Below are 227,087 nucleotides of genomic sequence, written 5' to 3' on the forward strand. Positions count from 1 at the left end.
TGAGCATGGAGACCTGGAGGATCGCCAGCGTCCCGGCGTTGCGGTCGCCGTTGATCGCCCCCGAGCTCAACGTCGGGGTGACGAGGAGGCCGAGGAAGAGGATGAAGATGACGTTGAGACCGAAGATCAGCGGACCGGTCTTCATGTCGCCGTAGGAGGCACCGGCGGACGACGCAGCGCTGATGAGGATGCAGATGCCACCCACGACGACGAACCACACGCCGAGAGTGACCTTCCACCTCGTGGACCGCAGTCGCTGGGTGAGCTCGAGGCGGGCGACCGTCGTCACGCCATGCCAGGACAACGACCAGTCGCCGCGGTTCTCGGGACCCTGGGGTGGCGCCCCGTACACCTGCGGTGCAGCCGGCGGGGGTGGGGCAGGGTAGGTGCTCACCGGCGCTCCTCGTTGAGTGACAGGTACGTCTGTTCCAGCGCGCCGCCCGACGGAGCGAGCGAGACGAGCGGGACGCCGGCGGTGACGGCGTCCCGCAGGAGCCGCGACGCGGCCTCCTCGCCGCCGAGCTGAAGGATGAGGGTGCTGTCGGGCTGCTGCACGAACGGCATGCCCACCGAGCGCAGCCACTCGACGAGGGGCGCGACCTGCAGCGCCTTCACCCGCCACGTGCGGTGTGCGGTGCGCGCCTCGGCGACCGACTCATGGGCCACCGTGCGACCAGCGGAGATGAACACGGCGTCGTCGACCATCTCGTCCAGCTCGGCGAGGATGTGGCTGGAGATGAGGACCGTCGTGCCTGCCGCGGCGATGGATCGCACGAGCGTCCGCAGCTCGATCCTCGACCGCGGGTCGAGCCCGTTGGCCGGCTCGTCGAGGACGAGCACCGACGGGCGGTGGACGAGCGCCCGGGCGAGCCCGAGGCGCTGCTTCTGCCCGCGGGAGAGCACGTGTGCCGGCTGGTCCGCGAGGGCCGTGAGGTGCACCGTGTCGAGGAGCTCGATCGCGCGTTGGCGGCTGTGCTCCGCGGACATCCGGTACGTCGCGCCGGTGGTCAGCAGGACCTCGCGGGCGGTGAGCGACTCCCAGGTGCCGAACTGGTCGGGCATCCAGCCGACGCGGGACCGTGCCGCGTAGTTCTGGGTGACCGGGTCGAGGCCGTCGATGAAGATGTGCCCGGCGTCGGGCACGAGGAGACCGGCGAGCATGAGCATGAGCGTCGTCTTGCCCGAGCCGTTGGGGCCGATGAGCGCGGTGACGGCGCCCCGTCGAGCGAGGACGTCGACGCTGTCCACGGCCCGCACGGCGCCGAAGCTCCGCGCGACCCCCTGGGCGATGACGCCGAACTGGCCCTGCGGAGGTGCGCCGTACGCAGCCTGCGGATGGGCGCCGTACGCGCCGTGCGGAGGTGCGCCGTACGCAGCCTGCGGATCTGCGCCGTACGCGGCGCGCGGATGCGCGCCGTACGCGTCGCGCCCCACCGCGCCCACCTGGTCCCCAGGACCCGGTGCGGCGCCCGGTATCGGCGGCTTCGGCGGCTCTGCGCTCGTCATGGGCCGACTGTAGCGGCTGCGGAGTCGCGTCAGTGGGGACGGCAGGGTGAGTGATGGTAGGGATGTCGTGTGGATCCCAGCGCGCTCACCGCAGCAACCCTCACGGTCGGCCACCTCGAGATCGGCGTCCTGACGATGGTCGCCCTCGTCCTCGCCGGTCTGGTGGCCGGCTGGGTGGACGCCGTGGTCGGTGGCGGAGGGCTCGTCCAGCTCCCCGCGCTCCTGCTCGTCCCGGGCATGACGCCGGTGCAGGCGCTCGCCACCAACAAGCTCGCCGGGATCATGGGCACGTCGGTCAGTGCCGTCACGTACTACCGGCGCGTCGGCCCGGACCTGCGGACGGCGGGGCCGATGGCGCTCGCCGCGCTCGCTGGTGCGGTCGGCGGTGCGGCGCTCGCGTCGCGCATCCCCGAGGACCTGTTCACACCGATCATCCTCGTGGTCCTCGTCGGGGTGGCCGCCTACACGCTGCGGACACCCCACCTGGGCCAGGACACGGTGCTGCGGTGGGAGGGCAGCGGCCACCGCTGGACCGCGGCCGGGATCGGCCTCGTCATCGGCGCCTACGACGGGCTGCTCGGGCCCGGCACCGGCACCTTCCTCGTCATCGCCCTCGTGAGCGTGCTGGGCTACGCGTTCCTGCCCGCCTCCGCCCTGGCCAAGATCGTCAACTTCGCGACGAATGCCGGCGCCCTCATGTTCTTCGTCCCCAGCGGTCACGTGGTCTGGGCGCTGGGGCTCTGCGTCGGCGCCGCCAACCTCTGCGGCGGCTACCTCGGAGCGCGCACGGCCGTCGCGCGCGGGAACCGCTTCGTCCGTGCCGTGTTCGTCGTCGTCGTCGCCGCACTGGTGTGCACGCTGGGCTACGACCTCGTCGTCGGCTGAACCGGTCGTGCCCTACCATCGAGTGTTCGTAACCATGCTGGTGGACGTTTAGATCGACGGGACCAGCTGAGCAACGGAGTACCACTCGTGGCACTGATCGTCCAGAAATATGGCGGTTCGTCCGTCTCCGACGCGGAGAGCATCAAGCGCGTCGCCAAGCGGATCGCAGAGTCCAAGAGGGCAGGGAACGACCTCGTCGTCGTCGTCTCGGCCATGGGGGACACCACCGACGAGCTCATCGACCTCGCCCAGCAGATCACCCCGCTGCCCCCGTCCCGGGAGATGGACATCCTCCTCACCGCCGGCGAGCGCATCTCGATGTCGCTGCTGGCGATGGCCATCAACAGCCTGGGCGTGAAGGCGAAGTCCTTCACCGGGCAGCAGGCGGGCGTCATCACCGACGCCGTGCACGGCAAGGCGCGGATCGTCGACGTCGTCCCGGAGCGCATCCGGGAGACGGTCGAGAAGGGATCTGTCGCGATCGTCGCGGGCTTCCAGGGGGTGACGCAGTCGACGAACGACGTCACCACGCTCGGCCGCGGTGGCTCCGACACGACCGCGGTCGCGCTCGCTGCCGGCCTCGGCGCAGACGTCTGCGAGATCTACACGGACGTCGACGGCGTCTTCACCGCCGACCCGCGCATCGTCCCCAGCGCTCGCAAGATCGACCGCATCACCTACGAGGAGATGCTCGAGATGGCGGCGTCGGGCGCCAAGGTCCTCGTGCTGCGCTGCGTCGAGTACGCGCGTCGCTACAACGTTCCCATCCACGTCCGGTCGTCGTTCTCCGGCAAGGAAGGAACCCTGGTCACCAACGTCCCCGCGCACGTCGCGGCAGGTCCGAGCGAGGTAGAGGTAACGATGGAAGCCCCGATCATCTCCGGTGTGGCGCACGACCGCAGCGAGGCCAAGGTCACGGTCGTCGGTGTCCCTGACGTGCCGGGCACCGCCGCGCGCATCTTCGAGGTCGTCGCGAGCGCGGGCGCCAACATCGACATGATCGTCCAGAACGTGTCGGCCGCCTCCACGGGCCTCACCGACATCTCGTTCACCCTCCCCGAGGGCGACGGGCAGCTCGCGATGACGGCGCTCGACGCCGTCCGGACCGAGATCGGGTTCGCGTCGCTGCAGTACGACGACCAGATCGGGAAGGTGTCCCTCGTCGGGGCGGGCATGAAGTCCCACCCGGGCGTCTCGGCCAAGCTCTTCGGGGCGCTGCGTGACGCCGGGATCAACATCGAGATGATCACGACCTCGGAGATCCGCATCTCCGTGGTCACGCGTGAGGACAGCCTCGACGACGCCGTGCGTGCGGTGCACACGGCGTTCGAGCTCGACGGCGAGGGCGAGGCCGTGGTCTACGGCGGGACCGGACGATGAGCGCGGCGGAGAGCGTCGTCCAGGGCGCCGGGAGCCGCACGGGCGGGCTCGTGGTCGCCGTCGTCGGGGCGACCGGGCAGGTCGGTGCCGTCATGCGCCGTCTGCTCGCCGAGCGGGAGTTCCCGGTCGGGCGGATCCGGTACTTCGCGTCTGCCCGCTCCGCGGGAACGACCCTGCCCTGGCAGGGGGAGGACGTCGTCGTCGAGGACGCGGAGACCGCCGACCTCACGGGCATCGACATCGCGCTGTTCTCCGCAGGCGGGTCGACGTCGAAGGCCCAGGCCCCGCGGTTCGCCGCGGCGGGTGCCGTCGTCATCGACAACTCGTCGGCGTGGCGCCTGGACCCTGACGTCCCGCTCGTCGTCTCCGAGGTCAACCCGGAGGCGATCGCCGACGCGCGCAAGGGGATCATCGCGAACCCGAACTGCACGACGATGGCCGCGATGCCTGTGCTCAAGCCGCTCGCCGACGAGGCCGGGCTCGAGCGCCTCATCGTCTCGACGTACCAGGCGGTCTCCGGATCGGGTCTGGCTGGCGCCCAGGAGCTCGACTCGCAGGCGCGTGCGGCCGTCGAGCAGGACCTCGTCGGGTTGGTGCACGACGGCGGAGCGGTGACGTTCCCGGAGCCGGTGAAGTACGTGAAGAACATCGCGTTCAACGTCGTCCCGCTCGCCGGGTCGATCGTCGACGACGGCTCGCTCGAGACGGACGAGGAGCAGAAGCTGCGCAACGAGTCGCGCAAGATCCTCGGTCTGCCGGAGCTCGCGGTCTCCGGGACGTGCGTCCGGGTGCCCGTGTTCAGCGGGCACTCCCTGGCGATCAACGCGGAGTTCGCGCGTGCGCTGTCGCCCGAGCGGGCGCGCGAGCTGCTCGCGGCCGCGCCGGGTGTCGAGCTCGCCGACGTGCCGAACCCGCTCGAGGCAGCGGGCGCGGACCCGAGCTTCGTGGGGCGCATCCGGACGGACCAGTCGGTCCCCGGCGGACGTGGTCTCGCGCTGTTCGTGAGCAACGACAACCTCCGCAAGGGTGCGGCGCTCAACGCCGTCCAGGTCGCGGAGCTCGTCGCGCAGCGGCTGTCCGCGGCTGGCTGAGCCCAGCCTGGTCGGTGGCGTCGCCACGGACCGCACGGCCTCACGACAGGCCCCCACCGCACGCGGTGGGGGCCTGTCGCACGTGTGCTCACGGCGCTGCCCGGCTCCGGGACCGCGGCCGCCAGGACTCCAGGGCCAACCTTCTCGTGGAGGGACTTGCGCCGCGGCGGGTTCCATGGTTCATTACTTGTGTAATGAACCACCGAACAACTACCGGGGGAGGGGCGATGTTCGACGGGCGAGATCCCATCTACCTGCAGATCGCCGACCAGATCCGTCGCGACGTGCTCGCGGGGACCCTCGAGGAGGGGGAGCAGGTGATGTCCACGACGCAGTACGCCACGACCTACCGGATCAACCCCGCGACGGCCGCCAAGGCGTTCGCCGAGCTCGTCGACGAGGGCGTGCTCTACAAGCAGCGCGGCGTCGGCATGTTCGTCGCCGACGGCGCCGCCGAGCGGCTGCGGGCCGCGCACCGGTCCCGCTTCTACTCCCAGACCCTCGCGCCGGTCCTCGACCAGGCCCGGGTGCTCGGGATCTCCGACGACGAGCTCGTCGCCTACATCCGGGACGCGGGGGCCCGGCCATGACGCCAGCACCGACCGCCCCCGGGTACGCGGTCCGGTTCGAGGACGTCCGGGTCCCCTTCGGTCCGCCGGCACTCGACGGGCTCACCCTGGACCTCGCCGCGGGCGTCGTGCACGGTCTGCTCGGCCGCAACGGCTCCGGCAAGACGACCGCACTGTCCCTGGCAGCGGGCTTCCGCCGACCCCGCTCGGGTCGGGTGCTCGTCGACGGCGAGGACCCCTTCGAGAACGCCCGGATCGCAGAGGGCGTGTGCTTCGTCCGGGAGAGCGGCGACGTGCTGGCCGACGAGAAGGTCGGCGACAACCTCGGGTTCTTCGAGGCGATGCGCCCCTCGTTCGACCGCGGCTACGCCGACGAGCTCGTCGACCTCTTCCAGATCGACGCGACGTCGAAGGTCAACGCGCTCTCGCGGGGACAGCGCTCCGCGTTCGGGGTCGTCGTCGGGCTCGCCGCTCGTGCGCCGCTGACCATCTTCGACGAGGTGCACCTGGGCATGGACGCGCCCTCCCGCTACGCCTTCTACGACGCCCTCCTGGCGGACTACATCGCTCATCCCCGGACGTTCGTCGTCTCGAGCCACCTCATCGGTGAGCTCGAGCGGCTGCTGGAGAACGTGGCGATCCTCCACCGCGGTCGGCTCCTCGTCGCGGACGAGGCGCAGGCGCTCCGTAGCCGTGGCGCCACGCTCACCGGTCCTGCCGCTGCCGTGGACGCGGTGGTGGCCGCGGCGGGCCTCGATGTCGTCGGACGTCGGGCGCTCGGCGGCACCAGCGAGGTGACCGTGTACGGGGAGGTGACCGCGCACGTCGTCGAGCACGCACGGCTGACGCAGGTCGAGGTGGGGCGAGTCGGGCTCCAGGACCTCGTCGTCCATCTCACCGAGCACGCGGGGCATCGCACGGACACATCTCAGCACGGCGAGAAGGAGGCATGACCATGCAGGCACTGGAACGTTCGCAGGCGCGACGGTCGCTGCGGATGCTCATGGAGGTCAACCTCTTCGTGGCCGCGTGGTTCTGGGGCGTGGCCCTCGTCGTCGCCGTCGTGATCGGCGTCCTGCGGGACCGGTACGGCACTGTCGACAGCTCTGTCCTCGCGATCGCGGCCCAGGTCGGCATGTGGTTCACCTTCGCCATCGCGACCTACGTGACGACCCAGCACCTGCCCGTGCACGTCGCCGCGGGGGTCACCCGCCGGGCGTTCGTCCGGGCGTCGATCCTCGGGGTGCTGCTCACGGCAGGCGTGTATGCCGTCGTCCTGACGGTCCTCCTGCAGGTGGAGCGACTCGTGTACGGCGCAGCCGGGTGGACGCACGCCTTCTCGGGCGCGGGCATGTTCACCTCCACGGACCAGGTGCTGCCCGTCCTTGCCCAGCACCTCATCGTCTTCGCAGCAGGGGGACTCCCCGGGCTCCTCGTCGGGATCGTCTACTACCGGTTCGGAGCGGGGACCGGCACGGTGGCCCTGGTCGTCACCGCGACGCCCGTGCTCGTCGCCAGCGGCATGGTCCGCACACGAGGCGACTGGCTGATCGTCACGCCCCCCGACGCCGTGGGCGTGCGGGTCGCGCTCGCGGTGATCGTCCTCGCCGCGGTGACGCTGGCATACTGGCTCGTCGCGCGACGGGTGCCGATCGCGCCGGCCACGGGCTGACCGGGCGGCTGCCGTCCCCGCCGCGGAGACCGGTGGCGCCGGGCTCAGCGCGCGAAGCGCGGGCCCGCGGACGGGTCGGCGAGGAACGCCAGGCTCCACCGGATGCGGTCGCGCGAGGACTCCGTGAGGCCGGTGGGCAGGTCGTCCGGGGAGAACCACCCGACGGCGACAGCCTCGTCGTCCCCGACGTGCGCCGCCGCCGCGCTCGCGGGGCTCGTCGGACGGCACACGAAGCACATGTCGACGTACTGGCCGCGGTCGCCGTTCTCGTACACGATCTCCTCGGTGACGCTCAGGGCGGAGAACGCCTCGACGCGCGCGTCCACGCCGGTCTCCTCGAGGATCTCCCGCACCAGCGCGCGTGCGGGTTCCTCGCCCGGTTCGACGATGCCGCTGATGACCGTCCACGCGTGGGTGTCGGAGCGCTGCGCGAGCAGGACGCGACCGGCGTCGTCGAGCACGACCCCGCTCACTCCCGGCAACCACAAGGGGGACGTACCGACGTGGGCGCGCAGGGCAGTGACGAACGGGGGGATCGGCATGTCTCGAGCCTATCCGCCCCCGTGCTGTGTGCTAGCGTGCTGCGCGTGACCGGACAACGTTGGTATTGGCGCTTTACGCTGGCTCCTGGTGGGGCTGAGCGGGCGAACGCCTGACCGACCGACCCACCGGAGCCAGCACAGGGCTGAGACGCAGACGCGTCTCGGCCCTTCGTCATTCAGACGAGAGCCGACTCCGTCCCCTCCGGTCGGCCTGCGCGCGGCTCCGTCTGAGCACCCAGACCAGGATCGGAGCCCCACCCCATGCCCATCGACGCACTCGACCCCACCACGCCGTCCGACGCCGATGCCTCCATGCTGACGAGCGACCTGCGCATCCGTGCCCTCGAGCCCCTGCCGGCCCCGGACCAGGTGCGTGCGGAGCAGCCGCTGCCCACCGAGGCCGCGAAGCTCGTCGAGCGCAGCCGCACCGAGGTGCGCAGCGTCCTCGCCGGCACGGACGACCGGCTGCTCGTCATCGTCGGCCCCTGCTCCGTGCACGACCCCGAGGCCGCGCTCGACTACGCCCGCCGCCTCGCGACGGTCGCCGGCGAGCTGTCCGACGACCTGTGCATCGTCATGCGCGTCTACTTCGAGAAGCCGCGCACGACGGTCGGGTGGAAAGGGCTCATCAACGACCCCGGCATGGACGAGTCGTTCGACGTGCACCTCGGGCTCGCGCTCGCCCGGGAGGTGCTCCTGGGCGTCCTCGCCGAAGGTGTTCCTGCCGCGTGCGAGTTCCTCGAGCCGACGAGCCCGCAGTACATCGCCGATGCCGTCTCGTGGGGCGCGATCGGTGCCCGCAACCCGGAGAGCCAGGTGCACCGCCAGCTCGCATCCGGGCTCTCCATGCCGATCGGCTTCAAGAACGCCACCGACGGCGACGTGCAGGCAGCCGTGGACGGGTGCGTCACGGCCGCGGCCGAGCACACGTTCTTCGGCATCGACGGACAGGGACGCGCGGCTGCCGTCGCGACGAGCGGTAACCCCGACTGCCACGTCATCCTGCGCGGCGGGCGCGGCGGACCGAACTACGACGACACGTCCGTGGCCGCGGCGCTCGACGTCGTGCGGGGCGCCGGCCTCGAGCCGCGTCTCGTCATCGATGCGAGCCACGGCAACTCCGGCAAGTCTCACGTGCGCCAGGCCGAGGTCGTGCGAGAGATCGCCTCGTCCGTCGGCGCGGGGAACGGGGGCGTCGCCGGAGTGATGATGGAGAGCTTCCTCGTCGCCGGCCGGCAGGACCCGGCACCGTCGGGGCTCACCTACGGCCAGTCGGTCACCGACGCCTGCATCGACTGGGACACGACCGCTGGGCTGCTCGGGGAGCTGGCGGCGGCGGTGCGCGCGCGTCGGGCAGGGGCCTGACACCGCAGCGGTGCTGGCCGGAGGCCCAGCAGCTGCGGCATCGGGCGCGGGCCCAGAAACACCAGAGGGCATCTCCCGGGGGAGATGCCCTCTGTGCTGTGCTGGTCGGGGTGACAGGATTTGAACCTGCGACCTCGTCGTCCCGAACGACGCGCGCTACCAAGCTGCGCCACACCCCGGTGTGCTCGCGCACACGCCCCACCACCAGTGATGCGCGGTTGGGGCCTGCCTAGGATAGCGGACAACAGCCCGTGCGACGAAACCGAGCAGCCGTCAGGCAGCCGTCAGGGTGAGGAGCGTGGCCTCGGGTCGGCACGCGAACCGCACGGGCGCGTACGGCGAGGTGCCGAGGCCCGCGCTGACGTGCAACCAGGCCGAGTCCGTGCCCCCCGGTGCGTCCGGCCGCGGCCCCGGCCATCCGTGCAGACCCTTGGCGCGGCGTCGGTCGAGGTCGCAGTTCGTGACCAGCGCACCGAAGAACGGGAGGCACAGCTGACCCCCGTGCGTGTGCCCCGCGATGATGACGTCCGACGCGTCCGCGTGCATCTGGTCCAGCACGCGCCGGTACGGGGCGTGGCTCACTCCCAGGCGCAGGTCGACCGCGGGCGCGGCCCCCGCGCCAGGGTCTGTGGCGCCGGGGAACAGGTCGCGGTCGAGGTGCGGGTCGTCGACACCGACGAGGGCGATGCGGCGTCCGTCCGCGACGACGACGTCGCGCCGGTTCGTGAGGTCCTTCCACCCTGCCGCGCGCATCCGTGCTCCCAGCTCGTCGGCAGGCAGGTCGAGCGCCTCCCGCGCACGCGGCATGCGTGCGTCCGGGAGCAGGTAGCGCAACGGGCTCTTGAACACGGGCGCGTAGTAGTCGTTCGAGCCCATGACGAACGCGCCAGGCAGCTCGAGCAACGGCTGCAGCGCGAACAGCAGCGGCTCCAGCGCATGGACGTGCGCCATGTTGTCACCGGTGTCGACGACGAGGTCGGGGCGCAGGTCGGCCAAGGAGCGGACCCAGGCGATCTTCGACTCCTGCGTCGGCGTGAGGTGGAGGTCGGAGATGTGCAGGACGCGCAGGTCGCGCTGACCCGCCGGGAGCACCGGGAGCGTCACCTCGCGCAGCGTGTAGAGGCTCGACTCGTGGTGCGCCCAGGCGAGAGCCCCGACACCCGCCGCGACGAGTCCGGCCGTGACGCGCGCCACGGTCCGTCGTGTCTCGGTCACGCCGTCAGCCCGTGGGCTGCGCGGCGCCGTCGCCCGGCTGGACGGCCACCGGCGGCGGCGGCACCGCGGGAGTGGACGGTGGCTTGGGGGCGCGACGGGGCGGCTTGGGAGCGGCAGGCTGGCCGCCGAGCTGCGCCTGGCCGACGGCGGCGAAGGGGATGTCGGGCGTCCCGGCGAGCACCTGGTCCATGTACCGCTTCCACGTCGGGGCCGCGATGGTGGAGCCGTAGACCATCCGGTGCTGGACCCCGTTGATCCGCACGTTCTGGAGCGTGATCGACTTGTCGTCCGGGTGGCCCATCCAGAACGCCGTGGACATCGCGGGCGTGTAGCCGACGAACCAGTTGTCTGCGTTGTTGTTGGTCGTGCCTGTCTTCCCGGCTGCCGAGTGAGCGGCGAGACGGGCCTTCGCAGCACCGCCGCCCGGACCGAGGACGGCCTGCAGGGCGTGGTTCACGCCGTTGACCACGGCGGGGTCCAGGCCCTCCACCTTCGCGCACCCCGCCGGCGGGGTCGGGAGCTGGTTCCCGTCGCGGTCGGTGACGGAGGTGATGGCGATCGGGTTGCAGTGCATCCCGCCCGCCGCGAAGGTCGCGTAGGCGTTCGCCATCGAGAGCGGCGACGTCTCCTGGGTCCCGAGCGTCATGCCCATGCGCACCGCGACGGCGTCGCCCACGTCGGTCTCCAGGTTCGCGGGCCGGAAGCCGACGTCGTGCGCGAGCTTTGAGACGCCGCAGAGGTCGACCTGGCTCGACATCGAGGCGTACGCCGTGTTGATCGACAGGGCGGTCGCCTGCAGCACGGTGTTGTTGCCGCTGCCCTGGCCGTCCCAGTTCTTCGGGTTCCACGTGGAACCCGCGAAGTTCGTGCAGGTGGTGGCCTTGAAGTCGGTGCCCTTCCACTCCTTGGAGGCGGCGCTCACCGATTCGTTCAGCGTCCGCCCCTCCTTGAGCCACTGGGCGAGGACGAAGGTCTTGAACGTCGAGCCCGGCTGGAAGCCGCGCGACCCACCGTGGTCCCGGTCCGTGCTGTAGTTGACGGAGGTGGAGCCGGGCGGCGGGGCCTTCTCCGTGCTGAAGGTGCGGTTCTGCGCCATCGCGAGGATCTTGCCCGTGCCGGGCTGGACCGAGACGAGCGACGAGGCGAACCCCTGGGGGTCGTCGACGGAGACCGCGTTGCGCACCTCTTTGTCAGCGATCGCCTGGGCGTTGAGGTCGATCGTCGTGATGATGGTGAGACCTCCGCGGTAGAGGAGGTCCTGGCGCTCCTTCAAGGTCTCCCCGAAGACGGGGTCCTTCGTCATCACCTGGGTGACGTAGTCGCAGAAGTAGGCCGCGCCCCCGGCACCCGCGCACCCCTGGGTGATCGGTTGCACGTTGAGGTTCTCGGCGAGGGGGGTCGCACGCGCGGCGTCGTGCTCCTCCTTCGTGATCTTGCCCTGCTTGAACATCTCGCTGAGGACGACGTTGCGCCGTTCCTGCGCCTTGTCGGTGTTCTGGATCGGGTCGTAGGTACCGGGCGCCTTCGTCGTCCCGACGATCGTCGCGGCTTCCGCGATCGTCACGTCCGCGGCGGTCTTGCCGAAGTACCGCTGTGCGGCCGCCTCGACCCCGTTCACCGAGACACCGAACTGCGCGATGTTGAGGTAGTTGGTGAGGATCTCGTCCTTCGTCATGCGGTCCTCGATGGCGATGGCGAGCTTGGCCTCACGGAGCTTGCGCGCTTCCGTCTTGGCCTGTGCGGCGTTCACACCGGCGGTGTCACCCTCCGCGTACGCCTTCTCGATGAGCACGTTCTTCACGTACTGCTGGGTGAGCGTCGATCCTCCCTGCTCCGTCTTGCCGGAGGCGAGGTTCGCCATCACGGCGCGGAGCATCCCCTCGGCGTCGATGCCGCTGTGCTGGTAGAAGCGCTTGTCCTCGATGGCCACGACCGCGTCACGGAGGTACTGCGACATCTTCTCGGCGGGCACGACGACCCGGTTCTGGGAGTAGTACGTGGCAAGGAGCGTCTGACCATCGCTCGCGTAGACGTAGGAGGCCTCGGCCAGGGTGCCGGGCTCGAGCTCGGTCGGCAGGTCGTCGAACGCCCCGACCGTCCCGCGCGTCACGGCGCTCGCGCCGGCAGCGACGGGCACGATGATCCCGGCTGCGAGCACCCCACCCACGACCGAGAGCAGCAGGAACGCGAGCAGGAGGGCGAGAACCTGGAACAGGTTCAGGGAGACGGTGGGCCGAGACGCGGCGGAGGAAGACGCAGCAGTCCCCTCGTGACCAGAGTTTGCCATGGTCTCAGGGTACGGGAGGGGCCCTCGGCGATCGAGGCCTCTCGTGGCGTCCGGTGTGCGGGTTGTGTGTGCATGCACACTACGCTCGGTACATGGCACAGACATGGGAGTACGCGACAGTTCCGCTCATCATCCACGCGACGAAGCAGATCCTCGACAACTGGGGTTCTGACGGCTGGGAGCTCGTCCAGGTCGTCACCGGGCCCGACGGCAACGGTCTGGTCGCCTACCTCAAGCGGCCCACGGGTACGTCAGCGTGACGCGCGGGAGCGAGACGGGGACCGTGGCGGCGCGCCTCGCAGAGCTCGGCATCGAGCTCCCCGAGGTCGCCGCTCCGGTCGCCGCGTACGTCCCGGCCGTGTGCTCGCGCGGCCAGGTATGGACGTCGGGCCAGCTGCCCTTCGTCGACGGCGTGCTGCCCGTGACAGGCAAGGTCGGCGACGGACCCGGGTTCGTCGAGCCGGCGGTCGCCACGGCTCTGGCGCGCACCGCGGTGCTCAACGCCCTGGCAGCCGTCCGGGCGCAGATCGGCTCGTTGGACCGCGTCACGCGCGTCGTCAAGCTCGTCGGTTTCGTGGCGAGCGACCCGTCGTTCACGGGACAGCCCGCGGTCGTGGACGGAGCGAGCACGCTGCTGCACGAGGTCCTGGGCGAGGCCGGGGTCCACGCGCGCAGCGCCGTCGGAGTCGCGGTCCTGCCCCTCGACTCCCCGGTGGAGGTCGAGATCGTCGTGGAGTTCGACGAGGCCTGACGCTCGTCGCCGCGGTCAGCGAGCGCGACGCTCCAGGCGGTCGAGATCGAGGAGCACGACGGCGCGGCCCTCACGGCGCACCCACCCGCGGCTCGAGAAGTCGGCCAGGGCCTTGTTCACCGTCTCGCGGGATGCGCCGACGAGCTGTGCCAGCTCCTCCTGCGTGAGGTCGTGCGCCACGCGGATACCCTCGTCCACCGGCTCGCCGAACCGCTTCGACAGGTCGAGCAGCGCCTTCGCGACGCGACCGGGGACGTCGGAGAACACGAGGTCCGCGAGGGCCTCGTTCGTCCGGCGCAGGCGGCGCGCGAGTGCGGTCAGCAGGTGCTTCGCGACGCCGGGGTTCTCCTCGAGCGCTGTGACGAGCGCCGCGTGGCCGAGCTCGTGGAGGACGGAGTCGGACACCGCGCTGGCGGTGAGCGAGCGCGGGCCCGGGTCGAACAGGGAGAGCTCGCCGAACATCTCGCCGGGGCCGAGCACCGCGAGCAGGTTCTCGCGGCCGTCACCGGAGCTGCGGCCGAGCTTGATCTTGCCCTCGCTGATGACGTAGAGCCGGTCGCCCGGCTCGCCCTCGCTGAACAGGACGTCGCCGCGCGCCAGGTCTATCCGTGTCATCGACGCCAGGAGGGCTCGTGTCTCGTCGTCAGCCATCGTGGCGAACAGCGGGGCGGTGAGCACAACATCTTCGTTATCCACGCGGACGTCCTTCACGCGAGTAGCGGGCGAGCTTGTCCCCACAGTCTGCCTCATGGGCGCCGCTGCCGTGCCGCGAGCGCGCCGGGACGCGGTGGTGGGTCGCCGCAGGACGTCAGGTGGCGAGCGCGACCGCGGGGGACGCGGGGTCCTGGCTGAGGTGCGCGACGAGCAGATCCGTGGCGACCATGAGCGCAGCCCGCACCTGCCCCTCGTAGATCGAGAGCGAGGCGTCCGCGCTGCGCAGGCGGGGGAGATCGTCCACGGGGAACGCTTCACCCGTGCCGCGAGTGAGGTCCACGAGGTGGCTGTAGGGCACGACCGGCGCGGTGACGTCCGCCTCGAGGTGCGCCGCGGCGTCGTCACCCAGCCGGTCCGGCAGGACCGCTCGGGCGACCGTGAGGTCGAGGCGTGCGCGCAGAAGGCGGCGCCAGTGGGCGATCTGGGTGACCTCGTGCCGCAGGATGCGGTGCGTCCGGCGGATCTCCGCCAGCTCGGTGTCGGCTCGCCAGCCGTCGGGCAGCAGCACTGGTGACCTCCTGACGTCGACGTGTGATGCGTGTACTAGATTTTCGGCAGGGACGGACCGGTTCTTGAGCGTCGAGACCCTGAGACCGTCATCACGCGCGCGACCAGACGGAGGCCCCGATGCCGAGCACAGGCGGCACTGAGCGTCCCGGCCCGCCGCTGGCTCTCGTGCGCCGGGCCCGACGGATGAACCGCGAGCTCGCCGCCGTGCACCCCGACGCCCGCTGCGAGCTCGACTTCACGTCCCCCCTGCAGCTGCTCGTCGCCACGGTCCTGTCGGCGCAGTGCACGGACAAGCGCGTCAACCAGGTCACCCCCGCACTCTTCGCGCGGTTCCCCGACGCCGCGGCGTACGCCGCGGCGGACCCGGCGGAGATCGAGGAGCTCATCCGCTCGACGGGGTTCTACCGGCCCAAAGCCAGAGCGCTGTCGGGGATCGGGGTCGCGCTCGTCGAGCGGTTCGGCGGGGAGGTCCCGGCACGTCTCGACGACCTCGTCTCGCTCCCGGGCGTCGGACGCAAGACCGCGAACGTCGTGCTCGGGGACGCGTTCGGCACCCCGGGCATCACCGTCGACACTCACGTCGGTCGCCTCGTGAGGCGGTGGGGGTGGACGACGAGCGAGGACCCCGTCCGGGTGGAGCACGAGATCGCCGCGCTCGTCGCGAAGAAGGACTGGACCGTCTTCTCGCACCGGGTCATCTTCCACGGGCGGCGGGTGTGCTTCGCGCGGCGCCCGGCGTGCGGGGCGTGCCCCGTCGCCGCGCTGTGCCCGTCCTACGGCGTCGGCGAGACGGACCCGGAGATCGCGAGGGGCCTGCTCAGGTCCAGCTGACCTCGCGGTCCCGGATGCTCCCGAGCCAGTCGAGGAGGAGCTCGGAGACGGCGTCCGGCGCCTCCTCGGGGAGGAAGTGCCCTGCCCCCGGCACGACCTCGAACCGCAGGTCCCGGCACAAGGCCGAGCTCTCGAGGTCGGCCACCTCGAGCCGCGCGAGGGGATCGGCCTCGCCGTGCAGCTGCAGCACCGGGACGTCGATCGGCGCCCGGACGGCAGCGAGGAACCGGCGGCCGCTGGCCGTCGAGGACGTGCGTGCGAACCAGCGCACCGCGTCGAGGCAGCTGTGCGCCGCGAACGGGACACGCATCGCGGTCTGGTACGTCGCCATCGCCTCGTCGGACCACGGGGCGACGCTCCACTCACGCAGGAGCGTGGCGAGGAGGTCCCCGCGAGCCAGTGCACGTTCGGGGACGACCGGGAGCTGCAGATAGGCGAACCGGGCCGCCCCCCGGCGCGTGAGCACGCTCCGCAGCGGCAGGTGGAGCACGCCGGGGTGGGGTGCACTGACCGCACCGACGGCCGACGTCACGACGGGTTGGAGGGCGGCCATCGCCCACGCGACGGTCCCCCCGAGGCCGTGCCCGACGACCGTGGCGCGCTCCGCACCGAGCGAACGGATGACGCCGGCGACGTCGCGGGTGCGACTGGGCACGTCGTAGCCGAGCGGGGGCTTGTCGGAGGCTCCCGTGCCGCGCAGGTCCAGCGCGGCCACCCGGTATCCCGCCTCGCCGAGGGCGACGAGCTGCGCGCGCCAGGCCCACCAGAACTGCGGGAAGGTGTGGAGCAGCACGACGAGCGGCGCCCTCGGGTCTGTCGGCCCCGCCAGTGCCACGTGGAAGCGCGCCCCGTTCGCGGGGACGAACTCGTGCCGCCAGTCGCCGGGAATGAGGACGTCGCTGTAGTCCGAGGTCACCGGACGGGTTCCGTGGCCGACGGCCCCGGGTCGGGGACGTCCGAGACCTCACGCTCCCTCGCTGCCAGCTCCGCGGCGTCGAGCGCGAGGGTGTCAGCCACCTGCGCGGCTCGACGGTCCTTGGGTGCGTCGAAGCGGTAGCCGACGTTGCGCACCGTGCCGATGAGCTGCTCGAACTCGGGGCCGAGCTTGGCCCGCAGGCGACGCACGTGGACGTCGACGGTCCGGGTGCCCCCGTAGTAGTCGTAGCCCCAGACCTCCTGGAGCAGCTGGGCGCGCGTGAAGACACGACCCGGGTGCTGGACGAGGTACTTGAGGAGCTCGAACTCCTTGTACGTGAGGTCGAGCGGGGTGCCGCGCAGACGGGCGGTGTACCCGCTCGCGTCGATCATGAGCTCGCCGGAGGAGATCTCCTCGGGCTGGTCCTGCGCGCCACCGTGCGTGCTGCGCTCGCGGGCGAGCCGCAGCCGGGCGTCGACCTCTGCGGGGGTGGCGCTGTCGAGCAGCATGTCGTCCGCGCCCCACTCGGCGGTGACGACCATGAGCCCGCCCTCGGTGAGGATGAGGACGATCGGGATGCTCAGGCCGGTGGCACGCAGCAGCCGGCAGGTGGTCCGGGCACCCGCAAGGTCCCGACGCGCGTCGATGAGCACGACGTCCGAGTCCGGTGCGTCCACGAGGGCCGAGGGCTCCATGGGCAGCACGCGGATCCGGTGGGTGAGGAGCCCCAGCGCGGGAAGGACCTGCGCGGACCCACCCGCGGTGGGTGTGAGGAGCAGCAACGTGGCCATGAGATTCACCTCTTCTCCGACGGGCGACCACCGGAATGCGATGGACGCCGGAGCTCCGGGTGTCGCTCGCGCGGACCCTGCTCGGCCCCGATTGTTCCATGCTCACCGCCGCGGGTGGGGCGGGACCCGTCGGATCTGGGAGACTCGGGCCTGTGAATCTCTCGTCGCGCGCAGTCGCCACGGCCTGTGCGGCCGCCGCCATCGCCTGCGGTGCGTACCTCGGAGGCGTCGCGCTCCTGGTCGTCCTGGCGGCCCTCGTCGTCCTCTTCGCGCTCGGGTGGGCGTCGCTCCTGGGCCTGCCCGCCCCGGGCGGCTCCTTCCTCGTCGTCGTGCTCCCGGGCCTCGGCGCGCTGGCCGCGGTGCAGGTGACGTACACGGACCCGTGGTTGCGGTACCTGCCGCTCGTCATCGCGATGGGCGTGCTGCTGGCGTTCATCAACGAGCTGTTGCGGGCCGACGGGCGCGAACGCCTCGTCGAGTCGTTGTGCGGCGGCGTGAGCGGGCTCGTGGTCGCCGCGTGCACGGCGGGGTGGATCGCGTCGGACAAGTCCGACGACGGGACGTCGCTCGTCGTGTGCTGCGCGGTGTCGATCGCCGCGGCGTCCGCAGTCTCCGCGGTCCGGCTGGCGATGCCGCTCGTCCTCACCGCGACCGTCGCGGTCGCCGTCGCGGCCGGAGTGGCGGTCGGCTACGTCATGCCGGGCACCACGTGGCTGAGCGGCATCTGGACGGGGCTCGTCACGGGCGGGCTCGTCGTCGCGCTGCACCTGCTCTTCGACCGCCTGCCGGAGCTGCGCAGCCCTCGTGCGGCGCTCGCCGCGATCGTGCTGCCGGTGGCGGTGGGCGGGATCCTCGTCTACGTCGTCGGCCGGCTGCTCATCGCCTAGTAGACGAGTGCCTGCGTGCCGGGCGCCATGATCTCCTCGACGAAGCGGGGCGCTCCCGCGATCCGCACGCCCGGGAGCACGTCGTCCGGCCCGATGCCGCGGCGGGCCGCGCACTGGGTGCAGAGCGTGACGGTCCCGGCCTCGAGGAGCGTCTCGAGGAGGTCGGGCAGGGGAGCGGCGTGCTCGAGCACGAGCTCGGCGGCGCGTCCGGGGAGGGCGAACCATGCTGACTCGCCCGTGAGCCACAGGCTCACCTCGACGCCCGCGGCGATCGCGGCGGCAGCGACGGTGAAGGCCTGATTCGTCGCCTCCGGACGCTCCGTGCCTGCCGTGGTCTTGATGACGAGTCGCTGTGACGCACGCGGTGCGGGGTCGCTCATGCGGTCAGGGTAGCGCGACGTAGGATGAGCGCATGGACCTTCACGCACTGGAGCTGACGTACCTCGGGCTGTTGATCGCGGCGACGCTCGTCATCACATGGTTCGCGTTCTACGTCGTCTACAAGCTCTTCAAGGGACAGCGCTGACCGTGGCCTTCGCGCTGCCAGACGGCCTCGCCCCTGAGGTCTACCCGCTGGCCTGGCTCGTGGGGTCCTGGCGGGGTGAGGGCGTCGTCGCCTACCCCGGGATCGACGAGGCGGCGTTCGTCCAGGACGTCGTGTTCGACCACGACGGTGGACCGTACCTGCGCTACGAGTCGACGATCCGGCTGCTCGAGCCCTCCGTCCCGGAGACGGTGCCGGACGACTGGCCCGCCGCCGACCGCCCGACCGAGAGTGCCGCCGCGCTGACGGTGTGGTCGACGGAGACCGGGTACTGGCGCGTGCCGCCGGAGCGGCCGGAGGACTTCCCGGCCGACAAGACACCCCTCGAGGTCATGCTCGCCGACCCGGCCGGGCGACTGACGCTGTACGCGGGTGCGATCGGCAACGGCCGCATCGACCTCGTCGACGACCTCATCGCCAGGACGGCCACCGCCGCCGAGGTCACCGCGTCCAAGCGGCTGTACGGCCTCGTCGAGGGCAACCTCATGTGGGTGTGGGAGCTCGCGGCGTTCGGGAACCCGCTGCAGTCCTACGCCTCCGCGAACCTCTCCCGAGTGGACGCCTGAGATGACGTCGGCGTCCGGGACGACGTGGACGAGCCCGCTCCTGTCCCGCCGGGGCGCCGTCGCGGCCGCCGGTCCTGACACCGGGGTCGCATGGCACTACGGGGACCCCACGGCGGAGCAGCGCGCGCTCGTCGCCGGCGGCGCGGTCGTCGACCTCTCCCACGCGGGCGTCGTCACGGTGAGCGGTCCCGACCGTCTCAGCTGGTTGCACTCCATCACGTCCCAGGAGCTCACCGGGCTGGCGCCGCGGCACTCCACCGAGACCCTCGTGCTCTCCCCGCACGGTCACGTCGAGCACGCGCTGTCCGTCGTCGACGACGGCGCCACGACGTGGTTGATCACCGAGGGCAGCCACGCCCCGGCGCTCACGGCCTGGCTCACGCGGATGAAGTTCGCGCTGCGCGTCGAGGTCGAGGACGTCAGCGCGCAGTGGGCCGTGCTCGGCGAGCCGGTCGACGCCGAGGCGGGCGAGGGCGAGCCCGTCACGTGGCGCGACCCCTGGCCGCGCACCGCTCCGGGCGGCACCCGCTACGGCCCGCCGGACGACGAGCACCCGGGCGCCGAGCGGCCGTGGCGCCTCGTCCTCGTGCCCCGGGACGAGATCGTCGACGCGGTCGCCGCGCGGGAGGCCGCCGGGTGGCGGCTCGCCGGGACGTGGGCGAGCGAGGCCCTGCGCGTCGCCGCCTGGCGCCCGCGCCTCGCGACCGAGGTGGACCACAAGACGATCCCGCACGAGCTCGACTGGCTGCGCACCGCGGTCCACCTGCGCAAGGGGTGCTACCGGGGACAGGAGACCGTCGCTCGGGTGCACAACCTGGGGCGCCCGCCGCGGCGCCTCGTCATGGCGCACCTCGACGGCTCCGGTCATCTGCTCCCCGAGCGGGGCGCGGAGGTCGAGGCCGGGGACCGCGTCGTCGGGACGGTGACGAGCGTGGCGCGGCACCACGAGGTGGGGCCCATCGCGCTCGCCGTCATCAAGCGCAGCGCGCCCGTCGACACGGACCTGCTCGTCGCGTGCGACGGTGGGGCCGTCGCCGCCGGCCAGGAGGTCATCGTCCCGGGCGAAGGGGTCTCCACGGACCGCCCGGCGCCGCGCGGTCCCGTCGCCCGAGGCCTCACGCCCCGGTGAGACTCCTCCTCGCGAGCAAGGTCCGGCAGGGCCGCTCGAGAGTCCGCAGCGCAGCGCTGCCCGTCCTCGTGGCGTCCATCGCCGTGACCGTGTCGTTCTGGCTCGCGGGGCTGCTGTTCGGGCACCAGTACCCCTTCTTCGCGCCGGTGTGCGCGTGGATCTGTCTGGGATTCACCGCCGACCGCAGCATCCGCCGGGTGCTCGAGCTCGGCATCGGGGTGACGCTCGGCGTCGGCCTCGGGGAGATCCTGCTCCACCTCATGGGGACCGGTGCCTGGCAGATCGGCCTCGTCCTGGGGCTCTCCGCCCTGCTCGCCCGGTTCGTCGACCGCGGCCCGCTCATGGCCACGCAGGCGGGCGTGCAGGCCATCGTCATCATCGGTCTGCCGCTCGCCTCGACGGGCGGCGGGCTGGGGCGGTGGACGGACGCGCTCGTCGGTGCGGCCGTCGCGCTGCTCGCGACCGCACTCACCCCGGGCGACCCGCGCCGTGCGCCCAGGCGCGTCGGCGGGGAGGGCCTCGGGGAGGTCGCGGACACCCTCCAGGCGATCGCCACGGGCCTGCGGACCGGGGACGACACGGACAAGGAGCACGCCCTCGTCCGCGGCCGCGCGTCGGAGCCGGCGCTCGACGAGTGGCAGACGTCGGCGCGTGACGCGCTCGCCACGGCCCGGGTCACGGCAGCCGGGCGGCGGTACCGCAAGGAGCTCGCCGAGCTCGAGCGCACGGCCGTGCTCGCCGACCGGGCGATGCGCACCGTCCGCGTCATCGCCCGGCGGGCGCTGTCGTTGCCGGCAGGTGGTGACGACGTCGAGCGCCTCGCGGCACTGCTCGACGACCTGGGCAAGGCCACGCGGGAGCTCGCGGAGGACGTCGCCGCCGGGCGCTACCCTCGCCCGTCGCTGTCGCTCGTCCTCGAGGTCGCCGGGCGCGCCGCGCCCGGGCTGCTCGGCGACGGGCAGTGGCAGGTGCAGTCGCTCATGCTCATCCTCAGGTCCGCGGTCGTCGACCTCGCCGAGGCGGCCGGGGCGGACCCGCGGGGGGCGCGGGACGCCCTCGCCCCGTTATGACCCTAGGCTGGTGACCATGTTCGACGATCTCCAGCTGTACCTCCTCGCTCTCATCTCAGCCGTGCTGTTCGCCGCCGAGGTGTTCGCGCTCGTCGACGCCGCGCGCCGTCGCCCCGCCGCCTTCGTCAGTGCCGGCAAGCGCACCAAGGGCTTCTGGGTGGGACTGCTCGCGGTGTTCGCCGTGCTCGGCTTCATCGGCCTCTTCCCGCCGATCGGCGGCGGCTACCTCGGCCTGTGGGCGCTGTTCGTCGTCGTCCCGGCCGCGATCTACCTCACGGACGTGCGGCCGTCGATCAGCGGCTACCGGGATCGCGGCTCCTCCGGTCGGTGGTGACCCGTGCGCGCAGTCGTGCAGCGGGTCGCGCGCGCCCGGGTGACCACGGGTGACGAGGTCCTCGCGGCGTTCGACGGTCCTGGTCTCGTCGCGCTCGTCGGCGTGACGCACGACGACGGACCGGGCGACGCCGCGACGATCGCGCGGAAGGTCGCCGAGCTGCGGATCTTCCCCGGTGCGTCCGGCGAGGTGGGGGCGGTCGATCTCGGCGCGCCCGTCATCGTCGTCAGCCAGTTCACGCTCTACGCCGACACCCGCAAGGGGCGGCGGCCGTCGTGGAACGCCGCCGCGCCCGGCGCCGTCGCGGAGCCCCTCGTCGCGGCGGTCGTCGACGACCTGCGCGCGCGGGGCCTGAACGTCGGCACCGGGCGGTTCGGCGCGGACATGCAGGTGGAGCTCGTCAACGACGGCCCGGTGACGATCATCCTCGACTCATGAGCGAGCGTCCGCTGCGGGTCGGGCTCGTCATCGACGACTCCCTCGACCGACCGGACGGCGTGCAGCAGCACGTCCTCACCCTCGGTGCGTGGCTCACGCGTCAGGGCCACGACGTCCACTACCTCACGAGCACGACCGGACGGACCGACCTGCCCGGTCTGCACTCCCTCGCGCGGAACCTGCGCCTGCGGTTCAACGGCAACCGGCTGGGCATCCCGCTGCCCGCGTCCGCGCGGGCTGTCGACGAGGTGCTCGCGGACGTGGGGTTCGACGTCCTGCACGTGAACATGCCGTACAGCCCGCTGCTGGCGGGGCGTCTCGTCGCGCGAGCCGCGCCCTCGACGCGGGTCGTCGGGACGTTCCACATCCTTCCGTGGACGGCGCTCACGCGGTGGGGCACGCGCCTGCTCGGGCTCGTCCAGCGACGCCAGCTGCGGCGCTTCTCCCACGTCGTCGCGGTGTCGGCACCCGCCGCGGCCTTCGCCGCCGAGGCCCTGCACGTGTCGCCCGTGGTCATCGGCAACCCCGTCGAGGTGGAACGGTTCACGCGCGCACGCGACGCGGAGGTGGCGCGCCGCGAGCACCAGGCCGGGCCCTCGGGTGCGCAGGGGACCGCGGGTGCCCAGGGGACCGCGGGTGGGCAGGAGCCGTCGGCCGACGAGCCCGTGCGGATCGTCTTCCTCGGCCGGCTCGTGGAGCGCAAGGGCGCGGGGGAGCTGCTGCGGGCCGTCGTCGCCCTGCGCGCGCTCACCGACGTCCCGGTGCGCGTCGTCGTCGGTGGCACCGGGCCGCTCCGCGAGACCCTCGGCGGGTACGTCCGGGCGAACGGGCTGTCCGACGTCGTGGAGTTCGCGGGCTTCGTGGCGGAGGAGGACAAGGCGGCGCTCCTCGCGGGCGCCGACGTCGTCGCACTGCCCTCGACCGGCGGGGAGAGCTTCGGCATCAGCGTCGTCGAGGCGCTCGCGGCGAGCCGCGGGGTGGTGCTCGCCGGCGACAACCCGGGCTACCGGACGGTCATGGACGGGCTCGAGGACCAGCTCGTCGACGCGTCGGACACGACCGCCTTCGCCGCGCTCCTCGCGCGGTTCGTCACCGACCGCGCCGCCCGCGACCGCGCGAGCGAGCGGCAGGTGCGGCAGGCAGCGAGGTTCGACGTCGACGTCATCGGTGCGCAGGTCCTCGCGCTCTACCGCGACTGAGGTCGTCGTCCGCTCACGTCTCTCCGGGTTGGACGGGAGCTGCGCTCAGGCGCCCACGTGCTCCAGGCAGCGGCCCGCGTCCCAGGCGGCCCACGCGTCGGCGGGCACGACGACGTCGCCCGTCGGGGTGGTGCTCGTGACGTCGGGCGTGAGGATCTGCGCTCCGCACACCGTGCCCGTCGGGAGGCGGAAGGTGCAGCGCGCCCTGCCGACGGTCGCCGCGAAGGACGCCGTGAGGAGGGTCCCGTCCGTGAGCGTCGCGACGGGCGGGACCGGCACCTCCGACGGACCGTGCGGCGCCTGGGTGAAGGTCTCGTCAGTGAGACCTCCGGCGTCCAGGAGCGTGCGGACGGCGTAACGACCGGGCTCCGCGGGGTGCTGCTCGGTGATCTCCTCCAGGGCGGCGTCGGCGTCCTCCCACACCCCCAGGGATTCGACGACCTCCCCGGTGAGGCGATCGAGGACCACGTGCAAGGCAAGCTCCGTCATGTGGCCCATCTTCCCACCCGGAGCACGGGCGGCTCCGACCGGGCCCACGGCGAGAGACAGGCGGCGCACGCGGCGCGGCCAGCGGAGGCGTGGTCGCGGGACGCGCGGGTCGGTAGGGTCGTTCGTGGAACAGTCGGTGCCAGTGACACCGCCGTCGCCCACGTCCGCCCACCTCTCGAAGGGGAACCCCGTGACCTCGTACGACTTCACCGGCAGCACCGCATGGCAGGCGCTCGCCGCCGAGCACTCGGACCTGTCCGGCATCTCCCTCCGTGACCTGTTCGACGCCGACCCCGAGCGCGCGACCCGGCTCACGGCCGACGCGGCGGACCTCCACCTCGACTACTCCAAGAACCTCGTCGCACGCACGACGGTCGAGGCGCTCGTCGCGCTCGCGGAGGAGGCGGGCCTCGCGGAGAAGATCGAGGCGATGTTCACCGGCCAGCACATCAACACCACGGAGGACCGGGCCGTGCTGCACACCGCGCTGCGGCTGCCGCGCGACGCGACGCTCGTCGTCGACGGGCAGGACGTCGTCGCCGACGTGCACGCCGTGCTCGACCGCATGGGCGTGTTCGCGGACTCCGTCCGCTCGGGGGAGTGGACCGGGCACAGCGGCAAGCGCATCACGACGGTCGTCAACATCGGTATCGGCGGCTCGGACCTCGGTCCCGTCATGGCGTACGAGGCGCTGCGTGCCTACGCGGACCGCGGCATCGAGTGCCGGTTCGTCTCCAACATCGACCCCACGGACGTCTACGAGAAGGTCCACGGCCTCGACCTCGAGTCGACCCTGTTCATCGTCGCGTCCAAGACGTTCGGCACGCAGGAGACGCTCACCAACGCGCGCACCGCACGGCAGTGGCTCGTCGAGGCCTACGGGGGCGACGAGTCCGCGGTCGCGAAGCACTTCGTCGCCGTGTCCACCAACGCGGAGCGGGTCGCCGAGTTCGGCATCGACACCGCCAACATGTTCGGGTTCTGGGACTGGGTGGGTGGACGCTACTCGTTCGACTCCGCCGTGGGGCTCGCGCTCATGCTCTCCATCGGCCCGGACGGGTTCCGGCAGATGCTCGACGGTTTCCACGCCATGGACGTGCACTTCCGCACGACGCCGTTCGCCGAGAACGTCCCCGTCCTCATGGGCCTGCTCAACGTCTGGTACAACAACTTCTACGGCACCGGCAGTCACGCCGTGCTGCCCTACAGCCAGTACCTGCACCGGTTCCCCGCCTACCTCCAGCAGCTGACCATGGAGTCGAACGGCAAGTCCGTGCACCTCGACGGCACCCCTGTCTCCGACAACGTCGCCGAGGGCTTCGCGACGCAGACCGGCGAGATCTTCTGGGGCGAGCCCGGCACCAACGGGCAGCACGCCTTCTACCAGCTGCTCCACCAGGGCACGAAGGTGACGCCCGCCGACTTCATCGGGTTCGCGGTGCCCAACCACGACCTCGGTGAGATGCACGACCTCTTCATGTCGAACTTCTTCGCGCAGACCGCCGCGCTCGCGTTCGGCAAGACCGCCGAGGAGGTCGCCGCCGACGGCAGCCCCGAGGCGGTCGTCCCGCACCGGGTCATGCCCGGCAACCGGCCGACGAACACGATCCTCGCGGAGAAGCTCACGCCGTCGGTGCTCGGCCAGCTCGTCGCGCTCTACGAGCACATCACCTTCGTCCAGTCGGTGATCTGGGGCATCAACGCGTTCGACCAGTGGGGCGTCGAGCTCGGCAAGGTCATGGCCAACCAGCTCGCCCCGAAGCTCACCTCCGTCGAGGCGCCCGCCGCCGACGCCGACGGCTCGACGAACGCCCTCGTCGCGCGCTACCGCGAGCTGCGGGGGCGCTGAGGCCGGACCCGCGCCCGGGCCCGAGGCAGGACCCGGGTCCGGGCCGGTCCCTGGCGTACCCGGGTCCCGGAGCGGCGGGCGCGGAGCAGCCGGCGGACCAAGTCGTCACGCCGCTGGCGAACAAGGGCATATCGAGCCGCTCCCACCCGTTGTCGCCCACTAGAGTCGGTGCGGTCAGGCCTGGACCCTCCAGTTCCGGCCCGCACCCGTGAGGAGCGAACATGTTCGAGAGATTTACTGACCGAGCCCGTCGGGTGGTCGTCCTTGCCCAAGAAGAGGCGCGGATGCTCAACCACAACTACATCGGGACCGAACACATCCTGCTCGGTCTCATCCACGAGGGGGAGGGCGTCGCAGCCAAGGCCCTCGAGTCCTTGGGCATCTCGCTCGACGCGGTCCGCTCACAGGTGACCGAGATCATCGGTGAGGGTCAGCAGGCGCCGTCGGGGCACATCCCGTTCACCCCGCGCGCCAAGAAGGTCCTGGAGCTGTCGCTGCGCGAGGCGCTGCAGCTCGGACACAACTACATCGGCACCGAGCACATCCTGCTCGGCCTCATCCGCGAGGGCGAGGGCGTCGCCGCCCAGGTGCTGACGAAGCTCGGCGCGGACCTCAACCGGGTCCGCCAGCAGGTCATCCAGCTCCTGTCCGGCTACCAGGGCAAGGAGCCCGTCGCCGCCGGCAGCCCGAGCGAGGGTACGCCCGCCGGTTCGGCCGTGCTCGACCAGTTCGGCCGCAACCTCACGCAGGCCGCCCGCGAGGGCAAGCTCGACCCCGTCATCGGGCGCTCGAAGGAGATCGAGCGCGTCATGCAGGTGCTCAGCCGCCGCACCAAGAACAACCCGGTCCTCATCGGTGAGCCCGGCGTCGGCAAGACGGCCGTCGTCGAGGGCCTCGCCCAGGACATCGTCGCCGGGGACGTCCCCGAGACGCTCAAGGACAAGCAGCTGTACACCCTCGACCTCGGTGCGCTCGTCGCCGGGTCCCGCTACCGCGGTGACTTCGAGGAGCGCCTGAAGAAGGTCCTCAAGGAGATCCGCACCCGCGGCGACATCATCCTGTTCATCGACGAGATCCACACCCTCGTCGGTGCGGGTGCGGCCGAGGGCGCCATCGACGCCGCGTCGATCCTCAAGCCGATGCTCGCCCGCGGTGAGCTGCAGACGATCGGTGCGACGACGCTCGAGGAGTACCGCAAGCACGTCGAGAAGGACGCGGCGCTCGAGCGCCGGTTCCAGCCCATCCAGGTGGCCGAGCCGTCCCTCCCGCACGCCATCGAGATCCTCAAGGGTCTGCGTGACCGCTACGAGGCGCACCACCGGGTGTCCATCACGGACGGCGCCCTCGTCGCTGCAGCGACCCTCGCGGACCGCTACGTCAACGACCGGTTCCTGCCGGACAAGGCCATCGACCTCGTCGACGAGGCGGGAGCGCGCCTGCGCATCCGCCGGATGACCGCTCCGCCGGAGCTGCGCGAGCTCGACGACAAGATCGCCGAGGCGCGCCGCGACAAGGAGTCGGCGATCGACGAGCAGGACTTCGAGAAGGCCGCACGCCTGCGTGACAGCGAGAAGCAGCTCACGCAGCAGCGCGCCGACAAGGAGAAGGCCTGGAAGGCCGGGGACATGGACACCGTCTCCGAGGTGGACGAGGACCTGATCGCCGAGGTGCTCGCCCTGTCCACCGGTATCCCGGTGTTCAAGCTCACCGAGGCCGAGTCCACCCGCCTGCTCAACATGGAGAAGGAGCTCCACAAGCGCATCGTCGGCCAGGACGCCGCCATCAAGGCGCTGTCCCAGGCGATCCGGCGCACCCGCGCCGGGCTCAAGGACCCCAAGCGTCCCGGTGGGTCGTTCATCTTCGCCGGCCCCACGGGTGTCGGTAAGACGGAGCTCGCCAAGGCGCTCGCCGAGTTCCTCTTCGGTGACGAGGACGCGCTCATCCAGCTCGACATGTCCGAGTTCTCGGAGAAGCACACCGTCTCGCGCCTGTTCGGCTCGCCCCCCGGCTACGTCGGGTACGACGAAGGTGGACAGCTCACCGAGAAGGTGCGGCGCAAGCCGTTCTCCGTGGTCCTGTTCGACGAGGTGGAGAAGGCGCACGCTGACATCTTCAACTCGCTCCTGCAGATCCTCGAGGACGGGCGTCTCACGGACTCCCAGGGTCGCGTCGTCGACTTCAAGAACACCGTGATCATCATGACGACCAACCTCGGCACCCGGGACATCGCCAAGGGCGTCCAGACCGGGTTCAACGCCGGCGGAAACCTCGGCACGAACTACGAGCGCATGAAGACGAAGGTCAACGAAGAGCTCAAGCAGCACTTCCGGCCCGAGTTCCTCAACCGTGTCGACGACGTCGTCGTCTTCCCGCAGCTCTCGCAGGACGAGATCGTCGCGATCGTCGACCTCATGATCGCGCGGCTCGACTCGCGTCTGCAGGACAAGGACATGGCGATCGAGCTCACCGACGCCGCGAAGGTCCTCCTGTCCGAGAAGGGCTACGACCCGGTACTCGGTGCCCGTCCGCTGCGCCGTGCCATCCAGCGCGACATCGAGGACGTGCTCTCGGAGAAGATCCTCTTCGGTGAGATCAAGGCCGGCGAGGTCGTCCTCGTCGACGCCGAGGGCGAGGGCATCCTCGGAGAGTTCAGCTTCCGTGGCGTGCCGAAGTCCCTGCACAAGCGCCAGCCGGTGGCGGTCCCCGCCGGGTCTCTCCCCGTGAACGACGGACCGGTGAACATCACCGACCTGCCGCCCGCACCGGGTGGCGGAGCAGCCGCCGCGACGGCCGACTGACCGCCGCGCCGACCCGCTGCAGCACACGAACGGCCCCGCACCTGCTCTGGTGCGGGGCCGTTCTGTGTCGTGCGGGGCCATTGTGTCGCGCGTCCTGCGGGCGGCCGTGCTGCACCTGCGTGCCAGGCCCACCCGGCCGCTGAGCGTCAGGCGGTGGTGGCCGCGACCGCCCCGGGCCGTGCCGTCCTGCGACCGCGCACGAGCCGGACGACGACCGCAGACACGAGCGTCACCGCCGCGGCGATCCCCGCCGCCACCGCCACCGGGGTGTTCTCCAGATCGCCCGTGGCGCGAGCGATCGCGACCCACGTCAAGCCCCACGCCAGCGCGACGGCGATGGACAGGCGCCCGTGCGTCGCCACGGCGTACGCCACCCCGATGACCGCGGCAGCCCCGAGCAGCACGACGGACCATCCGGTCGCGCCCAGGAGCAGGTCGCCCACGTCCGCCGCCTTGAGCGTCGCCGCGACGTTCGCGATCGTCGCGATCGTCACCCACCCCAGGTACAGCCCGAACGTCCCGTCGACGAGCACCACCTCGACCTTCGACGACGCCCGCGTGCGCAGGCACACGAGGAGGATGAGGACGAGGACGACGAGCAGGGCGAGGATCGTCAGGACGCTCAACCACAGGATCTCCGCCTGGACCGTGAGGATCCACGCCGCGTTGAGGATGAGCGACGCGACCGCCAACCACCCCAGCTCCCGCTGCCGCGCGTTCGTCCGCTGCGCGGGGAGGGCCTGCCACACGGCGTACCCGAGGAGCCCCGCATAGATGACGGACCAGATCGAGAACGCCGTCGATCCCGGTGCGACCGGGGTGGCCGTCGCAGACAGAGCGCCGTCGGCGGCCTCGGCGATCGGTGTGCCGCCGAAGGCGCCGGAGCCGATCGTGGCGCCCACGATGGCGAGCACCGCGAGGACGAGAACACCGATCTGACGGGTGAGGTCTGAGGATTGCTTCATTTCCCGAGCCTCCCACGGACCGATCTGCCCGGCACGTCGCACGTCGGCCCTCGTCGTGGGACCACCCGATGGCGCTGGCGCGCGGGGTCGTCAGATCGTGCTGGCGGGCGCCGTGGAGTCGCGGACGACGAGGCGGGCGGGAACCTGGCGCACCTGCGCGGACGCGTCCGGCTCCGCCATCCGTCGCATGAGCAGGTCCACGGCGTCCTGCCCCAGCTCGTCGGAGCGGGCGCGGATGGTCGTCAGCGCCGGCCGGGCGAACCCGGCGGGCAGGGAGTCGTCGCATCCCACGACGCTCAGCCGGGTCGGCACTGCGACGCCCAGGTCGATGCTCCCGGTCATCACGCCCAGGGCCATGAGGTCGTCGTAGCAGATGACGGCTCGGAACCCCTGGGCGAGGACGTCCGCGGCGAGGTCCCGCCCGACGCTGAACGAGGGCTGGTGCGGGCCCCAGACGGTGAGGGTGGTGCCGCTCCGCGCGGCGGCAGCCCGGGCGGCGGTCTCCTTCGCGCGCCCTGACCAGGACGTCTCCGGGCCGCCGAGGTAGAGGATGCGGTCGTGGCCGAGCGCGACGAGGTGGTTCACTGCGTCGGCGAATGCGGGGGCGATGTCGATGAGCGCGCAGTCCATGCCCGTGACGAGGCGGTTCGCGAGAACCACCGGTACCCGCGCGCTCAACGCCAGCAGCACGTCGTCCGGCATGCGGCTCGAGACGAGGACCAGACCGTCGGTCTGGCTCGTCATCCGGCGTGTGATGCGCTCCTCGGCGTCCGGGTCCTGTCGGCTGTCCCCGATGAGCACGCTGTTGTCCCGCTGCTGCGCGGCCAACTCGATCGAGGCGAGAAGAGGCGTGTAGAAGGGGTTGGTCACGTCCGGGAGGATGATGCCGAGGTTGGAGGTCCGGCCTGTGACGAGCCCACGAGCCGTGCGGGACGGGCTGTACCCGAGGGTCCGTGCTGCCTCGTGGACGCGCACGAGCGTCTCGGCGAGGACACGCTCGCCCCCGTTGAAGCACCGGGAGACGGTCGCGATGGAGACGCCTGACGCGGCTGCCACGTCCCTGATGGTCACGGTCGCGCGTTCCCGGCGGCGCCCGCGGGAGATGCTGTCGGTCGTCACCATGAGATCCACCTCCTGTCGCCGTGCACTCACGGGGCTCGCGAGGTTTGTCGAACTTGCCCCAGTTCAGAGTGTGAGGCCAGGGCAGGCGTCACCGCTAGAGGCCACGGCCCACGAAGATGTGAGCGTGTCCGCCCTCTCGCGCGGCTCCGAGGAGGGGTCAGCGTCGGGCGAGCGACCGGATGTGCGCTTCCGCCTGTGCGACGGGCAGCGGACGGCACCCTTGCTCGACCCAGTGCGCGATGGACCGCGGCTCGTCGCGCAGGAGGCCCCAGCCCCGGCGGACGAGGGTGAGCGGGGGCTTGCGTCCCTCGCCGAGGTCACGCAGCAGACGGAACCAGAAGGTCACGAGCCGTGGACGGGTCACGCAGAGAGCGTCCGCGAGGATCCCCTCGGCGCGGCACGCTTCGATGAGCTCAGCGGCGAAGATGCCCTCGGCGACGAGGAGCGTGGCGCCGGTGACGTCGGCGTGGGTCGTCCCGGTGCGGCGTGAGGTCGGGATGTCGTAGAGGGGCAGGTCGGCGCGGCCGGTCGTGCACAGCTCGACGAGTGCCCGGAGTGCGCCCTCGGAGTCCCAGCTGGTCGGCGAGTCCCAGTCGGCGATGCCGAAGCGACGCGGGAGGTCGGGGTGGTCGGCGTCGAGGTAGAAGTCGTCGAGCTGGACCGACGGCAGGCCGAGGCGGCGCGCGAGGCTCGACTTGCCGGAGCCCGAGGGCCCCGTGAGCAGCACGACGCGAGCACCCGGCTGCCGGGCGCCGGCCGGGAGGTCGAACAGGCCGTGGGAGTCGGGGTGTGTCACGCAACCATTGTCCCAGGCGCGCGCCGGGCTCCCGCCGTCACGGCCTCGTCGCTGCAGCCCGCGCGCAGTCGATGCACATGTCGGCAGCCGGGCGTGCGTCGAGCCGCTCGGGGGAGATCGCGCGGCCGCACGAGCGGCACATGCCGTAGGTGCCGTCGTCGAGGCCCTCGAGCGCGACGTCGACCTCCGCGATCCTCGCCTCGATCTCTGCCCGGATGCCCGTGAGGTGGGACCACTGGGCCGATGTCGTGCCGCCCTCCGGGTCGTGCTCGTCGTCGTCCGACTGCCCGGTCCGTGCGTCGCGCACCTCGGCGAGGTTGCTCAGCACCCGCCGGTGGTCCTCCTCGAGCGCAGCGCGCCGCCCCTCGAGCGCAGCACGCCGCTCCTCGATGGCAGCGCGTCGACTCATCTGCCCATCGTCACACGGCCTGCCGGGACGAGCCGTCCCGGCAGGCGGGGAAGGGACCCCGCCCGCCGGCACGACGGGGACTCACCAGTCGTGGACCGTGCCGTCGACGAGGCGGTTGATGGGCAGGTACGCCGGGGTGTACTCGAACTTCGCGGCCGCCTCCTCGTCGAGGTCGACGCCGAGACCGGGGGTCTCGCCCGGGTGCAGCAGGCCGTCGGTGAACGTGTAGGAGGTGTGGAACACCTCGAGCGTCTGCGCGGAGTGCTGCATGTACTCCTGGATGCCGAAGTTGTGGATCGCGAGGTCGATGTGCAGCGCGGCGGCCATGCCCACGGGGGAGATGTCCGTCGGCCCGTGCATGCCGGACTTCACGCCGTACATGCCTGCGAAGTCGAGGAGCTTCTTCATGGCTGTCACACCGCCCGTGTGGGTCACCGCGGAGCGCACGTAGTCGATGAGGCGCTCGGGCAGCAGCGTCGCGTAGTCGTACGCGGTGTTGAACACCTCGCCGATCGCGAGCGGCGTCGTCGTGTGCTGGCGGACGAGCCGCAGCGCCGTCTGGTCCTCACCCGGTGTGCAGTCCTCGAGCCAGAAGAGGTCGTACGGCTCGAGGGACTTGCCGAGCTTGGCCGCCTGGATCGGCGTCATGCGGTGGTGCCCGTCGTGCAGGAGCGGCAGCTCCGGGCCGAACTCGTTGCGCACGGCCTCGAACACGGCGGGGATGTGCCGCAGGTAGGCGCGGGTGTCCCACACCTCCTCGACGGGGGTCGGTCGGCCGTCGAGGAGGTTGCGCTTCGCCGGCTCGTAGTCGTAGCGCTCGCCCGCGCTCTGGTCCGAGCCGACGCCGTAGATCTGACCGAGCCCGGGCACGCCGGTCTGGATGCGGATCGCCTTGAAGCCGAGCTCGAGGTGGTTGCGGACGGAGTCGAACAGGGCCGGGAGCGACGAGCCGGACGCGTGCCCGTAGGCGAGCGCGCCGACGCGGGACGCGCCGCCGAGCAGCTGGTACAGCGGCATGCCCGCGGCCTTGGCCTTGATGTCCCACAGCGCCATGTCCACGGCCGCGACGGCCGCCATCGTCACCGGTCCGCGGCGCCAGTACGCACCGCGGTACAGCAGCTGCCAGGTGTCCTCGATGTTGCGTGCGTCGCGCCCGATGAGCATGGGGACGATGTGGTCGGTGAGGTAGCTCGCGACGGACATCTCGCGCCCGTTGACTGTTGCGTCCCCGAGCCCCACGATCCCGTCTGACGTCGTGATCTTCAGGGTGACGAAGTTGCGTCCGGGGCAGGTGATGACGACGACGGCATCGGTGATGATCACGGTCACTCCAGGGTGCGGGGGCGGGTGCGCCTGCCGGCGCGGGCGGAGCTCAGGGCTGGGGGTAGCTCTCGAGCGGCAGGGTGTGGGCGAGGTCGACGGCGGTCTCGACGGCCTCGTCGAGGTCGAGTCGGTGCTCGACGACGAGCCGCGCGAGGTAGCCGGCGTCGATGCGTCGCGCGAGGTCGTGCCGTGCGGGGATGGACGCGAAGGCGCGGGTGTCGTCGACGAATCCCGACGTGTTGTAGAACCCCGCGGTCTCCGTCGCGGCCTCGCGGAAGCGGCGCATGCCGTCGGGGGAGTCGAGGAACCACCAGGGTGCCCCCAGCCGCATGGCGGGGTAGACCCCCGCGAGGGGGGCGAGCTCCCGGGAGTACGCGGTCTCGTCGATGGTGAAGACGATGAACCGGAAGCGCGGGTGGTGGCCGAACGCCTCGAGCAGGGGACGCAGGGCGCGCGTGTACTCGACCGCGACGGGGATGTCGTACCCCATGTCCGCGCCGAACGTCGCGTGGACGCCGCGGTCGTGGTTGCGCTGGACGCCCGGGTGGAGCTGCATGACGAGGCCGTCCTCGGCCGACATCGCGGCCATCTGGAAGAGCATGTGGCCGCTGAACGCCTGCGCCTCGGCTGCGCTCACCGGGCCGCCGCGGAGCGCGGTGTCGAAGATGCGCGCGGCCTGCGCGTGCGGCAACGGCGTGGTGTCCGCCGAGAAGTGGCCGTGGTCCGTCGCGCGGGCACCCGCCGCGATGAAGGCGCGACGGCGGTCGCGCAGGGCCTCGAGGTAGGCGTCGTACGTGCCGACCTCCATGCCGGCAGCGGCGGCGAGCCGCGCGACGTCGTGCGTCCAGCCCGGGCCGTCGAGGTGCAGCAACGGGTCCGGGCGGAACGTCGGGACGACGCGCTCTCCCCAGCCGGTCTCGGCCAGGTGCGCGTGGTGCTCGAGCGGGCTCCACGCGGGGTCCGTCGTCGCGAGGATCTCGATGCCGAAGCGGTCCATGAGCGCGCGCGGGCGGAACTCCTCCGACGCGAGGGCTGCGGACAGCTGGTCGTAGATCGCGTCGGCGGTGGCGGCCGAGGGGCGCTGCGTGACGCCGAAGACCTCGACGAGCTCGTGCTCCATCCAGTAGCGCGTCGGCGTCCCGCGGAAGAGCTTCCAGCTCTCGCAGAAGCGCCGCCAGACCGCTCGGTGGTCGGTCTCGTGAACCAGCGTGCTGCTGGGCGTCGTCGGGGCGATGCCCAGCTGGTCGAGGGAGGCGCCCTGGGAGACGAGCATCCGCACGAGGTAGTGGTCCGGGATGACGAGCATCTCGGCGGGGTCGCCGAACGGGGTGTCCTCGGCCAGCAGCCGGGCCTCGACGTGACCGTGCATCGAGATGATGGGCAACGTCCGCGTCGCCGCGTAGATCTCGCGGGCGACGGAGCGGGTCGCGGGCTCGGCAGGCAGTGCGCGGTCCTCGTGGAGGGTCCACGGCGCCCCGGTCACGGCCTCGTCGTCGGTGCCGACGGCCACGGTCGGGGCAGAGCGCTGTGCAGCCAAGTTCGCCTCCTCGTTGAAACGTCACTGCGATCGTTTGCAGTCCATCGTGCCCGGTCACAGGGCGAGAAGCAACAAACGCCGGTGCTGCCCGCGGCGCGGTGGGACGAACTTGACGGACAAAACAATCGTTTGCAGACTGTCCACCGACGCAGAGCGGCGTCTTCGGTCTGTGGAGGAGGTGGGGCGTGGCGACCGTCCGTGACGTCGCAGTCCGAGCCGGGGTCTCCATCTCCACCGTATCGCGCGCACTGTCCGCCCCGGGGATGGTCTCCGACGCCACGCGCGAGCGCGTGCTCGCCGCCGCCAAGGAGCTCGACTACCGCCCCAACGCGGCCGCTCGCGGCCTGCGCGTGGGACGGACGAACAACATCGGGCTGCTCATCCCCGACCTCGAGAACCCCTTCTTCGCCTCCGTCACCAAGGGCGTCCAGAGCCGGGCCCGGGCGGCCGGGTACGCGGTGTTCGTCGCGGACTCCGACGAGGACGCCGCGCAGGAGCTCGAGCTCGTCGCGAGTCTCGCGGCACAGGTCGACGGCATCATCCTCGCGTCGCCCCGCGCCGCCGACGCGGACGTCATCGAGGCCGTCGGGGGACGCACCGCGGTACTGCTCAACCGTGAGGTCGACGGTGTGCCCTCGGTGACGGTCGACAACGCGGACGGCATGCAGCAGGTCGTCAGCCACCTGCGGGCCCTCGGGCACCGGTCGATCGGGTATGCCAGCGGGCCGGCGCAGTCGTGGTCGGGGGAGCAGCGGCGCATCGCCGCGCTGAGCGTCGCCCAGCAGTTCCCCGACGTCACGGTCGTCGACCTCGGCCACTTCCGGCCCTACTTCTCCGGCGGCTACCCCGCCGCCGACCTCGCGCTCGCCGCGGACATCACCGCCGTCGTGGCGTACAACGACCTCATGGCCCTGGGCATCGTCGACCGGTTGCGCCAACGCGGCGTCGACGTCCCCGGCGAGATGTCCGTCGTCGGGTTCGACGACGTCTCCGTCGCGACGCTCGTCTCCCCGGCACTCACCACCGTCCACATCCCGCAGGCCGGCCTCGGGCGCTACGGGGTCGACCTCATCGTCGCCCACCTCGCCAGCACGAACGAGCCCTCGTCGGGTGCATCCGCGCAGCCCACCGCGACAGCTCCCCTGCCGGAGCACACCCAGCTCGGGGTGGAGCTCATCATCCGTGCCTCCACCTCGGTTCCCTCCCGCGCGTCGACCGGGGCCACGAGCTCCTGAGAGGACTGAAGTGAGTACTGAGCAGGAGTCCGGCGGCACCGTCGTGGCGACCGGGCCGCGGCTCTCGCTCGCCACGCTCGAGCGCGCGGCGTGCCCCGACGGACCGGTCGAGGGCCCCCGGGTCGACCCCGCAGCGGTGAGCATCGGGATCGTCCACCTGGGGCTCGGGGCGTTCCACCGTGCGCACCAGGCCGTGCTCACGGAGGACGCCGCAGCAGCCACGGGCGAGACCTGCTGGGGGATCCTCGGCGTCACGCAGCGCTCCCGCTCCGTCGTCGAGCAGCTCGCCCCGCAGGACGGCCTCTACGGCGTGCTCACCGCCGGTCGGGACTCGTCCTCGCTGCGGATCATCGGCTCGGTGCGGGACGTCGCGTTCCCCGGCGAGGACACCGAGCGTGTCCTCGCGGCGCTCGCAGCGCCGACGACCCACGTCGTCACGCTCACCGTGACGGAGAAGGGGTACCGGGCAGGGCCCGACGGCTCGCTCGACCTGCAGGACCCGGACGTCGCCGCCGACGTCGCGGCGCTCGCCGCCGAGATCGGCAACGCGGGTGCCACCGCTGCACCAGCCCGCTCGCCGATCGGGCTCCTCGTGCGCGGTCTCGTGCGTCGCGCCGCCACGTCCGCCGCCCCGATCACCGTGCTGACGTGCGACAACATGGTCGACAACGGGCGGGTCGTGGAACGGCTCGTGGGCGACCTGCTCGGCGCCGCTCTTGCGACAGGCGGTGGCGCCGGCCCGGCGGACCCCGTGGTCCATGAGGGCCCCGCGGTGTCCCTGCGGGACTGGCTCGCGCAGTCGGTGACGTTCCCCAGCACCATGGTCGACCGGATCGTGCCTGCCACCACGCAGGAGCACCGCGCACGGGCGCAGGAGGTGTCGGGCGTGCGCGACGAGGGGCTCGTCGTCGCCGAGCCGTTCGTCCAGTGGGTCATCGAGGACCGGTTCGCAGGTCCCCGTCCCGCCTGGGAGCGTGCCGGAGCCACGCTCACCGCAGACGTCGGGCCCTACGAGCAGGCCAAGCTCCGGATGCTCAACGCGACGCACTCGCTGCTCGCCTACCTCGGCGCCCTGCGGGGCCACCGGCTCATCGCCGAGGCGATGGACGATCCCGAGATCGCAGCTGCGGCCCGTGCCCTGCTCATCGAGGACGTCATCCCGACCCTCGTCCCGCCCCCCGGCGTCGACCTCGGCGAGTACGCGGAGTCGCTCCTCGAACGGTTCGCCAACCCCGCGACAGGCCACACCACCGAGCAGGTCGCGATGGACGGCTCGAAGAAGCTGCCGTTCCGGCTGTTCCCGACGCTCCGGGACCGGCTCGCCGCCGGGGCGCAGCCGCGCGCCGGAGCGTTCGTCGTGGCGGTGTGGATCGTGTTCGTCGCCCGAGGGACGACCTTCACGGGCGCGCCGCTGCCGCTGGACGACCCCGCGGCGCAGACGCTGCGTGCTGCCGCGCAGGGACCGGACGGCGACCTCGCCGGTCGGATGCTCGCCGTGCGGGAGGTCTTCGATCCCGCGCTCGCCGAGCACGAGGTGTTCCGGGCGCTCGTCGAGCAGCACGTCGAGGATCTGCTGGCGCGTTTCGCCGGGGGCCCGACTGGGTGAAGAGTCGGGTTAACGCTGTGGAAAACGATTGACAGGCGCTCCGCGCGGCAGGAGGCTGGCCCGGATTCCCCAACTCGCCATGTCAGAGCCGACAGGACGCACCGATGAAGAACCGAACCGCACTCCGAGCCGTCGCCGTCACCATGAGCGCCCTGCTCGTCGCCGCATGCTCCAGCGGGTCCGCCGAGGACGACGTCCCCGCTCTCGAGCCGCAGACCATCACCTGGTGGCACAACTCCAACCAGGACCCGGGCAACATCTACTACGAGACCGTGGCCACGGCGTTCGAGAACGAGAACCCGGGCGTCACCATCGAGATCACGGCCCTGCAGCACCAGGACATGCTCTCCCTGCTCGAGGCGGGCTTCGCGGGCAACGGACCGATGCCCGACGTCTTCATGGAGCGTGGCGGCGGTGAGCTCGCCGACCACGTCGCCGCGGGAGTGATCCAGGACATCACCCAGAGCACCGCCGAGGCGGCCGCGAAGATCGGTGACGTCCGGCTCGCCGGCTGGCAGCTCGACGGCTCGACCTACGCCCTGCCGTTCACGCTCGGGGTCGTCGGGTTCTGGTACAACAAGGCGCTGTTCGCGCAGGCCGGCATCGAGGGCACCCCCGCGACGATGGAGGAGTTCTACGGTGCCATCGACAAGCTCCGGAGCGCGGGGATCACGCCGCTCTCGGTCGGTGCGGGGGACAAGTGGCCCGCCGCCCACTACTGGTACACGTTCGCCCTGCGGACCTGCTCGCAGGACGTCCTCGAGAACCTCGCGTCCTCGAAGGACTTCTCCGACCCGTGCTTCCTCCAGGCCGGTCAGGAGCTGGAGAAGCTCATCGCCGCCGAACCGTTCAACGAGGGATTCCTCACGACGGGCGCGCAGGAGGGCGCGACGAGCGCCTCCGGGCTCATCGCGAACCGCCAGGTCGCGATGGAGCTCGCCGGGCACTACGAGTCCGGCGTCATGCAGGGTCTCACCGAGGACCGCCAGGGACTCGGCGAGGACGCCGGGTGGTTCAGCTTCCCAGCAGTGGCAGGCGGGCAGGGTGACCCGACGGCGCAGCTCGGTGGCGGCGACGCATGGGCGTGCAGTGCTGACGCGCCGCCGGCCTGTGCTGACTTCATCTCCTACCTTGTCTCGGACAAGGTGCAGCAGGGCTTCGCGGAGGAGGGCATGGGACTGCCGACCAACCCGGCGGCCGTCGCATCCGTCGGTGACGCTGCGCTCGCGGTGCTCGTCGGACAGCGTGACTCCGCGCCCTACGTCCAGCTCTACCTCGACACCCAGCTCGGCGCGACCATCGGAGGTGCGTTGAACGACGCGATCGCCCTGATGTTCGCCGGGCAGGCGACACCGCAGGACATCGTGGACGCGACGCAGGCAGCGGCGAACGCCGCGGGCTGACGCCCACAGCTGCTCGGGCCCGGCACCGGATCGTTCGGTGCCGGGCCCGACTGCGTTCACCGGCCATGCGGGGAGAGGGCGAAGTTAGGCTAGGCTTCGTTTCCTAAGGGCGTCCTTATCGACGTCCTGGATCCCTTTCCCAGAAGCTGGAGCCCTGCATGCGCGCGTCCCGTCTCCTCCCCGCTACGACCATCAGCACCGCGCTCGTCGCGGCGCTCGTCCTCGCCGGCTGCTCCTCGAGCGACGACGCCGTCGCGTCTGCCGGCACCGACGACGCGCCCGAGACGATCACCGTCGAGTTCGAGCGCAACACCGCCAAGGAGGGCGAGGAGCCCGCCGTCGTCACCGAGTCCGTCGAGGTGCCCTACCGCCCGGAGAACGTCGTCGTGCTCGACATGGCGAGCTTCGACACCCTCGGTGCACTGGGCGTCGAGGTGTCCGGGACGGCGCTCGACGCCGTCCCGGACTACCTCCAGGAGTACGTCACCGAGGACATGGTCAACGCGGGCTCGCTCTTCGAGCCCGACCTCGTCGCCATCGAGGCATCGGCGCCCGACCTCATCATCGTCGCCAACCGCTCCGCAGCGGCCTACGACGACCTCGCCGAGATCGCGCCGACGATCGACCTCACGCTCGGCTGGAACTCCTTCCTCGACGACTTCGAGCAGAACGTCACCGTCCTCGGCGAGATCTTCGGCAAGCAGGACGAGGCAGCCGAGGCGTGGACCGGCGTCGAGAAGAGCATCGAGGAGGCGTCGGCGATCGCGGCCGAGGCCGGGAACGGTCTCGTCGTCCAGGTCTCCGGTGGTGACGTGAGCGCGTACGGCCCGTCCGCCGGGGCCGAGGGGCGCGCCGCCCGGTTCGCGATGGTCTACGACGTCTTCGGCCTCGAGCCGGCCGTCGAGGACGTCGCCTCCGCGACGCACGGCGAGCCCGTCTCCTTCGAGTTCCTCCTCGAGCACGACCCCGACTGGCTGCTCGTCGTCGACCGCGAGGCCGTGGCCGGGGACGGCTCCGGCCAGTCCGCACAGCAGGTGCTCGACAACGAGATCATGCACCGGACCACCGCCTGGCAGGAAGACCAGATCGTCTACCTCGACCCCTCCGCCTGGTACATCGTCATGAGCGGGATCAGCACCGTCGACCGGATGGTCGACGACATCAGCTCGCTCGTTCCCTGACCCACGGGTGACCGCTGTCCTCACGGCACCGACCCCCACCCTGCGCACCCCGCGGGTGGGGGTCCTCGTGCTGCCCGCGCTGCTCGTGCTCGTCGTGGCGAGCACGTTCATCGGCGTGGCCGACGTCTCCCCGGCGAGCCTCCTCACCGGCGGTGCCGACGGACAGGCCGCATTCCTCCTCATGGCGAGCCGCGTCCCCCGCACGCTCGCCGTCGTCCTCGCAGGAGCATCCCTCGGCATCGCCGGGCTCCTCATGCAGATGCTCGTCCGCAACCGCTTCGTCGAGCCCGGGACGACCGGCACGACGGAGTTCGCGATGCTCGGCGTCCTCGTCACCCTGCTCCTGTGGCCCGGCATGCCCCAGCTGGGCAAGATGGCGTTCGCCGCGCTGTTCGCCCTCGTGGGGACCGGGGTCTTCCTCGCGGTCCTGCGCCGCATCCCGTCCCGCCAGCTCGTCCTCGTGCCCCTCGTCGGGATCATGCTCGGCGGAGTCGTGGGCGCGTTCACGACGTTCTTCGCCTACCGGTACGACCTCCTCCAGGCGCTCGGCACCTGGTCGCAGGGTGAGTTCTCCGGGGTGATGCAGGGACGGTACGAGTTCCTGTGGATCGCTGCCGCGATGACGGTCGTCGCCTGGTTCGCCGCGGACCGGTTCAGCGTCGTCGGGCTCGGCGAGGTGTTCGCGACGAACCTCGGGGTGAGGTACGGGCCGGTCGTCGCCATCGGCATGGTGCTCATCGCCGTCATCACGGCGTCGGTGCTCGTCACCGCCGGGATGGTGCCCTTCCTCGGCCTCGTCGTGCCCAACGTCGTCAGCCTCCTCGTCGGCGACAACATGCGGCGGTCCATCCCGTGGGTCGCGGCGCTCGGGGCCGTGTTCATCCTCGCGTGCGACATCCTCGCCCGGGTCGTGCGGTTCCCGTACGAGATCCCGCTCAACGTCGTCGTCGGGATCATCGGCGGCGCGCTGTTCCTGTGGTTGCTGCTGCGGAAGAGGTCCCGTGCTCACTAGACCCGCACGCGGCACGACGCAGCCCGCGGACCCCTCCGACGAGACCGCTCCCGCGCCCGGCACGGGCGCACACTCCGGAGTGCGCCCCGCCACGGGGCTCGCCCGGCCCGGACCCCGCGTCCCGCCGTGGGCGCGGCTGACCGCGCTCGCGGTGGTCGTCGTGGTGCTCGTCGCCCTGTACCTGCTCACCGACGTCCCCGGGTCGCTCGACTACGCGGTGAAGATCCGGTCCCGCACGGTGCTCGCGATGCTCGTCGTCGCGGCCGCCGTCGGCGCCTCGACCGTCGTGTTCCAGACCATCACGGCCAACCGGATCCTCACGCCGTCGATCATGGGGTTCGACGCGTTCTACGTGCTCGTCCAGACGTTCGTCGTCTTCTTCTTCGGAGCGACCGTCCTCGTACGGGCCGACGAGCTCCTCCTGTGGGGCGTGCAGGTCGTCGTCATGGTCGCGTTCGCCGCGGGGCTCTTCACGTGGATGTTCGCCGGCAAGCGCCGCAGCATCCACCTCATGCTCCTCGTCGGGATCGTCCTGGGGACCTTCTTCCGCAGCCTGTCTTCATGGATGCAGCGGATGATCGACCCGGTCGACTTCCAGGTGCTCCAGGACGCGATGTTCGCGAGCCTCACGCGCCCCGACCGGCAGCTGCTGCTGTTCACCGGGATCATCGTCGCGGCCGCGCTCGTCGCTCTCGTGCCGTTGCTGCGCACCCTCGACGTGCTCAGCCTGGGCGAGCGGGCCGCCGTCGGGCTGGGCGTGCGCTACCGGCGCACCGTCCTCGTGCTCTTCTCGATCGTCTCCGTGATGATCGCCGCCTCGACGGCGCTCGTCGGCCCGATCCTCTTCTTCGGGCTCATCGTCGCGAACCTCGCCTACTCGCTCGCGGGGTCGTTCCGGCACCGGTGGACCCTGCCCATGGCGGTCCTCCTCGGCATGTTCTGCCTGCTCGCGGGGCAGCTCGTCCTCGAGCGGGTGTTCCACCTCGGCACCACGATCAGCGTCGTCATCGAGTTCGCCGGCGGCCTGTTCTTCCTGTTCCTCGTGCTACGGAAGGGGGCGCGATGATCGCGCTCGACGGCGTCACCAAGCGGTACGGGAGCACGACCGTGCTCTCCGACGTGTCGATCGAGCTCGGTGAGGAAGGCGTCACCGCACTCATCGGACCGAACGGGGCGGGCAAGTCCACGCTCTTCTCGATCATCGGTCGCCTGCTGCGGCCCGACGCCGGCAGCATCACCGTGGACGGGCTCGACGTCTCGCGCGCGTCCTCACCGGAGCTCGCCACCCGCCTGGCCGTCCTCCAGCAGGACAACCACATCGCCGCGCGGCTCACCGTCCAGGACCTCGTGGAGTTCGGCCGGTTCCCGCACTCCAAGGGTCGGCTGGGACCCCAGGACCGCGAGGCCATCGAGCGTGCCCTCGGCTACCTCGACATGGACGGCCTGCGGCACCGGTTCCTCGACGAGCTCTCGGGCGGTCAGCGCCAACGGGCGTTCGTCGCGATGGTCCTCGCGCAGGACACCCGGTACGTGCTGCTCGACGAACCGCTCAACAACCTCGACCTCCGGCACGCCGTGGAGATCATGCGGCTCCTGCGCCGGATGGCCGACGAGCTCGGCAAGCGCGTCATCGTCGTGCTCCACGACATCAACTTCGCTGCCACCCACGCGGACAGGATCGTGGCCATGCGGGACGGACGCGTCGTCGCCGACGCGTCGGCGGCCGGGATCATGCGACCGGAGGTCCTCGAGGCGGTGTACGACACCCCGGTGGATGTCCGGGAGATCGACGGGCGCGCCGTCGCGCTGTACTACGCCTGATCTCGCGGGCGGGCGCTCGGCAGTCCCGCCTAGAGGCTCGCGAGCCAGTCGCCCCAGAACGTCTTCCAGCGATCGACCTGGTCCTGCGAGGCGAGCTTCTCGTGGGCGACGCTCACCCGGGTCCGGTCGGCCTTCGCGGGATCGATGGAGAACAGGACCGCGGTCCCGTCCGGCAGGGTGAACCTCGGTGACCTCGTCGTCGGGCGGGACCGGAGCTCGAGCGCGAGGCCGGGCAGCAGGGATGCTCGCGTCACGTCGTCGAGCAGCTGCGCGCGGAGCTCCTCCGGAAGCCGCTCGACGATGCGGGACCGGTTCGCGGTGAACGTCCCGTCGACCATCTGACCGGGACGTCGCAGGCCGGTCATCCGCTCGTAGCTCACGGTGACGTTCTGCGCCCACCAGCCCGGGACCCCGTGGGCGTCCTGCACCCAGGCAGCGATCGCCGTGTGCCCGGCGTCGCGGCCCGGGCCCGCGTCGATGAGCGCCACCCACTCGTCCCAGCCGTGGCCCGTGTTCTCGCGCGCCACCGCGTCGCTGTGCTCGGGCTCGGCTGCCCATGGTTGCGAGTTCACCTGATCGTCCTTCCGTCCGGGGGGCGTCCGGTGACGTCCCACGGGGTCGTGTGCGCGGCAGCTGGAGACGCGCCCGGAGATCTCGACGCTCACGCTGCTAGTGGTGCCCGGGCTCGCCCCGGGCGATCTGCATGAGGCGCGCCTCCTCCATGTCGAGCATGTACTGCACGCGGTCGAGGATGCGTGAGCTGTACGTGCCTGACGCCCGCGCGTCGAGGAACGCGGCCCGCTCCGCCCGCAGGACCATGAGCCGCAGCTGGCGGTGCTGGGCGTGCGGGCGGTCGTCCTCCGTCACCGCTGCGCGCTCCTGGACGGCCTCCGCCAGCATGAGGCTGTCCTCCCGGACGCGCTCGACGACGTCGGGGGAGAAAGGTCGGCCGTCGGGCTGTGCGAGGTCCGGGTCGTCGAGGGTGGCGAGGCCCGTCGTCGCGATCTCCTGGTAGACGGTGGCGAGCTGGGCGCGGTCGGCCTCCGAGTCGGACCCGACGACGCCCAGCTTCCGGATGAGCGCGGGGAGCGTGCCGCCCTGGACGAGCAGCGTGACGATCGCGACGACGAATGCCACGAGCACGAGCTCCGCGCGGTAGGGCACGTCCCTGGGGAGGGACTGGGCCGCGGCGAGCGTGACGACGCCGCGCATCCCGGACCACGCGAGCACGGCGCCACCGCGCCAGCCGAGGCCCTCCTGCGTGAGGAACACGGCGTCGGCCCGACGGCGGACGAGGAACCGGCGGGCACGGGCGACGTCCCGCGGCCCGTCCTCGTTCTCGTCCGCCCGTTCCTCGTACTGGTCGAGCCGCTCGAGCGCCTTCTTCAGCCGGGTCCGACGCTCGACGGCCCGGCGCTGGTCGTGGCGCAGCACCGCGATGAGGGGAACGACGAACAGGGCCCGGACGAGAACGAGGAGGCCGGTCACGGCCAGCCCGATGAGCACGGCGCCGGTGAGTGTCAGCTCGTCGCTGCGGACCTGCTCGACGAGGCCCTTGAGCTCGACCCCCATGAGGAGGAACACGCCGTTCTCGAGGAGGAACTGCGCGGTGCGCCAGTTGGTGCGCTCACTGATGCGGTCCTGCGCGCTGAAGACCGCGGCGCTGTGGTGGCCGGTGTAGAGGCCCGCGACGACGACCGCGAGGACACCGGAGGCGTGGAGCTCCTCGGCGGGGATGAAGGCGACGAACGGCACGGCGAAGGAGATCGCGGTGGTGAGCACCGGGTCGTCGAGCCGCGACCGGACCCACACCGTGATGATCCCGACGAGGAGGCCGATGACGATCGCCGCGACGACCGCGAAGAGGAAGTCCCCCGCGACCTCCCACACGGAGACCGCTCCGGCGGTCGCGGCGATCGCGGAGCGCAGCAGCACGAGGGCCGTGGCGTCGTTGACGAGGCCCTCGCCCTCGAGGAGGGTCACGAGGCGTGGCGGGAGACCGAGGCGCTTGCCGATCGCGGTGGCCGCGACCGCGTCGGGCGGGCTGACGACCGCGCCGAGCGCGATGGCCGCCGGCCAGCTGAGGTCCGGGAGCAGCGAGTAGAGGAGTGCGCCGGCGGCGAGCGCCGAGATGAGGACGAGCAGCACGGAGAGCCCTGTGATCGCCTTGATGTTCCGGCGGAAGTCCACGAGGGGGACCGTGACGGCGTTGGAGTAGAGGATCGGTGGGAGGACGACGGTGAGGATGAGCTCCGGTGGGAACTCGAGCACCGGGACCCCGGGCACGAAGCTCCCGAGCACCCCGACGACGACGAGGATGAGCGGCGCCGCGACGCCGAGCCGAGAGGCGAAGGCCGACACCGCGACGACCACGAGGACCCCGATGACCGCCAGCAGCGCGAAGTGCATCTCGCAACCCTAGGCGCGGGTGCGCGATGGCGCGCTGTGCCGTGGCCCGATGTGACCACCACCCATCTGCGCGTCGCTCCGCGCGTGGATCGGGGCAGGGTCGCCGTGCCAGGGTGGGGCCATGCTTCCGTCTGACGACAGACCCGTGCGAACCGTGACCTTCGACCTCTACGACACGCTCGTCGTCGTCGCCCCGGCCGCACGCAGAGCTCATCAGGAGGACCTCGCGGAGCGCATCGGCATCCCGACCGAGCAGTTCCTCGCGCTGTGGGACGCGACGAGCCGCGCGTCGAACACCGGTGTCGTCGGCCCGACGACGGAGCGTGTCCGGCACGTCCTCGACGCGCTCCCGGCGCCGCGGGACACGAGCGACGAGCTCGTCGCGGAGCTCGCCGACGCCGAGCACCGGTTCCTGCGCGACGCCGTCCGCGTCGTCGACGGCATACCGGAGCTGTTGGCGGACCTCCGGTCCCGTGGCATCCGCACCTGGCTCGTGAGCAACTGCTCAGCGAGCGTCGAGCACACCCTCGACGCGAGCGGCCTGCTGCCCCTGCTCGACGGGGTGACGCTCTCCTGCGCGGTCGGGCACATGAAGCCGGACCCGGAGATCTACACGACGGCGCTCGCAGCGCTCGGCCTCGAGCCGGCGGACGCCTGGTACGTCGCCGACGGCATGGTCGACGAGCTCGGCGCAGCGACCCGCGTGGGGATGCGCGCGGCGCGGGTCACCTGGTCCCACGACACGGGCCACGCGCCCGACGGCGTCCCCAGCGTGGGCACGGCCCCCGAGCTCGCGGCGCTCCTGGGCGTCGCGGCTGGGACCCAGGACCGGACGACGACCTAGGACCGGACGACCGTCCGGTCGGGCGCTGCTGTCGAGGCGGTCGACGCCGGGGCCAGCTGGATCCGCCGGACGACCGCCGTCGTCGAGCTCCCGGGCACGTAGTCGAGGATCCGCACCTCCCCGCCGTGCGCGCGCACGACGTCCGACTCGACCATCCCGGCGTCGGTATGGTCCCCGCCCTTGGCGTAGACGTCCGGCTCGATCCGCTCGATGAGCGGCACCGGGGTGTCGGTCGAGAACACGGTGACGTAGTCGACGCAGCTGAGCGCCGCGAGCACGCCCGCCCGGTCCGCGGCGGGGTTGATGGGCCGCCCCTCGCCCTTGAGCCGGCGCACGGAGTCGTCGTCGTTGATCGCGACGACGAGCACGTCACCGAGCCGCTTGGCCTGGTTGAGGGACGTCGTGTGGCCGCGGTGCAGCACGTCGAAGCACCCGTTCGTGAACACGACAGAGCGCCCGACGGCGCGGTCCTGCTCGATCCTGCGGACGAGCTCGTCGTGGTCCAGGGCGCTGTCCGCGAAGCCCGCGAGGTGGTCGACGAGGTCGGCGGTCGTGCACAGGGAGGTGCCGAACCGGGTGACGACGACGTCGGCGGCGGCCTGGGCGAGGTCCGCGCTCGTGGTCAGCGGGAACCCGCAGGTGCGGGCGAGCGTGAGGGCCGCCACGAACGTGTCGCCCGCACCGGACGCCTGCTTCTCGGTGGCCGGGCGCGCCCACGTGCGGTGCTGCAGGCCGTCGGCGTCGAGCAGCACGGAACCGTCCTTGTCGAGGGTGACGACGACGTCCCGTGCTCCGGTCGTCCCCGTGAGCCGGCGGGCCAGCGCCGCCACCGCGGCGGCACGGTCCGGCTCCCCGCGCAGGTCGACACCGACGGTGGCCGCGGCCTCGGCGGCGTTGGGCGTCACGAGGTCGGGGTGCAGCGCGGCCCACAGCGCGGGCTCGTGGGCGTCGACCACGCAGAGCCCGGGACGCGCGGACCGGGCGAGCAGCGCCTGCGTCACCGGTCCCTGGAGCGTGCCGGAGGAGTAGTCGCACACGACCTCGGCATCCGCGTCCTCGCCGGCTCGCACGGCGGCGGCGGCGAGCGCCTCGAGGGCCTCCGCCGGGTACACCCCGGCCGGCATCTCGTCGATCCGCACCATGACCTGGTCGCCGACGACGATGCGGTCCTTCGTCGTCGTCACGACGTCGGGATGCAGCACGAGCCCGGCGACGTCGATCCTGGCGCCGGCGAGCAGGTCGCGGATCATCCGCCCCGGCTCGTCGTCCCCGACGACCCCGGAGAACCGCACCCGTGCCCCGAGCGCGGCGAGGTTCATCGCGGTGTTCGCTGCCCCGCCCGGCACGTACCGGCGCGCCGTGATGTGCACGACCGGCGCGGGCGCCTCACGCGCCATGCGGTCGCTCGTGCCGCTGAACCAGCCGTCGAGCATCGGGTCCCCCACGACGCTCACGACGGGGGACATGTGCGCGAGCATCCGCGGCACCTCGGCCGTGAGCGCCGCGCGTGACGAGAGGATCGGCTCGGTGGGGGCCATGCGCACGTTCCTTCCGGGTGCCCTCGCAGGGTCAGGCGGTCTCGCCGCGCAGCGGCGCGGCCTCCATGTGGACGACCTTCGTCAGCGTCATCTCGTCGAGCAGCTCCGGCCCGTACCCGTACCCGCTGCCGCTGTCCCCCCGGGGCTCCGCCGAACCGCCGGGCGCTCCGCCGAACACGGCGTTGATCTTCAGCGTCCCCACCGGGAGCTCCGCGACGGCGCGCTGGGCGTTGCGGATCGACCCGGTGAGCACGGTCGCCGCGAGCCCGTAGCGGTCCGCGGCGGCGAGCTCGAGCCCTTCCTCGAAGGACTGGACGACCTGGATGGGGGCGACCGGCCCGAACGTCTCCTCCGTCATGACCGGCATGCCCGGACCGCAGTTCGTCAGCACGGTGGCCGGGTAGAAGGAACCCGGGCCGTCGGGGACGAACCCGCCCGTCCGGGCGACGGCACCCGCGGCGAGGGAGGTCGACACCTGACGGTGCACCTCGTCGCGCAGTGCGGTGTCGACGAGGGGCCCGAGCTCCCGCTCGGCCTCCCGTCGGCGGGCCTCGGCGACGAGCGCGTCCGTGAAGGCCCCGGCGACCGCCTGGTGGACGTAGATGCGTTCCACCGAGACACAGACCTGGCCGGAGTTGGCGAACGCGCCGAGGGCTGCCTGCTGCGCAGCCCACTCCGGGTCGACGTCCGCGTCGACGACGAGGGGGTCGTTGCCGCCGTTCTCGCGGATGACGTGCGCGCCGGTGAGGACAGCGGTGCGGGCGATCCGCTCGCCGGTCGCCGTCGAACCGACGTGCGCGATGACGTCGATGCCGGTGCTCTGGGTGAGTGCGGCGCCGACCCCCGCCCCGCCGAGGACCGTCTGGACGACGTCGGCCGGGAACGCCCGGGAGAGGATCTCACCGAGGAAGGCGCCCGTGTGCGGGCACCGCTCGCTCGGCTTGTGGATCACCGTGCTGCCTGTGACGACCGCGGCACCGATGAGCCCGGCCGCGACGGCCACCGGGTCGTTCCACGGCGTGACGGCGAGCACGACGCCGCGGGGCTCGGGCACCGTGTAGTCGGCGGCGTCGACCGCACCCCGCAGGCTCTTGCCACGGTGCAACGGGCCCAGCTCCGCGTACTGCAGGAACGTCTCGACGCCGGCGGTGACCCCGGCCAGCGCCTCGGCCTCCGGTCGGCCGGTCTCGCGGGCGTTGAGGCGGGCGAGGGACTCGGCGTGCTCCGCCACCTGGGCGGCGGCGTGGCGCAGGATGGAGCCACGCTCGCCGGGCGGGACCCGCGACCACCACGCGAACGCGTCGCGCGCCCGGTCGACGACGTCCTCGAGCGCATCCAGCGCCGTCGGCTCGACATCCCCCACGGGACTGCCGTCCCGGGGGTCGACGATCGTCATCAGCACCTCGTCGGTGTGACTGCCTGGCAGGTGGATGAGCGACATGGGGTCCTCCGGAGCGGTGGCGCGGGCCGGCTGCACGCGTCGGGTGGGGCCGGGCGTCTGCTCGGCGGGCACAGGGGTCCCGTACCCACCCCGGGGTCCCCCTACACGTGCACGGCGGAACGTTTGCCGGGGGCGCGGCACGGGAACAGGGCGTGGACGACCGCCCGGAGGACGCGCCCGGAGGAGGACCAGTGACGACCGCACCGCTGACCACGACCACGACGGACGGGGACGCCGAGCAGGGCGTCGGTGGTCTCGCCGCCCCTGTGAGCCGCGTGCCCACCGTGGGCCCGCTCTCGCCGCCGTTCGACGACATCGAGCGGATCGCCGTGCTGCGCGGGGGAGGGCTCGGTGACCTCCTGTTCGCCCTGCCCGCGATCGACGCGCTCGCCGCGGCCTACCCCGGAGCGCGGATCACGCTCCTCGGCAACGCGCTGCACCGTGCGCTGCTCGCGGGACGCCCGTCGCCCGTGTCGGACGTCGAGCTGCTGCCCGTCGCGCACGGCGTGCGGGACGGCGTCGGCCTCGTCGAGGACCCCGCGGCGACGGACGCGTTCTTCGAGCGGGTGGCCGCCCGGCGCTACGACCTCGCCGTCCAGGTGCACGGGGGTGGCCGGAACTCCAACCCGTTCCTGCTGCGTGCCCGGGCGCGGCACACGGTGGGCACACGGACGCCCGACGCCGTCGCGCTCGAGCGCACCATCCCGTTCCGGTACTACCAGCACGAGATGCTGCGCGGGCTCGAGGTCGCCGCACTGGCGGGAGCGCGCCCCGTGGGGCTCGAGCCCGAGCTCGTCGTCACGGACGCCGAGCGGGAGCGCGGGCTGGGCCTGCGCCCCCCGGACGGGTCCCCGCTGCTCGTCGTCCACCCGGGTGCGACCGACCCGCGCCGGCGCTGGCCGGTCGCGTCGTTCGCGCAGCTCGCGGCCCGTGCGGCCGCCGACGGCGCGCACGTGGTGGTCGTCGGGGACGGTGCGGACGCGGACCTCGCCGACGAGGTCGCCGCCGCCGCCCGGCCGCTCGTGGGCCGGGGACGCGGCGCGCACGTGCGCTCGCTCGGGGGACAGCTCTCGCTGAGCGACCTCGTCGCACTCCTGGCCGCGGCCGACGCGTTCGCCGGCAACGACAGCGGCCCGCGGCACCTCGCGCTCGCCGTGGGGTGCCCGACCGTCGGGGTGTTCTGGTGCGGCAACGTCATCAACGCCGGTCCGCTCGCCCGCACCGGGCACCGCGTCCTCATGTCGTGGACCACCCGGTGCCCGGAGTGCGGAGCACCGCAGGTCCCGGCGAGGGACGACCGGTGCGCGCACGACGTGCCGTTCGTCGCCGGGGTCACGGTCGACGAGATGCGCGAGGAGGTCGCCGACCTCCTCGCACGCTCGGCGTCCGCTCGGCATCCGTGACGCGTCAGAGGGCGCCGAGCACCTCGTCCCACCGGGCGAGGAAGGCCGCGAGGCCGTAGTTCTCGAGCGCGAAGGCGCGCGCTGCCGCGCCGCGGGCGCGCGCTTCGTCGGGGTGCGCGAGCCACCGGGCCGCGGCGGAGTGCAGCTCGGTCATGTCCGTCGAGAGCACACCGGCCTCGGGCGGCACGGCGCGGCGGATCTCCGTCGCGTCGACGCCGAGCACCGGCATGCCGATGTGCATGGCCTCGAGCAGGGACAGACCGAGCGACGTCCACCGGGCCGGGTGCAGGTACGTGCGGCGGCGCGCCAGCTGCGCGTGCAGCTCCGCCGTGGGCAGGTCTCCCGCGGCCAGGACGATCTCCTGGCCCGGCGGGCGTTCCACGCCCAGCGCGGCGGCGAGACCCTCGGTCTTCATGCCGAACACGTCGACCCGTCCGACGCGAGCGAAGTCCCCCAGCAGGTCGCTCCCGGTCACCCGCCACCGCCGCACGGGCTCGTTGATGACGACGCCGATCGCCTCGAGCTCCCCGGTGTAGAGCGGCCCGGGGTCGACGACGCCGTGCTCCACGACCGTGGTCGGCGCGCGCCCGCAGTCCCAGAACAGTGCGTTGAAGTGGGTGACATGCGCGACGAGGATGTCGCTGCGGTCGGCGAGCGGGTGCACGGAGGACGGGATGTCGACGCGCGGGGTGTTGTGCTCGACGAACACCGCCGGCACGTCCCGGCCAGGGCGCCTGCCCAGGAGGCGCTCGGCTGCCTCGAGGTCCTCGAGGCGTTGCAGCACGACGACGTCGACGTCCGTGTCCGCGAGCTCGCCCTCGGGGACGTCCCGGACCTTCGCGGGCCACTGCCGGGGGCCACGTCCCCCGGTCCCGTCAGCGTCGACGGGCAGCAGGTAGTCGTGGTCGCCGCGGACGAACGCGTCCATCCAGCCGCCGTGCACGTGCCACACGAGGATCCTCACGCGGTCGGTACCTCCATCTCGGGGACGCTGTTCTCCCACGTCGCCGTCGGCGTCAGCGCCGCTCCGGCGAGCTCCAGGCAGGCGGCGACCACCTCGTCCGCCGTCACGTCGGTCAGGCACGGGTGACCCGCGACCGGGCACACCTGCGCGCGGGATCCGGCGCACGGAGCCGCCTGGTCGCCGAGCAGCGCGACAGGGACGCCGTAGGGTGCCCACCGCGCGGCGGGGACCACGGGGGAGAAGAGGCTCACGACGGGGGTCCCGACGGCGGCTGCGAGGTGCGCCGGCCCCGTGTTGCCCGTGACGACGATCGCGGCGCCCGCGAGGATCCCGGACAGCACGGCGAGGTCCGTGCGTCCGCCGAGGTCGGTGCCGTGGTCGCCCGCGACCTCGCGGGTGAGGTCCCGCTCGTCAGGTCCGCCCGTGACGAGGACACGCACGCCCCGCGCGGCGAGCAGCTCGACGGCGTCGCGGTGGCGCCACCCCGGCCAGGTGCGGGCGGGCACGGACGCGCCGGGGTGGACGACGACGTACGGCTCGTCCCCGACGAGCGCCGCGACGTCCGGGGCGGGGGCCGGCGCGGCGAGGACCTGCAGGAGCCCGTCGTCGTCCGCCGGGAGCTCGTAGCCCGCGGCGCGGGTGATCGCCAGTGCGCGCACGGCCTCCGGCTGGTCCTCCGGGAAGTCCTCGCCGGGACGCACCCGGACGTCGAGCAGGTGACCGGGGTGGTCGACCGACGCGGCGCTGATGTGCGGCACACCCGCGAGACGGAGCAGGAGCGCGAGGGGGAGCGGTGACTGGTGGAACGACGTGAGGATCACCGCGGCACCGGGTGCGCACTCCCGGACCGCGGCGAGCAGGGAGTCCGTGTGCTCGACCGACACCGGCGGCGCGGACGCCGCGATCCACGGAGCGTCCCACTCGAGCACCTGCGAGACGCCCGGCAGGAGGCGCGCCGCCGCCACGCCCTGGCGCCCGCAGAGCATCCACACGTCGGCGCTCGCGGCGACAGCCCGCACCGCGGGGCCGCAGACGAGGACGTCGCCGGCGCTGTCGAGCCGGGCGACGAGGACGCGGCGGCGTGCGCGCGGCGGCTGGAGCGGGGCGGCGCAAGGATGGCTCATACCCCGTGCTGTTCCCTGTGGCGCGGGCCCCCAAACGTTGCCAGGGTGGCAGCGTGGAACTCCTCACCGACCTCGATGCGAGGACCTGCGACGTCCCCGAGGTGCTCGCGCTGCGGACCCTCAAGCTCGGTGACCTCCTCGTCGCCGTCCCCGCGCTGCACGCGATCCGTCGGGCGCTCCCCGAGCACCGGCTCGTGCTCGCGATGCCCGCCTGGCTCGACCCCGTCATCGACCTCGTCGACGGCGTCGACGCCCTCCTGCCCGCCCGCGGTCTCGACGACCTCCTGCCTCTGCGGCCCGGGCGCATCGACACGGCCGTCAACCTCCACGGCAACGGACCGGAGAGCCGCCGGGTCATCGACGCGCTCGGTGCCCGGCGCCGCATCGGGCACCGGGGCCCCGGGAGCGACGGGCCCCAGTGGCTCGACGGCATCAACGAGCGGGTGCGCTGGGCCCGGCTCGTCGAGGCCCACGGCATGCCCGCGGACCCGGACGAGGTGTGGCTCCGGCACCCCGGGCCCAGCCCGCGGCCGCGTGCAGCGGTCGTGCACGTCGGCGCGTTCTACGGGTCGCGGCGCTGGCCCGCGGAGCGGTTCGCGCAGGTCGCGCGGAGGCTCGCCGACGACGGGTTCGACGTCGTGCTCACAGGGGGCGATGCGGAGCGGGACCGTGCCCTCGACGTCGCGCGGCAGGCCGGGTTCGACGAGTCCCACGCGCTCGCGGGCCTGCTCGACCTGCGGCAGTTCGCCGCCGTCGTCGCGGACGCCCGCCTCGTCGTCACGGTCGACACGGGTGCCGCGCACCTCGCCTCGGCGTTCGGGATCCCGTCCGTCGTGATCTTCGGTCCCGCCCCCGTCGAGGAGTGGGGCCCGCCGAAGGGTCCGCACGTCGCGCTCACCGACGCGAGCGTGCGGGTGGGCGACACGTTCGGGGACGAGCCAGACCCTGCGCTGCTCGCGGTGACGGTCCGCGACGTCCTCGCGGCCGCGGACGAGGTCCTCTCCCGCTGAGGCTGCATACCCGTGCGGGTCGCGACCGGTGCGGTCAGGCTGCCGTGGGTCGCCCCGGTGGACCCGGCACGAGCTCTGCGCGCAGGCGACCGAGGATGTGCGTGAGCAGGCGCGAGATCTGCATCTGGGTGACGCCGAGCTCGCGCCCGATCTCCTGCTGCGTCTTCTCCTCGAAGAACCGCAGGTAGACGATCTGCCGGTCGCGGACGGACAGCGTCCCGCAGGCCGCGGCGAGCGTCGCCATGAGCTCGGCCCGCTCGAGGCCGGCGTCCTCCCGGGTGAGCAGGTCCACGAGCGGGTTGCCCTCGGTGTCGTCCGGTCCACCGGGGGCGTCGAGGGACAACGGACGCATGCTGTTGTGCGCACCGAGGGCCTCCTCGACCCGGCGCAGGTCCTCACCCATCGCTGCTGCGAGGTCCGCCGACGACGGTTGCCGGCCGAGGGCCTGGGTGAGGCGGGGGATCTCCGTGGACAGGTGGCCCCGGAGCTCCTGGACCTGGCGCGGTGGCCGGACGATCCATCCGCAGTCCCGCAGGTAGCGTTTGAGCTCGCCCGCGATCGTCGGGACCGCGAAGGACACGAACTGCTCACCCTTGACGGGGTCGAACCGCTGGGCGGCCTTGACCAGCCCCACGTACGCGACCTGCCGCAGGTCGCTCCAGTCGCCGCCACCGGCGCTGTGCCTGCGGGCGATGGACTCGGCGACGCCGAGGTGCGCCAGGACGAGTGCGTCCACCTCGGTCCGGCTGCGCGGGCGGGACGGGGTGCGGACCTCGGCAGGGGTGGGGATGTCGTCGAGTGCGCTCACGGCGGCCTCGTTCCGTGTGGGAGGAGATCGGCGCGGCGCCTTTGTCGACCACGGGTGACCTCAGAGAAGCACCGCTCCTCCGGCGCCGCCACCGGAACGGGCATTTCGTGCTTTGGGTGCGTCCGTGCTGAAGGTGGGACGAAGCGGGGCATGGCGTCCGGGCGGTCGGAGCCTGCCGCGCCCCGCTGCGCCGCATGCCCGCGCCGTGCCGGGCGCCGGCTGCTCGTCAGGGCCAGGAGCCCTCCTCCTCGTGGCAGATGACGAGCTCGCGCACCTCGCAGCCCGGGGGCTGGTTGAGGGCGAAGAGCACGGCGTCCGCGACGGCCGCGGGGTCGTTGAGCCGCGAGTCGTCCTGGGGCTTGTACTGCTCGTCCCGGTCGTCGAAGAAGTGCGTCTTCATGCCGGCGGGGATGAGCGTCGTCACGCCGATCTCGCCGCGGGTCTCGGCAGCGAGCGCACGGGTGAAGCCGATGACGCCGAACTTCGAGGCGCAGTACGCCGTCGCGTCGGAGACCGCCTTGATACCGAGCGAGGACGAGACGGTGACGACCCGGCCGTGCGTGGCGCGCAGGTGCGGCAGGGCTGCGCGGACGACGCTCACGGTGCCGATGAGGTTCACCGCGACGACACGCTCCCAGTCCGCGGCAGCGATGTCCTCCAGCCGCCCGCACCTGTCCGTCCCGGCGGCGGTGACGACGCCCTCGAGCCCGCCGTGCTCCGCGACGGCCCGGGCCACCGCTGCCTCCACCGCAGCGGTGTCGGCGACGTCGACCTCGTAGGCGGAGACCGCCTCGACGCCCTCGACGGACCGGTCGAGCACGATGGGCGTGCCCCCCGCGGCCTTGACGGCGTGGGCGACGGCGGCGCCCAGCCCGGAGGCCCCGCCCGTGATGAGGACGCGGCCGGGTGTGCGTGTCGATGGGTTCACTGGTGTCTCCTCGTCGTGCGGGTGGTCGGGTGGATGTCCGTCGTCGGCACGTGGGCCGGTCGGGGGACGGGACGGGTGGGCATCAGCTCACCCGCGCGAGGGCGCTGGCGAGCAGCGACGTGGACCGTGCCGCGTGGAAGGGGACGGTGACGGTCACCGCACCCCAGGTCCGCAGCAGCGCGGCCTCGGGCAGCTCGTCCACCCGGTAGTCGCCGCCCTTGACCCACACGTCGGGTCGGAGTCGGGCGAGCGCGTCCTCGGGGCTGTCCTCCTCGAACACGAGGACAGCGTCGACGCACTCGAGCGCCAGGAGCAGGGCGACCCGGTCCTCCTGCCCGATGATCGGCCGCTCGCTGCCCTTGAGGCGGCGGACCGACGCGTCCGAGTTCAGGCACACGACGAGGCAGTCGCCGAGCGTGCGGGCCGCGGCCAGGGTCCGGGCGTGCCCGGCATGCAGGAGGTCGAAGCAGCCGCCCGTGGCCACGACCGTGCCTCCCGCCGCGTGCGTGCGGCGGGCGACGTCGAGCGCCTCGGCGGTCCCGCCGATGGGTACCGGCGGGAGGACGGGCCGGTCGTCGGGTGCGCTGACGGGGACGAGCCCGGCGACGCCGCCGGCAGCGAGGAACGTCGAGGCGGCCCGCACGGCCCGGTCGACGGCGTCCGGCAGGCGCGTGCCGTCGAGCAGTGCGACCGCGAGCGTCGCGGCGAAGCGGTCGCCCGCGCCGCACGGGTCCGACGCCTCGACCCCCGGGGCCGGGACGACCACGGGTCCGGGTGTGGCACCGTGCCGGCCCGCGGGGTCCGCCACGAGCAGCGCACCACGGTCGCCCAGGGTGACGACGACGGCGTCCGCGCCCCACCGCGCCCGGAGCAGCGCTGCGGCGTCGTGCGCCGCTGCGATGCCCGAGCCGCGCACCTGCGCGAACCTCGTGGCCTCGGCGAGGTTGGGCGTGACGACGGTCGTCCCCGGTACGGGGTCCGCTCCGCGCGGATGGGGGTCCCAGACGACGGGGACGTCGGCGGCGCGCGCCGCGACCGCCGCCCGGACCCGGGGGTGCGCGGCGACCCCGCGCCCGTAGTCGGCGACGAGCACGACGTCCGCCGAGGCGATCGCGGCGACCATCGCGTCGCTCACGGTCGGCTCGGCGGGGGTGGCGCACCCCTCGTCGACACGCACGACGGCCTGGCCCGCGGCACGGACCCGTGTCTTGACGGGCGTCGGCCCGTTCGACGCACCGGCGACCACCCGCACCCCCCGGAGGGCATCTCGCAGGTCCGCCGCACGGGCGTCGTCCGACAGGACGGTCACGAGCCGGACGTCGTGGCCGTCCGCCGCGAGCATCCGCGCCACGAGCCCGGCACCGCCTGCGCGCAGCACGGTCCCCTCGACGTCGACGACGGGGACCGGGGCGTCCGGGCTCAGCCGGTCCGACCGTCCGAGGAGGTCGACGTCCAGCAGGACGTCCCCGACGACGACGACCCTCATCCGTGCCCCTCCTCGGTGTGCCGCACGTAGGTGTCGAAGGCCCGGCACAGCAGGTGCACCGCGACGAGCTGGGCCTCCTGCACGTTCGCGGACGGCCCGCTCAGGGCGACGCAGTCGTCCGTGGCCTCCGACAGCGGGTTGGGGCCGGGCCCGGTGAGCGCCCAGGTCGTCACCCCGACCTCCCGGGCCGCGGCCGCCGCGCGCAGCAGGTTGGGGCTGCGCCCGCTCGTGGAGATGAGGACGAGGACGTCGCCCGGTCGCCCGTGGGCGTGGACCTGCCGCGCGAAGACCTCGTCGTACCCGTAGTCGTTGCCGATCGCGGTGATCGCGGAGGTGTCCGCGTGGAGGGCGATCGCGGAGAAGGGGCGTCGGTCGCCGTCGAACCGTCCGACGAACTCTGCCGTGAGGTGCTGCGCCTCGGCGGCCGACCCCCCGTTGCCGGCCGCGAGGAGCCGCTGCCCGTCGATGAGCCGACGTGCCAGCTCGCAGCCCCAGGCGGTGAGGTGCCCGGACTCCACGCGCAGGTGCGCCAGGACACCCTCGAGCGCGCCGAGGTGCGCGGCGACGGTCCGCGCGCAGATGCCGGACTCGACCGAGGACGCCTCGTCCGGGACCGCGACGAGCATGCTGTGGGCGGTCATCGTGCCGTCCCCTCTGCCTGGCGAAGCGCCGTGCCGCGCGTCCCTGCCCCGGAGCGGGCCGGGTGCCCGCTGCGCCCTGACGTCGCGCGGCTCCCCGTGCCCGTCACGGCCTCGCTGCGGGGGATCCGGACGGCCTCGCTGCGGGTGGTCGTGGCGGCGAGGGCGCCCTGGTAGATCTTCGTCGTCATCGTCGCGATTCGGTCCCAGGAGTAGCGGGAGCACACCCGGGCGCGACCAGCCCGACCGAGGGCGGCGCGCCGCTCCGGGTCGTCGGCGAGGCTCTCGACGGCGTCCGCGATCGCGCCCGGGTCGCGCGGGGGCACGTGGAGGCCGGTGACACCGTGCACGACGGTGTCGATGAGGCCTCCCACGCTCGCCGCCACGACGGGCACCCCGCACGCCATGGCCTCGAGCGGGACGATCCCGAACGGTTCGTACCGGGGCGCGCAGACGACCGCGTCGGCAGACCGCAGGATCGCCGGCAGCCCGCCACGGTCCACCTGCCCCCGGAAGTCGACGAGGTCGAGCACCCCGAGGGCGTCGGCGAGCTGGCGGAGGCGCTCGAGCTCCGGGTCCGTCGTGCTCGCGGTGTCCGCGGAGCCCCCGACGACGACGAGCTCGATGTCGGTGCGGCCACGCGCCCGCAGGAGGGCCAGCGCCGAGATGACGTTGCCGACCCCCTTGCGCGGGACGAGACGGCCGATCGACACGACGCGGACCCGCCCGTCGGGGCGGTCGGCGACCTCCCCGTCAGGTCGGAAGTGCTCCGTGTCGACCCCGCACGGCACGACCGAGATCGCCCGGGCGGGGATGCCCATCGACCGGAGCTCGAACACCTCGTCGGAGCACGTCGCGACGACACCGTCGGCCGTGGTGCCCACCCAGGGCTCGAGCAGCGCGCGCTCCTCCGGGCTCGTGTCCGCGTCGCCCTGGTGGCGGCGCTTGACCGTGCCGAGCGCGTGGAAGGTCTGCAGGACAGGGATGTCTCCCGTCGCACCGGCGAGCCGCACCGCCTCGAGCGCCGCGATGCCGGACATCCAGAAGTGCCCGTGCACGACGTCGGGCCGGTCGTCCGCCCAGTCCGCAGCGATGCCCTCGCCGAGGGTCTGGATGTAGGGCATGAGCTCGTCCTTGGGCACGTGCCCGGTGGGGCCGGCGGTGACGTGCACCACCTCGACGCCCGGGGCCGCCGGCACACGCTCGGGCAGGTCGGGGTCGTCCCGGCGGGTGTAGACCGTCACCTCGTGGCCCTGCCGGGCCAGCGCGCAGGACAGGGCGGCGACGTGCACGTTCTGGCCACCCGCGTCCACGCCGCCGAGGGCCGCGAGCGGGCTGGCGTGCTCGGAGACCATCGAGATCCTCACCGGACGCTCCTCTCGGCGGCAGCAGCGGTCGGGGCGCGGGCTCCCTCGCGGTCCGGGTGGGCCGTCGGGTGGTGCGTGCGCAGGAGCGCGGGGAAGAGCGAGCCGACGGCGCCCAGGAGGTCCGGCGCGACCGCCGGCGCCCGGCGGACCTCGTGCTCGAGGGTCGCGGGGGTGGGGACGAGCACGGCGCGCGCGCCGGCTGCCGCTGCCGCGAGGTAGTCCGCGCCGATGTCTCCGACGACGGCGACCTCGTGGGGTGCCACGCCGAGGTCCCGGGCGCCCTGCAGGACGAGGCCGGGCCGGGGCTTGCGGCACGCGCACCCGTCCTCGGGCGCGTGCGGGCACACGCACCAGGTGGCGAACGTCCCGAAGATCTCGTCGACGCGGGCGTGGACGGCGTCCGCGTCCGCGCGGGTGATGAGGCCGCGGGCGATCCCGGACTGGTTGGTCACGACCCCCACCGGTATCCCGGCGTCACGGAGCAGGCGGACCGCCGCGACGGCCGTGGGCATGGGCTCGACGAGCGCGGGGTCGCCGTTGTACGGCACGTCGACGACGAGTGTCCCGTCGCGGTCGAACAGGACGGCACGCGGCGGGACCGGGGAGGCGTGGGCCGCGACGGGCCGTCCAGAACCGGTCATGCACCTGCTGTTCCCCGTGGTGGCAGACCCTAAACCTCCACAGGTCGGGGCGAACCCGCTCACGTCGCGTGCGGCGGCGCTGTGACGCTCGCAACAGGCGATGTCCGTGGTGCGAGTCCTGGTGGGCGCCCCGCGCCGAGGCCTGAGAAGGTAAGCGGATGAGCGTCGACGCGAGCACCATCAGACAGGGCGTCGTGGGGCGTCTGGGGCCCTTCGTGCTGGGGACCGGCCCGCTGGGCAACATGTACCGGGCGGTGGACGAGGACGAGGCGCGCGGCACGGTGGACGCCGCCTGGGACGAGGGTGTGCGGTCGTTCGACACCGCGCCCCACTACGGCATCGGTCTCGCTGAGCGGCGTCTCGGCGCGGCGCTCGCGCAGCGCCCCCGGGACGAGTACGTGCTCTCCACGAAGGTGGGCCGCCTCCTCGTTCCCGCGCCCGAGCTCGCGGGCCAGCAGGACAGCGACTTCCTCGTCCCGGCCGACGTCCGCCGCGAGTGGGACTTCTCGCGCGACGGCGTGCTGCGCTCCCTCGAGGACAGCCTCGGGCGGCTCGGCCTCGACCGCGTCGACGTCGTGTACGTCCACGACCCCGACGAGCACTGGGAGCAGGCGTCGCGCGAGGCCGTGCCGGCGCTCGTCGAGCTCCGCGACCAGGGCGTCGTCCGGGCGGTCGGCGTCGGCATGAACCAGTCGGCGATGCTCACCCGGTTCGTCCGCGAGACCGACGTCGACGTCGTCATGTGCGCGGGGCGGTACACGCTCCTCGAGCAGGGCGCGCTCGCCGACCTGCTCCCGGCGGCGCTCGAGCGTGAGGTGGGCGTCGTCGTCGCGGGTCCGTTCAACTCGGGTCTGCTCGCGACGCCGCGACCGGGCGCTGACGCGCACTACGACTACGCACAGGTCCCGCAGGCCGTGCTCGACCGGGCGCAGCGCATCGCCGCCCTGTGCGAGCGGCACGGGGTGACGCTCCCCGAGGCCGCGCTCGCGTTCGTCCGTGCGCACCCCGCCGTCGTCGCCACGGCGGTGGGGGCGCTGGGTGAGGACGAGGTCCGCACGACGCTGCGGCGCTCGCGGGCGCACGTGCCGGTCGAGCTGTGGGAGGACCTGCGGGCGGCATGGTTGATCGACCCGATGGCTCCGGTGCCTCAGACGAGCTTCCCGCCTGTGGCCCTCTGACGTTCGTCACAAAAGATGTAGCCGATCCTTTCTTGGCATCGTTCCGGAATCGTGGGACGATGAGGGCGTGACAGCAACCGTCGAACGACTCCGCGCCGTGGGCCTGCGCATCACCAGCCCCCGCGTCGCCGTCTACGAGGTGCTCGACGAGGCGCGAGCCGACCGCGAGCACCACCTCACCGCAGCCGCGGTCGCCGAGCGCGCCCGCGCCCGCCTCGGCACGCTGTCCACGCAGGCCGTCTACGACTGCCTCGACGCACTCGTCAGGTCCGGGCTCGCCCGCCGGATCGAGCCCGCCGGGATGGCGGCGCTCTACGAGGCACGCGTGGGGGACAACCACCACCACCTCGTCTGCCGGGGCTGCGGCGCCACCACCGACGTCGACTGCGTCGAGGTTGCCGCGCCCTGCCTCGTCCCGCACGTCCGCGCGAGCGCGGACGGTGCACCCACGACCACACCGCCCGGCTTCGTCATCGACGAGGCCGAGATCACCTTCTGGGGGTGGTGCGCCGAGTGCGCCAGCTCCCGAGGACTTGCGTCACAAGATCCACAGCCAACGAGAGGACTGTCATGACCGACGTCGCGTCGCAGCCGCCCGCACCCGGAGACGACCGCCCGGTGCTCACCACGCGCCAGGGCCACCCCGTCTACGACAACCAGAACCAGCGCACCGTCGGGGCCCGCGGCCCCGCCACGCTGGAGAACTACCACTTCCTCGAGAAGATCAGCCACTTCGACCGCGAGCGCATCCCCGAGCGCGTCGTGCACGCCCGTGGCGTGCTCGCGTACGGCACCTTCACCGCCGACGGCACCGTGGGCGACGAGCCCATCTCGAAGTACACCCGCGCCAAGCTCTTCCAGGAGCCGGGCAAGAAGACCGACGTCGCCGTGCGCTTCTCCACCGTCGCCGGCGGCCGGGACTCCTCCGAGATGGCCCGCGACCCCCGCGGCTTCGCGGTGAAGTTCTACACCGAGGACGGCAACTGGGACCTCGTCGGCAACAACCTCGGCGTCTTCTTCATCCGCGACGCCGTGAAGTTCCCCGACTTCATCCACTCGCAGAAGCCGGACCCCGTCACCTTCGAGGCGAACGTCCCCGAGCGTGCCTTCGACTTCTTCAGCCAGACCCCCGAGGCCATGCACATGGTCTCCCTCGTCTTCAGCCCCCGCGGCCTGCCGGCGAGCCTGCGCACCATGCAGGGCTTCGGCGTCAACACCTACAAGTGGGTCAACGAGGCCGGCGACACACAGCTCGTCAAGTACCACTGGCTGCCGAAGCAGGGCGTCGCGTCCTACACGGCCGCTGACGGTTCCGCGGTGCAGGCCAAGACCCTCGGCGCGCACACGAAGGACCTCTACGACTCCATCGAGGCCGGCGAGTACCCCTCCTGGGAGCTCCACGTCCAGCTCATGGACGACCACGAGCACCCCGAGCTCGACTTCGACCCGCTCGACGACACCAAGGTGTGGCCCGAGAACGACTTCCCGCTCCGCAAGGTCGGGGAGATGACCCTCAACCGCATGCCGGAGAACTTCTTCGCGGAGAACGAGCAGATCTCCTTCGGCACCGGCGTGCTCGTCGACGGTCTCGACTTCTCGGACGACAAGATGCTCGTCGGACGCACCTTCTCCTACTCGGACACCCAGCGCTACCGCGTCGGCCCCAACTACCTGCAGCTGCCGGTGAACCAGGCGAAGAACGCCCGGGTCGCCACCAACCAGCAGGGTGGGCAGATGCAGTACACGGTCGACGCCAACGGGTCCAACCCGCACGTCAACTACGAGCCGTCCATCACGGGCGGCCTGCGCGAGGCCCAGTACCCGACGCACGACGTGCAGGGGCCCGAGATCACCGGGCGCCTCACCCGTGCGCGCATCCCCCGCACGAACGACTACGTGCAGGCCGGGGAGCGGTACCAGCTCTCCGAGCAGTGGGAGAAGGACGACCTCGTGACCAACCTCGTCGGTGCGCTCTCGCAGTGCCGCCGTGAGATCCAGGAGCGCATGGTCTGGCACTTCTACATGTGCGACGACGAGCTCGGTCAGCGCGTCGGTGACGGCATCGGCATCTCCGCCGACGACGTCCGTGGCCTGCCGCCCCTGCAGAGCCAGACCCTCACCGAGGACGAGCTCACGCGTGCGGCGAACCTCGGCAAGAACGGCCCGCGCGACGTCACGGGCCTCGTCATGACCCACTGCGTGCCCAACGAGCACGTCGTGGTCGCCGGCTGACGACCGGCACGCACCCCAGGTGCTCCTAGGCGGCGACCTCCGGCGACATGCCGGGGGTCGCCGTCGTCGTCCGGACGAGCACCCGTCCCTCGTCGATCCGGACGGTCCACGTGCGCAGCGCCACCGGGTCCTTGCCGCCGGCGTCGAGGCACTCGCCCGTGCGGATGTCCCACATCTGCTTGTGCAGGGGAGACGTGAGGGTGACCATCGGGCCCATGATCCCGATGTCCCGGGAGCCGATGATGCCGCGGGCGAGGACGTTGGCCCCGGAGTACGGGTCGCGGTGCTGCACCGCGACGACCTCGTGCCGCGAGAGCTTGTACAGCGCGACCTGCTCGCCCCCGACGAGAGCGGGCACGCCCCGCTCGAGCGGGAGGTCGGACAGCGTGCAGACGTCGGTCCAGGTGGTCGGGCAGGTCATCGTCGTGCCTTTCACGGTCGTGGCTCGGGGCGAGCTGGTCAGGCGGGTCGGGCGGGTCAGGGCCGGGCGGCGAGCGGGGTGTGCGGGAGGTCCGGTGCCCGCTCCTCCGGGGCGGCGGGCCGCACCTGGCCACGGACGGGGATGTACGCGAGGTCGCCGTCCGCCTGCTCGGGTGCGTTGACGAACGACACGAACCTCCGCAGCTTCTCGGGGTCGTCGAGGGTCGCGCGCCACTCGTCCTCGTACCGCTCCACGTGGGTGGCCATGGCCGCGTCGAGGTCGGCTGCGATACCGAGCGAGTCCTCGAAGATCACCTGCTTGACACCGTCGAGGCCGCCGTCGACCTCCTGCACCCACGCCGCGGTGCGCTGCAGGCGGTCGGCCGTGCGGACGTAGTACATGAGGAAGCGGTCGATCGCCCGGAACAGCTCCTCCTCCGTGAGGTCCTCGGCGATGACGTCCGCGTGCCGAGGGGCGAACCCGCCGTTGCCGGCGACGTAGAGGTTCCACCCCTTGAGGGTCGCGATGACGCCGATGTCCTTGCCACGGGCCTCCGCGCACTCGCGGGCGCACCCGGAGACGCCGAACTTGATCTTGTGCGGGGAGCGCAGCCCGCGGTACCGCATCTCGAGCTTCACGGCGAGACCGGCGGAGTCCTGGACACCGAACCGGCACCACGTGGACCCGACGCACGACTTCACGGTCCGCAGGGACTTGCCGTACGCCTGGCCGGACTCGAACCCGGCGTCGACGAGGCGCCGCCAGATGGGCGGCAGCTGCTCGATGCGGGCACCGAACATCGCGATCCGCTGCCCGCCGGTGATCCGCGTGTACAGCCCGTAGTCGCGGGCGACCTCAGCGATGACGAGGAGCTTCTCGGGAGTGATCTCGCCCCCGGGCACCCGGGGGATGACCGAGTAGGAACCGTCCTTCTGCATGTTCGCCATGAGGTGGTCGTTCGTGTCCTGCAGCGGTGCCTGCTCGGCGTCGAGCACGTGCCCGACGTCGAGCGAGGAGAGGATCGACGCGACGACGGGCTTGCAGATGATGCACCCGCGCGGCGTGTCAGCCCCGGCGAGGGGGACCGTGACGCCGTGCCGGGCGACGATCTCGGTGAACGTCCGCAGCCCGGTGACCCGGACGGCGTCGAACAGCTGCGAGCGGCTCATGGCGAAGTGCTCGCACATCGCCCTGGAGACGGTCTGGCCGGAGCGGCGCAGCTCGACGTCGACGATCTTCGACACGAGGGGCACGCACGACCCGCAGGTGGCGCCCGCCTTGGTGCAGGTCTTCACGGCCGCGACGCTCGTGTGGCCGTCAGCCACCGCCTGGCGCACCGTGCCGGCCGTGACGTTGTTGCACGAGCACACCACGACGTCGTCGGGCAGGTCCGCGCTCGGTGCTGCAGCGCCCGCGCCCTCGGGGACGAGGTAGGCGGCAGGGTCCGCACCGAGGGAGCGCCCGACCATGGGGCGCAGCGACGCGTAGGCGGAGGCGTCGCCGACGAGGATGCCGCCGAGCAGCACCTTCGCGTCGTCAGACATGACGAGCTTCTTGTACGTGCCACCGATCGGGTCGGCGTAGACGACCTCGAGCGCGCCGGGCGTGGCCGCGAAGGCGTCCCCGAAGCTCGCGACGTCGACCCCGAGCAGCTTGAGCTTCGTCGAGAGGTCCGTCCCCGGGTAGCGGGCGTCGCCACCGAGGAGGTTGTCGACGACGATGTCCGCCATCGTGTTGCCGGGGGCGACGAGGCCCACGCACCCACCGTCGATCGAGGCGACCTCGCCGACCGCCCAGATGTCGGGGGCGCTCGTGCGGCACGCGGCGTCGACGACGACCCCGCCGCGCGGGCCGATCTCGAGGCCGGCGGCCCGGGCGAGCTCGTCGCGGGGCCGGATGCCGGTGGCGAGGACGACGACGTCCACGGGGATGTCCGAGCCGTCGGCGAAGACCATCGTCGCGACGGCCGGCGGCTCGGACGCCGTCGCACCCTCGGTGCGGGCCTCGTCCGCGGTCGGCACGTCGAGGAGGTCCTCGGGCGCCGGGAGGAGCGCGCTCGTGGCGGTCGCGGTGCGCACCGCGATGCCGAGCCCCTCGATGAGTCGGCGGAGGGCCTCGCCGCCTCCCGCGTCGACCTGCAGCGCCATGAGGCGGTCGGTGAACTCCACGACGGTGCTCCGCGCACCGAGCGCCTGGAGAGCGCCCGCTGCCTCGAGACCGAGCAGACCGCCGCCGACGACGGCGCCCCGCAGGGGGCGGTCGTCACCGCGGGCGCGCAGGGCGCGGGTGCGCTGGGCCATCCAGCTCCGCAGCGCCGCGACGTCGTCGAGCGTGCGGTAGACGAACACACCGGCCAGGTCGGCTCCCGGGATCGGCGGGACGGCTGCACGGGACCCCGTCGCGAGGACGAGGGTGTCGTAGCTGTGCACGCCGTCCTCCGTGAGGACGACACGGTCCTCGGGTCGCACGGCGGCGACCGGGGAGCCGGGCAGGACGGTGACGCGTGGGTCGGCAGCGAGGACGGTGCCGCCGTCGGCGCCGCCGAGAGTGAGGTCCTCGGGGCTCGCCCCGCCGAAGAAGCTCGTGAGGGCCACCCGGTCGTAGGGCAACCGGCCCTCGTCGCCGAGCATCGTCAGCTCCCAGCGTCCCTCGGGGTCGCGTGCGGCGAGGCTCTCGGCGAACCGGTGGGCCACCATGCCTGCGCCGACGACGACGATGCGCCTCGGGTCAGGGCTCTGGGCGCCCCGCTCCGAGCCGCTCTGCGGTGTGTGCTGGGTTCCCACGGGGGCCTCCTCGATGTCTGGCTCCCACCGTATGTACCGGCTCGGGGCGTCCTGTGGGACCTCGTACCCAGCACAGACATGCCCGGTGCCACGGGACCGGGCCCGGCGGTTGCCCGGCCCGAGCGACGCCGCAGGCCGTCCGTGATGGGTGGATCGCGCGGCCTGTCTCCGGCGCGACGGGGTAACCTACCCAGGGTCTGTGCTCGGCGGTCGCCGGGCTCCGATCGTCGTCCGTGTCCAAAGGGGTCCCGCAGTGGCTGAGCAACGTGGCCAGCTCCGGCCGCCCGCGTCGTCCGCGGCCGGGCCGGACGTCGTGCTGCGCTTCTCCGACGGACAGGTCCTCCCGCTGCGCGGCATGACCCTCGTCGGCCGTCACCCGCAGCCCGCACCCGACGAGATCATCACGGACCTCGTGACCCTCAGCGACCCGCGCCGGTCGGTCTCCAAGACGCACCTCCTCGTCGGGATGGACGCCCGCGGGCCGTTCGTCACCGACCGGCACTCGACGAACGGCACGCTCGTGACCCTCCCGGACGGGCAGCAGATCCTCTGCGCTCCGGGCCAGACGATCCGCATGGCGCCCGGGTCGGTCGTGACCTTCGGCGACTTCAGCCTCCGGCCCGACGTCCGGGGGCAGGGGTGAGGCCCATGCACACGACCTGGGGCTCGGCGACCGACACCGGACGCGTCCGCACGCTCAACGAGGACGCGCTCCTCGCGTACCCGCCCGTCTTCCTCGTCGCCGACGGCATGGGCGGCCACGAGGCGGGCGACGTCGCCAGCCGCGTCGTCGTCGAGGAGTTCTCGCTCCTCGTCGGGCGCCGCTTCGTGACGATCGAGGACGTCCACGAGTGCTTCAGCCGGGCGGCGGACCGCCTCCGCGAGATGCTCGTCGGGCGTACCGGGGGAGCGACGGTCGCCGGTGCGGCGATCGCCATGCACGACGACGCCGCGTACTGGCTCGTGTTCAACATCGGCGACTCGCGCGTGTACCGCCTCGCGGACGGGGACCTCGAGCAGGTGAGCGTCGACCACTCGGTCGTCCAGGAGCTCGTCGAGGCAGGCCGCCTGAGCGAGGAGGAGGCGTCGGTGCACGCGGAGCGGCACGTCGTCACGCGTGCGCTCGAGACCGCGTCCGCCCCCGAGCCGGACTACTGGATGATCCCGGCAGGTGCCCAGGACAGATTGCTCATCTGTTCCGACGGACTGACCGATGAGTTGGACGATGACAAGATCCGCGTGGGGCTCACGTTGATCAGCGATGCCCAGGAGGCCGCTGAGTCGCTCGTGCACGCCGCCGTGGAGGCAGGTGGCCGGGACAACATCACCGCGGTGGTCGTCGACGTCGCGACGATCTGGCACGGACTGACGAGCGCTGACGAGACCCACAACCAGGACGGCCGCCCGGACCCGGTCGCAGAGCCGCCTCCCGAGTGGGACGAGCAGATGCACGGCATCACCGTGCCGCGACCACGGACGGTGACGTCGTGATCGTCCCCCGGTACGCCCCCGGAGACTGGTTCGCGGTGGTCACCGACGGTGCGGTGGCCCTGCTGCCGCCGTCGGTCGACCACGCCAAGGTCGCGGAGGTGTGGGATGCGCTCCGGGAGAGCCCCGATCTCACGCACGGGCTCGCCGTGCTTGCCCGCGGGGGCCTCGTGGGACTGCCGCCGTTCGCCCTCGTGACCGTCGTGGACGGCCACGTCCGTGGGTTCCTCCGGGGTGACGTCCGCCTGCTCGTCACCACCGCCAGCGGTCTGGCGGAGCACACCGCGACCCACGTCGCGACGTGGGCGGAGATCAACGTGACCGACGCGCACGCACTGACGGTCGCCGTGCCGGAGGACGAGGCCCCGCGTGGTCGGGCGGCGCGGATGCCTGCCCTCGCCGCCGTGGTCCAGGCGTCGGCCGTGGAGGTCGTGCTGCGCGTCGGCGCGAGCGCCGTCCCCGCCCTCGCCTCGCGCAGCGCCCTCAGCTCGCACAGTGCCCTCAGCTCGCACAGCGCCCTCACCTCGCACAGTGCCCTCACCTCGCACAGCGTGGTGTCCTCGGGCCGCGCGCACGCCGCACCGGCGCGCGCCTCGTTCGACGAGCTCCCGGCAGGGCCCGCGCCGCGCCGCGCCCTCGAGCCGTTCGAGGTGCCGCCCGCGTCGGAGATGACGGTCGCGCCGCCCCTCGAGGACCCGCCGGCCCACAGCCCTGCGGACGCCGGGCAGGCGGGGTCGTCCGTCGCTCCGCGCAGCGGTCCGGGTGCTGCGCCGACGGGCGAGCTCGCTGCGGTGCCCGTGCACGCGCTCGAGACGGTGCCCGCCTCGTCCGTGACGGCCCTCCCGCGGGCGGCAGCCGGCGCTGTGGACGAGGAGGACGACGTGCACGGCAGCACCGTGCTCAGCTCCAGCCTCGTCGAGCTGCGCCGGCAGATGCCCGACTGGCAGCAGGACTTCGTCCCCGGTCCCTTCTCGGTGCCCGGCGTGCCCGTCCGCGTCCATCGGATCCGGATGGCGTCCGGACTCGTCGTCCCGCTCGACAGGGCGGTCCTCATCGGCCGGGCGCCCGTCGTGTCCCGCGTCTCGGCACGGGACCTCCCGCGCCTCGTCACGGTGACGAGTCCCAACCAGGACATCTCCCGGACGCACGCCCAGGTGCGGGCCGAGGGCGAGGACGTGCTCGTCACCGACCTCAACTCGACCAACGGCATGCTCCTCGTCGAGCCGGGACAGCCCGCCCGTCGGCTGCGCCCGGGCGAGGCGACCGTCGTCGTGCCCGGCGCCGTCGTCGACCTCGGCGACGGCGTGACCTTCGAGCTGGAGCGGGACGAGTGAGCTCCCGCCGCCAACCCTCGATCGCGCCACGGATCCCCGGGTACGAGTACGTCCGGCTCCTGGGCATGGGTGGGTTCGCCGACGTCTTCGAGTACCGGCAGGAGCTCCCGCGACGCTCGGTCGCCGTGAAGGTCCTCCTCGGCGGGTCCCTCGACCAGGACGCCCGCGAGGCGTTCTTCGCCGAGGCCAACGTCATGGCGCAGCTGTCCCACCACCCGTCGATCGTGACGATCTACCACGCGGACATCGCCGCGGACGGTCGCCCGTTCCTCGTCATGGAGTACTGCTCGCGGCCCAGCCTCGGAGCCCGGTACCGCACCGAGCGCTTCACCGTCGCCGAGGTGCTGCGGACCGGGATCCGTGTCGCGTCGGCCGTCGAGGCGGCGCACCGCCTCGGGATCCTGCACCGGGACATCAAGCCTGCGAACATCCTCGCCACCGACTTCGGGTGGCCCGCCCTCACCGACTTCGGCATCGCCGCGACGCTCGGCTCGTCGGCGGCGGCCACGGGGATGTCGATCCCGTGGTCCGCACCCGAGCTCCTCGCCGAGCACCCGACCGGGGACGCACGTGGGGACGTGTACTCCCTCGGCGCCACGCTCTACACGCTCCTCGCCGGTCGCTCGCCCTTCGAGGTGCCGGGACGCAACAACACCCCAGCGGACCTCCTCTCGCGCATCGAGCGAAGCCCCCTGACGCCGATCGACCGGCAGGACGTCCCTCCGGGCCTCACCGCAGTGCTGGCGCGGTCCATGGCGAAGAACCCGGAGCGCCGCTTCGTCAGCGCCCTCGCCCTCGCGCACGCCCTCCAGCAGGTCGAGCGGTCGATGCAGCTGCCGGTGACGAGCATCGACCTGTCCGAGGAGTTCCAGCCGCCGGCGGACACCGTCACAGACCCCCACCAGGGTCGGAGCCCGTTCGAGGCTCCCGCTGCGCCGGGCTCCGCTCGCGAGCCGGACTCCGACGAGGCGACGCGCCTGCGGCCCATCACGAGCATCGACCCGCAGGGAGCGCCCGCCCCTGCGCCGCGCCATGCAGCCCGGGCGCCGGGAGGGACACCGTCGGCCGCCGTGAGCGCACGGTCGGCGGACGACGTCGCGGAGCTCGACGACCAGGCGACGCGGATGCGCGCCGTCACGAGCATCTCCCCGCACGGACCGGTGGTCGCCCCGTCGACGACGGGGCACGGCCCGTACCCGGGCGCGGCGGACCCGGCCGGCCTCCCAGGACCAGGGGCCCCGGCTCCGGGGCCGACCAGCGCGTCGGAGGTGCCGGACCCCGCCGGTGCGGAGGGTGGCCGGACGCGCCCCGGGACGAGCGCCGCCCCGTCGCCGTCGACGACGAGCCCCGGCCCGGTGACGCACGACGCGGCGATCCGCACGCCGACGGCGCACACGCAGACGTCTCACCCGCACGCGCCGCACCCGCCGACGTCCCATGACTCGATCCCCTACGGTGCCGGGGCTCGCGGAACGACTCCTCCGGCGGGGATCTACGGCGCGGGTGCAGCTCCGGCGCCCCGAGCGGCCTCGGTGGCCGTCCCACCGTCGACCGGCGGGCCGGCGCCCCGCCCGGCGCAGTTCGAGGTGAGCGCGAGCGAGCTCCGCACACGCCACTACCGGACCGAGCACCGTGCCGAGGACGAGCAGCACGCCGGGCGCACGTCCACCGGACGACGGCTCCTCGTCGGCGCCAGCAGCGTCGTCGTCGTCGCGCTCCTCGCGTTCGTCGCCAGCCAGACCCTCGGCCTCGGGCCGCAGGGCAACCCCCAGGAGTCCGCGAGCGCGACGCCGTCCCCGACGCTCATCGGTGGGGCGACGGTCCCGGCACCCGAGGGCCTCGAGGGGCGGACGAACCCGGACGGCACCGCGACCTTCCGGTGGAGCAACCCCGACGAGCTGGAGGGCGACGCATACCTGTGGCGCGTCGTCGCCGTCGGGTCGACGGCGCCGGCAGAGCGGGTCACCCGGCCGTCCGTGTCGGTCCCGGTGCCCGAGGGCTCGACGACCGTCTGCATCGAGGTGTCGATCGTGCGTGCCGACGGCCGCGCGACGGCGACGCCGGCGCAGGGGTGCAGCGCATGAGGCTCCGTCGGTCCCGCAGCGGGAGCACGTCCTCCCGGACCTCCACCGCGCGTTCCGTCGTCGCCGCCATCACCGTTCCTGCGGTGCTTGCCGCCCTCGCGATCATCAACCCCGGCGTGAAGATCGCGGAGATCGACCTCAACGACGGCGCCGTGTGGGTGACCAACGCCCAGGGGCTCAAGCTCGGCCGCTACAACGCGACCGTCAAGGAGCTCAACGGCGGGCTCGTCGCGACCGATCCTGCGTTCGACGTCCTCCAGGACGCCCAGGACGTGCTGCTCACCGAACCGGGGAAGGTGTCCGTCGTCGACACGGCGTCGGTCACGCTTGCCACCCAGGCGGAGATCCCGGCGGACACCCAGGTGTCGATGTCCGCGGGGGTCGTGGCGATCACCGGCGCCGACGGGAACGTCTGGGTCCGGACCACGGCGACGCTCGCGACGATCGATGCTGCGACGCCCGGTGACCTCAAGCTCGCCGACGGTGCCCTCGCGACAGTGACCGTCGACGGCGACGTGCTCGCGTTCGACCCGTCCGACGGTGGGGTGCACCGCGTCGCGGTCACGCCGGAGGGTCTTGAGCAGGAGCAGGTGGTCACGCTCACGGACGCGGCCGGCGTCGAGCCCGACGAGATCACCGCGGTCGGCGACGAGCTTGTCGTGCGTGGCGGGAGCACGCTCTACGGCGAGGGCTGGTCGGTGAACCTCGAGAAGCACGGCACGGGCGCGGTGCTGCAGCAACCGTCGGCAGCGTCCGACGTCGTGCTCGCGTCGACGACCACGGCGGCGGTGCGCGTCGACCTCGAGGACGGGAGCGTCGACGCGCTGCCGACCGGTGGCGCAGGAGTGCCCGCCCGCCCCGTGCGCGTCGGGGACTGCACGCACTCGGCGTGGGCGTCGGGCTCCGGGAGCTACGTGTCGCAGTGCGAGGACGGTGACCCCGAGATCGTCGACCTCGACGGGATGACGACGTCCGACGTCCTCGTCTTCCGGGTCAACCGGTCCGTCGTCGTCCTCAACGACACCGCCCAGGGTCGGATGTGGCTGCCGGAGGACCTGCCGAAGGTCCAGGAGCCCAACTGGCAGGACATCGAGCAGGAGGAGGAGCCGGACGACCAGGAGGACACGTCCGACGACGTCCAGACTGCCCAGCAGCTCCTCAGCCAGTGCACGGACCAGTCCGCGACGCCGGGTGCCATGGACGACTCGCTCGGGGTGCGTCCCGGGCGCACGACCATCCTCCAGGTGCTCGACAACGACACGGCGGGTGAGTGCGGGATCATCGCGATCAGCGCCTTCGACGCGATCCCCGAGACGTTCGGGACGCTCGAGCCCGTGTACGGCGGACGCGCGCTGCAGGCCGTCATCTTCCCGGACGCCCAGGGCAGCGTCACGTTCACGTACACGATCACCGACGGCCGCGGCCAGAACCCCCCGTCGACGGCGACCGTCACCCTCACGGCCCAGGACCCGAGCCAGAACGCCGACCCCGTGCAGGTCCGCACCGGCGCCGTGGAGGTCGAGCAGGGCGCGACCATCGAGTACGACGCGCTCGCGAACTTCACCGACCCGGACGGCGACGACCTCCTGCTCAGCTCGGCCGTGACCGACGGGAGCGGGTCCGTGCGTGCCCGCCAGGACGGCATCGTCACGTTCGTCGCCGAGGGCGAGGCGCTCGGACGGCAGACGGTGCAGCTCACCGTGACCGACGGCAGGGCGACGGTCGTCGGAGAGATGGTCGTCGACGTCCGCCCGACCGGGTCCCTGCCGCCCGTCATCGACCCGGTGCACGCCGTGACCTACGTGGGGCAGCCCGTCGACGTCGACATCCTCGCGTCGGTGCGCAGCGCCTCCCGGGAGCCCGTGCGTCTGGCGTCGGTCGAGGAAGTCGCTGGCACGACGATCCTGCCGAAGCTCGAGGACGGCACGTTCACGTTCACAGCACCCAACCCCGGGACGTACTACGTCGGCTTCACGGTCGTCGCGTCCCCGCAGCAGGCCACGGGCCTCGCGCGGGTCGACGTCCGCGAGTGGCCCGGCGCGCCGCTGCCGCCCGTCGCCGTGCGGGACCTGGCGCTGCTCCCCCTCGGGGGCGAGGTGACCGTGGACCCGATGGCGAACGACGTCGACCCCAACGGCGGGGTGCTCGTCCTCACGTCGGCGACCGCCGTGCCCGACTCGGCGCTGCGCGTCGCGGTGATCGACCACCGCCTCGTGCGGATCACGTCCTTGCGGGCCCTGGAGGCACCCGAGACGGTCACCTATGTCATCTCCAACGGAGTGAGTGAGGCACGCGGAGAGATCCTCGTGCAGCCCGTGCCCCCGTCCGCCGACCAGCACGCGCCCGTCGTCCGCGACGTCGAGGTCTCCGTGCGGACCGGAGGCGTCGTGACCATCCCGGCCCTGGACTACGCGTACGACGCGGACGGCGACGACATGGAGCTCGTCCCCGAGCTCGCGGAGCCGCTCGCCGACGGGCAGGGCCTGCTGTTCGTCTCCGGCGACCAGCTGCGCTACCAGGCGCCGTCGGCGCCGACGACGGCCCGCGCCGTGTTCAGCGTCCGTGACTCCGCCGGCAACGTGGGCGCGGGCCGGCTCACGGTGACGGTCCACGAGTCGTCCGCCACGACGAAGTCCCCGCCACGGCCCAAGGACCTCACCGCCCGGACCTTCGAGGGCGAGGTGGTCCGCGTCATGGTCCCGCTCACCGGCATCGACCCCGACGGCGACGGCGTCGTCCTCCTCGGCCAGGGGGACACCGCCCCGAAGAAGGGGCGCATCTCGGCGGTCGGCGCCGACTGGATCGAGTACGAGGCGTTCCCCGGCGAGACCGGCACGGACACCTTCACGTACGCGGTCGAGGACTGGGTGGGCCAGCGCGCCGTCGCGACCGTCCGGGTCGGGATCGCCCGCAGGCCCGCGGAGGCGCTGCCCATCGTCGCCCAGGACGACGAGGTGACGGTGCAGCCCGGCCAGCGGGTCGAGGTGCGGGTGCTGCGCAACGACGTCAACCCCTCCGGGGGCGACCTCACGCTCTCCCCGGACATCGAGGTCCCGCCGGGTGTCGTCGCGCGCACCGAGGGACGCCGCATCGTCGTCGAGGCACCCGCCGAACCCGGACCGCCGATCTCGATCGCCTACACCGTGACGAACGACCGGGGCGGCCGGGCGACCGCCGTCCTCACCGTCTACGTCGTGGCCGACGCCGTCATCGCCCCGCCGGTCGCGGGCGACGTCACCGTCGCGCCCATCGACGTCGTCGGCAAGACGAGCGTCGAGGTCGACGTGTTCGAGGTGGCGGAGAACCCCTCGGGCCCGTTGAGCGACCTCGAGGTGTCCGTCCCGTCGTCGCACTCGGGTGTCGCGTCCGTGACCGCCGACGACAGGGTCCTCGTGACGCTGACCGACGAGGCGCAGACGGTCCCGTACCTCCTGACGAACACGCACCCCGACGCCGACGGTGTGCACGCCTACGCCTTCATCACCGTCCCGGCGCTCGGCGACTTCCCGCCCGTCCTGCGCCCCAAGGCGCGGGAGCTGCGGGTGGCGTCCGGCGCGGAGCTCGCCATCCCCATCGCGGAGTTCGTCCAGGTGGGGACCGGCAAGACGGCACGCATCGGCGACACGACGCTCGTGAGCGCGACACGCTCCGACGGCTCCGAGCTCGTCGTCGACGAGACGACGCTGCGGTACGCCTCCCAGGTCGGCTACGCCGGCCCCGCCTCCATCACGTTCCAGGTCACCGACGGTGCCAGCCGCGACGACGCGAGCGGACGCAGGGCCACGTTGACGCTCCCCATCACCGTGTACGCGGAGGAGGACTACCCGCCGACGTTCACGCCGAGCGTCATCGAGATCCCGCAGGGCGACGCCGCCGCAGCGGTCGACCTGCTCGGGTTCGCCGAGGGCCCGGAGGGTGCCGACGGGGCGCAGCCGTACACCTTCCGCCTCGCCGGGACCCCCACCGCGGGGTTCAGCGCGACGCTCACCGGCACGACCCTCCAGGTCGTCGCTTCTCCGGACGTGGCTCGTGGCACGACGGGCTCCACGCAGCTGACCCTCGGGTACGGCCGCTCGGGCAGCCTCACGGTCGAGGTGCAGTTCCGGGTGGTGGCGAGCACCCGTGCGCTCGTCAAGGTCACGCCCGACGTGAGCGTCGACGGCGCGGCCGGGGTCGACACGCGTGTCGCCGTCCCCGTCGTGTTCAACCCGTTCCCCGACCAGGCGGTGACCGTGCTGGGTGCGACCGTCGAGACCCCGGGGTCGGGCACCGCGTCCGTGTCAGGGTCCACCGTCGTCGTGCGGCCGGACGAGGGCTTCGTCGGGTCCATGGTCGTGCGGTACCGCGTCCGTGACGCGACGGGCGACAGCCTGCGCGAGGTCGAGGGGCGGATCTCCGTGAACGTCCGTGACCGGCCCGACGCCCCGGTGGCTCCGCGAGCAGGCGGCGTCACGAGCCAGTCCGTCGTGCTGTCCTGGGAGGCTCCCGCGAACAACGGCTCACCGATCACCGCGTACCGCCTCACCCGCTCACCGGGCGGTCAGACGACGAGCTGCGCGTCGACGACCTGCACGGTCACCGGCCTCACCAACGGCACGGCGTACACGTTCACGGTCGCCGCACAGAACGCCATCGGGTGGTCGCCGGAGTCGCCGGCGAGCGCGTCCGCCACACCCGACGCCGTCCCCGACGTCCCTGCCGCGCCGACCCTCGCCGAGGGCGACAAGCAGCTCACCGCGAGCTGGAGCGCGCCGAGCAACACCGGCACCCCGATCACCCAGTACACGGTCGAGATCTCGCCCCTGCCGACGTCGGGCGGTGGGAGCCGCACGACGTCCTCGACGTCCGTGACCTTCACCGGCCTCACCAACGGCACCCAGTACCAGGTCCGGGTCCGCGCGCACAACGGGGCGACCCCGCCCGAGGGCGGCTCGTGGAGCCCGTGGTCGTCGTCGGCGATCCCCGCGGGGGTGCCCGGTGCTCCGACGGTGCGCGCCAGCCGGGTGGAGACGGCGCTCGGGGGCCAGATCGACGTCGGGTGGGACGCGCCAGCCTCCAACGGCGCGCCCATCGACGAGTACGTGGTGACCGTGAGCGGCGCGGGGCAGGCCACCCAGGTCGTCAGCCGCGGCACGAGCACGAGCTGGGCGTTCACGAACGCGGTGAACGGTGTCGAGTACACGTTCGCCGTCACCGCGCGCAACAAGGCGGGCACGGGCACGGCGGGGTCCACGACGACGTCGACGTTCTCGACGCCCGGCGCCCCGACCTCGCCGAGCATCAGCGCGACGGCCACCGGTCGCGGGTTCGGCGACGGCCGGGTCGTCCTCGCCTGGGGTGCGCCGACGTCCACCGGCGGCGTAGGCGTCGGCATCAGCTCCTACGAGGTCGAGGGGATCGGCAACGTCGGCGCGGTGACGAGCTACGCGATCGGTGGCCTCGGGGGCGGGACTCCGACCCCGGCGTACCGCGTCCGGGCGTGCAACACCCGCGGTGCCTGCGGCGACTGGGCATCGATCGGCAGCGCGACCCCCGTCACCGTCCCGGAGCAGCCGACCGTGAACGTCGCCGGCGGGTACGGCCAGGTCACGGTCACGTGGTCCACGGCCGGTACCGGGGGGTCCCCGATCACGAGCGTCGAGTACGCCGTCGGTACGCCGTCGGTATGGAATCCCGTCCCGCCGTCAGGATTCGCCCACGCCGTCGACTTCGGCGGCTGGGGCGACTCGCAGGACGTCACGGTCTTCGTGCGAGCGACGAACGCGGCCGGCACGAGCACGGTCGCGTCCGCCACCGGGACAGCCCAGCGCATCCGCGAGCCGGACGCACCGGGGTCCGTCACGCTGTCGACCCCCGGCCCCGGCACCATCCAGTTCAGCTGGACGCCGGCCCCCGAGAACGGGTCGCCCGTCACGGGGTACGAGTACCGCATCGTGCGTCCGCTGACGGTCCCGGGCGGCTGGACGGGCGCCCCCACGGCCAGCCCGGTGACGCTCGTCGCCATCCCCCCCGGGACGGTCCGTGTCGAGGTCCGCGCGCTGAGCGCGGAAGGCCCAGGAGATGCCACGGCCTCGACCGACGTCGTCGTCGCGGCGCCGCCGGAACCCGGCGATGGCTGACCAGCGCCGGGCGCCCCGAGCGCCCGCCGAGCACCCGCACCCCACCCAGCACAGAGAGCAGCCCGTGACATGACACCCACCCCGATGACCGCCGAGCAGGCCGCATGGTTCGCACAGACCTTCAGTGCGCTCGTCGACAACGTCGGCAAGGCCGTCCTGGGCAAGACGCACGTCGTCCGCCTCGTCCTCACGGCGATGCTCGCCGAGGGGCACATCCTGCTCGAGGATGCCCCGGGCACGGGCAAGACGATGCTCGCGCGCGCACTCGCGGCGACGGTGGACGGGACGCACAACCGCATCCAGTTCACCCCGGACCTCCTGCCGTCGGACGTCACGGGGGTGACGATCTACGACCAGAAGTCGGGTGCCTTCGAGTTCCACAAGGGGCCGATCTTCGCGTCCGTCGTGCTGGCTGACGAGATCAACCGGGCCTCGCCGAAGACCCAGTCCGCGCTCCTCGAGGTCATGGAGGAGTCGCGCGTGACGGTCGACGGGGTGACGCACTCCGCGGGCCGACCGTTCATGGTCATCGCCACCCAGAACCCCATCGAGCAGGCCGGGACGTACCGCCTGCCCGAGGCGCAGCTCGACCGCTTCCTCATGAAGACCTCGCTGGGGTACCCGGACCACGCGTCGACCGTGCAGATCCTCGCGGGCGCGGCGGAGCGCGACCGCACGACGAGCCTCACGCCCCTCATCTCCTCCACCGCCGTGGCCGACATGGCGGACCTCGGTGCCACCGTCCACGTCGAGGGGACGATCCACGACTACATCTCCCGGCTCGCCGAGGCCACCCGGCGCGACGCGGAGACGCGCCTCGGCGTGAGCGTCCGGGGGTGCCTCGCCCTCGTGCGCTGCGCGAAGGTGTGGGCGGCGGCCCAGGGGCGGCCGTACGTCATCCCGGACGACGTGAAGGACCTCGCGGTCGCGGTGCTCGCGCACCGGATCGTGCTCGACGTCGAGGCCGAGTTCGCGGGCGTGACGAGCGAGGACGTCCTCGAGCGGATCCTGTCGACGACCACGCCCCCGTCGGAGCGCGTGGCCTGACATGGACGAGGTCTGACGTGGCTGCGGTGGACGACACCGGGGTCGAGGAACCCGCGCGGCTGCGGCGTGCGTGGCGCCGGTCCGTCGCCGTCGTGCGGGCGCGGGCGCGCCTGCTCACCGGTCTCGGGTGGGCGACGGCCGTGTGCGCCGTGCTCGCGCTCGGGGTGGGGCGGCGCTTCGGGTGGGCCGAGCTCGTCGTCGGTGGGTGCGTGCTCGGGGTCGCCCTCGTCGTCGCGCTCCTGCTGACCATCGGGCGCTCGAGCTATGCGGTCGACCTCGACCTCGCCGACAGGTTCGTCACCGTCGGGGAGCGCGCCATGGGGCGGATCGAGGTGCGCAACGCCGGCCGCGGACGGCTGCTGCCCGCGTACGTGGAGCTGCCGGTGGGGCAGGGCGCGGCGAGCTTCGCGCTGCCGAGCATGGCCCCGGGCGCGGTGCACGACGAGCTCTTCGCGATCCCCACGTCCCGGCGCTCCGTCGTCGTCGTCGGTCCCGTGCACTCGGTGCGTGCCGACCCGCTGGGCATCGCGCGGCGCGATACCCGGTGGACGGACCCCGTGGAGCTCTACGTCCACCCGGTGACCGTCTCCCTGGCCGGGACGCGACCCGGGCTCCTGCGGGACCTCGAGGGCCAGTCCACCCGGACGATCACGGACAACGACATGTCCTTCCACGCGTTGCGCGAGTACATCCCCGGCGACGACCGGCGCAACATCCACTGGCGCACGAGTGCCCGCACCGGGACCCTCATGGTCCGCCAGTTCGAGGACACGCGTCGCACCCACACGGCGCTCGCCGTCGCGACGCGGTCGACGGACTACGCGCACGACGACGAGCTCGAGCTCGCGGTGAGCGCGTTCGCGTCGATCGGGGTCCAGGCGATCCGCGACGGGCTGGAGATCACGCCGCTCGCCGGGCCCGAGGTGCTCCGTGCGCGCACGCCGCGGTGGTTGCTCGACGACTGCTCGCGCATCGACACCCTCCCGCCGACCGAGGACGACAGGGACCTCGCGTACGTCGTGGCACGCGCGGTGCCGACGGCGTCGATGGCCATCTGCATCACGGGCTCGACGACCTCGCCCGCCGCGCTGCGCGCGAGCGCCGGGCGGCTGCCTGCCGGTCTACGGACCGTGTTCGTCACGTGCCGCGTCGGCAGCGAGGTCTCGCTGCGCACCGAGGGTGCGCTGTCGCTCGCGACCCTCGGGGAGATCCGGGACCTGCCCCGGCTCCTGCGGCAGGTGGTGCAGGCGTGACCGTGCACCCCCTCGCGCCGGGGCCCGAGCAGCAGCGGCCCGCGGCACACCGCGTCGTCGACGTCCTCGTCCTCGCGGTGGCCGTGGCCCTGGCCCTCGTCCCGCTCCTGCCCGTGTACGGCACCACGGCCGCCCTGCCGGCGGCCCTCGGTGGGGTGCTCGTCGGCACCGCGGTGGCGCTGTGCGCCGTGCTGCGGCGCTGGCCCGTCATGACGACGATCGCCGCTGCCGGGCTGGCGTTCGTGCTCGTCGGTGGCCCTCTCGCGGCTCCGTCCACGACCGTGGCGGGTGTCGTGCCGTCCGGGGACACCCTGGTGGCCCTGGCGCAGGGCGTAGTGACGTCCTGGAAGCAGGTGCTCACCCTCGAGCCCCCGCTGGGTACTGCGGGGAACGTGCTCGTCGTGCCGTACCTCCTCGGTCTCGTCGGTGTCGTGGCGGCCGGGACGGTGGGGGCCGGGCGTCGGCACGGTCTGCGGCTCGTCACCGCGGCGGCGGTGCCGGTCCTCGTCCTCGTGACGTCCATCCTCTTCGGGACCGTCGAGCTGCTGCTCGTGACGGAGGTCGGCGTCGCGATGACCGTCCTGCTGCTCGGCTGGGCGGCGTGGCGCGCCGGCCGGTTGCGGCCGCGCCGCACGGTCTCGCTCGCGGCGATGCTCGTGCTGTCGGTGGGTGGCGGCGTGCTGCTCGCGCCGGTCGTCGCGGGTGACGTCCCGCGGTTCGTCCTGCGCTCGGTCGTCGTGCCACCGTTCGACCCGCGGGACCACGTGAGCCCGTTGGCGGCGTACCGCACCTACGTCAAGGACCACAAGGACACCGATCTCCTCACCGTCCGCGGCCTGCCCGAGGACGCCGTGGTGCGCCTCGCGACGCTCGACGCGTTCGACGGGGTCGTGTGGAACGTCCTGGGCGACGGGGAGCCCGACGGCTCCGGGTCGTTCCGCAAGGTCGGGGACACGATCCCGTCGTCCGTGACGGGGGAGCACGTGAGCGTCGAGGTCGAGGTCCACGAGCTCGCCGGGGTCTGGTTGCCCACCGTGGGCCAGACGACCGCGGTCGACTTCGCGGGGGACGAGGCCCTGCGTGCGGAGTTCCGGTTCAACGACGCCACGGGTACCGGGGTGCTCACCGGCGGGCTCGAGCAGGGCCAGACCTACCGGCTCGACGCCGTGCTGCCGCCCGTCCCCACGGACGAGGAGATCGGCTCGGCGGACCCGGCGGACGTCGTCCTGCCAGAGCCGCAGCGCGTGCCGGACGTCGTCCCGCTGCGGTCGACGGAGGTCGCGGCGCACGCGACGACCGCGGCGCTCGTGTCCAGAGCCCTCGAGGCGCACCTCCACGACACCGGGTTCTTCAGCCACGGGATCGAGGCCTCCGGGGACTACCCGTCGGCGTCCGGGCACGGAGCCGCACGGATCACCGAGCTCCTCGGCGGTGACCTCATGGTCGGGGACGCGGAGCAGTACGCGTCGGCGATGGCGCTCATGGTCGGGCAGCAGGGCCTGCCCGCACGGGTCGTCATGGGGTTCGTCCCGGCACCCGAGCAGGCCGGGGCGGAGGAGATCACCTTCACCGGCGACCACGTGCAGGCGTGGGTCGAGGTCGCGTACGCCGGCGTCGGATGGGTGCCGTACTTCCCGACCCCGCCCACCTCGCAGACACCGCAGGAGAACGAGACACCGATCGAGAAGGAACCGCAGCCCCAGGTGGTGCAGCCGCCGCCACCGCCCGCCGACCCCGTCGTCCCCCCGCGCGAGGACGTCGAGGAGCCGAACGTCGACACGAACCAGGAGACCGAGGAGGCGCGCGTCGACATCCGACGCGTGGTCCTCGTCACCGCAGCCGTTGCCGTACCGCTCCTGCTGCTCGTGCTGCCCCCGCTCCTCGTCGTCGCCGCGAAGCAGCGGCGACGCAGACGCCGGCGGAACGCGCCGGACCCCGTCGCGCGCATCAGCGGGGGGTGGGACGAGGTGCTCGACACGGCCCGCGACCACGGGACGGGAACGGACCCGGACCGGACCCGCCGGGAGACCGCACGGGGACTCGCGGTCGTGTACCCCGCGCTGCCGGCGACGGCCCTGGCAGAGCACGCCGACGCGGCGGTCTTCTCGGGCGGGGCTCCGAGCGACACCGAGGTCGCCAGCTACTGGGCGGCCGTGGACCGGTCCGTGGCGGTGATCCGTGGGGAGGGCGCGCTGTGGACCCGCGTGCGCGGACGCGTGTCCCGGGCCTCGCTGCGGCCCGGGCGTACCCGGCGGCGCTGAGGGACGTCCCCGGCGACCGGGATGCGCCGAGACGCGCCATTGCGACCCGGCATGTCCATGGTAGCCACGGAGCACGGAGCACGGAGCACGGAGCACGGAGCACGGAGCACGGAGCACGGAGACCTGAGACCTGAGCCCGGAGCACGGAGCCCGGAGCCCGGAGGTAGCGTGGGCGCCATGTCTGCGACGTTCCGAGCCGCTCTGCGGGACACCGCATCGGTCGGCGTGGCGCTCGTGCCGCTGGGGGTGGCCTTCGGGCTCCTCGTCGTCGAGGCAGGGCTGGCCTGGTGGTGGGCGCCCGTCTTCTCGGTGTTCATCTACGCGGGTTCGCTGGAGTTCCTCGCGATCGGGCTCATCGTGGCTGCCACGCCCCTCGCCCAGATCGCCCTCGCGACCGTCCTCGTGAACTTCCGGCACGTGTTCTACGCCTTGTCGTTCCCGCTGCACGCCGTGCACGGCGCGGGCGCGCGCACCTACAGCATGTACGCGCTGACCGACGAGGCGTACGCGCTCGCGCACCACGTCCCGCCCGAGGAGCTGTCCACGGGACGCATCGTGTGGATGCAGGTCCTCTGCCAGTCGTACTGGGTGCTCGGTGGGGTGCTGGGCGGGGCCCTCGGGTCCGCCCTGCCGGAGATCCCTCGCGGGATGGGTTTCGCACTCACGGCGCTGTTCGTCGTCCTCACCCTCGATGCGTACCGGGTCTCCCGGGACGTCCCCACGCCGGTCCTCGCCCTGCTGTGCGCCCTCGGGGCGCTCGTCGTCGCCCCCGGGCAGATGCTCGTCGTCGCGCTGTCAGCGTTCGTCGCGGCACTCACCGTCCGCTTCGTCGTCGCCGGGCGCAGGGGCAGTCGCAGCGGCAGCGCCGAGGGGCAGGGGCATGCCTAGCAACGGGGCGATCCTCGCGTCGCTCACCGTCATCCTCGTCGTCACGTTCGCGCTGCGCGCACTGCCGTTCGCGCTCGTCGAGCCGCTCCGGTCCTCGCGGTACGTGCGCTACCTCGCCCGGTACATGCCGGTCGGCGTGATGCTCATCCTCGTCGTGTACACGCTGCGCGACGTCTCGTTCACCGGGCCGTCCCACGGGATCCCCGAGGCGCTGGCACTCCTCACGACGGTCGCGCTGCACCTGTGGCGCCGCAACGCCCTGCTGAGCATCGTCGCGGGGACGGGCCTGTACGTCGTGCTGGTGGGCACCGTCTTCGGCTGAGCCCGGTCAGCTCGAGGCGTGCTCGCTCGCGCGCTCGCGGCGCTTGTCGAGGTACATCTGCTGGTCGGCGAGCGACAGCACGGTGTCAGCCGTCGAGCCGTCGCCGTCGCGCACCGAGGCCGACCCGATGCTCAGCTCGACGGGGATCGCGGTGCCGCCGACCTCGATCGGTTCCGCGAAGGCCGAGCGGATCCGCTGCACGGTGGACTCCTCGAGCTTGGGGGAGTCGCAGCGCAGGACGACGACGAACTCGTCGCCACCGAGGCGTGCGACGAAGTCCTCGGCGCGCACGGCCGCGCGCAGCCGCTTCGTCACCGCGGCGAGCAGGAGGTCACCGACCCGGTGCCCGTGGAGATCGTTGACGGACTTGAAGCCGTCGAGGTCGATGAAGCAGACCCGGGCGCCCGCGAGAGCACCGGTGTCGATGAGGCGGACCGTCTCGTCGAGGTGCGCGGTCGCAGCACGCCGGTTGGGCAGACCGGTGAGGTCGTCGTGGCTGGCCAGCCGCACGAGGTCGGCCCGGGCGTGCTCGAAGAGGCCGGCGATCTGCCACACCCGGATGAGGAAGAGCGCCAGGACGAAGAGGGAACCGATGATGAGGAGCGCCGGGTCCGCGCCGGCTCCGCTGAGCTCGAGCACCCCGGCGAGCAGGAGGTTCGAGCACACGGCGAACCCGAGCCCGAGCATGTAGGGCAGGGTGAGGGGGCGTGCGGGTGCCCGACCGGGAGTGCCGAGCCGGTCCCTCGAGGGGTGCGCGGCTGCGGCGGCGAGGGCGAGGTAGGCGATGATCCACACGACGTCCTTGACCTGCTCGCCCGCGGGCGTCACCGACGTCACCGAGATGACGGTGGCCGCGAGCATGGCTGCCGCGGCGACGAGGAGGTAGCCGAGGGTGGGGCGGGCGGCGCGTGCCGTGAGTGCGGCCCGCACGACGGCCCCCTTCGTGCCGCACACGAGCAGCACCGTGACGAGGGAGAGCACGCGGGTGGATGTGGTCGCGTCCTGGGCGTCGTGGGCGGGCGCGAGGACGGCGGTCCACAGGAGTCCCGCACCGCTGACGGCGACGATGGCCGAGTCGACCACCGCGCCGCCGTCGCCCCTGGCGATGGGCATGACGATGACGATCGCGGCGACGAGCAGCCCTGCGTACGTGATCATGAGCGACACGTCGTACAGGAGTCCGTCCGCCTCGTCGGCACCCCCGAGCGGGACCTGGACGAACCACACCACGTTGTGGAGGGTCGACATGGCCAGCGCGGCCGCGACGATCAGCCAGGGCGCGCGGTACGGGGGGCGCGCGATGACGAGGACAGCGACGACGACGAGGACGGGTACGCCCGTCGACGCGAGAAACACGAGACCGCTGGCGACCCCCTCCGTGACGGCGCGAGCGATCCCGAGGACGAGTGCTGCGACCCCGAAGGTCACGTGCGTCGTCCGCGCCGCACGTGAGGTCGCTGTTGTGGATCCGATGTCGTCCTTATCGGCAGTGGCCGGACGGACAGAAGGACCCCGCACGAGATCGCGTGCGGGGTCCTTCTGCATCCGGTCTGACTACGCGTCGACGACGATCGCGTTGACGAGCGGTTCGCGGCGGTACTTGCGCTGCAGCCACCGGGAGACGGCCTTGGCGATGACGTTCTCGAGGCGGTCGATGTCTCCGACGTCCTTCTTCGGGATCTGTGCGAGCGCCTTCTCGATCTCGATGACGGCGTCGTCGAAGGTGTGCCCGTCGTGGACGAACCCGCGGGTGATGAACTCCGGCTTCTCGGCCATGACCCCGAGGTCGAGGTCGACGAGGGCGAGGACCGTGACGATCCCCTTGGAGCCCAGTGCGCGGCGCTCGGCGAGGGTGTCCTCGGTGGCCGTGCCGACGGTCTGACCGTCCACGTAGACGTAACCGGCGGGGACCTTGCCGACGATCGACACACGCCCCTTGACGAGGTCGATGACCGAGCCGTCCTGGGCGATGACGACGTTGCTCGCGGGCACGCCCGTCTTCATGGCCAGCTGGCCGTTGGACTTGAGGTGGCGGGCCTCGCCGTGCACCGGCATGACGTTCTTCGGCTTGACGATGTTGTAGCAGTACACGAGCTCGCCCGCGCTGGCGTGGCCGGAGACGTGGACCTTGGCGTTGCCCTTGTGCACGATGTTCGCGCCGAGGTCGGTGAGGGAGTTGATGACGCGGTAGATCGCGTTCTCGTTGCCCGGGATGAGGGAGCTGGCGAGCAGGACGGTGTCGTCCTCCTCCACCTTGATGACGTGCTCGCCCTGCGCCATGCGGGAGAGCGCCGCCATGGGTTCGCCCTGGGACCCGGTGCACACGAGGCAGATCTTGTTCGGCGGCATCGACTCGAGCTTCTTGAGGTCGACGACGAGCCCGCGCGGGATCTTGAGGTAGCCGAGCTCGTCGGCGATCTGCATGTTGCGGACCATGGAGCGTCCGACGAACGCGACCTTGCGTCCGCTCTCGTGCGCGGAGTCGAGCACCTGCTGGATGCGGTGCACGTGGCTGGCGAAGCTCGAGACGATGACGCGCTTGGGGGCGGTGCGGAACACCTGCTCGATCGCGGGGATGAGCTCCTGCTCGGACATCGTGAACCCGGGGACCTCGGCGTTCGTCGAGTCCGTCATGAACAGGTCCACGCCCTCCTGGCCGAGGCGGGCGAAGTGGTTGAGGTCCGTGATGCGGCGGTCGAGCGGGAACTGGTCCATCTTGAAGTCACCGGTGTGCAGCACGAGGCCCGCGCGGGTGCGGATCGCGACGGCCAGGGCGTCGGGGATGGAGTGGTTGACGGCGACGAACTCGAGGTCGAACGGTCCCTGCTTGGACACGTCGCCGGCCTCGACCTCGATGGTGCGGGGCCGGATGCGGTGCTCCTTGAGCTTCGCGGTGATGAACGCGAGCGTGAGCTTGGAGCCGATGACGGGGATGTCGGCCCGTTCCTTGAGCAGGTACGGGACGCCACCGATGTGGTCCTCGTGCCCGTGCGTGAGGACGATCGCGACGATGTCCTTGAGGCGGCTGCGGATCGACGTGAAGTCGGGGAGGATCACGTCGATGCCAGGCTGGTGCTCCTCGGGGAACAGCACGCCGCAGTCGACGACGAGGAGCTTGCCCTCGTGCTCGAACACGGTCATGTTCCGCCCGATCTCGCCGAGGCCGCCGAGGGGGGTGATGCGCAGGCCGCCGCGGGGCAGTGCGGGGGGCGCGTGGAGAGTCATCTTCTGGGAGTTCAGCAAGTCGTTACCTTCAAAGGTCTCGTGGCCCGCGTGGGCCGGTGGGTGTGCGGTACTGCCGGGTGGTGCTAAATCTGGGGCCTAGGTGGCGACGAGCGGGTCGAGCACGGCGTCGGGCAGGCGGTTCTTCACGGACGTGACGCGCCAACGGTCCGGGAACAGCGCGAGGTACTCGCCGTCCTCGCGGCGGAGCACCTCGACGCCGAGCTGGGCGTTGAGGGACTCGACCCAGTCCGCCGTCGTGCGGAGCGCGATCTGGTAGGACAGGTGGTCGAGCGTCACCGGCGCGTTGAACTCGGTCGCCATGCGGTGCTCCGCGACCTCGAACTGCATCGGGCCGACAGCGGCGAGCACGGGTGCCTGGTCGCCGCGCAGGTCCGAGCGCAGGACCTGGACGACACCCTCGGCTCCCAGCTGCATCACGCCTCGCTGGAACTGCTTGTAGCGGGACACGTCCTTGGCTCGCATGACGGCGAAGTGCTCGGGTGCGAACGTGGGCAGCGGCGGGAACTCGACCGGCTTGTCGAGGTACAGGGTATCGCCCACCCGCAGGTTCGCCGCATTGACGAGCCCGACGACGTCCCCGGGGTACGCGGAGTCGACGATGGTGCGCTCTCGCCCGAACACCTGCTGGGCGTACTTCGTCGCGAACGGGCGGCCCGTGCGGGCGGACGTGACGACCATCCCTCGCTCGAAGACGCCGGAGCAGATGCGCGCGAACGCGAGGCGGTCGCGGTGGGCGGTGTCCATGCCGGCCTGCATCTTGAACACGAAGGCGCTGAACGGCGCGTCCACGGGGCGGACGTCCCCGGTGACGGTGGGCCGGGGGCCGGGGGAGGGGGCGACGTCGACGAGCACGTCGAGGAGGGCGTGCACACCGAAGTTCTGCACGGCGGAGCCGAACAGCACCGGGGTGGTCTCGCCGGCGAGGAACGTCTGCTCGTCGTGGTCGGCGCCCTCGATCTCGAGCAGCTCGGCCTCCTCGACGGTGGTCGTCCAGGCGTCGCCCTCGCGCTCGAGCGCCGCGTCGGGGTCCATGACCTCCTCGGGGGCGATCGTCGTGCCGCCGGCGGTGCGCGTGAAGTGGATGTACTGACCGGTCCGGCGGTCGAGGACGCCGCGGAAGTCCCCGGCGATCCCGACGGGCCACGTGAGCGGCGTCGGGGTGAGACCCGTGCGGTCCTTGATCTCGTCCATGAGCTCGAGGGCGTCCTTGGCGGGACGGTCCCACTTGTTGATGACGGTGATGAGGGGGATGCCGCGGTGCTTGCAGACGGCGAAGAGCTTCATGGTCTGCGCCTCGAGGCCCTTGGCGGCGTCGACGAGCATGACGGCGGCGTCGACCGCGGACAGCACGCGGTAGGTGTCCTCGGAGAAGTCGGCGTGCCCGGGAGTGTCGACGACGTTGATGATCGTGTCGCGGTAGGTCAGCTGGAGCGACGCGGAGGTGATGGAGATCCCTCGGGCCTGCTCCATGTCCATCCAGTCGGACACCGTGTGGCGGCCGGTCTTGCCGTCGGAGCGGCCTGCTTCACGGATCGCCTTCGCGTGCAGCGCGAGCGCCTCGGTGAGCGTCGACTTTCCCGCGTCGGGGTGGCTGATCACGGCGAAGGAGCGGCGGCGGGAGGCCTCCGCGAGGACGGTCGAGCTGGCCGCGGGTGCCGCCTCCGCGGTCGCCACCGAGGTGGCGGAGCTCGTCGTGGGGGTGGGAAGTTCTACGGCTGGCTGGGGCACTGCACATCCTGCGTTCGTCGGACCGGTCGCGTCGGGGTCACAGCCCCAACTCTTCATTGTCCCCCGGATCGGGCGAACTCGTGACATCTGCGGGTCGCCGACCCTCACCGACCCTGCTGGCCCACCCATGTGAGCAGGAGCAGGCACACGTCGTCGCGGCCTTCCTCGTCTTGGAGCATGTCTGCGGTGAGCGCCCGGACGAGGTGGTCCGGCCGTGCGCCGCGAAGGCGCGCGACCGCGTCCAGGAGAGCGCGGAATCCGTCCGGCAGCGATCGGGTCCGCCGCTCGATGAGCCCGTCGGTGTAGAGGAGCACCTGGTCCCCGGGCTCGACGTCGAGCGTCGCCTCGGACCGGTCGAGACCGGGGACGCGCAGCCCGAGGGGCGTCGAGCGCCCGTCCCACAGCAGCCGGGGCGGGCCGTCCGCGGGCAGCACGAGGGGCGGCATGTGGCCGGCGCACGCGTAGGTGAGCCGGCCGAGCGCGAGGTCGAGCTCGGCATGGGCAAGCGTCGCGGACGTCGCGGCGGGCACCTGCTCGACGAACCGGTCGAGACGCGTGAGCAGGCGCGCCGGTCCGACGCCGGGACCGGCGACGGCTCGCACCGCGCTGCGCAGCTGCCCCATCACGGTCGCGGCGCGCAGTCCCTTCCCCACGACGTCGCCGACGCCGATCGCGAGCACGTCGTCGTCCGCGAGGAAGGCGTCGTGCCAGTCCCCGCCCACCTCGAGGGAGGCGATGCCCGGCCGGTAGAGGGTGCTCACGACGAACCTCTCGTCGACCGGCGTCGGGGACGTCAGGAGCGACTGCTGCAGCTGGTGGGAGACGCTCGCGCTGTGCTCGTAGAGCTGCGCGCGGTCGAGCGCGAGCCCGGCCTGCTGACCGACGGCGGAGAGCGCAGGGAGGTCGACCGGCTCAGCCCCTGCTCCGCGCGCCGGGGCGAGCGAGAGGACACCCTGCAGGGTCGAGAGCCCGTGCAGCGGCACGACGACGCGGCCCTCGTCGGTGCCCGCGACCCGTGACCGGAGGTCGCACCCGGGGGAGGGTCGGGGTGCCGTCGCTGCGTCCTCCCCCGCGGATGCGTGCGCGGCGAGGTGCCCGTCGGCGTCCGGTACCCAGACGGTCGCGGCCGAGGCCCCGAGGGGACCGGTCGCCGCGGCGAGCAGGGCGCGGACGACGCTCGTGAGGTCCGTCGACTGGGAGAGCGCGGTCGTCGCGCGCAGGAGCAGCGTCGTCCGGGCCACGGCGAGCTCGGCCTCCCGGCGGGCGGCGAGCAGCTCGCGCTCGTAGCGGGAGCGTTCGCGGGCGCTCGACAGGGCGACGTGGATGCGACCTCCGGTGGGGGCCGCACGGAGCGCAGTGCCGGGAGCGAGCGGCTCGTCCGTCTCGAGGACTGCGGACATGAGCACCGCGATGCGACCCTCGGGGGAGCGGAGCTCGAGGGCGACCTCGTCGATCCGGCCCTCGACGTGCAGGAGCGGCGACAGGTGCGTCTCCCAGTAGATCCGCCCGCCGACGGAGAGCAGCTGGGACAGCCGGAGCGTCCCGACGACGTCCGCGCGGTCCCGGCCCACCCACGCGAGGAAGGTGGCGTTCGCGTCGAGGACCGTGCCGTCGCTGCGCAGGGTCAGCAGCCCGCAGGGGACGGCGTCCCAGCTCGCGCCGTCCGACCTCACCGGGGCGGCGCGGTCGGTGTCGGGCATCACGCGCCGGCGGGGCCCACGCGGACCGCGGCGAGGAACGGCTCCATCGCCGCGACGAGCTCGTCGGGGGCGCTGAGGTTGGGGCAGTGCCCCACGGCGTCGAGCACGACGAGCGCGCTGCCCGTGATGTTCTCGTGCACGTACCGACCCACCTCGATCGGGGCGATGACGTCGTCGTGGCACTGGACCACGAGGGTCGGGACGTCGACGGCAGCGAGGTCCGCGCGGTTGTCGGACAAGAAGGTCGTCCGGGCGAAGTGTCGGGCGATCGACGGGTCGGTGCGGCAGAAGCTCCTCGTGAGCTCCTCGCCGAGCTCCGGCTCGTCGGGCCGGCCCATGATCGCGGGCGCGATGTGTGCGGACCAGCCGAGGTAGTTGGCGTCCATCGTCTCGAGCAGCTCGTTGATCTCGTCCTGGGTGAACCCGCCCCGGTACCCCTCGTCGTCGATGTAGCGGGGGCTGGGCCCGACGAGGACGAGGCGGTCGACGAGATCGGGGCGTGCGGTCGAGGCGAGGACCCCGATCATGGCGCTCACCGAGTGCCCGACGACGGTGACCGGGCCGACGTCGAGGGCATCGATGATCTCGAGGAGGTCGGCCGCGTACCCATGGAGCGTCGCGTGACGCTGCCTGTCGAAGTGGCTCAGGTCCGAGGCCCCCGCTCCGACGTGGTCGAAGACGACGACACGGTGGTGCTCCTCGAACCTCGGGGCGACGTAGCGCCACATGCCCTGGTCGCACCCGAACCCGTGGGCGAACACGAGGGGTGGGGCGCCGGCGGGGCCGCTCACGCGGACGGCGTTCCGGGTGAGGACCGTCATCGATCAAGGATATCGGCGGCCTCCGGGTGGCCGCCAGCAGAACGCCACCGCCGGGCTGCGGCGAGGAGAGCGCTCGTTCCGACCTTTCGGATCGAATCAATTCGATAACCGTGCCATGATCGGCACGTGACTCCCTTCCTCGCAGCAGACGACCGTTACTCGCAGATGCCCTACCGCCGCAGCGGGCGCAGCGGGCTCGACCTCCCGGCACTGTCCCTCGGGCTCTGGCACAACTTCGGCGACACGTCGCCGATCGACACGCAGCGGGCGATCCTGCGCCGCGCGTTCGACCTCGGCATCACGCACGTCGACCTCGCGAACAACTACGGTCCGCCGGCCGGCTCCGCCGAGACGAACTTCGGCCGCATCCTGCGCGAGGACTTCCGCCCGTACCGCGACGAGATGATCATCTCGAGCAAGGCCGGCTACGACATGTGGCCCGGACCCTACGGCGACGGGGGGTCCCGCAAGTACCTGCTGTCCTCGCTCGACCAGTCCTTGACGCGCATGGGCCTCGACTACGTCGACATCTTCTACTCCCACCGCCCGGACCCGTCCGTCCCGATCGAGGAGACGATGGGCGCGCTGCACACGGCGGTCACGAGCGGCCGCGCCCTCTACGCGGGCATCTCCAACTACAGCCCTGCGCAGACGCGTGAGGCGCACCGCGTCGCCGCCGAGCTCGGCACCCCGCTGGTCATCCACCAGCCGAGCTACTCGATGTTCAACCGGCACGTCGAGCGTCCGGACGCCGGTCGCACGGACGACCCGGCAGCGACCGGTCAGTCGCTGCTCGAGACGGTCGACGAGCTCGGCATGGGCATGATCGTCTTCTCCCCGCTCGCCCAGGGCCTGCTCACCGACCGTTACCTCAGCGGGGAGATCCCGCAGGACTCCCGCGCCGCCGTCGGGCACTTCCTCAAGCCCGATGCCATCAGCGACACGTACCTCGAGCGGGCGCGTGGCCTCGACGCGATCGCGAAGGGCCGCGGGCAGTCGCTCGCGCAGCTCGCGCTCACGTGGCTGCTGCGCGACTCACGCGTGACGTCCACGCTCATCGGCGCGAGCAGCGTCGCGCAGCTGGAGAACAACGTCGAGGCCGCGCACGCCGCGCCGCTCACGGACGACGAGATCGCCGCGATCGACGCGTTCGCGGTCGACGGCACCAAGCGCTGACATGACGACCCTACCGATCTCGCCCGGCGCGCGCGTCCTCGTGCTCGCCGGGCACGGCCGGTACACGGACCCGTGGCACGACACGGCCGCGACGTCGTCCCTCGTCGCCCGGGCGCTCGAGACCGATCCCGCCGGCGCCGTGGGCGAGGTCGTCGTGCGGGAGACCGTGCCGGAGGCGCTCGCGGACCTCAGGGAGTTCGACCTCCTTGTCGTCAACGCCGCGGGTCCACCCCGCGGGGCCGGCGACGCACCGGCCCCTGTCCGCCGGGAGGAGGACGCGAGTGCACCGTGGGCGGCGTTCCACGACGCGCTGCGCTCGTACGCCGACGCGGGCCGACCCGTCCTCGGGCTGCACCAGGCGTCGCTCGCGTTCGCCGACAGCCCGCACTGGGAGCGGATCCTCGGTGGGCGGTGGGTCGACGGGGTGTCGATGCACCCGCCCATCGACGACGTGACGTTCACCCTCACCGGTGCGGGGGCGGGGGTGACCGACGCCGGGGCCCACCCGATCGTCGTCGACCTCGCCACGCGCGGGGTCACCGAGATCACGGCCTTCGACGAGCGCTACGCGCTCCTGCAGGTGGCCCCGGAGGTGGAGGTGCTCGCGACGCACCTCCACGAGGACCGTCCGGAGCCGGTCCTGTGGGTCAACCGCGAGAACGGCCTCCGGGTGGTCTACGACGCCCTCGGTCACGACGTGCGCTCGTACGCCTCGCCGTCACGGGTGGCCCTGCTGCGGGCCGAGGCCACGTGGCTCCTCGCCGGAGGCCGCTGACCGGGCTCACCGCCCGGGACGTCACCCCGGGACGCGCTCGAGCTCCCGGGCAGACGTCGAGGGGTCACCGCAGCGCTCGGTGGGGTGAGCAGGCGCCGGGGGTGAGCAGGCGCCGGGGGGTGAGCAGGCGCCGGTCACAGGCCCCGGCTGCCGCCACCACCCCCGCCCCCGACCGAGAAGCTGCTGCTCGACCCGCTGAAGCCCGAGCCACCCGAGGAGCTCGTCGTCCCCGATCCGGGTGTCGACGCGAGCGTCGTGTCCGTAGCGGTGGAGAACCGTCCGATCGACTGGCCGACGAGACCGAAGCGCAGCACGCTCCCGTCGAGGGGGCGGTACCAGCCGTCCTCGCCGAGCCACGACCCGGACGGCTCGAGCTCGGCGAAGCGCTCGACCCAGCGGTCCACGAGGCCGAAGACGATCGCGTACGGCAGGTTGCTGCTGACGAGGCGGTGCGCCTCCTCCATCTTCAGCTGGCCCGCCGCGGCGGTGCTGAGGTAGTGCTCGAACCCGCGGGCCTGCTCGTAGAGGGCTCGGCCGAGCGCGGTCCGCTGCCGGAACGCCGCGACGGACACGTGCTCCGGGCCGAGGGGCTGATTCACCAACCCCCGCTCCCGCAGGCGTTCGTCGATGGCGGTGAGCACGTCGCTGCGGTCGCCGGCGAACTTCTCCGCGAGGGAGGACATGGTCGGCGTGCGGCTGAGCTTGAACAGGCCGGTGAGCAGCCGCGCCTCGTGCGGCGCGAGGTCCGAGCGGTCCTTCTCGACCTCGACGAGACGCCAGTCGTCGGGGTCCGTCGAACCGGACCGCTGCCCGCCCGTCCCCGTCGCGTCGGCGGAGGGCATCTCCTCGATCCGCAGGTACCCGCGGACGGCGAGGTCGACGATGCTCGCGGTCACGTCCCGCGAGCGGAGCTGCTTGGAGACGAGGGCGCCGACCTCGCCGACGGTGAGCCCGTCCGGCGGCGTGACGCGGAGCGTGACCGGCGGGTCCTTGCGGACCGCGACGACCGGGGCCGACGCCGGGTCGACCGGCACGACGCCGGGCTCGACACCCGCGAAGGTGAGGTCGCGACGACGTCGCGCGGTGAGCAGCGCCCCGCCGACGGGGAGGAGGACGAGCGCGCCGATCACCCCGGCGATCACGGTCGCCACGCCGCTGCTCACGCCCTCGTCGGTCAGCTCGGCGTACTCCTCGTCGGTCAGGAGGATCGGGGCGGCGTCGGCGAACGTCCCGGCCGGGTACGCGACGGCGAGGGTGAGGTTGTCGCCGTGCGCGATGCCGGTGCCGCGCGCGGTGACGATCGCGCCCGGCTCGCTGAGCTCGTCGCACGCCGTGCCGTCGCTCGCCTGGGTGCACCGCGCCGCGGTGGCGTCGACCGGGCCCTCGACCGTGACGTGCACGACGTCCATGCGGACGTGGTCGTCACCCGTGACGTTCCAGTACAGCTCGTCTGCGTCGGGCACGCCCGCCTCGTCGCGCACCGCGTTGAGGGCGCCGTCGATCCGGTAGGACACGACGTACGTCTGGACACCGGTGACGCGCTCGTCGCTGTCCTCGTCCGCCGCGACCTGGATCTCGAGAGAGGCTCCGTGGTCGATGACCTCGAGCTCCGCGGGTGCCCCGGACGGGCTGCTGGCGCTGACGTCGGAGTACTCGTACCGGCGGTAGCCGTCGTCGTGCTCGACGGCCGTGGCGAGGTCGCGCGCGAACCCCCGGCCCTCGCGGTCCCCGAAGTCCCACGCGTACGTCTCGGTGACGAGCACGGCCCCCGAGCTCTCGATCGTCACGGCGACGTCGAGGCTGCGGATCTCGTCGTCGGAGGCATCCGCTGCGGCCGCGGGGCTCGCGAGCACCCCGGGGACGAGGAGGAGCGGGAGGAGCGTCGTCGCTCGCGTTCTGCCTCGTGCCGTCATGCGGGGACCCTAGCGCCGTCGTCGTCAGGCGGTCGCGTCGACGAGCCACCGTGCGGGGTCGGAGACGACCTCGCGGAGGACCGCGCGGGCGCCTCCCATGGCCGCCGCCCGGTGGCCGACCACGGCGCGCCGGATGTCGAACTCCGACCAGGGCGCGGAGAGCACCCGGTTGGTGAGCTGCTCGCGGACGAACGGCTCCAGCGAGTCCGCGAGGTCGGAGTAGGCACCACCGAGCACGACGACGGGGATGTCGATGAGGTTCATGAAGTCGGCGAGGGCGGACCCGAGCGCGGTGCCGGCGCGGGCGAGGGCCTCCCGCGCCTCGTCGCTGCCCGCGTCCGCGGCCGCGAGGACATCCACGGTGCTCGCGGTCGTCGGGAGGCCGGAGGCGCGCAGCAGCGCGTCCTTGCCCGCGTACTGCTCCAGGCATCCCGTGGCGCCGCACTCGCACGGGGGCCCGTGGGGGTCGACGACGACGTGCCCGAGCTCCCCGCTCCACCCGCGCCCACCGAGGAACGGTTCCCCGTCGACGATGATCGCGGCCCCGATACCGACGTCCGCGGAGACGTAGAGGAAGGACCCGGGCATGGAGGGTGTCGCGTCGCCCGCGACCTCGTCGTCCGCGCTCGGCTGCACGACCTGCGCGAGGGCCGCGAGGTTGGCCTCGTTGCCGATCGTCAGGGGCGCGCTCCCGGTGTGGCGGGCGATGGCGCTGAGGTCGACGGGGGAGAGATCGGCCCACCCGAGGTTGGGCGCCACCCGGAGGGTGGAGGAGCTCGCGTCGACGAGCCCGGGCAGGGCCACGGTGACGCCCGCGATGCGCAGGTGCACGGGGTCGGGCACGTGCGCGGCTGCGGTCGCGAGGAGGTCCTGGGTGAAGTCCGCGAGACGCTCGAGGACCTCGGTGGGGTCGCTGTGGTGGAAGTCGCCCGGCAGGGAGGCGCTCGCCACGACGTCGCCCGCGAGGTCGACGATCGTGCCGTTGAGGTAGTCGACGTTGACCTCCAGGCCGATGCCCACGAGCGTGCCGGGCGCGGGGGCCAGGGGGACCGCCGGGCGGCCGGCGCGGCGCAGCGGGGCGGGCGGCAGCTCGGTGACGATGCGGGCCTTGATGAGCCGGTCGACGAGGGCGGAGACCGTCGCGCGGGTGAGACCGGTGGACGTCGCGACGTCGGCGCGCGAGGGTGGTGTGGTGGCCCGGAAGATCTGGTGCGCGACAACAGCGATGTTCTGCTCGCGCAGGGAGTGCTGCCCGACTGCGGGAATGGCGGCCATGGGTTGACCATACCGGTCCGCAGGGATAAGTTCAGTCATACAACAAACACGCTCAACGAGGAGACTCACGTGACCAACGCTTCTGGTATCAACTACTCCTTCGGTCTCTGGACCGTGGGCTGGAACGCGCAGGACCAGTTCGGTTCCGCGACCCGCCCGAACCTCGACCCCACCTACTCCATCGCGAAGCTCGCTGAGCTCGGCGCCTGGGGCTTCACGTTCCACGACGACGACGTGGTGCCGTTCGGCTCCGACGACGCGACGCGCGACCGCATCCTCAACGGCGTCAAGACCGCGGCCGAAGAGCACAACATGACCATCGAGATGGTCACGACGAACCTCTTCAGCCACCCCGTCTTCAAGGACGGCGGCTTCACGTCGAACGACCGCTCCGTGCGCCGCTTCGCGCTGCGCAAGGTGCTCCGCAACATCGACCTCACCGCCGAGCTCGGCGCCAAGACCTTCGTCATGTGGGGCGGCCGCGAGGGCGCCGAGTACGACGGCGCGAAGGACCTGCACGCTGCGCTCGAGCGCTACCGCGAGGGCCTCGACCTCGTCGCCGGCTACATCAAGGAGAAGGGCTACGACATGCGCATCGCGCTCGAGCCCAAGCCCAACGAGCCCCGCGGCGACATCTTCCTCCCGACGATCGGCCACGCGCTCGGCTTCATCGCCGAGCTCGAGCACGGCGACATCGTCGGCCTCAACCCGGAGACGGGCCACGAGCAGATGGCGGGCCTCAACTACACGCACGGGCTCGCCCAGGCGCTGTGGTCGGACAAGCTCTTCCACATCGACCTCAACGGTCAGCGCTCCATCAAGTTCGACCAGGACCTCGTGTTCGGTCACGGCGACCTGCTCTCGGCCTTCTTCACGGTCGACCTCGTCGAGAACGGCTTCCCGGGCACGCCCGACGGCCCCCGTTACACGGGCCCGCGCCACTTCGACTACAAGCCCTCGCGCACCGAGGTCGAGGCCGGCGTCTGGGACTCTGCCTCCGCCAACATGGCGATGTACGAGATGCTCGCGAAGAAGTCGAACGAGTACCGTGCCGACCCCGAGGTGCAGGAGGCCTTCAAGACGGCCGGCATCTTCGAGCTCGCCACGCCGACCCTCAACGAGGGCGAGACCGTCGCCGAGCTCCTCGCCGACCGTTCCGCGTTCGAGGACTTCGACCCCGAGGCCGCTGCACAGCGTGACTTCGGCTTCGTGCGCCTCAACCAGCTGGCCCTGCGCCACCTGATCGGCTGATGACGGCTGCCACCTCGTCGCCCGCCACCGGGTCCGGTCGGACCCTGGTGGCCGGCGTCGACTCCTCGACGCAGTCCTGCAAGGTCGTCATCCGCGACGCGGAGACCGGTGCGCTCGTGCGCTTCGGCTCGGCCAAGCACCCCGACGGCACCGAGGTCGACCCCGCCGCATGGTGGGACGCCTTCGGTGCTGCGGTGGCCGCCGCCGGTGGGCTCGACGACGTGGCAGCGCTGTCCGTCGGCGGCCAGCAGCACGGCATGGTCGTGCTGGACGCCGACGGACAGGTCATCCGGCCCGCTCTCCTGTGGAACGACACCCGGTCAGCCGGGGCGGCCCAGGACCTCGTCACCGAGCTCGGCGGCCCGAAGGCGTGGGCCGACGCGATCGGCAGCGTCCCCGTGGCCTCGCTCACGGTGACGAAGCTGCGGTGGCTCGCGCAGAACGAGCCGGAGAACGCGGCGCGCGTGGCTGCTGTCGCGCTCCCGCACGACTGGCTCACGTGGCAGATCTCGGGTGCCGGCGGTTCCGTCGGCGCCGCCCGGGACCTCTCCGCGCTCACGACGGACCGCTCCGACGCGTCCGGCACCGGGTACTTCGACGGTGCGACGAACACGTACGTGCCGGAGCTCCTCGACCTCGCCCTCGGTGAGGGCGCCTCGCAGCGCGTGGTCCTGCCGCGCGTGCTGGGGCCGGGGGAGAGTGCCGGGACGGTCGACGGCGTGGCCCTCGGGCCGGGAGCCGGCGACAACGCCGCCGCCGCCCTGGGCCTGGGCATGGGGCCGGGTGACGTCGCGATCTCCATCGGGACGTCCGGCGTCGTGTCCGCCATCGCCACGGCACCGACCACGGACTCCTCCGGCATGGTCACGGGCTTCTCGGACGCGACCGGTGAGTTCCTGCCGCTCGCGTGCACGCTCAACGCCAGCCGGGTGCTCGACGCCGCGTGCCGGACCCTCGGGGTGGACCACCCCGGGCTCTCCGAGCTCGCGCTGTCCGCCCCGGCGGGTGCGGACGGGCTCGTGCTCGTCCCGTACCTCGAGGGCGAGCGCACCCCGAACCGTCCCGACGCCACGGGCACCCTGCACGGCATCCGCCTGAACAACATGACGCCCGCGCACCTCGCGCGCGCGTTCGTGGAGGGCATGCTCTGCGGGCTGGCCGACGGCCTGGACGCCCTGCGCGCCCAGGGCGTGGAGGTCAAGCGCCTCCTGCTCATCGGTGGCGGTGCCCGCTCGGAGGCCGTGCGACGCATCGCGCCGCAGGTCCTCGGGATGCCCGTCGAGGTCCCCGAGCCGGGCGAGTACGTGGCTGACGGCGCTGCCCGTCAGGCGGCGTGGGTGCTCTCCGGCGCCGAGCAGGCTCCGACGTGGAGCGCGGCCGGGAAGGGCAACGAGATCTTCGACGCCAGCCCCGAGCCGATCATCCGCGAGCAGTACGCGGCGGTCCGCGACCTCGTCTGATCCGCGTCTGACACACGCTGCCAGGTCCTCGTGCACGTCCACCGTGCGCGAGGACCTGGCAGTTTTTTTGTGCCGGGGCGCTGACGCTCGGAGACGACTGGTGGCGTGATCCGCGTGCGGCAGGCAGTGTGGGCCGGGCAGCGGGGACCACCGCACGGCCATCACCACGGCGCTCGCGAGCGCCTCCCGAGGAGATCCCATGAAGTACCGCACCCTGGGCGCCAGCGGCGCCGTCGTGTCCACGCAGGCGCTCGGCACGATGACCTTCGGAGCCGAGGCCGACGAGGCCACGTCGGGGGAGATCATGACCGCGTTCGTCGAGGGCGGTGGGACGTTCTTCGACACGGCCGACGTGTACAGCGCCGGGGTGTCCGAGGAGATCGTCGGCCGCTGGCTCGCCGCGCACCCGACCGACGCCGCCCAGGTGGTCGTCGCCACGAAGGGTCGTTTCCCCATGGGGGAAGGTCCCAACGACGTCGGGCTCTCCCGTCGGCACCTGCGGGTCGCGCTGGACGACTCGCTGCGTCGTCTCGGCGTCGAGCACATCGACCTCTACCAGGTGCACGCGTGGGACGCGCTGACCCCCGTGGAGGAGACGCTGCGGTTCCTCGACGACGCCGTGCAGGCCGGGAAGATCTCCTACTACGGGTTCTCCAACTTCCTGGGCTGGCAGCTCACCAAGGCCGTGCACGTCGCGGCGGCCCACGGGTGGTCGGCCCCGGTCACCCTGCAGCCGCAGTACAACCTGCTCGTGCGCGACATCGAGCACGAGGTCGTGCCAGCCGCGCTCGACGCCGGGCTCGGGCTGCTCCCGTGGTCGCCGCTCGCCGGCGGCTGGCTCAGCGGCAAGTACGAGCGTGACGTCCCGCCGCAGGGTGCGACGCGTCTCGGTGAGAACCCCCAGCGCGGGATGGAGGCGTGGCAGGCCCGCAACGACGACGACCGCACGTGGCGGGTGCTCGACGCGGTCCAGGAGGTGGCGCTGGCCCACGACGCGACGGCGTCGCAGGTGTCCCTCGCCTGGCTCGCCGCACGGCCCGCGGTGACCTCCGTCATCCTCGGGGCCCGGACGGTCGAGCAGCTGCGTGACACGATGCGGGCCGCGGACCTCGAGCTCACCGACGACGAGCTCGCCCGGCTGACCGACGCGAGCGCGCCGCGCGTCGACGACTACCCGTACGGCACGGCGGGGGTCCAGCAGCGGAACCGCAAGCTCACGGGCGGTCGGTGACCTGACGCAGACGCCGGGCCGGGGCCGCCCCCGGCTCGGCGTCGGTCGAACAGGTTGCGTCGGTAGGACAGCGTGCGTGAGGCGGACAGCGTGCGTCAGTCGAACAGGCCGACGGCGTACCCGACGAATGCGAGGATGCCGATGCCGACGACGAGGCCGATACCCAGGAGCCAGAATCCGGAGGACATCCGCGAGCCGCCGCCCTCGTCGTGCCCCTGGACAGCGGCGACAGAGGACTCGCCCGGCGGCGTCTCGCCAGGGTTCACGGATCCGCTCGCGCTCTCCATCGGCAGCTGCGTGGGGTCGGGGTCAGGATTCCGTGCGTCGGTCATCGGGCTCCTTCAAGGCTCTCGTGGTCCCGTTCAACACTATGACGCACGGGCGATGCCGCAAGCGGGCGCCGATCCTCGTACCGTGGACCGGTGAACAGCTTCGATGAACAGTACGAGATCCGACACTTCAGCCCCGGCCTGACGACCGACGACGCTGGCGCCGAGGTGCCCGACGATGCGACAGCGGGATGGGCCACCGCGGTGGCCACCGCCTTCCACGAGAAGGAGGCTGACTCCGCGGAGGGCCGGGCGGCCGGTGTGCGCGGCTGGATCGCGGACGGCCGCCGCCTCACGGGCGTCTACGCACGCGATCCTCGGACCGCCACCCTTCCCGCAACGCAACCGGTGGGGACCTTCGTCACCTACCCCGGGACCCTCAACGTCGGAGGTGGCGTCCTCCTCGACACCCAGCTCATCTCGGACGTCACGGTCCGCCCGACGCACCGTCGGCGCGGGATCCTGCGGCGCGTCATGGTCGACGACCTGCAGCGGGCGGCCGCCGGGGGCGCAGCGATGGCCGCGCTCACCGTCTCCGAGGCCACGATCTACCGGCGGTTCGGTTTCGGTCCGGCGACGTCGCTCGTCCGCACGCGGGTGGACACCCGCGACGGACTGGCGTTGCTCACCACGCCCGCGGGTACCGTCGAGCTCGCGGACCCGGCGGCGCTCACAGACGTCGCGCGGTCCGTCTTCGCGAGACTCCACGCACGCATGCCCGGGTCGATCTCGCGCGCCTCGGGGGAGTACGACATCTCCCTCACGGGGGTGATGCCGGGCCAGCCCGCCGAGCCGCTGCTGCGCGCGGCCGTCCACCTCGCGTCGGACGGCGAGGTGGACGGGTACGTCACGTACCGCGTCGAGGAGCGCGGCGAGGCGGTCGCGGTGCGGGTGGTGGACCTCGTGGCCGCGTCCGACGACGCGTACCTCGGGCTGTGGGAGCTCCTCGGGTCGATCGACCTCACGACCGAGGTCGTCTACCGCGACGCCGGGGTCGCGGACCCCCTGCCCCACGCGCTCGTCGACTCCCGGCGGCGTCAGGTCACCGGCGAGACCGACCACGTCTGGCTGCGGGTGCTCGACCCGGTGGCGGCGTTCGAGGCTCGCCCGTACGCCCTCGACGGCAGCGTGACGCTCCGGGTCCGGGACGCGCTCGGGTTCGCGGACGGGACGTTCCGCATCGAGGTGCGCGACGGTCGGGCCGCGGTCACCCGGGGAGACGACCTCGAGGCGGACGTCGAGCTCGACGTGGCGGCCCTGGGATCGGTGTACCTCGGCTCGACGGACCCGTTGACCCTCGCTGCCGCCGGACTCGTCGACGAGCGGACGCCCGGCGCCCTCCACCGGGTGCGGGCACTGCTGAGCCCGGAGCGCGCGGTCCACTCGATCACGCACTTCTGACGCCGCCGCCGGGACGTGGCGCACCGACCCGGTGCGCCACGTCCCGCGCGCGCGTCGGAGCGGTTTCCCCGGACCTGCCGGGCCAGCGTCCGGGCATTCGCCCGGCTGGTTTCCCGCTCTGCGTTCGAGATGCGGGCACGTGGCGTCGACAGCAAGATCGATCCATGACAGACCAGACCACACCCCAGGACCCGACCACCCAGCACCCGACCCCCGAGCAGCCGGTCGACGACATGTCGACACCGGGGCACACCGGTGAGATGACCCAGCAGCCGGACCACGGTGAGGAGACCTACCGTGGGTCCGGCCGGCTCGAGGGCAAGCGAGCCGTGATCACCGGTGGAGACTCCGGTATCGGCCGCGCCGTCGCCATCGCGTTCGCCCGTGAGGGCGCCGACGTGCTCATCTCGTACCTGCCCGAGGAGGAGGACGACGCCCAGGAGACCGTCCGGTGGATCACCGAGGCGGGCCGCAAGGGCGCGACGTTCCCCGCGGACATCCGTGAGGAGGCGAACTGCCACGCGCTCGTCGACCACGCTGTCTCCGAGCTCGGCGGGATCGACATCCTCGTCAACAACGCCGCCTTCCAGATGGCGCAGGAGGACGGTCTGCTCGGCATCACCACGGAGCAGCTCGACCGCGTCTTCAAGACGAACCTCTACGCCCTGTTCTGGATCACCAAGGCCGCGGTGCCCCACATGAACGAGGGTGCGACGATCATCAACACGACGTCCATCCAGGCGTCCGACCCCAGCCCGCCGCTGCTCGACTACGCGACGACGAAGGCGGGGATCCTCAACTTCACGCGGGGCCTGTCGCAGCAGCTCGTCTCGCAGGGCATCCGCGTGAACGCCGTCGCACCCGGACCCATCTGGACGCCGCTCATCCCGGCGACCATGCCGGACGCGAAGGTCGAGGAGTTCGGCGCCGAGACCCCGATGGAGCGTGCGGGGCAGCCGGCCGAGCTCGCGCCCGCCTACGTGTTCCTCGCCTCGCAGGAGTCGAGCTACATCACGGGTGAGTCGATCTCCGTCACCGGTGGCAAGCTCTTCTGATCTGCACGCTCGGACCGGGACCGTGTCCCGCCCGACGGACGTCCTCCGACGCCCCCGCCCGGCTCAGCCGAGCGGGGGCGTCGACGCGCGCAGGACGACGGTCCCGTCCACGGGAACGACACGGGGGGTGTCCGCGGGCGGGGAGAGCGCCAGCTCCGTGGCCATCGCTCCCATGTCCGGCAGGGGCAGCCGGATCGTCGTGAGCGAGGGCGTGACGTCCCGCAGGGTGACGATGTCGTCGAAGCCCGCGACCGCGACGTCGTCGGGGACGGTGAGCCCTGCGTCCCGTGCTGCGGCCATGGCACCGACGGCCATGAGGTCGGTGACGGCGAAGACGAGCTGGGCGGGCACGGACCCCTCACCTGTGGCGGACCGCCCCCCGGCCGTCACGACGCCCCGCCGGACGAGCTCGGTCATCGCGGCATGCCCGCCGTCGCGAGTGACCGGCGAGTGGACGACGTGAACGTCCTCGGGGCGTGACCCGAGCCGCACCACCTCGTCCTGGAAGCCCCCGGCGCGGTCACGGGCGGAGAGGTGGTCGGACGGCCCGGCCAGGAGCGCGAACCTGCGGTAGCCGAGCGTGTGGAGGCGGTGCGCGAGGTCGGCCGAGCTCCGCCGGGACTCGACCATGACCGTGTCGACGCCGAGCAGCGGTTGACCGATCACGGCGACGCCACCGCCCCGCGACCGGTACTCGGCGAGCGTCGCCGCCAGGGCGGCGTTGAGTGCGGCGTCGTCGGACCGCCCTCCGGCGAGGATGATCGCCCGCGCCCGCTGGCGCTGCATGAGCTCGACGAAGGCGAGGTCGCGCTCATGCTCCCGACGGGTGCTCGCCAGGGTGACGACGAGACCCGCGCGATCGGCAGCGTCGGTCACTCCTGCGGCGATGGTCGAGAAGTAGGGGTCGGTGATGTCGTGGACGATGAGCGCCAGCGCTGTCGTGCGCCCGCGGGCCATCGCCTGCGCATTCGCGTCGGGGGAGTATCTCAACCGGGCGGCAACCTCGAGGACCCGTTCTCGCAGCTCGGGGCGCACGTGCCTGCCCGCACTGCCGTTGATCGCGCGCGAGGCGGTCGCGAGGGAGACGCCCGCCTCGCGGGCGACATCGCTGAGGGTCGCGACGCCGTGGCTCATCGCGGCACGACCGTGGAGGTGGCGCCGCGGGCGATCATGAGCGGTCGTCGACCTGCTCGGCCCGGGCAGCGGGGCTGAGCACCCGCTCGAGGTAGTCGGCGGGCGACTCGATCCGAGCACCCAGCGCGACGGTGAGTGCGTACACCGCGCCACCTGCTGCGCCGCTGCCCGGCGCGTAGGGGTCGCCGCCCAGCACGGCGGCGAGACGTGCGAATCCTTCCTCGAGGATCGAGCGGCCGTCCGCCGAGACCCCGGGTGCGCGAGCGGCGACCGCTGCCGCGCCGGCATCGCCGAGGAACGGGCGGGTGGAGCCGGTGACGACCGTGATCACCGGCGGGCGGCGCAGGTCGGTCATGTCGGCGAGCTCGAGCCGAGCGAGCTCCGCACCTCCGGGGCCGAGCGCCTCGCCACCTGAGTCGAGGAGCCGCAGACCGAGGGCGCAGAGAGCGCCCGTGCCGGCGTCGGCCGTACCGGGTGGGCCGACGGCGACGGCGACGCTCGTGCATCCCGCCTCCATCGCGGCCCGCAGGACCTCACCCGCGCCCCGGGTCGTCGTGCGCAGTCGACCGACCGGTGGGAGGTCCTTCGGGTCGGGTTCCGGGGCGGGACGCCCGTCGTCGCAGCGGGTGGCGGGCTCGAGCTCGATGAGCGCGCTGCCGTCAGGAAGCTCGAGCCAGTGCTGCGAGCGGGGCCGACCGTCCGGACCCGTGCACCCGGGGACCTCGTGGAAGACCGCTCCGAGGATGGACCGGGCGACGACGTCGATGATGTCCTCCTCGACGGGGTCGAGGTGGTGGTCGACGACCGCGGGGGCGACGGCAGCGGAAGCCGGGTCGGTCGAGCGAGCTCCGGAAGCGTGACGCATGTGATGGGACTCCTCATCGGGCCGGCAGGTCGGGCGCGGGGGCGCCGGGCTGCCCGGCGCGACGCCGCGGTCGTCTCCTTATCGTCAGCGTAAGCACGGTTGTGAGGATTTGTCCGGCCCGACGGTGGCGAGCATCGGTGAGATGGTCCAGAGTCGGGCGAATCGGGTGGTCCCGGCGGCGGGCCAGGCGTGCGGCTCGCGGCTCAACGCCCCCCGACGAACCCCAGCTGCCGCCAGGCCTCGTAGATGACGATCGACGCGCTCGAGGTGAGATTGAGCGACCGCCGGCTCGGCAGCATGGGGATCCTCACCTCGGCCGTCACGCGCTCGTGCGCGAGGACGGCGTCGTCGAGCCCCGTCGGCTCGGGTCCGAACAGCAGGATGTCCGAGGGGTCGTACGCGATGTCGGTGTACCGCATCGTCGCCCGCGTCGTGAACGCGAAGACCCGCGAGCCCGGCGCGGACGCGAGCATGGCCTCGAGGTCCCGGTGCACGACGACGTGGGCGAGGTCGTGGTAGTCGAGGCCCGCCCTGCGCAGCTTGGGCTCCGAGAGGTCGAAGCCGAGCGGTTCGACGAGGTGCAGGCGGGCGCCCGTCACCGCAGCGAGCCGGATCGCGTTGCCCGTGTTCTGCGGGATGCGCGGCTCGTGGAACACGATCGCGGGGACGGCGTTCTCGTCGGACGGGGCGGTGGTCGGCGGATCGGTGCTGGCCGGATCGGTGCTCACGGGTCCATCCTCTCAGCCCGGCACTCCTCGTCCAGGTGCACGGACGGGTGGCCCGGCAGAGCCGGACCACCCGTGCGCGGCGTGCCGGTCGACGACCGGCACGGGTCAGACCGTCGACAGCTTGCGCTTGTTGAGGATGTCGAGCGCGACAGCCGCCAGGAGCACGAGGCCCTTGATCGTCTGCGTCCACGCTGCGTCCACGCCCATGATCGACAGGCCCATGTTGAGCACGCCCATGATGAGCGCGCCGATGATCGCTCCCGAGACCCGTCCGACACCGCCGGTGACGGCCGCGCCGCCGATGAACGCAGCCGCGATGGCGTCGAGCTCGAAGTTGTTTCCCGCGGTCGCCACGGCAGACCCGGCCCGTGCGGTCGTGACGACCGCTGCGACACCTGCGAGGAGACCCATGTTGACGAAGATCATGAAGTTGACCTTCTTCGTGTTCACCCCCGACAGCTGGGCGGCGTGCAGGTTGCCACCGATGGCGTAGATGTGCCGACCGAACACCGTCTTGTTGAGGATGAACGTGTACAGGACGATGAGCGCGCCGACGATGACGAGGACGATCGGTGTGCCGCCTGCGGAGTTCGCCAGGAGGTAGGTGATGTATGCGATCGCCGCGACCATGACGACGAGCTTGATGACGAAGGCGGGCATGGGTTCCGTCGCGAGGCCGGCCCTGGTGAGCACGACCCGTGCGCGGACCTGGGCGAACACGAGCCCGAGGATGGCGATGAGACCGATGACGACGGTGACGACGTCGAGGTTCCCCATGAAGCCCAGGAAGTTCGGCAGAGACCCCTTCGAGATGTCGTTGAACGCCGAGGGGAAGCCGGAGACCGTGGTGCCGGCGATGACGATCGCGAGACCGCGGAAGATGAGCATCCCCGCGAGGGTGACGATGAACGCCGGTATCCCGACGTACGCGACCCAGAAGCCCTGCCAGCAGCCGACGAGGCCGCCGATGACGATCGCGAGGACGACGACGAGCAGCCAGGGCAGGTCCTGCCTCACCAACAGGTAGCCGATGATCCCACCGATGAAGGCCACGACGGACCCGACCGACAGGTCGATGTGCCCGGCGACGATGACCATGACCATGCCGATGGTGAGGATGAAGACGTAGGCGTTCTGCTGGATGAGGCTAGCGACGTTGTTGGGGATGAGCAGACGGTCGTCGGTGAAGACCTGGAACATGATGACGATGATGACGAGGGCTGCCACCATGCCGTAGTCCCGCAGGTTGCGGCTGAGGTAATCGGTCAAGCCCTTCATGCGTTCGTGCCTTCCTTCTCCATGGTCATGTAGCGCATGAGGCGCTCCTGGCTCGCGTCGGCGCGGGAGACCTCTCCGGTGATCCGCCCCTGGCTCATCGCATAGATGCGGTCACACGTCCCCAGGAGCTCGGGAAGCTCGGAAGAGATGACGAGGACCGCCTTGCCGGAGTCGGCGAGGGTGTTGATGATCTCGTAGATGTCGTGCTTGGCACCGATGTCGATACCGCGGGTGGGCTCGTCGAGGATGAGGACGTCCGGGTCCGTGAAGATCCACTTGCTGAGGACGACCTTCTGCTGGTTGCCGCCCGAGAGCTTCCCCGTGACCGCGTCCACGCTGGGCGTCCGGATGTTCATGCTCGTGCGGAATCCCTCGGCGGTCGCCGTCTCCGTGCTGGAGTCGATGACGTTCCACCGGGCGAGCTTGCCGAGCGCCGACGACGAGATGTTGCGCTTGATGTCGTCGATGAGGTTGAGCCCGTAGCGCTTGCGGTCCTCCGTGGCGTACGCCAGCCCGGCGTCGATGGCCTGGCGGACGGTCTTGAGGGTCACGGGCTTGCCGTCGCGGTAGAGGGTGCCCGTGATGTTCGTTCCGTAGCTGCGGCCGAACACGCTCATCGCGAGCTCGGTGCGCCCGGCGCCCATGAGCCCGGCGAGACCGACGATCTCACCGCGCCGCACGGTGAGGTTGGCGGAGTCGACGACGACGCGGTCGTGGATCGGGTGGTGCACCGTCCAGTTCTCGATCCGCAGGGCCTCCTCGCCGATCTTCGGCGTGTGCGCGGGGAAGCGGTTCTCGAGCGCCCGGCCCACCATCGCTTTGATGATGCGGTCCTCGGACACCCCGCCGGGGGCGTGCATGTCCAGGGTCTCGATGGTGCGGCCGTCGCGGATGATCGTCGTCGAGTCGGCGATGGCAGCGATCTCGTTGAGCTTGTGGGAGATGATGATCGACGTGATCCCCTCCCGCTGGAGGGAACGCATGAGGTCGAGCAGGTGCGCGCTGTCGGAGTCGTTGAGGGCCGCGGTCGGCTCGTCGAGGATGAGGAGCTTGACCTCCTTCGACAACGCCTTCGCGATCTCGACGAGCTGCTGCTTGCCGACGCCGATGTCCATGATCTTGGTGTCGGGGTGCTCCCGGAGGCCGACACGTTCGAGGAGCTTCGCGGCTGCGGAGTTGGTCTCGTTCCAGTCGATGACGCCGTGGCGCGCGCGTTCGTTGCCGAGGAAGATGTTCTCGGCGATCGACAGGTAGGGGCTCAGTGCGAGCTCCTGGTGGATGATGACGATCCCGTGGTTCTCGCTGTCCCGGATCGTCCGGAACTCGCAGGGCTCACCCTCGAAGAGGATCTGGCCGTCGTAGCTGCCGTGGGGGTAGACCCCCGAGAGCACCTTCATGAGTGTCGACTTGCCGGCGCCGTTCTCGCCGCAGATCGCGTGCACCTCGCCGCGGCGGACCTGCAGCGTGACGTCCTGCAGGGCCTTGACCCCCGGGAAGGTCTTCGTGATGTTCTGCATCTCGAGGATGGTGGTGTCCATGGGTGGCCTCATTCTGGCTCCGGGCGGAGCCGGGTGGACGTGGAGCCCGCCGCGTGGGCGGGGCCCCGGAGGGCCCCGCCCACGCGGGTCGGGTGACGGGGGCGCGCGTCAGAGGCCGAGGGTCTCCGCGTCGTAGAAGCCGGAACCGACGAGCTTCTCCTCGACGGTCTCCTTGGTGACGACCTCCGGCGGGAGCAGGTACGTCGGCACGACCTTGTTGCCGTTGTCGTAGGTCTCCTCGTCGTTGACCTCGACGGTCTCGCCGGAGAGCATCTGGTCGATCATCGTGGCGGTCTGGGCGCCCAGCGTGCGGGTGTCCTTCCAGACGGTCATGCTCTGCTTGTCGGCGAGCATGGCGAGCACGTTGGCCTCGTCGGCGTCCTGACCGGTGATGAGGGGCCAGTCCGCCCCCGGCGTGTAGCCGGCCGACTCGAGGGACTGCGCGATGCCGAGCGCGAGCGAGTCGTTCGGGGACAGGACGACGTCGACCTTCTTGTCGCCGTAGAACGAGTTGATACGGGTGTCCATCTCGTCCTGCGCGCCTGCGGACTCCCAGGCGGTGATGCCGATGTCGGTCCAGTCGTCGTTGGTCGCGGGCGCCTTGCCGGACGGGACGACGAGCTTGCCGGAGTCGATGTACGGCTTGAGCACGTCCCACGCGCCGGAGAAGAAGAACTTCGCGTTGTTGTCACCGGGGTCGCCGGCGAAGGGCTCGAGGTTGAACGGCCCGGCAGCGTTCTCGAGGTCGAGCTGCTCGACGATGTACTCGCCCTGGAGCTGGCCGACCTTGTAGTTGTCGAACGTCGCGTAGTAGTCGACGGCGTCGGTGCCGAGGATGAGGCGGTCGTAGGAGATGACCTTGATGTCAGCCTCCGCCGCCGTGTCGAGGGCCGGGCCGAGGGAGGCGGCGTCGATCGCTGCGACGACGAGGACGTCGACGCCCTGGTTGACCATGGTCTCGATCTGGGTGATCTGCTGCTCGACCTTGTTGTCCGCGTACTGCAGGGAGGTCTCGTAGCCGGCTTCGCCGAGAAGCGTCTCGAGCTGTGCTCCGTCGTTGATCCAGCGCTCCAGGCTGCGGGTCGGCATCGCGATCCCGATCATGGTGGTCTCGTCGGCACCGCCGTCGCCGGCGTCGTCGCGCTCGGAGCTGCACGCAGCGAGGCTGAGCATGAGCGCTGCGCCCGTCGCGGCGGCGACGATTCGGGTGTTCCTAGACATCGTTGGCTGTCCTTTCGTCGGTGACGAGGGTCCGGCCGTGGCCGGGGCGGGAACAGGTGTGGGCCACAGGGAGTCCCGGCGCTTCTCTGCGCGGGGCCCGAGGTGTCGCATCCTTGCTCTCACCGACTGGTGCAGCGGTGCACCAGGGTCGTCGTTCGTTCGAAAGTATTCCTCTTCACCCTCTGCGTTCAAGTCTTGAAGATAACGATTGGCTAACGCAGGAGGTGCTCACTTCGCGTCGGCGTAGCTCGCCACGACCGCCACGGTCACGGGGAACTCGACGCCGGTCCGGCCGAACACGAGGCGCCCGGCCTCGGCCGCCGACTCGCGCAGGATCCGCGCGACGTCCGGCGCGAGGTTGACAGGACTGTGCACCATCACCTCGTCGTGCAGGAAGAAGGCGAGGTGCGGGCCGTCGACGAGCCGGGGATCCGTGCCCGGGTCCTCGGGCACGCCGGGCTGGAGCGCGAGCAGGCGTCGGCGGATCGTCGCCATCCAGCACAAGGCCCACTCCGCGGCGGTGCCCTGGACGATGAAGTTCCTCGTGAAACGTCCCCACCCGCGGGCGCGGGCCCGTGCCGCGTCCTCGTCCTCGGCGGTCCTGCCGCCGTCGGGGTCACCGGGCAGGGGCGGTGCCTCGCCAGGACGCGGTGAGCTGCGCCCCAGCCAGGTCGAGACGACCTCGCCGCGTTCCCCGGCGCGTGCGGCGTGCTCGACGAGCCCGAGGGCCCGCGGGTAGGCGCGGGCGAGGCGGGGGAGCATGCGGCCGCTCTCGCCGCGCGTGCCCCCGTACATCGCGCCGAGCATCCCGACCTTGGCCTGCTCCCGGGTCTCGACGGCGCCGGCGTCGACCATCGCCGCGTACATGTCACCTGCCGTGCCGGCTGCCGCCATCGCCGCGTCACCCGACATCGCGGCGAGGATCCGCGGCTCGAGCTGGGCGGCGTCGGCCACGACGAGCGCCCACCCCGGGTCGGCACGGACGGCGTCGCGCACCTGGTGGGGGAGCTGGAGCGCGCCACCCCCGTCGGACGCCCAGCGTCCCGTGACGACACCACCGGGCACGTACGTGGGACGGAACCGCCCGTCGCGCACCCAGGCGTCGAGCCACGCCCACCCGTTGGCCGTCATGAGGCGGGAGAGCTTCTTGTACTCGAGCAGCGGCGCCACGACGGGGTGCTCCAGCGCCTGCAGCTCCCAGGACCGGGTCGAGCGCACGTCGAGGCCGGCGCCCCGCAGGGCGCGCAGGAGATCAGCCGGGGAGTCGGGGTTGACGTCTGCGCCGTCGAGCGCGGCCCGGATCTCCTCGAGGAGCGCCTCGAGACGCACCGGACGGAATCCCGGCGAAGGGCGGGGACCGAGCAGCCCGGACAGGACGCGGTCGTGCTCGCGCGCACTCCACGGCACCCCCGCGAACGTCATCTCGGCAGCGACGAGCGCACCTGCCGACTCCGCAGCGAGCAGGAGGGCGAGGCGGCCCGCCCGGCTGGGCTCCACCCCGCAGACCGCGGCGTGCTGCGCGAGCAGCTCTGCGACCGGGTCCTCGTCAGCGGGCGGGTCGAGGTCGAACAGCAGGCCCGGGGTCCGTGCGCCGCGCGGCGAGTCCCAGCCCGACGCCGGCGCGAGCGCCAGTGCCGATGACGCCGTGATCGTGCTCGAGCGCAGGATCGCGTGGCACAGGCGCAGGTCGACGCAGCGCTCCACCCGCACGCCCGCCTCGAGGAGCGGTGGGTACCACGTCGCCGTGTCTGACCACACCCACCGGGGCCGCTGCCGTTCACGGTCGCGCACGACGCGCGGCAGGTCCTCGTGCGTGACGTGATGCGCCGGGCCGACCGCTGCGGCCGCTCCGTCCCCACCCGCGGACCGGTCCGCCAGGCGCACGTCCGTGAGGTGGACGGTGCCGTCGGGTGCGGCGGAGACGACGACGTGCATGGGCACAGTCTGCCCCCGCGGCGGGAATATCCCCTGGTGAGGTGGAGGTTGTGCAGCACGGCCGACGATGTCCGCGTCCCACGTTCCCCGAGAGAGATGGATGACATGACCACCACGACGACGTCCCGTGGCGCAGAGACCGACGCCCCGATCCTCGACCTCATCGCCGAGCGCTGGAGCCCCCGCTCCTTCGACGCCCACCACGAGCTCTCCGAGGACGACCTCACGACCGTGCTCGAGGCGGCCCGCTGGGCGTCATCCGCCTCGAACAGCCAGCCGTGGACGTTCGTCGTCGGCCTGCGGGGGAGCGAGACCCACCGTCGGATCGCCTCGCACCTGCTCGGGTTCAATGCCGTGTGGGCGGGCAGCGCGAGCGCCCTCGTCGCGATCGCCACCCGGGTCGTCGACGCCGACGGCAAGCCGATGCGCTGGAGCCGGTACGACGCCGGCCAGGCTGGTGCGCACCTCACGCTCCAGGCTCAGGCCCTCGGGCTGCACACCCACACCATGGGCGGCTTCGGCTGGGAGGCCCTCGCGGAGGAGTTCGGTCTGAGCGCCGACCACGACGTGCAGACCGTCATCGCGGTCGGTCGCCTCGCCGACGCGGACCTGCTCCCCGACGCGCTGCGCGAGCGCGAGCAGCTGCCCCGTGAGCGCAAGCCCCTGTCCGAGCTCGTCATCCGCTGATGACGCACGGTCGTCGCCTCCGGCTCGGCGTCCTGCTGCGCCCGGGCGGCTCCGCCGAGGACGGTACGGCCGGGGCCGCGGTCGCGCTCGCGGTGCGCGCCGAGGAGCTCGGCTACGACCTCGTCGTCGTGCAGGACGACCCGGCCGGGAACCTCGACGACGCTGCACCCGCTCCGGACGACGCCTGGACGCTGCTGTCCTGGGTCGCGGCGCGCACGAGCCGGATCGGGCTCGTCGGGGGAGCGCTGCGGACGTCCGAGCGGATGCCGTCGGTGCTCGCCCGCGCGGCCGCGAGCCTCGACCTGCTGGCGGGTGGACGCGTGACGATCGGGCTCGACGCCACCGCGGCTGCGCGACCGGACGTCCCCGGCCGCGAGCCGTCCGGGGCGGAGCAGGTCGGCGCGCTCGCCGACGCCCTGGGCGTCGTGCGTGCGATGTGGGACACGTCCGAGGACGAGGTGGAGCACGACGGGGTCGCCCACCGCGTCGACGGCGCGGCGCCCGGGCCGGTCCCGGCGCACGAGGTCGCCGTCTGGGTGCATGGTGGCGACCGCGCGGCCGTGGAGCTGGCCGGCCGCCTGGCCGACGGGTGGGTCGGGGTGCTGGACACCGTGGGCGATCCTGGCCCGGGAGCGCTCGTCGGTGACCTCGGGGCCCTCGACGCGGCGGCGGCGGCCGCCGGGCGGGAGCCCCTCGAGCTGCGACGGGTGGTCGTGGTCCGGGAGCCGTCGATCGCCGAGCTGGTGACGCTCGTCGTCGAGCACGGCGTCGACACGGTCCTCGTCGAGATCGACGCGGTCGCCGGTGGCGCCGACGCGGTCGAGCGGTTCGCGCGCGACGTCGGGCCCGCGCTCCGGCAAGCCGCCGACCTGGCGTTCCCGCCGGGCACCGGCCCGACCCGGCCCGTGCGTCGCGCCGAGGTGCGCGCGCGGCGGCGCGACGGAATCGACTACGACGTCCCGGCCGCGCTCGCCGACGCGGCGGTGGAACCCGGCGACCCCGGGTACTCGCGCGTGCGCTCGACGTACATGCGTGGCGGGCGCCCCGGCCTCGTGCTGCGCCCCCGCACGGTCGACGAGGTCGTCGAGGCGGTCGCGTTCGCACGCCGCCACACGCACGTGCCGCTCGGCGTGCGCAGCGGCGGGCACGGCATCAGCGGCCGGTCGACGAACGACGGCGGCATCGTCATCGACGTCGGCGCGCTCAGCAGCATCGAGGTGCTCGACGAGGCCACGCGGCTCGTCCGCGTCGGTCCCGGCGCGCGGTGGAAGGACGTCGCCGCAGCGCTGGACCCCTACGGCTGGGCGGTGAGCTCGGGCGACTACGGCGGGGTCGGCGTGGGTGGCCTCGCCACGGCGGGCGGCATCGGGTTCCTGTCCCGGGAGCACGGACTGACGATCGACCACCTGCGCGCCGTCGAGGTCGTCCTCGCCGACGGCTCGCTCGTCCGCGCCAGCGCGACCGAGAACCCTGACCTCTTCTGGGCGGTCCGCGGGGCGGGCGCGAACTTCGGCATCGTCGTCGCGTTCGAGCTCGAGGCCGCGACCGTCGGGGATGTCGGGTGGGCCCAGCTGGCCTTCCAGGTGGCAGACCCCGCGACCTACCTCGTGGAGTTCGGCCGCGTCGCGTCGTCCGCACCGCGGGACACCACCGCGTTCCTCATCATGGGCCGCGCGCAGCCCGGACGCCCCGGCATCGCGCAGGTCATGGCGATGGTCGACTCGGACGACCCGGAGGTCGTCGTCGCACGCCTGCAGCCCTTCGCGGAGATCGCGCCGATGGTCCAGCAACGGGTGGTCATCACGTCGTACGCGTCCGTCATGAGCATGGTCTCCGACGCCCCGCACGCCGGGCGCGGTGAGCCCGTCGCCCGCTCGGGTTTCCTGCGGGAGATCACCCCCGAGGTCGGTGCGGCGAGCGCCCGGCTGCTCGCTGGTGGTGCTGCCCACTGGTACCAGATCCGCACCCTCGGCGGTGCGACGAGCGACGTGCCGCCCGACGCGATGGCCTACGGGCACCGCGACGCGCAGTTCAGCCTCACGGTCATGGGGGCCGACGCCGGGCGGCTCGACCGCGCGCTCGCGCCCCTGCGTGAGCTCTTCGACGGTCTCTACCTCAGCTTCGAGACGGACACGAGCCCGGAGCGGGTGACCGATGCCTTCCCGGGGCCGACGCTCGAGCGGCTGCGTCGGCTCAAGGCGACCTACGACCCGCACGGCCTGTTCCGGGACAACTTCCCTCTCGCACCAGCGGGAGCCGACACGATGGAGACCAGCGCATGAGCGACTACGGGCACGACCTCCTGTTCGGCACCTTCGTCACACCCACCGCGGAGCCGGTGCAGCACGCCGTCGAGCAGGCCGTCGTCGCGGACCGGGCGGGGCTCGACCTCGTGACCTTCCAGGACCACCCGTACGTCGCGACGTTCCACGACACGTGGACGCTGCTCGCCTTCGCGGCGGCACGGACCGAGCACGTGCGGCTGAGCGCCAACGTCCTCAACGTGCCGCTGCGCCAGCCCGCGGTCCTGGCGCGCAGCGCCGCGACACTCGACCGCCTCAGCGGAGGTCGGCTCGAGCTGGGGCTCGGAGCGGGTGCCTTCTGGGACGGGATCGCCGCGATGGGCGGCCGCCGCCTCACGCCGGGGCAGTCCATCTCGGCCCTCGAGGAGGCCGTCGCGATCATCCGTGGCGTCTGGGACGCGGGCCGGCGGGGCGGGCTGACGCTCGACGGCGAGTTCTACCAGGTGAAGGGCGCCAAGCGTGGCCCGGCCCCCGCGCACGACATCGGCATCTGGCTCGGCGCGTACAAGCCGCGGATGCTCGGCCTGACCGGCCGCGTCGCCGACGGGTGGCTCCCGTCGATGCAGTACCTGGCCGGTGGTCTCGCGGACCTCGTGGACATGAACGCCCGGATCGACGACGGTGCACAGGCAGCGGGCCGCGACCCGCGGGCCGTGCGGCGGATGCTCAACGTCGGGGGGTCGTTCGCGTCCTCCGGGAGCGGGTTCCTCCAGGGTCCGCCCCGACAGTGGGCGGAGCAGCTCGCGGACGTCACGCTCACCTACGGGACGAGCGGGTTCATCCTCGCGTCCGACGACGCGGCGACGACGCAGCGGTACGCCGCCGAGGTCGCGCCCGCCGTCCGGGACCTCGTCGCCTCGGCGCGCGCCTGAGCCTGCTCGTCGCCCGCAGGGCGCAGCGGGACGCCGCCGACGGCGGCGCTACAGTTCCGGCATGACCCTCGAGACGCCTCCCGGTCCCGCTCCGTCATCCACCCGGAGGGCGGGTGCGGTCGCGTTCGTCGTCGTCCTCGCTGCCCTGGCGTGGGTCGCGTGGTTCGCGTGGGACACCACGTACGTGATCGACGCGGACGGGAACCAGAGCGGACCGTACGAGGTGTGGCAGGTGGTCGGCGCCGTGATCACGCTGCTCGTCCTCACGGTCGCGGCCACCACCCGCCTGCACACCCTGAGCACCGCGCTGGCGGTGACCGCCGGGTTCACGGCGGCCTTCGCCGTGTCCGGGGCGACGAGCGACGAGTCAGGACTGTGGCTCGTCGGGACGATCCTCGTCGGCGTCGGCCTCCTCATCGGCAGCGCGGTCGTCGCAGGGATCGCGTTGCGTCTGCGCGGCGTCCGCGCCTGACCGACGCACGGGGGCCGCGGACATTTCCGGAACGTTCGACCGCCCGCCGCGCCGCTCCTCGTACTGCGGCGCCGGGGACGACGGACAGCACCGCGTGCTCGGGGATCATCGGTCCAGCACCGTGATCACGCGCCGAGCACCGAGGCGTCCTGGCGTGCGGTCTTCTCCACGTACATGCCCGCGTCGGCGGCTCGCAGCAGATCCTCCGCGGAGCTGTGCCCGCTGTCCGACGCGACACCGATGCTGCCCCCCAGCACCACCTCCGCGGGGCCCACGCGGACGGGCCGCAGGAGCTCGGAACGGATGCGCAGGACGACCTCCTCGGCGGCCGGGCCGGCGACGTCGGAGCAGAGGATCGCGAACTCGTCCCCGCCGAGCCGGGCGACCGTGTCGCACGGCCGGACCGTGGCGGTGAGCCGCTTCGCGACCTCCACGAGGGCGTCATCGCCCACCTGGTGCCCGTAGGTGTCGTTGACCGACTTGAACCCGTCGAGGTCGATGAACAGGACCGCGGACTCGCGCCCCGTGCTGCGCGCTGTCTGGAGCGCCTCCTCGAGGCGCTCGAGGAAGAGGGTCCGGTTGGTGAGGCCGGTGAGCGGGTCGTGGTACGCCATGTGCTCGATCTCGGACTGCAGGAGCCAGCGCTCCGTGACGTCGTGCATGATTCCGAGGAGCCGGTGCGGGCTGCCGTCCGCCGTCGTCGTCCACTCGGCGAGGACGTGCACCCGGCGCATCTCGCCGTCGGGGCGGACGAGGCGGACCTCCTGGTCGAACGTCCCCCGGGTGTCGTAGGCGTGCATGAGGGCCGCGGTGAGCCGGGGCTGGTCGTCCGGGTGGATGAGGTCGATCGACCCACGCACCGTGGGTGCGTACGTCGCAGGGTCCTGTCCCGCCAGGACGAACGTCTGCGACGACCACGTGTGCAGACCCGTCACCGCGTCCCAGTCCCAGCTGCCCATCCCGGCGACCCGCTGGGCCTGCTCGAGGTCGTCCCGAGCCAGAGCGGCCTCGCGTCGCGCGTCGCGCTCGCGCTCGCGCTCGAGAGACTCCTCGCTCGCCCGCCACAGGACGAGGCACGCGATGCTCTCGGCGAGGATGAACCCGCCGTGGATGAGTGCCGACGTCCACGGCGACGTCCCGTGACCGTGGTGGCCGTACACCTGCGCCGGGAAAAGCGTGCCGAGGACCGCGTGGTGCAGCACGACGAACGTGACAGCGATGAGGTAGGGCCACCACGCCTGGTAGAGCGCGACGATCGCCACCATGACGAAGAAGTGGAAGTGCGCCTCGATCGTCCCGTCGAAGAAGTGGACGAGGGAGGCCGAGCTCGCCATGAGACCGAGCGTCGCGACGGACGAGCGGGTGTCCCGGCTCCACGCCGGGACCGAGGCGCCCAGGGCGAGCACGGCGAGGATCAGGCCGGCGACGACGACATCCCGGACGGAGTAGCCGCGCACCAGGCCGATGAGGGGGATGACGACGGCATGGACCGCGAGGAGGATGCGGATCGCGCGGTGCCGCGTGGACCAGCGCTCCTCGCTCAGGTCCTCACCGCTCGGGAGCGCAGCACGCAGGTGCGTCCGGGGTGACGGTCGTCGCGGCGGCGCGGGCGCGCGCGGCGCGACAGCTGTGGGCATGCGGTGGGGACCCCTCGGTGTGAGGCTCCGATCGTAGCCGCGGGTCGGGTCACCAGCCCGCGGAACCTCCGAGCCCCCGGAACGCTCACCCCGCGGCCGTCGGGCGCGCCGTGGATACTGGAGCAGTGAACCCGCTGAGCGCGCTGCGCACTCGCATGAGCGACGCCCTCTTCGGCATGGTCGCCGGCCCGGAGGGCCCTGTGGCCCGGGAACGCATCCACACGACCCCGGGGCCCCGGTGGTTCCCGCCGGGGAGCCCCGTGCACCGCGTGCACGGCGACGCCTCGATGTACGTCGGCGGGATCCGGGCGCTCCTCCTGCAGTCCCTGCACCCGCTGGCCATGGCCGCGGTCGACGACTTCTCCGACTTCCGCACCGACGTCTGGGGCCGGCTCGCCCGCACGAGCACCTTCCTCGCCGACACGACCTTCGGGACCGTCGAGCACGCGGAGCGCGCGGTCGCGATCGTCCGCGCCGTGCACACGCGGATCGCCGGGACCGCGCCCGACGGGCGGCCCTACCGTGCGGACGACCCGCACCTGCTCACCTGGGTGCACGTGGCCGAGGTGGACAGCTTCCTCACCGCGCACCAGCGCTTCGGGGCGCGGCCGTTGACCGATACCGAGAGCGACACGTACGTCGAGCAGACGTCCCTCGTGGCGAGGCGCCTCGGCGCCACCGACGTGCCGACGACGGTGGCGGGGCTGCGTGCGAGCATCGAGGGGTTCCGCCCCGAGCTCGCGAGCACCCCGGCGGCACGCGACGTCGCGCGCTTCCTCCTCGCGGACGCTCCCCTGCCCCGCCCGGCGAAGGTGCCGTACGCCGTGCTCACGCGTGCCGCGGTCGCGACCCTCCCGCGCTGGTCACGCGAGCCGCTCCGGCTGCCGGACTCACCGCGGTCCGACCGCACGATCGGCCGGGCGGCGGGACGTCTCGCGACGACGGGGCTGCGGTGGCTCAACGACGCGCAGCCCGACCTGCGGGCCGTGCCTCCGGCGCACCTGTAGGACGGCCGACCCGTCAGGTGGCAGGTCGCTCGTCCTCGACGTGCTGCGGCGCCGGCTGGTCCGGGTCGGGGCGCACGAGGTCGACGCGCTCCGGTGCGGCGTGCTTCGCGGTCCCGTCCGGTCCGCGGCTCTCCGCTGCGAGCCGGTCGGCGGCGTCCTTCGCCTGCTTGCTGCCCTTCGCGATGGCGCTGGCGTGCTTGCCGCCGGTCTTGGCGTTCACGAGCGCGCCACCCTTGTCGATGGCGGAGTCGATCGCGCTGTTGTGCTGGTGGGCGAGGTCGCCCGCCTGCTCCTTGGCCTTGCCGAGCGCCGCCTTCGCGTTGTCCATCAGACCCATGTCCGCGTCCTCCTCCCGCGACAGCCCGAGAGCTGTCGTCCTTGCCGCCCAAAGTACCCGTCGACACGGTGGTCCGCGCGGTACGGTGATCGCCGCCGCGCCTGGCCGACGCCGCGCGGCCGCACCGACCTGAAGGAACGACGTGTCTCCCGAGCTCTCCACGGCCCACCCCGCCGCACCGCCGGTCTCTCGCCGGCGGGCCGTCCTGGCGCTCGCGCTCCTGGCGGCCTCGACGTTCGTGTTCGTCACGGTCGAGAACATGCCTATCGGGCTGCTCACCCTCATGGCCCCGTCGCTCGGGACGACCGAGCCGATGATCGGGCTGCTCGTCACCGGGTACGCGGCCGTCGTCGCCCTCGCGTCCATCCCGCTGACACGCGCGACGATGCACGTGCCGCGCCGGTTGCTGCTGTGCTCCGCGCTCGCCCTGTTCGTCGTCGGCACGGTGGGTACCGCACTCGCGCCCACGTACCTCCTGCTGCTCGCCGCGCGCGTGCTCACGGCGCTCGCGCACTCGCTGTTCTGGGCGATCGTCGCGACCACGGCGGCATCCTTGTTCGAGCACGCGCTGCAGAGCCGCGTGGTGTCCCTGCTCTTCGCGGGCAGCTCGCTCGGCACCGTGCTGGGCATCCCGGCGATGACCGCGCTCGCGCTCCAGCACGGGTGGCGTCCCAGCTTCTTCGTCATGTCGGTGGTCGCCCTCGGGATCTTCGTCGGTCTCGCGGTGCTCGTCCCGGGCGGGCCCCGGAGCGCGGAGACGACGTCCGTCGGATCCCGCCCGGACCGTCGGACCTACTTCTCCGTGCTCTCCGCGACGGGCCTCGGTGTCACGGCGTACTTCGTCACCCAGACCTACGTCACCGTCTTCCTCACCGAGGCCAGCTCGCTGCCTGAGGCGCGCCTGGGCCTCGCGCTGCTCGCCGCCGGCGCGACGGGCGTCGCGGGGGTCGCGCTCGGCGGGTGGCTCACCCCCCGGTGGCCCGACGTGGCGATCGCGCTGCCGCTCGCGGTCGTCGGGGTGGCGATGGTCGGGGCGTACGTGCTGTCCACGAGCACCGTCGCGGTCGTCGCGTCCTTCGCCGTCGTGTCCCTGGCGTTCAGCGCCCTCGTCACGGCGATCCAGGTGCGACTGCTCGTCGTGGCGACGGGGAGCACCGACGTGGCGTCCGCCGCGAACGGGATGATGTTCAACCTCGGCATCGGCCTCGGCGCGCTGCTCGGCGGCCAGGTGGTGAGGCACGGCGACGTGCGGACGACGGCGCTCGTCTCGGCGGTGGGCATGGGCGTCGCGCTCGTGGTGTTCCTGCTCGGCCGGCACGGGGGCCGCGCCACCGCCCGCACGGGGACGGTGGTCGCGGCCCGTCCCGCGGACGCTCCGGCCGGCGCTGACGCCGGACGCTGACGTCGGGTCACGGACCTCGAGGGGTCACAGGACGTCGTCGTCCACCCAGTCGAACGTCCGCGTGACGGCCTTCTTCCACAGGCGGTACTGGCGTTCGCGCTCGTCGGAGCCCATGCCCGGGCTCCAGCGCTGCCCCTCGTTCCAGTTGTCGCGGACGTCCTGCTCCCCGTCCCAGAACCCGACGGCGATGCCGGCCGCGTAGGCGGCCCCGAGCGCGGTGGTCTCGGCGACCTGCGGGCGCACGACGTCGACGTCGAGCATGTCGGCCTGGAACTGCATGAGCAGCTCGTTGGCCACCATGCCGCCGTCGACCCGCAGCTCGGTGAGGTCCACGCCGGAGTCGGCGTTCATCGCGTCGAGGACCTCGCGGGTCTGGAACGCGGTCGCCTCGAGCGCGGCACGGGCGATGTGGTTCTGGTTGACGTACCGGGTGAGCCCGACGAGCGCTCCGCGCGCGTCCGGGCGCCAGTGCGGGGCGTACAGGCCGGAGAACGCAGGGACGAAGTACGCGCCACCGTTGTCGTCGACCTTGCTCGCCAGGTACTCGACGTCCTGGGCGTCCGGGAACAGCCCGAGGTTGTCCCGCAGCCACTGCACGAGCGAGCCCGTCACCGCGATGGATCCCTCGAGTGCGTACACCTGCGGCTGGTCGCCGATCTTGTAGCAGACGGTCGTGAGCAGCCCGTTCTTGCTCGCCACCGGCTCCGTGCCCGTGTTGAGGAGCATGAAGTTGCCCGTGCCGTAGGTGTTCTTGGCGGTCCCCACCTCGAAGCACGCCTGCCCGAAGGTGGCGGCCTGCTGGTCCCCGAGGATCCCGGCGATCGGCACCCCGGGGAGCATCCCGCGGTTGCGGCCCTTGCCGTAGACCTCGGAGGACGACCGGATCTCGGGGAGCATCGACATCGGGATGCCCATGTCCTTCGCGATGTCCTCGTTCCACGTGAGGGAGTCGATGTTCATGAGCATCGTGCGTGACGCGTTCGTCACGTCCGTGACGTGCACGCCGCCCTCCGGACCGCCCGTCATGTTCCACAGGACCCACGAGTCCGTGGTCCCCATGAGGAGGTCGCCGCGCTCGGCGGCCTCGCGTGCGCCCTCGACGTTCTCGAGGATCCACATGACCTTCGGCCCGGCGAAGTAGGTCGCGAGCGGCAGGCCGACCGTCGCCTTGTACTTGTCCGGTCCTTCGTCGCCGCCGAGCTTGTCGACGATCTTCTGGGTCCGGGTGTCCTGCCAGACGATCGCGTTGTAGACGGGCTTGCCGGTGGTGCGGTCCCACACCACCGCGGTCTCGCGCTGGTTGGTGATGCCGACGGCGGCGATGTCGGTGTGCGTGACGTCCCCGCGGGTCAGGGCGAGCCCGACCGCCTCCCGGACGTTGCTCCAGATCTGCTCGGCGTCGTGCTCCACCCACCCGGCGCGCGGGAAGATCTGGTCGTGCTCGAGCTGCCCGACGGAGTGGACGGTGCCCTCGTGCGTGAAGACGATCGCGCGGGAGCTCGTGGTGCCCTGGTCGATGGCCAGGACGTACTTGTCAGTCATGGTGCTTCCTTCACGTCGTCGTGAGCAGGGCAGGGTCGTGCGAGGTCAGAAGAACGCGGTAGCGGCCACACCGCCGAGCGCACCGCCGACGACCGGGCCGACGATGGGCACCCACGCGTACGACCAGTCGCTCGAGGACTTGCCGGGGATCGGCAGGAGGGCGTGCACGATGCGCGGGCCGAGGTCACGCGTGGGGTTGATGGAGTACCCCGTCGGACCGCCCAGCCCGGCGCCGATGATGATCACGAGGAGCGCCACGGGCAGGGGCCCGAGCTCGTGCGGCGAGGCTGCGACGGCGAGGATGACGAACACGAGGACGAACGTCGCGATGACCTCGGTGAGGAAGTTCCACCCGTACGCGCGGATGGCCGGGGTCGTCGCGAACAGCCCGACGGTCTGGGTGCCGGGCTTGACGGCGTCGAAGTGCTTCTTGTACGCGAGGTACGCGAGGACGGCGCCGAGGATCGCTCCGAGGAGCTCTCCGGCGAAGTACACGAGCGTGTTCCCCAGGGTGATGGGGAGCGCGGCGGTGCCGCCGAAGTTCTCCTGGTCCCCGGTGATCATCCCGATCGTCACCGCGGGGTTGAGGTGCGCCCCTGACTTCTGGGCAACCCACACCCCGGAGAACACCGCGAGACCCCAGCCGACGGTGATCATGTGGATCCCGCCGCCGGTGCCCTTCGTCGTGGTGAGCACGACGTTGGCGACCACCCCGGTGCCGAGCAGGATGAGCACGAGCGTGCCCATCACCTCGGCGAAGAAGACTGCTGCCACTGAACCGTCCACGTACGTCCTTTCCTCAGGTCCCGGCGGGACCGGCCGCGGCGCGGCTGTCCGTGGGCGAGCCGGGCTTGTTGCCGCCACCTGTCCCGTGCGTACCGGGCTCGTCGGCCGCGGCGTCCTCGGGGTCGAGGGAGGCGAGCGGGACGAGCGGCGCGATGTCCTCCACCGAGAGCCGGGCCACCTCGGCCGCGACGTCGTCGGGCTCGAGCTCCGCGCGTGCCTCGGCGTCGGCCCGCGCGGTGTACGCGGCGACCTCGGCGAGCCGTGCGTCCTCGTCCCAGCCGAGGCCGTCGGCGGCGATCCGGGAGATCTCGTCGAGCGCGGCCACACCCCGGTCCGGCACCTCGTACTGCAGCCGGGTGCGGTGCACGACGATGTCCTCGAGGTGCACGGCGCCCTCGTGGCTCACCGCGTAGGCGATCTCGGCGCGCAGGTAGGCGGGTGCGTGCTCGAGCGGTGCCGCGAGGCCCGGGTCCTGCTCGCACAGCGCGACGATGTCGGCGAGGAGGGAGCCGTACCGGTGCAGCAGGTGGTCGACGAGCACGGGAGTCCAGCCGTACGTCGCGGCGTGCCGTCGGGCCCAGTTCTGCTGCACGCCGAGGCCGACCGCCCCGACGAGCGGGACCTCGGCGGTGATCGAGGGCCGGGCGCGGGCACCCTTGCCGAGGGCGAAGTCGACCGCGTCGCGGGCCATCACCCGGTAGGTGGTGAGCTTTCCGCCCGCGATGACGGTCAGGCCGGGTGTGGGGGAGGCGACCGTGTGCTCGCGGGAGACCTTCGCCGACGAGGTCCCCGCCTTCGTGCCCGGCTGCAGCAGGGGGCGCAGCCCTGCCCAGGTGCCGATGACGTCGTCGCGGGTGAGGGGGTCGGCGAGGACGGTGTTGGCGCGCTCGAGGACGTACTCGATGTCGGCGGCCGTCGCCACGGGATGCTGCAGCTGCTGCTCCCAGGGCGTGTCCGTCGTGCCGATGACCCAGTAGCGGGACCACGGGATGACGAAGAGGACGGACTTCTCGGTCTGCAGGATCAGCCCGACCTTCCCCCGGATGCGCTCGCGGGGCACGACGACGTGCACGCCCTTCGAGGCGAGCACCTGCAGGCCGCCGTCGGCTCCGGCGAGGGCCTCGGTCTCCTCGGTCCACACGCCGGTCGCGTTGATGACGTTGCGCGCTCGGACGGGGAACTGCTCGCCCGTCTCGAGGTCGGCGAGCACGGCGCCGTCGACGCGACCGCTCGCATCCTTCGTGATCTCCACGACCTGGGTGCGGCTCGCGGCGCTCGCGCCGTGGGAGGCGGCGGTGCGCACGAGGGTCACGACGAGCCGGGCATCGTCGACGGAGGCGTCCCAGTAACGGATGGCGCCGATCGCGGCGTCGTGCCGGAGGTCGGGGAAGAGGGCGGCCATGCCCTTGCGGGTGACGTGCCGGTGCAGGGGCAGGGCCCGCTTGCCGGGGGAGAGGCTCGCGAGGGTGTCGTAGAGCGTCACGCCCGCGCCGACGTAGCCGCGTTCCCAGAGCCGGTGCTCGAGCGGGTAGAGGAAGGAGACGGGCCGCACGAGGTGCGGAGCGAGGCGCGTGATGAGCAGGTCCCGCTCGGTGAGTGCCTCGTGCACGAGCGCGAAGTCGAGCATCTGGAGGTAGCGCAGCCCACCGTGGACGAGCTTGCTCGAGCGGCTCGACGTGCCCGAGGCCCAGTCCTGCGCCTCGACGACGGCCGTGCTCAGACCGCGGGTGACGGCGTCGAGGGCGATGCCCGCTCCGGTGACACCCCCGCCGATGACGAGGACGTCGAGCGGCTCGCCGGTCGCGGTCTCCCGCAGCGTCTCGAGGGAGCGGGCGCGGGTGGCGGTGGTGAGCCTCGACGAGGTTCCTGACGTGGACATGATCACCTCTCGCTCGCTCCGGCACGACGTGCCTCCACAGTGCCACATGTTGAGACAGATCTCGCGGGGACTTCCGGCCCAGGGCCGTGAGCAGCGAGGAGACGGTCTACGGAGTGGGTACGTATGCAACCGACCGAGTATGTGCGCTATCTTGCGACGATGAGCGCAGCCCCCCGGCCCTTCTCCGTCCGTCCCGCGCTGCCCCGCGACGTCCGCGCGATACGGAGGCTCGTCGAGCCCTACGCGCAGGAGCGCATCCTCATCGCCAAGGAGGCGGTCGCCTACTACGAGGCCGTGCAGGAGTTCCTCGTCGCGGAGGGGACGGGCGACGGCGCGGCAGAGACGATCGGGTGCGGAGCGCTGCACGTCATGTGGGAGGACCTCGCCGAGATCCGCACCGTCGCTGTCGCTCCCGGGTGGCTCGGCGAGGGGGTCGGGCACGCGCTCGTCGAAGGGCTCCTCGAGCGCGCGCGGCACATCGGTCTCGAGCGCGTGTTCTGCCTCACCTTCGAGGTCGACTTCTTCGCCCGGCACGGGTTCCGGGAGATCCGGGGGACACCCGTCGAGCCCACGGTCTACGCCGAGCTGCTCCGCTCGCACGACGACGGCGTCGCGGAGTTCCTCGACCTCGCTCGGGTCAAGCCGAACACCCTGGGCAACACGAGGATGCTCATCGATCTCTGACCGGGCTCCCAGCGCCCGGCGACCGCGCACCCGGGCACGACGCACGGCCGCCGCGCACGGGCACGGCGCACGGGCACGGCGCACGGGCACGGCGCCGTCACTCCGGGAGGTGGTACGTGTCGCCGGTCTGCTCGACGAGCCCGTCCTCGACGAGCCCGGCGACGCACCGGCGCAGCTGGGCGGCATCGGACCACGCTGCCTCCACCCGCGCCCGCGAGACCGGTCCGTCAGCAGCGCGCAGCACGCTCAGCACCCGGCCCCGGGCCTGGCGGTCGGTGCCCACCCAGGCCTGCGTGCGGCGTCGGGCAGCGTGCTCGTCCGGGGGGTAGCCCGCAGCCCGCCACGCGCACCGCGCAGCGACGGGGCAGACGCCGCAGCGCGGAGCGCGGGCCGTGCAGACGACGGCGCCGAGCTCCATCGACGCCGCTGCCCACAGTGCCGCCGCCGCGTCGTCGGCGGGGACGAGCGAGGCCGCGAGGCCGGACTCGCGGGCCGTGAGCGACGGCGGCGGCGCTGCGACGCCGTGCACCGTCCGGGCGATGACGCGCCGGACGTTGGTGTCGAGCACGACGGCCCTGCGGCCGAACGCGAACGCGAGCACCGCTCCCGCCGTGTACGGACCGACGCCCGGAAGGCCCAGCAGGCTCTCCAGGTCGTCGGGGACCACCCCGCCATGCTGCTCGACGACGGCGCGGGCGCACTCCTGCAGGCGCAGGGCCCGGCGCGGGTAACCGAGCGAGCCCCACGCGCGCAGGACAACGGAGGTGCGGGCCGAGGCGAACGCTGCAGGGGTGGGCCACCGGGCCATCCACTCGAGCCACACCGGTGCCACCCGCGCGACAGGAGTCTGCTGGGACATCACCTCGCTCACGAGGACCCCCCAGGGCGTGCGGTCGGTGGCGCGCCACGGCAGGTCGCGCGCCTCGCTCGCGAACCAGTCGGCAAGCTCCGCCTGGAGCCCCGGCACGTCGAGCGGCTCACCGGGGTCAGGCACCGGAGACCGGACGGAGATGGAAGAAGACGGCACCGGTCAAGTATCGGGCGTCCCGAGGTCCCGGTCCGCGGACCGGGGGAGATGCTTGAATGGCCCCCATGATCGAGGACGAGTCCGCCCCGACCTCCCGGAGCAGCCCCGTCGGCCCACGTGGCAGCGACGCCCCCCGCGCCGCCGGGGCCTCGCGCACAGCAGTGTTCGCCGTCGTGTATCTCCTGGCGCTCGTCATCGGGCGGCAGACGGCGGTCGACGGCCTCAACCTCAGCCTCGTCTATCCCGCTGCGGGCGTGGCGGTCGTCTGGTTCGCCGCGGCGCGCCCCCGGGCCTGGGCGGTCGTGGACCACGTGCTCCTTCTGACCCTCACCGTGCTCGTCACGATGCTCAGCGGTGCGGACGCCGGGCTGGCATCCTCCCTCGCCCTGTCCATCGTCGTGCAGGTCGGCGTCTTCCGCGTCTGCGCGCGTGCCGCCGCGCCGGGGACAGGCATCCGCCTGGTCCGCCGTCACGAGGCGTTCTGGCTGATGTCGGCGGCGGTCGTGAGCAGCGTCGCGGCGGCCGCGGTGGGGCTGGGTGCCGTCGCGGTCCTCGGGGGCCAGGTCACGTGGCTCACCGTGGGGATGTTCGTCATGCGGAACACCGTGAGCGTCCTGCTCATCGCCAGCGTCGGGTTCCAGCTCTCCCGGTCCCTCGGGGGACCGGGAGGTGGCGGCGAGGAACAGGCACGGGTGAAGGTGTGGCCCACGGGCTGGTCGGCGCTCGAGCTCGCGCTCGCCGTCGTCGCGTCGGCGCTCGCGTACACCCTGGCGTTCACGACGCTCGCGGACGTCCCCGTGGCGTTCGGGCTCATTCCGGTGACCGTGTGGGTGGCTCTGCGGTTCACCACGACGATCGCGACCCTGCACACCCTCGTCGTCGGGGTCGCTGCGTGCATCTTCACGCTGGAGGGCTGGGGGCCGTTCGCTCAGGTGGAGGACGGCATCGCCAGGGCGCTGCTCGTCCAGGCGTTCGTCGGCGTGACGACCGTCGTGGGACTGACGATCTCGCTCAACCGGGACGAGCGGGACCGTCTCCTCTCCCAGGTTCGCCGCCAGGCGGATGACGCGGCGGTCGACGCCGTCCGGCTCGAGCGCCTCGCCCGGGCGTCGTCCGCCGTCGCGACCGCGGACGACGCCCGGCAGGCGGTGTGCGCTGCCGTGCTCGACATCACCGACGCCGACGGCGCGTACCTCATGGAGCTGGACGGCCTCGGCAACGTCGTCTCGACCGCTGTGGTCGGGGTGGAGATGCCCGCGCTGCGGATCCCGTTGTCGGAACCGTCCCGCACCGCCGAGGTGCTGCGCACCGGCCGGTGGGTCCTCGTGCCGGACCTCAGCGAGGACGAGAAGGTGTCGGCACAGGTCCGTGCGGCGCTCGGCACCAACGCGGCGGCGTGCTTCCCGGTGCTGTCGCGCGGTGGCGCCCCGGCCGTCGGCGTCCTGTGCATGACGTGGCACCACCGGGTCGACGCCATCGCGCCCCACGTGCTCCACATGATCGAGACGCTCGCGGGGGAGGCTGCGCACGCGATCGAGCGCGGCGCGCTGCTCGCCCGGCTCGAGGACGCGGCCGGACGCGACGCACTCACCGGGCTCGTGAACCGCCGTGGGTGGGACGCCGCGGTCGAGAAGGCGATGGCCGACGCGCGCCGCACCCGGACGCCGCTCGCGTTCGCGCTCATCGATCTCGACCACTTCAAGACGTACAACGACACCTACGGGCACGCGGCCGGGGACGGCCTGCTCCGGGAGTTCTCCGGGCGCGCCGCCACGCTCGTGCGTGAGGTGGATGTCGTCGCGCGCTGGGGTGGCGAGGAGTTCGCCGTGGTCCTGCCGGACTGCACGCTCACCGAGGCGGTGGACGTGCTCGAGCGCCTGCGGGACGCGGTGCCCGGGGGGCAGACGTGCACCGTCGGGATCGCCGCCTGGGAGCCCGGGGTGACGGCAGGCGAGGTGATGCAGCGCGCGGACGCCGCGCTCTACGCGGGCAAGGAGCGGGGCAGGGACCGGGTCGTCGTGCACGACGCGACCGTCGCGGGCATGGCCTCTGCGACCACGGGGCGTTCGGCAGGTGGCACGCTCCCGGGGAGGTGACGGCTCCTCGCCCTCGCCGTGGAGCACAATGAGCGGATGGACAACGACGCGGCTGGCAGGGGCGGGGCGGGGCGGCCCGGTGCACGACCGACCGGTTCCCGCCCGCCGGGGTCACGGGGTCCTGCCCCGCGCCCCCGGGCGGGTCAACCGCCCGCCTCGGCTGCTGCGGCCCCCCGGGTGCGGCGACCCATGGGTGGGCCGCCGCGCCCGGGAGGGCCGTCCGGGCCCGGCCCCGGCACCTTCCTGCGGCGCCGCGTGCTCGTCGCGGTGCTGGCACTCGCTGTCCTCGGTGCGCTCGTCGCCGGGACGGTCACCCTCGTGGGCTGGGCGACGCGGTCGCAGGCGAGCGACGAGCCGGCGGCGCCCGAGGCCAGCCCCACCGCCGCGGCGCCCGTGACGGACTGTGCCGCCGCTGAGCTCCAGCTCGCCCTGACGCTGCCGGGCGCGACGGTTGCCGTCGGTGACTCCGTGGGGTTCGAGGTGAGCCTTTCGCACAGCGGCCCGGTGGCCTGCACCGTCGACGCTGGCCGCACGGCGCGCGAGCTCGTCATCACCTCCGGCACGGACCGGATCTGGTCCAGCGCAGACTGTGACACGGCGGGCCCGCGGATGCTGCTCCTCGCGCCGGGCGACCGGGACACCGAGACGGTCGAGTGGGCGACCCAGCGGTCGGCGCCCGAGTGCGCAGGTGACCTACCCGGCATCGGCGCGGGCACCTACCAGGCCGTCGTGACCACCCAGGGTGTCTCGTCCTCCGCGGTGACGTTCACCGTCGAGAGCTGAGCGGCTCGCACGAGGGCGCTCAGTCGTCACGCCCAGTCGTCACGCTCAGCCGTCACGCCCAGCGCTCACGCTCGGACGTAGCGCTCACGCTCGGACGTCACGCTCGAGCTCAGACGTCACGCTCGAGCTCAGACGTAGCGTTCGAGCTCAGACGTAACGCTCGAGGATGCTCGACTCCGCGAGGCGGGAGAGACCTTCGCGGACGGCCCGTGCGCGCTGCTCGCCCACGCCGTCGACCATCATGAGCTCCTCGACGGTGGCCGCGAGGAGCTTCTGGAGCCCTCCGAAGTGGCTGACGAGCCGGGTGACGACCGGGGCCGGCAGGCGCGGCACCTTCGACAGGAGGCGGTAACCGTGCGGGGCGACCGCGGCGTCGAGCGCCTCCCCGCCGCCGGGCAGGCCGAGCGTCCGGCCGATGAGGCTGAGGTCGAGGAGCTCGGTGGAGTCGAGCTCCGAGAGGCTCGCGAGCACGTCCTCGACCGAGTGGTCCTTGCGGCCGACCTCGACGTAGTCGCGGATGACGAACTCGCGGTCCGAGCCCAGCCCGCCGATGAGCTCGTCGAGCTGCAGGGCGAGCAGGCGCCCGTCCGTCCCCAGCTCGACGACGTAGCCGGCGATCTCCTCCGAGATCCGGCCGACCATCTCGAGACGCTGCACCACCGCGCAGACGTCGCGCACGGTGACGAGGTCCTCGATCTCCAGCGCGGACAGGGTGCCGCTCACCTCGTCGAGGCGGGCCTTGTAGCGCTCGAGGGTCGCGAGCGCCTGGTTGGCGCGGGACAGGATGGTGTCGGAGTCCTCGAGCACGTAGCGCGAGCCGCTGACGTAGAGGGCGACGATCCGCATCGACTGGCTCACGGAGATCACGGGGAAGCCGGTCTGCTTCGCGACGCGCTCGGCGGTGCGGTGCCGGGTACCCGACTCGGTGGTCTCGATCGTCGGGTCGGGCAGCAGCTGGACGGCTGCTCGCAGGATCCGGCTTGCCTCGCGGTCGAGGACGATCGCACCGTCCATCTTGGCGAGCTCCCGGAGGCGGGTCGCGGCGAACTCGACGTCGAGGACGAAGCCACCGGAGCTGATGGTCTCGACGGTGTCGTCGAAGCCGAGCACGATGAGGGCGCCGGTGCGCCCACGCAGGATCCGTTCGAGCCCGTCGCGCAGCTCGGTGCCGGGTGCGACGGCTGCGAGGGTCTCGCGGAGGAGTTCGTCGATGTGCGCGGGGGAGTTGGCCACGGGACGAATCCTACGCGCCGACGGCCGCGGCGGGGCGGGCGACCGTCTGGGTGAGTCGGACGGCCTCGGCGAGGTTGGCGGACGGCAGGAGGGTCATGCCCGCAGGGGCGGGACCCGCTGTTCCTGCCGGGACGACCGCTCGGGTGAATCCGAGCCGTGCCGCCTCGCTCAGGCGCCGGGAGATGCCCGTCACGGCGCGGAGCTCCCCGGCGAGCCCGACCTCACCGATGGCGATGGTGCCCACCGGTACGGGCCTGTTCTCGAGTGCGCTCAGCGTGGCGAGGGCGATGGCGAGGTCGGCGGCGGGCTCGGACACCCGGGCCCCGCCGATCGTCGAGACGTGGACGTCCGCGTCGGACAGCTTGGCCCCGAGGTGGCGGTGCACCACGGCGAGGATCATCGCGAGCCGGCTCGAGTCGATACCGCTCGTCGTCCGGCGGGGGTTGGCCAGCGGGCTCGGGACGACGAGCGACTGGATCTCCAACGCCAGCGGGCGGCGTCCCTCGAGCGTGACGGTGACGCACGTGCCCGGCACGGCGAGGTTGATGTGGGACAGGAACAGGCCGCTCGGGTCTGCCAGGCCGCGGATGCCGTCCTCGGTGAGCTCGAAGCACCCCACCTCGTCCGTCGGGCCGTACCGGTTCTTCACGGCGCGCACCATCCGCAGGCGCGAGTGGCGGTCGCCCTCGAACTGGCACACGACGTCGACGAGGTGCTCGAGGGTGCGGGGGCCGGCGACCGAACCGTCCTTGGTGACGTGCCCGACGAGGATCACCGGCATGTTGCGGTCCTTCGCGACCGCGATGAGCGCGGCGGCGACCTCGCGGACCTGGCTCACGCCCCCGGGTGAGCCGTCGACCTGTGCGGACGCGACGGTCTGGACCGAGTCGACGATGAGCAGGTCCGGCTCGGCCGCCTCCACCTGTCCGAGAACGAGGCCGAGGTCCGTCTCTGCAGCGAGGAGCAGCCCGGGTGCGAGGGCGTCGATGCGCTCCGCGCGCAACCTCACCTGACCGGCCGACTCCTCCCCGGTGATGTAGAGGACCCGGCGCCCACCGCGCGCGGCCGTGCTCGCGACGTCGAGCAGGAGGGTCGACTTGCCCACGCCGGGCTCGCCGGCGAGCAGGACGACGGCGCCGGGCACGAGGCCACCACCGAGGACCCGGTCGAACTCGCTGATCCCCGTCGGCGTGGCCTTCGCCGTGTCGACGTCGATCTCGCCGATCGGCCGCGCGAGGTTCCGCGTCGGGGCGCTGGCCACCGTCCGGGGGCCGGTCGCCGCAGCGCCGACCTCGGAGACCGAGCCCCACTCCTGGCACTCGCCGCACCGTCCCGCCCACTTCGACGTCGTCCACCCGCACTCGGAGCAGCGGTAGCCGGGCTTGCTGGTCCGCGCGGTCGCGCGCGACGCGGTGGTGCTCGAGGAGGCCATGAGCGGGACGGTACCGGGGACCACCGACACGGACCCGCGGGCGGTCCCGCTTCCCGACGGACGCCACCCGTAGGCTGGGCGCGACCGTGCGGGGCCCACCGCCGAGTGGACGAGGAGAACGATGAGCGAGCACGACGACCGGCCAGCACGTCCGGCGCGGCCCTGGTCCGAGCGGGAGCAGCCGGGGGGCGGGGCCGCAGGGCCCGGCGCGCCGGGCGCGGGCGCGGTCACGGCGCCGCGACCGGAGATCTCGCGGCTGCGCGGTGCCACCGATCCGACGGTGGCTGCTGCGGCGGCGCTCGATCGGGCCCCTGCGACCGCCGGGGCGGAGTCCGACGACGACGTCGCGACCCGCCGTCGTGCGCTGCCCGGCCCCGTATGGATGTGGTGGGTGCTCGGGGTGGCCGTGCTCGCGGCCGTCGGTGCCGGGGTGTACCTCGCGCTGTCCGGCGGCGAGGAAGCCGAGCCCGCGCCCACCGTCACGGTCGAGGCCCCGCCGCCCGTCCCCGACGTCGAGCCTGTCGAGCGGGGCGAGGGGTCCGCGCTGTTCCTCGCCCTGCCGGCGTCGGTGCGGCAGTACTCCCTCCGGTCGATCGTCCCGTCCGAGACGCATGCGGCGAGCGGCGCGCTCGAGGGGTACGACCTCACGTACACGGGGAAGCTCGACGGCGTGGAGGCGTCCTTCGCGGTGACGGTCGCGCAGTGGGCCACGCCGGAGGAGGCGGCGGCCGCCGCCGCCGGGCTCGCTGCTCAGGTCGGTGAGGCGACGGACTCGGGCGAGGTCATGGTCGGGGACGTCGTCACCGGCAGCTACGTCATCGCCGGCTCGGAGGGGGAGATCGGCTCGGCGGTGTGGACGAACGGCAGCGTGCTCGTCCAGGTCGCCGGGCCCGGGCAGGACGTCGAGAACGTCTACCGCGCATACGGCTTCTGATGGCAGCTGCCGGGCGTCCCCCCGGGATGAACGACGTCGCGCGCGCGGCCGGGGTCTCGCACCAGACGGTCTCACGGGTGCTCAACGACCACCCCAACGTGCGACCGGAGACACGTGACCGGGTCCTGACGGCGATCGCCGACCTCGGGTACCGGCGGAACATGTCCGCGCGGGCTCTCGTGACGCGCCGCTCGGGCACGATCGGGGTCGTCACCACGGGGTCCTACCTCTTCGGCCCGTCGAGGACCCTCGTCGCGATCGAGGAGGCGGCCCGGGAGGCGGGCTACTTCCTCACCGTCGCGACGCTGAGGGTCCTGGACGCGCCCTCGATGAACGACGCCCTCGAGCACTTCATGGGCCAGGCGGTCGAGGGCATCGTCGTCATCGCACCGCACGCGGACGTCGTCGACGCCCTGCGGGCGTTCGACGACCGGCTGCCGATGGTCGTCGTCGCGTCGATCCCGGACCCGCCGGAGAGCGTCACCACGGTGTTCGTCGACCAGGAGCTCGGCGCGCGCCTCGTCGTGCGCCACCTCGCCGGGCTCGGGCACCGGGAGGTGGTGCACGTGACAGGTCCGCGGGACTGGCTGGACGCGGCAGCGCGCGTCGCCGGGTGGGAGGCCGAGTCCCGGGACCTCGGGCTCGACCTGCGGGAGCCGGCCGCGGCGGACTGGTCCGCCGACCAGGGGTTCGAGGTGGGGCGGCGGCTCGTGCAGGAGGGTGTGCCGACAGCGGTCTTCGCGGCCAACGACCAGCTCGCGCTGGGGCTGCTGCGAGCGTTCCACGAGGCAGGGCTCCGGGTGCCCGACGACGTGAGCGTCGTCGGGTTCGACGACATCCCCGGCTCCGCCCACTTCATCCCGCCGCTGACGACGGTCCGCCAGGGCTTCCACCGGCTCGGCACCCGCATCATCGAGACGCTCCTGCGCGTCCTCGACGACGGCTCGGCCGCGCCGTCGGTCTCTGCGCCCGCGCTCGTCGTGCGCTCCAGCACCGGCCCGCCCCGGGCGTGAGACGCCGCTGTGGTGGGGCCCGCGACGCGGGTGGTCGGCTGCCTGGTCCGAGCGGGTTCCCTGCGGCGCGGCGCGGCGACGAGGGGTTGACACGGACCGGATTGTGAACGCTAACATCGTGGTTCGACGACGGGGTCCGGGTGACTGTGGCACTGTCGGAGAATCCACGCACCCCCCAGCAGCGATGAGGCTCACCCCATGACCGACCCGCAGCGCGCCGTGACCATCGGCGTCGACTATGGAACTCTCTCCGGACGCGCCGTCGTCGTGCGTGTGCACGACGGCGCCGAGCTCGGCACCGGCGTCTTCGAGTACCCGCACGCCGTCATGGACGACGTGCTGACGGCCGGCCCGGCCGCCGACTCCGGCACGCCCGTCCGGCTGGCCCCCGACTGGGCGCTCCAGGTCCCGGCCGACTACGTCGACGTCCTGAAGAACGCCGTCCCCGCCGCCCTCGCCCAGGCCCACGCCGAGCACGGGGTCGACCCCGCGGACGTCATCGGCATCGCCACGGACTTCACGGCCTGCACCATGGTCCCGACGACGACGACGGGCACGCCGCTGTGCGAGCTCGACGGCCTCGGAGACCGCCCGCACGCGTACGTCAAGCTGTGGAAGCACCACGCGGCGCAGGGGCAGGCCGACCGCATCAACGAGCTCGCGCACGCCCGCGGCGAGTCGTGGATCCAGCGCTACGGCGGCCTCATCTCGTCCGAGTGGGAGTTCGCCAAGGGCCTGCAGGTCCTCGAGGAGGACCGGGAGGTCTACGACCGGATCGACCACTGGGTCGAGGCCGCGGACTGGATCGTCTGGCAGCTGTGCGGGCAGTACGTGCGCAACGCGTGCACCGCCGGCTACAAGGGGATCTACCAGGACGGGCAGTACCCGAGCGAGGACTTCCTCGCCGCGCTCAACCCCGACTTCCGCGGGTTCGTCGCCGACAAGGTCGAGCACGAGATCGGCCAGCTCGGTGCGCGCGCCGGCACGCTCACGGCCGAGGCCGCAGCCTGGACGGGGCTGCCCGAGGGCATCGCTGTCGCCGTCGGGAACGTCGACGCCCACGTCTGCGCCCCCGCGGCCGACGCCGTCGCGCCCGGCCAGATGACCGCGATCATGGGCACCTCGACGTGCCACGTCATGAGCGGTGAGGAGCTCCACGAGGTCCCTGGCATGTGCGGCGTCGTCGACGGCGGGATCGTCGAAGGGCTGTGGGGCTACGAGGCCGGGCAGTCCGGCGTCGGTGACATCTTCGGATGGTTCGTCGACAATGGCGTCCCCGCCGCCTACTCCGAGGCCGCAGCTGCCGCCGGGCAGTCGGTGCACGAGTACCTCACCGACCTCGCGGCGCGCCAGGAGATCGGGGAGCACGGTCTCGTGGCCCTCGACTGGCACTCCGGCAACCGGTCGGTGCTCGTCGACCACGAGCTCTCCGGCGTCGTCGTCGGGCAGACCCTCGCGACGCGGCCCGAGGACACCTACCGCGCGCTGCTCGAGGCGACCGCCTTCGGCACGCGCACCATCGTCGAGGCGTTCAACGCCTCAGGCGTCCCGGTGACCGAGCTCGTCGTCGCCGGTGGTCTGCTGAAGAACCGGTTCCTCATGCAGGTCTACTCGGACGTCACGCGGCTGCCGCTGTCGACCATCGCGTCCGAGCAGGGGCCCGCGCTGGGCTCCGCGATCCACGCGGCCGTCGCCGCGGGCGCCTACCCCGACGTGCGCAGCGCCGCGAAGGCCATGGGCAAGCGGACCGCTGCGGCGTTCGAGCCCGACGAGGAGCGGGCGGCCCGGTACGACGCCCTGTACGAGGAGTACCGCACGCTCCACGACTACTTCGGTCGCGGCGCCAACGACGTCATGCACCGCCTCAAGGCGATCCGCCGCGCAGCCCGGACCGGCGCATGAGCGCCGGGGCACCCGCAGGCCTCGACGGGTACAGCGACGAGGTCCGGGCGGAGGTCGCCGAGGTCCGGGCGCTCGTCGCCCGGCTGCACGCCGAGCTCCCACGCTGGGAGCTCGTCGTCTGGACCGCCGGGAACGTCTCCCAGCGCCTGCGCAGCGCCGACCTCTTCGTCATCAAGCCCTCGGGCGTGACGTACGACGAGCTCACCCCGGAGTCCATGGTCGTGTGCGACCTCGACGGCACGCTCGTCGACGGCACCCGTCAACCGTCCTCGGACACCGCGGCGCACGCCTACGTCTACCGGCACATGCCGCACGTCGGGGGAGTGGTGCACACCCACTCGACGTACGCCACCGCGTGGGCCGCGCGCGCAGAGCCCGTGCCCTGCGTCCTGACGATGATGGCCGACGAGTTCGGCGGAGACATCCCCGTGGGACCGTTCGCGCTCATCGGGGACGACTCCATCGGACGCGGCATCGTCGAGACCCTGTCGACGTCCCGCTCGCCCGCGGTGCTCATGCGCAACCACGGTCCGTTCACCATCGGCCGGGACGCCAAGGCCGCGGTGAAGGCCGCCGTCATGGTCGAGGAGGTGGCGCGGACCGTGCACATCTCACGCCAGCTGGGCGAGCCCACGCGGATCCCGGACGAGAGCATCGACGCCCTCTACGACCGCTACCAGAACGTCTACGGCCAGTGACCCCGGCCAGTGAAGGAACGACGATGAAGAACCCGTTCGACGGCAAGGAGATCTGGTTCCTCACCGGGTCGCAGAACCTCTACGGCGAGGAGACGCTGCGGCAGGTGGCGGAGCAGTCGCAGGTCATCGCCGAGATGATCGACGCGGCGCCCGACGTGCCCGTGCGCGTCGTGTGGAAGCCGGTGCTCAAGGACTCCGACTCCATCAAGGAGCTCGCGCTCGCGGCCAACGCCGACCCCGCGTGCATCGGGCTCGTCGCCTGGATGCACACGTTCTCCCCGGCGAAGATGTGGATCCGCGGGCTCGACGCGCTCGACACCCCGTTGCTGCACCTGCACACGCAGGCTAACGTCGAGCTGCCCTGGGCGGACATCGACATGGACTTCATGAACCTCAACCAGGCCGCCCACGGCGACCGGGAGTTCGGGTACATCCAGACGCGCATGGGCGTGCCGCGCAAGACTGTCGTCGGCCACGTGTCCAACCCTGCCGTGATCGAGCAGATCGCCGTGTGGACGCGCGCCGCAGCGGGCTTCGACGCCATGCGGAACATGCGCCTGGCGCGCTTCGGGGACAACATGCGCAACGTCGCCGTCACCGAGGGGGACAAGACCGAGGCGGAGATCAGCCTCGGGGTGTCTGTCAACACGTGGGGCGTCAACGACCTCGTGGCTGTCGTCGACGCGGTCGCGGAGAGCGAGATCGACGCCCTGGTGGCGGAGTATGTCGAGCTCTACGACGTCGCGGCCGAGCTGCTGCCCGGCGGCGAGCGGCACGAGTCGCTGCGGTACGGCGCGCGCCTCGAGGCAGGCCTGCGCTCGTTCCTCGAGGAGGGCGGCTTCGATGCCTTCACGACGAACTTCGAGGACCTCGGCGGGCTGCGCCAGCTCCCCGGTCTCGCGGTCCAGCGGCTCATGGCCGCGGGCTACGGCTTCGGCGCCGAGGGGGACTGGAAGACCGCCGTGCTCGTGCGGGCCGCGAAGGTCATGGGCTACGGCCTGCCGGGCGGGGCGTCGCTCATGGAGGACTACACGTACGACCTCACGCCCGGCGACGAGGTGATCCTCGGGGCGCACATGCTGGAGATCTGCCCGACGCTCACCACGGCGCGGCCGTCCCTCGAGGTGCACCCGCTGGGGATCGGCGGCCGGGAGGACCCCGTCCGTCTGGTGTTCAACACCGACCCCGGCCCGGCCGTCGTCGTCGCGCTGTCGGACATGCGTGAGCGCTTCCGCCTCACGGTCAACGTCGTCGAGGTCGTCGAGCCCGCGCACGCGCTGCCCAACCTTCCGGTCGCGCGTGCGGTGTGGAAGCCGGAGCCCGACTTCGCGACGTCGGCCCAGGCGTGGCTGCTCGCGGGAGCCGCGCACCACACGGTGATGAGCACGGCGCTGGGCCTCGAGGCGTTCCAGGACCTCGCGGACATGGCGCGGACGGAGCTCGTGACGATCGACGCGTCGACCGAGGCGCGGCGGTTCGCGCAGGAGCTGCGCTGGAACCAGGCGTACTACAGGCTCGCGCAGGGCTTCTAGGGCAGGACGCGGAAAGAGGGGGTCGGACACTGTCCGACCCCCTCTTTTGTCGTGCCCCGGGGGGCACGGCGAAGGGATGCGAAACGGGCGAAACTTACCGCAACAACGAACTCCGACTTTCGTTACGCAACAGTGATCTACCGCCAAGCGCCCATGTCGGATGTGAACGCTAACATCGCTGTAGCGCGAGACCGCCGACGATCCCGCCCTCACCGTCTGACGCCGACCGACGACGCCAGGCACATCTCAAGGAGGAGATATGGCCCGCAAGGCTTTCACCCGCGCAGCGATCAGCACCCTCGCCGCGCTCTCGATCCTCACCCTCTCCGCCTGCAGCTCGGACAGCGACGGGGGAGGCGGGTCCGAGGGCTCGGACGGCGACCTCGTCAAGGTGGGCTTCTCCCAGCTCGGGGCGGAGAGCGGCTGGCGCACGGCGAACACCGAGTCGATCAAGGAGAACCTCACCGCGGAGAACGGCATCGAGCTGAAGTTCGTCGACGCGCAGCAGAAGCAGGAGAACCAGATCAAGGCGCTGCGCGACTTCATCGACCAGGACGTCGACGTCATCGCCTTCTCCCCCGTCATCGAGACCGGCTGGGACGAGGTCCTCCAGGACATCAAGGACGCCGGGATCCCCGTCGTCCTCGTCGACCGCACGGTCGACACCACCGTCGAGGACCCCTTCGTCACGTGGATCGGCGCCGACTTCACCGCCGAGGGCGTCACGGCCGGCGAGTGGGTCATGGCGAACCACCCGGACGCGAAGATTTTCGAGCTGCAGGGGACGATGGGCTCCGGCGCGCAGACCAACCGTCAGGAAGGCTTCCGGTCCGTCGCGGGCGACAACGTCATCGGTGAGGCGAGCGGGAACTTCACGCGGACCGAGGGCAAGGAGGCCGTCGAGGCCGCCCTCCAGGCGTACCCCGACATGAACCTCATCTTCGCCCACAACGACGACATGGGCCTCGGCGCCATCGAGGCCATCGAGGCCGCCGGCAAGGTCCCCGGCCAGGACATCCAGATCGTCACGGTCGACGGCGTCAAGGACGGCCTGACCGCGCTGCTCGAGGGCAAGTTCAACTACGTCGTCGAGTGCAACCCCGCCTTCGGTGACCAGCTCGCCGAGCTCATCGTCAAGGTGGCCAACGGCGAAGAGGTCGACAAGGAGACCATCGTCGTGGACGAGGCGTTCGACCAGACCATCACTCAAGAGGTCATCGACGGCCGGTCCTTCTGACCCGCTGCCGCACCCTCTCGCACGGACGCTGACCTGGTCCCGCGCCCCGCACGGGGCCCGGTCAGCGTCCGCGACGGGACGGCGCACGCCCCGCGTCGAGACGACGCCCCACCTCGCGGCCCCCGGGCCGCAGCAGAAAGGTCAACGATGTCCTTGACGAAGGCGGCAGCCACGCCAGTCGTGGAGATGTCAGGAATCACCATCACGTTCCCCGGCGTCAAGGCGCTCGACGACGTCGACTTCACGCTCTACCCCGGTGAGGTGCACGCCCTCATGGGGGAGAACGGCGCGGGCAAGTCGACCCTCATCAAGGCACTCACCGGGGTCTACACCGTGGACTCGGGACGCATCGTCGTGAGCGGCGAGCAGGTACGGCTGACCGGCCCGAGCGACGCGCAGGACGCGGGGATCAGCACCGTGTACCAAGAGGTCAACCTCTGCTCCAACCTGTCCGTGGCGGAGAACGTCATGCTCGGCCACGAGCCACGTACCGGTCCGTTCCTCAGCTGGCGCAAGATGCGCAGGGAGGCCGCGGCGTACCTCGAGCGCCTCGGGCTGTCGATCGATCCCGGATCGATGCTCTCCGCGCACTCGATCGCCGTCCAGCAGCTGTGCGCGATCGCACGCTCGACCGTCGTCGACGCGAAGGTGCTCATCCTCGACGAACCCACGTCGAGCCTGCAGAAGGCGGAGGTCGACGAGCTCTTCGACGTCGTGCGCGGCCTTCGCGACGCCGGTGTGGCCGTGCTCTTCGTCTCGCACTTCCTCGACCAGGTCTACGCCATCTCCGACCGCATGACCGTCCTGCGCAACGGGCGCCTCGTCGGGTCCTACCGCACGCAGGACCTGCCCCGGTTCGAGCTCATCTCGAAGATGATCGGCCGGACCGGCGAGGAGCTCGCGGGCCTCGAGGAGGGCGCCGTCGCCCGGGCCCGCACCTCGCACAGCGGCGAGGCTCCCGCGATCGCAGCGATCGGCCTCGGCAAGAACGGCCAGATCGAGCCGTACGACCTCGAGGTCTTCCCCGGCGAGATCGTCGGGCTCGCAGGTCTCCTCGGCTCCGGGCGCACCGAGGCTGCCCGGTTGCTCGCCGGCGCCGACAAGCCGGACACGGGCTCACTCGAGCTCGGCGGACGCAGGGTGCGCCTGAGCGACCCGCTCGCTGCGCTCACCTCTGGCATCGCCTTCTCCTCCGAGGACCGCAAGAAGGAGGGGATCATCGGGGACCTCACCGTCCGCGAGAACATCGCCCTCGCCGTGCAGACCATGCGAGGCATGTGGCGACCGGTGCCCCGACGCGAGCTCGACGCCATCGTGGAGAAGTACATGACGGCGCTCAACGTCTACCCCGCGAGCCCGAACATGCTCATCAAGAACCTCTCCGGTGGGAACCAGCAGAAGGTGCTGCTCGCCCGCTGGCTCGCCACGTCCCCCCGCATCCTCATCCTCGACGAGCCGACCCGCGGGATCGACGTCGGCGCCAAGGCCGAGATCCAGAAGCTCGTCGCAGAGCTCGCCGACGACGGCATGGCCGTCGTGTTCATCTCCTCGGAGTTCGAGGAGGTCCTGCGCGTCAGCCAACGGATCGAGATCCTCCGTGACCGCGTCCTCGTCGAGCAGATCCGCAACGGCCCGGACGTCACACCCGACACGATCCTCACGAGCATCGCCGCGCCCGTCCTGCCCGCCCCCCTCGAAGGAAGCACACCGTGAGCACCGAGACCGCACGTGGCGGGGGCGGCCCGACCGTCCTCCAGCAGGTCGTCCACCACAGGCTCTTCTGGCCCGTCGCGGCACTCGTCATCCTGCTCATCGCCTGCGGGCTGCGCAGCCCGGGGTTCCTCGACGTCTCCGTGCGGGACGGGCACCTGTTCGGCCAGCTCATCGACATCCTGCGGTTCAGCGCGACGCCGATGCTCCTCGGGCTCGGCATGGCCCTCGTCATCGCGACCGGCGGGATCGACCTCTCCGTCGGGGCGGTCATGGCGATCTCCCTCGCCGTGTCCCTCACGTACCTCGACAGCTCTCCGACGGCGGGAAGCGTCCCGACCGTCCTCGTCGCCGTCGGGGTCGCCCTCGGCGTCGCGCTCGTGATGGGCGCGTTCAACGGGTTCATGGTCTCGGTCCTGGGGGTGCAGCCCTTCATCGCCACGATGATCCTCATGGTCGCGGGGCGGGGCATCGCGATGCTCATCACCCAGGGCCAGATCACGACGGTCACGAGCGGCCCCTTCAAGTTCCTCGGCTCGGGCTTCGTGCTCGGGCTCCCGACCCCGGTCGTCATCGCAGGTGTCGTGTTCGTCCTCCTCGTGCTGCTCGTGCGCCGCTCGGCGCTCGGCATGCTCCTGGAGAGCGTCGGCATCAACCGCGAGGCGAGCCGGCTCGCCGGTGTCCCCGCGCGCAGCATCACGTGGTTCGTGTACATCGTCGCCGCGTTCCTCGCTGGTCTGGCGGGGATCGTCTACGGCGCTCCGACCATGGCCGCCGACGCGAACAACATCGGTCTCATGAAGGAGATGGACGCGATCATGTGCGTCGTCCTCGGCGGTACGACCCTTGCGGGAGGGAAGTTCTACCTGGGCGGCACCGTCATCGGGGCCCTCATCCTCAGCACGATCGAGCGCGCCGTGGTGATCTTCCACATCCCGTCCCAGATCACCCCTCTGTTCAAGGCCCTCGTCATCATCGCGGTCTGCGTCGCCCAGTCGCCCCGTCTCCGCGAGATGATCCGCTCGGGTGCCTCCCGGCGCCGCGCGCGTCCCGCTCAGGGCGCGGCCCCCGCCCCGACCTCCGTCCCGACCGTCAAGGAGGTCGTGCGATGACGACGACCACTGCACAGCCCGCGCACCGCCCGGCGGGAGCCCACGGTCCGCGCTCCACCGGCGCGGCGGTCCGTGCGGCCGTCTCCCGTGTCATCGAGCCCCGGTACCTGCCCGTCGCCGGGACGCTCCTCACGCTCGTGATCATGCTCGCCGTCGGAGAGTCCCGCTACGGAGGAGAACGCGGGTTCGTCAGCGTCAAGCTGTTCTCCAACCTCCTCGTCGACAACTCCTACCTGCTCGTCCTCGCGGTCGGCATGACGTTCGTCATCCTCACCGGCGGCATCGACCTGTCCGTCGGTGCGGTCGTCGCGCTCGTCGGGCTGGTCGTCGCGACGCTCCTCCCTGCGGGCTTCCCGCTGCCCGTCGTGCTCGTCGTCGGGGTTCTCATCGGGTCCGCGTTCGGCCTCCTCATCGGGACGATGGTGCACGTCTTCGCGATCCAACCGTTCATCGCGTCCCTCGCCGCGATGTTCCTGGCCCGCGGCCTGTGCAACGTCGTGAGCGTCAAGTCGCTCGCCATCAAGGACGAGGGCTTCGCGGCGCTCGCCTCGTGGAGCATCAAGTTCGGCGAGGGGCGCAACATCTCCAAGATCAACCTCAGCATGATCGTGGCGCTCGTCGTCCTGCTCGTCGCCTTCCTCATGCTCCACTACACGCGGTTCGGCCGGACCGTCTACGGGGTGGGCGTCGGCGACGGTGGCAACGCGGTCCAGCTCATGGGGCTCAAGGGTGGCCGGACCGTCGTGTGGGTGTACGTCATCAGCGGCACGTGCGCCGGGATCGCCGGGATCCTCTTCGCCTTCTACACGAAGTCGGGCTTCAACCTCACCGGCATCGGCATGGAGCTCGACGCGATCGCCGCGGTCGTCATCGGGGGGACGATCCTCACGGGGGGCGGTGGCTACGTGCTCGGTACGGGGCTCGGCGTCCTCGTGTACGGGCTCATCCAGGTGCTCATCGCCCGCGAGGGACTCGACTCCTGGTGGACCCGGGTGTTCATCGGGCTCGTGCTGCTCGGGTTCGTCGTCCTCCAGCGGGTCATCACGCTCCGCCGACGGTAGTCGCCTCCCGCGCGGGGCCCCGGCGACCCGCTCCGGGGCCGGGGCGCCGCGCGGACGGTCGCCGCGGGTCTCAGGGCCGCGCGGCGAACCGCTCGAGCAGGTCGGAGTGCCCCGAGACGACGAGCAGGTCGTTCGAGGAGATCCGGGTCTCCGGCTCGCCGTAGACGAACTCCTGCCCGGGGGACTTCACCCCGATGATCGTCACGCCGTACCGCTCGCGCACCTTCGTCTGCGCGATGGTGAATCCCTGCGTCTCCTTCGGCGGGCGCATCTTGACGATCGTGAACCCGTCCTCCACCTCGATGTAGTCGAGGAGCTTGCCGGAGACGAGGTGCGCGACGCGGTTGCCGGCGTCGGCCTCGGGGAAGGTCACGTGGTGGGCGCCGATCCGTTGCAGGATGCGGCCGTGCTCGGCCGAGACCGCCTTGGCCCAGATCTGTGGTGTGCCGATGTCGACGAGGTTGCCCGTGATGAGCACGCTCGCCTCGAGCGACGTGCCGACGCCGACGACGGCGACGGAGAAGTCGCGGGCGCCGACCTGCTCGAGGGCGTCGGGGTTGGACGCGTCGGCCTCGACGATCGGCAGCCGGTCGGAGTAGTGGGCCACGAGCGCGGGGGAGCGCTCGATGGCGAGGACGTCCTGGCCGAGCCGGTCGAGCGTGAGCGCGAGGGACGACCCGAACCGGCCGAGCCCGACGACGAGGACCCCGGCGTCCTTGGAGCCGCGGTCCTTGCCCGTCTCCGTCCCGGTGCGGCCCTTCGACGCACGCATCTCCGCACGGTCGTTGCCGATGATCGTCGGCGTCCTGTCAACCAATGATGGGCCTTTCCTCAGGCAGTCGGATGACCCGACGGCGGTCGCGCAGCGCGAGGGCTGCGGCAAGTGTCATCGTGCCTGTGCGACCGATGAACATCAAGACGATGAGGACATACTTGCCCGCGGTCGGCATCTCGTGGGTCACCCCGGTGGTCAGTCCGCAGGTCGCGAACGCGGAGATCACCTCGAAGAGCACGACGTCGAGCGTCCAGCCGGTGATCTCGAGCAGCACGAGGGTGGCCAGCAGCACCGCCGTCGCGCCGACGAACGACACCGCGACGGCGAGGCGCAGGGTGTCTCTTGGGATGCGCCTGCCGAAGGCCTCGACGTCCCGGTCCCCGCGGGCCTCGGCGACGATCGCGATCATCATCACGGCGATCGTCGTCACCCGGATGCCACCAGCGGTGGATGCGCTCCCGCCACCGACGAACATGAGGGCGTCGGTGATGAGCCAGCTGGCCTCGCGCATCTCGCCGACGTCGACGGTGGAGAACCCCCCCGAGCGGGGCATGACCCCCATGAACAGACCGGTGAGCAGCTTGTCCGGCCAGCTGAGGGGCCCCAGCGTGCCCCGGTTCGCCCACTCCAGGGCGATGAACAGGATGCTGCCGACGGCGACGAGCAGGACGCTCATGGTGATCGTCAGCTTCGCGTGCAGGCTCCAGCGGCGCACGTCCCGCCGGTGGCGGGCGAGGTTGAGGATCACCGGGAACCCGAGCGACCCGACGAACACCCCGACGATGATCGGCATGAGCAGGAGCCAGTCCCCGGCGAACGGCGTGAGACCCTCCGCCGTCGGGACGAACCCTGCGTTGTTGAAGGCGGACACGGCGTAGAAGATGCCGTGCCACACGGCTTCGCCGGGACTCTCGTGGAGCACGAGGAACCGCGGGACGAGGAATGCGGCGATGGCCACCTCGAGGCTCGTGGACGTGATGATGACGACCCGGACGAGAGACCCGACCTCGCCGAGCCGGGTCGTCTTCGTCTCCGACGCCGTGAGGAGCCGCTGGGTGAGCCCGATGCGCCGGGACACCGCCATGCCGAGCAGAGAGGCGAGCGTCATGACGCCGAGCCCGCCGATCTTGACGGCGACGAGGATCGTCACCTGGCCGAACGTCGACCAGTACGTGCCGGTCGGCACGGTGACCAGGCCCGTCACGCACACGGCGGAGGTCGCGGTGAACAGCGCGTCGACGAACGGCGCCCGTGTCCCGTCGCTCGTCGCCCAGGGCAGCGAGAGCAGCCCGGTGAACACGGCGATCACGGCGGCGAAGACCGTGAGGGCGAGCCGGGCGGGGGACTGCCGTGCGATGCGGTCGACGAGCTCACGCCCGGCCCACAGGCGCCCCGCGACACCGGATGCCATCTGCTGTCTCCCCTGGGCTGCGCGGTCGTTCTTCCTGATGAACTGTGTCATGCGGGCGGGGTCCGTGCGGCGAGCCGCGCCTGCCGGAGGCCTCGCCGGGACACAGTAGTCACGTACCCGTGACTTCGCCCCCGCATCCTCGGACACCGGTGATCGCCGACGTCGCGCGGACGGCCGGGGTGTCCGTCCCGACGGTCTCGAGGGTCCTCACCGGCCCAGCGCCGCCGCGCGAGCCCTGGCCGACGCTCGCTTCGCGTTACCGTTGCTCATGGCTTTCCGCGTGCACGTCGCCTGGAGCCCGGAGCTCGTCGGTTACGACTTCGGCCCGGGCCACCCGATGGCGCCGTTGCGCCTCGACCTGACGATCAGCCTGGCCCGCAGCCTGGGTCTCCTTGACCACGACGACGTCGAGGTGGTCCGTAGCTCGATCGCGTCCGACGACCTCCTCGCGACCGTCCACGAGCGCGCGTACATCGCGGCGGTCCATGCAGCGTCCGACGAGGGCGTCGAGGATCCCGCCCGGGGTCTGGGCACCGAGGACAACCCGATCTTCCCGGCCTTGCACGAGTCTGCGGCGCGGATCGTGGCGGGGACGAACGACGCGGCTCAGGCCGTCTGGCGCGGGGAGGCGACGCACGCCGTGCACGTCGCGGGCGGCATGCACCACGCCATGCCCGGCGCAGCTGCTGGCTTCTGCATCTACAACGACGCCGCCGTCGCCATCCAGGGGCTGCTGGACGCCGGTGCGGAGCGCGTCGCGTACGTCGACATCGACGCGCACCACGGCGACGGGGTCGAGGCCGTGTTCCGGGACGATCCTCGGGTGCTCACCGTGTCGGTGCACCAGAGCGGCGCCACGCTGTTCCCCGGGACCGGGTACCCCACCGACACCGGCGGACCCGGGGCGCCCGGCTCGGCCGTGAACCTGGCGCTGCCCGCGCGCACCGACGGTGCGGGGTGGCTGCGCGCGGTCGACGCCGTCGTCCCCGACGTGATCCGCGCGTTCCACCCACAGGTGATCGTGTCCCAGCACGGGTGCGACGCGCACGGCAAGGACGTGCTCAGTGACCTGGACGTCGGGATCGACGCCCAGCGGCAGGCCGCGGAGTGGATCCACGACCTCGCGCACGAGGTCGCGGACGGGCGCTGGGTCGCGCTCGGCGGTGGTGGGTATGCCGTCGTGGACGTCGTCCCGATCGTGTGGAGCCACGTGCTGGCGATCGCGGAGCACCGTCCCGTCAGCCCGCTCGCGCCCGTGCCGGCGCAGTGGCGGGAGTGCGTGGAGGAAGGGCTCGACCACGCGCCACCCGAGTGCATGTCCGACTCGGCGGGCCGGGTGTCCTATACGCGCTGGCACGGGGGGCACGACCCGGAGGCTGCCGTGGACCGGGCGGTACGCGCCACACGGCAGGCCGTGTTCCCGCTCCTCGGCGTGGACGTCAGCACCGACGGCTAGGCGGCGTGAGGTCTGCGCACGACGAGAAAGCAGGTAGTCTTGGGGGCGGACTTTCCCGAGCGCGGGCGTCACGTGGACGAGTTCTGGATGTGACTTCAGGCTGACCGGCCTGCGAGCCAGGTCCGGGTGCACGTGGTGTGCTGTGCAAGTCACCCGATCAACATTGTGAGGACCCATGGGCTCCGTTATCAAGAAGCGTCGCAAGCGTATGGCGAAGAAGAAGCACCGCAAGCTTCTTCGCAAGACGCGCCACCAGCGTCGTAACAAGAAGTAGTACCCGCCGGGCCCGGTTTCGACCGGGCCCGTGGCATATCCCCGCCCGGCAACCCGCGGGCGGTGACGCAGCGCCGCGTCACGCCGATGCACCTCTAGCCGGGCCGGTCACACCCGCCCGCAGAGACCTGCACCACGACCGAGCGCTCGCACGCTCCGCCGTGCGGCTCGACGCCCGTCCCGTTCGCGACCTCGCGCGCGGAGAGAGGCGGAGGTCGACACCATCGACCCGTGCAGGGGGAGGGCCCGGTCTCAGCGCCCGAACCAGGACCGGACGGTCCGGGCGGCGGCGCGTACGACGAGCCCGCCCGCCCACGCGAGACCTGCCCAGCTCGCGGTCTTCAGGCCGCGCCGGGCGACGCGTCGTCGCCGACCCCGGAACTCGCGCACCGGCCAGCCGACCATCTTGGCGTGCTTGCGCAGCCGGACGTCAGGGTTGATCGGGCAGGGGTTGCCCACGGTGGAGAGCAACGGGACGTCGTTCATCGAGTCTCCGTAGGCCGACGAGGCCGCGAGGTCGAGGCCGGTGCGCTCGGCGAGAGCCTCGACCGCGCGTGCCTTGGCCTCGCCGTGCATCATGTCTCCGACGAGCCGTCCGGTGTAGTAGCCGTCCGCATGCTCGGCGACCGTCGCGAGCGCGCCGTTCGCACCGAGCCGGCGCGCGATGAGCTCGCCGATCTCCAGCGGTGTGGCGGTCACGAGCCAGACCTGGTGCCCAGCGCCGATGTGCGCGTCGAGCAGCTTCTGTGTTCCCGGGAAGATGCGCAGCTCGAGGACCTGGTCGTAGACCTCCTCGCCGATCGCGACGACCTCCGCGACGGAGTGCCCGGTCATGAGGTGCAGCGCACGCGAGCGCACCTCGTCGATCTGCTGCTTGCTCTCCCCGAACGCCATGTACCGCGCCTGCTGGAACGCGAAGTTGACGATGTCGCGCTTGCGGAAGAAGCCCCGCTGGTACAGGCCGCGCGCGAGGTGGAACGAGCTCGCACCCCGGATGATCGTGTTGTCGACGTCGAAGAACGCTGCGACCGCTGGTGCGTCGGGTGCGAGCGCCTCGGCGTTGCGCTCCACGGCGACCGCGGCCACCACCTCCCCGGATGCGGGGTCCAGCTCGTCGTTGCGCACGCGACCACTCTAACCAGGGCCCTAGGGTTGGGCTCATGCAGTCCGACGACACGTGCCCGGAACGGGTGCTGGTGTACACGCGTGCAGGGTGCCACCTGTGCGACGACGCGCTCGAGGTCGTCGCGGCCGTCTGCAGCGACGCGGGAGCGCGCTGGCGAGCCGTCGATGTCGACTCCGACGCGCGGCTCGCGGAGACCTACGGCGAGTACGTCCCGGTCGTCATGGTCGACGGTGTACAACAGGGGTTCTGGCGTATCGACGCCCGACGGTTGGCGCGTCTGCTCTGACCGGCCGGGCCACCGGGCCGCACGACGACATGCGGGCGCACGGGAGGAGGCCCATGACCGATCCGGACGAGGCTGCGCGCGCTCTCCCCGGCGCGACCATCGAACGACTGCCCACGTACCTGCGGGCGCTCGCGGAGCTGACCGCCCGGGGCGTCACGGGGACCTCGTCGGGTGAGCTGGCCGACCTCGCAGGTGTCGGGCCGGCGCAGCTGCGCCGCGACCTCAGCTACCTCGGCTCCCACGGTACGCGCGGGGTGGGGTACGACGTCGAGCGGTTGCACGAGAGGATCCGTGCGGTGCTGGGGACCGCCACGGAGCTGCGCGTCGCGATCGTCGGCGTCGGCAACCTCGGCCATGCGCTCGCGAACTACTCCGGGTTCGGCGCCCGGGGATTCACCGTCTCGGCGCTGTTCGACAGGTCACCGTCGGTGGTCGGTCAGGTCGTGGCGGGAGTGGTCGTCGAGCCCGTCGAGCGACTGACGGAGGTGCTCGTGGGGCGTGGTGTGGAGATCGCGGTCATCGCGACGCCCGGTGACGCTGCGCAGGAGGTCTGCGACGAGGTGGTCGGTGCCGGGGTCCGCGAGATCCTCAGCTTCGCGCCGTGCGCGCTGCAGGTGCCTGCCGGGGTGAAGCTTCGGTCCGTCGATCTCGGGAGCGAGCTGCAGATCCTGGCGTTCCACACGCGCGCTCGTGGCCGTGGCGTCCACGGGAGGTGAGGCCTGTCGCGGGCCGGGCAGGTGGTGCGACCCGGCCCGCGGAGGCGTCCTCGGTCTCAGGCCTTGATGGCCGAGACGTCGAGCGAGATCTTGACCTTGTCGGAGATGAGCACGCCACCGGCCTCGAGCGTCGCGTTGTACGTGAGCCCGAAGTCCTTGCGGGAGATCTCGGTGGTGGCCTCGAACCCGGCGCGCGTGTTGCCGAAGGGGTCGACGGCGGTGCCGGTGAACTCGGTGGCGAGCACGACGCTGCGGGTCACGCCGTTGATGGTGAGGTCGCCGGTGACGAGGAGGTCGTCGCCCTCGGCTGCGACGGAGGTGGAGGCGAACGTCCACACGGGGTTCTTCTCGACGTCCCAGAAGTCGGCGGTGCGCAGGTGGGCGTCGCGGTCCGGGTTGCCGGTGTTGACGGACGCTGCGTCGAGCTCGGCGGCCACGGCGGAGCTCTCGACCTCGTCGCCGATGGTGATGACGGCGGAGTTCACGGCCAGCGTCCCGCGGACCTTCGAGATGCCCGCGTGGCGGACGGTGAAGGCGGCGGACGTGTGGGTGAGGTCGGCCGTGTAGGTGCCGGGCGTGAGCTGGGCGGGAAGAGCGGTCATGAGGGAGTCTCCGTCATCGGGTCGGGGTGCGGGCGGCCTGCACGGGCAGGCCGCGTCATTAGTTGAACGTTCTAGTACCGTAGCAGGGCGCGCACGCCGTGGCCAGGGTGGCCCCCGCCGGGCCTCACCGCTCGTGCCGCGCGTCTGCGCGCTATCGTCCTGGTATGTGCCCTACGAACGCGGGCATCGGCAGGGGGGATGGGCCATGGCCACACAGACAGCATCGACCGAGTGGCTCTCGGACGACGAGCAGAAGACCTGGCGCGCGTACCTCGAAGGGACCTCGCGCCTCATGGAGGCCCTCAACAAGGACCTCGAGACCGACGCGGACCTCTCCCTCAACGAGTACGAGGTCCTCGTGCGGCTCTCAGAGACCCCGCACGGCGCGATGCGGATGTCGCACCTGGCCGAGAACCTCGCGCACTCACGCAGTCGCGTCACCCACACGATCAGGCGCATGGAGGAACGCGGTCTCGTCGTCCGGGAGTCCAGTGCCGTGGACGGGCGCGGCGTCGACTGCAGGCTCACCGACGCCGGGAACCGCGCGCTCGTCGAGGCGGCGCCCGGGCACGTCCGTTCCGTGCGACGGCACCTCGTCGATGCGCTCGCACCCGCACAGATGGAGGCACTGTGCGAGGTGATGGAACGCATCGCTCGCGCCTGTCGCTGAGGCGGCGCGGGGAGCGCGAGATGTTTGGGAGACTGTGCGCATGGCCGCCACCACAGTTCACCTCATGCGTCACGGAGAAGTCTTCAACCCCGACAAGATCCTCTACGGACGGATCCCCGGCTACCACCTCTCGGAGCTCGGCCACGAGATGGCGCGCCGGGTCGCCGCGTACCTCGCCGACGGGCAGCACGACATCACCGACGTCACCGCCTCGCCGTTGCAGCGAGCCCAGGAGACGGCCACACCCGCTGCGGCAGCCTTCGGGCTCGAGCTCGGCACCGACGAGCGGCTCATCGAGGCAGGCAACCACTTCGAGGGCAAGACGTTCGGCGTCGGAGACGGTTCGCTGCGCCACCCCGAGCACTGGCCGCACCTCGTCAACCCTTTCCGCCCCTCGTGGGGCGAGCCGTACCGGGAGCAGGCCGTACGCATGCACGCCGCCGTGCACGCCGCTCGTGAGCGCGCGGAGGGCCACGAAGCCCTCCTCGTGAGCCACCAGCTCCCGATCTGGACGGCTCGCCGAGCGTTCGAGAACAAGCGACTGTGGCACGACCCGCGCAACCGGCAGTGCTCCCTCGCGTCGCTCACCTCTCTCCGGTTCGAGGGGGACCGACTCGTGGGCATCCACTACACCGAGCCCGTCGCGGACCTCCTGCCCGGCGCGACGAAGGTCTCGGGCGCGTAGGCGCCCGGCGTCGTGCAGATCACATGGCGATCGCACCGTTTCTCAGTGATCTCTCAGTCCGCTCCGGAATAGTGGCACCGTGCTTCACGCCTTGACCCCTGCGCGCCCCGACGGCTCCGACGACCGCCGAGACGGACGGTCGGCCCGGCGCACGACGCTCCTCGCGGTCGCCCTGGGACTCACCCTCGCCGGGTGCTCGACCGACTCGGGCAACACCGCCACCGAGGACGTCGTCGGCCAGGGCTACCTGTCAGGCGACGGCAGCGTCAAGACGTGGACGGTCGAGGACCGCGGTGAAGCCGTCCGGCTCGAGGGCACCGACTTCTCCGGCGAGCCCGTGGACACGGGCGCCCTCGACGGCGTCGTCGTCCTCAACACCTGGTACGCAGCCTGCCCGCCCTGTCGGGCCGAGGCTCCCGACCTGCTCGAGGTCGCGACCGAGCGAGCAGCGGACGGCGTCCACCTCGTCGGGATCAACGGGACGGACGACGCCGGAGCAGCCCTGGCGTTCGAACGTGAGCACGACGTCACCTGGCCGTCCATCGCCGACACCGACGGCTCCGCCATCGCGACCCTCCAGGGCGTCGTCCCCGTGCAGGCCGTACCCACGACGGTCGTGCTCGACCAGCAGGGGCGCGTCGCCGCTCGCGTGCTCGGACAGGTCCAGGCGACGACCCTCGACGCGCTCGTCTCCGACGTGCTGGCCGAGGTCGACGCCTGAGCCGGCGTCAGAGACCCCCGTGAGCCACACCGCAGCCCTTCTCGTCGCCGGAGCAGACCCCCGGCTCCTCGCTGACGTCGGCGAGACGTTCGGCAGCGCCGTCCTCGGCGGCTCGATGCTCCTCGCCCTCCCGGTCGCGGTCCTCGCGGGGTTCGTGTCGTTCGCCTCCCCGTGCGTCCTGCCGCTCGTCCCCGGGTACCTCGGGTTCGTCAGCGGCCTCGCCGCCTCGAACGCAGGTCCGGCGACGCGCAACGGGTCGAAGGCCAGCACGGCGGGTGGGGGAGGATCCTCCGCACGGCGCGGCCGGGTGCTGCTCGGCGTGGCGCTGTTCGTCGCCGGGTTCACGTTCGTCTTCGTCTCGATCGGAGTCCTCACCGGGACGATCGGCTCCTTCCTGCGCGCCTGGGACGACGAGATCTCCCGGGTGCTCGGCGTCGTCGTCGTCCTCATGGGGCTCGCGTTCCTCGGAGCGATGCCGTTCCTGCAGCGCGAGCGGCGGCTGCACGTGAGCCCCAGCGCCGGTCTGTGGGGCGCCCCGCTGCTGGGACTCGTGTTCGGTCTGGGGTGGACGCCCTGCCTCGGGCCCACCCTCGTCGCGATCTACTCGCTGGCGCTCGACCAGGGAACGTCCGTGCGGGGTGGCACCCTGGCCGTCGCGTACTGCCTCGGCCTCGGCCTCCCCTTCCTCCTCATCGCCCTGGGACTCGAGCGCAGCTCGCGCGCCCTGGGCTTCCTGGGCCGGCACAAGGTGGCGATCATGCGCTTCGGAGGCGCCCTGCTCATCCTCATCGGGCTCGCGCTCGTCAGCGGTCTCTGGGGCGAGTGGAGCCGCGCCATGCAAGGTTTCATCGGTGGGACGGAGACGGTGATCTAGTGGGTCCGACGACTCCGCGGGAGCCCCGCGACACGAGCTACCGGCCGGACGGGATCGACGACTCGTTCTCGGACGGGCGCACCGCGGCCCCCGACGCGACCGGGGCCGGTACCCCGCGCGGCACGCAGGCGACCGTCCCGCACCTCGGTGCGACCGGCCTGCTCAGGTTCGCCTGGCGGCAGCTCACGTCGATGCGGGTCGCGCTCATGCTCCTCACCCTGCTCGCCGTGGCCGCGGTCCCTGGCTCCGTGTTCCCGCAGCGCAACCAGGACCAGGCAGCCGTCGTCCGCTACATCCGGGAGAACCCGACGCTCGGCGAGTGGCTCGACCGCCTCGGTTTCTTCGACGTCTACGCGTCGGTGTGGTTCTCCGCGATCTACATCCTGCTGTTCGTGTCGCTCGTCGGATGCATCCTGCCGCGCACGAGGGCGCACCTGCACGCCCTGCGTGCGCGGCCGCCGCGCACGCCCCGTCGCTTCTCGCGGTTCCCGGCCACCGCGTCCTACACGGTCGACGCCACCGTCGCGACCCCTGCGCAGGTGCAGGACGCCGCGACGACCCACCTGGGGCGACGTGTCCTCGGCCTGCGCCGGTTCCGCGTGGCAGCGGGCACCGACGCCGACGGTGCGCTCACCGTGAGCGCGGAGCGGGGTTACCTGCGCGAGACCGGGAACCTCGTCTTCCACATCTCGCTGCTCGGGCTCCTCATCGCGTTCGGCACGGGGCAGCTCCTCGAGTACCGCGGCCAGGCCATCGTCACGGAGGGGCGCGGGTTCGCGAACTCCGTCGTCGACTACGACTCGTTCGAGCGCGGCGCCCTGTTCAGCGAGGACGCGCTCGTGCCGTTCTCCATGACGCTCGACGCGTTCGAGTCGCGCTTCCGCATCACCGACGCCAAGGCGCAGGACTTCACGGCATACGTCACGGTGCGCGAGACGGACGGCACCACGCGCGAGGAGCAGATCAAGGTCAACGAGCCGCTCACGCAGTCGGGCGCCAACATCTACCTCCAGGGGAACGGGTACGCGCCGGACGTCACGGTGCGTGACGCCGCAGGCGAGATCGCCTTCGCGGGCCCGGTGCCCTTCCTCCCTGAGGACGCCATGTACACGTCGCGCGGCGTCATCAAGGTGCCCGACGTCTCGACCGGGGAGCAGATCGGGCTCCTCGGCTTCCTCCTGCCGACGGCGGAGGTCACCGAGGACGGAGCCCGCTCGGTATTCCCGGACCCCATCAACCCCGTGCTCGTGCTCACGGTGTACAGCGGCGACCTCGGGCTCGACGACGGGATCCCGCAGAACGTCTACCAGCTGGAGACCGAGGGCATGACGCGCGCCGACGAGGCGGACGGCACCGAGGCGACGCTGCTCGTCGGCCTCGGCGAGACCGTCGAGCTCCCGGACGGCCTGGGGACGATCGAGTTCTCCGGGCTGCCGCGCTTCGTCGCCCTGGACCTGCGCCACGACCCGTCCCTCGGCTGGGTGCTCGCGTTCTCGCTCGGCGCGCTCGGGGGCGTGGCCGTCTCCTTGTTCACACCGCGCCGTCGCATCTGGGTCCGTGCCCGGGACGTCGCCGAGGACGGTGGACGCCGTACCGTGGTGGAGGTCGCCGGCCTCGCCCGTGGCGACGACGCCGGGCTCGACGCGGAGGTGGCGCGCCTCCTGGCCGCCCTCCCGGGACACCCGCCCACGATCGACGACCCGGGCCCCGACCAGCACCCCGCACCCGCAGTACCTGACGGACCAGAACCGAGCTTGGGAAAGGCTGACCGATGAATCCCGGCATCACAGGAGCGTTCCCCTGGGGAGAGCTCAGCGACGTCCTCGCGTGGGGGGCGGCGACCGCCTACACGATCGCGATGATCGCCTTCGCGTTCGACCTCTCGCGGTTGTCCGACGCCGTGGGGCAGCGTCGCACGCGCGAGCGCGAGCTCGTCGGGGCCGGGGCGTCGACGAGCACGACGCCGGGCGTCTCCGCCGCCCTGTCGCCGTCTGCGCCGACCCCTCGGGGGAAGGCGCTCGGCATCGCGATGGCGACGATGTGGCTCGGGTTCGGCATGCATCTGGTCTCGCTCGTCGCGCGCGGCATCGCCGCCGGGCGGGCCCCCTGGGCGAACATGTACGAGTTCTGCCTCGCCGGGACCCTCGTCGCGGCAGGCGCCTTCCTCCTGCTGCAGCTGCGACGGGACGTGCGGTTCCTCGGTGTGGTCGTCACGTTCCTCGTCGTGACCTTCCTCATGGTCGGCCTCAACGCGTTCCACGTCGTCGCCGACGAGGTCCAGCCGGCCCTGCAGCACTACTGGTTGGTCATCCACGTGGGCGTCGCGGTCGGCGCCACGGGAGTCTTCACGGTTGCCTTCGCCGTGAGCGTGCTCCAGCTGCTGCGCGACTCGCGCGACCGCGGATCGACGTTCCTGCGCGGTGAGGGCACCGTCGTGCGCGGCAAGAACGTCGCCGCGTCGCGCGTGTTCAACTGGCGGTTCCTCGACGCGATCCCGACGCCGACGTCGCTCGAGGCCCTGAGCTTCCGCCTCAACGCCGTGGGCTTCGTCCTGTGGACCTTCACGCTCATCGGTGGAGCCATCTGGGCCAACGACGCCTGGGGTCGCCCGTGGGGCTGGGACCCCAAGGAGGTGTGGACCTTCGTCGTGTGGGTCGTCTACGCCGCCTACCTGCACGCCCGGACGACCCGGGGCTGGTCGGGACGCCGTGCCGCCTACTTCGTCCTGGCGGGCTACGCCTGCGTGCTGTTCAACTTCACCGGCGTGAACATCCTCTTCAGCGGCAAGCACTCCTACGCGGAGCTGCCCGACTCCTAGGACCCGTCCGTCGGGCCTCCCGCACGACGCCGGGGAGACGGAGCTGGTACGGCCAGCGGGTCCACACCCGTCGCGGTGCGGTGCGGTGCGGTGCGCCGGGAGTGCGGCACCATACCTGCTATGGATGTGGTGTTCGTTCACGGGGCGGGGAGAGAGGGAGCCGCCGCCTGGCCGCAGCAGGCGGCGGCCGCGGAGCCCGGCTGGCTGTTCCTACGGCGCGACGGTGTCGCCGACGATGCCGCCCGGGACGCGCAACGCCTGCTAGGAGCGCTCCGTGCGTGCGGCGGCGGGCACGTCGTCGCCCATTCGTACGGCGCGAACGCGGCGGTGCTGGCCGCCCGGACCGCGCCTGCGATGGTCCGGTCGTTGGCACTCCTCGAGCCCGCGTGCTTCGACCTGGCGCGCGGAAGGCCGGCCGTCGAGGAGCACATCGCGGCGATGACACCCGTTGTTCGAGGTCGCCGACGACGCGTCCGTGTCGGCGCGTGACTTCTCCCGGCGCTTCTCGGCCGGGATGGGGATGGAGCCCCCTGACCTGCCCGACGAGGAGCTGCTGGCGAGCGTCAGCCGGCTCCGGGCACTGCGTCCGCCGTGGGGCATCGGGCTCGGGACGCACCGGAGCCTGCCTGCCAGGACGTTGGTCGTCACCGGCGGGTGGAGCCGCCTCTACGAGGAGACCGCCGGGGCTCTCGTCGCGCGCGGTGCACAGCACCTCACCCTCGAGGGCCATGGCCATCGCGTACAGGACGACCCGCGGGCTTCCCACGTCCTCAGGCAGCACTGGGCCGGCTGAGCGGCGGCACGTGCAGGAGCACGTCGTCCTGGTGGGCTACGCCTGCGTGCAGCCCGCAGGACCCGGCTCAGCGCGGGCGCGCAGCGCCGGGGCTCAGCTGTTCGAGCGGTCGAGCGGGTTCGGTCCCGCACCGTCGTCCGGTTCGTCGCCGTCTGTCGGGTCGGTCCCCTGCTCGCCCGACGTCCCGCCGTCGTCGGCCGGTCCGTCCGGGGTGCCGCGCGTGTCACCGGTCGCTGACCCACGACCGGTGCCCGCGGGGCCCTGGCCCTGTCGGCGCTGCTCCTGCGCCAGCCGCCACAGGAAGTCCGGGTCGTCGTCAGGCGCGACGGGCCCCCGCGAGCGCCGTCGGCCGCGGCCGGGACCCGCGCCGGGCCGCCCCGCGCCTGCCACCGGCGGCCCACCGGCAGCCTGCGACCGGCGGGACCGGCTGAACACGATCCAGGCGATCGGACCGAAGTAGGGGAGAACGACGATGATGATGAGCCAGAGCCACCGCGGGATGCCCCCACGGTCCTGCTCGTCGCTCGACGCGAAGTCGGCGAGAGCGTAGACGACAAGAGCGAAAGCGGCGACGAGGGCGAGAGCGCGGGGCATGCATCCAGCCTATGCGCTTACCCTGGACAGGTGCCCTTCGTCATCTATTCTGTGCTCCGCGTCGCGCTCCTCCTGCTCATCGGGGTGCTCCTCTACCTCGTGGGTCTGCGGAGCTGGCCCCTCGTCGTCGTCGCGGCTCTCCTGGCGCTGATGATCAGCTATGTGGTGCTCTCGCGGCCGCGCGAGGCCGCGGCGGTGTACCTCGCGCAGCGGCGCGAGGACCGGCTCGCGCGGCGCGCCGACGGTGACCGCGGACGGTTCAGCGACGCGGTCGAGGGGGACGCCGCGTCCGAGGACGCGCGTGTCGACGGAGTCCTCGACCGCCGTCGCACCGGTGGCGGGGACGGCCGGGCCTCAGATGGCCAGACCGAGCCCGAGTAGCACACCGAAGCCGAGCTCGTAGAGGCCGGTCGCTGCCAGCACGGGGACCAGCAGCCGTCCCCGCGCACCCGCGAGGACGGGGATGCTCAGCAGCGTGGCAGGGAGTCCGAGCAGGACGACGAGGACGCTCCACGGGTTCGCGAACCCGCAGAGCATCCCCAGGCCGATCGGCACCCAGAGCATCGCGACGTACGCGCGCCGGGCACGCCAGTCGCCGAGCCGCACCGCGAGCGTGCGCTTGCCGACCACGGCATCGGTGGGGATGTCCCGGATGTTGTTGACCATGAGGATCGCGCACGCGAGCAGGCCGACGGCGACCGCACCGAGGGCGGACGGCACCGTCACACGGTCGATCTGCGTGTAGGTGGTGCCGAGCACGGCGACAAGACCGAAGAACGTGAAGACCCCCACCTCGCCGAGCCCGCGGTACCCGTACGGGTTCTTGCCACCCGTGTAGAACCACGCGGCCGCGATCGAGGCGGCACCGACGACGACGAGCCACCAGTGCCCCGACACGGCGACGAGCGCCAGCCCGAGCACCGCCGCGATGGCGAACGAGGTGAACGCCGCCGCCTTGACCTGGCCCGGCCGGGCTGTCCCCGACGCGGTGAGCCGCAGCGGGCCCACGCGGTCGAGGTCGGTGCCGCGCACCCCGTCCGAGTAGTCGTTGGCGTAGTTCACGCCGACCTGCAGCGCGAGGGCGACGAGGAGCGCGAGGACGGCCGGGACGGGCTCGAACCCGCCCACCTGGGCTGCGGCGCCCGACCCCACGAGGACGGGCGTCGCGGCTGCGGGGAGCGTGCGCACCCGGGCTCCGGCGAGCCACTGGGATGCTGAGGGCATGGGGTTCCCTTCGTCGGACATGGGGACTCAGGCTATCGGTTCGGCGCCTCCGGGCGGCCCAGCCGCTGTGCCTCCGGGCGGCCGAGCCGCTGTGCCGCCAGCACCGCCGCTGCACGCCGGTCCGCCTTCCCCGGCCCGCGCACCGGGAGGTGGTCGACGACGACGACGTCCCGTGGAGCGGCTGGCGCACCGAGGGCGGCGGTGACCCGTGACCGCACCTCGTCCAGGAGGGCCGGGCGGTCCGGTGCGTCCGTGCCACCGGGGGCGAGCGTCACGAGCGCCACGACCCGGCTGCCCCACTCGTCGTCGGGCAGCCCGACGACGCAGACCTCGCCGATCCCGCCCCACCCGGCGAGCACCGACTCGACCGCTGCGGGGACGACGTTGACCCCTCCGCTGATGACGGTGTCGTCGGCGCGGCCGAGAACCGTGAGCACCTGACCGCGCGCGTCGTCGTGGAGCCGGCCGACGTCCGACGTGCGGAACCACCGGGTGCCCGTGCCGTCGGGCTCCGGGTCGACGACGAACGCGTCACGCGTCGCGGCAGGGTCGTCCACGTACCCGTCCGCGAGGACGGGTCCGCTGATCTCGACGAGGGACTCGCGCACGCGCAGGCGTACGCCGTCGAGAGGCACGCCGTCGTAGACGCACCCACCCGCGGTCTCGCTCATGCCGTAGGTCGTGACGACTGCCACGCCGGCGGCGTGCGCCGCGGCCAGCACGGCCGGCGACGTCGCGGCCCCGCCGACGAGCACGGCGTCGTAGCGGCGCAGCGCGTCCAGCCCCGAGCGGCCCTCGGGCGTGCCGGCCCGGCCCGCCGGTCCGGCGGGCCCGAGCGCGCCCGCGGCCGCGAGCAGCCGGTGCAGCTGGGTGGGGACGAGCGACGTGTACAGCGGGGCACGGGCCCCGCCCGGACCGGTGTCGCGCAGCGCGTCCGTCGCGGCCGCGAACGCACCGGGCCGGAACCCGGCGTCGCTGTCGAGCACCACCGGTTCGGTCCCCGCGAGCACGGACCGGGCGAGGACCTGCAGCCCGGCGACGTGCGTCGTCGGGAGCGCGAGCAACCACCGCCCGTGCCCGCCGAGGCGGGCTGCCGTCGCCGTTCCCGATGCCCGCAGTGCGGCCCCGGAGAGACGGACGGTGCGCGGCGCACCCGTGGAACCGGAGGTGGGCACGAGCACGTACGCCTCCGGGGCGCCGGGAGGAGCCGTGAGCGCACGCCGGACCGCCTCTGCCGCCACGTCCCTCGGTGTGCCCGTCACAGGTTCAGCCTAGGGCGCCATAGGGTGGGCACCGACGACGCGCGGCGCGCCGTCGCGCCCAGCGCGCCGGGAGCCGCGGGCCCCGAAGCGAGGAGACTGGATCCGTGCAGCTCAACCCTGGCCTGACGCAGGCTCGTGCCGACCGGCGCAGGTGGCGTCGGACGATGACCGTGGCGCTCGCGTGCACGCTCGCGCTCGCTGGCTGTGCCGGGGACGCAGAGCCCCTCGAGGCGGTCACCACGACGACCACCCCGGACGCCGAGGTGGTCAAGGCCCTCCCGCCCGATCCCGCTGTTCCGCCCACCTGGCCGCTCACCGGGGTCGTCGCTGCCGACCAGGGCAACCGCCCCGCGCTGGCCGTCAAGGTCGAGAACTCTCGCGAGGCGCGCCCCCAGACGGGCCTCGAGCTCGCCGACGTCGTGTGGGAGGAAGTCGTCGAGGGTGGGGTGACCCGCTACATCGCGGTGTATCACTCGCAGGTGCCGGAGACGATCGGCCCGATCCGCTCGGTCCGGCCCATGGATGCGCACATCGCCGCACCGCTCGCCGGACTCATGACGTTCTCGGGCGGGCAGCCGCCGTTCGTCCAGTCCGTGCGCGACGCGGGGCTGCAGGTCATCAGCCACGACGAGGGTGCCGACGGCTTCTACCGGACGAAGGACCGTCGCGCGCCGCACAACGTCTACGGCAGGACGGCGGACTTCTACGCGGCGGCCGACGCCGGGCACACCGCGCCCCCGGCACCCCAGTTCCAGTTCGCCCGCGACGAGGCGTCGGCGAGCGCCGCGACCGCGGGGACGCCCGTCACCACGGTCAACGTCACGATGTCCAGCTACAGCAGCCCGTCGTGGTCCTGGGACCCGGCGGCGGGGCTGTTCCAGCGTTCCGAGGGGGGCTCCCCGGCGGTGTCCGCCACGGGTGCCCGGCTGACCGCCGAGAACGTCGTCGTGCTGAGCGTCGCCGTGCGTGACACCCCGTACAAGGACCCGTCCGGGGCGCCTGTCCCGGAGACGGAGATGATCGGGTCGGGGGAGGCGCTCGTGGCATCCGCAGGCCGGACGATCACTGGCACGTGGAGCAAGGAGAGCTCGCTGGCGCCCGTGGTCCTCTCCGGGCCCGACGGCGCTCCCCTCACGCTCGCACCCGGCAACACGTGGGTGGAGCTCGTGCCGCGGTCGGGCGGCGCCTACTCGACGAGCTGACGGCCGGTCCACCGGAGGACTGACCCGGACCGGTCGCGGGTCCTCCCATCGGCGGAGAGCGCACGCGTGAGTCCGGGCCGGGGGACCGATGTGCTCGAGCGCCCTCCCGAGCGAGGGTGGGGGTATGGCAACGATCCTTCATCACGGCACACGCACGAGGTCGCTCCGCCGGCCTTCCGCCCGCACGCACGCCCCGTCGCGCGTCACCGCTCCCGGGGAGCCGGGCCCCGCAGCATCCGTCATCCCCGTCCTGCTGTCGTTCGGCGGCCTGTTCGCGCTGGCGATCGCTGTGGCCCTGTGCGGCAGCCGCGTGCTCGACCTCCTCGGCGCGCTCCTCGTCGCGGGCTGACACCCAGCGGTGCCCGACGGCGGGCTCAGAAGTAGTAGGGGAACCCGGACCAGTCGGGGTCGCGGCGCTGCAGGAACGCGTCGCGTCCCTCGACGGCCTCGTCCGTCATGTAGGCCAGCCGCGTGGCCTCACCGGCGAACACCTGCTGCCCCGCGAGGCCGTCGTCGGCCAGGTTGAACGCGAACTTGAGCATGCGGATCGCCTGCGGCGACTTCGTCGCGATGGTCGCCGCGTACTCGAGCGCGAGCGTCTCCACGTCCGCGTGGTCCGCCACCTCGTTGACCGCGCCCCACGCGTAGGCGTCCTCGGCCGAGTACTCCCGGGCGAGGAAGAAGACCTCGCGGGCGCGCTTCTGTCCCACCTGGCGGGCGAACAGCGCCGAGCCGTAGCCGGCGTCGAAGGAGCCGACGTTGGCGTCGGTCTGCTTGAACCGGGCGTGCTCGCGGCTCGCGATCGACAGGTCGGCCACGACGTGCAGCGAGTGCCCACCGCCGGCGGCCCAGCCGTTGACCACGGCGATGACGACCTTGGGCATGGTGCGCATGAGGCGCTGGACCTCGAGGATGTGCAGCCGTCCCGCCTGTGCAGGGTCGATGTGGTCGGCGCTCTCGGCCGCGGTCCCCGTCGCGTCCTGCGTGGTGTACCGGTACCCGTCGCGGCCGCGGATGCGCTGGTCGCCGCCCGAGCAGAACGCCCAGCCGCCGTCCTTCGGGCTCGGACCGTTGCCCGTGAGGATGACCGCTGCGACGTCCGACGTCATGCGGGCGTGGTCGAGCGCGCGGTAGAGCTCGTCGACGCTGTGCGGGCGGAACGCGTTGCGCACCTCGGGCCGGTCGAAGGCGATGCGGACGACGGGCAGGTCGCGCTCACCGCCGTCGGGGGAGCGTTCGACGCCCCGGTGGTAGGTGATGTCGGTGAGACCCTCGAACCCGGCGACCGTGCGCCACCGGGTCGGGTCGAAGGTCTGGGACACGGTCTCGGGGAGGTCGCTCACCCGTCCAGCCTAGGGTCTGGCGCGCGGGCCCGGTGGCAGGCGCGGAGGACGAGCCGTGAAACATCCCGCGTCGCTGCGTGAAACATTCCGGACATCTCCCACCCGTACGGTCGGCCGCGTGACGACCGCGACGCGACGCCAGCAGCGTGGTGTCGAGCGCCGCGACGCTCTCGTGGCGGCTGCGGCGTCGCTCGTGCTGGAGGGCGGACCGGGTGCGATCACGCACCGGACCGTCGCAGAGCGAGCCGCTGTACCGCTCGCCTCGACGACGTACTACTTCGACCATCTCGACGACATCGTCGGCGCCGCGGGTGCTCTGCTCGCGGCGCGCTGGTCGGAGCACTCTGCGCGCTCGTCCCGGACGGTCGTCGCGGCGGTCGCGGCAGGTGCGGACGTCGACCCCCCGGGCGCGCTCGCCGACGCCCTCCTGCCCGAGGGCGACGATGCCGCGGTCCGTGGTCACTACGAGCACCTCGTCGCCGGGGGCCGGTCGGGGCGCACCCCGGGGGCCGACCACCTGGGGACCGACCGCGACGCCGCCCAGGGACCGGTCGCGGATCTCGTCGCCGCGCTCGGCATCACCCTCGCGCCAGACGCCGTCGTGGCGCTCGTCGACGGCGCTGCGCTGCGGGCCCTCGGGTCGGGTCGCCCGGTGCGGGACGAGGTCCGCCGGCTGCTGCGGTCCGCGACGGCCGTGCCCGCGCTCAGCGTCTGACGACCCAGCGTCCCGGCGACCGCCTAACCTGGGTGGGTGCACGTCTACTCCACAGCCCTCACCACGCGGTTCCGCGGCCTCGACCGGCGCGACGGCGTGCTCCTGCGGGGCGAGGCCGGCTGGGGCGAGTTCTCACCCTTCTGGGACTACGACGACGAGGAGTCGCTCGCGTGGTGGTCCGCGGCTCTCGAGGCCGCGCACGACGGCTGGCCGGAACCGGTCCGACGGCGGGTCCCCGTCAACGTCACGGTGCCCGCGACCGACCCCGAGCGCGCGCACGCGATCGTGCTGGCGTCCGGAGGGTGCCGGACAGCCAAGGTCAAGGTCGCGGAGCGCGGCCAGACCGTCGACGACGAGGTCGCGCGGCTCGAGGCGGTGCGGGACGCACTCGGACCGGCGGGGCGGATCCGCATCGACGCGAACGGCGGCTGGGACCCGCAGACCGCGCTCGCGCGGCTGGCGGTCCTCGACCGCGCCGCTGGCGGCCTGGAGTACGTCGAGCAGCCGTGCCCCGACGTCGCGGGTCTTGCGCACGTGCGGCGACGTACCGACATCCCCGTGGCTGCGGACGAGTCCATCCGTCGCGTGCAGGACCCGTTCGAGGTGGTGCGGGCGGAGGCCGCGGACATCGTCGTGCTCAAGGTGCAGCCGCTCGGTGGCGTGCGTGCGTGCCTCGAGCTCGCTGAGCAGGTGGGCCTGCCGGTCGTCGTGTCCTCCGCGCTCGAGAGCTCTGTCGGGCTAGCCGCAGGGCTCGCGCTGGCCGCGGCCCTCCCCGAGCTGCCCTACGCGTGCGGTCTGGCCACCGCTCAGCTCCTCGCGCGGGACACGGTCGGTCGGTCGCTCCTGCCGGTGGACGGGGCGATCGACGTGCGCCGTCCGCAACCGGACGTCGCTGACCTCGAGGCGACCGACGCCGGCCGGGTCGATCCCCGGATCGTCGACCGATGGCTCGACCGTGTCGCCCGGGTCAGCGCGCTCGGTGCACCCGAAGGGCTCGCACCCGGGGTCGCCGGCCGCACCGGTGGGTCGACGCGGTGACGGGCACCGGACCGGCTCCCGAGCCCATCGCCCTCCCACCGTCCGTCCGCTCGGCGCACGTGCTCGTCGATGCGCTGGCCCGCCTCGGCGTCCGCGACGTCGTCCTGGCGCCCGGCTCCCGCAGCGCGCCCCTCGCGTACGCCCTCGTCGCCGAGACCCGGGCCGTGCCGGACGCCAGGGTGCGGTTGCACGTCCGCGTCGACGAGCGGGACGCGGCGTTCCTCGCGCTCGGCCTGGCGCGCGGCGAGCAGGTCCTGCACGGTCGGGCCGCGTCACCGGTCGCGGTCGTCACGACGTCGGGCACGGCCGTCGCCAACCTCCATCCCGCGGTCCTCGAGGCGCACCACGGTGGCATCCCGCTGCTGCTGCTCACGGCCGACCGGCCGCACGAGGTGCGAGGGACCGGGGCCAACCAGACCGCCGACCAGGTGGGGATCTTCGGTTCAGCGGTGCGGCTCGCCGTCGATGTCCCGGCGCCCGCCGGGCGCGCCGGGGAGGACGCCGACCTGCGTGCGCTGCTCACCCGGGCGCACGCGGCCGCGACCGGGTACCGCACCCTCGACCCCGGTCCGGTGCACGTCAACCTCGCCTACCGGGAGCCGCTCGCACCGTCCGCCGGCGGCCTCGACGAGCTCCTGCGGGACACCGCACGTACCGCGGCCCCCGGAGCCGGTGACGAGAAGGTGCCCGGGCTCGGGCTCGTCACCCTGCGTGCCGTGGCACCCGAGGAGGACGTCGACGGGGTGCTGGACGAGGTCGCCACCCTCGTCGTCGCGGGAGACGGGGCAGGTCCTGACGCACGCCGTCTCGCGGAGGCGCGCGGGTGGCCCCTGCTGGCCGAGGCCTCCTCCGGCGCCGCGGGCGGCCACTGCCTCGTCGCAGCGCACCGGCTCGTCCTCGGGGTGCGCTCCCTCACGGACGGCGTCCGGCAGGTCGTCGTCCTGGGCCGGCCCACGCTGTCCCGTCCGGTGCAGCAGCTCCTCGCCAGCCCCCGCGTGCGCGTGGTCGTCGTCGCGCCCGGCAGTGCACGGTGGCCGGACGCGGCGCGCAACGCCGCCGTGGTGCTCGGAGGGGTCCCACCCGCCTGGCTCGAGATCGGGCCCGGCCAGGGTGGAGCCGGTGTCCGGTGGCTCGCACGGTGGCGGGCTGCCTCCGCGGCCGCAGCGGGCGTGCTCGATGCCCGCGGCGTGACGCAGTCCCTCGACGCCCTCGGTGTCGCGGACGCGGTCGCGGACGCCAGCACGCCGCACGACGCACTCGTCATCGGGTCGAGCAACCCTGTCCGCGACCTCGACCTCCTCGCGCGGTGGACGGAACCGCCCGTCGTGGTCGCCAACCGTGGGCTCGCCGGCATCGACGGGACCGTGTCCACCGCGACCGGGGTCGCGCTCGCGCTGCAGCGTCGGGCCGGCACCACGGTCCGTGCCCTCATGGGGGACCTCACGTTCCTGCACGACGTCGGTGGGCTCCTCCGTGGGCCGCACGAGCCCCAGGTGCAGCTCCAGGTGGTCGTCGTCAACGACGACGGCGGTTCGATCTTCGCGACCCTCGAGCACGCCCGCCTCGGCGACGACGAGCTCTTCGAGCGCGTCTTCGCGACCCCGCACGGCGCGGACCTCGGCGCCCTGTGCGGCGGGTACGGCGTCGCGCACGAGGTGGTCCGTGACGCGGCGCGGCTGCGGGCCGCGCTCGCCAGCCCTCCGGCGGGGGTGTCCGTGCTCGAGGTGCGCGTCGACCGCGCGACCCGGGGTCCGGACGGTGACGCGCTCGCGGCGGCCGTCGTGCGGGCGGTCGAGGCCGAGGACCGGTCCTAGCACATTCGCAGCAAGTCCCCAGGGAAAACCAAGCCTCGCCACAGGGCGATGGAGTTGAGTGGTGCCCAGTCAGAGAAGGGACGCACTCATGACATCGCAGCACGACGACCCTGCCTACCAACCGCCGAGCACCGGTGCGCCGACGCCGCCGCCCCCGCCCCCGCCCGGGCGTGAGCCGCGAGGACGCGTCGCGCCCGTCGCGGCCGCGGCGATCGTCGCGGCCGTCCTTGCTGCCGGGGGCACCGTCGCCCTCAGCGAGGCGCTCGACGACTCACCGAGCACGAACGCCTCGCCCAGCGCGACCGACTTCTCCGCGCTCGGGCGTTCCGAGGGGGGCGGAGGGGAGGTGCCCGTCGCGTCCTCGTCGGAGGCGGACCCGGACTGGATCGCGGTGTCCGAGGCGGTGGCTCCGTCCGTCGTGTCCATCGAGGTCGTCACCGAGTCCGGCGGAGGCCAGGGGTCGGGCGTGATCATCGACGAGAACGGTCACATCGTCACGAACGCGCACGTCGTCACGGGCGCCGTCAACGACACCGTGGGGGTCATCCTCTCGGACGGCCGCGTCTACGAGGCGACGATCACGGGCCTCGACCCGGCCACGGACCTTGCGGTCGTCGAGATCGTCGACGCACCGGACGATCTCGTCCCCGCAGTGATCTCCGAGGGGGACGGCGTCGAGGTGGGTGAGCCTGTCATGGCCGTCGGCAACCCGCTGGGGCTGTCGAACACGGCTACGACGGGCATCGTCTCCGCCATCGACCGGCCGGTGAGCACCGCGACCACCACGGACAACACGGTCGCGGTGACGAACGCCATCCAGATCGACGCAGCCGTGAACCCCGGCAACAGCGGGGGACCGCTGTTCGACGCGACCGGCGAGGTCATCGGGATCACGTCCTCCATCGCCAGCCTGTCGTCCGGCAGCGGGCAGGCCGGGTCGATCGGTCTGGGCTTCGCGATCCCGTCCGACGTCGTCCTCCTCATCGCGGACCAGCTCATCGAGGAGGGCGCCGCCGAGCACGCGTTCCTCGGCGTCGTGCTCGCCGAAGGGACGGGCACGGTCGACGGCACCACCCGCCAGGGCGCTGTCGTCACGGAGATCACCGGCGGTTCGCCGGCGGACGGTGCGCTCGAGGTCGGTGACGTCGTGGTCGCGATCGACGGCGACCCCGTCACGGGGCCCGAGTCCCTCACGGGGTTCGTCCGGGCGCTCCCGTCCGGGGCGGACGTCACCCTGACGGTCGTGCGGGACGGCGAGTCGATCGACGTGCCGGTCACGCTCGCCACGAGGGCGGAGGACGCCACGACGAACCCGAGCCCGAGCCCGGACAGCGGCCAGGGTGGGTCGGGCGGCTCCGGCGGCTCCGGCGGCTTCGGCGGGTCGGGCAACGGCCGGAGCGGGCCGAGCAGCCCGGACAACATCCCCGACCTGGGCGACCTCTTCGGTAACGGCTAGTCACCAGCCACCTCCGTGGCGTCTCCCCTTGCGCCACGCGAGGTCGGACGAGGGCCCGTGCTTGCGTTCCCAGGAGTGCGGGCCCTTGTCGTGGGGCGCGGTCCGGTTCCGCCGGTCGGGGCCGTGCGCGCGTCAGGCCAGGGCGTGGCGCATCGGGTCGAGCTTGGCCTCGGTCTCGGCGAGCTCCGCCCCCGGCTCCGAGGCGGCCACGACTCCGCAGCCAGCGAACAGGCGCAGGCGGTGCGGGTCGTCGGCGTCGAGCGCGGCGGACCGCAGCGCGATGCCCCACTCGCCGTCGCCGTCGCCGCCCACCCAGCCCACCGGGCCGGCATACCGCGCACGGTCCATGCCCTCGATCTCCCGGATGAGGTCGTTGGCGGCCGCCGTCGGCGTGCCGCAGACCGCCGCCGTGGGGTGGAGGGCCCCTGCGAGCGCGAGGCTCGACGGCCCGTGGTCGGGGTCGGTGGTCCCCGCTGCGGGGCGGGCCCCGCGGAGCACACCGGTGACGTCCGTCGCGAGGTGCAGGACGTTCGGGAGGTGCAGCACGAACGGCGTCTCGGGGACGTTGAGCGACTGGCAGAACGGCTCGAGGGCACGGGCGACCGACGCCACCGCGTACTCGTGCTCCTCGAGGTCCTTGGAGGAGTGGGCGAGCACGGCCGCGCGGGCCAGGTCGGCCTGCTCCTCTCCCGTGCGGCGGACCGTCCCGGCAAGCACGCGAGAGGTGACGAGCCCCTTGTCCGAGCGCACGAGCAGCTCGGGGGTCGCCCCGATCATGCCGTCGACGCTGAAGGTCCAGCACCCGCCGTAGGAGGCGGCGAGCCGGGTCAGTGCCCAGCGCACGTCGAAGGGCTCCTCGGTGCGGGCGACGAGGTCCCGGGCGAGGACGACCTTGTCGAGCGCGCCGGCGCGGATCCGTCCGACGGCCTCCTCGACAGCGGCGATCCAGGCGTCGTCGGGCACCGCGCCCTGCGTGTACGTCACCGCTCCCGGCGCCCGGACGGGAACATCACCCCCGGCGTCCGCGACGGCGCGTCGCAGCGTGGGGGCCGGTCCCAGGGTGGGGACGGCGTCGACCGCGGTGAGCGTCGTGATCCACGACGTCCCGCCGCGGCGGCCGACGACGACACGGGGGACGACGAGGACGCCGCCGGCTGCGGACGCCTCGTCGAAGGCGAACGAACCGAACGCGACAGGGCCGGTGCCCGGCACACCGACGTCGTCGCGCACGATGGCGCGAGCACGGACAGAGGACCATGCGGCCTCCGCGTCGGCGAAGCGGGACGCGCCGGACGTCTCGATGCGCGCCGCCACACCCCATCCGACGATGCCGTCGCCGCGGCGGACCCAGGCGAGCGGGGAGTCCGCCGGCAGCAGGTCGAGGAGGGCTCCGACGTCCGGGGAGAGGTCGTCGATCGCTGTGGTGCGGACCATGAGGGTCGGGGGCCGCTGGTCGGGGGCGCCGCTCCGGTCGGTCACGTCGCGCTGGGTGCTCATCAGGTCAAGGATACGACCGACGACCGACCGCCGCGGAGCGGTCGGCAACGATGAGAGCATGGACGCATGTCACGCGCCAGCCTGGACAAGAAGCCCGCCGAGGTCGCCTCGATGTTCGACAGCATCGCCGCCCGCTACGACCTCACCAACGACCTCATCTCGCTCGGGCAGGACCGTCGCTGGCGCCGCGCCACCGTGGCAGCCGTGGGAGCGCGTCGCGGCGAGAAGGTCCTCGACCTCGCGGCGGGCACCGGGACCTCCAGCGAGCCGTTCGCGGCCGCGGGCGCCCACGTCGTGCCGTGCGACTTCTCGTTCGGGATGCTCGCTGTCGGCAAGGAGCGTCGCCCGGACCTGCCGTTCACCGCAGGTGACGCGACGCGCCTGCCGTTCGCGGACGCGTCGTTCGACGCCGTGACGATCTCGTTCGGGCTGCGCAACGTCGTCGACACCACCGGGGCGCTCACCGAGATGCTCCGGGTGGTGCGGCCCGGCGGGCGGATCGTCATCTGCGAGTTCTCCCAGCCGACGTGGGAGCCGTTCCGCCGCGTGTACACCGAGTACCTCATGCGTGCGCTGCCGAAGGTGGCCGGCGTCGTGACGAAGGACGCCGGCTCCTACGAGTACCTCGCGGAGTCCATCCGTGAGTGGCCCGACCAGGAAGCCCTCGGCAGGCTCATGGTGGGTGCGGGCTGGGGTCGCGTGGGCTTCCGCAACCTCTCGGGCGGGATCGTCGCCCTGCACCGGGGCGTGCGTCCGGCCTGACGGCAGCGTGTCGCTGCGCGTCCGGTCCCGGCACGGGCACGGGCGCGGACCGGAGGCCGGGGTGCCGCCCGGGTCGACCGGACGGCACCCCCGACCTCACCAGCTGGCGTTGCGGGCCATCTCGACAGCGATCTCCTGCCACCACTGACCGGCGGCCGGTCCGCCGTTGCAGGATCCGTCGCTCTCGCCGGGCAGCTTGACCCACAGGAGGGCGGCGAGGTTGGTGCTGTCGTCGACGAGCCGGGGGCGCTCGCCGAGAGCCCGGCCGCGGGGGTTGCACCACTCACCGTTGGAGCCGTTGCCGTTGCGCGAGGTGTCGATGACGTACGGCACTCCTCCGAGCCGGCTCGACACGGCTTCCCCGTAGGCCGTGGACGCTGCGGTGGTCTGGTAGTTCGAGGTGTTGAGCGCGAAGCCCTCGGCGTACTCGAACCCGATCTGCTGCAGGCGCTCGGCTGCCTCGTCGGCGGTGAGCCAGCCGGAGTGCCCTGCGTCGATGTAGACGTGGGCGCCGGCCTCGGTCAGCTTCTGCGCGGCGTACCTCAGGTATCCCACCCGGTCTCCCTGGCCCTCGCAGTCACCGAGCTGTGCGAGAGCGTCGGGCTCGAGGATCACCCACGGCTCGCCCTGGATGCCGGAGGCGATGGTGTCGATCCACGCCGCGTACTCGCTCGTGGCGACCCCGCCGCCCGAGTAGCTGCCACAGTCGCGGCCGGGGATCGCGTACACGACGAGCACGGGGATCGCGCCGGCACCGACGGCTCGGCCGGTGTAGTCCGTGACCTGCTGCTTCGCGGTCTGCGCGTCGGTCCAGCTGCCGACCCAGTACGCCTGGGGCGTCTGGGCGATCTTGTTGAGCAGCACCTTCGTCTCACCGCTCGCAGCCGCAGCGGCTCGGGCGGCCTGGGTGGCGGTGTCGACGTAGAGGGTCCCCGTCGCGCTCGCCGGCGGGTCGACCGGGTCTGGCGTGGGGTCCGGGGTGGGGTCGGGATCCGGGTCCGGGTCCGGGGCGACGACCGTGCCGGTGCACGGGACCCCGTTGAGCTCGATCGAGGTCGGCGCCGGGTTCGAGCCCTGCCACGACCCGATGAAGCCGAAGCCCGCGGAGGCGCCGGTACCGAGGGACCCGTTGTAGGACGCGTTCGAGAACGACGCGGTGGCCCCGGAGGCCGTCGCCGTCGCGCCCCACGCCTGGAGCACCCGCTGCCCGGCGGGGAAGGACCAGGTGACCTCCCACGAGGTCACCGGGGATCCGAGGTTGGTCACGACGACGTCCGCCTGGAACTGCCCGCCCCACTGGCTGGGCGTCGCGTAGTCGACGCGACAGCCCTCGGCCGCGGTGGCCGTCGCGCCGATGCTGCCCAGTCCCGCGAGGACGAGCGCGCTCGCGGCCGCCAGGGCCGCGTTCCGCGTGAGGTTTCGCATGAGTTCTCCGTTCGGCAGGGTCCCGTCAGGACGACGGGACGGAGGCGGCCCGGCGGCCCGTCGCCGCGTCGGGGAGACGCGCCGGTGTGTCCGGTCCGGGCCTGTGCGAGACGTTAGCCCCGATGTGTCCCCGGCGCGGGAGCGTAAACGTTTCACCCGCTCGGAGGTGCCGGGAGGCGGTCCTCGGGGCCGTGGCGCGTCAACCAAGGTCTGCCTTAGCAGACACCGGCGGCGGACGTGACTAGAGTGGCACCGACGGTTGTGACGCGGTTCACAAAGTCGGACGCAACGTTGCGGGACGGATGGGCGGGGACATGGGACTGAACGGCACCGACGATGCGGACGTCATCGTCGTGGGCGCCGGGCCTGCGGGAGCAACCGCGGCCCACTACTGCGCCGCCGCAGGTCTCGACGTCCTCCTGCTCGAGAAGTCGGCCTTCCCGCGCGACAAGATCTGCGGCGACGGGCTCACCCCACGTGCCGTGAGCGAGCTCGTCCGGATGGGTGTGCCGACGCGCGCCGAGGACGGCTGGATCCGCAACGTCGGCCTGCGTGCCGTCGCCGGCGGACGGTCCTTCGAGTTCCCGTGGCCCGAGCTCCGGGCCTACCCCTCGTACGGGCTCGCGCGCTCACGGATGAATCTCGACCAGACCCTCGCCGAGCACGCCCGCGCCTCTGGCGCGAAGCTCATGGAGCGCACCAACGTCACCGGTCCGGTGCTCGACGAGCGCACCGGCCGCGTCGTCGGCGTGACCGCTCGTCCCGTGGACGACTCCGGCCGCCGGGCGGGCGAAGAGGTCACCTACCGTGCACCCGTCGTCATCGCGGCGGACGGTGTCTCGGCACGCATGGCCGTCTCGCTCGGCATCGAGAAGGCAGCCAACCGGCCGATGGGCGTGGCCGTCCGCACCTACTTCACCAGCCCCCGCCACGACGACCCGTGGATGGAGTCCCAGCTCGAGCTCTGGGACGGCGTCCCCGGCAAGTCCCGCCTGCTGCCCGGCTACGGGTGGATCTTCGCGCTCGGCGACGGCACCGTGAACGTCGGGCTCGGGTCCGTCTCCTCGACGTCGGCAGCCAGCCGGATCGACTACAAGGACCTGTTCGCCCGGTGGATGGCCAACGCACCGAAGGAATGGGGCTTCACGCCGGAGAACCAGCTCGGTCCCGTCCGCGGCGCCGCCCTGCCGATGGGCTTCAACCGCAAGCCGCTGTACACGCGCGGGCTCATGCTCGTCGGGGATGCCGGCGGCATGGTCAGCCCCTTCAACGGCGAGGGCATCGCGTACGCGATGCAGGCCGGCCGGGAGGCGGCGGACGTCCTCGCGCAGGCGCGCGCACGCACCACGGATGCGGCCCGCGAGCGCACGCTGGCGACGTACCCCGAGATCATGCGCCGGGACCTGGGTGGGTACTACACGCTCGGCCGGTACTTCGTCCGGCTCATCGAGCACCCCGAGATCATGCGGCTGTGCACGCGGTACGGCCTGCCGCGGCCGCTCATCATGAAGTTCGTCGTCAAGCTCTTGTCCGACTGCTACGAGCCCCACGGTGGCGACGTCGTCGACCGTGTCATCGCGGGCCTGTCCAGGGTGGTGCCATCAGCATGAGCAATCCGTACGTACCCCTGCTGGTCCTCATGGGGATCGCTCTCGTCCTCGCTCTCGGCGGCGTCGCCGCGAGCGCGGTCATCGGCCCCAAGCGCTACAACCGTGCCAAGCTCGACGCGTACGAGTGCGGCATCGAGCCGACACCGCACGCGGTGGGCGGCGGCCGGTTCCCGATCAAGTACTACCTCGTGGCGATGACGTTCATCATCTTCGACATCGAGGTCGTCTTCCTCTACCCGTGGGCGGTCGACTTCGCGACCCTCGCCACGTTCGGGCTCGTCGCGATGCTCGCGTTCCTCGCGCTCATCACCGTGCCCTTCATCTACGAGTGGCGGCGGGGTGGGTTCGAGTGGGTATGACACGCCCCGTGAAGGCCGACCGGACAGCTCCGCCCACCACGCCGCGCGACGAAAGGGTCTGAACCATGGGGATCGAAGAAGCTCCCTCGGGATTCCTCCTCACCACGGTCGAGGACCTCGCCGGCTACTTCCGCAAGGGCTCGCTCTGGCCGGTGACGTTCGGCCTGGCCTGCTGCGCCATCGAGATGATGGCCGCCGGTGCGAGCCGGTTCGACCTCTCGCGCTTCGGCATGGAGGTGTTCCGCGCCTCGCCGCGCCAGGCCGACCTCATGATCGTCGCCGGTCGCGTGAGCCAGAAGATGGCTCCCGTCGTGCGCCAGGTCTACGACCAGATGGCCGAGCCCAAGTGGGTGCTGTCGATGGGCGTGTGCGCCTCGAGCGGCGGCATGTTCAACAACTACGCGATCGTCCAGGGCGTCGACCACATCGTCCCCGTCGACATCTACCTCCCGGGCTGCCCGCCGCGCCCGGAGATGCTCATCAACGCGATCCTCGAGCTGCACAAGCAGATCCAGGCCGAGCCGCTCGGCGTCAACCGCCGCGAGGCCGCCCGTGCCGTCGAGGCGGCCGCCCTCGAGGCGACCCCCACCCACGAGATGAAGGGCCTGCTGCGGTGAGCGACGACACGACGGACATCTCCGGGTCCCGCGGCCCGGACGGCCCGGGCAGCGACGTCACGCCCGGCGGCGACGTGCGCGGCGACAGCGGAGCGGCGGCGCAGCGCGACGCCATGGCGGCGCCCGGGGAGACCGCGCCCGGCATGTTCAGCGGTGCGCCCCTCGAGGTCGTCGACGTGCGCACGGGCATGTTCGGTGTGCACGGCACGGGTGACACCTCCGGGTACGGGGGCCTCACCCGGCAGGTCGCGATGCCGCACGCGAGCCCGCGTCCCTACGGCGGCTGGTACGACGAGGCGGTGGACGTCCTCGCCGAGGTCCTCGACGAGGCGGGCGTGCCGTTCTCCGACGCGGTCGAGTCCGTCCTCGTGGACCCGCCGCACGGCTCCGGGCACTCGCAGCTCACGCTGCACGTGCGGCGTGAGCACCTCGTCGCCGTGTGCCGTGCGCTGCGCGACGACCAGGACCTGCGGTTCGAGCTGAGCATGGGTGTCTCCGGCGTGCACTACCCCCACGAGACCGGCCGCGAGCTGCACGCCGTGTACCACCTCATCTCCGTGACGCACGGGCGTCAGCTGCGGCTCGAGGTCGCGGTGCCCGACGCCGACCCGCACATCCCGTCGACCACCGTCGTCTACCCGACGCACGACTGGCACGAGCGCGAGACCTGGGACTTCTTCGGCATCGTCTTCGACGGGCACCCCGCGCTCGCACGCATCGAGATGCCCGACGACTGGCCCGGGCACCCCCAGCGCAAGGACTACCCGCTCGGCGGGATCCCCGTGGAGTACAAGGGCGCGACCGTGCCCCCCGCGGACCAGAGGAGGTCGTACTCATGAGCGCCACGAGCACAGCGGGACCGCAGCCGCGGGCCACCCGGCCGCCCGTCTCCGACGAGGGCGTCCGGACGTTCGAGGCCTCGGGCGGGGACTGGGACGACATCGCGGCCGAGGCCGCAGAGCTCGGCGAGGAGCGGATCGTCGTCAACATGGGTCCGCAGCACCCGTCGACGCACGGCGTGCTGCGCCTCATGCTCGAGATCGACGGCGAGACGGTCACCGAGGCGCGGTGCGGCATTGGCTACCTGCACACCGGCATCGAGAAGAACATGGAGTTCCGGACCTGGACGCAGGGTCCGACCTTCTGCACGCGCATGGACTACCTGGCGCCCTTCTTCCAGGAGACGGGGTACAGCCTCGGCGTCGAACGGCTGCTGGGGGTCGCGGACGACGTCCCGGAGCGCGCGCAGGTCATCCGGGTGCTGCTCATGGAGCTCAACCGGGTCGCCAGCCACCTCGTGTGCCTGGGGACAGGCGGCAACGAGATGGGCGCGACGACCGTGATGACGGTCGCGTTCACTGCTCGCGAGGAGATCCTGCGGATCTTCGAGATGATCACCGGACTGCGGATGAACCACGCGTTCATCCGGCCCGGAGGTGTCCCGCAGGACGTCCCGGCGGGTCTCGCCCAGGAGTTCCGCCGCGTCGAGGTCGAGGTGCGCAAGTACCTCAAGCAGCTCACGGACCTCATGCTCGCCAACCCGATCTTCAAGTCCCGCCTCATCGGCGTGGGTCACCTCGACCTCGCGGCGTGCATGGCGCTCGGCATCACGGGGCCGGTGCTGCGCTCGGCGGGCCTGCCGTACGACGTCCGCAAGGCGGACCCCTACTGCGGCTACGAGACGTACGACTTCGACATCCCCACGTCCACGGACGCCGACGCCTACTCCCGCGTGGTGCTGCGGGTGGAGGAGTGCTACCAGTCCCTGCGCATCGCCCAGCAGTGCATCGAGCGGCTCGAGGCGACCGCGGGGCAGCCTGTCATGGTCGCGGACCGCAAGATCGCCTGGCCCGCGCAGCTGGCCATCGGGACGGACGGCATGGGCAACTCCCTCGACCACATCAAGGAGATCATGGGCACCTCGATGGAGGCCCTGATCCACCACTTCAAGCTCGTCACCGAGGGCTTCCGGGTGCCCGTCGGCCAGGTGTTCCAGAGCGTCGAGGCCCCTCGGGGCCAGCTCGGGGTGCACCTCGTGTCCGACGGTGGGACGCGGCCGTACCGCGCGCACTTCCGGGATCCCTCGTTCAACAACCTGCAGGCCGTGTCACTCATGTGCGAGGGCGGGCAGGTGGCCGACGTCGTCGTCGCCGTCGCCTCGCTCGACCCAGTTCTCGGAGGGGTGGACCGATGACCGTCCAGGCACCAGGAGCCGGCGCGCAGCCGGCCGGCCGCGCGAGCGGCTACGACGCGCAGACGTACGAGCGCCTCGCGGCCGACTCGCGCGAGATCATGGCGCGGTACCCGCAGGCGCGCTCGGCGCTGCTGCCGATGCTCCACCTCGTGCAGTCGCAGGACGGGTACGTCTCCCGCAACGGGATCGTGTTCTGCGCCGAGATGCTGTCCCTCACCCCGGCCGAGGTCTCGGCGGTGGCGACCTTCTACTCCATGTACAAGCGCCGCCCGAACGGGACGTACACCGTCGGTGTGTGCACCAACACGCTGTGCGCGATCATGGGCGGCGACGAGATCTTCGACGAGCTCTCCGAGCACCTCGGCATCGGCCACGACGAGACGACGGAGGACGGCGCCGTCACGCTCGAGCGGATCGAGTGCAACGCGGCCTGCGACTACGCGCCCGTCATGATGGTCAACTGGGAGTTCTTCGACGGCCAGACGCCGTCCAGCGCGACCGCGGTCGTCGACGACCTGCGCGCCGGCAAGGACGTCGCACCCACCCGTGGAGCCTCGTCGGTCTGCTCGTTCAAGGCCATGTCACGCGTCCTCGCCGGGTTCCCCGACGGCCGCGCGGACGAAGGCACGGGGGCGGGCGAGCCGACGACAGCCGGGACGCGTCTCGCGCGCGAGCGCGGCTGGGGGACGCCCGACGGCGCGGCGGACCCTGACGTGCAGCCGGACACCCAGGCCCGGGCGGACGGCCAGCAGCGGTCCGACCGGACGAGCACCAACGCCGCCGAGCCGGGGACCGGCGAGGACCGGTCGAGCGCACAGCGTCCGACGACGACGCCCGCGGACAGCTCGCCGGACACCACGACGAGCACCTCCAAGGTCGACGAAGGACCGGTCGACAACGCAGCAGAGCCTGACTCTTCCCCGGAGGGCACGAAGTGAGTACTCAGCTCAGCCCCGTCATCAGCGCGTTCTGGGATGCTGACCAGTCGTGGACGCTCGAGACCTACCTCGCCAACGGCGGCTACGAGGGTCTGCGAGCTGCGCTGGCGCAGTCGCCCGCCGACGTCGTGGCGACCGTCAAGGCGTCCGGCCTGCGCGGCCGTGGGGGAGCGGGCTTCCCCACCGGCATGAAGTGGGGCTTCCTGCCCGCGCCCGACGGCGGGCCGCGCTACCTCGTCGTCAACGCCGACGAGTCCGAGCCGGGGACCTGCAAGGACATCCCGCTCATGATGGCCACCCCCCAGTTCCTCATCGAGGGCGCGATCATCACGTCCTACGCCATCGGGTGCAACCACGCGTTCATCTACGTGCGCGGCGAGGTGCTGCACGTCTACCGGCGCCTGCTCAAGGCGGTCGAGGAGGCCTACGCGGCGGGGTACCTCGGCACGAACATCCAGGGCTCCGGTTTCGACCTCGACATCACGGTGCACGCCGGTGCCGGCGCGTACATCTGCGGGGAGGAGACGGCGCTGCTGGACTCCCTCGAGGGGCTGCGCGGGCAGCCGCGGCTGAAGCCGCCGTTCCCGGCCGTCGCGGGCCTGTACGCCCGCCCGACGGTCGTCAACAACGTCGAGTCCGTCGCGTCCGTGCCGCTCATCGTGGCCCGGGGCGCCGACTGGTTCACCTCGATGGGGACGGAGCGCTCGTCGGGGCACGGGCTCTTCTCGCTCTCGGGGCACGTGACCCGCCCGGGTCAGTACGAGGCCCCGCTCGGCATCACCCTGCGGGAGCTGCTCGAGATGGCGGGCGGGGTGCGCGGCGGACGCGAGCTGAAGTTCTGGACCCCCGGCGGGTCGTCCACCCCGATCTTCACCGCGGAGCACCTGGACATCCCCCTCGACTACGAGTCGGTGTCGGCCGCGGGGTCGATGCTCGGCACGCGAGCGCTGCAGATCTTCGACGAGACGACGTCGGTCGTGCGCGCCGTGACGCGGTGGACCGAGTTCTACGCGCACGAGTCCTGCGGCAAGTGCACGCCGTGCCGCGAGGGCACGTACTGGCTCAAGCAGGTGCTGCGCCGCATCGAGGCGGGCCAGGGCACCAAGGACGACATCGACACGCTGCTGGACACGTGCGACAACATCCTCGGGCGCGCGTTCTGTGCGTTGGGCGACGGCGCCACGAGCTGCATCACCTCCGCGATCCAGTATTTCCGCGAGGAGTTCGAGGCCGGCATGCACACGCCCGCGAGCGAGCTGTTCCCGCCCGAGCGTTCCGCGCTCTTCGAGTACACCCCCACCCAGCGTGCACGCTCCGGCGCGCTCGCTCCCGCAGGAGGTCACTGATGACTGGCGAGCAGGGCGACCGCGTCACCTTCACCATCGACGGGATCGAGACGTCCGTCCCGAAGGGCACCCTCGTCATCCGGGCAGCGGAAGACCTGGGCATCCAGATCCCCAGGTTCTGCGACCACCCGCTCCTCGAGCCTGCTGGCGCGTGCCGCCAGTGTCTCGTCGAGGTCGCGGCGCCGGACCGTGAGGGCAACGTGCGGCCCATGCCCAAGCCCCAGGCGTCGTGCACCCTGCAGGCCACGCCCGGGATGGTCGTGCAGACCCAGCACGCCTCCGCCGTGGCGGACAAGGCGCAGAAGGGCATCATGGAGATGCTCCTCATCAACCACCCCCTCGACTGCCCGGTGTGCGACAAGGGCGGGGAGTGCCCGTTGCAGAACCAGGCGATGAGCAACGGGCGGGCGACGAGCAGGTTCCTCGAGGTCAAGCGCACCTTTCCCAAGCCCATCGCGATCTCGACCGAGATCCTCCTCGACCGTGAGCGCTGCGTCCTGTGCCAGCGGTGCACCCGGTTCTCGAAGCAGATCGCCGGTGACGCCTTCATCGACCTGCAGAAGCGCGGCGCGATGCAGCAGATCGGCCGGTTCGACCCGGAGGTGCTCGGCTTCGCCGACGACCGCGGGTCGATGGACGTGTCGGGCGTGAGCGTCGGGGAACACCACCCGACCGGCGCTCCCGACCCGGTCCTCGTCTCCGACACCTACGCGGACGGCCCTGCGCAGTCCGGCATCGACGCCCCCGTGGGCACCGCCGAGCCGGACGAGTCCGGAGCACCCTTCGCGTCCTACTTCTCGGGCAACACCGTGCAGATCTGCCCCGTGGGGGCCCTGACGAACGCGGCGTACCGGTTCCGCTCGCGGCCGTTCGACCTCGTCTCGACCCCGTCCGTGGCCGAGCACGACTCCTCCGGCTCCGCCATCCGGATCGACCACCGGCGTGGGCGCGTCATGCGTCGTCTCGCCGGCGACGACCCGACGGTCAACGAGGAGTGGATCACCGACAAGGACCGCTTCGCCTTCGCGTGGCAGTCCGCGCCCGACCGCATCACGACCCCGATGATCCGCGAGCGTGGCGCCGACGGCTTCCGTGGCGAGCTGCGGCCCGCGAGCTGGGCCGAGGCGCTCGACGTCGCCGTCGCGGGTCTCCGCTCGGCGGCGGCCCCGGACCGGCACTCCCGTGGCGGCGTCGGCGTGCTCGCAGGTGGCCGGCTCACGGTCGAGGACGCCTACGCCTACGGCAAGTTCGCCCGCGTCGCGCTCGCGACCAACGACGTCGACCACCGCGCCCGCGTCCACTCCACCGAGGAGGAGGCGTTCCTCGCCCATGCCGTCGCCGGGACGGGTCTCGGCGTGACGTTCGCGGACCTCGAGCGCGCCTCCGTGGTGCTCCTCGTGGCACTCGAGCCCGAGGAGGAGGCCGGTGTCGTCTTCCTCCGGCTGCGCAAGGCTGCGCTCGCCGGTGGGCTGCGTGCACTGAGCATCGCGCCGTTCGCCTCTGCCGGGCTCGCGCGGCTCGGCGAGCACGGCGGGACCCTCGTGCCCGCAGCACCAGGCACCGAGGCCGAGGTGATGGATGCGATCACCTCCGGCAGCGAGCTGTCCGAGGTCCGGTCCGCGCTCGCCGACGCTGAGCCCGGGCGCGCCGTCGTCCTCGTCGGGGAGCGGCTCGCCGGGGTGCCGGGAGGCTACTCCGCCGCGTTGCGCCTCGCGGCGTCGACCGGTGCGCGCCTCGCCTGGGTGCCCCGGCGTGCCGGGGAGCGGGGTGCGGTCGAGGCCGGCGCCCTGCCCGGCCTCCTGCCTGGTGGGCGCCCCGTGGCCGACGCCGCTGCCCGCGTCGACGTCGCCACCGCATGGGGCACCGGGTCTCTCCCGGCAGCCCCCGGGAGAGACACCGCCGGGATCCTGGCGGCGCTGTCCGCCGGTGAGCTGCGCGGGGTCGTCGTCGGAGGGCTCGAGCTCGCCGACCTGCCCGACCCGGTCGGGGCGCGCGCTGCCCTCGAGGTCGCCGACGTGGTCGTGTCCCTCGAGGTCCGGGCGAGCGACGTCACGGCGCTCGCCGACGTCGTGCTGCCCGTCGCGCCGCCCGCCGAGAAGGCCGGGGCGTACTGGAACTGGGAGGGACGCCTGAGGCCGTTCCCCAAGACCCTCGACTCCAGCGCCCTCGCCGACCACCGCGTCCTCGACGCCCTCGCCGGCGCCCTCGGCGTCCGGCTGGGTACCGGGACGCTCGAGGAGGTACGCCGGGAGATCGAGCAGCTCGGTGCCTGGGACGGCACCCGGACGCCCGCCCCGGACGTCGAGGCCCTCGAACCGCCCACCGTGGCACCCGGCCACGCCGTCCTCGCGTCCTGGCACATGCTGCTCGACGCGGGCCGCCTCCAGGACGGCGAGGTGTTCCTCGCCGGGACCGCCAAGCGTCCGGTCGCCCGCATCTCCGCCGCCACCGCGGCGGGTGTCGCCGGTGGCCCGGTGCGGGACGGGGACCTCCTGTCCGTCGCGACGGCGCAGGGGAGCATCACCCTTCCGGTGGTCATCACGGTGATGCCCGACCACGTCGTGTGGGTGCCGCTGTCCTCACCGGGCTCACGGGTCCACCAGTCGCTCGCCGCCGCGCCAGGCTCGCTCGTCCGCATCGCCCGGGCCGCTGTCCCCAGCGCGCCCGCCACAGTCGTCGAAGGGCAGGGCGCGTGATGGCCGACTTCTCGAACGACACGATCTGGACGTACATCGTCAAGGCCGTGCTCATCATCGTGTTCCTGCTCACCAGCGTGCTCATCGCCATCTGGTTCGAGCGCAAGGTCGTCGCCCGCATGCAGGTGCGCCCCGGACCCAACGTGCACGGGCCCTTCGGTCTCCTGCAGTCGTTGGCCGACGCGATGAAGCTCCTGCTCAAGGAGGACATCACCGTCAAGGCGGCGGACAAGTTCGTCTACATCCTCGCGCCGATGATCGCGGTGTTCTGCTCGCTGCTGACGTTCGCCGTCATCCCGCTCGGGCCCGAGGTGAGGATCCCGTTCACCGACATCACGACGCCGGCGCAGCTCACCGACTTCCCGGTCGCGGTGCTCTACATCCTCGCGTGCGCGTCGCTGGGCGTGTACGGGATCGTCCTCGGTGGCTGGTCCTCCGGGTCCGTCTACCCGTTGCTCGGCTCGGTGCGGTCCACCGCCCAGGTCATCAGCTACGAGCTCGCGATGGGGCTGTCCCTCGTGAGCGTGTTCCTCATGGTGGGCTCGATGTCCACGGGCGAGATCGTCGACTACCAGACCGACTACTGGCTCGCGATACCCCTGCTGCCCGCCTTCGTCATCTACATCATCTCGATGATCGGCGAGACCAACCGGTTGCCGTTCGACCTCCCCGAGGCCGAGGGCGAGCTCGTGTCCGGGTACATGACGGAGTACTCGTCGATGAAGTTCGCGTGGTTCTTCCTCGCCGAGTACATCAACATGATCAACGTCTCGGCCGTCGCCACGACCCTGTTCCTCGGCGGCTGGCGAGCCCCGTGGCCGATCTCGGCCGTCAACGACGGCATGTTCAACGAGGGCTGGTGGCCGATCCTGTGGTTCCTCGTGAAGATGTGGGGCTTCATGTTCCTCTTCGTGTGGGTCCGCGGCACGGTCCTGCGGTTGCGCTACGACCAGTTCATGAAGTTCGGCTGGAAGGTCCTCATCCCGGCCGCGCTCGGCTGGATCGTGTGCGTCGCTGTCATCCGCGGTCTGCGCGACTTCGAGGGCATGGACATGCGCACGACCGCCCTGGCGATCTTCGTCGTCGCCGCTGTGGCGCTCATCGTCCTGCAGGTCCTGCCCGACAAGCGTGAGGAGGAGCCGAAGGCCGACCCGCGTGACGCGCCGTTCGACGCGTTCGCCGGCGGGTACCCCGTCCCACCGCTGCCTGGGCAGAAGCTCCCGCCGTCGCCCCGCGCCGAGCGCCGGGCGCGCGCCGCGATCGGTGCCGCGCACCCCACGACCGACAAGGAGGCCGACGATGAGTGACGACCCGAAGCCCTATGAGCCGCTCATCGAACCGGCGACCGGGATCCGCGAGATGCTCGCGCCCGTCGCCGGGTTCGGCGTGACGCTCTCCTCGATGTTCCGGCCGACCGTGACGGAGCAGTACCCGTTCGAGAAGGTGCCCACCAAGCCCCGGTACCACGGGCGGCACCAGCTCAACCGGTACGCCGACGGTCTCGAGAAGTGCATCGGCTGCGAGCTGTGCGCCTGGGCGTGCCCCGCGGACGCGATCTACGTGGAGGGCGCCGACAACGCCGACCTCCCCGAGGGTGCGCACATGTCGCCCGGCGAGCGGTACGGCCGCGTCTACCAGATCAACTACCTGCGGTGCATCTTCTGCGGGCTGTGCATCGAGGCGTGCCCGACCCGCGCCCTGACGATGACCAACGAGTACGAGCTCGCCGGTCCGACGCGCGCGGGGCTCATCTGGGAGAAGGAGGACCTCCTGGCACCGGTGCGCGAGGGCATGCTCGCAGCCCCGCACCCCATGGTCCCGGGCACCGAGGACACGGACTACTACCGCGGCGAGGTCACCCACCCGGTCACGGAACAGGTGGACTGGGTGGCGGAGCGCCGGGCAGACGACCCGACCCTCGCCTCCGCGCGCGCCGCGGCCGCCGGCACCGCAGGGACGGTGCGCTGATGGCGAGCCAGGGCGAGGCGATCCTCTTCTGGTGCCTCGCGCCCCTCATGGTCCTCGCCGCGCTCGGCCTCGTGTTCGCCCGCAAGGCCGTGCACGCCACCCTGTGCGTCGTGTTCGTCATGGTCAGCCTCGCGGTCCTCTACGTCGCGCAGGAGGCCCCGTTCCTCGGGATCGTCCAGGTGGTCGTGTACACCGGGGCGGTGATGATGCTCTTCCTCTTCGTCATCATGCTCGTCGGTGTCGACGCCTCGGACTCGCTCGTCGAGACCATCCGGGGGCAGCGGGTCGTCGGCTGGCTCCTCGGCCTCGGGCTCGGCGCGGTCCTCGTCGGTGTCCTCCTGCGGGTCGCCTTCCCCGAGGGCATCGGCCTCGAGGTCGCCAACGAGGAGACCAACCCGGTCGCGCTCGCCCGGATCCTCTTCGCCGACTTCGTGTTCAACCTCGAGGTCGTCGGCGTCCTCCTCGTCACCGCGGCGCTCGCCGCGCTGACCCTCACGCACAAGCAGCGACTCACCGAGCGCGTCGGGCAGAAGGAGATGGCAGCCGCGCGGGTCTCCGCGGGCGAGAGCCTGACCCCGCTGCCCGCGCCGGGCGTCTACGCCCAGCACAACGCCATGGACGTTCCGGCGCTCGACCCCCAGGGCCGGCCCATCGAGTCCTCCGTCTCCCGCGTGCTGCGCGTGCGGGGGCAGGAGCGCCCCGTGCCCGGCACGTCGCAGGTCGCCGGGCCCGACGACGACGCCCCGCCGAGCATCCCCCCCGCACGCACCACCGAGGAGGACAGCTGACATGGACCTCAGCAACTATCTCGTCCTCGCAGCGATCCTCTTCTCGATCGGCGCCGCGACGGTGCTCCTGCGGCGCAACGCGATCATCGTCTTCATGGGGATCGAGCTCATGCTCAACGCGTCGAACCTCGCGTTCGTCACGTTCGCGCGGATGCACGGGGACCTCACCGGTCAGGTCGTGGCGTTCTTCGTCATGGTCGTCGCCGCTGCCGAGGTCGTCGTCGGGCTCGCGATCATCCTGTCCATCTTCCGAACCCGCAGGTCCGCGTCGGTCGACGACGCCAGCCTGCTGAAGAACTGAGGCGGTCGCGGTGGACACGTCCTTGATCGATGCTGCCTGGCTGCTGGTCGCCATCCCCCTGGTCAGCGCAGCCGTCCTGCTCCTCGCAGGTCGACGCTCCGACCGTTGGGGTCACTGGCTCGGCGTCTGTGCCTCGGCGGCGAGCTTCGTCGTCGGCGTCCTCGTCCTCCTCGCGCTGCTCGGGCTCGACGCGCACGACAGGGTGGTCGACGTCCACCTGGCCGAGTGGATCCACGCGGGGGCCCTCGAGGTCGACGCCGGGCTGCGGGTCGACCCGCTGAGCATGACGTTCGTCCTCCTCGTGACGTTCGTCGGCACGCTCATCCACGTCTACTCCGTGGCCTACATGGAGCACGACGCCGACCGCCGGCGGTTCTTCGCGTACCTCAACCTCTTCGTCGCGGCGATGCTGCTGCTCGTGCTCGCCGACTCCTACCTCCTGCTGTTCGTCGGCTGGGAGGGCGTGGGTCTCGCCTCGTACCTGCTCATCGGGTTCTGGAACCACACGCCCGCGAACGCGACCGCCGCGAAGAAGGCGTTCATCGTCAACCGCGTCGCCGACGTCGGCATGATCGTCGCGCTCATGCTCATGTTCGCGACGTTCGGCGCGGTGGACTTCGACACCGTGCTCGCGGGGGACGCCGACACGGCCGTGCTCACCGCGATCGGGTTGACGCTGCTCGTCGCCGCGTGCGGCAAGAGCGCGCAGTTCCCCCTCCAGTCGTGGCTGGGTGACGCGATGGCGGGCCCGACACCGGTGTCTGCCCTCATCCACGCGGCGACGATGGTCACCGCTGGCGTGTACCTCGTCGTGCGCTCGGGGCCGATCTTCACGCAGGCCCCCACAGCGCTGCTCGTCACAGCGATCGTCGGTGCGGTGACGCTCCTGTTCGGTGCGGTCGTCGGCTGCGCCAAGGACGACATCAAGAAGGCCCTGGCGGCCTCCACGATGTCCCAGATCGGCTACATGATGCTCGCGGCGGGGCTCGGGCCCATCGGCTACGCCTTCGCGATCTTCCACCTCGTCACGCACGGGTTCTTCAAGGCCGGCATGTTCCTCGGTGCAGGGTCCGTCATGCACGCCATGGACGACGACGTGAACATGCGCCGCTACGGCGGGCTGTCAGCGTTCATGAAGGTCACGTGGCTCACCTTCGCGGCCGGCTGGCTCGCGATCATCGGCTTCCCCGGCCTGTCCGGGTTCTGGAGCAAGGACAAGATCATCGAGTCGGCGTTCGCGACCGACGGCGGCCAGGGCTGGCAGCCGTGGGTGTTCGGCAGCGTGGCGCTCCTCGGCGCCGGTCTCACGGCGTTCTACATGTCCCGCCTGTTCTTCATGACGTTCCACGGCGACCCGCGCTGGACGAGCGCGCTGTCCGACGACGAGCTGCCCGTGCGGCACCCGCACGAGTCGCCCCGCCTCATGACCGTCCCGATGATGGTGCTCGCGGTCGGATCGGTCGCCCTCGGTGGCCTGCTCATGGTCGGTGGCACGTTCACGACGTGGCTCGAGCCCGTCACCGGGCACGTGGAGCACCACGATCCCGTGCTCCCGATCCCCGTGATCATGGGCGCGACCGTGCTGCTCGTCGCCGTCGGGGTGTTCCTCGCGTGGCGGCAGTACGCCGCGTCGGCGGTGCCGCTCGTCGCACCCCGTGGCTCGGTGCTCACCCGGGCGGCCCGTCAGGACCTCTACCAGGACACTGTCAACGAGAACGTCCTCATGCGCCCCGGGCAGTACCTCACGCGGTCGCTCGTGTACGGGGACAAGCGCGTGGTCGACGGGGCTTTCATGGGCCTCGCGCACGTGCTCGGTCTCCTCGGCGCAGGTGTGCGGCGGATGCAGAACGGCTACGTGCGGTCCTACGCCGCGATGATGCTCGCGGGGTTCGGTGTGCTCGTCATCGTCGTCCTGACCGTGTGGAACTGAGAGGACGGCTGCCATGACCATCGACCCGAACATCCCGTGGCTCACGCTCCTCGCTGCGTGGCCGCTCGTCGGCGCGCTCGTGCTGTGGGCCCTGCCTGCCCGGTCCGTGCGGCTCGCCCGCCCGGTCGCGCTCACCGTCGCGCTCGGCGAGCTCCTGCTGCTCGTCGCAGCGTTCGGCGCCTTCGACGTCTCCCGTGCGGGGGAGCACCAGCTCACCGAGACGTACGCCTGGATCCCGCAGCTCGGGGTGAGCTACGCCGTCGGTGTCGACGGTGTCGCTCTCCTGCTCGTCGCACTGAGCGTGCTGCTCGTCCCGCTGGTCGTCGCGGCGGCGTGGCGCGAGCAGTCCGCCGCCGGTGCGCGGCACTACCTCGCTCTCGTCCTCGTCCTCGAGACCTTCATGGTCGTCGTGTTCGCCGCGCGGGACGTCTTCCTGTTCTACGTCGTCTTCGAGGCGATGCTCATCCCGGTGTACTTCATGATCGGGGCGTTCGGGGACGGTGCACGCCGGCGGTACGCGGCCATCAAGTTCCTCATCTTCTCGCTCGCCGGCGGCCTCGTCATGCTCGTCGCCGTCATCGCGCTCTACGTGGCCGGACCCGGCGGGGAGCAGGGGTTCCTCACCGAGAACCTCACGGGGCTCGACCTCGGGCAGAACGCCGAGCGGCTCATGTTCCTCGGCTTCTTCCTCGCCTTCGCCATCAAGGCTCCGCTCTTCCCGGTGCACACCTGGTTGCCGGACGCCGCGGAGCACGCACCCGCGGGCACGTCGGTGCTCCTCGTGGGCGTGCTCGACAAGGTCGGGACGTTCGGCATGCTCACGCTGTGCCTGCCGCTGTTCCCGGAGGCGTCCCGCTGGGCGGCACCGGTGATCATCGTCCTCGCGGTCGTGTCGATCCTCTACGGGGCCCTCCTGGCGCTCGGCCAGAACGACCTCATGCGGCTCATCGCGTACACGTCGGTGTCCCACTTCGGGTTCATCGTGCTCGGCATCTTCGCGTTCACCCAGGTGAGCGTCGCCGGAGCGTCCTTCTACATGGTCAACCACGGCATCTCGACGGGGCTGCTGTTCCTCGTCGCCGGGTTCCTCGTCGTCCGTTCGCCGTCCGGGCGGTCCCGAGAGATCGCGGGCTTCGGCGGGCTGCAGAAGGTCACCCCGGTGCTCGCCGGCGTGTTCCTCGTCGCCGGGCTCTCCGCCTTGGCGCTGCCCGGCCTGTCGACCTTCGTCTCCGAGATCATGGTGCTCGTCGGCACCTACGGCCGCAACGAGCCAGCGGCCGTCGTCGCAGCGCTCGGTGTCATCCTCGCGGCCCTGTACGTGCTCCTCACCTACCAGCGGGTGTTCACCGGACCCGTCAGGCCGGAGCTCGCCGAGACGCGTGACCTCAGTGCTCGTGAAACGTGGGTGACGGTGCCGCTCGTGGCCGCGCTGCTCGTCCTCGGGTTCGTCCCCGGTCCCGCGCTCGACCTCGTCGACGCACCCGCCGAGCAGACGCTCGTCGACGTCGGGGTGAGCGACCCGCAGGCCGAGCGCACCGCCACCGGTACCACCGCCACCACCGAGGGGAGCGAGTCATGATCGCCGCAGCCGCGCAGGGCGTGTTCGTCGCGCCAGAGGTGCAGTGGAGTGCGCTCGCGCCGCTCCTCGTCGTCTTCGGCGCCGGCGTCGTCGGGGTCCTCCTCGAGGCGTTCCTGCCCTCCGGGCGACGACGGGGCATCCAGGTCGTCCTCGCGCTCGTGGCCGTGGCCGCGGCGTTCGGTGTCCTCGTCTGGCAGGGCGCGAGCTGGTTCGGCGACGGGAGCTCCGAGCTCGTCGTCGTGCTCGGGGGCGCGTTGACCATCGACGGACCGGGGCTGCTGTTCCAGGCGATCATCGCGCTCGTCGCGTTCGTCGCGATCCTCGTCGTGGCCGACCGGACCGGCGCGAAGCAGGACGCCTTCGCGCCCAGTGCCGCGGCGGTGCCCGGGTCGGAGTACGAGGACCTCGCACGCCGCAAGGGGATCGAGCAGACGGAGGTCTACCCCCTGCTGCTGTTCGCCGTCGGCGGGATGCTCATCTTCCCTGTCGCGGGCGACCTCGTGACGATGTTCATCGCCCTCGAGGTGCTCTCGCTCCCGCTGTACGTGCTGTCCGGGATGGCGCGGCGCCGGCGCCTGCTGTCGCAGGAGGCGTCGTTCAAGTACTTCGTCCTCGGGTCCTTCGCGTCAGCGCTGTTCCTCTTCGGCACCGCGCTCCTGTACGGGTACTCGGGATCGGTGACGTTCGAGGGCATCGGTCAGATGGCCGTGCTCGTCGCTGACGGGACCGTCCCGGACGGCTGGGAGCTGCTGTGGCTCGTCGGGATGCTGCTCGTGCTCTCCGGGCTGCTGTTCAAGGTCGGCGCCGTGCCCTTCCAGGCCTGGACGCCCGACGTCTACCAGGGCGCTCCGACGCCGGTGACCGGCTTCATGGCGGCATGCACGAAGATCGCGGCCTTCGGTGCGCTCATGCGCATCCTCTATTCGAGCGCGTTCCTCGGGACGGTGACCATGGTCGAGGCCGTCGAGGCCGCGCTGTGGGTCGTCGCGATCGCGACCATGGTCGTCGGGACCGTCGTCGGCGCCACCCAGACGGACATGAAGCGGATGCTGGGGTACTCGTCCATCGCGCACGCAGGGTTCCTCCTCGTCGGTGTGCTGGGTTTCAACTCGACAGGTCTGCGGGGCGTGCTGTTCTACCTGCTCGTCTACGGGCTGACGACCGTCGGGGCGTTCGCCGTGGTGACGCTCGTCCGTGAGGTCGGGCCGGGTGGAGAGATCCTCGGTGAGGCCACGCACCTCGGTCAGTGGGCAGGGCTCGGACGGCGTCGCCCGTGGCTCGCAGGAGCCTTCGCCATCTTCCTGCTGTCTTTCGCGGGGATCCCGCTCACCGGCGGCTTCATCGCGAAGTTCTCCGTGTTCGGCGCCGCGGTGGAGGGGAACTCGATCCTGGGCAGCGCGACCGTGCTCGCCGTCGTCGGTGTCCTCGCCTCGGCAGTGGCGGTGTTCTTCTACATCCGCGTCATTGTCATCATGTTCTTCACGTCTCCGCAGGAGCCGGCGCGTGACGACGCGGCCGAGGACGGCCTCACCACCGGCTCGGACGGCGTCGGCGACGTGGCGGGCGCCACCGCCGCCCAGGCTGACCCCGGGGGCGCCGCAGCGCGGTCCTCGGTCCTCGTCGCGTCCGGCACCCGGGAGGTGACGGTCGTCGCGTCGGAGGGCTACACGGCCGTCGTCGTGGCCGTCACCGCGGCAGCCGTCATCGTGCTCGGAGTGTTCCCCTCGCCCGTCCTGGACCTCGTGGCGCGGGTCACCGGACTGGGCTGACCGACGGAACCTGGCAGGGGCACGACACGCCCGTGCCAGGTTCCGCGGCGCCACCGGCTAAGTTCTACGTGTGACTACTTCGACGATCGGGCTGCCGCTGCCCGACCCGGACCTGGCCGAGAGGTTGACGAGCCGCCTCGCGCTCGTCGAGGAGCGTCTGCGGGACTCCGTGACGAACGTCGACGAGCTCGCTGACACCGCATCACGCCACCTCGTCAACGCCGGTGGCAAGCGGCTGCGTCCGTTGCTCACCCTGCTCACGGCCGAGCTCGGGGACCCGGGCCGTCCCGAGGTGCTCGACGCCGCCGTCGTGGTCGAGCTCACCCACCTCGCGACGCTGTACCACGACGACGTCATGGACTCCGCGCCGTTGCGGCGCGGTGCCCCCGCTGCGCACGAGGTGTGGGGGAACTCTGTGGCGATCCTCACAGGTGACCTGCTCTTCGCCCGTGCCTCCCGCACCGTCGCGGGTCTCGGACCGGAGGCGGTGCGGCTGCAGGCCGAGACGTTCGAGCGGCTGTGCCTGGGCCAGCTCCACGAGACCGTCGGTCCGACGGACCAGGACGACCCGGTCCTGCACTACCTCCAGGTGCTCTCCGACAAGACGGCGTCGCTGCTCGCGACGTCCGCCCGCTTCGGTGCGCGCTTCGCGGGATGCCGACCCGAGGTCGTCGAGGTCGTCGGCAACTTCGGGGAGAAGCTCGGCGTGGCGTTCCAGCTGGCCGACGACGTGATCGACCTCACCTCCGACGGCGTCACGACCGGCAAGACGCCGGGGACGGACCTGCGCGAGGGTGTCCCGACGATGCCCGGCCTCCTCCTGCGGACCAAGATCGCGGCCGACGGCGGCTCGCCCGACCCGGCTGACCTCGCGATCCTGGCGATGCTCGACGGCGACCTCTCCTCCGACGAGGACCTCGCGCGCGCTGTTGCGGCACTGCGGGTGCACCCCGTCGTCGCCGAGACCCGCGCGCAGGCCGTGGCCTGGGCGAACGACGCTGTCGCCGAGCTCACGCCGCTGCCGTCCGGCCCGGTCAAGGACGCGCTCGTGTCCTTCGCCGAGGCGCTCGTCGACCGCACGGCCTGAGCCGAGCGGCACGCCGCGGCACCATCCCCCTGGGGAGTTGTCCCCATCGCATCGACGGTGGCATGGGCATACCGTCGAGTTCCAGGGTCGGACGTCAGGTGCACCCCAGGGTGCGCCTCAGGTGCACCGTCTGCGTCTCGTCCGCACCGGTCGGGCAGGAGCCCTCGGACAGGTCCGAGTCAGGAGCGGGGTGGTGGGCACGTGAGCATACAGACCGCCACCAGCACCCTGCGGTGGGGAGCCACCACCCACGCGGGACGCCGCCGCGGCAGCAACGAAGACTCCTTCCATGCGGCGCGCGGGGTCTACTTCGTCGCCGACGGCATGGGTGGCCACGAGGCCGGAGCGCGGGCGAGCGCGACGGCGGTCGCGATCCTCTGCGAGCTGGGTGAGTCCACGGACACGACCCCGGAGGACGTGCGCTCCGCGGTCCTCGATGCGCACCGGGCGGTCTCCCGCATCACGACCGCGCCGGGCAAGGGGGCGGGGACGACGTTGTCCGGAGCGGTCGTCGTCCAGCACGAGGGCGCGCCCGCCTGGCTCGTGACCAACGTCGGTGACTCGCGGACGTACCGGTTCGGGGACGGTGACCTCCAGCAGGTCACCCACGACCACTCGCTCGTCCAGGAGCTCGTCGATTCCGGTTCGGTGAGCCCGGAGGAGGCGCGCACGTACGTGCGCCGGCACGTCATCACCCGCGCCCTCGGCGGGCTCGTCGCACCCGAGCCCGACTGCTGGTACGTGCCGATGGTGCCGGGCGACCGCCTGCTCATCTGTTCGGACGGTCTGACCGAGGAGCTCACGCCGGACCGCATCGCCAGCGTGCTGCGCTCACAGCCGCACCCCCAGCTGGCCGCCGACCAGCTCGTGAACTACGCCCTGCTCGCGGGCGGGCGGGACAACATCACCGTCGTCGTCGTCGACGTCGGGCCGGTCGCCCTCGCCGACGCGTCGCGGCACCGTCGGGGTTCGGTCCTGTCGGCGTAGGCTACCGTCGCACGGGAGCCGTGCCGCTCCAGCGCCCGACCCTGCAGCAGACGCCCGCGTGGTGCGGGCGAGCCACGACGCATGACACATGGATGAGGTTCAGATGCCGTTCCGCTACGTGCCCGGTCCCGACTTCGCACTGGTGCGGCCGGGGTTCGTGGTCGTGGTCGAGTCGTCCGTAGGTGGCCAGCGTGCGGTCCGGCTGCATGAGCAGCTCGCGCACCTCGGACCGGACGCGGGGATGGCGGCCGTCCTCGACGCGGTGACGACCGTGCTCGATCCGACGTGGCGCGCCTTGCCGTCGTTCGTCGTCGCTGTCGTCGCCGACGGCGCGGTGCACGTCGCGGCACGGGGGGCGCTGGCCGTGTCGGTGAGCACCGAGGGTGCCGTGCAGGACGTCGTCGGACGAGACGTGACCACCTGGGTCGAGAAGCGCGAGACGGGTGTGCACGAGCTGTCCGTCCGCGCGGTCGATGCCGAAGGCCCGAACCCGATCGACGGTGCGCTGCCGGTGTCCGACGCGGTCGTGCCCGTGAGCGTGCTCACGTGGTCCGCGACCGCGACCGCGACCGCGACCGCGCCTGTGACCGCTACCGCGACCGCGCCTCTGACCGAGACCGCGGGCGAGGGGGGCTCTGCCGGCAGCATCACGGGCGAGCTGCTCACCCCGGAGGAGGCCGGTGTCGAGGCGGAGGAGACCGATGGCGCGCACGCGGAGCTGGCGGCCGACGGGTCCGCCCCTGCGGAGCCCGGACCCGAGGTCGAGCCTCGACTGGACGAGGCTGCGCCCGTGGAGGCTGCGCCCGTGGAGCCTGGACCCGGAGAGCCTGGACCCGCGGAGCCTGGACCCGCGGAGCCGGGGCCCGTCGACCCTGTCCTCACGGACGCTGCGCCCGAGCCTGTCCCGGCGCAGGCGCCGGTCGCGCCCGCACACACCGAGCACGTGCCTGCTGTTCCCGGGTCCGATGCGCAGGCGCTGCCTGACGAGGAGTCCGCCGAGCCCGTCGCCCACGTCTCGGAGCTCCCGGGTGTGCCGTCACTCGATCCCCTGCCTGAGTCCCGACCCGATGCTGCGGACACACCGTCCGACGCCCAGCCGGCTGCTGACGGACCGGGCAGCGTCGCCGAGCAGGAACGTCCCCTGACACGCGCGGCGTTGCGTTCTGTCAGCGCACCGGCCCAGGCACCGGAGCTCGACGAGGCCCAGCGCGCTGAGCTCGAGTTCGGCCGGACCCTCGCCGCCTACCCGGACGAGTGGCGCACGACGGACGAGGATCCGGTGGACGACGAGGTCCTCGACGACCTCGTCGACGGTGCGGCCGGCGAGCACGAACCGGGCCCCGAGGACCACCGCGACGAGGACGGTGCGGACACGGACGGTGGGGACGCGGACGACGACCTGGACGACAGCACCGTGTTCTCGCCTGGTGCGGCGTCGGTCGTGAAGCCCGCGTCCATCACCGCGGACACGGCCAGCGTGGCCCGCCCCTTGCCCCCGGTCCCGCCGCCGCCACCGTCCAGCACTGCGACACTCCCTGCCACGACCGGCATGACACCGGTGGTCGGGTACGGCATCGCCCCGAGCGCACCACCTCCCTGCGGTGCGCCGGTGGCGTGGGGGGCTCCGAGCGGGACCGCGGATCTCTCTGCTGCACCGACCCCGCCCGTGCCCTTCGCGCCCGCACCGTACGCGCCAGCGCCCGTCGCGCCGTCCCCGTACGCGCCGCCGCAGCCCGGGGCGGGTCCGGGGTACCCCGGACCCGGGCCGTCCGGGGCGCCGAACCCGACCGGCCCCCAGGCCGTGGGGCCGCAGGCCACGTCCGGCGGGCCTGGCGAGGGCCCGGCCCCGTCGGCCAGCAGCTCGCCGACCCCCCGACCGCCGGGCCCGCAGATCCTCGCGCGCTCCTGCTACTTCGGCCACGCCAACCCGCCGGTGCGGATGACGTGCCTGCAGTGCGGGGGAGGACTGAGCCCCAACGCCCAGCTCGTCGAGCGGCCGTCGCTCGGTCGGATCACCTTCGCGCACGGCGAGGTCGTCGATCTGGTCCAGCCCGTCGTCGTCGGCCGCTTCCCGCAGGCGCAGAGCGCCGCGACGGGGGCCGACGCACCACGTCTCGTCACGGTCGTCAGCCCGAGCCAGGACGTCTCGCGCTCGCACATCGAGGTGCGCCTCGAGGGATGGCACGTGCTCGTCGTCGACCTCAACACGGTCAACGGGACGACGCTCCTGCGGGACGGGCAGTCGCCGCGCCGGCTGCACCCGCACGAGCCGACACTCGTCGCCGCGGGCGACGTCGTCGACCTGGGCGACGGCGTCCTGCTCACCTTCGAGGGCATGGCATGAGATCCCGCCGTCCGCCGTCCGTCCCCCCGCAGATCGAGGGGTACGAGTACAAGCGGGTCATCGGGTCGGGCGGGTTCGCCGACGTCTTCCTCTACCAGCAGCACCGGCCCCGGCGTCTCGTGGCGGTCAAGGTGCTCCTGCCGCAGTGGTCCGACGGTGTCACACGGGAGGCTTTCGCGGCCGAGGCCGACCTCATGGCGGCGGTCTCGAGCCATCCGTCGATCGTCACGATCTTCGACAGCGACGTCACTGCCGACGGTCGGCTGTTCCTCGCGATGGAGTACTGCTCGCGCCCGAACCTCTCTGCGCGGTACAAGAAGGAGCGTCTCGGCATCGCGGAGGCGCTGCGCATCGGCGTGCAGATCGCCGGGGCGGTGGAGACCGCTCACCGGTCCGGCATCGTCCACCGCGACATCAAGCCGGCGAACATCCTCGTCACCGACTACGGCCACCCGGCGCTCACCGACTTCGGCATCTCGGCGACCATCGAGCAGAGCGAGGCCGGGGCGGACGGGATGTCCGTCCCGTGGTCACCCCCCGAGAACCTTGCCGCGGAGCCGCGCAGCGGCACGACGAGCGACGTGTGGTCGCTGGCCGCGACGGTCTACACGTTGCTCGCGGGCCGGTCGCCGTTCGAGGTCGTGGGAGGGACGAACAACCAGCGCGCGCTCATCGAGCGGATCACCACGGCGCCGGTGCCGCCGATCGGTCGCGGGGACGTGCCCGCGTCGCTCGAGCGTGTGCTCGAGGTCGCGATGGCCAAGGACCCGGCGATGCGCTACCCGACGATGCTCGACCTCGGGCGGGCCCTGCAGCAGGTGCAGATCGAGCTCAACCTCGCGACGACCCCGATCGACATCCTCGAGGACCCCGCGGGCTCCGGCCCCGTCGTCGAGGCGGTCGCGGACGACGACGACGTCGACGGTGGAACCCGCATGCGGCTGGCGAGCGACCGGGTGCACCCCGCGTACGGAGTCACCCACAGCAGCGCGCCAGCGCGCCCGATGACCACCTCCGGGCTCCCTGACGGGGTGGCCAGCAGCCTCAGCCAGAGCCACAGCAGCTATGGATCGTTGCGCGGTCTCCCGTACGTCACGGCAGGCGCAGGCCACGCGTGGTCGGACTCCGCGTCGCAGTCCAGCATGTCGCAGTCCGGCACGTCGTCGGGCTACCTCTCGACGTCCATGTCCGGCCCGGCGTCCACGACCAGCAGTGTGTCGTTGGCGGGGCAGCCGTACGGCGGCCCGACGGGAACGACAGGAGCGACGGGGTACCGGAGCCGCACCGACCGACCGCACCCCCGCAGACGATGGATCATGACTCCGGCGGGCATCCTCGCGGTCCTCGCGGTGGGGCTGGGGGCCGGCGGCGGGTTCCTCCTCTACGACGCGCTGCGTGGTCCGCGCCTCCCGGACTCCGAGGTGCCCGCACCTGCGGAGCTGGCCGTCGCCGAGACCAACAGCCTCGCGGTGTTCACCTGGGTGAACCCCGACCCGCAGGACGGCGACTTCTACGCCTACCGCTCCCGCACGGGCGAGGACGCTGCCGCCGACGAGCCCTCCGAGATCCCGTTGCGTCAGACGACCGCGCTCACCGCCTCCGTCAACACGTTCGGGGTCGACGCGGTGTGCTTCGAGGTCGTCATCGTCCGCAGCGGCCGGGTGTCGGCGGAGCCAGCGGTGGAGTGCCTCGGCTGAGTCGGACGTGGTCCTCGACGGCGCCCTGCGGATAGAGTGCACCGGGGCCGTCAGGGCACGTCGTCGTGAGGACGTCGTCATCGACGCACCGTGGCATCGCCGCGGCTCGCTCCACCCGGGCAGGCACGATGAAGGAGTGGTGGCGATGACCGAGACCGAGCTGGCGATCGAGTACTGCGGCGAGTGGTTCCGGCCCGCCCTGGACGAGCCGTTCGACGTCGGCCGCGAGGCCGACCTCTCGGTGGACGACAACCCCTATCTGCACCGACGGTTCCTGCGGATCAGCTACACGGACGGGATCTGGTGGCTCGCGAACGTCGGGTCGCTCATCTCGGCGACGATCTGCGACGCGAGCGGAGGCGTCCAGTCCTGGCTCTCGCCCGGCAACCGGCTGCCCATCGTCTTCAAGACGACGACGATCGTCTTCACCGCGGGGCCGACGACGTACGAGATCGTCGCCCACCTCGAGGGATCCCCGTACGAGGAGGTTCTCACCGACGAGTCCCTCGAGGGGGAGACGACGATCGGAGTCATCTCCTTCACCACGAGCCAGAAGCAGCTCATCGTCGCGCTCTGCGAGCCGATGCTCAAGCGGGACGGCGCGGGGCTCAGCGAGATCCCGTCGACCGCGGAGGCGGCGAAGCGGCTGGGGTGGGCCACCACCCGGTTCAACCGCAAGCTCGACAACGTCTGCGACAAGCTGGACCGCATGGGGGTCAAGGGACTGCGCGGCGGCCCCAAGCAGCTCGCGACGAACCGACGGGCGCGCCTCGTCGAGTACGCCGTCACCTCCCGGCTCGTGACGAACGCCGACCTCCCGCTCCTCGATGTCGAGTCCGATGACTGAGGCGGTGCTGCGGTTCCCCAGCGAGGCGTTCCCTGCCGCGCCGGCCCTCGCCATGGCGTGCCCCTCCGGGTGGGTCGCGCTCGCTGGTGTGGGGCTGCCGCTGGCTGCGGCGAAGGAGGTCGCGGCCGGTCAGTTCCGCCCGAACGTGCTCGTGACCGTGCAGCGCGCGGGTGCGGGCCACACCGTCGCCGACGCACGGTCGGAGGTCGAGGCCCGGCTCGCCGCGCTGCCGCGGTTCACCGAGACGCTGCGGGAGGAGGCGTGCGAGATGCTGGGGGTGAGCGGCCTGCGCGTCGAGGGGTACTTCGCCGACGGCGCCGGCCGGACCCTCGTCCAGGCTCTCCGCATGGCCGTGCTGACGAACGGGCCCGTCGTCGATGTGGTGCAGATCACGGGGACCTGCGCCGGGGACCAGGTGGACGACGCATTCGCCGAGATCAGGGCGATCCAGGACAGCCTCAGGGTCGATTAGCGCGCCGGAAGGTTCGCTGTGCGAACGACCCGTGTCCACATCGCGAGATGGGATATCCAGTAGGCGAGATGTTTGCGAATCTGGTGATCTCGGGCGTCATCTTTGACGACACGACACCCCACCGAGAAACCTCGGGATCCCAACCGGAAGGCGCGAATTTCCGTGAGCACTGACCGTCAACTGCGCGTAGCCATCGTCGGGGCGGGTCCGGCTGGCATCTACGCCGCTGACATCCTCTCCAAGACGGATCTCGACGTGTCCATCGACCTGTTCGAGCGCCTGCCCGCGCCGTTCGGCCTCGTGCGCTACGGCGTGGCACCCGACCACCCGCGCATCAAGCAGATCATCACCGCCCTGCACAAGGTGCTCGAGCGCGGCGACATCCGCCTCCTGTCCAACGTCGAGTACGGCATGGACATCAAGCTCGAGGAGCTCCGCGAGTTCTACGACGCGGTGATCTTCTCGACCGGTGCGTTCACCGACGCGACGCTCGCCGTCCCGGGTGTCGAGCTCGACGGCTCCTACGGTGCCGCAGACTTCGTGTCCTGGTACGACGGCCACCCGTACGTGCCCACCACGTGGCCGCTCGAAGCGAGGTCCGTCGCCGTCATCGGCGCGGGCAACGTCGCCCTCGACGTCGCGCGGGTGCTCGCCAAGCACGCCGACGACCTGCTCGTCACCGAGATCCCGCAGAACGTCTACGAGGGTCTCAAGGCCTCACCGGTCACCGACGTGCACGTGTTCGCCCGACGCGGCCCGGCGCAGGCGAAGTTCTCGCCGCTCGAGCTCCGCGAGCTCGGCCACGTGCCCGACGTCGACGTCATCGTCTACCCCGAGGACTTCGAGTTCGACGACGGCTCCATCGCCGCGATCAACTCGTCCAACCAGACGAAGCAGATCGTCAAGACGCTCACCGACTGGACGCTCAACGACCCGTCGACGTTCACCGCCTCACGCCGCCTGCACCTGCACTTCCTCCACGCGCCCGCGGAGATCGTCGACGCCGACGGCGACGGCAAGGTCGACGCCCTGCGCACGGAGCGGACGAAGCTCAACGGGGACGGCACCGTCTCTGGCACCGGAGAGTTCCACGAGTGGCCCGTGCAGGCCGTCTACCGCGCCGTCGGCTACTTCGGGTCCGCGTTGCCGGAGATCCCGTTCGACGACCGCAAGGGCGTCATCCCGAACGTCGAGGGTCGGGTCATCGACATCGACGGCCAGCAGGTGCCCGGGGTCTACTGCACGGGCTGGATCAAGCGTGGCCCGGTGGGTCTCATCGGGCACACGAAGTCCGACGCGTCGGAGACGATCCGCAACCTCGTCGCGGACAGCGCGTCGCAGCCCGGGTTCGCGTCCGCGACGCACCCGGAACCCGAGGCCATCACCGACTTCCTGCGCGAGCGGGGCGTGCGGTACATCGAGTGGACCGGGTGGGAGCTGCTCGACGCCCACGAGCGCGGCCTGGGTGCGGCGAACGGGCGTGAGCGCATCAAGGTCGTCTCGCGCGACGAGATGATCGAGATCGCGCTCGGGACGGTGTCCGCCCCGCGCTGACCCAGCAGACCCACGGGCCCCCACGACTGTTCCCGGGAACAGTCGTGGGGGCCTGTTCGTTGAACCAGGTAGCCATGCGCCGCAGGCGGTGGTCCGGTGCGGGCACGTGGCGCAGCAGACGGGGGGAGGGGATGCGCGTGGGACGGACCTATCTCAACGGGCTCAAGACGGCGGGGCTCTTCGGGCTCCTGTGGGCGTTCCTGCTCGGCATGTGGGCCCTCGTCGGACAGGGCAGCGGGACGTCCTTGCTCGTGTTCTGCGGCATCGGGCTCATCAGCACCGCGTACAGCTACTGGAACTCGGACAAGATCGCGATCCGCGCCATGCGCGCCCGCCCGGTCAGCGAGATCGAGCAGCCCCAGATGTACCGGATCGTCCGCGAGCTGTCGACGGCCGCACGACAGCCCATGCCCCGGCTCTACGTCTCACCGACCCCCGCACCGAACGCTTTCGCCACGGGCCGCAACCCCCGCAACGCTGCGGTCTGCTGCACGGAGGGGATCCTCCGCGTCCTCGACGAGCGTGAGCTCCGCGGGGTGCTGGGGCACGAGCTCATGCACGTCTACAACCGGGACATCCTCACGTCGTCCGTCGCCGCGGCGTTCGCTGGTCTCATCACCGGGCTCGCGCAGTTCCTCATGTTCTTCGGCGGGGGCCGGGACCGGGGCAGCAACCCGCTCGCCGCGCTCGTCATGGCGGTGCTCGCCCCCATCGCGGCAGCCCTCGTCCAGCTCGCCATCTCCCGGACGCGTGAGTTCGACGCGGACGAGGACGGTGCGAGGCTCACGGGCGACCCGCTCGCCCTCGCCTCCGCGCTGCGCAAGCTCGACGCCGGGACCCGTCAGCTGCCGCTCCCCGCGAAGCCAGAGCTCGCCGACGTCTCGCACCTCATGATCGCCAACCCGTTCCGCGGGGCTGGGGCGGGCCAGCTGTTCGCCACCCACCCGCCGATGGCCGACCGGATCGCGCGGCTCGAGAAGATGGCTGGCACCGGGGGACCGGTCACCCGGTACTGATCCTTCGGCGGCGGCCGTCGTCCGGGCGTGTGCCCGGCAGCCGTCATGGCAGAAGGGCCTCGAGCGCCTGCGCCACACCGTCGTCGTCGTTGCTCGCGACGACCTCGTCGACGGCGCCCAGGACGCGCGGGTCCGCCGTCGACACGGCGAAGGAGCGACCTGCCCACTCGAGCATCGGGAGGTCGTTGGGCATGTCCCCGAAGGCCCACACCTGCGCGGCGCTGACGTCACGGTCCCGGCACCAGCGCTCGAGGGCCGCGGCCTTGGTCACGCCCCGTGCCGTGAGCTCCGCAAGGCCGGCGGCGCCGGAGTAGGCGAGGTGCGCGCGGTCGCCGACGACCCGCTCGACCGTCGCGAAGAACTCCGCCGGCCGGCTGCCCGTGAGCTGGGCGAGAAGCTTGCCGACAGGCCCGGCCCCGGGCGATCCCACCTCGTCGCGGACGCAGCCGGGCGGGACGGGGTGGTCGGAGACGAAGCGGCGTTCCAGGACGGGGCCGGCCGGGCCCTCGCTGCCCAGTGCGACGCCCGGGAGCTCTGCCCGCAGGTCCGCGACGATGCTGGCGAGCACGTCGGCGTCGAACCCGTCCGCGTGCGTGACCTCACGCCGGCCGACGTCGTACACGCACGCGCCGTTGAGGCCGATCACGACGCCGTGGCCGCCCACCGCGTCGGAGAGCCAGTCGAGCCACCGCGGGGGTCGCGCGGTGACGAACACGACGTGGACGCCGTGCTCCTCGAGCGCTGTGAGGATCCGACGGCTGCGGGACGAGAGCGTCCCGTCGGACCGCAGCAGGGTCCCGTCGAGATCGGTCGCGACGACGCGGGGAGCGGTGCTCACCGGTAGTTGGTGAACTGCACCGCGAAGTCGAGATCGGCCCCCTTGAGGAGCGCCTGGACGGCCTGGAGGTCGTCGCGGGACTTGCTCGTGGCGCGGACCTCGTCACCCGTGATCTGGGTCTTGACGCCCTTGGGGCCCTCCTCGCGGATGATCTTCGTGACCTTCTTGGCGTTCTCCCCGGCGAGGCCCTCCTTGAGCACGCCCTCGAGCCGGTACTCCTTGCCGGACAGCTTGGGCTCGTTCTCCCCGGTGTCGAAGAACTTCAGCGAGACGCCCCGCTTGATGAGCTTCGTCTGGAAGACGTCGAGGATCGCCAGGACGCGCTCCTCGGAGTTGGCGATCATGACGATCTTGTCGCCGCTCCAGGCGATCGACGCCCCGATGTTCTTGAAGTCGTACCGCTGGCCGATCTCCTTGACCGCCTGGTTGAGCGCGTTGTCGACCTCCTGGCGGTCGACCTTGCTGACGATGTCCATCGATGAGTCGGCCATGGCGCAGCTCCTGGTGTCGGTGACGTGGGGGGTTGAGTCCCACGGTATCGGATACCTCGTGGGTGACGGAGGGCGTTCAGCGCCGCTCGGCGAGGCGCCCGATGCGCATCGTGTTGAGGGCGTCGGCCGTGAGGATCACGAGAGCGACCCAGACGAGCCCGAAGCCCGCCCAGCGGGCGGCCGGCATCGCTTCGTGGAAGACCAGGACGCCGAACGAGAACTGCATGACGGGTGCGATGTACTGGAGCATCCCCACGACGCGCAGGGGCAGGAGCCGGGCCGCCGCCCCGAACGTGAGCAGCGGCAGCGCGGTGACGATCCCGGCGGAGGCCAGGAGCAGCGCGTGGCCGAGGCCCTCCTGCCCGAACGTGCTCTCGCCCTGGACCGACAACCACACGAGATAGCCGAGAGCCACAGGGAACAGGATCGTCGTCTCGACAGCGAGACCAGGTACCGCCGTGACGTCACGACCGACGCGGTTCTTGATGAGGCCGTACACGCCGAAGCTGCCGGCGATCCCGAGCGATATCCACGGGACCCGGCCCATCCCGAGGCTGATGACGAGCACGGCAGCGACGCCGAACCCGAGGGCGACCCACTGGGCGGGGCGCAGCTTCTCGGACAGCACGAGCACGGCCAGCAGGACCGTGACGAGCGGGTTGATGAAGTACCCGAGCGCGGTGTCGACCACCTGCCCCGTCGTCACGCCGACGACGTAGAGGATCCAGTTGACCGCGACGAGCACGGCCGCGAGAGCGAGCGTGGAGACGAGGCGCCGTGAGCGCAGGACGGTGACGTAGGCGCCGAGCTGGCCCAGGACGGAGAGCAGCAGGAGGCAGAAGAGGAGGCTCCACACCACGCGGTGCGCGATGATCTCGAGCGCGCCAGCGGGTTGCAGGAGCGGGAAGTAGAGGGGCAGGACGCCCCACATCGCATAGGTGCCGACCCCGAGGAGGAGTCCTTGCCGGGTGCGTGCGGTCGCGTCGGTGCGCTCGGCGGTCGCTCGGGGAGCGGGGCTGGTCACCTGCACATCCTCGCCCACATCGCAGCCGATTTCCGCCCACGGGCCACCTCTTGTATTGTTGGCACGCTCCCGCAGTTCGCCGAGGTGGTTCACGCTGCCGCGACGTCCGGGGGGCATCTGGCCAGGCAGCTTGCCCGAGCGGCCAAAGGGAGCTGACTGTAAATCAGCCGCGTCATGCTACGGGGGTTCGAATCCCTCAGCTGCCACCAGCACCACGACTGCGGTCCCACCCTGCGGGGCGGGACCGCAGTCGTGTGTCTGGCCGGAGACGACGTGTGCGGGGCTCTCCCGGGCCGATTTCATTCAGCCCGAGTGAGCATGTACAGTTTTCCGCGCTGCCCCCGTAGCTCAGTGGTAGAGCGCAGTCTTGGTAAGACTGAGGTCATGGGTCCGATTCCCATCGGGGGCTCTGTTGGTGTGTGACCGTCCGGCGTGGGAATATTGTTCCCGCGCCGGAGGTTCTCACCAGCGCTGCGGCGGGGTAGCTCAGTTGGTCAGAGCGCACGGCTCATAATCGTGAGGTCGCGGGTTCGAGCCCCGCCCCCGCTACCAGTACGGAAGACAACGCGTGCCGGCCGGCGGTGCGCGACAACGAAGCACGTTGCGCCCCCGGCGGCGCGAGAGGTGGCAAGACCGTGGCAAGCAAGAGCCAAGACGTTCGCCCCAAGATCACTCTGGCATGCGTGGAGTGCAAGGAGCGGAACTACATCACGAAGAAGAACCGCCGCAACGACCCCGACCGCCTCGAGCTGTCGAAGTTCTGCCCGCGCTGCGGCAAGCACAACGCGCACCGCGAGACCCGCTGACCTTCGCGGTCGCAGTCGCGCAGCGATGACATCCTCCTCGGTCAACCTCGACTACGTCGGGCGCGAGTACCCGGCGAACGCGCCGTACTCCGTCGGGCGCGAGAAGATCAGGGAGTTCGCCGACGCTGTCGGATCCACACACCCCGCGCACCACGACGTGGCCTCTGCGCGGGGTGTGGGGTATCCGGACATCATCGCGCCCCCGACGTTCGCCGTGGTGGTTGCGCAGCGCGCCGAGGCGCAGTACATCGAGGACCCTGAGGCCCGTGTCGACTTCACGCGGGTGGTCCACGCCGACGAGCGGTTCGTCCACCACCGGCCGATCCACGCGGGTGACGAGCTCGTCACCGTCCTGACCGTCGCGTCGATCACAGAGCGGGCAGGCCTGGCCATGATCACCACGCGCTGCGACATCTCCGCGCTGACCGGAGCCGGCGACGGGTCGGCCCCGTCGACCGAGCCTGTTGCGACCGTCACCTCCACCCTGGCCGTCCGGGGAGCTGACGTATGACCGCAGCGGCACGCCCTGACCTCGCGTCGTTGACCGTGGGCACGAGCGTCGGCACGCGGTCGATCGACGTCGACCGTGCTCGCCTCGTGCGGTACGCCGGTGCGAGCGGCGACTTCAACCCCATCCACTGGAACGAGCGGGTCGCCGAGAGCGTCGGTCTGCCCGGTGTCATCGCCCACGGGATGTTCACCATGGGTGCCGCGGTCGCGCTCGTCGAGGACTGGGCAGGTGACCCGGGCGCCGTCGTGGACTACCAGGCGCGGTTCACGCGTCCCGTGCCCGTCCCCGACCCGGGCGTCGCGACGATCGAGGTCACCGGGGTCGTCGGGCAGATCGACCTCGAGCAGCGGCGCGTCCGCATCGACCTCACCGTGACCTTCGCGGGTGCGCGGGTGCTCGGCAAGTCCCAGGCGGTCGTCGCCCTGTAGCTGCGGTGCCTCTCGTGGTCGCGGCGCCTGTCATGGGCGCGTGCGTCCGTGGGCGCGGGTGCCCGGCGCACCTGCTCCGTCAGGCGGGCGGGGGCCCCGTCGTGGTGCCGATGACGAGCTCGACGTCGAGGACGGTGACGCCCGGCTCCTCTCCCGCGAGCTGGCCCGCCACCGCGCGGGCGAGCGCCGCGCCCTTCTCGGCGAGCGGTTGGCGCACGGTCGTGAGGACGTCGGTGCCCAGCCAGGGCAGGTCGATCCCGTCGAACCCGGCGATCGAGACGTCTTCCGGCACCCGCAGACCCAGCTCGCGGGCGCCGAGCACGGCGCCCGCCGCCAGCAGGTCGGACTGCGCGACGATCGCGGTCGGGCGGCGTGCCGGGTCGGGGTAGCGCTCGGGTGACAGCAGGTTCCGGGCAGCTTCCCGCCCGTGCTCGACGAGCGATGCCTCCGTCTCCCAGTACACGACCGGCTGGACGCCGGCGTCGAGGACGCCGAGCATCCGCTGCCGGGTCGGCGTCCAGTCGATGTCCTCGGGGTCGTCGAGCTCGATCTCGCCGCCGCGCCGGGTCGCGCCGAACGGCAGGGCGACGACGGCGAACCGCTCGTGACCGAGATCGACGAGGTGCCGGACGAGCTCTGCGGTCCCCGCACGGTCGTCGATCGCGACGAGCGGTGCGCCCTCGACCCGCCGGCCCTCGCCCACGACGACCGGCACGCCACGTCGGACGAGCGCGTCGAGGGTGGGGTCGGCGCGGTGGACCCCCCAGATGAGGACGGCGACGTCCATCCCGGCGCTCTCGATGAGCGGGTCGACCACGCGTTCCCCCCCGTCGGCGGCAGCGCCGGGGATGAGGAGGACGCCGAGGCCGAGGGAACCGAGGGTGCTCACGAGTCCGTCGAGCACCTGGATCGAGACAGGGTCCCGGAAGCTGCGCCTGAGCTTGTCGCCGATGACGACGCCGACGATGCCTGAGCGCCCGGAGCGCAGCTGGCGGCCGAGCGGGTTGGGGCCGCGGTAACCGAGGTCGGCGGCGGCGGCGAGGACCTTCTCGCGGGTCTTGTCGGCGATCGGCCCAGAGGCGGAGAAGGCGAGCGAGGCGGTCGACAGCGAGACGCCTGCGGCGTGGGCGACGCTCGCGAGCGTCGGCTTGGAAGCGGACAGAACCGTTACCCCACTCTTCATCCCGTGCACGTTTGACGGACGCCGCCAGCGTACCGGACAATCGAGACTTCACCTCGAAACGATTCGACGTTGCATCGCGAAGAGGGATCGAATCGATTCGAAGCGAGAGGCACGGCTATCAAGGCATCGATCCCCGACCCGCAGCTCCGGCGCGCGCGCATCGCGCTGCTCGGGCTCTTCCTCGCGCTCGGCATGGGTATCTCCAGCTGGCTCGCCCGGTTGCCCTCGGTCCGGGCCGCCCTCGACCTCAGCACCTCCGAGCTGGGGGTCGTCCTCCTCTCCGGCGCCGTCGGGTCACTGCTGACCGTCACGGTCGCCGGGGCGCTCGTCATACGGTTCGGAGGACGAGCGGTCCTCACCGTCGCCGCGTTCGGGGTGCTCGTCGCGTTCTTCCTCGAAGGGCTCGGCCCGACCATCGGGTCCGTGCCCGTGCTCGCCGTCGGGATCTTCCTCAACGGCGCCTCCGTCGCACTCACCAACGTGCCGCAGAACGTCGAGTCCGCCGCGATCGAGCGGCGCATGGGCAGAGCCGTCATGCCGCAGTTCCACGCGGCGTTCTCCATCGGGGCCGTGCTCGGGTCGCTCGTCGGGGCGGGCTGCGCGTTGCTCGACGTGCCCCTCCTCGTCCAGTTCACCGCGACCGGGGTCATCCTCACCGTCTGGCGCCTGGTCTCGGTCCCGCACATCATCCTCGACACCGCCCTCTCTCCCGGGGAGCGCTGGGACCGGTCGACCCGCGCGCGCACCGCGCGCGTGCGCAAGGCGGAGATCCGGGCCGGAGTCGTGCAGCCCGAGCCGGGCACCCTGGGTGTGCGCGCTGCCGTCGGTGCACGCCGGGCCCGGCTCGGTTCCGCGCTCAGCGCATGGCGAGAGCCGCGGACGATCTTCATCGGGATCGTCATCCTCTCCGCGGCGCTGTCCGAGGGGTCGGCCAACAACTGGCTGCCCATCGCCGTCGTCGACGACTTCGGCGAGTCGGAGGCGACCGGTGCGTTCATGTTCGGTGTGTTCGTCACGTCCATGACCCTCGTGCGGCTCTTCGGCACGCGCCTCATCGACCGGCACGGTCGGGTCACCGTCCTGCGCGCCTCGGGTCTCGTGTCCATCGTCGGTCTGCTGCTCTTCGGGTTCGGGCCGAACCTCGCCGTCGCCGGGGTCGGCGTGGTCCTGTGGGGGATGGGTGCCGCCCTCGCCGTCCCGTTGGGCCTCGGGGCCGCGTCGGACGACCCGTTGCGCGCCGCCGCGCGGGTGTCGGTCGTCTCAGCCTTCGCCTCGCTCGCGCAGCTCGCCGCTCCGCCGCTCCTCGGCCTCGTCGCCGAGTCCGTCGGCGCGCGGCACGCCCTGACCCTCATCCTCGTGGCGATGGCCGCGAGCGTGATCCTGTCCAAGCACGTGGCTACGACCGCGGCACCGGGCCGGACGCCCCGCGCCCGGACCACCGGAGAAGAGATGATCGACGCGTGACCATCGACAAGAGCGGCGCAGCCCGTCCCGCCACCCGCCCCGCAGACAGCGCTGCCGTGATCCGCGCTGCCACCAAGGCCGTCTACGCGGTCTTCTTCCTCAGCGGCTTCAACTTCGCCAACTGGGCGTCACGGATCCCGCTCGTCCGCGACCTCCTCGGGTTCGAGCCGACACAGATGGGACGGCTGCTCCTCGTCGGGGCGGTCGGGTCGATCATCGCGTTGCCGCTGTCCGGCTGGATCGTCCAGCGCTTCGGCGCACCCACGGCCGTCGGGGTGTTCGCCGCGGTCAACGTCGTCGGGTACGTCACCGCGGTCTGGGGCGTGGCCGACGGATCCGTCGTCGCGGCCGGCATCGGCCTGTTCCTCTCCGGCGTCGGCCTCGGGGTCTGGGACGCGGCGATGAATCTCGAGGGCGCTGCGGTCGAGCAGCGGCTCGGCCACTCGATCATGCCGCGCTTCCACGCGAGCTTCTCCTTCGGGACGATGGCGGGCGCCGGCGTGGGTGCGCTCGCGTCCTGGCTCGGCGTCGGACTCGTTCCCCACCTCGTCGTGGCGACCGGCCTCTCCCTCGTCCTCGTCCTCGTCGCCGTGCGCTTCATGCTGCCCGATGCACACACGGTGGTGCCGGCGCCGCACGAGACGACGGTCCGCAAGCCCAACCCCTTCGCCGCCTGGCTCGAGCCGCGGACCCTGTTCATCGGGCTTGTCGTCCTCGCCGCCGCGCTGACCGAGGGTGCGGCCAACGACTGGTTGAGCCTCGCCGTCGTCGACGACCTCGGTGCCTCGCACACGACAGGAGCGGTCGCGCTCATCGTCTTCCTCACCGCCATGACCGGGATGCGGTTGCTGGGGACCAGGCTCCTCGACGCCCGCGGACGGGTCTTCGTCCTCCGGGTGTCCGCGGCGCTCGCGCTCCTCGGCCTCGTCGTGTTCGGCCTCGCTCCCTGGGTCCCGCTCGCGTTCGTCGGGATCGTCCTGTGGGGACTCGGGGCCGCGCTCGGGTTCCCCGTCGGCATGAGCGCAGCGAGCGACGACCCGGCGCGGGCCGCCGGCCGGCTCTCGGTCGTCTCGACCATCGGCTACACGGCGTTCTTCGCAGGGCCACCTGTCCTCGGGGAGCTCGCGGAGCACATCGGCTACCGGCAGGCGCTGCTTGCCATCGCCGTGCCGGTGCTCCTCGGGCTCCTCGTGGCGCACGTCGCCGCTGAGCGCGCGGGCGCCGACGGGGACGCTGATGCCGACGACCCCGGGACGCACCCGGTCGAACGCGGTGCGGCGGAGCGCGAACTAGGCTGACAGGGTGACCACACCGGCCGACCAGGCGACCGACCCGCTCATCGAACCCACGTTCGCGGACCTCACGACGCTGCGCGTGGGTGGGGAGATCGACGTGTACGTCGAGACGAGCACGGAGGCGGAGCTCATCGACGTCATCCGCTCGGCCGACGACGCCGGGACGCCGCTGCTCGTCCTCGGCGGTGGCTCCAACCTCCTCGTCGCGGACGAGGGGTTCGGGGGCGTGGTCGTGCGCGATCTACGGACCGGCACGACGGTCGACGGCGCCGACGCCTGCGGAGGTGCGAACATCACGGCCCCCGCGGGGCACCCGATGGACGACCTCGTCGCCGAGGCGATCGACAACGGCTGGGTGGGGCTGGAGGCGCTCTCCGGGATCCCTGGCACCGTCGGTGCAGCACCCGTGCAGAACATCGGGGCCTACGGCCAGGAGGTCTCCGGGGCCATCGCCACCGCGCGGGTGTGGGACCGGGCGCGCAACCGGGTCCGCACGCTGTCGCTCGTGGACCTCGAGTTCGGGTACCGCACCTCGATGCTCAAGCGGTCGACACAGCTCCTGCCCACGGCTGGCCTCGACGCGCCGGCCACGGCGGGCTCGGCCGCGGACCCGGACCCCCGGGCGCCCTGGTACCCCACACCCCGGTACGTCGTGCTCGACGTGAGCTTCCAGCTGCGCCTCGGGACGCTCTCGGCGCCCATCGCCTACCCCGAGCTCGCGCGCCGGCTCGACGTCGCGGTCGGGGCACGTGCGCAGAGCGCCGACGTGCGGGCCGCGGTCCTCGAGCTGCGCGGGCGCAAGGGCATGCTCCTCGACGACCCGTCCTCGCCGGACTACCCCGACCACGACCGCTGGAGCGCCGGCTCCTTCTTCACGAACCCGGTCGTGCCGGTCGAGCTCGCCGACTCCCTGCCGGACGGCGCGCCGCGGTACCCCGTGCGGTCGGCCACCCCGACGACCACGACCGGCCCGAGCCTCGGTGCGATCGACGAGAGCCTTGTCAAGACCTCCGCCGCCTGGCTCATCGAGCACGCGGGCTTCAGCAAGGGCTACGGCGTCGACGGGCCGGACAGCCTCGCGACGCTGTCGACCAAGCACACGCTCGCGCTGACGAACCGCGGCGCGGCGACCGCGAGCGACGTCGTGCGGCTGGCACGCAGCGTGCGCGACGGTGTCGTGCAGACCTTCGGGATCGAGCTCGTGCCCGAGCCCGTGCTCGTAGGCATCTCGCTGTAGCGCGAGCCGCCAGGTGTCGAGACAAAACCCTGGTGGTCGTCCACACTGTTGACCGTGACCGCCGTCGACGATGACTCCCGCCTGAGCCGTGCCGTCCGCCCCGACCGTCGAGCGGTTCTCTCGTGGGCCCTGTGGGACTGGGGGTCGGCGTCCTTCAACGCGGTCGTCACCACCTTCGTCTTCACCCGGTGGATCACGAGCGACGCGTTCGTCGACCCGGTCGTCGTGAAGACCGCGTCGACGGCGGGGGACGACTCCGTCGCCCAGACCGTGCTCGACGGGGTGCTCGCCGACCACTCGTCGTGGCTCGGGTGGGGACTGGCGGCCGCGGGCCTGCTCATCGCGCTCATGGCACCGGTGCTCGGGTCCCGGTCGGACGCCGCCGGCCGCCGCAAGCGGTGGCTCGGCATCAACACGGCTGTCGTCGTGACGCTCATGTGCGCGATGTTCCTCGTCACCCCGGACCCCGGGGCGCTCGACCAGAACCTCATCCTCGGGATCGCCCTGCTCGGGCTCGGCAACATCTTCTTCGAGCTCGCGTCCGTGGGCTACAACGCGATGATCCGCCAGGTCTCGACCCCCGCCACCCTCGGCCGGGTGAGCGGCATCGGGTGGGGCGCGGGCTACCTCGGCGGGATCGTGCTGCTCCTCATCCTCTTCGTCGGTTTCATCAACCCCGACGTGGGGTGGTTCGGCGTCACGGGGGAGGACGGGTTGGACGTCCGGGTGAGCGTCCTCGTCGCCGCCCTGTGGTTCGCGGTGTTCGCCGTCCCGGTGCTGCGCGCCGTCCCCGAGCTCCCGCCGGCTCCCCGCGTCCCGCGCCGGACGATCGCGCAGTCCTACCGCGCACTCTTCGCGACGGTCGCCGAGCTGTGGCGCGTCGACCGGCGCACCGTGTGGTTCCTCCTGGCGAGCGCAGTCTTCCGCGACGGTCTCGCCGGCGTGTTCACGTTCGGGGCGGTCATCGCGTCCGTGACGTTCGGCTTCACCGCGAGCGGTGTCATCGTCTTCGCGATCGCTGCGAACGTCGTCGCCGGCCTCGCGACGATCGTCGCCGGGGCCGTGGAGGACCGCATCGGCGGGAAGCCGGTGATCGTCTTCTCGCTCGTCGCGATGATCGCCTCCGCCCTCGTCGTCCTCGTGCTGCACGACGGCGGCCAGGGCGTGTTCTGGGTGTTCGGGCTGCTCCTGTGCGTGTTCGTCGGGCCGGCCCAGTCGGCCTCCCGCGCGATGCTCGCCCGGCTCACCCCGGCGGGCCGGGAGGGCGAGATGTTCGGGCTCTACGCGACGACGGGACGCGCGGCGAGCTTCCTCGCGCCGGCTGCCTTCGCCCTGTCGATCACCGTCTTCGGCGCCCAGCACTGGGGCGTGCTCGGGCTCGTCGTCGTCCTCGCGTTGGGGCTCGCGCTCCTCCTGCCCGTCCGGGTGGACGACGTGCGGGACGGGCGCGTGCTGCCCGCGGATGCGGCGCAGCGCGCGGGAGTGGGAGCGGCCGGCGGCTCGGCCGCGGGACGCACCGCGTGAGCGACGCCTGGGTGCCCGACCTCCTCGGTGGGGACTGGGTGGCGCGCACGATCCCCCTGCGGCCCGACCGGCAGGGGGAGCGGATCGCGACCCTCGTGGCGTCGCGCGTCCCGACCGGGGTCTCAGAGCCGGGCACGGTCGACCACGAGAGGACCGCGGTCCTCTACGTGCACGGCTTCATCGACTACTTCTTCCAGACGCACCTCGCGGACGAGCTCGAGGCCGACGGGATGGACTTCTTCGCTCTCGACCTCCACGGCTACGGGCGGTCCCTGCTCGACCACCAGCGGCCCAACTTCTGCCTGGACCTGCGGGAGTACGGGGAAGAGCTCGCGGCGGCGACCGCGATCATCCGCGACGAGCTCGGGTACACCCGCCTGCTCGTCATGGGCCACTCCACCGGCGGGTTGCTCGTGTCGCTCTGGGCGCACAGTGCGACGGGGCGCGCCACGGTCGACGGGCTGCTGCTCAACAGCCCGTGGTTCGACCTCAACCGGCCATGGTTCGACCGGGTCGTCACGACGCGCGCGCTCCAGCTGGCGGGTCAGCGGCTGCCGCACGTCGTCGTGCAGCACGGCCCGTCCGCGTACTCGACGTCGCTCCACCTCGAGTCCGGTGGGGAGTGGGACTACGACCGCGACCTCAAGCCCCCGGGCGGCTTCGCGATCCTCACCGGGTGGTTGCGTGCTGTCCGGGCGGGGCACGCGCGCCTGGCGCAGGGTCTCGACCTCGACTGCCCGGTCCTCGTGTGCTGCTCAGCGCGCAGCGGGCCCAACCGTGCGGACAACCCCGACCTCCACCGGGTCGACGCGGTGCTCGACGTCGAGCAGATCGTCGCGCGGGCGCCCGCGCTCGGGCGCGACGTCACGGTCGTCCAGGTCAGGGACGGGATCCACGACCTCGCGCTCTCCGCGGAGCCCGCGCGCAGCGCCTACTTCGAGGCGGTGCACGCGTGGGTGCACGAGACGTTCCCGGACCTCGGCGCCGTCGGCGCGCAGGTGTCCGGGTCAGGGTCGGAGCGCGGCCCGCACAGCGTCATGGATCTCGGCGTCGGACGCCCCGGCGTCGCGTAGCCGCGCCACGAGGTCCGCGGCGGCGTGCGCCACGAGGGTCTCCAGCCGGACCGCGGACGCGGACACGACGGTCCCGGCGCGTCCCCGCGTCTCGACGATGCCGGCGCTCTCCAGCTCCCGGTACGCCCGGGCCACCGTCCCCGGTGCGACACCGAGCCGCTCGGCCAGCGCTCGGACGGTGGGCAACCGGTCGCCCGCGCGCAGGCGTCCGGAGTCCACGTGCTCCTCCACCTGGCTGCGGATCTGCTCGTACGGGGGGGCCGCGGCGGAGGGGTCGATCACCAGCGACAGCGCGTCGGAGAACGTCATGGCCCCAGTCTCCCGCAGGCCCGCCACCGCGACGACCGCGGTCCTACAGTGAGGCGCATGCCTGCTGAACACATCCGTCCCGGACGCCCCTTCGGTCCGATCTCCCTCCCGCCGGGCGTCGACGCCGTCGTCGTCGACGCGCGCGTCGGTCCACTCACCGCTCTGCACGCCGCGCCGCCCGCTGGCGCACCCGTCCGCGGCACGGCCCTCCTCGTCCCGGGCTTCACCGGCTCGAAGGAGGACTTCGCACCGACGATGCCGCTGCTCGCCGCTCGGGGGTGGGACGTGTGGGCCTACAGCCAACGCGGCCAGGCGGACTCCGTCGCACCCCAGGGGACGAGCAGCTACCACCTCGACGACTTCGCGACGGACGCCGTCGAGGTGGCGCGCATCGTCGGCGGGAGCGAACCGGTGCACCTGCTCGGGCACAGCTTCGGCGGGCTCGTCGCCCGCGCAGCCGCGACCGCTGCGCCCGAGGCGTTCAGCGACGTCGTCCTGCTGTGCTCCGGCCCCCGCGGTTGGGGTCTCGGCCGGGCCGAGCGCCTGCGGGTGCTCGACGACCGCGGGTCGCTGGGGTTGTGGGAGAAGGACAACGTCCGGCTCGCCGCGTTCGACCCCGCACGGCTCGAGCCGTACGACGCGTACCGCCGCGAACGCGCCGAGCGGACGTCCACGGACAGCCTGCGGGGCATCGTCGAGATCCTCTGGGACCCCACGGACCGGACGCCCGGGCTGGCCGCGACCGGGCTGCGGTGCCTCGTTGCCCACGGCGCCACCGACGCCGCCTGGCCGCAGGCGTGGCAGCGTGCGATGGCCACCACGCTCGCGGCCGAGTACCGGGTGATCCCCGACGCCGGGCACTGTCCCGGGGAGGAGAACCCGGGGGCGACAGCGCAGGTGCTCGACGAGTTCTGGAGCGGCGCGACGGCAGAGCGCAGCGACACGTCGCGAAAGTCTGGATAGGCGGTTATGCCTACGGAGGGAAATGCGTGCGTAACATGTGACAAATCTCGCGGCAACGGACCGATGGGAGGCTTCGGGCACCGCGGGAGGTACCACTTCCCGTTCCACGGCGCTGCAGTCCGGGATCCCGGACGCAGGCTCCCACGTTGGAGGTTTATCGATGCGTTCGTTCGCACGCCGCACATCCACCGGGCTCGCGCTCGCGGTCACCGCCGCTCTCGCCATCACCGGCTGCAGTTCCAAGTCCACGGACGGGTCCACCGACACGGAGAGCAGCGGTGGCAGCAGCTCGTCTGCGGCCGACCTCGCGATCGTCCCCGCTGTCCAGATCGACGTCACGGGTGCCGAGGTACCGGCGGGCGAGGCGACCGACCCGGTCGACCCGGCCGGCGACGGCACCGCGACCTGCGACGGTGTCGCGATCGCCATGGCCGGCGCCCTCACCGGCGCGAACGCGGCCCTCGGCCAGAACATCCTCCTCGGTGCGCAGGTGGCGCTCGACAAGCACAACGCGGCCAACCCGGACTGCCAGGTGACGCTCAAGGAGTTCGACACCGAGGGCGACCCGCAGAAGGCCACCCAGGTAGCGCCGCAGATCGTCGGAGACGCCAGCGTCATCGGCCTCCTCGGCCCGGCGTTCTCGGGTGAGACCAACGCGACGGGCGCGATCTTCAACCAGGCCGGGCTCCTGTCGCTGTCGGCCTCGGCCACGAACCCGGACCTCACGACCCAGGGGTGGTCGACCTTCTACCGCGGGCTCGCCAACGACGCGATCCAGGGTCCGGCCGTCGCCAAGTACCTCGTCGACACCCTCGGGTACGAGACCGTGTGCGTCGTGGCGGACAACTCCGACTACGGGATCGGGCTCGCCGAGCAGATCACGGCCGGGCTCGGGGACGCTGCAGACGAGTCCTGCTCCGCGGACGTGAAGACCGGGGACAAGGACTTCGCCGCGGCCGTCCAGGTCATCAGCGGCGCCGAGGCGGACGCGGTCTTCTACGCGGGCTACTACGCCGAGGGCGCGCCGTTCGCACAGCAGCTGCGCGACGCCGGCGTCGACATCCCGTTCGTCTCCGCGGACGGGACCAACGACCCGCAGTTCGTCACCCAGGCAGGCTCTGCTGCCGAGGGCGCCATCCTGTCGTGCCCCTGCGGCCCCGCGCCCGAGGAGTTCGCCGCCGAGTACGAGGCCAGCTCCGGCCAGGCGCCCGGCGTCTACTCCACCGAGGGCTACGACCTCATGACGATCATGCTCGCCGGGATCGACTCCGGCATCACCGACCGTGCAGGCATGCTCGAGTTCGTCAGCACCTACGAGGGTGCAGGCCTCGCCCGCGAGTACTCGTGGGACGACACGGGTGAGCTGAGCGAGGCGCTCATCTGGATCTACAACGTCGAGTAGTGCACTCGATGACGGTAGCCCTCGTCGACACCATGGTCGTGGCGGATTCCCTCATCGGGTTCGACGTCGCGGGACTGGGTCGCAACTTCTGGGCACTGACGGTGGACGGACTGACCTACGGGTCGGTGTATGCGCTGGTGGCTGTCGGCTACACCCTGGTCTACGGGGTGCTCCGGCTCATCAACTTCGCCCACTCCGAGGTGTTCATGCTCGGCATGGTCGGCCAGTACGCGGCCCTCATGCTCCTCGGCTTCGGTCCCAGCGGGAACGCCTACAACCTCGGCATACCGATGACCATCGCGTATCTGGCTGCGGCCATGATCGGTGGGATGGTCATCTCCGGGGGAGTGGCGCTCGGTCTGGAACGGGTCGCATACCGGCCGCTGCGGGCACGCAACGCGGCGCCGCTGGTCTTCCTCATCACGGCGATCGGTGCGTCGTTCGTGCTTCAGGAGTTCGTGCACTTCGTGCTCCCTCGGCTCACCGGCAACTCCCTGGGCGGGGTGAACGCGCAGCAACCGATCCGGCTCGTCCAGCCCGAGGTGCAGTTCACGATCGGGAGCGCGAACGTCACGAACGTGGCGATCATCATCGTGCTCTCCGCGCTGCTGCTGGCCCTCGCCGCCGACCTGTTCATCAACCGGACGAAGTTCGGTCGAGGGATCAGGGCGGTGGCGCAGGACCCGGTGACGGCGACGCTCATGGGTGTGTCCCGTGAGCGGATCATCGGGCTGACGTTCCTCATCGGCGGCATCCTCGCCGGTGCCGCAGCCCTGCTGTACACGCTGCGCGTGCCGAACGGCATCATCTATTCGGGCGGGTTCATCCTCGGGATCAAGGCGTTCTGCGCCGCGGTGCTCGGCGGAATCGGCAACCTTCGCGGAGCTCTGCTCGGCGGACTGCTGCTCGGCGTCATGGAGAACTACGGCCAGGTGCTGTTCGGCACGGAGTGGCGGGATGTCGTGGCGTTCGCGCTGCTCATCCTCGTCCTCATGTTCCGTCCCACGGGGATCCTCGGGGAATCACTCGGAAGGGCACGCGCATGACGGGGCCAGGGACGACGTCCGAGGAGGTGGGCGCGAGCACCCACATGCGCCCCCACGCAGGTGTGGGCGACAGGTTCCGTCTGTGGTGGGACGCGCTCGCGCGCCCCACCCAGTGGCTCGTGGGGATCCCGTTCCTCGTGTTCGTCGCGCTGCTGCCGATCCTCAACCTCCCGGTGCTCACCACCGTGGGGACGAACTTCGGTGCCGTCATGGCGCAGTTCGGCATGTACGCGCTCATCGCGATCGGTCTCAACGTCGTGGTGGGGCAGGCCGGCCTGCTCGACCTGGGCTACATCGGGTTCTACGCGATCGGGGCGTACACCGTCGCGATCCTCACGAGCCCGAAGAGCCCGTGGAACCAGACGGTCGAGGGCGGCTGGTTGTCCCAGGACTGGGCGTGGCTCGCGGCGCTGCCGCTCGCGATGGCCGTCACGGCGTTGTCCGGGCTGGTCATCGGGTCGCCGACGCTCCGTCTGCGGGGGGACTACCTGGCGATCGTCACGCTCGGCTTCGGCGAGATCGTCCGGCTGCTCGCCGACAACCTCGACGACGTCACGGGTGGCGGCCGTGGACTCTCGCAGGTGGCCTACCCCCGCGTGGGGGTGAGCGAGACCAACGTCAACGGGGTGTTCTCCGCGGGCAGCGGGTCCGGCACCCTCAACTCGGGCGTGTGGTGGTACTGGCTGAGCCTCGTGCTCATCGTCGTCGTGCTGCTGTTCGTCGGGAACCTCGAGCGGTCACGTGTCGGGCGCTCGTGGGTGGCCATCCGGGAGGACGAGGACGCCGCGGAGATCATGGGTGTACCGACCTTCCGGTTCAAGCTGTGGGCGTTCGTCATCGGCGCCGGCATCGGTGGGATGTCCGGTGCCCTGTACGCGGGCCAGGTGCAGTTCGTGAACCCCACGAACTTCAACGTCATCAACTCGGTGCTGTTCCTGTGCGCCGTCGTCCTCGGCGGGCAGGGCAACAAGCTCGGGGTGATCCTCGGCGCGTTCCTCATCGTGTACCTGCCGAACTTCTTCCTCGGACGGACCGAGCTGTTCGGCATCCCCATCAACGGCACCGAGATCGCCGAGCTCCGGTATCTCTTCTTCGGGCTCGCGCTCATGGTGCTCATGGTGTTCCGGCCGCAGGGCCTGCTGCCGGTGCGGCAGAAGCTCCTCACCTACGGACGCCAGCTCTACGTCTCTGCCCGCCGCACCATCCGAGCGACCGAGGAGCAGTCATGAGCAGCCACGACCCGGGCGGCGTGGGTGCCGGCGCGGAGCACGGCGAGCCGTTTCGCGGGACGGAGAAGAACCTCACCTCGGGTCCGCGCGAGGCGGACATGCCCGGAGGGGGGATCGACGAGCCGGTCATCGTGGACGTCGCGGACGTCCAGCCCGAGCTGGCTGATCCCACCGTCGTCGCGGAGAAGGTCGCACCGACGCGCGAGGTGCACGCGGCCGCGGGGGAGCCGTTGCTGCGGATGGAGGGCGTCACCGTGCAGTTCGGTGGTCTCACGGCCGTCGACGACGTGACGTTCGACATCCGCCGGGGGGAGATCCTCGGGCTCATCGGTCCCAACGGGGCCGGCAAGACGACGTGCTTCAACGCCATGACCGGCGTCTACCGCCCGACGTCGGGCTCCGTGGTGTTCGACGGGGAGCCGGTCGGCCGCAAGAAGCGCTACCAGATCACCCGCACGGGGATCGCCCGGACGTTCCAGAACATCCGGTTGTTCAACGAGATGACGGCGCTGGAGAACGTCGTCGTCGGGACGGACGCCCGGCACTCGACGTCGGTGCCGGGCGCGGTGTTCCGCACGCCCCGGCACCGCCGCGAGGAGCGCGAGGGCATCGACCGGGCGATGGCGCTGCTGGAGTTCGTCGGGGTGGGCGGCCGTGCGACCGAGAAGGCACGCAACCTGTCCTACGGGGACCAGCGGCGCCTGGAGATCGCGCGGGCGCTGGCCACGGAACCCAAGCTCCTGTGCCTCGACGAGCCCGCTGCGGGGTTCAACCCCGCAGAGAAGGAGGCCCTCGTGGGTCTCATCCAGCAGATCCGCGACGACGGGTACACCGTGCTGCTCATCGAGCACGACATGCGCCTCGTGCGAGGGGTGACGGACCGGATCGTCGTCCTGGAGTTCGGCAAGGTCATCGCGCAGGGGACCCCCGCTGACGTGACGAACGACCCCGCGGTCATCGCCGCCTACCTGGGAGTGCCTGACGATGCCACTGCTTGAGATCACGGACATGACCGTCGCCTACGGCCGGATCGAGGCGCTCCACGGGCTGTCGCTCACCGTGGAGTCGGGAGAGCTCGTCACGCTCATCGGTGCGAACGGCGCCGGCAAGACGACGACGATGCGCGCCATCTCGGGGATCCGCCCGCTCGCGCGCGGGAGCATCGTGTTCGACGGCGAGGACATCACGCGCCTCAAACCGCACCTGCGGGTGGAGCGGGGCATCGTCCAGGCGCCCGAGGGCCGTGGTGTGTTCGCGGGGATGACCGTCATGGAGAACCTCGAGATGGGGTGCTTCGCGCGGACGTTCGACACGAAGGCAGAGCACGACGAGACGGTCGACCGGGTCTTCACCTTCTTCCCGCGGCTCAAGGAGCGCCGCAACCAGGTGGGCGGAACGATGTCCGGTGGCGAGCAGCAGATGCTCGCGATCGGTCGGGCGCTCATGGCCCGGCCACGCCTGCTGCTGCTCGACGAGCCGTCCATGGGTCTGGCGCCCATGATCATCCAGCAGATCTTCCGCATCATCAGCGAGATCAACAAGCAGGGCACGACGGTGCTGCTCGTGGAGCAGAACGCGCAGCAGGCCCTGTCGCGGTCGGACCGCGCGTACGTGCTCGAGACGGGCGCTGTCGTGCGGACCGGCGGCGGCAAGGAGCTGCTCGCCGACCCGGCGATCAAGGACGCGTACCTCGGCGTGGCCTGATTCCTGTGGTGTACCTTCGCTCCCGGAAGTGGTGGCGATCGAGGGAGTGTCGTGAAACGGTCTTCTGGTCCGCTTGTCGCTGGGCTGATCCTCAATGTGGCGGGTAGCTTCTTCATGGCACTGGGAGGGCTGTTCCCCCCGGAGTCGAAGGGTTACGACGAGGGAGTGATCGCCACGCTCGGCCCGGTGTTCATCCTGGGCTTCCTGCTCTCGGCGCTCTCGTTCGTCGCGCTCGTCGTCGGCGTCCACCGGCTGGCCACCAACGTCGACGACATCCTCGACCTCACGACGAGCATCCACCGCGGGCAGGCCACCCCGCCGCCCCGACCGCGAGCCGCCGCCCGGCCGGCGGACGGCCCGAACCCCGGCGGCGGGGCATCGCGGCCCGCCCCGTACAGCGCGCTGGCGGAGCTGGCTGCCGAGAAGTCGGGCCACTCCGGGGACCGCCCGACGAGCTGACGTCGGCGGGCCGGCGCTGCCCGGCGACGTCTACGTCGGGTCGCCGTCGAGCGGCTTCGTGAACGCCGCGTGCACCGCGGCCTTCGCCTTGTCGGGCAGCACCTTGCCCATCGCCGTCTGGGCCTTGGTCTTGAGCGACGCGGTCGACACCTCGTGGTCGCCGGCGAGCATGCCCTCGATAGCCTCGTGGGCGACCTTCGCGGGGTCGTCCTTCGGTTGCTTGCCGACGGGCGTCTGCTCCATGTGGGCCCGCTCGAAGAACTCGGTGTCCGTCGGGCCTGGGAGCAGTGCGGTGACCGTGACGCCCGTGTCCTTGAGCTCGTACCGGATCGCCTGCGAGAAGCTGAGGACGAATGCCTTCGACGCCGCGTAGGTCGCGTAGTAAGGGCCCGGCATGAGGCTCGCGACCGAGGCGGTCATGAGGATCCGCCCGGTGCCACGCGCCACCATCGCGGGCAGGAGGCGCTTGGTCAGGCTGACGACGGAGACGACGTCGAGCTGGATGAGGCGCAGGTCCTCCTCGAGCGGGGTCTCGACGAACGGGCCTCCGACGCCGACCCCGGCGTTGAGCAGGAGGGCGTCCACCGGGCGCCCGCCGATCGCTGCGACGAGCGTGTCGAGGCCCGCGGGCGTCGCGAGGTCTGCCCGCACGGTCTCGATCGGCGCTCCCGCGGCGACGAGGGGGGCGATCGCTGTCTCCAGCTCGGCGTCCTCCGCGCAGGCGAGGACGTCGAAGTGTGCGTCGACGAGCTGCTTGACCATCTCCAGCCCGATCCCGCTGGACGCTCCTGTCACGACGGCGAGCTGCTGCACGGCGAGGTCGTTCATGTCGGGTCTCCCTGGGGCTGGTCGTGCCTGAGGACCTTCCCGAGTGTAGGGAGCGCACTCCGGCGCAGCATCCGGGGGTGTCAGCGGGCGGTGATTGAATGACCGTGTGCTCACTCCCGCCGACGTCTCGACCCTCGTCGGGGCGGACGTCCTTGATCGGGGCGCTGAGTACGTCCGCTCCGGCCACGTGCTGTCCGTGGCGCACAACGGGTCGACCGTCGTCGGGCACGTGCGGGGGTCCGGGGGCAAGCAGTACGTCGCCGTCGCCGAGATGTCCGGGCCGGGCGACGGCGCGACGCCGCGCTATGGCCACTGCTCCTGCCCCGTCCGCCTGAACTGCAAGCATGTCGCCGCGGTGCTGCTGGCCTACTGCGACAAGCTGTCCGGGACGGCCGCGGGTGCTGCGCCGGGGCGCCGGCCCGCGGAGTGGGAGGAGGCCTTCGCGGACTTCCTCACGCCCCCCGACCCGCTGCCGGACTCCGAGCCGGCGACACTCTCCCAGCTGTCTCTCGGAGCGTCCGGGACGGGGGGCGCCCCGGAGCTCGGCCTGCAGGCCGAGCTCCTGCCAGGGTCCCGCCCCCGTGACCAGCGCTCGCTCCTGCGGAGCGGACCGGCGGTGCGCCTGGGCATGCGGCCCGTCGTGCGCGGCGCCCGGGGACGCTGGGTGCGCACCGGCATCGGGTGGGACGAGCTGCGCTACGTCAACTACCGGCGCGCGGACTACCCCGACAGTCACGTGGACATCCTGCGCTCGCTGTACGGGCTCGCCGCCTCCACCCTCGCCGAGCACCCGCCGCAGTGGATCCTCGCCGACGCCCTGCCGAGCGCCGCGTTCTGGGCGCTGCTCGACGAGGCCCGCCGGGAGGGGCTGCCGATCGTGCAGTCCGACAAGGCGCAGACGCTCGTGCCGTTCCCCCTCGACCCCGCCACCACCGCGCTCCGGGTGGCGCGGACCGCTGCGGGGCTCGATGTGACCGCGTCCATCACCCCGGCCGGGCACACCGTCCCTCTTGAGCGCGCCTGCACGGTGCTCCTCGGGACGCCCGCGACCGGCTTCTTCGCGTGGGTCGGCGGTCCGGTCCCCAGCAAGGAGAGCCCGCTCCTGCTCGCGCGGCTCGCGGAGCCGCTCGACGACGCCGCCCGGTCCCTCCTCGAGCGTGACGCCCCGCTCGAGGTGCCCGCCGCGGACGAACGTCGCTTCCTCGCACGGGTGCTGCCCGGCCTCGGGGACCGTTTCGGCACGGTCGACGTCGACCCCGCCGTCGACCTGCCCGAGCGGCCGCGTCCGCACCTGTGGCTCGACGTCACCCATCTGCCCGACCACGGCACGCAGCTGCGGTGGCAGTGGCGCTACGCGCTGCCCGACGGCGCGGGGCCAGGTGCGCCCGACGAGCGCATCCCTGCCTTCGCCGTCGGTTCCGTGTTCGTCCACCCGATGCGTGACGTCGCCGCCGAGGAGCTTCTCCTCGACCGGGTGAGTGCGCTCTCGCCGCGCCTGCGGAAGGTCCGCGACGCGCAGGCGAGCCGCCGCCCCCGGCCGAACGCCCGCGGGCGGCAGATCTTCGCGCAGGCGAACGCGGGCGTCGGGCAGGAGGAGCTCTGGGGGATCGAGACGGCGGAGTTCTTCACGCAGGAGCTGCCCGCCCTGCAGGAGCTCGCTCGGACCGAGCCCGCGTTCGGCGTCGCTGTCACGGACGACGGCGTCGAGGGGGTCACCTACCGGTTCGAGCCCGACGTCGAGGTGTCGGTGACGACGACGACGCTGCCCGACAAGCGCGACTGGTTCGACCTCGGCATCCTCGTGCGCGCGGGCGTCCACCAGGTGCCGCTCGCCGACGTCTTCACCGCGCTGGCGCTCGGCAAGACGAAGATCCTGCTCGTCGACGGCACGCACTTCTCGCTCGAGGACGAGCGGTTCGGTCGCCTGCGCGACCTCATCGACGAGGCACGCGCCCTGCAGGACACGATGGGTGGGACCCTGCGGGTCAACCGGTTCCAGGCCGGCCTCTTCGAGGAGCTCGAGCACCTCGGGCTCGTCGGTGCCCAGGCCGAGACGTGGCGGACGGCGCTCGGGGCCCTCGCGGCGGGCGAGCGCCCGGCGCGCGTCGAGCCACCCGAGGGGTTGCGCGCGCAGCTGCGCGCGTACCAGCAGGACGGGTTCGAGTGGCTCGCCTTCCTGTACCGCAACCGGCTCGGCGGGATCCTCGCGGACGACATGGGTCTGGGCAAGACGCTCCAGGCGCTCGCGCTCGTCCAGCACGTGCGCGAGCAGGGGACGGCCGAGGAGGGCGGGCAGCAGCTGCCGTTCCTCGTCGTCGCACCGACGAGCGTCGTCGGGAACTGGGCCGCGGAGGTGCGCCACTTCACGCCCGGTCTCGTCGCGGCGACCGTCACCGAGACGCGGGCCCGCCGCAAGCGACCGTTGTCCGACCTGGTCGCCGGCGCCGACGTCGTCGTCACCTCCTACGCGCTCTTCCGGCTGGACTTCGCGGAGTACGAGGCCATGGGGTGGGCGGGGCTCGTCCTCGACGAGGCGCAGTTCGTCAAGAACCACCAGTCCGTCGCGTACCAGTGTGCGCGGCGCCTCGACGTCCCGTTCAAGCTCGCGCTCACGGGAACCCCGCTCGAGAACACCCTCATGGAGCTGTGGTCGATCCTGTCGATCGTCAGCCCGGGGCTGTTCCCCAGCCCGGTGCGCTTCACGGAGTACTACGCCCGGCCCATCGAGAAGGAACGCAGCGCGCCACGCCTGGCCCAGCTGCGCCGCCGGGTGTCCCCGTTCATGCTTCGGCGCACCAAGGAGGAGGTCGCCACCGATCTCCCGGCGAAGCAGGAGCAGGTCGTCGAGGTGACCCTCAACTCCCGCCACCGCCAGCTGTACGACCAGTACCTGCAGCGGGAGCGCACCAAGGTGCTGGGACTCGTCGAGGAGTTCGGGGAGCACCGCTTCGAGGTGTTCCGCTCGCTCACGGTGCTCCGCCAGGCGAGCCTCGACGTGAGCCTCGTCGACGCCGAGCACGCGAAGGTGCCGTCGTCCAAGCTCGGGGTGCTGTTCGAGATGCTCGACGACATCCTCGCCGAGGGGCACTCGGTGCTGATCTTCAGCCAGTTCACCCAGTTCCTCGCGCGGGTGCGCACGCACCTCGACAAGGCGTCCGTGGACTACTCCTACCTCGACGGCCGGACCCGCAAGCGCACCGAGACGATCGAGCGGTTCACGTCGGGGGAGACCACGGTGTTCCTCATCAGCCTCAAGGCCGGAGGCTTCGGCCTCAACCTCACCGCCGCCGACTACTGCTTCCTGCTCGACCCCTGGTGGAACCCGGCAGCAGAGGCCCAGGCCGTCGACCGGGCCCACCGCATCGGCCAGCAGCGCAACGTCATGGTCTACCGCATGGTCTCCACGGACACCATCGAGGAGAAGGTCATGGCGCTCAAGGCGTCCAAGTCCGAGCTCTTCGCGAGCGTGCTCGACGGCGCGGGGGCGTCCGGCAGCGCCAGCCTCACGGCGGGCGACGTGCGGGAGCTCCTCGAGTAGACCGGCGCGGGTCTCTGCGCATCGGCTCTCTCAGTGCCCGCGGGCGATCCACTCCTGGAGGTGCGGGAGCTCGTCGCCGATGGTCGTGGAATCACCGTGCCCGGGGTGCACGACGGTGTCGGGCGGCAGGGTGAGCAGGCGGGTGCGGATCGAGACGATGATCGTGGGGAAGTCGCTGTAGCTGCGGCCCGTCGCGCCGGGGCCTCCTGCGAACAGGGTGTCGCCGGTGAAGACGACCCCGAGCTCGGGTGAGAACAGGCTGACCGAGCCCGGGGTGTGACCCGGGGTGTGGAGCACGTGGAACGTCGCGCCCGCGAGGGTGATCACCTGGCGGTCCGTGAGGTCCTCGACGACGACGTCGTCGGCACTGCCCGCCGGGTGCGTGAGCTCCCACAGCTCGCGGTCGGCCGGGTGCAGCCAGATCGGGGCGCCCAGGCGCCGGGCGAGCTCGGGTGCCCGGCGGATGTGGTCGTCGTGGGCGTGGGTCGCGAGGATCGCGACGACGCGGCGGTCGCCGACGGCGGCGGCGATCGCCTCGACGTCGTGCGGCGCGTCGAGGACGAGCACGTCGGAGTCATCACCGACGATCCACACGTTGTTGTCGACGTCGAACGTCTGCCCGTCGAGGGAGAACGTGCCGGACGTGACGAGGTGCTCCACGCGGGCGGTGGGCTGAGCTGCATCGGAGCTGAGGTCGGCGGTCACAGGACGACCACCGAGCGCAGGACGGTTCCGGTCTTCATCGTCGCGAATGCCTCTTCCACGTCGTCGAGGCCGATGCGCTCGGACACGAACGCGTCGAGCGGCAGCCTCCCCTGGGTGTACATCTCGAGCAGCGCCGGGAAGTCGCGTTCCGGCAGGCAGTCCCCGTACCACGAGGACTTCAGCGCTCCGCCGCGACCGAAGACGTCGGCGAGGGGGAGCTCCAGCGTCATCTCGGGCGTCGGGACACCGACGAGGACGACAGTACCGGCGAGGTCGCGTCCGTAGAAGGCCTGCTTCCACGTCTCCGGTCGGCCGACGGCGTCGATGACGACGTCGGCCCCGAACCCGTCGGTGAGCTCGGCGATCGCGGCGACGACGCCGTCCTGGTCGAGGCCGCTGGAGTTGATGGTGTGCGTCGCGCCGAGGGTGCGCGCCCACTCGAGCTTGCGGTCGTCGAGGTCGATCGCGATGATCCGGCGTGCCCCGACGAGCTCGGCTCCGGCGACGGCGGCGCAGCCGACCCCGCCGCAGCCGATGACGGCGACGGTGTCGCCACGCTGCACGGGTGCGGTGTTCACCGCGGCCCCGATACCCGCCATGACCCCGCACCCGAGGAGGCCTGCGACGGCGGGGTCGATGCCAGCGTCGACCTTCGTGGCCTGGCCCGCGGCGACGAGGGTCTTCTCCGCGAACGCCCCGATCCCGAGCGCGGGCGTGAGCGGGGTGCCGTCCGTGAGGGTCATCCGCTGCGTCGCGTTGTGGGTGTTGAAGCAGTACTGCGGGCGCCCGCGCTTGCAGGCGCGGCACTCGCCGCAGACCGCGCGCCAGTTGAGGACGACGGTGTCACCGACGGCGACGTTGTCCACCCCTTCGCCGATCGCGGAGACGGTCCCGGCAGCCTCGTGGCCGAGGAGGAACGGGTAGTCGTCGCTGATCCCGCCCTCGCGGTAGTGCACGTCGGTGTGACAGACACCGCACGCGGCGATGTCGACGACGACCTCGCCGGGCCCGGGATCCGGGACGACGATCTGCACGGTCTCGACCGGCGCTCCCTCGGCGCGGGCGACAACTCCGTTCACGGTCCAGGGCACGGCACGCTCCTCTGATGGTCGGGGGGTCCTCCAAGGCTACGTCGACCTGTGCCGTGGTCGTCCACAGGCGCGGACGAGCGTGCTTCCCAGTGTCGGGCACATGGCATAGCGTGCTGGTACCGCCGTGCGAGGAGCTGAGAGTGTGCTGCCAGGAAGTCCTGTCCAGGTCGACGACGTGACGGCGAGCGCCGTCCCGCCGGAGTCGGCCGAGGCCGAGGCGGTCGTCGAGGCGGCCCGCGCCATCGAGGGTGGCGCCGGGGCGCTCGAGGTGCTCGGGCGGGTGTTCGGGTACGACGCATTCCGTGGTGAGCAGGCCGAGATCATCGACACGGTGATCGCGGGCGGGGACGCCCTCGTCCTCATGCCCACCGGTGGGGGCAAGTCCCTGTGCTACCAGGTGCCGTCGCTCGTGCGGGACGGGGTGGGTGTCGTCGTGTCCCCCCTCATCGCCCTCATGCAGGACCAGGTGGATGCGCTCTCGGCGCTGGGCGTGCGAGCCGGGTTCCTCAACTCGACCCAGACGTTCCCCGAGCGCCGGGCGGTGGAGGAGGCCTTCGTCGCCGGCGACCTCGACCTCCTCTATCTCGCCCCCGAGCGCCTGCGCGTCCCGGACACGCTCGCGCTCCTCGACCGGGGGCGCATCGCGCTCTTCGCGATCGACGAGGCGCACTGCGTCTCCCAGTGGGGCCACGACTTCCGGCCCGACTACCTGCAGCTGTCCGTGCTCCACGAGCGGTGGCCCGACGTCCCGCGCATCGCGCTCACCGCGACCGCGACGCGCACGACGCACACCGAGATCGCGCAGCGGCTCCAGCTCACCGACGCGAAGCACTTCGTCGCGAGCTTCGACCGCCCCAACATCCAGTACCGCGTGGTGGCCAAGAACAACCCGCGGGCCCAGCTCGTCGAGCTGCTGCGCACCGAGCACCCCGGGGACGCGGGGATCGTCTACTGCCTGTCCCGCCGGTCGGTCGAGGAGACCGCGGCGCACCTCGTCGCGCAGGGCATCCCCGCGCTGGCGTACCACGCCGGGCTCGACACCCGGGTGCGGGCGGCGAACCAGTCGCGGTTCCTGCGCGAGGACGGCCTCGTCATGGTCGCCACCATCGCTTTCGGCATGGGCATCGACAAGCCCGACGTGCGGTTCGTCGCGCACCTCGACCTGCCCAAGTCCGTGGAGGGCTACTACCAGGAGACCGGCCGTGCCGGCCGTGACGGGCTTCCGTCGACGGCGTGGCTGGCGTACGGGCTCGCCGACGTCGTGCAGCAGCGGCGCATGATCGACCAGTCCGAGGGTGACGCCGCGCACCGCCGGACGCTGTCGGCGCACCTCGACGCGATGCTCGCCCTGTGCGAGACGGTCGAGTGCCGCCGCGTCCAGCTGCTCGCGTACTTCGGCCAGGAGAGCACCCCGTGCGGCAACTGCGACACGTGCCTCACCCCGCCGCAGACGTGGGACGGGACGGTCGCCGCCCAGAAGCTGCTGTCCACGGTGGTGCGGTTGGAGCGCGAGCGGGGTCAGCGGTACGGAGCGGGTCACCTCGTCGACATCCTGCTCGGCAACGAGACACCGCGGATCACCCAGCTCGGGCACACCACGCTCTCGACGTTCGGTATCGGGACCGACCTCACGGACACGCAGTGGCGGGGCGTCGTCCGCCAGCTCCTCGCCCGCGGGCTGCTCGGGGTCGACGGTGACGGGTACGGGACGCTGCAGCTCACCGAGGCGAGCGCGGAGGTGCTCTCCGGGGCGCGCAGCGTCCTGCTGCGCGAGGAGGCGGCCAAGGCGCCGCGCACCCGGTCGACGAAGCGCGGTGCGACAGGTGGGCGCGGTGGCGGGCGCGCGGCTGCCGCGGTCGACCTCGACGACACCGCGGCGTCCGTGTTCGAGCGCCTGCGGGCCTGGCGTGCGGCCACCGCGAAGGAGCAGGGCGTGCCCGCCTACGTCGTCTTCCACGACGCGACGCTGCGGGACATCGCGGTGCTGCGGCCGTCGTCCCTCGAGGAGCTCGGCGGGGTGAGCGGGATCGGCGCGGCGAAGCTCGAGAAGTTCGGGCAGGGCGTCCTCGAGGCGCTCGCCGGCCCGGGCGACGCGGCGCCGGCGTAGGGCGGATCTCCCCTCCGCGGGTCGCCGGAATGCCCAAATGGCGCCATACCCCCACACTGGGGCGGTGCGAACCATGGGAGTTGAGGAAGAGTTCCTGCTCATCGGGCGAGGAGGCCGCCCCGTCGCGGTCGCCGGAGCGCTGCTCGACGCGGTCGAGAAGCCGGGGTCGAGTGCCACGGGAGTCACGGCCGAGCGGGACCCGGACACGCCGTCCGAGCTCCCGGGCGGTGAGCTCGAGGCGGAGCTCCAGCAGCAGCAGATCGAGACGGGCACCCGTCCGTGCGCCGACCTCGCTGAGCTGGCCGAGCAGATCCGCACAGGGCGCCGCCAGGCGCAGGCCGCGGCGCTCGACGTCGGCGCCCAGGTCGCGGCGATCGCGACCTCGCCCGTCCAGGTGGAGCCGACCGCGAGCCGCTCCGAGCGGTACCGCAGGATCAGTCAGCAGTTCGCGCTCACCGCCCGCGAGCAGCTCACCGGCGGGTGCCACGTGCACGTGGAGATCGTCGACGACGAGGAAGGCGTCGCTGTCCTCGACCGGATCGGTCCGTGGCTGCCATCGCTGCTCGCCCTCAGCGGGAACTCGCCGTTCTGGCAGGAGCAGGACAGCGGCTACGCGAGCTTCCGCTCGCAGGTGTGGAACCGGTGGCCGACGGCGGGCCCGGCAGCGGGGTTCGGCTCCGCCGCCGCGTACCACGCGACCGTGCAGTCCCTCGTCGACTCCGGGGCGATCCTCGACACCGGGATGGTGTACTTCGACGCCCGCCTGTCCGCGAAGTACCCGACGCTCGAGGTGCGGGTCGCGGACGTGTGCCTGTACCCGCAGGACGCGGCGCTCATCGGTGCGCTCGTCCGTGGTCTCGTCGAGACCGCCTCGCGCCACGCCGCCAGCGGACACGCCGCGCCCGCCCTGCGGACGGAGCAGCTGCGTGCCGCGTCCTGGCGCGCGGCGCGGTCGGGGTTGGGCGACAACCTCGTGAGTGCCCGGACGATGCGTCCCGTGCCCGCTCGGGAGGTGATCGGCGAGCTCGTCACGTACGTCGAGGACGCGCTCGCGGCCACCGGCGACCTGGACACCGTGCGCGGGTTGCTCGACGACGTGTGGCGACGGGGCAACGGTGCCGATGCCCAGCGGGCATGGTTCGCGCAGGACGGGAGCCTGCCTCGTGTGGTCGAGCGCGCGGTGGCCGCGACGCAGGGGGAGATGGCGTCAGGCCGACCGTGACGGCCGGTCGGGTGCGACTTTGGTATGGCCCGTGCCTGGCGGGGGTGTGCCGTGGGGGGTGCGACGGACGTGACCGGGACCACTACTGTTCAAGTGCTCACCCCCCACCTTCGTCTGGAGCACCATGAACGCCAACGCCCTGTACGGCATCCAGCAGTTCGCCGTCCACCAGAAGATCACCATGATGGTCAACCGCTACGCGATCCACGCGGTCGGTCCCAACGGCGAGGAGGGTCCCCTGCTCGCCGTCGCCCAGCAGAAGCGCATGGCGTTCAAGGAGCAGGTGACGTTCTACACGGACGACTCGCGGACCGTGCCCGTGTTCTCCTTCCGGGCGCGACAGGCCATCGACCTCGGCGCGACGTACGACGTGCTCGACGCCGCCGGTCAGCCCATCGGCCTGTTCCAGAAGGACTTCAAGGCCTCCCTCCTGCGATCGACGTGGAACCTCGAGGCCGCGGGGATCAGCGCTCGCGGCCAGGAGCGCAGCCCGGCGATCGCGATCATCCGCCGGTTCGTCGACCTGCCCTTCGCGTTCCACTTCGACTTCGCGGACAGCAACGGTCAGCCCGTGCTGTCCGTCGAGCGCAAGTTCTCGCTGCGGGACCGCTACAACGTCTCGGTCCCCGGCGGGCGGCTCGACGGGCGCGTGGCCGCTGCGATGGTCGTCGCGCTGGACGCGCTGCAGGGGCGCTGACGCTGTCTCGTCGCTGACGTGGCACCGGTGCGGCTCGCGCCGCGCGCCGATCAGGCGGTGTACTCCGCGAGGAGGCGTTCGGCCTTCGC

General features: G+C 72.1%; 203 protein-coding genes and 4 tRNA genes (2 of these 207 cut by a window edge). 133 read left to right on the forward strand and 74 right to left on the reverse strand.

Going from position 1 to position 227,087, the window contains the following annotated elements; translation table 11 throughout:
- Window positions 1-394, reverse strand: partial view of an ABC transporter permease gene (locus AC2AXK_RS11215; RefSeq protein ID WP_484345468.1) — the 5' end (the start) only. 746 nt of this gene lie to the left of the window's left edge; only the first 394 of its 1,140 coding nucleotides appear in the window; the start codon lies at window positions 392-394; its stop codon lies off the left edge, out of view.
- The gene (locus AC2AXK_RS11220) at window positions 391-1,506 is read right to left on the reverse strand and encodes an ABC transporter ATP-binding protein (protein WP_484345469.1); all 1,116 of its coding nucleotides are present in this window, start codon (window positions 1,504-1,506) and stop codon (window positions 391-393) included. The genes AC2AXK_RS11215 and AC2AXK_RS11220 overlap by 4 nt, the downstream gene beginning before the upstream one ends.
- Window positions 1,507-1,641: 135 nt before the next feature.
- Between AC2AXK_RS11220 and AC2AXK_RS11225 the strand changes: the two genes are divergently transcribed.
- The 6 genes from AC2AXK_RS11225 to AC2AXK_RS11250 all read left to right on the forward strand — a co-directional run bounded on the left by AC2AXK_RS11225 (window position 1,642) and on the right by AC2AXK_RS11250 (window position 7,103).
- A complete protein-coding gene (locus tag AC2AXK_RS11225) occupies window positions 1,642-2,391 on the forward strand; it encodes a TSUP family transporter (RefSeq protein WP_484345739.1) in 750 nt (249 codons plus the stop codon).
- Between the two features lie 87 nt (window positions 2,392-2,478).
- Entirely contained in the window at window positions 2,479-3,771 is a 1,293-nt protein-coding gene (locus AC2AXK_RS11230) for an aspartate kinase (protein ID WP_484345470.1), read from the forward strand.
- Window positions 3,768-4,862 (forward strand): aspartate-semialdehyde dehydrogenase, encoded by a 1,095-nt coding sequence (locus AC2AXK_RS11235; RefSeq protein ID WP_484345471.1) that lies wholly within the window; start codon window positions 3,768-3,770, stop codon window positions 4,860-4,862. The genes AC2AXK_RS11230 and AC2AXK_RS11235 overlap by 4 nt, the downstream gene beginning before the upstream one ends.
- A 227-nt stretch (window positions 4,863-5,089) precedes the next feature.
- Window positions 5,090-5,452 carry a GntR family transcriptional regulator gene (locus AC2AXK_RS11240; protein WP_484345472.1) on the forward strand — a complete coding sequence of 121 codons (363 nt, stop codon included), beginning with the start codon at window positions 5,090-5,092 and terminating at the stop codon, window positions 5,450-5,452.
- Complete coding sequence (locus AC2AXK_RS11245) at window positions 5,449-6,384, forward strand: ATP-binding cassette domain-containing protein (RefSeq protein WP_484345473.1); 936 nt, start codon at window positions 5,449-5,451, stop codon at window positions 6,382-6,384. Before AC2AXK_RS11240 ends, AC2AXK_RS11245 begins: the two co-directional genes overlap by 4 nt.
- Window positions 6,381-7,103: a hypothetical protein gene (locus AC2AXK_RS11250; protein ID WP_484345474.1), complete on the forward strand. Its 723-nt coding sequence runs from the start codon at window positions 6,381-6,383 to the stop codon at window positions 7,101-7,103. Before AC2AXK_RS11245 ends, AC2AXK_RS11250 begins: the two co-directional genes overlap by 4 nt.
- A 44-nt stretch (window positions 7,104-7,147) precedes the next feature.
- Here the strand turns inward: AC2AXK_RS11250 and AC2AXK_RS11255 are convergent, their stop codons facing one another.
- Window positions 7,148-7,645 carry an NUDIX hydrolase gene (locus tag AC2AXK_RS11255; RefSeq protein WP_484345475.1) on the reverse strand — a complete coding sequence of 166 codons (498 nt, stop codon included), beginning with the start codon at window positions 7,643-7,645 and terminating at the stop codon, window positions 7,148-7,150.
- A 261-nt stretch (window positions 7,646-7,906) separates the two neighbouring features.
- Between AC2AXK_RS11255 and AC2AXK_RS11260 the strand changes: the two genes are divergently transcribed.
- Complete coding sequence (locus AC2AXK_RS11260) at window positions 7,907-9,010, forward strand: 3-deoxy-7-phosphoheptulonate synthase (protein WP_484345476.1); 1,104 nt, start codon at window positions 7,907-7,909, stop codon at window positions 9,008-9,010.
- Between the two features lie 102 nt (window positions 9,011-9,112).
- Here AC2AXK_RS11260 and AC2AXK_RS11265 read toward each other — a convergent pair.
- The 3 genes from AC2AXK_RS11265 to AC2AXK_RS11275 form a co-directional block, all read right to left on the reverse strand.
- A tRNA-Pro gene (locus AC2AXK_RS11265) sits at window positions 9,113-9,189 on the reverse strand.
- Between the two features lie 94 nt (window positions 9,190-9,283).
- Window positions 9,284-10,225, reverse strand: a complete 942-nt coding sequence (locus AC2AXK_RS11270; RefSeq protein WP_484345477.1) for a metallophosphoesterase — start codon at window positions 10,223-10,225, stop codon at window positions 9,284-9,286.
- Window positions 10,226-10,229: 4 nt separating this feature from the next.
- Entirely contained in the window at window positions 10,230-12,512 is a 2,283-nt protein-coding gene (locus AC2AXK_RS11275; protein ID WP_484345478.1) for a transglycosylase domain-containing protein, read from the reverse strand.
- A gap of 92 nt (window positions 12,513-12,604) precedes the next feature.
- Between AC2AXK_RS11275 and sp36 the strand changes: the two genes are divergently transcribed.
- Window positions 12,605-12,772, forward strand: coding sequence for a Sp36 family protein (gene sp36 / locus AC2AXK_RS11280; protein ID WP_484345479.1), 168 nt, complete (start codon window positions 12,605-12,607; stop codon window positions 12,770-12,772).
- Window positions 12,769-13,263 carry a RidA family protein gene (locus AC2AXK_RS11285; RefSeq protein WP_484345480.1) on the forward strand — a complete coding sequence of 165 codons (495 nt, stop codon included), beginning with the start codon at window positions 12,769-12,771 and terminating at the stop codon, window positions 13,261-13,263. Before sp36 ends, AC2AXK_RS11285 begins: the two co-directional genes overlap by 4 nt.
- A 15-nt stretch (window positions 13,264-13,278) precedes the next feature.
- On the opposite strand, the gene AC2AXK_RS11290 is transcribed toward AC2AXK_RS11285, so the two are convergent.
- Window positions 13,279-13,914: a Crp/Fnr family transcriptional regulator gene (locus AC2AXK_RS11290; RefSeq protein WP_484345740.1), complete on the reverse strand. Its 636-nt coding sequence runs from the start codon at window positions 13,912-13,914 to the stop codon at window positions 13,279-13,281.
- Window positions 13,915-14,071: 157 nt separating this feature from the next.
- On the reverse strand, window positions 14,072-14,485 hold the full coding sequence (locus tag AC2AXK_RS11295) for a hypothetical protein (RefSeq protein ID WP_484345481.1): 414 nt from the start codon (window positions 14,483-14,485) through the stop codon (window positions 14,072-14,074).
- Window positions 14,486-14,604: 119 nt separating this feature from the next.
- Here AC2AXK_RS11295 and nth point away from each other — a divergent pair, with 119 nt between their 5' ends.
- Window positions 14,605-15,318, forward strand: a complete 714-nt coding sequence (gene nth, locus AC2AXK_RS11300; protein WP_484345482.1) for an endonuclease III — start codon at window positions 14,605-14,607, stop codon at window positions 15,316-15,318.
- On the opposite strand, the gene AC2AXK_RS11305 is transcribed toward nth, so the two are convergent.
- On the reverse strand, window positions 15,305-16,234 hold the full coding sequence (locus AC2AXK_RS11305) for an alpha/beta fold hydrolase (protein WP_484345483.1): 930 nt from the start codon (window positions 16,232-16,234) through the stop codon (window positions 15,305-15,307). The genes nth and AC2AXK_RS11305 overlap by 14 nt on opposite strands.
- The gene (locus AC2AXK_RS11310) at window positions 16,231-17,025 is read right to left on the reverse strand and encodes a winged helix-turn-helix transcriptional regulator (RefSeq protein ID WP_484345484.1); all 795 of its coding nucleotides are present in this window, start codon (window positions 17,023-17,025) and stop codon (window positions 16,231-16,233) included. Before AC2AXK_RS11310 ends, AC2AXK_RS11305 begins: the two co-directional genes overlap by 4 nt.
- 152 nt (window positions 17,026-17,177) lie before the next feature.
- Here AC2AXK_RS11310 and AC2AXK_RS11315 point away from each other — a divergent pair, with 152 nt between their 5' ends.
- Window positions 17,178-17,912 carry a hypothetical protein gene (locus tag AC2AXK_RS11315; RefSeq protein WP_484345485.1) on the forward strand — a complete coding sequence of 245 codons (735 nt, stop codon included), beginning with the start codon at window positions 17,178-17,180 and terminating at the stop codon, window positions 17,910-17,912.
- Here the strand turns inward: AC2AXK_RS11315 and AC2AXK_RS11320 are convergent.
- Window positions 17,909-18,292 (reverse strand): DsrE family protein, encoded by a 384-nt coding sequence (locus tag AC2AXK_RS11320; RefSeq protein ID WP_484345486.1) that lies wholly within the window; start codon window positions 18,290-18,292, stop codon window positions 17,909-17,911. The genes AC2AXK_RS11315 and AC2AXK_RS11320 overlap by 4 nt on opposite strands.
- Window positions 18,293-18,440: 148 nt before the next feature.
- On the opposite strand from AC2AXK_RS11320, the gene AC2AXK_RS11325 reads away from it, so the two are divergent.
- Genes AC2AXK_RS11325 through AC2AXK_RS11350 form a run of 6 tightly spaced genes read left to right on the forward strand, consistent with a single transcriptional unit; the run spans window position 18,441 to window position 23,192 of the window.
- Window positions 18,441-19,022, forward strand: a complete 582-nt coding sequence (locus AC2AXK_RS11325) for a heme-binding beta-barrel domain-containing protein (RefSeq protein ID WP_484345487.1) — start codon at window positions 18,441-18,443, stop codon at window positions 19,020-19,022.
- Between the two features lies 1 nt (window position 19,023).
- Window positions 19,024-20,151, forward strand: coding sequence for a CAF17-like 4Fe-4S cluster assembly/insertion protein YgfZ (ygfZ, locus tag AC2AXK_RS11330; protein WP_484345488.1), 1,128 nt, complete (start codon window positions 19,024-19,026; stop codon window positions 20,149-20,151).
- A complete protein-coding gene (locus AC2AXK_RS11335; RefSeq protein WP_484345489.1) occupies window positions 20,148-21,221 on the forward strand; it encodes an FUSC family protein in 1,074 nt (357 codons plus the stop codon). The genes ygfZ and AC2AXK_RS11335 overlap by 4 nt, the downstream gene beginning before the upstream one ends.
- Before the next feature lie 16 nt (window positions 21,222-21,237).
- Entirely contained in the window at window positions 21,238-21,555 is a 318-nt protein-coding gene (locus AC2AXK_RS11340; protein ID WP_484345490.1) for a DUF2516 family protein, read from the forward strand.
- Window positions 21,556-21,558: 3 nt separating this feature from the next.
- Window positions 21,559-21,993 carry a D-aminoacyl-tRNA deacylase gene (gene dtd / locus AC2AXK_RS11345; RefSeq protein ID WP_484345491.1) on the forward strand — a complete coding sequence of 145 codons (435 nt, stop codon included), beginning with the start codon at window positions 21,559-21,561 and terminating at the stop codon, window positions 21,991-21,993.
- Window positions 21,990-23,192 (forward strand): glycosyltransferase family 4 protein, encoded by a 1,203-nt coding sequence (locus AC2AXK_RS11350; RefSeq protein WP_484345492.1) that lies wholly within the window; start codon window positions 21,990-21,992, stop codon window positions 23,190-23,192. Before dtd ends, AC2AXK_RS11350 begins: the two co-directional genes overlap by 4 nt.
- 45 nt (window positions 23,193-23,237) lie before the next feature.
- On the opposite strand, the gene AC2AXK_RS11355 is transcribed toward AC2AXK_RS11350, so the two are convergent.
- The gene (locus AC2AXK_RS11355; RefSeq protein ID WP_484345493.1) at window positions 23,238-23,681 is read right to left on the reverse strand and encodes a hypothetical protein; all 444 of its coding nucleotides are present in this window, start codon (window positions 23,679-23,681) and stop codon (window positions 23,238-23,240) included.
- Between the two features lie 190 nt (window positions 23,682-23,871).
- Between AC2AXK_RS11355 and pgi the strand changes: the two genes are divergently transcribed.
- Complete coding sequence (gene pgi / locus AC2AXK_RS11360) at window positions 23,872-25,530, forward strand: glucose-6-phosphate isomerase (protein WP_484345494.1); 1,659 nt, start codon at window positions 23,872-23,874, stop codon at window positions 25,528-25,530.
- A 221-nt stretch (window positions 25,531-25,751) separates the two neighbouring features.
- Window positions 25,752-28,328 (forward strand): ATP-dependent Clp protease ATP-binding subunit, encoded by a 2,577-nt coding sequence (locus AC2AXK_RS11365; RefSeq protein ID WP_484345495.1) that lies wholly within the window; start codon window positions 25,752-25,754, stop codon window positions 28,326-28,328.
- 146 nt (window positions 28,329-28,474) lie between these two features.
- On the opposite strand, the gene AC2AXK_RS11370 is transcribed toward AC2AXK_RS11365, so the two are convergent.
- The 6 genes from AC2AXK_RS11370 to uxaC form a co-directional block, all read right to left on the reverse strand.
- A complete protein-coding gene (locus AC2AXK_RS11370; RefSeq protein ID WP_484345496.1) occupies window positions 28,475-29,293 on the reverse strand; it encodes a tryptophan-rich sensory protein in 819 nt (272 codons plus the stop codon).
- A gap of 90 nt (window positions 29,294-29,383) precedes the next feature.
- Window positions 29,384-30,415: a LacI family DNA-binding transcriptional regulator gene (locus AC2AXK_RS11375; protein WP_484345497.1), complete on the reverse strand. Its 1,032-nt coding sequence runs from the start codon at window positions 30,413-30,415 to the stop codon at window positions 29,384-29,386.
- Window positions 30,416-30,572: 157 nt separating this feature from the next.
- Window positions 30,573-31,211 (reverse strand): uridine kinase family protein, encoded by a 639-nt coding sequence (locus tag AC2AXK_RS11380; RefSeq protein ID WP_484345498.1) that lies wholly within the window; start codon window positions 31,209-31,211, stop codon window positions 30,573-30,575.
- Window positions 31,212-31,248: 37 nt separating this feature from the next.
- Window positions 31,249-31,620, reverse strand: coding sequence for a TraR/DksA family transcriptional regulator (locus tag AC2AXK_RS11385; RefSeq protein ID WP_484345499.1), 372 nt, complete (start codon window positions 31,618-31,620; stop codon window positions 31,249-31,251).
- Between the two features lie 81 nt (window positions 31,621-31,701).
- Window positions 31,702-32,943, reverse strand: coding sequence for a D-mannonate dehydratase ManD (gene manD, locus AC2AXK_RS11390; RefSeq protein WP_484345500.1), 1,242 nt, complete (start codon window positions 32,941-32,943; stop codon window positions 31,702-31,704).
- Window positions 32,944-32,992: 49 nt separating this feature from the next.
- Complete coding sequence (gene uxaC / locus AC2AXK_RS11395; RefSeq protein ID WP_484345741.1) at window positions 32,993-34,426, reverse strand: glucuronate isomerase; 1,434 nt, start codon at window positions 34,424-34,426, stop codon at window positions 32,993-32,995.
- Between the two features lie 239 nt (window positions 34,427-34,665).
- Between uxaC and AC2AXK_RS11400 the strand changes: the two genes are divergently transcribed.
- The 7 genes from AC2AXK_RS11400 (at window position 34,666) to AC2AXK_RS11430 (ending at window position 42,738) form a co-directional block, all read left to right on the forward strand.
- A complete protein-coding gene (locus AC2AXK_RS11400; protein WP_484345501.1) occupies window positions 34,666-35,715 on the forward strand; it encodes a LacI family DNA-binding transcriptional regulator in 1,050 nt (349 codons plus the stop codon).
- A gap of 10 nt (window positions 35,716-35,725) precedes the next feature.
- The gene (locus AC2AXK_RS11405) at window positions 35,726-37,321 is read left to right on the forward strand and encodes a mannitol dehydrogenase family protein (protein ID WP_484345502.1); all 1,596 of its coding nucleotides are present in this window, start codon (window positions 35,726-35,728) and stop codon (window positions 37,319-37,321) included.
- A gap of 104 nt (window positions 37,322-37,425) precedes the next feature.
- The gene (locus tag AC2AXK_RS11410) at window positions 37,426-38,724 is read left to right on the forward strand and encodes an extracellular solute-binding protein (RefSeq protein ID WP_484345503.1); all 1,299 of its coding nucleotides are present in this window, start codon (window positions 37,426-37,428) and stop codon (window positions 38,722-38,724) included.
- A 158-nt stretch (window positions 38,725-38,882) separates the two neighbouring features.
- Window positions 38,883-39,905 carry a siderophore ABC transporter substrate-binding protein gene (locus AC2AXK_RS11415; protein ID WP_484345504.1) on the forward strand — a complete coding sequence of 341 codons (1,023 nt, stop codon included), beginning with the start codon at window positions 38,883-38,885 and terminating at the stop codon, window positions 39,903-39,905.
- Window positions 39,906-39,912: 7 nt separating this feature from the next.
- The gene (locus AC2AXK_RS11420) at window positions 39,913-40,917 is read left to right on the forward strand and encodes an ABC transporter permease (RefSeq protein WP_484345505.1); all 1,005 of its coding nucleotides are present in this window, start codon (window positions 39,913-39,915) and stop codon (window positions 40,915-40,917) included.
- Window positions 40,907-41,983 carry an iron chelate uptake ABC transporter family permease subunit gene (locus AC2AXK_RS11425; RefSeq protein WP_484345506.1) on the forward strand — a complete coding sequence of 359 codons (1,077 nt, stop codon included), beginning with the start codon at window positions 40,907-40,909 and terminating at the stop codon, window positions 41,981-41,983. The genes AC2AXK_RS11420 and AC2AXK_RS11425 overlap by 11 nt, the downstream gene beginning before the upstream one ends.
- Window positions 41,980-42,738, forward strand: coding sequence for an iron ABC transporter ATP-binding protein (locus AC2AXK_RS11430; protein WP_484345507.1), 759 nt, complete (start codon window positions 41,980-41,982; stop codon window positions 42,736-42,738). The genes AC2AXK_RS11425 and AC2AXK_RS11430 overlap by 4 nt, the downstream gene beginning before the upstream one ends.
- 29 nt (window positions 42,739-42,767) lie before the next feature.
- Here AC2AXK_RS11430 and AC2AXK_RS11435 read toward each other — a convergent pair whose 3' ends face one another.
- Both AC2AXK_RS11435 and AC2AXK_RS11440 read right to left on the reverse strand, forming a co-directional pair.
- The gene (locus tag AC2AXK_RS11435) at window positions 42,768-43,310 is read right to left on the reverse strand and encodes a DUF4287 domain-containing protein (protein ID WP_484345508.1); all 543 of its coding nucleotides are present in this window, start codon (window positions 43,308-43,310) and stop codon (window positions 42,768-42,770) included.
- 97 nt (window positions 43,311-43,407) lie between these two features.
- A complete protein-coding gene (locus AC2AXK_RS11440; RefSeq protein WP_484345509.1) occupies window positions 43,408-45,147 on the reverse strand; it encodes a cation:proton antiporter in 1,740 nt (579 codons plus the stop codon).
- A 145-nt stretch (window positions 45,148-45,292) separates the two neighbouring features.
- Here AC2AXK_RS11440 and AC2AXK_RS11445 point away from each other — a divergent pair, with 145 nt between their 5' ends.
- Entirely contained in the window at window positions 45,293-45,991 is a 699-nt protein-coding gene (locus tag AC2AXK_RS11445) for an HAD family hydrolase (RefSeq protein WP_484345510.1), read from the forward strand.
- On the opposite strand, the gene rfaE2 is transcribed toward AC2AXK_RS11445, so the two are convergent.
- Window positions 45,988-47,529: a D-glycero-beta-D-manno-heptose 1-phosphate adenylyltransferase gene (gene rfaE2 / locus AC2AXK_RS11450; RefSeq protein ID WP_484345511.1), complete on the reverse strand. Its 1,542-nt coding sequence runs from the start codon at window positions 47,527-47,529 to the stop codon at window positions 45,988-45,990. The two genes, AC2AXK_RS11445 and rfaE2, sit on opposite strands and share 4 nt — an antisense overlap.
- 31 nt (window positions 47,530-47,560) lie before the next feature.
- A complete protein-coding gene (locus AC2AXK_RS11455) occupies window positions 47,561-48,970 on the reverse strand; it encodes an aldehyde dehydrogenase family protein (RefSeq protein ID WP_484345742.1) in 1,410 nt (469 codons plus the stop codon).
- Window positions 48,971-49,161: 191 nt separating this feature from the next.
- On the opposite strand from AC2AXK_RS11455, the gene AC2AXK_RS11460 reads away from it, so the two are divergent.
- The gene (locus AC2AXK_RS11460; protein ID WP_484345512.1) at window positions 49,162-50,373 is read left to right on the forward strand and encodes a glycosyltransferase family 9 protein; all 1,212 of its coding nucleotides are present in this window, start codon (window positions 49,162-49,164) and stop codon (window positions 50,371-50,373) included.
- Between the two features lie 4 nt (window positions 50,374-50,377).
- Here the strand turns inward: AC2AXK_RS11460 and AC2AXK_RS11465 are convergent, their stop codons facing one another.
- Both AC2AXK_RS11465 and AC2AXK_RS11470 read right to left on the reverse strand, forming a co-directional pair.
- Window positions 50,378-51,337 carry a glycosyltransferase gene (locus AC2AXK_RS11465; RefSeq protein WP_484345513.1) on the reverse strand — a complete coding sequence of 320 codons (960 nt, stop codon included), beginning with the start codon at window positions 51,335-51,337 and terminating at the stop codon, window positions 50,378-50,380.
- Window positions 51,334-52,461 (reverse strand): glycosyltransferase family 9 protein, encoded by a 1,128-nt coding sequence (locus AC2AXK_RS11470; RefSeq protein WP_484345514.1) that lies wholly within the window; start codon window positions 52,459-52,461, stop codon window positions 51,334-51,336. The genes AC2AXK_RS11465 and AC2AXK_RS11470 overlap by 4 nt, the downstream gene beginning before the upstream one ends.
- A 53-nt stretch (window positions 52,462-52,514) precedes the next feature.
- Between AC2AXK_RS11470 and AC2AXK_RS11475 the strand changes: the two genes are divergently transcribed.
- Complete coding sequence (locus AC2AXK_RS11475) at window positions 52,515-53,471, forward strand: glycosyltransferase family 9 protein (RefSeq protein ID WP_484345515.1); 957 nt, start codon at window positions 52,515-52,517, stop codon at window positions 53,469-53,471.
- Window positions 53,472-53,505: 34 nt separating this feature from the next.
- On the opposite strand, the gene AC2AXK_RS11480 is transcribed toward AC2AXK_RS11475, so the two are convergent.
- The 6 genes from AC2AXK_RS11480 to AC2AXK_RS11505 all read right to left on the reverse strand — a co-directional run bounded on the left by AC2AXK_RS11480 (window position 53,506) and on the right by AC2AXK_RS11505 (window position 59,339).
- Complete coding sequence (locus AC2AXK_RS11480) at window positions 53,506-54,279, reverse strand: sigma-70 family RNA polymerase sigma factor (RefSeq protein WP_484345516.1); 774 nt, start codon at window positions 54,277-54,279, stop codon at window positions 53,506-53,508.
- Window positions 54,280-54,505: 226 nt separating this feature from the next.
- Window positions 54,506-55,207, reverse strand: coding sequence for an SDR family oxidoreductase (locus AC2AXK_RS11485; protein ID WP_484345517.1), 702 nt, complete (start codon window positions 55,205-55,207; stop codon window positions 54,506-54,508).
- Window positions 55,208-55,289: 82 nt separating this feature from the next.
- Window positions 55,290-56,693 carry a PfkB family carbohydrate kinase gene (locus AC2AXK_RS11490; protein ID WP_484345518.1) on the reverse strand — a complete coding sequence of 468 codons (1,404 nt, stop codon included), beginning with the start codon at window positions 56,691-56,693 and terminating at the stop codon, window positions 55,290-55,292.
- Entirely contained in the window at window positions 56,690-57,334 is a 645-nt protein-coding gene (locus AC2AXK_RS11495) for a D-sedoheptulose-7-phosphate isomerase (protein ID WP_484345519.1), read from the reverse strand. The genes AC2AXK_RS11490 and AC2AXK_RS11495 overlap by 4 nt, the downstream gene beginning before the upstream one ends.
- Window positions 57,331-58,698 carry a glycosyltransferase gene (locus AC2AXK_RS11500; RefSeq protein WP_484345520.1) on the reverse strand — a complete coding sequence of 456 codons (1,368 nt, stop codon included), beginning with the start codon at window positions 58,696-58,698 and terminating at the stop codon, window positions 57,331-57,333. The genes AC2AXK_RS11495 and AC2AXK_RS11500 overlap by 4 nt, the downstream gene beginning before the upstream one ends.
- Window positions 58,695-59,339 (reverse strand): D-glycero-alpha-D-manno-heptose-1,7-bisphosphate 7-phosphatase, encoded by a 645-nt coding sequence (locus AC2AXK_RS11505; RefSeq protein WP_484345521.1) that lies wholly within the window; start codon window positions 59,337-59,339, stop codon window positions 58,695-58,697. The genes AC2AXK_RS11500 and AC2AXK_RS11505 overlap by 4 nt, the downstream gene beginning before the upstream one ends.
- Window positions 59,340-59,497: 158 nt before the next feature.
- Between AC2AXK_RS11505 and AC2AXK_RS11510 the strand changes: the two genes are divergently transcribed.
- From AC2AXK_RS11510 to AC2AXK_RS11520, 3 genes are all read left to right on the forward strand, one after another.
- Complete coding sequence (locus AC2AXK_RS11510; protein WP_484345522.1) at window positions 59,498-60,517, forward strand: aldo/keto reductase; 1,020 nt, start codon at window positions 59,498-59,500, stop codon at window positions 60,515-60,517.
- Between the two features lie 67 nt (window positions 60,518-60,584).
- The gene (locus AC2AXK_RS11515; protein WP_484345523.1) at window positions 60,585-61,091 is read left to right on the forward strand and encodes a Fur family transcriptional regulator; all 507 of its coding nucleotides are present in this window, start codon (window positions 60,585-60,587) and stop codon (window positions 61,089-61,091) included.
- Window positions 61,088-62,749, forward strand: coding sequence for a catalase (locus AC2AXK_RS11520; protein WP_484345524.1), 1,662 nt, complete (start codon window positions 61,088-61,090; stop codon window positions 62,747-62,749). The genes AC2AXK_RS11515 and AC2AXK_RS11520 overlap by 4 nt, the downstream gene beginning before the upstream one ends.
- Window positions 62,750-62,774: 25 nt before the next feature.
- On the opposite strand, the gene nirD is transcribed toward AC2AXK_RS11520, so the two are convergent.
- Together nirD and nirB are read right to left on the reverse strand one after the other, a co-directional pair.
- Window positions 62,775-63,170, reverse strand: coding sequence for a nitrite reductase small subunit NirD (gene nirD, locus AC2AXK_RS11525; protein WP_484345525.1), 396 nt, complete (start codon window positions 63,168-63,170; stop codon window positions 62,775-62,777).
- A 56-nt stretch (window positions 63,171-63,226) separates the two neighbouring features.
- Window positions 63,227-65,866, reverse strand: coding sequence for a nitrite reductase large subunit NirB (gene nirB, locus AC2AXK_RS11530; protein WP_484345743.1), 2,640 nt, complete (start codon window positions 65,864-65,866; stop codon window positions 63,227-63,229).
- 340 nt (window positions 65,867-66,206) lie between these two features.
- Here nirB and AC2AXK_RS11535 point away from each other — a divergent pair, with 340 nt between their 5' ends.
- The 10 genes from AC2AXK_RS11535 (at window position 66,207) to AC2AXK_RS11580 (ending at window position 82,749) form a co-directional block, all read left to right on the forward strand.
- Complete coding sequence (locus tag AC2AXK_RS11535; protein ID WP_484345526.1) at window positions 66,207-66,596, forward strand: FHA domain-containing protein; 390 nt, start codon at window positions 66,207-66,209, stop codon at window positions 66,594-66,596.
- 5 nt (window positions 66,597-66,601) lie between these two features.
- Window positions 66,602-67,444 carry a PP2C family protein-serine/threonine phosphatase gene (locus AC2AXK_RS11540; RefSeq protein WP_484345527.1) on the forward strand — a complete coding sequence of 281 codons (843 nt, stop codon included), beginning with the start codon at window positions 66,602-66,604 and terminating at the stop codon, window positions 67,442-67,444.
- Entirely contained in the window at window positions 67,441-68,775 is a 1,335-nt protein-coding gene (locus tag AC2AXK_RS11545; protein ID WP_484345528.1) for an FHA domain-containing protein, read from the forward strand. The genes AC2AXK_RS11540 and AC2AXK_RS11545 overlap by 4 nt, the downstream gene beginning before the upstream one ends.
- Window positions 68,772-70,859, forward strand: coding sequence for a serine/threonine-protein kinase (locus AC2AXK_RS11550; protein ID WP_484345529.1), 2,088 nt, complete (start codon window positions 68,772-68,774; stop codon window positions 70,857-70,859). The genes AC2AXK_RS11545 and AC2AXK_RS11550 overlap by 4 nt, the downstream gene beginning before the upstream one ends.
- The gene (locus tag AC2AXK_RS11555; RefSeq protein WP_484345530.1) at window positions 70,856-76,978 is read left to right on the forward strand and encodes an Ig-like domain-containing protein; all 6,123 of its coding nucleotides are present in this window, start codon (window positions 70,856-70,858) and stop codon (window positions 76,976-76,978) included. Before AC2AXK_RS11550 ends, AC2AXK_RS11555 begins: the two co-directional genes overlap by 4 nt.
- A gap of 84 nt (window positions 76,979-77,062) precedes the next feature.
- Window positions 77,063-78,025, forward strand: coding sequence for an AAA family ATPase (locus AC2AXK_RS11560; RefSeq protein WP_484345744.1), 963 nt, complete (start codon window positions 77,063-77,065; stop codon window positions 78,023-78,025).
- A gap of 17 nt (window positions 78,026-78,042) precedes the next feature.
- Window positions 78,043-79,278, forward strand: a complete 1,236-nt coding sequence (locus tag AC2AXK_RS11565; protein ID WP_484345531.1) for a DUF58 domain-containing protein — start codon at window positions 78,043-78,045, stop codon at window positions 79,276-79,278.
- Window positions 79,275-81,539 carry a transglutaminase TgpA family protein gene (locus AC2AXK_RS11570; RefSeq protein WP_484345532.1) on the forward strand — a complete coding sequence of 755 codons (2,265 nt, stop codon included), beginning with the start codon at window positions 79,275-79,277 and terminating at the stop codon, window positions 81,537-81,539. Before AC2AXK_RS11565 ends, AC2AXK_RS11570 begins: the two co-directional genes overlap by 4 nt.
- A 177-nt stretch (window positions 81,540-81,716) precedes the next feature.
- Window positions 81,717-82,427, forward strand: a complete 711-nt coding sequence (locus AC2AXK_RS11575; RefSeq protein ID WP_484345533.1) for an AzlC family ABC transporter permease — start codon at window positions 81,717-81,719, stop codon at window positions 82,425-82,427.
- Entirely contained in the window at window positions 82,420-82,749 is a 330-nt protein-coding gene (locus AC2AXK_RS11580) for a branched-chain amino acid transporter permease (RefSeq protein ID WP_484345534.1), read from the forward strand. The genes AC2AXK_RS11575 and AC2AXK_RS11580 overlap by 8 nt, the downstream gene beginning before the upstream one ends.
- A gap of 6 nt (window positions 82,750-82,755) precedes the next feature.
- Here the strand turns inward: AC2AXK_RS11580 and AC2AXK_RS11585 are convergent, their stop codons facing one another.
- From AC2AXK_RS11585 to AC2AXK_RS11605, 5 genes are all read right to left on the reverse strand, one after another.
- The gene (locus tag AC2AXK_RS11585; protein WP_484345535.1) at window positions 82,756-84,177 is read right to left on the reverse strand and encodes a GGDEF domain-containing protein; all 1,422 of its coding nucleotides are present in this window, start codon (window positions 84,175-84,177) and stop codon (window positions 82,756-82,758) included.
- 126 nt (window positions 84,178-84,303) lie between these two features.
- Window positions 84,304-85,974: a ribonuclease J gene (locus tag AC2AXK_RS11590; protein WP_484345536.1), complete on the reverse strand. Its 1,671-nt coding sequence runs from the start codon at window positions 85,972-85,974 to the stop codon at window positions 84,304-84,306.
- 96 nt (window positions 85,975-86,070) lie between these two features.
- Window positions 86,071-87,669, reverse strand: a complete 1,599-nt coding sequence (locus tag AC2AXK_RS11595; RefSeq protein WP_484345745.1) for a peptide chain release factor 3 — start codon at window positions 87,667-87,669, stop codon at window positions 86,071-86,073.
- A 158-nt stretch (window positions 87,670-87,827) separates the two neighbouring features.
- The gene (locus AC2AXK_RS11600; protein WP_484345537.1) at window positions 87,828-89,423 is read right to left on the reverse strand and encodes a PP2C family protein-serine/threonine phosphatase; all 1,596 of its coding nucleotides are present in this window, start codon (window positions 89,421-89,423) and stop codon (window positions 87,828-87,830) included.
- Window positions 89,423-90,244, reverse strand: coding sequence for an alpha/beta fold hydrolase (locus AC2AXK_RS11605; protein WP_484345538.1), 822 nt, complete (start codon window positions 90,242-90,244; stop codon window positions 89,423-89,425). Before AC2AXK_RS11605 ends, AC2AXK_RS11600 begins: the two co-directional genes overlap by 1 nt.
- Window positions 90,245-90,409: 165 nt before the next feature.
- Here AC2AXK_RS11605 and AC2AXK_RS11610 point away from each other — a divergent pair, with 165 nt between their 5' ends.
- Together AC2AXK_RS11610 and AC2AXK_RS11615 are read left to right on the forward strand one after the other, a co-directional pair.
- Entirely contained in the window at window positions 90,410-91,420 is a 1,011-nt protein-coding gene (locus AC2AXK_RS11610; RefSeq protein WP_484345746.1) for an aldo/keto reductase, read from the forward strand.
- A gap of 1 nt (window position 91,421) precedes the next feature.
- Window positions 91,422-92,195, forward strand: a complete 774-nt coding sequence (locus tag AC2AXK_RS11615; RefSeq protein WP_484345539.1) for a ThuA domain-containing protein — start codon at window positions 91,422-91,424, stop codon at window positions 92,193-92,195.
- A 134-nt stretch (window positions 92,196-92,329) separates the two neighbouring features.
- On the opposite strand, the gene AC2AXK_RS11620 is transcribed toward AC2AXK_RS11615, so the two are convergent.
- Window positions 92,330-94,108 (reverse strand): DUF2207 domain-containing protein, encoded by a 1,779-nt coding sequence (locus AC2AXK_RS11620; protein ID WP_484345540.1) that lies wholly within the window; start codon window positions 94,106-94,108, stop codon window positions 92,330-92,332.
- A 24-nt stretch (window positions 94,109-94,132) separates the two neighbouring features.
- Entirely contained in the window at window positions 94,133-95,383 is a 1,251-nt protein-coding gene (locus AC2AXK_RS11625) for an ROK family protein (protein WP_484345541.1), read from the reverse strand.
- 69 nt (window positions 95,384-95,452) lie between these two features.
- Here AC2AXK_RS11625 and xylA point away from each other — a divergent pair, with 69 nt between their 5' ends.
- The 3 genes from xylA (at window position 95,453) to AC2AXK_RS11640 (ending at window position 99,325) form a co-directional block, all read left to right on the forward strand.
- Window positions 95,453-96,634, forward strand: coding sequence for a xylose isomerase (gene xylA, locus AC2AXK_RS11630; RefSeq protein WP_484345542.1), 1,182 nt, complete (start codon window positions 95,453-95,455; stop codon window positions 96,632-96,634).
- Complete coding sequence (gene xylB, locus AC2AXK_RS11635; RefSeq protein ID WP_484345543.1) at window positions 96,634-98,094, forward strand: xylulokinase; 1,461 nt, start codon at window positions 96,634-96,636, stop codon at window positions 98,092-98,094. Before xylA ends, xylB begins: the two co-directional genes overlap by 1 nt.
- A 199-nt stretch (window positions 98,095-98,293) precedes the next feature.
- Window positions 98,294-99,325, forward strand: coding sequence for an aldo/keto reductase (locus AC2AXK_RS11640; RefSeq protein WP_484345544.1), 1,032 nt, complete (start codon window positions 98,294-98,296; stop codon window positions 99,323-99,325).
- Window positions 99,326-99,420: 95 nt separating this feature from the next.
- On the opposite strand, the gene AC2AXK_RS11645 is transcribed toward AC2AXK_RS11640, so the two are convergent.
- On the reverse strand, window positions 99,421-99,657 hold the full coding sequence (locus AC2AXK_RS11645; RefSeq protein WP_484345545.1) for a DUF6480 family protein: 237 nt from the start codon (window positions 99,655-99,657) through the stop codon (window positions 99,421-99,423).
- 90 nt (window positions 99,658-99,747) lie between these two features.
- On the opposite strand from AC2AXK_RS11645, the gene AC2AXK_RS11650 reads away from it, so the two are divergent.
- A complete protein-coding gene (locus AC2AXK_RS11650) occupies window positions 99,748-101,055 on the forward strand; it encodes a GNAT family N-acetyltransferase (protein ID WP_484345546.1) in 1,308 nt (435 codons plus the stop codon).
- Between the two features lie 164 nt (window positions 101,056-101,219).
- Window positions 101,220-102,110, forward strand: coding sequence for an SDR family oxidoreductase (locus tag AC2AXK_RS11655; RefSeq protein ID WP_484345547.1), 891 nt, complete (start codon window positions 101,220-101,222; stop codon window positions 102,108-102,110).
- A 63-nt stretch (window positions 102,111-102,173) separates the two neighbouring features.
- Here the strand turns inward: AC2AXK_RS11655 and AC2AXK_RS11660 are convergent, their stop codons facing one another.
- From AC2AXK_RS11660 to AC2AXK_RS11690, 7 genes are all read right to left on the reverse strand, one after another.
- The gene (locus AC2AXK_RS11660; RefSeq protein WP_484345548.1) at window positions 102,174-103,244 is read right to left on the reverse strand and encodes a LacI family DNA-binding transcriptional regulator; all 1,071 of its coding nucleotides are present in this window, start codon (window positions 103,242-103,244) and stop codon (window positions 102,174-102,176) included.
- 34 nt (window positions 103,245-103,278) lie between these two features.
- A complete protein-coding gene (locus AC2AXK_RS11665) occupies window positions 103,279-104,109 on the reverse strand; it encodes a glycerate kinase (protein ID WP_484345549.1) in 831 nt (276 codons plus the stop codon).
- 203 nt (window positions 104,110-104,312) lie between these two features.
- Window positions 104,313-104,768, reverse strand: a complete 456-nt coding sequence (locus tag AC2AXK_RS11670; protein WP_484345747.1) for a tRNA (cytidine(34)-2'-O)-methyltransferase — start codon at window positions 104,766-104,768, stop codon at window positions 104,313-104,315.
- A 174-nt stretch (window positions 104,769-104,942) separates the two neighbouring features.
- On the reverse strand, window positions 104,943-106,115 hold the full coding sequence (mmsB, locus tag AC2AXK_RS11675) for a multiple monosaccharide ABC transporter permease (RefSeq protein WP_484345550.1): 1,173 nt from the start codon (window positions 106,113-106,115) through the stop codon (window positions 104,943-104,945).
- Complete coding sequence (gene mmsA, locus AC2AXK_RS11680) at window positions 106,112-107,653, reverse strand: multiple monosaccharide ABC transporter ATP-binding protein (protein WP_484345551.1); 1,542 nt, start codon at window positions 107,651-107,653, stop codon at window positions 106,112-106,114. Before mmsA ends, mmsB begins: the two co-directional genes overlap by 4 nt.
- A gap of 108 nt (window positions 107,654-107,761) precedes the next feature.
- Entirely contained in the window at window positions 107,762-108,874 is a 1,113-nt protein-coding gene (gene chvE, locus AC2AXK_RS11685; RefSeq protein ID WP_484345552.1) for a multiple monosaccharide ABC transporter substrate-binding protein, read from the reverse strand.
- 228 nt (window positions 108,875-109,102) lie between these two features.
- The gene (locus AC2AXK_RS11690) at window positions 109,103-110,809 is read right to left on the reverse strand and encodes a bifunctional 3'-5' exonuclease/DNA polymerase (RefSeq protein WP_484345553.1); all 1,707 of its coding nucleotides are present in this window, start codon (window positions 110,807-110,809) and stop codon (window positions 109,103-109,105) included.
- Between the two features lie 105 nt (window positions 110,810-110,914).
- On the opposite strand from AC2AXK_RS11690, the gene AC2AXK_RS11695 reads away from it, so the two are divergent.
- The 4 genes from AC2AXK_RS11695 (at window position 110,915) to AC2AXK_RS11710 (ending at window position 115,143) form a co-directional block, all read left to right on the forward strand.
- Entirely contained in the window at window positions 110,915-111,496 is a 582-nt protein-coding gene (locus AC2AXK_RS11695; RefSeq protein ID WP_484345554.1) for a nitroreductase family protein, read from the forward strand.
- Window positions 111,496-113,778: an LLM class flavin-dependent oxidoreductase gene (locus AC2AXK_RS11700; protein ID WP_484345555.1), complete on the forward strand. Its 2,283-nt coding sequence runs from the start codon at window positions 111,496-111,498 to the stop codon at window positions 113,776-113,778. The genes AC2AXK_RS11695 and AC2AXK_RS11700 overlap by 1 nt, the downstream gene beginning before the upstream one ends.
- The gene (locus AC2AXK_RS11705) at window positions 113,775-114,671 is read left to right on the forward strand and encodes an LLM class flavin-dependent oxidoreductase (RefSeq protein ID WP_484345556.1); all 897 of its coding nucleotides are present in this window, start codon (window positions 113,775-113,777) and stop codon (window positions 114,669-114,671) included. The genes AC2AXK_RS11700 and AC2AXK_RS11705 overlap by 4 nt, the downstream gene beginning before the upstream one ends.
- A gap of 61 nt (window positions 114,672-114,732) precedes the next feature.
- Window positions 114,733-115,143 (forward strand): hypothetical protein, encoded by a 411-nt coding sequence (locus AC2AXK_RS11710; RefSeq protein WP_484345557.1) that lies wholly within the window; start codon window positions 114,733-114,735, stop codon window positions 115,141-115,143.
- A gap of 125 nt (window positions 115,144-115,268) precedes the next feature.
- Here AC2AXK_RS11710 and AC2AXK_RS11715 read toward each other — a convergent pair whose 3' ends face one another.
- Window positions 115,269-116,780, reverse strand: coding sequence for a diguanylate cyclase domain-containing protein (locus AC2AXK_RS11715; protein ID WP_484345558.1), 1,512 nt, complete (start codon window positions 116,778-116,780; stop codon window positions 115,269-115,271).
- A gap of 125 nt (window positions 116,781-116,905) precedes the next feature.
- On the opposite strand from AC2AXK_RS11715, the gene AC2AXK_RS11720 reads away from it, so the two are divergent.
- Window positions 116,906-117,787 carry an oxygenase MpaB family protein gene (locus AC2AXK_RS11720; protein WP_484345559.1) on the forward strand — a complete coding sequence of 294 codons (882 nt, stop codon included), beginning with the start codon at window positions 116,906-116,908 and terminating at the stop codon, window positions 117,785-117,787.
- A 13-nt stretch (window positions 117,788-117,800) separates the two neighbouring features.
- Here the strand turns inward: AC2AXK_RS11720 and AC2AXK_RS11725 are convergent, their stop codons facing one another.
- Entirely contained in the window at window positions 117,801-118,124 is a 324-nt protein-coding gene (locus AC2AXK_RS11725) for an antitoxin (protein WP_484345560.1), read from the reverse strand.
- A gap of 142 nt (window positions 118,125-118,266) precedes the next feature.
- On the opposite strand from AC2AXK_RS11725, the gene AC2AXK_RS11730 reads away from it, so the two are divergent.
- The gene (locus tag AC2AXK_RS11730; RefSeq protein ID WP_484345561.1) at window positions 118,267-119,526 is read left to right on the forward strand and encodes an MFS transporter; all 1,260 of its coding nucleotides are present in this window, start codon (window positions 118,267-118,269) and stop codon (window positions 119,524-119,526) included.
- 24 nt (window positions 119,527-119,550) lie between these two features.
- Here the strand turns inward: AC2AXK_RS11730 and glpK are convergent, their stop codons facing one another.
- Genes glpK through AC2AXK_RS11745 form a run of 3 tightly spaced genes read right to left on the reverse strand, consistent with a single transcriptional unit; the run spans window position 119,551 to window position 123,733 of the window.
- Window positions 119,551-121,068, reverse strand: a complete 1,518-nt coding sequence (gene glpK, locus AC2AXK_RS11735) for a glycerol kinase GlpK (protein WP_484345562.1) — start codon at window positions 121,066-121,068, stop codon at window positions 119,551-119,553.
- 45 nt (window positions 121,069-121,113) lie between these two features.
- Window positions 121,114-121,854, reverse strand: coding sequence for an MIP/aquaporin family protein (locus AC2AXK_RS11740; protein ID WP_484345563.1), 741 nt, complete (start codon window positions 121,852-121,854; stop codon window positions 121,114-121,116).
- Between the two features lie 13 nt (window positions 121,855-121,867).
- The gene (locus tag AC2AXK_RS11745) at window positions 121,868-123,733 is read right to left on the reverse strand and encodes a glycerol-3-phosphate dehydrogenase/oxidase (protein WP_484345564.1); all 1,866 of its coding nucleotides are present in this window, start codon (window positions 123,731-123,733) and stop codon (window positions 121,868-121,870) included.
- 159 nt (window positions 123,734-123,892) lie between these two features.
- On the opposite strand from AC2AXK_RS11745, the gene AC2AXK_RS11750 reads away from it, so the two are divergent.
- Window positions 123,893-124,417 (forward strand): amino-acid N-acetyltransferase, encoded by a 525-nt coding sequence (locus AC2AXK_RS11750; RefSeq protein ID WP_484345565.1) that lies wholly within the window; start codon window positions 123,893-123,895, stop codon window positions 124,415-124,417.
- A gap of 97 nt (window positions 124,418-124,514) precedes the next feature.
- Here the strand turns inward: AC2AXK_RS11750 and AC2AXK_RS11755 are convergent, their stop codons facing one another.
- A complete protein-coding gene (locus AC2AXK_RS11755) occupies window positions 124,515-125,444 on the reverse strand; it encodes an HhH-GPD family protein (protein WP_484345566.1) in 930 nt (309 codons plus the stop codon).
- A gap of 65 nt (window positions 125,445-125,509) precedes the next feature.
- Here AC2AXK_RS11755 and AC2AXK_RS11760 point away from each other — a divergent pair, with 65 nt between their 5' ends.
- Together AC2AXK_RS11760 and AC2AXK_RS11765 are read left to right on the forward strand one after the other, a co-directional pair.
- A complete protein-coding gene (locus tag AC2AXK_RS11760) occupies window positions 125,510-127,540 on the forward strand; it encodes a GGDEF domain-containing protein (RefSeq protein ID WP_484345567.1) in 2,031 nt (676 codons plus the stop codon).
- Window positions 127,541-127,729: 189 nt separating this feature from the next.
- Complete coding sequence (locus tag AC2AXK_RS11765; RefSeq protein ID WP_484345568.1) at window positions 127,730-128,323, forward strand: hypothetical protein; 594 nt, start codon at window positions 127,730-127,732, stop codon at window positions 128,321-128,323.
- A 147-nt stretch (window positions 128,324-128,470) separates the two neighbouring features.
- Here the strand turns inward: AC2AXK_RS11765 and disA are convergent, their stop codons facing one another.
- On the reverse strand, window positions 128,471-129,556 hold the full coding sequence (gene disA, locus AC2AXK_RS11770) for a DNA integrity scanning diadenylate cyclase DisA (RefSeq protein ID WP_484345569.1): 1,086 nt from the start codon (window positions 129,554-129,556) through the stop codon (window positions 128,471-128,473).
- A 10-nt stretch (window positions 129,557-129,566) separates the two neighbouring features.
- Window positions 129,567-130,988 carry a DNA repair protein RadA gene (gene radA, locus AC2AXK_RS11775; RefSeq protein WP_484345570.1) on the reverse strand — a complete coding sequence of 474 codons (1,422 nt, stop codon included), beginning with the start codon at window positions 130,986-130,988 and terminating at the stop codon, window positions 129,567-129,569.
- A 121-nt stretch (window positions 130,989-131,109) separates the two neighbouring features.
- Between radA and AC2AXK_RS11780 the strand changes: the two genes are divergently transcribed.
- From AC2AXK_RS11780 to AC2AXK_RS11820, 9 genes are all read left to right on the forward strand, one after another.
- A complete protein-coding gene (locus tag AC2AXK_RS11780) occupies window positions 131,110-131,922 on the forward strand; it encodes a hypothetical protein (protein WP_484345571.1) in 813 nt (270 codons plus the stop codon).
- Window positions 131,922-132,935 carry a LacI family DNA-binding transcriptional regulator gene (locus tag AC2AXK_RS11785; RefSeq protein WP_484345572.1) on the forward strand — a complete coding sequence of 338 codons (1,014 nt, stop codon included), beginning with the start codon at window positions 131,922-131,924 and terminating at the stop codon, window positions 132,933-132,935. The genes AC2AXK_RS11780 and AC2AXK_RS11785 overlap by 1 nt, the downstream gene beginning before the upstream one ends.
- Before the next feature lie 198 nt (window positions 132,936-133,133).
- Window positions 133,134-134,837 carry a ribulokinase gene (araB, locus tag AC2AXK_RS11790; RefSeq protein WP_484345573.1) on the forward strand — a complete coding sequence of 568 codons (1,704 nt, stop codon included), beginning with the start codon at window positions 133,134-133,136 and terminating at the stop codon, window positions 134,835-134,837.
- Window positions 134,834-135,535 (forward strand): L-ribulose-5-phosphate 4-epimerase, encoded by a 702-nt coding sequence (locus AC2AXK_RS11795; RefSeq protein WP_484345574.1) that lies wholly within the window; start codon window positions 134,834-134,836, stop codon window positions 135,533-135,535. Before araB ends, AC2AXK_RS11795 begins: the two co-directional genes overlap by 4 nt.
- 23 nt (window positions 135,536-135,558) lie before the next feature.
- Complete coding sequence (gene araA / locus AC2AXK_RS11800; RefSeq protein WP_484345575.1) at window positions 135,559-137,067, forward strand: L-arabinose isomerase; 1,509 nt, start codon at window positions 135,559-135,561, stop codon at window positions 137,065-137,067.
- A gap of 259 nt (window positions 137,068-137,326) precedes the next feature.
- Entirely contained in the window at window positions 137,327-138,304 is a 978-nt protein-coding gene (locus AC2AXK_RS11805) for an ABC transporter substrate-binding protein (protein WP_484345576.1), read from the forward strand.
- A 147-nt stretch (window positions 138,305-138,451) separates the two neighbouring features.
- Window positions 138,452-140,017: a sugar ABC transporter ATP-binding protein gene (locus tag AC2AXK_RS11810; protein ID WP_484345577.1), complete on the forward strand. Its 1,566-nt coding sequence runs from the start codon at window positions 138,452-138,454 to the stop codon at window positions 140,015-140,017.
- Entirely contained in the window at window positions 140,014-141,126 is a 1,113-nt protein-coding gene (locus AC2AXK_RS11815) for an ABC transporter permease (protein ID WP_484345578.1), read from the forward strand. Before AC2AXK_RS11810 ends, AC2AXK_RS11815 begins: the two co-directional genes overlap by 4 nt.
- Window positions 141,123-142,187 carry an ABC transporter permease subunit gene (locus AC2AXK_RS11820; RefSeq protein ID WP_484345579.1) on the forward strand — a complete coding sequence of 355 codons (1,065 nt, stop codon included), beginning with the start codon at window positions 141,123-141,125 and terminating at the stop codon, window positions 142,185-142,187. Before AC2AXK_RS11815 ends, AC2AXK_RS11820 begins: the two co-directional genes overlap by 4 nt.
- A 70-nt stretch (window positions 142,188-142,257) precedes the next feature.
- Here AC2AXK_RS11820 and AC2AXK_RS11825 read toward each other — a convergent pair whose 3' ends face one another.
- Window positions 142,258-142,959 carry a potassium channel family protein gene (locus AC2AXK_RS11825; protein WP_484345748.1) on the reverse strand — a complete coding sequence of 234 codons (702 nt, stop codon included), beginning with the start codon at window positions 142,957-142,959 and terminating at the stop codon, window positions 142,258-142,260.
- Window positions 142,960-142,996: 37 nt separating this feature from the next.
- Complete coding sequence (locus AC2AXK_RS11830; RefSeq protein WP_484345749.1) at window positions 142,997-144,373, reverse strand: TrkH family potassium uptake protein; 1,377 nt, start codon at window positions 144,371-144,373, stop codon at window positions 142,997-142,999.
- A gap of 149 nt (window positions 144,374-144,522) precedes the next feature.
- Here AC2AXK_RS11830 and AC2AXK_RS11835 point away from each other — a divergent pair, with 149 nt between their 5' ends.
- The 3 genes from AC2AXK_RS11835 to AC2AXK_RS11845 all read left to right on the forward strand — a co-directional run bounded on the left by AC2AXK_RS11835 (window position 144,523) and on the right by AC2AXK_RS11845 (window position 146,103).
- The gene (locus AC2AXK_RS11835; protein WP_484345580.1) at window positions 144,523-144,735 is read left to right on the forward strand and encodes a LacI family DNA-binding transcriptional regulator; all 213 of its coding nucleotides are present in this window, start codon (window positions 144,523-144,525) and stop codon (window positions 144,733-144,735) included.
- Window positions 144,642-145,829: an acetoin utilization protein AcuC gene (locus AC2AXK_RS11840; RefSeq protein ID WP_484345581.1), complete on the forward strand. Its 1,188-nt coding sequence runs from the start codon at window positions 144,642-144,644 to the stop codon at window positions 145,827-145,829. The genes AC2AXK_RS11835 and AC2AXK_RS11840 overlap by 94 nt, the downstream gene beginning before the upstream one ends.
- A 175-nt stretch (window positions 145,830-146,004) precedes the next feature.
- Complete coding sequence (locus tag AC2AXK_RS11845; RefSeq protein ID WP_003792170.1) at window positions 146,005-146,103, forward strand: 30S ribosomal protein bS22; 99 nt, start codon at window positions 146,005-146,007, stop codon at window positions 146,101-146,103.
- Window positions 146,104-146,354: 251 nt separating this feature from the next.
- On the opposite strand, the gene AC2AXK_RS11850 is transcribed toward AC2AXK_RS11845, so the two are convergent.
- Window positions 146,355-147,188 (reverse strand): HAD family hydrolase, encoded by an 834-nt coding sequence (locus AC2AXK_RS11850; RefSeq protein ID WP_484345750.1) that lies wholly within the window; start codon window positions 147,186-147,188, stop codon window positions 146,355-146,357.
- A 74-nt stretch (window positions 147,189-147,262) separates the two neighbouring features.
- On the opposite strand from AC2AXK_RS11850, the gene AC2AXK_RS11855 reads away from it, so the two are divergent.
- Together AC2AXK_RS11855 and AC2AXK_RS11860 are read left to right on the forward strand one after the other, a co-directional pair.
- On the forward strand, window positions 147,263-147,514 hold the full coding sequence (locus tag AC2AXK_RS11855) for a glutaredoxin family protein (protein WP_484345582.1): 252 nt from the start codon (window positions 147,263-147,265) through the stop codon (window positions 147,512-147,514).
- A gap of 53 nt (window positions 147,515-147,567) precedes the next feature.
- A complete protein-coding gene (locus AC2AXK_RS11860) occupies window positions 147,568-148,230 on the forward strand; it encodes a redox-sensing transcriptional repressor Rex (RefSeq protein ID WP_484345583.1) in 663 nt (220 codons plus the stop codon).
- 56 nt (window positions 148,231-148,286) lie between these two features.
- Here the strand turns inward: AC2AXK_RS11860 and AC2AXK_RS11865 are convergent, their stop codons facing one another.
- Window positions 148,287-148,832: a YceI family protein gene (locus AC2AXK_RS11865; protein ID WP_484345584.1), complete on the reverse strand. Its 546-nt coding sequence runs from the start codon at window positions 148,830-148,832 to the stop codon at window positions 148,287-148,289.
- Window positions 148,833-149,037: 205 nt separating this feature from the next.
- On the opposite strand from AC2AXK_RS11865, the gene AC2AXK_RS11870 reads away from it, so the two are divergent.
- The 8 genes from AC2AXK_RS11870 to AC2AXK_RS11905 all read left to right on the forward strand — a co-directional run bounded on the left by AC2AXK_RS11870 (window position 149,038) and on the right by AC2AXK_RS11905 (window position 155,393).
- A complete protein-coding gene (locus AC2AXK_RS11870) occupies window positions 149,038-149,502 on the forward strand; it encodes a MarR family winged helix-turn-helix transcriptional regulator (RefSeq protein ID WP_484345585.1) in 465 nt (154 codons plus the stop codon).
- A 40-nt stretch (window positions 149,503-149,542) separates the two neighbouring features.
- Window positions 149,543-150,187, forward strand: a complete 645-nt coding sequence (locus AC2AXK_RS11875; protein ID WP_484345586.1) for a histidine phosphatase family protein — start codon at window positions 149,543-149,545, stop codon at window positions 150,185-150,187.
- 79 nt (window positions 150,188-150,266) lie between these two features.
- Entirely contained in the window at window positions 150,267-150,908 is a 642-nt protein-coding gene (locus AC2AXK_RS11880) for a TlpA family protein disulfide reductase (RefSeq protein WP_484345587.1), read from the forward strand.
- A gap of 115 nt (window positions 150,909-151,023) precedes the next feature.
- A complete protein-coding gene (locus AC2AXK_RS11885) occupies window positions 151,024-151,782 on the forward strand; it encodes a cytochrome c biogenesis CcdA family protein (protein WP_484345751.1) in 759 nt (252 codons plus the stop codon).
- The gene (resB, locus tag AC2AXK_RS11890) at window positions 151,782-153,557 is read left to right on the forward strand and encodes a cytochrome c biogenesis protein ResB (RefSeq protein WP_484345588.1); all 1,776 of its coding nucleotides are present in this window, start codon (window positions 151,782-151,784) and stop codon (window positions 153,555-153,557) included. Before AC2AXK_RS11885 ends, resB begins: the two co-directional genes overlap by 1 nt.
- Window positions 153,554-154,600 carry a c-type cytochrome biogenesis protein CcsB gene (ccsB, locus tag AC2AXK_RS11895; protein ID WP_484345589.1) on the forward strand — a complete coding sequence of 349 codons (1,047 nt, stop codon included), beginning with the start codon at window positions 153,554-153,556 and terminating at the stop codon, window positions 154,598-154,600. Before resB ends, ccsB begins: the two co-directional genes overlap by 4 nt.
- 120 nt (window positions 154,601-154,720) lie before the next feature.
- Window positions 154,721-155,089: an alpha/beta fold hydrolase gene (locus AC2AXK_RS11900; protein ID WP_484345590.1), complete on the forward strand. Its 369-nt coding sequence runs from the start codon at window positions 154,721-154,723 to the stop codon at window positions 155,087-155,089.
- Window positions 155,076-155,393: a hypothetical protein gene (locus tag AC2AXK_RS11905; protein ID WP_484345591.1), complete on the forward strand. Its 318-nt coding sequence runs from the start codon at window positions 155,076-155,078 to the stop codon at window positions 155,391-155,393. Before AC2AXK_RS11900 ends, AC2AXK_RS11905 begins: the two co-directional genes overlap by 14 nt.
- 93 nt (window positions 155,394-155,486) lie before the next feature.
- On the opposite strand, the gene AC2AXK_RS11910 is transcribed toward AC2AXK_RS11905, so the two are convergent.
- A complete protein-coding gene (locus AC2AXK_RS11910; protein WP_484345592.1) occupies window positions 155,487-155,987 on the reverse strand; it encodes a PLD nuclease N-terminal domain-containing protein in 501 nt (166 codons plus the stop codon).
- A 30-nt stretch (window positions 155,988-156,017) separates the two neighbouring features.
- On the opposite strand from AC2AXK_RS11910, the gene AC2AXK_RS11915 reads away from it, so the two are divergent.
- Window positions 156,018-156,368 carry a DUF4229 domain-containing protein gene (locus AC2AXK_RS11915; RefSeq protein WP_484345593.1) on the forward strand — a complete coding sequence of 117 codons (351 nt, stop codon included), beginning with the start codon at window positions 156,018-156,020 and terminating at the stop codon, window positions 156,366-156,368.
- On the opposite strand, the gene AC2AXK_RS11920 is transcribed toward AC2AXK_RS11915, so the two are convergent.
- Together AC2AXK_RS11920 and AC2AXK_RS11925 are read right to left on the reverse strand one after the other, a co-directional pair.
- Window positions 156,342-157,211, reverse strand: coding sequence for a 1,4-dihydroxy-2-naphthoate polyprenyltransferase (locus tag AC2AXK_RS11920; RefSeq protein WP_484345594.1), 870 nt, complete (start codon window positions 157,209-157,211; stop codon window positions 156,342-156,344). The genes AC2AXK_RS11915 and AC2AXK_RS11920 overlap by 27 nt on opposite strands.
- A gap of 32 nt (window positions 157,212-157,243) precedes the next feature.
- Complete coding sequence (locus AC2AXK_RS11925) at window positions 157,244-158,473, reverse strand: AMP-binding protein (protein WP_484345595.1); 1,230 nt, start codon at window positions 158,471-158,473, stop codon at window positions 157,244-157,246.
- A 104-nt stretch (window positions 158,474-158,577) separates the two neighbouring features.
- Here AC2AXK_RS11925 and AC2AXK_RS11930 point away from each other — a divergent pair, with 104 nt between their 5' ends.
- Together AC2AXK_RS11930 and AC2AXK_RS11935 are read left to right on the forward strand one after the other, a co-directional pair.
- Complete coding sequence (locus AC2AXK_RS11930) at window positions 158,578-159,675, forward strand: DUF3048 domain-containing protein (protein WP_484345596.1); 1,098 nt, start codon at window positions 158,578-158,580, stop codon at window positions 159,673-159,675.
- 124 nt (window positions 159,676-159,799) lie between these two features.
- A complete protein-coding gene (locus tag AC2AXK_RS11935) occupies window positions 159,800-160,024 on the forward strand; it encodes a hypothetical protein (RefSeq protein ID WP_484345597.1) in 225 nt (74 codons plus the stop codon).
- A gap of 25 nt (window positions 160,025-160,049) precedes the next feature.
- On the opposite strand, the gene AC2AXK_RS11940 is transcribed toward AC2AXK_RS11935, so the two are convergent.
- On the reverse strand, window positions 160,050-161,018 hold the full coding sequence (locus AC2AXK_RS11940; RefSeq protein ID WP_484345598.1) for a 1,4-dihydroxy-2-naphthoyl-CoA synthase: 969 nt from the start codon (window positions 161,016-161,018) through the stop codon (window positions 160,050-160,052).
- 118 nt (window positions 161,019-161,136) lie between these two features.
- Here AC2AXK_RS11940 and AC2AXK_RS11945 point away from each other — a divergent pair, with 118 nt between their 5' ends.
- The 4 genes from AC2AXK_RS11945 to AC2AXK_RS11960 all read left to right on the forward strand — a co-directional run bounded on the left by AC2AXK_RS11945 (window position 161,137) and on the right by AC2AXK_RS11960 (window position 166,041).
- Window positions 161,137-161,733 carry a TetR/AcrR family transcriptional regulator gene (locus AC2AXK_RS11945; RefSeq protein ID WP_484345599.1) on the forward strand — a complete coding sequence of 199 codons (597 nt, stop codon included), beginning with the start codon at window positions 161,137-161,139 and terminating at the stop codon, window positions 161,731-161,733.
- Between the two features lie 36 nt (window positions 161,734-161,769).
- Window positions 161,770-162,771, forward strand: a complete 1,002-nt coding sequence (locus AC2AXK_RS11950) for an o-succinylbenzoate synthase (RefSeq protein ID WP_484345600.1) — start codon at window positions 161,770-161,772, stop codon at window positions 162,769-162,771.
- Window positions 162,768-164,585, forward strand: a complete 1,818-nt coding sequence (gene menD / locus AC2AXK_RS11955; RefSeq protein WP_484345601.1) for a 2-succinyl-5-enolpyruvyl-6-hydroxy-3-cyclohexene-1-carboxylic-acid synthase — start codon at window positions 162,768-162,770, stop codon at window positions 164,583-164,585. The genes AC2AXK_RS11950 and menD overlap by 4 nt, the downstream gene beginning before the upstream one ends.
- An 88-nt stretch (window positions 164,586-164,673) precedes the next feature.
- Window positions 164,674-166,041: a S1C family serine protease gene (locus AC2AXK_RS11960; protein ID WP_484345602.1), complete on the forward strand. Its 1,368-nt coding sequence runs from the start codon at window positions 164,674-164,676 to the stop codon at window positions 166,039-166,041.
- Window positions 166,042-166,173: 132 nt separating this feature from the next.
- Here AC2AXK_RS11960 and AC2AXK_RS11965 read toward each other — a convergent pair whose 3' ends face one another.
- Entirely contained in the window at window positions 166,174-167,538 is a 1,365-nt protein-coding gene (locus tag AC2AXK_RS11965) for an isochorismate synthase (protein WP_484345603.1), read from the reverse strand.
- Between the two features lie 66 nt (window positions 167,539-167,604).
- Here AC2AXK_RS11965 and AC2AXK_RS11970 point away from each other — a divergent pair, with 66 nt between their 5' ends.
- The gene (locus tag AC2AXK_RS11970; RefSeq protein WP_484345604.1) at window positions 167,605-168,300 is read left to right on the forward strand and encodes a demethylmenaquinone methyltransferase; all 696 of its coding nucleotides are present in this window, start codon (window positions 167,605-167,607) and stop codon (window positions 168,298-168,300) included.
- Window positions 168,301-168,396: 96 nt separating this feature from the next.
- Here AC2AXK_RS11970 and AC2AXK_RS11975 read toward each other — a convergent pair whose 3' ends face one another.
- Window positions 168,397-169,725 (reverse strand): glycoside hydrolase family 6 protein, encoded by a 1,329-nt coding sequence (locus AC2AXK_RS11975; RefSeq protein WP_484345605.1) that lies wholly within the window; start codon window positions 169,723-169,725, stop codon window positions 168,397-168,399.
- A gap of 314 nt (window positions 169,726-170,039) precedes the next feature.
- Here AC2AXK_RS11975 and AC2AXK_RS11980 point away from each other — a divergent pair, with 314 nt between their 5' ends.
- The 23 genes from AC2AXK_RS11980 (at window position 170,040) to htpX (ending at window position 197,824) form a co-directional block, all read left to right on the forward strand.
- On the forward strand, window positions 170,040-171,335 hold the full coding sequence (locus tag AC2AXK_RS11980; protein ID WP_484345606.1) for a geranylgeranyl reductase family protein: 1,296 nt from the start codon (window positions 170,040-170,042) through the stop codon (window positions 171,333-171,335).
- Window positions 171,332-171,694: an NADH-quinone oxidoreductase subunit A gene (locus tag AC2AXK_RS11985; RefSeq protein WP_484345607.1), complete on the forward strand. Its 363-nt coding sequence runs from the start codon at window positions 171,332-171,334 to the stop codon at window positions 171,692-171,694. Before AC2AXK_RS11980 ends, AC2AXK_RS11985 begins: the two co-directional genes overlap by 4 nt.
- Before the next feature lie 65 nt (window positions 171,695-171,759).
- Window positions 171,760-172,311: a NuoB/complex I 20 kDa subunit family protein gene (locus AC2AXK_RS11990; protein ID WP_484345608.1), complete on the forward strand. Its 552-nt coding sequence runs from the start codon at window positions 171,760-171,762 to the stop codon at window positions 172,309-172,311.
- A 113-nt stretch (window positions 172,312-172,424) separates the two neighbouring features.
- Window positions 172,425-173,150: an NADH-quinone oxidoreductase subunit C gene (locus AC2AXK_RS11995; protein ID WP_484345752.1), complete on the forward strand. Its 726-nt coding sequence runs from the start codon at window positions 172,425-172,427 to the stop codon at window positions 173,148-173,150.
- A complete protein-coding gene (locus AC2AXK_RS12000) occupies window positions 173,147-174,505 on the forward strand; it encodes an NADH-quinone oxidoreductase subunit D (protein ID WP_484345609.1) in 1,359 nt (452 codons plus the stop codon). Before AC2AXK_RS11995 ends, AC2AXK_RS12000 begins: the two co-directional genes overlap by 4 nt.
- A complete protein-coding gene (gene nuoE, locus AC2AXK_RS12005; protein ID WP_484345610.1) occupies window positions 174,502-175,443 on the forward strand; it encodes an NADH-quinone oxidoreductase subunit NuoE in 942 nt (313 codons plus the stop codon). Before AC2AXK_RS12000 ends, nuoE begins: the two co-directional genes overlap by 4 nt.
- A complete protein-coding gene (gene nuoF, locus AC2AXK_RS12010) occupies window positions 175,440-176,789 on the forward strand; it encodes an NADH-quinone oxidoreductase subunit NuoF (RefSeq protein ID WP_484345611.1) in 1,350 nt (449 codons plus the stop codon). The genes nuoE and nuoF overlap by 4 nt, the downstream gene beginning before the upstream one ends.
- Complete coding sequence (locus AC2AXK_RS12015) at window positions 176,789-179,485, forward strand: NADH-quinone oxidoreductase subunit G (protein WP_484345612.1); 2,697 nt, start codon at window positions 176,789-176,791, stop codon at window positions 179,483-179,485. The genes nuoF and AC2AXK_RS12015 overlap by 1 nt, the downstream gene beginning before the upstream one ends.
- A complete protein-coding gene (gene nuoH / locus AC2AXK_RS12020; protein ID WP_484345613.1) occupies window positions 179,485-180,792 on the forward strand; it encodes an NADH-quinone oxidoreductase subunit NuoH in 1,308 nt (435 codons plus the stop codon). Before AC2AXK_RS12015 ends, nuoH begins: the two co-directional genes overlap by 1 nt.
- Window positions 180,785-181,453, forward strand: a complete 669-nt coding sequence (gene nuoI / locus AC2AXK_RS12025; protein ID WP_484345614.1) for an NADH-quinone oxidoreductase subunit NuoI — start codon at window positions 180,785-180,787, stop codon at window positions 181,451-181,453. The genes nuoH and nuoI overlap by 8 nt, the downstream gene beginning before the upstream one ends.
- Window positions 181,453-182,241 carry an NADH-quinone oxidoreductase subunit J gene (locus tag AC2AXK_RS12030; RefSeq protein ID WP_484345615.1) on the forward strand — a complete coding sequence of 263 codons (789 nt, stop codon included), beginning with the start codon at window positions 181,453-181,455 and terminating at the stop codon, window positions 182,239-182,241. Before nuoI ends, AC2AXK_RS12030 begins: the two co-directional genes overlap by 1 nt.
- A 1-nt stretch (window position 182,242) precedes the next feature.
- The gene (gene nuoK / locus AC2AXK_RS12035; protein WP_484345616.1) at window positions 182,243-182,542 is read left to right on the forward strand and encodes an NADH-quinone oxidoreductase subunit NuoK; all 300 of its coding nucleotides are present in this window, start codon (window positions 182,243-182,245) and stop codon (window positions 182,540-182,542) included.
- A 10-nt stretch (window positions 182,543-182,552) separates the two neighbouring features.
- A complete protein-coding gene (nuoL, locus tag AC2AXK_RS12040) occupies window positions 182,553-184,472 on the forward strand; it encodes an NADH-quinone oxidoreductase subunit L (RefSeq protein ID WP_484345617.1) in 1,920 nt (639 codons plus the stop codon).
- A 13-nt stretch (window positions 184,473-184,485) separates the two neighbouring features.
- On the forward strand, window positions 184,486-186,051 hold the full coding sequence (locus AC2AXK_RS12045; protein WP_484345618.1) for an NADH-quinone oxidoreductase subunit M: 1,566 nt from the start codon (window positions 184,486-184,488) through the stop codon (window positions 186,049-186,051).
- On the forward strand, window positions 186,048-187,820 hold the full coding sequence (gene nuoN, locus AC2AXK_RS12050) for an NADH-quinone oxidoreductase subunit NuoN (protein ID WP_484345619.1): 1,773 nt from the start codon (window positions 186,048-186,050) through the stop codon (window positions 187,818-187,820). Before AC2AXK_RS12045 ends, nuoN begins: the two co-directional genes overlap by 4 nt.
- A gap of 70 nt (window positions 187,821-187,890) precedes the next feature.
- The gene (locus AC2AXK_RS12055; RefSeq protein WP_484345620.1) at window positions 187,891-188,907 is read left to right on the forward strand and encodes a polyprenyl synthetase family protein; all 1,017 of its coding nucleotides are present in this window, start codon (window positions 187,891-187,893) and stop codon (window positions 188,905-188,907) included.
- Between the two features lie 201 nt (window positions 188,908-189,108).
- Complete coding sequence (locus tag AC2AXK_RS12060) at window positions 189,109-189,894, forward strand: PP2C family protein-serine/threonine phosphatase (RefSeq protein ID WP_484345621.1); 786 nt, start codon at window positions 189,109-189,111, stop codon at window positions 189,892-189,894.
- An 88-nt stretch (window positions 189,895-189,982) separates the two neighbouring features.
- Window positions 189,983-192,238 carry an FHA domain-containing protein gene (locus AC2AXK_RS12065; RefSeq protein WP_484345622.1) on the forward strand — a complete coding sequence of 752 codons (2,256 nt, stop codon included), beginning with the start codon at window positions 189,983-189,985 and terminating at the stop codon, window positions 192,236-192,238.
- Complete coding sequence (locus AC2AXK_RS12070) at window positions 192,235-193,935, forward strand: serine/threonine-protein kinase (protein ID WP_484345623.1); 1,701 nt, start codon at window positions 192,235-192,237, stop codon at window positions 193,933-193,935. The genes AC2AXK_RS12065 and AC2AXK_RS12070 overlap by 4 nt, the downstream gene beginning before the upstream one ends.
- A gap of 145 nt (window positions 193,936-194,080) precedes the next feature.
- Window positions 194,081-194,782 carry a hypothetical protein gene (locus AC2AXK_RS12075; RefSeq protein ID WP_484345624.1) on the forward strand — a complete coding sequence of 234 codons (702 nt, stop codon included), beginning with the start codon at window positions 194,081-194,083 and terminating at the stop codon, window positions 194,780-194,782.
- Window positions 194,775-195,254, forward strand: coding sequence for an LpqN/LpqT family lipoprotein (locus tag AC2AXK_RS12080; RefSeq protein ID WP_484345625.1), 480 nt, complete (start codon window positions 194,775-194,777; stop codon window positions 195,252-195,254). The genes AC2AXK_RS12075 and AC2AXK_RS12080 overlap by 8 nt, the downstream gene beginning before the upstream one ends.
- Window positions 195,255-195,416: 162 nt before the next feature.
- A complete protein-coding gene (locus AC2AXK_RS12085) occupies window positions 195,417-196,808 on the forward strand; it encodes an FAD-dependent oxidoreductase (RefSeq protein ID WP_484345626.1) in 1,392 nt (463 codons plus the stop codon).
- Between the two features lie 131 nt (window positions 196,809-196,939).
- Complete coding sequence (htpX, locus tag AC2AXK_RS12090) at window positions 196,940-197,824, forward strand: zinc metalloprotease HtpX (RefSeq protein WP_484345753.1); 885 nt, start codon at window positions 196,940-196,942, stop codon at window positions 197,822-197,824.
- Between the two features lie 43 nt (window positions 197,825-197,867).
- On the opposite strand, the gene AC2AXK_RS12095 is transcribed toward htpX, so the two are convergent.
- The 3 genes from AC2AXK_RS12095 to rarD form a co-directional block, all read right to left on the reverse strand.
- Window positions 197,868-198,662, reverse strand: coding sequence for an HAD family hydrolase (locus AC2AXK_RS12095; RefSeq protein ID WP_484345627.1), 795 nt, complete (start codon window positions 198,660-198,662; stop codon window positions 197,868-197,870).
- The gene (locus AC2AXK_RS12100; RefSeq protein ID WP_484345628.1) at window positions 198,659-199,153 is read right to left on the reverse strand and encodes a YajQ family cyclic di-GMP-binding protein; all 495 of its coding nucleotides are present in this window, start codon (window positions 199,151-199,153) and stop codon (window positions 198,659-198,661) included. Before AC2AXK_RS12100 ends, AC2AXK_RS12095 begins: the two co-directional genes overlap by 4 nt.
- Window positions 199,154-199,229: 76 nt before the next feature.
- Window positions 199,230-200,183, reverse strand: coding sequence for an EamA family transporter RarD (gene rarD / locus AC2AXK_RS12105; protein ID WP_484345629.1), 954 nt, complete (start codon window positions 200,181-200,183; stop codon window positions 199,230-199,232).
- 118 nt (window positions 200,184-200,301) lie between these two features.
- On the opposite strand from rarD, the gene AC2AXK_RS12110 reads away from it, so the two are divergent.
- The 6 genes from AC2AXK_RS12110 (at window position 200,302) to AC2AXK_RS12135 (ending at window position 201,922) form a co-directional block, all read left to right on the forward strand.
- Window positions 200,302-200,386 (forward strand) — tRNA-Tyr (locus tag AC2AXK_RS12110).
- 128 nt (window positions 200,387-200,514) lie between these two features.
- Window positions 200,515-200,586 (forward strand) — tRNA-Thr (locus AC2AXK_RS12115).
- A gap of 66 nt (window positions 200,587-200,652) precedes the next feature.
- Window positions 200,653-200,729 (forward strand) — tRNA-Met (locus AC2AXK_RS12120).
- A gap of 83 nt (window positions 200,730-200,812) precedes the next feature.
- Window positions 200,813-200,983, forward strand: a complete 171-nt coding sequence (gene rpmG, locus AC2AXK_RS12125; protein WP_484345630.1) for a 50S ribosomal protein L33 — start codon at window positions 200,813-200,815, stop codon at window positions 200,981-200,983.
- A 25-nt stretch (window positions 200,984-201,008) separates the two neighbouring features.
- Window positions 201,009-201,494, forward strand: a complete 486-nt coding sequence (locus tag AC2AXK_RS12130) for an FAS1-like dehydratase domain-containing protein (protein ID WP_484345631.1) — start codon at window positions 201,009-201,011, stop codon at window positions 201,492-201,494.
- Entirely contained in the window at window positions 201,491-201,922 is a 432-nt protein-coding gene (locus tag AC2AXK_RS12135) for a MaoC family dehydratase (RefSeq protein WP_484345632.1), read from the forward strand. Before AC2AXK_RS12130 ends, AC2AXK_RS12135 begins: the two co-directional genes overlap by 4 nt.
- Window positions 201,923-202,001: 79 nt before the next feature.
- Here AC2AXK_RS12135 and AC2AXK_RS12140 read toward each other — a convergent pair whose 3' ends face one another.
- Window positions 202,002-203,105: a LacI family DNA-binding transcriptional regulator gene (locus tag AC2AXK_RS12140; RefSeq protein WP_484345633.1), complete on the reverse strand. Its 1,104-nt coding sequence runs from the start codon at window positions 203,103-203,105 to the stop codon at window positions 202,002-202,004.
- Between the two features lie 69 nt (window positions 203,106-203,174).
- Here AC2AXK_RS12140 and AC2AXK_RS12145 point away from each other — a divergent pair, with 69 nt between their 5' ends.
- From AC2AXK_RS12145 to AC2AXK_RS12165, 5 genes are read left to right on the forward strand one after another with little or no spacing between them, the layout of a single operon-like run.
- A complete protein-coding gene (locus tag AC2AXK_RS12145; protein ID WP_484345634.1) occupies window positions 203,175-204,569 on the forward strand; it encodes an MFS transporter in 1,395 nt (464 codons plus the stop codon).
- Complete coding sequence (locus AC2AXK_RS12150) at window positions 204,566-205,867, forward strand: MFS transporter (protein ID WP_484345635.1); 1,302 nt, start codon at window positions 204,566-204,568, stop codon at window positions 205,865-205,867. Before AC2AXK_RS12145 ends, AC2AXK_RS12150 begins: the two co-directional genes overlap by 4 nt.
- A gap of 4 nt (window positions 205,868-205,871) precedes the next feature.
- Complete coding sequence (locus AC2AXK_RS12155; protein ID WP_484345636.1) at window positions 205,872-207,101, forward strand: UDP-N-acetylmuramate dehydrogenase; 1,230 nt, start codon at window positions 205,872-205,874, stop codon at window positions 207,099-207,101.
- Window positions 207,102-207,149: 48 nt separating this feature from the next.
- Window positions 207,150-208,625, forward strand: coding sequence for an MFS transporter (locus AC2AXK_RS12160; protein WP_484345637.1), 1,476 nt, complete (start codon window positions 207,150-207,152; stop codon window positions 208,623-208,625).
- Window positions 208,622-209,698, forward strand: a complete 1,077-nt coding sequence (locus AC2AXK_RS12165) for an alpha/beta hydrolase (RefSeq protein ID WP_484345638.1) — start codon at window positions 208,622-208,624, stop codon at window positions 209,696-209,698. The genes AC2AXK_RS12160 and AC2AXK_RS12165 overlap by 4 nt, the downstream gene beginning before the upstream one ends.
- On the opposite strand, the gene AC2AXK_RS12170 is transcribed toward AC2AXK_RS12165, so the two are convergent.
- Window positions 209,633-210,007, reverse strand: a complete 375-nt coding sequence (locus tag AC2AXK_RS12170) for a GntR family transcriptional regulator (RefSeq protein WP_484345639.1) — start codon at window positions 210,005-210,007, stop codon at window positions 209,633-209,635. The two genes, AC2AXK_RS12165 and AC2AXK_RS12170, sit on opposite strands and share 66 nt — an antisense overlap.
- Before the next feature lie 57 nt (window positions 210,008-210,064).
- On the opposite strand from AC2AXK_RS12170, the gene AC2AXK_RS12175 reads away from it, so the two are divergent.
- The 7 genes from AC2AXK_RS12175 (at window position 210,065) to AC2AXK_RS12205 (ending at window position 216,810) form a co-directional block, all read left to right on the forward strand.
- Window positions 210,065-210,970: an alpha/beta fold hydrolase gene (locus AC2AXK_RS12175; protein ID WP_484345640.1), complete on the forward strand. Its 906-nt coding sequence runs from the start codon at window positions 210,065-210,067 to the stop codon at window positions 210,968-210,970.
- 160 nt (window positions 210,971-211,130) lie between these two features.
- Entirely contained in the window at window positions 211,131-212,372 is a 1,242-nt protein-coding gene (locus AC2AXK_RS12180; RefSeq protein WP_484345641.1) for a branched-chain amino acid ABC transporter substrate-binding protein, read from the forward strand.
- A gap of 8 nt (window positions 212,373-212,380) precedes the next feature.
- Entirely contained in the window at window positions 212,381-213,418 is a 1,038-nt protein-coding gene (locus AC2AXK_RS12185; protein ID WP_484345642.1) for a branched-chain amino acid ABC transporter permease, read from the forward strand.
- Window positions 213,415-214,647 (forward strand): branched-chain amino acid ABC transporter permease, encoded by a 1,233-nt coding sequence (locus AC2AXK_RS12190; protein ID WP_484345643.1) that lies wholly within the window; start codon window positions 213,415-213,417, stop codon window positions 214,645-214,647. The genes AC2AXK_RS12185 and AC2AXK_RS12190 overlap by 4 nt, the downstream gene beginning before the upstream one ends.
- A complete protein-coding gene (locus AC2AXK_RS12195; RefSeq protein WP_484345644.1) occupies window positions 214,644-215,645 on the forward strand; it encodes an ABC transporter ATP-binding protein in 1,002 nt (333 codons plus the stop codon). Before AC2AXK_RS12190 ends, AC2AXK_RS12195 begins: the two co-directional genes overlap by 4 nt.
- A complete protein-coding gene (locus tag AC2AXK_RS12200) occupies window positions 215,632-216,351 on the forward strand; it encodes an ABC transporter ATP-binding protein (protein ID WP_484345645.1) in 720 nt (239 codons plus the stop codon). Before AC2AXK_RS12195 ends, AC2AXK_RS12200 begins: the two co-directional genes overlap by 14 nt.
- 96 nt (window positions 216,352-216,447) lie before the next feature.
- Window positions 216,448-216,810 (forward strand): hypothetical protein, encoded by a 363-nt coding sequence (locus AC2AXK_RS12205; RefSeq protein ID WP_484345646.1) that lies wholly within the window; start codon window positions 216,448-216,450, stop codon window positions 216,808-216,810.
- 30 nt (window positions 216,811-216,840) lie between these two features.
- On the opposite strand, the gene AC2AXK_RS12210 is transcribed toward AC2AXK_RS12205, so the two are convergent.
- On the reverse strand, window positions 216,841-217,638 hold the full coding sequence (locus AC2AXK_RS12210; RefSeq protein WP_484345647.1) for an SDR family NAD(P)-dependent oxidoreductase: 798 nt from the start codon (window positions 217,636-217,638) through the stop codon (window positions 216,841-216,843).
- Window positions 217,639-217,744: 106 nt separating this feature from the next.
- On the opposite strand from AC2AXK_RS12210, the gene AC2AXK_RS12215 reads away from it, so the two are divergent.
- Window positions 217,745-221,176, forward strand: coding sequence for a DEAD/DEAH box helicase (locus tag AC2AXK_RS12215; RefSeq protein ID WP_484345648.1), 3,432 nt, complete (start codon window positions 217,745-217,747; stop codon window positions 221,174-221,176).
- A gap of 30 nt (window positions 221,177-221,206) precedes the next feature.
- Here AC2AXK_RS12215 and AC2AXK_RS12220 read toward each other — a convergent pair whose 3' ends face one another.
- Together AC2AXK_RS12220 and AC2AXK_RS12225 are read right to left on the reverse strand one after the other, a co-directional pair.
- The gene (locus AC2AXK_RS12220; protein ID WP_484345649.1) at window positions 221,207-221,881 is read right to left on the reverse strand and encodes an MBL fold metallo-hydrolase; all 675 of its coding nucleotides are present in this window, start codon (window positions 221,879-221,881) and stop codon (window positions 221,207-221,209) included.
- Window positions 221,878-222,972, reverse strand: a complete 1,095-nt coding sequence (locus AC2AXK_RS12225) for an S-(hydroxymethyl)mycothiol dehydrogenase (protein WP_484345650.1) — start codon at window positions 222,970-222,972, stop codon at window positions 221,878-221,880. Before AC2AXK_RS12225 ends, AC2AXK_RS12220 begins: the two co-directional genes overlap by 4 nt.
- Window positions 222,973-223,147: 175 nt before the next feature.
- Here AC2AXK_RS12225 and recQ point away from each other — a divergent pair, with 175 nt between their 5' ends.
- The 3 genes from recQ (at window position 223,148) to AC2AXK_RS12240 (ending at window position 226,998) form a co-directional block, all read left to right on the forward strand.
- A complete protein-coding gene (recQ, locus tag AC2AXK_RS12230) occupies window positions 223,148-225,079 on the forward strand; it encodes a DNA helicase RecQ (protein WP_484345651.1) in 1,932 nt (643 codons plus the stop codon).
- A gap of 73 nt (window positions 225,080-225,152) precedes the next feature.
- Window positions 225,153-226,301: a carboxylate-amine ligase gene (locus AC2AXK_RS12235; protein WP_484345652.1), complete on the forward strand. Its 1,149-nt coding sequence runs from the start codon at window positions 225,153-225,155 to the stop codon at window positions 226,299-226,301.
- A gap of 124 nt (window positions 226,302-226,425) precedes the next feature.
- On the forward strand, window positions 226,426-226,998 hold the full coding sequence (locus tag AC2AXK_RS12240) for an LURP-one-related family protein (RefSeq protein ID WP_484345653.1): 573 nt from the start codon (window positions 226,426-226,428) through the stop codon (window positions 226,996-226,998).
- Window positions 226,999-227,048: 50 nt separating this feature from the next.
- Here AC2AXK_RS12240 and AC2AXK_RS12245 read toward each other — a convergent pair whose 3' ends face one another.
- Window positions 227,049-227,087: the final stretch of an HD domain-containing protein gene (locus AC2AXK_RS12245; protein ID WP_484345654.1), read on the reverse strand. Its footprint extends 420 nt past the window's final position; 39 of the gene's 459 nt are visible here — the last part of the coding sequence; its start codon lies beyond the right edge, outside the window; the stop codon is at window positions 227,049-227,051.

It is taken from the genome of Sanguibacter sp. Z6_81 (assembly GCF_057180625.1).

Excerpts from the sequence above, each read along its gene's own strand:
- AC2AXK_RS11725 (WP_484345560.1), bottom strand. The coding sequence starts at position 118,124 with ATGGGTCTGATGGACAACGCGAAGGCGGCGCTCGGCAAGGCCAAGGAG.
- AC2AXK_RS11785 (WP_484345572.1), top strand. The coding sequence starts at position 131,922 with ATGGCAGCTGCCGGGCGTCCCCCCGGGATGAACGACGTCGCGCGCGCG.
- AC2AXK_RS11490 (WP_484345518.1), bottom strand. The coding sequence starts at position 56,693 with ATGAGGGTCGTCGTCGTCGGGGACGTCCTGCTGGACGTCGACCTCCTC.
- AC2AXK_RS11605 (WP_484345538.1), bottom strand. The coding sequence starts at position 90,244 with ATGACGGTCCTCACCCGGAACGCCGTCCGCGTGAGCGGCCCCGCCGGC.
- AC2AXK_RS11660 (WP_484345548.1), bottom strand. The coding sequence starts at position 103,244 with ATGAGCCACGGCGTCGCGACCCTCAGCGATGTCGCCCGCGAGGCGGGC.
- AC2AXK_RS11580 (WP_484345534.1), top strand. The coding sequence starts at position 82,420 with ATGCCTAGCAACGGGGCGATCCTCGCGTCGCTCACCGTCATCCTCGTC.
- AC2AXK_RS11695 (WP_484345554.1), top strand. The coding sequence starts at position 110,915 with ATGACCACCACGACGACGTCCCGTGGCGCAGAGACCGACGCCCCGATC.
- AC2AXK_RS11975 (WP_484345605.1), bottom strand. The coding sequence starts at position 169,725 with ATGCGAAACCTCACGCGGAACGCGGCCCTGGCGGCCGCGAGCGCGCTC.
- AC2AXK_RS12065 (WP_484345622.1), top strand. The coding sequence starts at position 189,983 with ATGGATGAGGTTCAGATGCCGTTCCGCTACGTGCCCGGTCCCGACTTC.
- AC2AXK_RS11615 (WP_484345539.1), top strand. The coding sequence starts at position 91,422 with ATGACGACCCTACCGATCTCGCCCGGCGCGCGCGTCCTCGTGCTCGCC.
- AC2AXK_RS12070 (WP_484345623.1), top strand. The coding sequence starts at position 192,235 with ATGAGATCCCGCCGTCCGCCGTCCGTCCCCCCGCAGATCGAGGGGTAC.
- mmsA (WP_484345551.1), bottom strand. The coding sequence starts at position 107,653 with ATGGACACCACCATCCTCGAGATGCAGAACATCACGAAGACCTTCCCG.
- AC2AXK_RS11810 (WP_484345577.1), top strand. The coding sequence starts at position 138,452 with ATGTCCTTGACGAAGGCGGCAGCCACGCCAGTCGTGGAGATGTCAGGA.
- AC2AXK_RS12045 (WP_484345618.1), top strand. The coding sequence starts at position 184,486 with ATGACCATCGACCCGAACATCCCGTGGCTCACGCTCCTCGCTGCGTGG.
- glpK (WP_484345562.1), bottom strand. The coding sequence starts at position 121,068 with ATGACTGACAAGTACGTCCTGGCCATCGACCAGGGCACCACGAGCTCC.
- AC2AXK_RS11310 (WP_484345484.1), bottom strand. The coding sequence starts at position 17,025 with ATGGCCACGTTGCTGCTCCTCACACCCACCGCGGGTGGGTCCGCGCAG.
- AC2AXK_RS11590 (WP_484345536.1), bottom strand. The coding sequence starts at position 85,974 with ATGACTCTCCACGCGCCCCCCGCACTGCCCCGCGGCGGCCTGCGCATC.
- AC2AXK_RS11385 (WP_484345499.1), bottom strand. The coding sequence starts at position 31,620 with ATGAGTCGACGCGCTGCCATCGAGGAGCGGCGTGCTGCGCTCGAGGGG.
- xylB (WP_484345543.1), top strand. The coding sequence starts at position 96,634 with ATGACGGCTGCCACCTCGTCGCCCGCCACCGGGTCCGGTCGGACCCTG.
- AC2AXK_RS11320 (WP_484345486.1), bottom strand. The coding sequence starts at position 18,292 with ATGAGCGACCCCGCACCGCGTGCGTCACAGCGACTCGTCATCAAGACC.
- AC2AXK_RS12130 (WP_484345631.1), top strand. The coding sequence starts at position 201,009 with ATGACATCCTCCTCGGTCAACCTCGACTACGTCGGGCGCGAGTACCCG.
- AC2AXK_RS11370 (WP_484345496.1), bottom strand. The coding sequence starts at position 29,293 with ATGAAGCAATCCTCAGACCTCACCCGTCAGATCGGTGTTCTCGTCCTC.
- AC2AXK_RS11830 (WP_484345749.1), bottom strand. The coding sequence starts at position 144,373 with ATGGCATCCGGTGTCGCGGGGCGCCTGTGGGCCGGGCGTGAGCTCGTC.
- AC2AXK_RS11355 (WP_484345493.1), bottom strand. The coding sequence starts at position 23,681 with ATGACGGAGCTTGCCTTGCACGTGGTCCTCGATCGCCTCACCGGGGAG.
- AC2AXK_RS11820 (WP_484345579.1), top strand. The coding sequence starts at position 141,123 with ATGACGACGACCACTGCACAGCCCGCGCACCGCCCGGCGGGAGCCCAC.
- AC2AXK_RS12235 (WP_484345652.1), top strand. The coding sequence starts at position 225,153 with ATGGGAGTTGAGGAAGAGTTCCTGCTCATCGGGCGAGGAGGCCGCCCC.
- nuoK (WP_484345616.1), top strand. The coding sequence starts at position 182,243 with ATGGACCTCAGCAACTATCTCGTCCTCGCAGCGATCCTCTTCTCGATC.
- radA (WP_484345570.1), bottom strand. The coding sequence starts at position 130,988 with ATGGCCTCCTCGAGCACCACCGCGTCGCGCGCGACCGCGCGGACCAGC.
- nuoE (WP_484345610.1), top strand. The coding sequence starts at position 174,502 with ATGACCGTCCAGGCACCAGGAGCCGGCGCGCAGCCGGCCGGCCGCGCG.
- AC2AXK_RS12240 (WP_484345653.1), top strand. The coding sequence starts at position 226,426 with ATGAACGCCAACGCCCTGTACGGCATCCAGCAGTTCGCCGTCCACCAG.
- AC2AXK_RS11505 (WP_484345521.1), bottom strand. The coding sequence starts at position 59,339 with ATGACCGGTTCTGGACGGCCCGTCGCGGCCCACGCCTCCCCGGTCCCG.
- AC2AXK_RS12140 (WP_484345633.1), bottom strand. The coding sequence starts at position 203,105 with ATGAAGAGTGGGGTAACGGTTCTGTCCGCTTCCAAGCCGACGCTCGCG.
- nirD (WP_484345525.1), bottom strand. The coding sequence starts at position 63,170 with ATGACCTGCCCGACCACCTGGACCGACGTCTGCACGCTGTCCGACCTC.
- AC2AXK_RS11985 (WP_484345607.1), top strand. The coding sequence starts at position 171,332 with ATGAGCAATCCGTACGTACCCCTGCTGGTCCTCATGGGGATCGCTCTC.
- AC2AXK_RS12100 (WP_484345628.1), bottom strand. The coding sequence starts at position 199,153 with ATGGCCGACTCATCGATGGACATCGTCAGCAAGGTCGACCGCCAGGAG.
- AC2AXK_RS11455 (WP_484345742.1), bottom strand. The coding sequence starts at position 48,970 with ATGTCGCTCATCCACCTGCCAGGCAGTCACACCGACGAGGTGCTGATG.
- AC2AXK_RS11240 (WP_484345472.1), top strand. The coding sequence starts at position 5,090 with ATGTTCGACGGGCGAGATCCCATCTACCTGCAGATCGCCGACCAGATC.
- AC2AXK_RS11855 (WP_484345582.1), top strand. The coding sequence starts at position 147,263 with ATGCAGTCCGACGACACGTGCCCGGAACGGGTGCTGGTGTACACGCGT.
- AC2AXK_RS11575 (WP_484345533.1), top strand. The coding sequence starts at position 81,717 with ATGTCTGCGACGTTCCGAGCCGCTCTGCGGGACACCGCATCGGTCGGC.
- htpX (WP_484345753.1), top strand. The coding sequence starts at position 196,940 with ATGCGCGTGGGACGGACCTATCTCAACGGGCTCAAGACGGCGGGGCTC.
- AC2AXK_RS12030 (WP_484345615.1), top strand. The coding sequence starts at position 181,453 with ATGGCGAGCCAGGGCGAGGCGATCCTCTTCTGGTGCCTCGCGCCCCTC.
- AC2AXK_RS12195 (WP_484345644.1), top strand. The coding sequence starts at position 214,644 with ATGAGCAGCCACGACCCGGGCGGCGTGGGTGCCGGCGCGGAGCACGGC.
- AC2AXK_RS11705 (WP_484345556.1), top strand. The coding sequence starts at position 113,775 with ATGAGCGACTACGGGCACGACCTCCTGTTCGGCACCTTCGTCACACCC.
- nuoN (WP_484345619.1), top strand. The coding sequence starts at position 186,048 with ATGATCGCCGCAGCCGCGCAGGGCGTGTTCGTCGCGCCAGAGGTGCAG.
- AC2AXK_RS11795 (WP_484345574.1), top strand. The coding sequence starts at position 134,834 with ATGAGCGCCGGGGCACCCGCAGGCCTCGACGGGTACAGCGACGAGGTC.
- AC2AXK_RS11710 (WP_484345557.1), top strand. The coding sequence starts at position 114,733 with ATGACCCTCGAGACGCCTCCCGGTCCCGCTCCGTCATCCACCCGGAGG.
- AC2AXK_RS12175 (WP_484345640.1), top strand. The coding sequence starts at position 210,065 with ATGCCTGCTGAACACATCCGTCCCGGACGCCCCTTCGGTCCGATCTCC.
- AC2AXK_RS11255 (WP_484345475.1), bottom strand. The coding sequence starts at position 7,645 with ATGCCGATCCCCCCGTTCGTCACTGCCCTGCGCGCCCACGTCGGTACG.
- chvE (WP_484345552.1), bottom strand. The coding sequence starts at position 108,874 with ATGTCTAGGAACACCCGAATCGTCGCCGCCGCGACGGGCGCAGCGCTC.
- AC2AXK_RS11980 (WP_484345606.1), top strand. The coding sequence starts at position 170,040 with ATGGGACTGAACGGCACCGACGATGCGGACGTCATCGTCGTGGGCGCC.
- AC2AXK_RS11860 (WP_484345583.1), top strand. The coding sequence starts at position 147,568 with ATGACCGATCCGGACGAGGCTGCGCGCGCTCTCCCCGGCGCGACCATC.
- AC2AXK_RS11225 (WP_484345739.1), top strand. The coding sequence starts at position 1,642 with ATGGTCGCCCTCGTCCTCGCCGGTCTGGTGGCCGGCTGGGTGGACGCC.
- nuoI (WP_484345614.1), top strand. The coding sequence starts at position 180,785 with ATGAGTGACGACCCGAAGCCCTATGAGCCGCTCATCGAACCGGCGACC.
- AC2AXK_RS11750 (WP_484345565.1), top strand. The coding sequence starts at position 123,893 with ATGAGCGCAGCCCCCCGGCCCTTCTCCGTCCGTCCCGCGCTGCCCCGC.
- AC2AXK_RS11780 (WP_484345571.1), top strand. The coding sequence starts at position 131,110 with ATGAGCGAGCACGACGACCGGCCAGCACGTCCGGCGCGGCCCTGGTCC.
- AC2AXK_RS11600 (WP_484345537.1), bottom strand. The coding sequence starts at position 89,423 with ATGCCCGACACCGACCGCGCCGCCCCGGTGAGGTCGGACGGCGCGAGC.
- AC2AXK_RS11220 (WP_484345469.1), bottom strand. The coding sequence starts at position 1,506 with ATGACGAGCGCAGAGCCGCCGAAGCCGCCGATACCGGGCGCCGCACCG.
- AC2AXK_RS11845 (WP_003792170.1), top strand. The coding sequence starts at position 146,005 with ATGGGCTCCGTTATCAAGAAGCGTCGCAAGCGTATGGCGAAGAAGAAG.
- AC2AXK_RS11805 (WP_484345576.1), top strand. The coding sequence starts at position 137,327 with ATGGCCCGCAAGGCTTTCACCCGCGCAGCGATCAGCACCCTCGCCGCG.
- AC2AXK_RS12210 (WP_484345647.1), bottom strand. The coding sequence starts at position 217,638 with ATGAACGACCTCGCCGTGCAGCAGCTCGCCGTCGTGACAGGAGCGTCC.
- AC2AXK_RS11840 (WP_484345581.1), top strand. The coding sequence starts at position 144,642 with ATGGCTTTCCGCGTGCACGTCGCCTGGAGCCCGGAGCTCGTCGGTTAC.
- AC2AXK_RS11555 (WP_484345530.1), top strand. The coding sequence starts at position 70,856 with ATGAGGCTCCGTCGGTCCCGCAGCGGGAGCACGTCCTCCCGGACCTCC.
- AC2AXK_RS11620 (WP_484345540.1), bottom strand. The coding sequence starts at position 94,108 with ATGACGGCACGAGGCAGAACGCGAGCGACGACGCTCCTCCCGCTCCTC.
- AC2AXK_RS12185 (WP_484345642.1), top strand. The coding sequence starts at position 212,381 with ATGACGGTAGCCCTCGTCGACACCATGGTCGTGGCGGATTCCCTCATC.
- nirB (WP_484345743.1), bottom strand. The coding sequence starts at position 65,866 with ATGGTGGCCCACCGGTTCGCCGAGAGCCTCGCCGCACGCGACCCCGAG.
- AC2AXK_RS11510 (WP_484345522.1), top strand. The coding sequence starts at position 59,498 with ATGAGCGTCGACGCGAGCACCATCAGACAGGGCGTCGTGGGGCGTCTG.
- AC2AXK_RS11885 (WP_484345751.1), top strand. The coding sequence starts at position 151,024 with ATGCTCCTCGCCCTCCCGGTCGCGGTCCTCGCGGGGTTCGTGTCGTTC.
- rfaE2 (WP_484345511.1), bottom strand. The coding sequence starts at position 47,529 with ATGGCCCCCACCGAGCCGATCCTCTCGTCACGCGCGGCGCTCACGGCC.
- ygfZ (WP_484345488.1), top strand. The coding sequence starts at position 19,024 with ATGACGTCGGCGTCCGGGACGACGTGGACGAGCCCGCTCCTGTCCCGC.
- AC2AXK_RS11920 (WP_484345594.1), bottom strand. The coding sequence starts at position 157,211 with ATGCCCTCAGCATCCCAGTGGCTCGCCGGAGCCCGGGTGCGCACGCTC.
- AC2AXK_RS11875 (WP_484345586.1), top strand. The coding sequence starts at position 149,543 with ATGGCCGCCACCACAGTTCACCTCATGCGTCACGGAGAAGTCTTCAAC.
- AC2AXK_RS11610 (WP_484345746.1), top strand. The coding sequence starts at position 90,410 with ATGCCCTACCGCCGCAGCGGGCGCAGCGGGCTCGACCTCCCGGCACTG.
- AC2AXK_RS11440 (WP_484345509.1), bottom strand. The coding sequence starts at position 45,147 with ATGCACTTCGCGCTGCTGGCGGTCATCGGGGTCCTCGTGGTCGTCGCG.
- nth (WP_484345482.1), top strand. The coding sequence starts at position 14,605 with ATGCCGAGCACAGGCGGCACTGAGCGTCCCGGCCCGCCGCTGGCTCTC.
- AC2AXK_RS11765 (WP_484345568.1), top strand. The coding sequence starts at position 127,730 with ATGGGTGGGCCGCCGCGCCCGGGAGGGCCGTCCGGGCCCGGCCCCGGC.
- araA (WP_484345575.1), top strand. The coding sequence starts at position 135,559 with ATGAAGAACCCGTTCGACGGCAAGGAGATCTGGTTCCTCACCGGGTCG.
- AC2AXK_RS11700 (WP_484345555.1), top strand. The coding sequence starts at position 111,496 with ATGACGCACGGTCGTCGCCTCCGGCTCGGCGTCCTGCTGCGCCCGGGC.
- AC2AXK_RS11645 (WP_484345545.1), bottom strand. The coding sequence starts at position 99,657 with ATGACCGACGCACGGAATCCTGACCCCGACCCCACGCAGCTGCCGATG.
- AC2AXK_RS11690 (WP_484345553.1), bottom strand. The coding sequence starts at position 110,809 with ATGCACGTCGTCGTCTCCGCCGCACCCGACGGCACCGTCCACCTCACG.
- AC2AXK_RS11560 (WP_484345744.1), top strand. The coding sequence starts at position 77,063 with ATGACCGCCGAGCAGGCCGCATGGTTCGCACAGACCTTCAGTGCGCTC.
- AC2AXK_RS11260 (WP_484345476.1), top strand. The coding sequence starts at position 7,907 with ATGCCCATCGACGCACTCGACCCCACCACGCCGTCCGACGCCGATGCC.
- AC2AXK_RS11655 (WP_484345547.1), top strand. The coding sequence starts at position 101,220 with ATGACAGACCAGACCACACCCCAGGACCCGACCACCCAGCACCCGACC.
- AC2AXK_RS11350 (WP_484345492.1), top strand. The coding sequence starts at position 21,990 with ATGAGCGAGCGTCCGCTGCGGGTCGGGCTCGTCATCGACGACTCCCTC.
- AC2AXK_RS11520 (WP_484345524.1), top strand. The coding sequence starts at position 61,088 with ATGACCGACGTCGCGTCGCAGCCGCCCGCACCCGGAGACGACCGCCCG.
- AC2AXK_RS11365 (WP_484345495.1), top strand. The coding sequence starts at position 25,752 with ATGTTCGAGAGATTTACTGACCGAGCCCGTCGGGTGGTCGTCCTTGCC.
- AC2AXK_RS12080 (WP_484345625.1), top strand. The coding sequence starts at position 194,775 with ATGACTGAGGCGGTGCTGCGGTTCCCCAGCGAGGCGTTCCCTGCCGCG.
- AC2AXK_RS11745 (WP_484345564.1), bottom strand. The coding sequence starts at position 123,733 with ATGTCCACGTCAGGAACCTCGTCGAGGCTCACCACCGCCACCCGCGCC.
- mmsB (WP_484345550.1), bottom strand. The coding sequence starts at position 106,115 with ATGAAGGGCTTGACCGATTACCTCAGCCGCAACCTGCGGGACTACGGC.
- AC2AXK_RS11245 (WP_484345473.1), top strand. The coding sequence starts at position 5,449 with ATGACGCCAGCACCGACCGCCCCCGGGTACGCGGTCCGGTTCGAGGAC.
- AC2AXK_RS11540 (WP_484345527.1), top strand. The coding sequence starts at position 66,602 with ATGCACACGACCTGGGGCTCGGCGACCGACACCGGACGCGTCCGCACG.
- AC2AXK_RS11970 (WP_484345604.1), top strand. The coding sequence starts at position 167,605 with ATGTCACGCGCCAGCCTGGACAAGAAGCCCGCCGAGGTCGCCTCGATG.
- AC2AXK_RS12015 (WP_484345612.1), top strand. The coding sequence starts at position 176,789 with ATGACTGGCGAGCAGGGCGACCGCGTCACCTTCACCATCGACGGGATC.
- AC2AXK_RS11375 (WP_484345497.1), bottom strand. The coding sequence starts at position 30,415 with ATGGTGACGACCGACAGCATCTCCCGCGGGCGCCGCCGGGAACGCGCG.
- AC2AXK_RS11825 (WP_484345748.1), bottom strand. The coding sequence starts at position 142,959 with ATGCGTGCGTCGAAGGGCCGCACCGGGACGGAGACGGGCAAGGACCGC.
- AC2AXK_RS11430 (WP_484345507.1), top strand. The coding sequence starts at position 41,980 with ATGATCGCGCTCGACGGCGTCACCAAGCGGTACGGGAGCACGACCGTG.
- AC2AXK_RS11470 (WP_484345514.1), bottom strand. The coding sequence starts at position 52,461 with ATGAGCCATCCTTGCGCCGCCCCGCTCCAGCCGCCGCGCGCACGCCGC.
- AC2AXK_RS11665 (WP_484345549.1), bottom strand. The coding sequence starts at position 104,109 with ATGCGTCACGCTTCCGGAGCTCGCTCGACCGACCCGGCTTCCGCTGCC.
- AC2AXK_RS12170 (WP_484345639.1), bottom strand. The coding sequence starts at position 210,007 with ATGACGTTCTCCGACGCGCTGTCGCTGGTGATCGACCCCTCCGCCGCG.
- AC2AXK_RS11235 (WP_484345471.1), top strand. The coding sequence starts at position 3,768 with ATGAGCGCGGCGGAGAGCGTCGTCCAGGGCGCCGGGAGCCGCACGGGC.
- AC2AXK_RS11250 (WP_484345474.1), top strand. The coding sequence starts at position 6,381 with ATGACCATGCAGGCACTGGAACGTTCGCAGGCGCGACGGTCGCTGCGG.
- AC2AXK_RS11910 (WP_484345592.1), bottom strand. The coding sequence starts at position 155,987 with ATGCCCCGCGCTCTCGCCCTCGTCGCCGCTTTCGCTCTTGTCGTCTAC.
- AC2AXK_RS11275 (WP_484345478.1), bottom strand. The coding sequence starts at position 12,512 with ATGGCAAACTCTGGTCACGAGGGGACTGCTGCGTCTTCCTCCGCCGCG.
- AC2AXK_RS11995 (WP_484345752.1), top strand. The coding sequence starts at position 172,425 with ATGGCGGCGCCCGGGGAGACCGCGCCCGGCATGTTCAGCGGTGCGCCC.
- AC2AXK_RS11935 (WP_484345597.1), top strand. The coding sequence starts at position 159,800 with ATGGCAACGATCCTTCATCACGGCACACGCACGAGGTCGCTCCGCCGG.
- AC2AXK_RS12075 (WP_484345624.1), top strand. The coding sequence starts at position 194,081 with ATGACCGAGACCGAGCTGGCGATCGAGTACTGCGGCGAGTGGTTCCGG.
- AC2AXK_RS12180 (WP_484345641.1), top strand. The coding sequence starts at position 211,131 with ATGCGTTCGTTCGCACGCCGCACATCCACCGGGCTCGCGCTCGCGGTC.
- nuoH (WP_484345613.1), top strand. The coding sequence starts at position 179,485 with ATGGCCGACTTCTCGAACGACACGATCTGGACGTACATCGTCAAGGCC.
- AC2AXK_RS11410 (WP_484345503.1), top strand. The coding sequence starts at position 37,426 with ATGAAGAACCGAACCGCACTCCGAGCCGTCGCCGTCACCATGAGCGCC.
- AC2AXK_RS11900 (WP_484345590.1), top strand. The coding sequence starts at position 154,721 with ATGGATGTGGTGTTCGTTCACGGGGCGGGGAGAGAGGGAGCCGCCGCC.
- AC2AXK_RS11960 (WP_484345602.1), top strand. The coding sequence starts at position 164,674 with ATGACATCGCAGCACGACGACCCTGCCTACCAACCGCCGAGCACCGGT.
- AC2AXK_RS11415 (WP_484345504.1), top strand. The coding sequence starts at position 38,883 with ATGCGCGCGTCCCGTCTCCTCCCCGCTACGACCATCAGCACCGCGCTC.
- AC2AXK_RS11290 (WP_484345740.1), bottom strand. The coding sequence starts at position 13,914 with ATGGCTGACGACGAGACACGAGCCCTCCTGGCGTCGATGACACGGATA.
- AC2AXK_RS11640 (WP_484345544.1), top strand. The coding sequence starts at position 98,294 with ATGAAGTACCGCACCCTGGGCGCCAGCGGCGCCGTCGTGTCCACGCAG.
- AC2AXK_RS11760 (WP_484345567.1), top strand. The coding sequence starts at position 125,510 with ATGATCGAGGACGAGTCCGCCCCGACCTCCCGGAGCAGCCCCGTCGGC.
- AC2AXK_RS11715 (WP_484345558.1), bottom strand. The coding sequence starts at position 116,780 with ATGCCCACAGCTGTCGCGCCGCGCGCGCCCGCGCCGCCGCGACGACCG.
- AC2AXK_RS12190 (WP_484345643.1), top strand. The coding sequence starts at position 213,415 with ATGACGGGGCCAGGGACGACGTCCGAGGAGGTGGGCGCGAGCACCCAC.
- AC2AXK_RS11340 (WP_484345490.1), top strand. The coding sequence starts at position 21,238 with ATGTTCGACGATCTCCAGCTGTACCTCCTCGCTCTCATCTCAGCCGTG.
- AC2AXK_RS11870 (WP_484345585.1), top strand. The coding sequence starts at position 149,038 with ATGGCCACACAGACAGCATCGACCGAGTGGCTCTCGGACGACGAGCAG.
- AC2AXK_RS11990 (WP_484345608.1), top strand. The coding sequence starts at position 171,760 with ATGGGGATCGAAGAAGCTCCCTCGGGATTCCTCCTCACCACGGTCGAG.
- AC2AXK_RS11495 (WP_484345519.1), bottom strand. The coding sequence starts at position 57,334 with ATGACCGCCCACAGCATGCTCGTCGCGGTCCCGGACGAGGCGTCCTCG.
- sp36 (WP_484345479.1), top strand. The coding sequence starts at position 12,605 with ATGGCACAGACATGGGAGTACGCGACAGTTCCGCTCATCATCCACGCG.
- AC2AXK_RS11865 (WP_484345584.1), bottom strand. The coding sequence starts at position 148,832 with ATGACCGCTCTTCCCGCCCAGCTCACGCCCGGCACCTACACGGCCGAC.
- araB (WP_484345573.1), top strand. The coding sequence starts at position 133,134 with ATGACCGACCCGCAGCGCGCCGTGACCATCGGCGTCGACTATGGAACT.
- AC2AXK_RS12200 (WP_484345645.1), top strand. The coding sequence starts at position 215,632 with ATGCCACTGCTTGAGATCACGGACATGACCGTCGCCTACGGCCGGATC.
- AC2AXK_RS12135 (WP_484345632.1), top strand. The coding sequence starts at position 201,491 with ATGACCGCAGCGGCACGCCCTGACCTCGCGTCGTTGACCGTGGGCACG.
- AC2AXK_RS11965 (WP_484345603.1), bottom strand. The coding sequence starts at position 167,538 with ATGAGCACCCAGCGCGACGTGACCGACCGGAGCGGCGCCCCCGACCAG.
- AC2AXK_RS11625 (WP_484345541.1), bottom strand. The coding sequence starts at position 95,383 with ATGGCCGCCATTCCCGCAGTCGGGCAGCACTCCCTGCGCGAGCAGAAC.
- AC2AXK_RS12000 (WP_484345609.1), top strand. The coding sequence starts at position 173,147 with ATGAGCGCCACGAGCACAGCGGGACCGCAGCCGCGGGCCACCCGGCCG.
- ccsB (WP_484345589.1), top strand. The coding sequence starts at position 153,554 with ATGAATCCCGGCATCACAGGAGCGTTCCCCTGGGGAGAGCTCAGCGAC.